The 230686-nt window shown below is 72.5% G+C and carries 200 protein-coding genes, 1 tRNA gene and 2 riboswitches; of the genes, 76 read left to right on the top strand and 125 right to left on the bottom strand.

Annotation, left to right across the window (positions count from 1 at the left end; genetic code table 11):
• Positions 1-117: 117 nt before the first annotated feature.
• The gene (uvrA, locus tag ACLQ2N_RS18975) at positions 118-3129 is read right to left on the bottom strand and encodes an excinuclease ABC subunit UvrA (RefSeq protein ID WP_425814479.1); all 3012 of its coding nucleotides are present in this window, start codon (positions 3127-3129) and stop codon (positions 118-120) included.
• Between the two features lie 176 nt (positions 3130-3305).
• Between uvrA and ACLQ2N_RS18980 the strand changes: the two genes are divergently transcribed.
• Both ACLQ2N_RS18980 and ACLQ2N_RS18985 read left to right on the top strand, forming a co-directional pair.
• Complete coding sequence (locus tag ACLQ2N_RS18980; protein WP_425814481.1) at positions 3306-3995, top strand: maleylpyruvate isomerase family mycothiol-dependent enzyme; 690 nt, start codon at positions 3306-3308, stop codon at positions 3993-3995.
• A gap of 29 nt (positions 3996-4024) precedes the next feature.
• Positions 4025-4681: an MBL fold metallo-hydrolase gene (locus ACLQ2N_RS18985; RefSeq protein ID WP_425814483.1), complete on the top strand. Its 657-nt coding sequence runs from the start codon at positions 4025-4027 to the stop codon at positions 4679-4681.
• A 37-nt stretch (positions 4682-4718) separates the two neighbouring features.
• On the opposite strand, the gene ACLQ2N_RS18990 is transcribed toward ACLQ2N_RS18985, so the two are convergent.
• From ACLQ2N_RS18990 to ACLQ2N_RS19010, 5 genes are all read right to left on the bottom strand, one after another.
• Positions 4719-5702 (bottom strand): TerC family protein, encoded by a 984-nt coding sequence (locus ACLQ2N_RS18990; RefSeq protein WP_425814485.1) that lies wholly within the window; start codon positions 5700-5702, stop codon positions 4719-4721.
• A 287-nt stretch (positions 5703-5989) separates the two neighbouring features.
• Positions 5990-7909: a TerD family protein gene (locus ACLQ2N_RS18995; protein WP_425814487.1), complete on the bottom strand. Its 1920-nt coding sequence runs from the start codon at positions 7907-7909 to the stop codon at positions 5990-5992.
• Between the two features lie 163 nt (positions 7910-8072).
• Entirely contained in the window at positions 8073-8651 is a 579-nt protein-coding gene (locus ACLQ2N_RS19000) for a TerD family protein (protein ID WP_026171720.1), read from the bottom strand.
• Positions 8652-8794: 143 nt separating this feature from the next.
• Positions 8795-10963, bottom strand: coding sequence for an excinuclease ABC subunit UvrB (gene uvrB, locus ACLQ2N_RS19005; RefSeq protein ID WP_425814489.1), 2169 nt, complete (start codon positions 10961-10963; stop codon positions 8795-8797).
• A gap of 39 nt (positions 10964-11002) precedes the next feature.
• On the bottom strand, positions 11003-11881 hold the full coding sequence (locus tag ACLQ2N_RS19010) for an MHYT domain-containing protein (protein WP_425814491.1): 879 nt from the start codon (positions 11879-11881) through the stop codon (positions 11003-11005).
• 231 nt (positions 11882-12112) lie between these two features.
• Here ACLQ2N_RS19010 and ACLQ2N_RS19015 point away from each other — a divergent pair, with 231 nt between their 5' ends.
• On the top strand, positions 12113-13051 hold the full coding sequence (locus ACLQ2N_RS19015; RefSeq protein ID WP_425814493.1) for a glycerophosphodiester phosphodiesterase: 939 nt from the start codon (positions 12113-12115) through the stop codon (positions 13049-13051).
• A gap of 45 nt (positions 13052-13096) precedes the next feature.
• Positions 13097-13639 (top strand): methylated-DNA--[protein]-cysteine S-methyltransferase, encoded by a 543-nt coding sequence (locus ACLQ2N_RS19020; protein ID WP_425814495.1) that lies wholly within the window; start codon positions 13097-13099, stop codon positions 13637-13639.
• Positions 13640-13648: 9 nt separating this feature from the next.
• Here the strand turns inward: ACLQ2N_RS19020 and ACLQ2N_RS19025 are convergent, their stop codons facing one another.
• On the bottom strand, positions 13649-14464 hold the full coding sequence (locus ACLQ2N_RS19025) for a class I SAM-dependent methyltransferase (RefSeq protein ID WP_425814497.1): 816 nt from the start codon (positions 14462-14464) through the stop codon (positions 13649-13651).
• A 140-nt stretch (positions 14465-14604) separates the two neighbouring features.
• Here ACLQ2N_RS19025 and ACLQ2N_RS19030 point away from each other — a divergent pair, with 140 nt between their 5' ends.
• Both ACLQ2N_RS19030 and ACLQ2N_RS19035 read left to right on the top strand, forming a co-directional pair.
• On the top strand, positions 14605-15546 hold the full coding sequence (locus tag ACLQ2N_RS19030; RefSeq protein ID WP_425814499.1) for a pseudouridine-5'-phosphate glycosidase: 942 nt from the start codon (positions 14605-14607) through the stop codon (positions 15544-15546).
• Positions 15543-16445, top strand: coding sequence for a carbohydrate kinase family protein (locus ACLQ2N_RS19035; RefSeq protein ID WP_425814501.1), 903 nt, complete (start codon positions 15543-15545; stop codon positions 16443-16445). The genes ACLQ2N_RS19030 and ACLQ2N_RS19035 overlap by 4 nt, the downstream gene beginning before the upstream one ends.
• Positions 16446-16466: 21 nt before the next feature.
• Here ACLQ2N_RS19035 and ACLQ2N_RS19040 read toward each other — a convergent pair whose 3' ends face one another.
• On the bottom strand, positions 16467-17105 hold the full coding sequence (locus ACLQ2N_RS19040) for a uridine kinase (RefSeq protein ID WP_425814503.1): 639 nt from the start codon (positions 17103-17105) through the stop codon (positions 16467-16469).
• Positions 17106-17189: 84 nt separating this feature from the next.
• On the opposite strand from ACLQ2N_RS19040, the gene ACLQ2N_RS19045 reads away from it, so the two are divergent.
• Complete coding sequence (locus ACLQ2N_RS19045; RefSeq protein WP_425814505.1) at positions 17190-17555, top strand: nuclear transport factor 2 family protein; 366 nt, start codon at positions 17190-17192, stop codon at positions 17553-17555.
• A 24-nt stretch (positions 17556-17579) separates the two neighbouring features.
• Here ACLQ2N_RS19045 and ACLQ2N_RS19050 read toward each other — a convergent pair whose 3' ends face one another.
• Positions 17580-18068 (bottom strand): cupin domain-containing protein, encoded by a 489-nt coding sequence (locus ACLQ2N_RS19050; RefSeq protein WP_425814507.1) that lies wholly within the window; start codon positions 18066-18068, stop codon positions 17580-17582.
• 106 nt (positions 18069-18174) lie between these two features.
• Positions 18175-18840 (bottom strand): winged helix-turn-helix transcriptional regulator, encoded by a 666-nt coding sequence (locus tag ACLQ2N_RS19055; protein WP_425814509.1) that lies wholly within the window; start codon positions 18838-18840, stop codon positions 18175-18177.
• Between the two features lie 85 nt (positions 18841-18925).
• Between ACLQ2N_RS19055 and ACLQ2N_RS19060 the strand changes: the two genes are divergently transcribed.
• Positions 18926-20137, top strand: coding sequence for a pyridoxal phosphate-dependent aminotransferase (locus ACLQ2N_RS19060; protein ID WP_425814511.1), 1212 nt, complete (start codon positions 18926-18928; stop codon positions 20135-20137).
• A gap of 434 nt (positions 20138-20571) precedes the next feature.
• Here the strand turns inward: ACLQ2N_RS19060 and ACLQ2N_RS19065 are convergent, their stop codons facing one another.
• On the bottom strand, positions 20572-21303 hold the full coding sequence (locus tag ACLQ2N_RS19065; protein WP_425814513.1) for a hypothetical protein: 732 nt from the start codon (positions 21301-21303) through the stop codon (positions 20572-20574).
• 203 nt (positions 21304-21506) lie between these two features.
• Between ACLQ2N_RS19065 and ACLQ2N_RS19070 the strand changes: the two genes are divergently transcribed.
• The gene (locus ACLQ2N_RS19070) at positions 21507-22037 is read left to right on the top strand and encodes a DUF3574 domain-containing protein (protein WP_425814515.1); all 531 of its coding nucleotides are present in this window, start codon (positions 21507-21509) and stop codon (positions 22035-22037) included.
• An 84-nt stretch (positions 22038-22121) separates the two neighbouring features.
• Here ACLQ2N_RS19070 and ACLQ2N_RS19075 read toward each other — a convergent pair whose 3' ends face one another.
• Complete coding sequence (locus ACLQ2N_RS19075) at positions 22122-22631, bottom strand: HXXEE domain-containing protein (RefSeq protein WP_425815011.1); 510 nt, start codon at positions 22629-22631, stop codon at positions 22122-22124.
• A 122-nt stretch (positions 22632-22753) separates the two neighbouring features.
• Here ACLQ2N_RS19075 and ACLQ2N_RS19080 point away from each other — a divergent pair, with 122 nt between their 5' ends.
• Positions 22754-23344 (top strand): TetR/AcrR family transcriptional regulator, encoded by a 591-nt coding sequence (locus ACLQ2N_RS19080; RefSeq protein ID WP_425814517.1) that lies wholly within the window; start codon positions 22754-22756, stop codon positions 23342-23344.
• Between the two features lie 12 nt (positions 23345-23356).
• On the opposite strand, the gene ACLQ2N_RS19085 is transcribed toward ACLQ2N_RS19080, so the two are convergent.
• From ACLQ2N_RS19085 to ACLQ2N_RS19095, 3 genes are all read right to left on the bottom strand, one after another.
• Entirely contained in the window at positions 23357-24694 is a 1338-nt protein-coding gene (locus ACLQ2N_RS19085; protein WP_425814519.1) for an SWIM zinc finger family protein, read from the bottom strand.
• Positions 24691-27552: an SNF2-related protein gene (locus ACLQ2N_RS19090; RefSeq protein WP_425814521.1), complete on the bottom strand. Its 2862-nt coding sequence runs from the start codon at positions 27550-27552 to the stop codon at positions 24691-24693. The genes ACLQ2N_RS19085 and ACLQ2N_RS19090 overlap by 4 nt, the downstream gene beginning before the upstream one ends.
• Before the next feature lie 173 nt (positions 27553-27725).
• The gene (locus tag ACLQ2N_RS19095) at positions 27726-28610 is read right to left on the bottom strand and encodes a slipin family protein (protein WP_425814523.1); all 885 of its coding nucleotides are present in this window, start codon (positions 28608-28610) and stop codon (positions 27726-27728) included.
• A 237-nt stretch (positions 28611-28847) separates the two neighbouring features.
• Here ACLQ2N_RS19095 and ACLQ2N_RS19100 point away from each other — a divergent pair, with 237 nt between their 5' ends.
• Positions 28848-29195, top strand: a complete 348-nt coding sequence (locus tag ACLQ2N_RS19100; protein ID WP_425814525.1) for a hypothetical protein — start codon at positions 28848-28850, stop codon at positions 29193-29195.
• Positions 29196-29209: 14 nt separating this feature from the next.
• On the opposite strand, the gene ACLQ2N_RS19105 is transcribed toward ACLQ2N_RS19100, so the two are convergent.
• Both ACLQ2N_RS19105 and ACLQ2N_RS19110 read right to left on the bottom strand, forming a co-directional pair.
• On the bottom strand, positions 29210-29905 hold the full coding sequence (locus ACLQ2N_RS19105; RefSeq protein ID WP_425814527.1) for a class I SAM-dependent methyltransferase: 696 nt from the start codon (positions 29903-29905) through the stop codon (positions 29210-29212).
• 40 nt (positions 29906-29945) lie between these two features.
• Entirely contained in the window at positions 29946-31193 is a 1248-nt protein-coding gene (locus tag ACLQ2N_RS19110) for a PucR family transcriptional regulator (RefSeq protein ID WP_425815013.1), read from the bottom strand.
• 152 nt (positions 31194-31345) lie between these two features.
• Here ACLQ2N_RS19110 and ACLQ2N_RS19115 point away from each other — a divergent pair, with 152 nt between their 5' ends.
• Genes ACLQ2N_RS19115 through ACLQ2N_RS19125 form a run of 3 tightly spaced genes read left to right on the top strand, consistent with a single transcriptional unit; the run spans position 31346 to position 35364 of the window.
• Positions 31346-32248: an SGNH/GDSL hydrolase family protein gene (locus ACLQ2N_RS19115; RefSeq protein ID WP_425814529.1), complete on the top strand. Its 903-nt coding sequence runs from the start codon at positions 31346-31348 to the stop codon at positions 32246-32248.
• Positions 32249-32251: 3 nt separating this feature from the next.
• Complete coding sequence (locus tag ACLQ2N_RS19120; protein WP_425814531.1) at positions 32252-34243, top strand: hypothetical protein; 1992 nt, start codon at positions 32252-32254, stop codon at positions 34241-34243.
• 38 nt (positions 34244-34281) lie between these two features.
• On the top strand, positions 34282-35364 hold the full coding sequence (locus tag ACLQ2N_RS19125; RefSeq protein WP_425814533.1) for a tyrosine-protein phosphatase: 1083 nt from the start codon (positions 34282-34284) through the stop codon (positions 35362-35364).
• Between the two features lie 22 nt (positions 35365-35386).
• Here ACLQ2N_RS19125 and ACLQ2N_RS19130 read toward each other — a convergent pair whose 3' ends face one another.
• Complete coding sequence (locus ACLQ2N_RS19130) at positions 35387-36505, bottom strand: ADP-ribosylglycohydrolase family protein (protein WP_425815015.1); 1119 nt, start codon at positions 36503-36505, stop codon at positions 35387-35389.
• 80 nt (positions 36506-36585) lie between these two features.
• Between ACLQ2N_RS19130 and ACLQ2N_RS19135 the strand changes: the two genes are divergently transcribed.
• Positions 36586-36879: a DUF6343 family protein gene (locus ACLQ2N_RS19135; RefSeq protein WP_425814535.1), complete on the top strand. Its 294-nt coding sequence runs from the start codon at positions 36586-36588 to the stop codon at positions 36877-36879.
• Here the strand turns inward: ACLQ2N_RS19135 and ACLQ2N_RS19140 are convergent.
• The 5 genes from ACLQ2N_RS19140 to rpsA form a co-directional block, all read right to left on the bottom strand.
• Positions 36876-37238: a tetratricopeptide repeat protein gene (locus ACLQ2N_RS19140; protein ID WP_425814537.1), complete on the bottom strand. Its 363-nt coding sequence runs from the start codon at positions 37236-37238 to the stop codon at positions 36876-36878. The two genes, ACLQ2N_RS19135 and ACLQ2N_RS19140, sit on opposite strands and share 4 nt — an antisense overlap.
• Positions 37239-37334: 96 nt before the next feature.
• Positions 37335-37940, bottom strand: coding sequence for a dephospho-CoA kinase (coaE, locus tag ACLQ2N_RS19145; RefSeq protein WP_425814539.1), 606 nt, complete (start codon positions 37938-37940; stop codon positions 37335-37337).
• Positions 37941-38184: 244 nt separating this feature from the next.
• Entirely contained in the window at positions 38185-39123 is a 939-nt protein-coding gene (locus ACLQ2N_RS19150) for a PAC2 family protein (protein WP_425814541.1), read from the bottom strand.
• Positions 39124-39208: 85 nt separating this feature from the next.
• Positions 39209-40732, bottom strand: coding sequence for a flavin monoamine oxidase family protein (locus ACLQ2N_RS19155; protein WP_425815017.1), 1524 nt, complete (start codon positions 40730-40732; stop codon positions 39209-39211).
• Positions 40733-41023: 291 nt separating this feature from the next.
• Positions 41024-42535, bottom strand: coding sequence for a 30S ribosomal protein S1 (rpsA, locus tag ACLQ2N_RS19160; protein ID WP_425814543.1), 1512 nt, complete (start codon positions 42533-42535; stop codon positions 41024-41026).
• A gap of 408 nt (positions 42536-42943) precedes the next feature.
• On the opposite strand from rpsA, the gene ACLQ2N_RS19165 reads away from it, so the two are divergent.
• Positions 42944-43744: a class I SAM-dependent methyltransferase gene (locus ACLQ2N_RS19165; RefSeq protein ID WP_425815019.1), complete on the top strand. Its 801-nt coding sequence runs from the start codon at positions 42944-42946 to the stop codon at positions 43742-43744.
• A gap of 49 nt (positions 43745-43793) precedes the next feature.
• On the top strand, positions 43794-46295 hold the full coding sequence (hrpB, locus tag ACLQ2N_RS19170; protein ID WP_425814545.1) for an ATP-dependent helicase HrpB: 2502 nt from the start codon (positions 43794-43796) through the stop codon (positions 46293-46295).
• Between the two features lie 60 nt (positions 46296-46355).
• Here hrpB and ACLQ2N_RS19175 read toward each other — a convergent pair whose 3' ends face one another.
• Positions 46356-48086, bottom strand: coding sequence for a lytic murein transglycosylase (locus ACLQ2N_RS19175; RefSeq protein ID WP_425814547.1), 1731 nt, complete (start codon positions 48084-48086; stop codon positions 46356-46358).
• A gap of 223 nt (positions 48087-48309) precedes the next feature.
• Between ACLQ2N_RS19175 and ACLQ2N_RS19180 the strand changes: the two genes are divergently transcribed.
• Positions 48310-49197, top strand: a complete 888-nt coding sequence (locus ACLQ2N_RS19180) for a DUF4184 family protein (RefSeq protein WP_425814549.1) — start codon at positions 48310-48312, stop codon at positions 49195-49197.
• On the opposite strand, the gene polA is transcribed toward ACLQ2N_RS19180, so the two are convergent.
• Positions 49183-51894 (bottom strand): DNA polymerase I, encoded by a 2712-nt coding sequence (gene polA, locus ACLQ2N_RS19185; RefSeq protein WP_425814551.1) that lies wholly within the window; start codon positions 51892-51894, stop codon positions 49183-49185. The two genes, ACLQ2N_RS19180 and polA, sit on opposite strands and share 15 nt — an antisense overlap.
• A 167-nt stretch (positions 51895-52061) precedes the next feature.
• On the opposite strand from polA, the gene ACLQ2N_RS19190 reads away from it, so the two are divergent.
• The 7 genes from ACLQ2N_RS19190 (at position 52062) to ACLQ2N_RS19220 (ending at position 61140) form a co-directional block, all read left to right on the top strand.
• The gene (locus tag ACLQ2N_RS19190) at positions 52062-54335 is read left to right on the top strand and encodes an FdhF/YdeP family oxidoreductase (RefSeq protein WP_425814553.1); all 2274 of its coding nucleotides are present in this window, start codon (positions 52062-52064) and stop codon (positions 54333-54335) included.
• A 65-nt stretch (positions 54336-54400) separates the two neighbouring features.
• Complete coding sequence (locus ACLQ2N_RS19195) at positions 54401-54871, top strand: PaaI family thioesterase (RefSeq protein WP_425814555.1); 471 nt, start codon at positions 54401-54403, stop codon at positions 54869-54871.
• A 647-nt stretch (positions 54872-55518) separates the two neighbouring features.
• Complete coding sequence (locus tag ACLQ2N_RS19200) at positions 55519-56736, top strand: branched-chain amino acid ABC transporter substrate-binding protein (protein ID WP_425815021.1); 1218 nt, start codon at positions 55519-55521, stop codon at positions 56734-56736.
• 94 nt (positions 56737-56830) lie between these two features.
• Positions 56831-57760 (top strand): branched-chain amino acid ABC transporter permease, encoded by a 930-nt coding sequence (locus ACLQ2N_RS19205; protein WP_425814557.1) that lies wholly within the window; start codon positions 56831-56833, stop codon positions 57758-57760.
• A gap of 5 nt (positions 57761-57765) precedes the next feature.
• Positions 57766-59544, top strand: coding sequence for a branched-chain amino acid ABC transporter permease (locus tag ACLQ2N_RS19210; RefSeq protein ID WP_425814559.1), 1779 nt, complete (start codon positions 57766-57768; stop codon positions 59542-59544).
• Between the two features lie 4 nt (positions 59545-59548).
• Entirely contained in the window at positions 59549-60427 is an 879-nt protein-coding gene (locus tag ACLQ2N_RS19215) for an ABC transporter ATP-binding protein (RefSeq protein ID WP_425814561.1), read from the top strand.
• A complete protein-coding gene (locus ACLQ2N_RS19220) occupies positions 60424-61140 on the top strand; it encodes an ABC transporter ATP-binding protein (protein ID WP_425814563.1) in 717 nt (238 codons plus the stop codon). The genes ACLQ2N_RS19215 and ACLQ2N_RS19220 overlap by 4 nt, the downstream gene beginning before the upstream one ends.
• 65 nt (positions 61141-61205) lie before the next feature.
• On the opposite strand, the gene ACLQ2N_RS19225 is transcribed toward ACLQ2N_RS19220, so the two are convergent.
• Positions 61206-61856: an ANTAR domain-containing response regulator gene (locus ACLQ2N_RS19225; RefSeq protein ID WP_018518762.1), complete on the bottom strand. Its 651-nt coding sequence runs from the start codon at positions 61854-61856 to the stop codon at positions 61206-61208.
• A gap of 95 nt (positions 61857-61951) precedes the next feature.
• Between ACLQ2N_RS19225 and ACLQ2N_RS19230 the strand changes: the two genes are divergently transcribed.
• Positions 61952-62035, top strand: a tRNA-Leu gene (locus ACLQ2N_RS19230).
• Between the two features lie 85 nt (positions 62036-62120).
• Entirely contained in the window at positions 62121-62906 is a 786-nt protein-coding gene (locus tag ACLQ2N_RS19235; RefSeq protein ID WP_425814565.1) for a helix-turn-helix domain-containing protein, read from the top strand.
• Positions 62907-62915: 9 nt separating this feature from the next.
• Here the strand turns inward: ACLQ2N_RS19235 and pyk are convergent, their stop codons facing one another.
• Complete coding sequence (gene pyk / locus ACLQ2N_RS19240) at positions 62916-64349, bottom strand: pyruvate kinase (RefSeq protein WP_425814567.1); 1434 nt, start codon at positions 64347-64349, stop codon at positions 62916-62918.
• 146 nt (positions 64350-64495) lie between these two features.
• On the bottom strand, positions 64496-65197 hold the full coding sequence (locus tag ACLQ2N_RS19245) for an SIMPL domain-containing protein (protein ID WP_425814569.1): 702 nt from the start codon (positions 65195-65197) through the stop codon (positions 64496-64498).
• Positions 65198-65448: 251 nt separating this feature from the next.
• On the opposite strand from ACLQ2N_RS19245, the gene ACLQ2N_RS19250 reads away from it, so the two are divergent.
• The gene (locus tag ACLQ2N_RS19250; RefSeq protein WP_425814571.1) at positions 65449-67260 is read left to right on the top strand and encodes a bifunctional metallophosphatase/5'-nucleotidase; all 1812 of its coding nucleotides are present in this window, start codon (positions 65449-65451) and stop codon (positions 67258-67260) included.
• Between the two features lie 73 nt (positions 67261-67333).
• Here the strand turns inward: ACLQ2N_RS19250 and ACLQ2N_RS19255 are convergent, their stop codons facing one another.
• From ACLQ2N_RS19255 to ACLQ2N_RS19280, 6 genes are all read right to left on the bottom strand, one after another.
• Positions 67334-68425: a peptidoglycan-binding protein gene (locus ACLQ2N_RS19255; RefSeq protein ID WP_425814573.1), complete on the bottom strand. Its 1092-nt coding sequence runs from the start codon at positions 68423-68425 to the stop codon at positions 67334-67336.
• A gap of 220 nt (positions 68426-68645) precedes the next feature.
• Positions 68646-70052: a lysine N(6)-hydroxylase/L-ornithine N(5)-oxygenase family protein gene (locus tag ACLQ2N_RS19260; RefSeq protein ID WP_425814575.1), complete on the bottom strand. Its 1407-nt coding sequence runs from the start codon at positions 70050-70052 to the stop codon at positions 68646-68648.
• Positions 70049-71452, bottom strand: coding sequence for a pyridoxal phosphate-dependent decarboxylase family protein (locus ACLQ2N_RS19265; protein WP_425814577.1), 1404 nt, complete (start codon positions 71450-71452; stop codon positions 70049-70051). Before ACLQ2N_RS19265 ends, ACLQ2N_RS19260 begins: the two co-directional genes overlap by 4 nt.
• A gap of 297 nt (positions 71453-71749) precedes the next feature.
• Entirely contained in the window at positions 71750-74251 is a 2502-nt protein-coding gene (gene pepN, locus ACLQ2N_RS19270) for an aminopeptidase N (RefSeq protein ID WP_425814579.1), read from the bottom strand.
• Between the two features lie 98 nt (positions 74252-74349).
• Positions 74350-74688, bottom strand: a complete 339-nt coding sequence (locus tag ACLQ2N_RS19275; protein ID WP_425814581.1) for a chorismate mutase — start codon at positions 74686-74688, stop codon at positions 74350-74352.
• 19 nt (positions 74689-74707) lie between these two features.
• The gene (locus tag ACLQ2N_RS19280; protein WP_425814583.1) at positions 74708-75586 is read right to left on the bottom strand and encodes a helix-turn-helix domain-containing protein; all 879 of its coding nucleotides are present in this window, start codon (positions 75584-75586) and stop codon (positions 74708-74710) included.
• A 123-nt stretch (positions 75587-75709) separates the two neighbouring features.
• Between ACLQ2N_RS19280 and ACLQ2N_RS19285 the strand changes: the two genes are divergently transcribed.
• Positions 75710-77491 (top strand): beta-galactosidase, encoded by a 1782-nt coding sequence (locus ACLQ2N_RS19285; protein WP_425814585.1) that lies wholly within the window; start codon positions 75710-75712, stop codon positions 77489-77491.
• Positions 77492-77563: 72 nt separating this feature from the next.
• Positions 77564-78448, top strand: a complete 885-nt coding sequence (locus ACLQ2N_RS19290) for a hypothetical protein (RefSeq protein WP_425814587.1) — start codon at positions 77564-77566, stop codon at positions 78446-78448.
• A gap of 89 nt (positions 78449-78537) precedes the next feature.
• On the opposite strand, the gene ACLQ2N_RS19295 is transcribed toward ACLQ2N_RS19290, so the two are convergent.
• The 3 genes from ACLQ2N_RS19295 to ACLQ2N_RS19305 all read right to left on the bottom strand — a co-directional run bounded on the left by ACLQ2N_RS19295 (position 78538) and on the right by ACLQ2N_RS19305 (position 81060).
• Complete coding sequence (locus tag ACLQ2N_RS19295) at positions 78538-80076, bottom strand: DEAD/DEAH box helicase (RefSeq protein WP_425814589.1); 1539 nt, start codon at positions 80074-80076, stop codon at positions 78538-78540.
• 88 nt (positions 80077-80164) lie between these two features.
• Positions 80165-80368 (bottom strand): cold-shock protein, encoded by a 204-nt coding sequence (locus ACLQ2N_RS19300; RefSeq protein ID WP_018104519.1) that lies wholly within the window; start codon positions 80366-80368, stop codon positions 80165-80167.
• 206 nt (positions 80369-80574) lie between these two features.
• Positions 80575-81060: a pyridoxamine 5'-phosphate oxidase family protein gene (locus ACLQ2N_RS19305; protein ID WP_425814591.1), complete on the bottom strand. Its 486-nt coding sequence runs from the start codon at positions 81058-81060 to the stop codon at positions 80575-80577.
• Positions 81061-81245: 185 nt separating this feature from the next.
• Here ACLQ2N_RS19305 and ACLQ2N_RS19310 point away from each other — a divergent pair, with 185 nt between their 5' ends.
• Entirely contained in the window at positions 81246-82169 is a 924-nt protein-coding gene (locus ACLQ2N_RS19310; RefSeq protein WP_425814593.1) for a rhomboid family intramembrane serine protease, read from the top strand.
• A gap of 41 nt (positions 82170-82210) precedes the next feature.
• On the top strand, positions 82211-83431 hold the full coding sequence (locus tag ACLQ2N_RS19315; RefSeq protein ID WP_425814595.1) for an SLC13 family permease: 1221 nt from the start codon (positions 82211-82213) through the stop codon (positions 83429-83431).
• A gap of 119 nt (positions 83432-83550) precedes the next feature.
• Here ACLQ2N_RS19315 and ACLQ2N_RS19320 read toward each other — a convergent pair whose 3' ends face one another.
• The 3 genes from ACLQ2N_RS19320 to ACLQ2N_RS19330 all read right to left on the bottom strand — a co-directional run bounded on the left by ACLQ2N_RS19320 (position 83551) and on the right by ACLQ2N_RS19330 (position 90723).
• The gene (locus ACLQ2N_RS19320; RefSeq protein ID WP_425814597.1) at positions 83551-85011 is read right to left on the bottom strand and encodes a glutamate synthase subunit beta; all 1461 of its coding nucleotides are present in this window, start codon (positions 85009-85011) and stop codon (positions 83551-83553) included.
• Entirely contained in the window at positions 85004-89563 is a 4560-nt protein-coding gene (gene gltB / locus ACLQ2N_RS19325) for a glutamate synthase large subunit (protein ID WP_425814599.1), read from the bottom strand. The genes ACLQ2N_RS19320 and gltB overlap by 8 nt, the downstream gene beginning before the upstream one ends.
• A gap of 425 nt (positions 89564-89988) precedes the next feature.
• Complete coding sequence (locus ACLQ2N_RS19330; RefSeq protein WP_425814601.1) at positions 89989-90723, bottom strand: VIT1/CCC1 transporter family protein; 735 nt, start codon at positions 90721-90723, stop codon at positions 89989-89991.
• A gap of 281 nt (positions 90724-91004) precedes the next feature.
• On the opposite strand from ACLQ2N_RS19330, the gene ACLQ2N_RS19335 reads away from it, so the two are divergent.
• From ACLQ2N_RS19335 to ACLQ2N_RS19365, 7 genes are read left to right on the top strand one after another with little or no spacing between them, the layout of a single operon-like run.
• Complete coding sequence (locus tag ACLQ2N_RS19335) at positions 91005-92285, top strand: ADP-ribosylglycohydrolase family protein (RefSeq protein ID WP_425814603.1); 1281 nt, start codon at positions 91005-91007, stop codon at positions 92283-92285.
• Positions 92252-93511 carry an ADP-ribosylglycohydrolase family protein gene (locus ACLQ2N_RS19340; protein WP_425815023.1) on the top strand — a complete coding sequence of 420 codons (1260 nt, stop codon included), beginning with the start codon at positions 92252-92254 and terminating at the stop codon, positions 93509-93511. The genes ACLQ2N_RS19335 and ACLQ2N_RS19340 overlap by 34 nt, the downstream gene beginning before the upstream one ends.
• Positions 93438-94640, top strand: coding sequence for an ADP-ribosylglycohydrolase family protein (locus ACLQ2N_RS19345; RefSeq protein ID WP_425814605.1), 1203 nt, complete (start codon positions 93438-93440; stop codon positions 94638-94640). The genes ACLQ2N_RS19340 and ACLQ2N_RS19345 overlap by 74 nt, the downstream gene beginning before the upstream one ends.
• Positions 94637-96016 carry an ADP-ribosylglycohydrolase family protein gene (locus tag ACLQ2N_RS19350; protein WP_425814607.1) on the top strand — a complete coding sequence of 460 codons (1380 nt, stop codon included), beginning with the start codon at positions 94637-94639 and terminating at the stop codon, positions 96014-96016. The genes ACLQ2N_RS19345 and ACLQ2N_RS19350 overlap by 4 nt, the downstream gene beginning before the upstream one ends.
• Positions 96013-96897, top strand: a complete 885-nt coding sequence (rbsK, locus tag ACLQ2N_RS19355; protein ID WP_425814609.1) for a ribokinase — start codon at positions 96013-96015, stop codon at positions 96895-96897. The genes ACLQ2N_RS19350 and rbsK overlap by 4 nt, the downstream gene beginning before the upstream one ends.
• Positions 96894-98093, top strand: coding sequence for a CaiB/BaiF CoA transferase family protein (locus ACLQ2N_RS19360; RefSeq protein ID WP_425814611.1), 1200 nt, complete (start codon positions 96894-96896; stop codon positions 98091-98093). The genes rbsK and ACLQ2N_RS19360 overlap by 4 nt, the downstream gene beginning before the upstream one ends.
• Positions 98090-98902: an HpcH/HpaI aldolase/citrate lyase family protein gene (locus tag ACLQ2N_RS19365; RefSeq protein ID WP_425814613.1), complete on the top strand. Its 813-nt coding sequence runs from the start codon at positions 98090-98092 to the stop codon at positions 98900-98902. Before ACLQ2N_RS19360 ends, ACLQ2N_RS19365 begins: the two co-directional genes overlap by 4 nt.
• A gap of 90 nt (positions 98903-98992) precedes the next feature.
• Here the strand turns inward: ACLQ2N_RS19365 and lgt are convergent, their stop codons facing one another.
• The 11 genes from lgt to hisI form a co-directional block, all read right to left on the bottom strand.
• Entirely contained in the window at positions 98993-99967 is a 975-nt protein-coding gene (lgt, locus tag ACLQ2N_RS19370) for a prolipoprotein diacylglyceryl transferase (protein WP_425814615.1), read from the bottom strand.
• A gap of 105 nt (positions 99968-100072) precedes the next feature.
• A complete protein-coding gene (locus ACLQ2N_RS19375) occupies positions 100073-100891 on the bottom strand; it encodes a thioredoxin domain-containing protein (protein ID WP_425814617.1) in 819 nt (272 codons plus the stop codon).
• Between the two features lie 75 nt (positions 100892-100966).
• Positions 100967-101779, bottom strand: a complete 813-nt coding sequence (trpA, locus tag ACLQ2N_RS19380) for a tryptophan synthase subunit alpha (protein ID WP_425814619.1) — start codon at positions 101777-101779, stop codon at positions 100967-100969.
• Positions 101776-103062, bottom strand: coding sequence for a tryptophan synthase subunit beta (trpB, locus tag ACLQ2N_RS19385; protein ID WP_425814621.1), 1287 nt, complete (start codon positions 103060-103062; stop codon positions 101776-101778). The genes trpA and trpB overlap by 4 nt, the downstream gene beginning before the upstream one ends.
• A gap of 118 nt (positions 103063-103180) precedes the next feature.
• Entirely contained in the window at positions 103181-103345 is a 165-nt protein-coding gene (gene trpM, locus ACLQ2N_RS19390) for a tryptophan biosynthesis modulator TrpM (RefSeq protein WP_425814623.1), read from the bottom strand.
• Between the two features lie 7 nt (positions 103346-103352).
• Complete coding sequence (trpC, locus tag ACLQ2N_RS19395) at positions 103353-104162, bottom strand: indole-3-glycerol phosphate synthase TrpC (RefSeq protein WP_425814625.1); 810 nt, start codon at positions 104160-104162, stop codon at positions 103353-103355.
• 127 nt (positions 104163-104289) lie between these two features.
• Positions 104290-104724, bottom strand: coding sequence for a DUF2752 domain-containing protein (locus tag ACLQ2N_RS19400; RefSeq protein ID WP_425815025.1), 435 nt, complete (start codon positions 104722-104724; stop codon positions 104290-104292).
• A 164-nt stretch (positions 104725-104888) separates the two neighbouring features.
• Complete coding sequence (locus ACLQ2N_RS19405) at positions 104889-105137, bottom strand: HGxxPAAW family protein (protein ID WP_425814626.1); 249 nt, start codon at positions 105135-105137, stop codon at positions 104889-104891.
• A gap of 121 nt (positions 105138-105258) precedes the next feature.
• The gene (locus tag ACLQ2N_RS19410) at positions 105259-105915 is read right to left on the bottom strand and encodes a TIGR02234 family membrane protein (RefSeq protein WP_425814627.1); all 657 of its coding nucleotides are present in this window, start codon (positions 105913-105915) and stop codon (positions 105259-105261) included.
• Between the two features lie 53 nt (positions 105916-105968).
• Positions 105969-107456, bottom strand: a complete 1488-nt coding sequence (locus ACLQ2N_RS19415) for an anthranilate synthase component I (protein ID WP_425814628.1) — start codon at positions 107454-107456, stop codon at positions 105969-105971.
• A gap of 11 nt (positions 107457-107467) precedes the next feature.
• Positions 107468-107851: a phosphoribosyl-AMP cyclohydrolase gene (hisI, locus tag ACLQ2N_RS19420; protein ID WP_425814630.1), complete on the bottom strand. Its 384-nt coding sequence runs from the start codon at positions 107849-107851 to the stop codon at positions 107468-107470.
• Positions 107852-107935: 84 nt separating this feature from the next.
• On the opposite strand from hisI, the gene ACLQ2N_RS19425 reads away from it, so the two are divergent.
• Positions 107936-108568, top strand: coding sequence for a TIGR03085 family metal-binding protein (locus ACLQ2N_RS19425; RefSeq protein ID WP_425814632.1), 633 nt, complete (start codon positions 107936-107938; stop codon positions 108566-108568).
• 16 nt (positions 108569-108584) lie between these two features.
• Here the strand turns inward: ACLQ2N_RS19425 and ACLQ2N_RS19430 are convergent, their stop codons facing one another.
• The 13 genes from ACLQ2N_RS19430 to hisD form a co-directional block, all read right to left on the bottom strand.
• The gene (locus ACLQ2N_RS19430; protein ID WP_425814634.1) at positions 108585-109832 is read right to left on the bottom strand and encodes an MFS transporter; all 1248 of its coding nucleotides are present in this window, start codon (positions 109830-109832) and stop codon (positions 108585-108587) included.
• Between the two features lie 41 nt (positions 109833-109873).
• On the bottom strand, positions 109874-110461 hold the full coding sequence (locus ACLQ2N_RS19435) for an ArsR/SmtB family transcription factor (RefSeq protein WP_425814636.1): 588 nt from the start codon (positions 110459-110461) through the stop codon (positions 109874-109876).
• 38 nt (positions 110462-110499) lie between these two features.
• On the bottom strand, positions 110500-112086 hold the full coding sequence (locus tag ACLQ2N_RS19440; RefSeq protein WP_425814638.1) for a cation acetate symporter: 1587 nt from the start codon (positions 112084-112086) through the stop codon (positions 110500-110502).
• Between the two features lie 209 nt (positions 112087-112295).
• Entirely contained in the window at positions 112296-113585 is a 1290-nt protein-coding gene (locus tag ACLQ2N_RS19445) for a PucR family transcriptional regulator (RefSeq protein WP_425814640.1), read from the bottom strand.
• Between the two features lie 177 nt (positions 113586-113762).
• Entirely contained in the window at positions 113763-116480 is a 2718-nt protein-coding gene (locus tag ACLQ2N_RS19450) for an AAA family ATPase (RefSeq protein WP_425815027.1), read from the bottom strand.
• Between the two features lie 128 nt (positions 116481-116608).
• Positions 116609-117364: an imidazole glycerol phosphate synthase subunit HisF gene (gene hisF, locus ACLQ2N_RS19455; RefSeq protein ID WP_425814642.1), complete on the bottom strand. Its 756-nt coding sequence runs from the start codon at positions 117362-117364 to the stop codon at positions 116609-116611.
• Positions 117361-117768 (bottom strand): RidA family protein, encoded by a 408-nt coding sequence (locus ACLQ2N_RS19460; protein ID WP_425814644.1) that lies wholly within the window; start codon positions 117766-117768, stop codon positions 117361-117363. The genes hisF and ACLQ2N_RS19460 overlap by 4 nt, the downstream gene beginning before the upstream one ends.
• Positions 117765-118490 carry a bifunctional 1-(5-phosphoribosyl)-5-((5-phosphoribosylamino)methylideneamino)imidazole-4-carboxamide isomerase/phosphoribosylanthranilate isomerase PriA gene (priA, locus tag ACLQ2N_RS19465; RefSeq protein ID WP_239225529.1) on the bottom strand — a complete coding sequence of 242 codons (726 nt, stop codon included), beginning with the start codon at positions 118488-118490 and terminating at the stop codon, positions 117765-117767. The genes ACLQ2N_RS19460 and priA overlap by 4 nt, the downstream gene beginning before the upstream one ends.
• The gene (gene hisH / locus ACLQ2N_RS19470) at positions 118490-119131 is read right to left on the bottom strand and encodes an imidazole glycerol phosphate synthase subunit HisH (RefSeq protein ID WP_073864622.1); all 642 of its coding nucleotides are present in this window, start codon (positions 119129-119131) and stop codon (positions 118490-118492) included. Before hisH ends, priA begins: the two co-directional genes overlap by 1 nt.
• Positions 119132-119148: 17 nt before the next feature.
• Positions 119149-119316 (bottom strand): hypothetical protein, encoded by a 168-nt coding sequence (locus ACLQ2N_RS19475; protein WP_425814647.1) that lies wholly within the window; start codon positions 119314-119316, stop codon positions 119149-119151.
• On the bottom strand, positions 119313-119909 hold the full coding sequence (gene hisB, locus ACLQ2N_RS19480; RefSeq protein ID WP_073968221.1) for an imidazoleglycerol-phosphate dehydratase HisB: 597 nt from the start codon (positions 119907-119909) through the stop codon (positions 119313-119315). The genes ACLQ2N_RS19475 and hisB overlap by 4 nt, the downstream gene beginning before the upstream one ends.
• The gene (locus ACLQ2N_RS19485; protein WP_425814649.1) at positions 119906-121042 is read right to left on the bottom strand and encodes a histidinol-phosphate transaminase; all 1137 of its coding nucleotides are present in this window, start codon (positions 121040-121042) and stop codon (positions 119906-119908) included. The genes hisB and ACLQ2N_RS19485 overlap by 4 nt, the downstream gene beginning before the upstream one ends.
• Positions 121039-122388 carry a histidinol dehydrogenase gene (hisD, locus tag ACLQ2N_RS19490; protein WP_425814651.1) on the bottom strand — a complete coding sequence of 450 codons (1350 nt, stop codon included), beginning with the start codon at positions 122386-122388 and terminating at the stop codon, positions 121039-121041. The genes ACLQ2N_RS19485 and hisD overlap by 4 nt, the downstream gene beginning before the upstream one ends.
• A 146-nt stretch (positions 122389-122534) precedes the next feature.
• On the opposite strand from hisD, the gene ACLQ2N_RS19495 reads away from it, so the two are divergent.
• From ACLQ2N_RS19495 to ybaK, 4 genes are all read left to right on the top strand, one after another.
• Entirely contained in the window at positions 122535-124136 is a 1602-nt protein-coding gene (locus ACLQ2N_RS19495; protein WP_425814653.1) for an oxidoreductase, read from the top strand.
• Between the two features lie 222 nt (positions 124137-124358).
• Positions 124359-125399: a hypothetical protein gene (locus ACLQ2N_RS19500; RefSeq protein WP_425814655.1), complete on the top strand. Its 1041-nt coding sequence runs from the start codon at positions 124359-124361 to the stop codon at positions 125397-125399.
• A gap of 5 nt (positions 125400-125404) precedes the next feature.
• Complete coding sequence (locus tag ACLQ2N_RS19505; RefSeq protein ID WP_383298477.1) at positions 125405-126148, top strand: LON peptidase substrate-binding domain-containing protein; 744 nt, start codon at positions 125405-125407, stop codon at positions 126146-126148.
• A gap of 4 nt (positions 126149-126152) precedes the next feature.
• A complete protein-coding gene (gene ybaK, locus ACLQ2N_RS19510; protein WP_425814657.1) occupies positions 126153-126653 on the top strand; it encodes a Cys-tRNA(Pro) deacylase in 501 nt (166 codons plus the stop codon).
• 102 nt (positions 126654-126755) lie between these two features.
• Here the strand turns inward: ybaK and ACLQ2N_RS19515 are convergent, their stop codons facing one another.
• From ACLQ2N_RS19515 to ACLQ2N_RS19530, 4 genes are all read right to left on the bottom strand, one after another.
• Positions 126756-127484 carry an ABC transporter permease gene (locus tag ACLQ2N_RS19515; protein WP_425814659.1) on the bottom strand — a complete coding sequence of 243 codons (729 nt, stop codon included), beginning with the start codon at positions 127482-127484 and terminating at the stop codon, positions 126756-126758.
• Between the two features lie 34 nt (positions 127485-127518).
• Positions 127519-128304: an ABC transporter permease gene (locus tag ACLQ2N_RS19520; RefSeq protein ID WP_425814661.1), complete on the bottom strand. Its 786-nt coding sequence runs from the start codon at positions 128302-128304 to the stop codon at positions 127519-127521.
• Positions 128301-129275, bottom strand: a complete 975-nt coding sequence (locus tag ACLQ2N_RS19525; protein ID WP_425815029.1) for an ABC transporter ATP-binding protein — start codon at positions 129273-129275, stop codon at positions 128301-128303. The genes ACLQ2N_RS19520 and ACLQ2N_RS19525 overlap by 4 nt, the downstream gene beginning before the upstream one ends.
• A gap of 154 nt (positions 129276-129429) precedes the next feature.
• Positions 129430-130740, bottom strand: coding sequence for an NYN domain-containing protein (locus tag ACLQ2N_RS19530; RefSeq protein WP_425814663.1), 1311 nt, complete (start codon positions 130738-130740; stop codon positions 129430-129432).
• A 222-nt stretch (positions 130741-130962) separates the two neighbouring features.
• Here ACLQ2N_RS19530 and ACLQ2N_RS19535 point away from each other — a divergent pair, with 222 nt between their 5' ends.
• Positions 130963-131142 carry a hypothetical protein gene (locus ACLQ2N_RS19535; protein ID WP_425814665.1) on the top strand — a complete coding sequence of 60 codons (180 nt, stop codon included), beginning with the start codon at positions 130963-130965 and terminating at the stop codon, positions 131140-131142.
• Positions 131143-131249: 107 nt separating this feature from the next.
• On the opposite strand, the gene dnaE is transcribed toward ACLQ2N_RS19535, so the two are convergent.
• Positions 131250-134786, bottom strand: a complete 3537-nt coding sequence (gene dnaE / locus ACLQ2N_RS19540) for a DNA polymerase III subunit alpha (protein ID WP_425814667.1) — start codon at positions 134784-134786, stop codon at positions 131250-131252.
• 201 nt (positions 134787-134987) lie between these two features.
• On the opposite strand from dnaE, the gene ACLQ2N_RS19545 reads away from it, so the two are divergent.
• The 4 genes from ACLQ2N_RS19545 (at position 134988) to ACLQ2N_RS19560 (ending at position 139347) form a co-directional block, all read left to right on the top strand.
• The gene (locus tag ACLQ2N_RS19545) at positions 134988-136313 is read left to right on the top strand and encodes a DUF2252 domain-containing protein (RefSeq protein ID WP_425814669.1); all 1326 of its coding nucleotides are present in this window, start codon (positions 134988-134990) and stop codon (positions 136311-136313) included.
• 58 nt (positions 136314-136371) lie between these two features.
• A complete protein-coding gene (locus ACLQ2N_RS19550) occupies positions 136372-137091 on the top strand; it encodes a hypothetical protein (protein WP_425814671.1) in 720 nt (239 codons plus the stop codon).
• A 49-nt stretch (positions 137092-137140) separates the two neighbouring features.
• Complete coding sequence (locus ACLQ2N_RS19555) at positions 137141-137995, top strand: thioredoxin domain-containing protein (RefSeq protein WP_425814673.1); 855 nt, start codon at positions 137141-137143, stop codon at positions 137993-137995.
• 389 nt (positions 137996-138384) lie between these two features.
• Positions 138385-139347, top strand: coding sequence for a zinc metalloprotease (locus ACLQ2N_RS19560; RefSeq protein ID WP_425815031.1), 963 nt, complete (start codon positions 138385-138387; stop codon positions 139345-139347).
• 55 nt (positions 139348-139402) lie between these two features.
• On the opposite strand, the gene ACLQ2N_RS19565 is transcribed toward ACLQ2N_RS19560, so the two are convergent.
• Positions 139403-139981: a dienelactone hydrolase family protein gene (locus tag ACLQ2N_RS19565; RefSeq protein ID WP_425814675.1), complete on the bottom strand. Its 579-nt coding sequence runs from the start codon at positions 139979-139981 to the stop codon at positions 139403-139405.
• A 37-nt stretch (positions 139982-140018) separates the two neighbouring features.
• Here ACLQ2N_RS19565 and ACLQ2N_RS19570 point away from each other — a divergent pair, with 37 nt between their 5' ends.
• Entirely contained in the window at positions 140019-141143 is a 1125-nt protein-coding gene (locus tag ACLQ2N_RS19570; protein ID WP_425814677.1) for a mechanosensitive ion channel family protein, read from the top strand.
• 6 nt (positions 141144-141149) lie between these two features.
• Here ACLQ2N_RS19570 and ACLQ2N_RS19575 read toward each other — a convergent pair whose 3' ends face one another.
• From ACLQ2N_RS19575 to ACLQ2N_RS19595, 5 genes are all read right to left on the bottom strand, one after another.
• Positions 141150-142736 (bottom strand): Na+/H+ antiporter, encoded by a 1587-nt coding sequence (locus tag ACLQ2N_RS19575; RefSeq protein WP_425814679.1) that lies wholly within the window; start codon positions 142734-142736, stop codon positions 141150-141152.
• A 107-nt stretch (positions 142737-142843) separates the two neighbouring features.
• Positions 142844-143320, bottom strand: coding sequence for a GNAT family N-acetyltransferase (locus ACLQ2N_RS19580; RefSeq protein ID WP_425814681.1), 477 nt, complete (start codon positions 143318-143320; stop codon positions 142844-142846).
• Entirely contained in the window at positions 143317-144258 is a 942-nt protein-coding gene (locus ACLQ2N_RS19585) for an RluA family pseudouridine synthase (RefSeq protein ID WP_425814683.1), read from the bottom strand. The genes ACLQ2N_RS19580 and ACLQ2N_RS19585 overlap by 4 nt, the downstream gene beginning before the upstream one ends.
• 52 nt (positions 144259-144310) lie before the next feature.
• On the bottom strand, positions 144311-144955 hold the full coding sequence (gene lspA, locus ACLQ2N_RS19590; protein ID WP_425814685.1) for a signal peptidase II: 645 nt from the start codon (positions 144953-144955) through the stop codon (positions 144311-144313).
• Positions 144956-145012: 57 nt separating this feature from the next.
• On the bottom strand, positions 145013-145654 hold the full coding sequence (locus tag ACLQ2N_RS19595) for a TraR/DksA family transcriptional regulator (RefSeq protein WP_425814687.1): 642 nt from the start codon (positions 145652-145654) through the stop codon (positions 145013-145015).
• Positions 145655-146204: 550 nt separating this feature from the next.
• On the opposite strand from ACLQ2N_RS19595, the gene ileS reads away from it, so the two are divergent.
• Complete coding sequence (ileS, locus tag ACLQ2N_RS19600) at positions 146205-149354, top strand: isoleucine--tRNA ligase (RefSeq protein ID WP_425814689.1); 3150 nt, start codon at positions 146205-146207, stop codon at positions 149352-149354.
• A 257-nt stretch (positions 149355-149611) separates the two neighbouring features.
• Here the strand turns inward: ileS and ACLQ2N_RS19605 are convergent, their stop codons facing one another.
• The 16 genes from ACLQ2N_RS19605 to rsmH all read right to left on the bottom strand — a co-directional run bounded on the left by ACLQ2N_RS19605 (position 149612) and on the right by rsmH (position 167339).
• Positions 149612-150739: a DivIVA domain-containing protein gene (locus ACLQ2N_RS19605; RefSeq protein WP_383298513.1), complete on the bottom strand. Its 1128-nt coding sequence runs from the start codon at positions 150737-150739 to the stop codon at positions 149612-149614.
• Positions 150740-150788: 49 nt separating this feature from the next.
• Complete coding sequence (locus ACLQ2N_RS19610; protein ID WP_164399221.1) at positions 150789-151073, bottom strand: YggT family protein; 285 nt, start codon at positions 151071-151073, stop codon at positions 150789-150791.
• 72 nt (positions 151074-151145) lie between these two features.
• Positions 151146-151763 carry a cell division protein SepF gene (locus ACLQ2N_RS19615; RefSeq protein WP_018104459.1) on the bottom strand — a complete coding sequence of 206 codons (618 nt, stop codon included), beginning with the start codon at positions 151761-151763 and terminating at the stop codon, positions 151146-151148.
• A gap of 124 nt (positions 151764-151887) precedes the next feature.
• Complete coding sequence (locus ACLQ2N_RS19620) at positions 151888-152607, bottom strand: YggS family pyridoxal phosphate-dependent enzyme (RefSeq protein ID WP_425814692.1); 720 nt, start codon at positions 152605-152607, stop codon at positions 151888-151890.
• Between the two features lie 6 nt (positions 152608-152613).
• On the bottom strand, positions 152614-153351 hold the full coding sequence (pgeF, locus tag ACLQ2N_RS19625) for a peptidoglycan editing factor PgeF (RefSeq protein WP_425814694.1): 738 nt from the start codon (positions 153349-153351) through the stop codon (positions 152614-152616).
• A 17-nt stretch (positions 153352-153368) separates the two neighbouring features.
• Complete coding sequence (gene ftsZ, locus ACLQ2N_RS19630) at positions 153369-154592, bottom strand: cell division protein FtsZ (protein ID WP_425814696.1); 1224 nt, start codon at positions 154590-154592, stop codon at positions 153369-153371.
• Between the two features lie 276 nt (positions 154593-154868).
• A complete protein-coding gene (locus tag ACLQ2N_RS19635; protein WP_425814698.1) occupies positions 154869-155660 on the bottom strand; it encodes a cell division protein FtsQ/DivIB in 792 nt (263 codons plus the stop codon).
• Between the two features lie 51 nt (positions 155661-155711).
• The gene (murG, locus tag ACLQ2N_RS19640) at positions 155712-156806 is read right to left on the bottom strand and encodes an undecaprenyldiphospho-muramoylpentapeptide beta-N-acetylglucosaminyltransferase (RefSeq protein WP_018104454.1); all 1095 of its coding nucleotides are present in this window, start codon (positions 156804-156806) and stop codon (positions 155712-155714) included.
• A gap of 6 nt (positions 156807-156812) precedes the next feature.
• Positions 156813-158147 (bottom strand): putative lipid II flippase FtsW, encoded by a 1335-nt coding sequence (ftsW, locus tag ACLQ2N_RS19645; protein ID WP_425814700.1) that lies wholly within the window; start codon positions 158145-158147, stop codon positions 156813-156815.
• A 49-nt stretch (positions 158148-158196) separates the two neighbouring features.
• Positions 158197-159624: a UDP-N-acetylmuramoyl-L-alanine--D-glutamate ligase gene (murD, locus tag ACLQ2N_RS19650; protein ID WP_425815033.1), complete on the bottom strand. Its 1428-nt coding sequence runs from the start codon at positions 159622-159624 to the stop codon at positions 158197-158199.
• Complete coding sequence (mraY, locus tag ACLQ2N_RS19655) at positions 159621-160691, bottom strand: phospho-N-acetylmuramoyl-pentapeptide-transferase (protein WP_143622512.1); 1071 nt, start codon at positions 160689-160691, stop codon at positions 159621-159623. Before mraY ends, murD begins: the two co-directional genes overlap by 4 nt.
• The gene (locus ACLQ2N_RS19660; protein WP_425814703.1) at positions 160688-162094 is read right to left on the bottom strand and encodes a UDP-N-acetylmuramoyl-tripeptide--D-alanyl-D-alanine ligase; all 1407 of its coding nucleotides are present in this window, start codon (positions 162092-162094) and stop codon (positions 160688-160690) included. Before ACLQ2N_RS19660 ends, mraY begins: the two co-directional genes overlap by 4 nt.
• A gap of 4 nt (positions 162095-162098) precedes the next feature.
• Positions 162099-163817, bottom strand: coding sequence for a UDP-N-acetylmuramoyl-L-alanyl-D-glutamate--2,6-diaminopimelate ligase (locus ACLQ2N_RS19665; RefSeq protein ID WP_425814705.1), 1719 nt, complete (start codon positions 163815-163817; stop codon positions 162099-162101).
• Positions 163818-163833: 16 nt separating this feature from the next.
• Positions 163834-165807 carry a peptidoglycan D,D-transpeptidase FtsI family protein gene (locus ACLQ2N_RS19670; protein WP_425814707.1) on the bottom strand — a complete coding sequence of 658 codons (1974 nt, stop codon included), beginning with the start codon at positions 165805-165807 and terminating at the stop codon, positions 163834-163836.
• Between the two features lie 4 nt (positions 165808-165811).
• On the bottom strand, positions 165812-166279 hold the full coding sequence (locus tag ACLQ2N_RS19675) for an FtsB family cell division protein (protein ID WP_425815035.1): 468 nt from the start codon (positions 166277-166279) through the stop codon (positions 165812-165814).
• A gap of 94 nt (positions 166280-166373) precedes the next feature.
• Positions 166374-167339 carry a 16S rRNA (cytosine(1402)-N(4))-methyltransferase RsmH gene (gene rsmH / locus ACLQ2N_RS19680; protein ID WP_425814711.1) on the bottom strand — a complete coding sequence of 322 codons (966 nt, stop codon included), beginning with the start codon at positions 167337-167339 and terminating at the stop codon, positions 166374-166376.
• Between the two features lie 377 nt (positions 167340-167716).
• Between rsmH and ACLQ2N_RS19685 the strand changes: the two genes are divergently transcribed.
• From ACLQ2N_RS19685 to ACLQ2N_RS19700, 4 genes are all read left to right on the top strand, one after another.
• A complete protein-coding gene (locus ACLQ2N_RS19685) occupies positions 167717-168241 on the top strand; it encodes a beta-class carbonic anhydrase (protein ID WP_425814713.1) in 525 nt (174 codons plus the stop codon).
• Positions 168242-168522: 281 nt separating this feature from the next.
• Positions 168523-169572 (top strand): AAA family ATPase, encoded by a 1050-nt coding sequence (locus ACLQ2N_RS19690; RefSeq protein WP_425814715.1) that lies wholly within the window; start codon positions 168523-168525, stop codon positions 169570-169572.
• Positions 169572-170939, top strand: a complete 1368-nt coding sequence (locus tag ACLQ2N_RS19695) for a DUF58 domain-containing protein (protein WP_425814717.1) — start codon at positions 169572-169574, stop codon at positions 170937-170939. Before ACLQ2N_RS19690 ends, ACLQ2N_RS19695 begins: the two co-directional genes overlap by 1 nt.
• 10 nt (positions 170940-170949) lie before the next feature.
• Complete coding sequence (locus ACLQ2N_RS19700) at positions 170950-173364, top strand: transglutaminase TgpA family protein (protein WP_425814719.1); 2415 nt, start codon at positions 170950-170952, stop codon at positions 173362-173364.
• A gap of 220 nt (positions 173365-173584) precedes the next feature.
• Here ACLQ2N_RS19700 and ACLQ2N_RS19705 read toward each other — a convergent pair whose 3' ends face one another.
• The 3 genes from ACLQ2N_RS19705 to ACLQ2N_RS19715 all read right to left on the bottom strand — a co-directional run bounded on the left by ACLQ2N_RS19705 (position 173585) and on the right by ACLQ2N_RS19715 (position 175647).
• Positions 173585-173983: a DUF3040 domain-containing protein gene (locus ACLQ2N_RS19705; RefSeq protein WP_383298541.1), complete on the bottom strand. Its 399-nt coding sequence runs from the start codon at positions 173981-173983 to the stop codon at positions 173585-173587.
• Positions 173984-174263: 280 nt separating this feature from the next.
• Entirely contained in the window at positions 174264-175022 is a 759-nt protein-coding gene (locus tag ACLQ2N_RS19710; RefSeq protein ID WP_425814721.1) for a class I SAM-dependent methyltransferase, read from the bottom strand.
• Positions 175023-175119: 97 nt separating this feature from the next.
• Positions 175120-175647: an SAV_6107 family HEPN domain-containing protein gene (locus ACLQ2N_RS19715; protein ID WP_425814723.1), complete on the bottom strand. Its 528-nt coding sequence runs from the start codon at positions 175645-175647 to the stop codon at positions 175120-175122.
• 168 nt (positions 175648-175815) lie between these two features.
• Here ACLQ2N_RS19715 and ACLQ2N_RS19720 point away from each other — a divergent pair, with 168 nt between their 5' ends.
• The 5 genes from ACLQ2N_RS19720 (at position 175816) to ACLQ2N_RS19740 (ending at position 181818) form a co-directional block, all read left to right on the top strand.
• Entirely contained in the window at positions 175816-176583 is a 768-nt protein-coding gene (locus ACLQ2N_RS19720) for an ATP-binding cassette domain-containing protein (protein WP_425814725.1), read from the top strand.
• Positions 176555-178642, top strand: a complete 2088-nt coding sequence (locus ACLQ2N_RS19725; RefSeq protein ID WP_425814727.1) for a YhgE/Pip family protein — start codon at positions 176555-176557, stop codon at positions 178640-178642. Before ACLQ2N_RS19720 ends, ACLQ2N_RS19725 begins: the two co-directional genes overlap by 29 nt.
• Positions 178643-178671: 29 nt before the next feature.
• Positions 178672-179283 carry a TetR/AcrR family transcriptional regulator gene (locus ACLQ2N_RS19730; RefSeq protein ID WP_425814729.1) on the top strand — a complete coding sequence of 204 codons (612 nt, stop codon included), beginning with the start codon at positions 178672-178674 and terminating at the stop codon, positions 179281-179283.
• Between the two features lie 356 nt (positions 179284-179639).
• The gene (locus ACLQ2N_RS19735) at positions 179640-180269 is read left to right on the top strand and encodes a DUF4126 domain-containing protein (protein ID WP_425814731.1); all 630 of its coding nucleotides are present in this window, start codon (positions 179640-179642) and stop codon (positions 180267-180269) included.
• Between the two features lie 37 nt (positions 180270-180306).
• Entirely contained in the window at positions 180307-181818 is a 1512-nt protein-coding gene (locus tag ACLQ2N_RS19740) for a phytoene desaturase family protein (RefSeq protein ID WP_425814733.1), read from the top strand.
• Positions 181819-181846: 28 nt separating this feature from the next.
• On the opposite strand, the gene ACLQ2N_RS19745 is transcribed toward ACLQ2N_RS19740, so the two are convergent.
• The 5 genes from ACLQ2N_RS19745 to ACLQ2N_RS19765 all read right to left on the bottom strand — a co-directional run bounded on the left by ACLQ2N_RS19745 (position 181847) and on the right by ACLQ2N_RS19765 (position 186236).
• The gene (locus tag ACLQ2N_RS19745) at positions 181847-182707 is read right to left on the bottom strand and encodes a hypothetical protein (protein ID WP_425814735.1); all 861 of its coding nucleotides are present in this window, start codon (positions 182705-182707) and stop codon (positions 181847-181849) included.
• Between the two features lie 50 nt (positions 182708-182757).
• Entirely contained in the window at positions 182758-183675 is a 918-nt protein-coding gene (metF, locus tag ACLQ2N_RS19750) for a methylenetetrahydrofolate reductase [NAD(P)H] (protein ID WP_425814737.1), read from the bottom strand.
• Positions 183676-183815: 140 nt separating this feature from the next.
• Complete coding sequence (thiE, locus tag ACLQ2N_RS19755) at positions 183816-184469, bottom strand: thiamine phosphate synthase (RefSeq protein WP_425814739.1); 654 nt, start codon at positions 184467-184469, stop codon at positions 183816-183818.
• A gap of 96 nt (positions 184470-184565) precedes the next feature.
• Positions 184566-184931 carry an Rv2175c family DNA-binding protein gene (locus ACLQ2N_RS19760; RefSeq protein ID WP_425814741.1) on the bottom strand — a complete coding sequence of 122 codons (366 nt, stop codon included), beginning with the start codon at positions 184929-184931 and terminating at the stop codon, positions 184566-184568.
• A 51-nt stretch (positions 184932-184982) separates the two neighbouring features.
• A complete protein-coding gene (locus ACLQ2N_RS19765) occupies positions 184983-186236 on the bottom strand; it encodes an NAD(P)/FAD-dependent oxidoreductase (RefSeq protein ID WP_425814743.1) in 1254 nt (417 codons plus the stop codon).
• A gap of 79 nt (positions 186237-186315) precedes the next feature.
• Positions 186316-186427: riboswitch (TPP riboswitch) on the top strand.
• On the opposite strand from ACLQ2N_RS19765, the gene thiO reads away from it, so the two are divergent.
• From thiO to ACLQ2N_RS19790, 5 genes are all read left to right on the top strand, one after another.
• Positions 186425-187600, top strand: coding sequence for a glycine oxidase ThiO (gene thiO, locus ACLQ2N_RS19770; protein ID WP_425814745.1), 1176 nt, complete (start codon positions 186425-186427; stop codon positions 187598-187600). (Overlaps the previous riboswitch by 3 nt.)
• Positions 187597-187815: a sulfur carrier protein ThiS gene (gene thiS / locus ACLQ2N_RS19775; protein ID WP_425814747.1), complete on the top strand. Its 219-nt coding sequence runs from the start codon at positions 187597-187599 to the stop codon at positions 187813-187815. Before thiO ends, thiS begins: the two co-directional genes overlap by 4 nt.
• A gap of 2 nt (positions 187816-187817) precedes the next feature.
• Complete coding sequence (locus ACLQ2N_RS19780; protein WP_425814749.1) at positions 187818-188612, top strand: thiazole synthase; 795 nt, start codon at positions 187818-187820, stop codon at positions 188610-188612.
• A gap of 183 nt (positions 188613-188795) precedes the next feature.
• Entirely contained in the window at positions 188796-190748 is a 1953-nt protein-coding gene (pknB, locus tag ACLQ2N_RS19785; RefSeq protein ID WP_425815037.1) for a Stk1 family PASTA domain-containing Ser/Thr kinase, read from the top strand.
• 8 nt (positions 190749-190756) lie between these two features.
• On the top strand, positions 190757-191614 hold the full coding sequence (locus tag ACLQ2N_RS19790) for a deoxyribonuclease IV (RefSeq protein ID WP_425814751.1): 858 nt from the start codon (positions 190757-190759) through the stop codon (positions 191612-191614).
• 19 nt (positions 191615-191633) lie between these two features.
• On the opposite strand, the gene ACLQ2N_RS19795 is transcribed toward ACLQ2N_RS19790, so the two are convergent.
• The gene (locus ACLQ2N_RS19795; RefSeq protein ID WP_425814753.1) at positions 191634-192266 is read right to left on the bottom strand and encodes a sulfite oxidase-like oxidoreductase; all 633 of its coding nucleotides are present in this window, start codon (positions 192264-192266) and stop codon (positions 191634-191636) included.
• 153 nt (positions 192267-192419) lie between these two features.
• Here ACLQ2N_RS19795 and bfr point away from each other — a divergent pair, with 153 nt between their 5' ends.
• Positions 192420-192899: a bacterioferritin gene (gene bfr / locus ACLQ2N_RS19800; RefSeq protein ID WP_361032745.1), complete on the top strand. Its 480-nt coding sequence runs from the start codon at positions 192420-192422 to the stop codon at positions 192897-192899.
• A 6-nt stretch (positions 192900-192905) separates the two neighbouring features.
• On the opposite strand, the gene ACLQ2N_RS19805 is transcribed toward bfr, so the two are convergent.
• Entirely contained in the window at positions 192906-193148 is a 243-nt protein-coding gene (locus ACLQ2N_RS19805; protein WP_425814755.1) for a (2Fe-2S)-binding protein, read from the bottom strand.
• Between the two features lie 194 nt (positions 193149-193342).
• Positions 193343-194689, bottom strand: a complete 1347-nt coding sequence (locus ACLQ2N_RS19810) for a class II 3-deoxy-7-phosphoheptulonate synthase (RefSeq protein WP_425815039.1) — start codon at positions 194687-194689, stop codon at positions 193343-193345.
• Between the two features lie 168 nt (positions 194690-194857).
• Between ACLQ2N_RS19810 and ACLQ2N_RS19815 the strand changes: the two genes are divergently transcribed.
• The 3 genes from ACLQ2N_RS19815 (at position 194858) to ACLQ2N_RS19825 (ending at position 199753) form a co-directional block, all read left to right on the top strand.
• Positions 194858-197638, top strand: a complete 2781-nt coding sequence (locus ACLQ2N_RS19815) for an N-acetylmuramoyl-L-alanine amidase (protein ID WP_425814757.1) — start codon at positions 194858-194860, stop codon at positions 197636-197638.
• 93 nt (positions 197639-197731) lie between these two features.
• Positions 197732-197788, top strand: coding sequence for a trp operon leader peptide (locus tag ACLQ2N_RS19820; RefSeq protein ID WP_073968448.1), 57 nt, complete (start codon positions 197732-197734; stop codon positions 197786-197788).
• Between the two features lie 96 nt (positions 197789-197884).
• The gene (locus ACLQ2N_RS19825) at positions 197885-199753 is read left to right on the top strand and encodes an anthranilate synthase family protein (protein WP_425814759.1); all 1869 of its coding nucleotides are present in this window, start codon (positions 197885-197887) and stop codon (positions 199751-199753) included.
• Positions 199754-199764: 11 nt separating this feature from the next.
• Here ACLQ2N_RS19825 and ACLQ2N_RS19830 read toward each other — a convergent pair whose 3' ends face one another.
• The 4 genes from ACLQ2N_RS19830 to ACLQ2N_RS19845 all read right to left on the bottom strand — a co-directional run bounded on the left by ACLQ2N_RS19830 (position 199765) and on the right by ACLQ2N_RS19845 (position 203598).
• Complete coding sequence (locus ACLQ2N_RS19830; RefSeq protein ID WP_425814761.1) at positions 199765-200769, bottom strand: 2-hydroxyacid dehydrogenase; 1005 nt, start codon at positions 200767-200769, stop codon at positions 199765-199767.
• Between the two features lie 134 nt (positions 200770-200903).
• A complete protein-coding gene (locus ACLQ2N_RS19835; RefSeq protein ID WP_425814763.1) occupies positions 200904-201596 on the bottom strand; it encodes a response regulator in 693 nt (230 codons plus the stop codon).
• Positions 201593-202825, bottom strand: coding sequence for a MacS family sensor histidine kinase (gene macS, locus ACLQ2N_RS19840; protein ID WP_425814765.1), 1233 nt, complete (start codon positions 202823-202825; stop codon positions 201593-201595). Before macS ends, ACLQ2N_RS19835 begins: the two co-directional genes overlap by 4 nt.
• Positions 202826-202863: 38 nt before the next feature.
• A complete protein-coding gene (locus tag ACLQ2N_RS19845; RefSeq protein WP_425814767.1) occupies positions 202864-203598 on the bottom strand; it encodes a lysophospholipid acyltransferase family protein in 735 nt (244 codons plus the stop codon).
• Positions 203599-203820: 222 nt separating this feature from the next.
• On the opposite strand from ACLQ2N_RS19845, the gene ACLQ2N_RS19850 reads away from it, so the two are divergent.
• Both ACLQ2N_RS19850 and ACLQ2N_RS19855 read left to right on the top strand, forming a co-directional pair.
• Positions 203821-204612 (top strand): alpha/beta hydrolase, encoded by a 792-nt coding sequence (locus ACLQ2N_RS19850; protein WP_425814769.1) that lies wholly within the window; start codon positions 203821-203823, stop codon positions 204610-204612.
• A complete protein-coding gene (locus ACLQ2N_RS19855; RefSeq protein WP_425814771.1) occupies positions 204605-205276 on the top strand; it encodes a hypothetical protein in 672 nt (223 codons plus the stop codon). The genes ACLQ2N_RS19850 and ACLQ2N_RS19855 overlap by 8 nt, the downstream gene beginning before the upstream one ends.
• 10 nt (positions 205277-205286) lie before the next feature.
• Here the strand turns inward: ACLQ2N_RS19855 and ACLQ2N_RS19860 are convergent, their stop codons facing one another.
• The 6 genes from ACLQ2N_RS19860 to ACLQ2N_RS19885 form a co-directional block, all read right to left on the bottom strand.
• Positions 205287-206045 carry an endonuclease/exonuclease/phosphatase family protein gene (locus ACLQ2N_RS19860; RefSeq protein ID WP_425814773.1) on the bottom strand — a complete coding sequence of 253 codons (759 nt, stop codon included), beginning with the start codon at positions 206043-206045 and terminating at the stop codon, positions 205287-205289.
• 78 nt (positions 206046-206123) lie between these two features.
• Positions 206124-207065 (bottom strand): ROK family glucokinase, encoded by a 942-nt coding sequence (locus ACLQ2N_RS19865; RefSeq protein ID WP_383298583.1) that lies wholly within the window; start codon positions 207063-207065, stop codon positions 206124-206126.
• A 74-nt stretch (positions 207066-207139) separates the two neighbouring features.
• Complete coding sequence (locus tag ACLQ2N_RS19870; protein WP_425814775.1) at positions 207140-207598, bottom strand: DUF5304 domain-containing protein; 459 nt, start codon at positions 207596-207598, stop codon at positions 207140-207142.
• 82 nt (positions 207599-207680) lie between these two features.
• A complete protein-coding gene (locus tag ACLQ2N_RS19875; protein ID WP_425814777.1) occupies positions 207681-208889 on the bottom strand; it encodes an ArsA family ATPase in 1209 nt (402 codons plus the stop codon).
• 4 nt (positions 208890-208893) lie between these two features.
• On the bottom strand, positions 208894-209343 hold the full coding sequence (locus ACLQ2N_RS19880) for an SRPBCC family protein (protein ID WP_425814779.1): 450 nt from the start codon (positions 209341-209343) through the stop codon (positions 208894-208896).
• A 117-nt stretch (positions 209344-209460) separates the two neighbouring features.
• Complete coding sequence (locus ACLQ2N_RS19885) at positions 209461-210264, bottom strand: metallophosphoesterase family protein (RefSeq protein WP_425814781.1); 804 nt, start codon at positions 210262-210264, stop codon at positions 209461-209463.
• Between the two features lie 278 nt (positions 210265-210542).
• On the opposite strand from ACLQ2N_RS19885, the gene ACLQ2N_RS19890 reads away from it, so the two are divergent.
• Positions 210543-212339: an AMP-dependent synthetase/ligase gene (locus ACLQ2N_RS19890; RefSeq protein WP_425814783.1), complete on the top strand. Its 1797-nt coding sequence runs from the start codon at positions 210543-210545 to the stop codon at positions 212337-212339.
• Between the two features lie 57 nt (positions 212340-212396).
• On the opposite strand, the gene ACLQ2N_RS19895 is transcribed toward ACLQ2N_RS19890, so the two are convergent.
• Complete coding sequence (locus ACLQ2N_RS19895; protein ID WP_425814785.1) at positions 212397-213539, bottom strand: glycosyltransferase family 4 protein; 1143 nt, start codon at positions 213537-213539, stop codon at positions 212397-212399.
• Between the two features lie 107 nt (positions 213540-213646).
• Between ACLQ2N_RS19895 and ACLQ2N_RS19900 the strand changes: the two genes are divergently transcribed.
• Entirely contained in the window at positions 213647-214912 is a 1266-nt protein-coding gene (locus tag ACLQ2N_RS19900; RefSeq protein WP_425814787.1) for a glycosyltransferase 87 family protein, read from the top strand.
• Here ACLQ2N_RS19900 and ACLQ2N_RS19905 read toward each other — a convergent pair.
• From ACLQ2N_RS19905 to ACLQ2N_RS19925, 5 genes are all read right to left on the bottom strand, one after another.
• Positions 214869-216107, bottom strand: coding sequence for a hypothetical protein (locus ACLQ2N_RS19905; protein ID WP_425814789.1), 1239 nt, complete (start codon positions 216105-216107; stop codon positions 214869-214871). The two genes, ACLQ2N_RS19900 and ACLQ2N_RS19905, sit on opposite strands and share 44 nt — an antisense overlap.
• Before the next feature lie 28 nt (positions 216108-216135).
• Positions 216136-217167, bottom strand: coding sequence for an NlpC/P60 family protein (locus ACLQ2N_RS19910; RefSeq protein WP_425814791.1), 1032 nt, complete (start codon positions 217165-217167; stop codon positions 216136-216138).
• Positions 217168-217403: 236 nt separating this feature from the next.
• Positions 217404-218429, bottom strand: coding sequence for an NlpC/P60 family protein (locus ACLQ2N_RS19915; protein ID WP_425814792.1), 1026 nt, complete (start codon positions 218427-218429; stop codon positions 217404-217406).
• A 288-nt stretch (positions 218430-218717) separates the two neighbouring features.
• On the bottom strand, positions 218718-220079 hold the full coding sequence (locus ACLQ2N_RS19920; RefSeq protein WP_425815042.1) for an NYN domain-containing protein: 1362 nt from the start codon (positions 220077-220079) through the stop codon (positions 218718-218720).
• A 38-nt stretch (positions 220080-220117) separates the two neighbouring features.
• A complete protein-coding gene (locus tag ACLQ2N_RS19925; protein WP_425814794.1) occupies positions 220118-220360 on the bottom strand; it encodes a hypothetical protein in 243 nt (80 codons plus the stop codon).
• Between the two features lie 159 nt (positions 220361-220519).
• Here ACLQ2N_RS19925 and ACLQ2N_RS19930 point away from each other — a divergent pair, with 159 nt between their 5' ends.
• Both ACLQ2N_RS19930 and ACLQ2N_RS19935 read left to right on the top strand, forming a co-directional pair.
• Positions 220520-221266, top strand: coding sequence for a rhomboid family intramembrane serine protease (locus ACLQ2N_RS19930; RefSeq protein ID WP_425814796.1), 747 nt, complete (start codon positions 220520-220522; stop codon positions 221264-221266).
• Positions 221263-221544, top strand: a complete 282-nt coding sequence (locus ACLQ2N_RS19935; RefSeq protein ID WP_143622607.1) for an Lrp/AsnC family transcriptional regulator — start codon at positions 221263-221265, stop codon at positions 221542-221544. The genes ACLQ2N_RS19930 and ACLQ2N_RS19935 overlap by 4 nt, the downstream gene beginning before the upstream one ends.
• A gap of 22 nt (positions 221545-221566) precedes the next feature.
• Here ACLQ2N_RS19935 and ACLQ2N_RS19940 read toward each other — a convergent pair whose 3' ends face one another.
• From ACLQ2N_RS19940 to ACLQ2N_RS19965, 6 genes are all read right to left on the bottom strand, one after another.
• Entirely contained in the window at positions 221567-222943 is a 1377-nt protein-coding gene (locus ACLQ2N_RS19940; RefSeq protein WP_425814798.1) for an aminotransferase class V-fold PLP-dependent enzyme, read from the bottom strand.
• A 175-nt stretch (positions 222944-223118) separates the two neighbouring features.
• A riboswitch (SAM riboswitch) is annotated at positions 223119-223236 on the bottom strand.
• Between the two features lie 82 nt (positions 223237-223318).
• Entirely contained in the window at positions 223319-224383 is a 1065-nt protein-coding gene (gene trpD / locus ACLQ2N_RS19945; RefSeq protein WP_425814800.1) for an anthranilate phosphoribosyltransferase, read from the bottom strand.
• A gap of 121 nt (positions 224384-224504) precedes the next feature.
• Positions 224505-226151: a cytochrome b gene (locus ACLQ2N_RS19950; RefSeq protein WP_425814802.1), complete on the bottom strand. Its 1647-nt coding sequence runs from the start codon at positions 226149-226151 to the stop codon at positions 224505-224507.
• A complete protein-coding gene (locus ACLQ2N_RS19955) occupies positions 226148-227203 on the bottom strand; it encodes a Rieske 2Fe-2S domain-containing protein (protein ID WP_425814804.1) in 1056 nt (351 codons plus the stop codon). Before ACLQ2N_RS19955 ends, ACLQ2N_RS19950 begins: the two co-directional genes overlap by 4 nt.
• Complete coding sequence (locus ACLQ2N_RS19960) at positions 227200-228009, bottom strand: c-type cytochrome (RefSeq protein WP_425814806.1); 810 nt, start codon at positions 228007-228009, stop codon at positions 227200-227202. Before ACLQ2N_RS19960 ends, ACLQ2N_RS19955 begins: the two co-directional genes overlap by 4 nt.
• A gap of 62 nt (positions 228010-228071) precedes the next feature.
• Positions 228072-228692 (bottom strand): aa3-type cytochrome oxidase subunit III, encoded by a 621-nt coding sequence (locus ACLQ2N_RS19965; RefSeq protein ID WP_026171689.1) that lies wholly within the window; start codon positions 228690-228692, stop codon positions 228072-228074.
• Between the two features lie 202 nt (positions 228693-228894).
• Between ACLQ2N_RS19965 and ACLQ2N_RS19970 the strand changes: the two genes are divergently transcribed.
• Positions 228895-229296, top strand: coding sequence for a hypothetical protein (locus ACLQ2N_RS19970; RefSeq protein ID WP_425814808.1), 402 nt, complete (start codon positions 228895-228897; stop codon positions 229294-229296).
• A gap of 23 nt (positions 229297-229319) precedes the next feature.
• On the opposite strand, the gene ACLQ2N_RS19975 is transcribed toward ACLQ2N_RS19970, so the two are convergent.
• On the bottom strand, positions 229320-230576 hold the full coding sequence (locus ACLQ2N_RS19975; RefSeq protein WP_425814810.1) for an Ig-like domain-containing protein: 1257 nt from the start codon (positions 230574-230576) through the stop codon (positions 229320-229322).
• Positions 230577-230686: the final 110 nt, after the last annotated feature.

Consider the following 230686-nt stretch of genomic DNA (forward strand, 5'->3'; position numbering starts at 1 on the left):
GGGGGGGGGGGGGGGGGCCGCCCCGGGCCGCGCCGCGGGGGGGCGGCCGGGGGCGCCCCGGGGGGGGGGGGGCCCCCGGGGGGGGGGCCCCCCCGCCTCGCACCGCGTGTCCCGGTGTCAGCCCTTCCGCGCGCGGGCCGTCTTCTTGGCGGCGGGCTTCTTCGCCGCGGCGGTCCTGGCCGTCGCCGTCTTCGTCGTGGAAGCCGTCCTCGCCGCGGCGGTCTTCTTGGCGGCCTTCTTCCCGGCGGGCTTGCGGGCGGCCGGGACGGCGGCCTCGCTCACCCGGTCGGCGTCCAGGATGTCCTGGAGGAACTTGCCGGTGTGGCTGGCGGGGACGCCCGCCACGTACTCCGGGGTGCCCTCGGCGATGACGAGGCCGCCGCCGCTGCCGCCCTCGGGGCCCATGTCGACCACCCAGTCGGCGGTCTTGATGACATCGAGGTTGTGCTCGATGACGATCACCGAGTTCCCCTTGTCGACCAGGCCGGAGAGCACCTTGATCAGCTTGGAGATGTCCTCGAAGTGCAGACCGGTGGTCGGCTCGTCCAGGACGTAGACGGTGCGGCCGGTGGAGCGCTTCTGGAGCTCGCTGGCGAGCTTGACCCGCTGGGCCTCACCGCCGGAGAGCGTCGGCGCTGACTGGCCGAGCCGCACGTATCCGAGGCCGACCTCGTTGAGCGTGCGCAGATGGCGGGCGATGGTCGGGACGGCCTCGAAGAACTCCAGGCCCTCCTCGATCGGCATGTCCAGCACCTCGGCGATGGACTTGCCCTTGTAGTGGACCTCCAGGGTCTCCCGGTTGTAGCGCGCACCGTGGCAGACCTCGCACGGGACGTACACGTCGGGCAGGAAGTTCATCTCGATCTTGATGGTGCCGTCGCCGGAGCAGTTCTCGCAGCGGCCGCCCTTGACGTTGAAGGAGAACCGGCCCGGCAGATAGCCGCGGACCTTGGCCTCCATCGTCTCGGCGAACAGCTTGCGGACGTGGTCGAAGACGCCGGTGTACGTGGCCGGGTTGGACCGGGGCGTACGGCCGATGGGCGACTGGTCGACGTGCACCACCTTGTCGACCAGGTCGTCCCCGTCGACCCGGGTGTGCCGGCCGGGCACCGACTTGGCGCCGTTCAGCTCGCGGGCCAGGTGGGTGTAGAGGATGTCGTTGACCAGCGTCGACTTGCCGGAGCCCGAGACGCCGGTGACGGCGGTCAGCACGCCGAGCGGGAAGGAGACGTCGATGTCCCGGAGGTTGTTCTCCCGGGCGCCGTGCACCGTGAGCAGCCGCGAGGGGTCCACGGGCCGCCGCACCTCGGGCACGGAGATCGACTTCTTGCCGGTCAGGTACTGCCCGGTGACCGACTTGTCGTTGGCCAGCAGTTCCTTGAGCGAGCCGGAGTGGACGACCTTGCCGCCGTGCTCACCGGCGCCGGGGCCGATGTCGACCACCCAGTCAGCGACCTTGATGGTGTCCTCGTCGTGCTCCACGACGATGAGCGTGTTGCCCATGTCGCGGAGGCGGACGAGGGTCTCGATCAGCCGGTGGTTGTCGCGCTGGTGCAGTCCGATGGAGGGCTCGTCCAGCACGTAGAGCACGCCGACGAGGCCGGAGCCGATCTGCGTGGCGAGCCGGATGCGCTGGGCCTCGCCGCCGGACAGGGTGCCCGCGGCGCGGTTCAGCGAGAGGTAGTCCAGGCCCACGTCGACCAGGAACCTCAGCCGCTCGTTGACCTCCTTGAGGACCCGCTCGGCGATCTTCTTGTCGCGGGCGTTCAGCTTGAGGCGGCCGAGGAATTCGGCGCACTCGCTGATGGACATCGCGGAGACCTCGGCGATGGACCTCTCCATCACCGTGACCGCGAGGACGATCGGCTTGAGCCGGGTGCCCTCACAGGTCGGGCAGGGGACCTCGCGCATGTACCCCTCGAAGCGCTCCCGGCTGGAGTCGCTCTCGGCCTCGGAGTGCCGCCGCTTGACGAACTGGACGGCGCCCTCGAAGGACGGGGTGGTGTAGGCGCGCTCACGCCCGTACCGGTTGCGGTAGCGGACCTCGGTCTGGATCTTGTGGCCGTGCAGCAGGGCCTTCTTGGCGCGCTGCGGCAGCCCGGCCCAGGGGATGTCCGTACGGAAGCCGAGGGCTTCGGCCAGCGCGTTGATCTGGCGGCCGAAGTACTCCTTGGTGTGGCCGTGGGACCAGGGGTGGATGGCGCCCTCGTCCAGGGACTTCTCCTCGTCCGGGACGATCAGCTCCGGGTCGACCTCCATGCGCGTACCGATGCCGGTGCAGTCGGGGCAGGCGCCGAACGGGGAGTTGAAGGAGAAGGAGCGCGGCTCCAGCTCCTCGAAGGAGAGGTCGTCGTACGGGCAGTAGAGGTGCTCCGAGTACATCCGCTCGCGCTCGGGGTCGTCCTCGGGGAGGTCCACGAAGTCGAGCACGACCATGCCGCCGGAGAGGCCGAGCGCGGTCTCGACGGAGTCCGTCAGCCGGCGCTTGGCGCTGTCCTTCACGGTGAGGCGGTCGATGACGACCTCGATGGTGTGCTTCTCCTGCTTCTTGAGCGTGGGCGGCTCGGAGAGCTGGATCGTGGCACCGTCCACCCGGGCGCGGCTGTAGCCCTTGGTCTGGAGGTCGGAGAACAGGTCCACGAACTCGCCCTTGCGCTCGCGCACCAGCGGCGAGAGCACCTGGAAGCGGCTGCCCTCGGGCAGGCCGAGGACCTTGTCCACGATGGCCTGCGGCGACTGGCGCGAGATGGGGCGGTGGCACTCGGGGCAGTGCGGCTTGCCGATCCGGGCGAAGAGCAGCCGGAGGTAGTCGTAGACCTCGGTGATGGTGCCGACGGTCGAGCGCGGGTTGCGCGAGGTCGACTTCTGGTCGATGGAGACGGCGGGCGACAGGCCCTCGATGAAGTCGACGTCCGGCTTGTCCATCTGGCCGAGGAACTGCCGGGCGTACGAGGAGAGCGACTCCACGTAGCGGCGCTGGCCCTCGGCGAAGATCGTGTCGAACGCGAGCGACGACTTGCCCGACCCGGAGAGCCCGGTGAAGACGATGAGGGAGTCGCGGGGGAGGTCGAGCGAGACGTTCTTGAGGTTGTGCTCGCGAGCGCCACGGACGATGAGACGGTCGGCCACGCCGGTCCGCACCTTTCTAGAGAGAAGCGGGGGAACTGAGCCCCTCGCCCAGGGTATGGGGGGCGCCACAGCGGTGTACGGAGCTTTCGACTCCGAGCGTATAGCACGCACATTCGAATTGCGGACGGCTGAGAACTCCTTCACCCGAACGAGTGGCCGAGGCTAGGCTCGGCCCCATGACTGATCATGCGCACGACCTGGCAGCACTCCGGGAAGCGACGGACCGGCTGCTCGGCGCCACCGGGAAACTGGACGACGCGGGGCTGTCCGAGCCGTCACGGCTGCCGGGGTGGAGCCGCGGTCATGTCATCGCGCACCTCTCCCGTAACGCCGACGCGCTCGTGAATGTTCTCCGCGGGCTGCCTATGTACGCAGACAGCGAAACCCGCGACCGCGACATCGAGCGGGATGCCCCCCGGTCCCACGCGCAGCAGCTGGCCGACCTGACGGCGAGCGCGGCCCGGTTCGTCGCGGCCGCGGCCGAGCCCGGGGACTGGTCGCGCACCGTGACCCTGCGTAACGGTGTGACGGACTCCGCCTCCCACGTGCCCCTCCGCCGCCGGGCCGAGGTGGAGCTGCACCACGTCGACCTGGGCGTCGGCTACGAGCTGGAGGACCTGCCGGACGAGTTCACGGCGCGGGAGATCGGCTTCCTGGCCGAGCGGTTCGCCGGGCACCCGGAGATCGCGCCGGTGTCGCTCGCCGACGGCACCGGGCGGGTGTGGACGACCGGCGGCGGCGCGGAGGGCGGGCCCATCGGTGTCCGGGGCACGGCGCCCGAGCTGCTGGGCTGGCTCAGCGGGCGGCGCGACGGCTCGGCGCTGACCGTCGGAGGCGGAACGCTTCCGGCACTGCCCCCGCTGTAGGCCGCTGCCCCCGCTATAGGCTGAGGAACATGACGTACAGCGGAGCGGTCAAGGTCGGCGGGCCCGCCGATGTGCACGAACTGACGGATCTGATGATCTCGAAGGTCGCCGTCGGCCCGATGGACAACAACGCCTACCTGCTGCGCTGCCGGGCCACCGGCGAGCAGCTGCTGATCGACGCGGCCGACGAGGCCGGGACGCTGCTCCGGCTGATCGGTGACGACTCGATCCTCTCCGTCGTCACCACCCACCGGCACCGCGACCACTGGCGGGCGCTGGGCGAGGTCGTCGCGGCGACCGGGGCGCGCACCTACGCGGGACGGTTCGACGCCGAGGGCATCGAGGTGCCGACGGAGGTCCTGGTCGAGGACGGCGACACCATCCGGGTGGGCGAGGTGGCGCTCACCGCCCGCCGTCTGACCGGTCACACCCCGGGCTCGATCACACTCCTGTACGACGACCCGCACGGTGCGCCGCATCTGTTCACCGGGGACTGCCTCTTCCCCGGCGGGGTCGGCAACACGCACAAGGACCCCGAGGCGTTCGCGAGCCTGCTGCACGACGTGGAGACCAAGCTCTTCGCGCCACTGCCGGACGAGACCTGGGTCTATCCGGGCCACGGGCGCGACACCACGCTGGGGGACGAACGGCCCCACCTGCCCGAGTGGCGCGCCCGGGGGTGGTGAGGCGGGGCCGTCCGTCCCGCTGCGTCCAGGGCCCGCGCTAGACGCGGTCCCCGGTCTTCGCCTCGCGTGCCTCGGCCTCGGCCTTCTTCTTGTTGGCCATGAGGCTGGTGATCGTGGTGATGATCAGCACCCCGCAGATGACGCCGAGCGAGACCGGGATGGAGATCTCGGGGACGTGCACCCCGGACTCGTGCAGGGCGTGCAGCACCAGCTTGACGCCGATGAAGCCGAGGATCACCGACAGCCCGTAGCTGAGGTGGACCAGCTTCTCCAGCAGACCGCCGATCAGGAAGTACAGCTGGCGCAGGCCCATCAGGGCGAAGGCGTTGGCGGTGAAGACGATGTACGGGTCCTGGGTGAGGCCGAAGATCGCGGGGATGGAGTCCAGCGCGAACAGCACGTCGGTGGTGCCGATGGCGAGCATGACGACCATCAGCGGGGTCAGGACGCGCTTGCCGTTGTTGCGGATGAAGAGCTTGGTGCCGTGGTACCGGTCGGCGACGCCGAAGCGGCGCTCGATGTTCTTCAGGAGGCGGTTCTCCTCGAACTCCTCGTCCTCGTCGTCGGCCCTGGCCTCCTGGATGAGCTTCCAGGCGGTGTAGATCAGGAACGCGCCGAAGATGTAGAAGACCCACGAGAAGTTGGCGATGACGGCGGCGCCCGCGGCGATGAAGACCGCCCGCAGCACCAGCGCGATCAGCACGCCGATCAGCAGCACCCGCTGCTGGAGGTGGGAGGGCACCGAGAACTTCGCCATGATCAGCACGAAGACGAAGAGGTTGTCGACGCTGAGCGACTTCTCGGTGATGTAGCCGGCGAAGAACTCGCCCGATGCCTGGCTCTCGCCGAAGACGAGCAGCCCGAGTCCGAACAGAGCGGCCAGCACGATCCAGACGATCGTCCAGATCCCGGCTTCCTTGGTCGACACCTCATGGGGCTTGCGCCCGATGAGGAAGTCGACGGCGATGAGGGCGCACAGACCAAAGATGGTCAGCGCCCAGAGGGTCCATGAAACGTCCACTGCGCCTCCGGCAGTTCGCTACGGGCTACTGATCAGCGTCGTCGCTGCCGGAGGTCTCTTCCACCCGGGCGCGCGGGCTGCGCCCCGGGCCGGCGCCCCGGGACCGGTCACAGTCCGTACTGACGGGAACGCCGCGTATGGGAGTACTCCCCTCCGCTCCATGAACGGTACAGGAAATACCAAGGAAAGGTAAAGAGAAGCCTAAAAACTCTCCAAACTCGCAGGTCAGAAGCATTTTGCTGTGAGCTGTGCGAGGACTGCCCGAGGTGTACGGGGACGAGCGCGGCTCAGCGCGACCCGGTGCGGCGGGCGTGGGCCACCCGCTCCAGCACCTGGTCCAGGACCGCGCTCCCCGGCGGGGTCCTGGGCGGCTCGTACGTCCACGCGTGACCGACCCAGGGGTCGGCCAGATGGTCGTCGGCGACCGGGGTGACCCGCAGCAGCGAGCGCCACAGCGGGTCCAGGACCGGGCCGTACGCGGACGCGTCCTCCCGGTCCGCGACCATCATCAGGTGGACGCCCACCGAGGGCCCCTCGTCGGCGAGGTAGCGGAGCTGGGTCACCGCGCGGTCGTCGAAGCCGTGCGGGAAGTCGTTGACGATCAGCAGCTGCTCGGCCGGGTCCAGGTCCGGCGGCAGCGAGTCGGCGGCACCGGCCCGGATCGCCATCTGCACCAGGTCGACCCGCCGGGTGAGGTGGGCGAGGACCGCGGAGACGCCCTGGGCCCCGGCGGCGGGCGGCGAGGGAAGCACCCCGGAGCGGACCAGCGGGGCGAGCGCGCCGGCGGCCGAACCGGCCGGGTCGATGACGTGGACCGTGAACTCGTTCGGCGGGTAGACCGCCAGCAGCCGGGCCGCGTGCAGCACGGCGGTCTCCATCGCCAGCCTGCGCAGCTGGTCGGGGCCGGTCAGCGCGGCGGCCTCGGAGGCCGTGCGCCCGCTGTCGATCCACATGCCCCGCTCCAGCGGCAGCCGGACGAGGAGCGGGATGCGCAGGTCGGCGCGCTCCGGGAGGTGGAGGTCGCCGATGCGCAGGGCCATGGGGATCTCCATCGGCGCCCGGTAGCCGTGCCAGACGGGGTTGTCCCAGCCCGCGTAGGGGGCCGGGAGCGCGGGCTCCACGACGGCGGACTCGGCGGCGAGCTGGGCGAGGTCGCGGTCCAGGGACTCGCGGGCGCGGGCGGTCAGCTCGTCGCGCTTGGCGCGGGCCTCCTCGCGGGCCCGGTCGCCCGCGCCCCCGATGCGGCTGCGCGGGTCGGACAGGGTGCGCTCCAGCTCCTGGTCCATCCGGGACTCGGCGAAGTCGACGGCGCTGCGGTAGGCGGCGACCGCGCGGGCCAGGTCCTCGAACATGCCCCACACCTGGTTGTACAGGCGCTCGTCCATGGACCAGCCGGTCGCGTCCCCGGCGACGGGCTGCGCGGGCTGCCCCGGCCGGGCGGGCGGCGCGGCCGGGGGCGGCGGCGGGGGCGCGGTGGGCTGCCGGCGCGGGTGCGCGTAGTTGATCGGGCCGCCCGGGGCGGCCGGCTCCGCCAGGGGCTCGGGCTGCGGGGGCGCGGGCGGCGGGACGGGCGGCTGCCCGTTGCCCGGGGCGGGCGCGTGCCTGACCCGGTCGCCCTCCGGGGTGCGGGGCGGCGGCGGAGCCACCGAGCGGGCCAGGCCCCGGGCGACCGCCTCCTGGATCGTCCCGGCCAGCTCGGCGGCCCGGTCCACGCCCTGGTCGGCGAGCATGGCCGCGAGGCCGCCCGCGTAGCCCTGGCCGACCGCGCGGACCTTCCAGGCGCCCTGGCGGCGGTACAGCTCCAGGGCGGCGACCGCGGACTCGCTGTCGAGGCCGGTCAGCGTGAACGTGGCGATCTCGGTGCCGTCGAGGGCGGTGACCGCGACGAAGGGTGCGGCGACGGCGCCGAACCGGGTCGGGCCGCCGGCCCCGGTCGGGAGGGCCAGCAGCACCGTGACCCGGTGGACCCCGTCGGGCAGGGCGTCGAGGTCGACGGCGAGGCGGTGGTCGGCGGCGGCCTGCCGGGAGACTTCCAGGCCGTGCAGCTGCGGCGATCCGGGGTGGGCGATCCACTCGACGCCGGCCACCCTGCCCTGCTCGTCACCGAGCGTGGCGCCGGCCACGACGGGCGCCCCGGCCGATATCCGGATCTCCAGACGGGTCTGGGGCAAGGTGTGATTCTGCCCCCGGACCAGCTCGGCCGTCATTGCCCTGTCCCCTCGACGTAGTACCGCTGGTGTGGGTGAAGCTGTGCGTGGTGTCTCTGCTCCGGGTGGTGCGGTGGTGCCGCGATACGGGCAGCTCCCGGCGGCCGGTGCCGCCGGGAGCTGCGCGTGAGGCGATGCGGACCTCGCGGTCCGGTGTGCCGTCCTACAGGTGCGGCAGGATCGCCGGCATGAGGTCCTGGAAGGTCCGGCCGTTGGCCGGGGTGCCGATGGCGGTCATCTTCCAGGCGTTGCCCGCGCGGTGCACCTTCGCCATGATCTGCGCGGTGTACTGCCCGCCGCCGTCCAGCGTGTAGCGGGCGAGCTCCTGGCCGTTGGTCTCGTCCACGATGCGGCAGAAGGCGTTCTGCACCTCCTGGAACGTCTGGCCGGTGAAGGAGTTCACCGTGAAGACGATCTGGTCGATGTGGACCGGCACCCGCTGGAGGTCCACGAGGATCGCCTCGTCGTCGCCGCCGGAACCGGCGCCGCCCACGAGGTTGTCCCCGGTGTGCCGCACCGAGCCGTCGTCGCTGGTGAGGTGCCGGAAGAACACGACGTCGACCGGCTGCTTGTCGGCGAACAGGACGGCCGAGGCGTCCAGGTCGATCTCCCGGGTGCGCGAGCCGAACAATCCGCGGCGCGGTGCCGCCTGCCAGCCGAGCCCCATCCGTACCGCGGTCAGGGTCCCCCCGTCGCTCTTCTGCAGGCTGATGGCCTGACCCTTGGTCATATTGACCGTCACGCGCTGTCCCCTCTCCGCATTCCCCGCAACCGTCCTTGTGCGGTTTCCCAGCACCCTACGCAGTGGTGTCACCCGCGCGGAGGGCCTGGGCGGTTTTGTGTCGGTCCTGCAACATGCGGCCCGGGCCCCAACCGTCCGGCCGGTCAGGCCAGACCGGCCTCGCGCATCTGGCGCAGCTCCTTCTTCAGCTCCCCCACCTCGTCGCGCAGCCGGGCGGCGACCTCGAACTGCAGGTCGGCCGCGGCGGCGCGCATCCGGTCCGTCATCTCCTCGATGATCCCGGCCAGTTCGGTCGCCGGACGGTCGGTGACCGCCGCCGCTTCCCGGCCCGCCTTGCCCGCCTTGCCGGCCTTCGCGGACTTCCCGGCCGTCGCCGCCTTGCCGTCGCCCGGGACGGCGTGCTTGCCGAGGGCGGGCACGGGGGCCTTGCCCTCCTTCCCCTGGCGGTAGCCGGTGCCGAGCAGCTGCTCGGTGTCGACCTCCTCGCGCGCGATGGTGGCGACGATGTCGTTGATCTTCTTGCGCAGTGGCTGCGGGTCGATGCCGCGCTCGGTGTTGTACGCGACCTGCTTCTCGCGGCGGCGGTTGGTCTCGTCGATGGCCTGCGCCATGGCCGGGGTGACCTTGTCCGCGTACATGTGGACCTGGCCGGAGACGTTGCGCGCCGCGCGGCCGATGGTCTGGATGAGCGAGGTGCCCGAGCGCAGGAAGCCCTGCTTGTCGGCGTCGAGGATGGCCACCAGCGACACCTCGGGCAGGTCCAGGCCCTCGCGCAGGAGGTTGATCCCGACCAGGACGTCGTACTCGCCGGAGCGCAGCTCGCGCAGCAGCTCGATGCGGCGCAGCGTGTCGACGTCGCTGTGGAGGTAGCGGACCTGGATGCCGAGCTCCAGGAAGTAGTCGGTCAGGTCCTCCGCCATCTTCTTGGTGAGCGTGGTGACCAGGACGCGCTCGTCGCGCTCGGTGCGCAGTCGGATCTCGTGCACCAAGTCGTCGATCTGGCCCTCGGTGGGCTTGACGACGACCTCGGGGTCGACCAGGCCGGTCGGGCGGATGATCTGCTCCACGAAGCCGTCGCCCCGGGACATCTCGTAGGTGCCCGGGGTGGCGGACAGGTAGACCGTCTGGTTGATCCGCTGGAGGAACTCCTCCCACTTCAGCGGGCGGTTGTCCAGCGCGGACGGCAGCCGGAAGCCGTGGTCGACCAGGGTCCGCTTCCGGGAGGCGTCGCCCTCGTACATGGCGCCGATCTGCGGGACCGTGACGTGCGACTCGTCCAGCACCAGGAGGAAGTCCTCCGGGAAGTAGTCGAGGAGGGTGTTGGGGGCGGTGCCGGGGGAACGGCCGTCGAAGTGCATCGAGTAGTTCTCGACGCCGGAGCAGGTGCCGATCTGGCGGAGCATCTCGATGTCGTACGTCGTACGCATGCGGAGCCGCTGGGCCTCCAGCATCTTGCCCTGCTTCTCCAGCTCGGCCAGGCGCTCCTCCAGCTCCCGCTCGATGCCGCTGACGGCCTTCTCCATGCGCTCGGGTCCCGCCACGTAGTGGCTGGCGGGGAAGACGTGGAGGGATCGGTCCTCGCTGATGACCTCGCCGGTCAGCGGGTGCAGCGTGGACAGGGCCTCGATCTCGTCACCGAACATCTCGATGCGGACGGCCAGCTCCTCGTAGACCGGGAAGATCTCGATGGTGTCGCCGCGCACCCGGAAGGTGCCCCGGGTGAAGGCCAGGTCGTTGCGCGTGTACTGGATCTCCACGAAGCGGCGCAGCAGCGCGTCGCGGTCGATCTCCTCGCCCACCTTGAGCTGGACCATGCGGTCCACGTACTCCTGCGGCGTGCCGAGGCCGTAGATGCAGGAGACGGAGGCGACCACCACGACGTCGCGCCGGGTGAGCAGCGAGTTGGTCGCGGAGTGGCGCAGCCGCTCGACCTCCTCGTTGATCGAGGAGTCCTTCTCGATATAGGTGTCCGACTGCGGGACGTACGCCTCGGGCTGGTAGTAGTCGTAGTACGAGACGAAGTACTCGACGGCGTTGTTGGGCAGGAGCTCGCGGAACTCGTTGGCCAGCTGGGCGGCGAGCGTCTTGTTCGGCGCCATGACCAGCGTGGGGCGCTGGAGCTTCTCGATCATCCACGCGGTGGTCGCGGATTTGCCGGTGCCGGTCGCGCCGAGGAGCACGACGTCCTTCTCACCCGCGCGGACGCGCTTCTCCAGCTCGGCGATGGCCGTGGGCTGGTCGCCGCTGGGCTGGTAGGGGCTGACGACCTCGAAAGGCGCCACCGTACGTTCGATCTTCGAGACTGGCCGCATGCAACCACCGTACGACCCGCCACTGACAACGGGGCCGGTTCACCAGTCCGCGGGCTCCACGGCGTCGCGCGGGCGGGAGTGGAAGGAGGCCGGGTCGGCGTACGTGCCGAAGCGCGGGACCTGGCGCCGGGCCGGGACGCCGGGGATCCGCGCGGCGCACGGGTCGTCCCAGTCGGGCGTGCCCATGACCACCAGCGGATCGAACATGACCACGACGGCGGCCAGCACCAGGAAGCAGGCGGGTCCGAGCAGCATGGGCACCAGCAGCGAGCCGGCGCTGTCGCCGGGGGCGTGGGCCGCGGTCGTGGCGGACGGGTGCAGGTGGACGCGGAGCGCGGCCATGCCGGTGTAGTGCATGCCGCTCACGGCGACGCCCATCACGACGCTCGCGCCGAGGCTGGGCAGGAAGCCGTGGATGGACACGGCGGCCCACAGCGCGGCGGTCGAGGCGACGACGGCGATGACCACGGAGAGGGCCACGGTGATCGTGTCGTACTCGAACTGCCCATCAAGCCTCATTCCGGCCATGCCGAGGTAATGCATGGAGGCCACGCCGAGTCCGGTGATCGTGCCTCCCGTCACCAGGGCCATGCGGGCGGCGCCCCGGTACCCGACCAGGAAGATCCCGATGCCGACCATGACGATCGCGACGGCGAGGCTGGCGAAGGTGATCGGTTTGTCGTAGCCGATCGGCACCTCCTCGACGGAGAAGCCCACCATCGCGATGAAGTGCATGGTCCAGATACCCGAACCTATGGAGGTCGCCCCGAGAGCCAGCCAGCCGGCCCTGAAGGAACGCTCGGTGCGCAGTGACCGCGTGGTGCAGCGCAGGCCCAGCGCCGCGCCGAGGCACGCCATGAGGAACGCCGCCGCAGGGGTCACCGCCCCGTAGCTGAAGCCGTCGATCGTGCCCTGCATCCTTGTCCGCCCTTCGCAGCAGCAAACCCGGGTCAGGACGATCCCAGGGCCTGTCGTCCCGGGCGCGAGGCCCGGCAGACACAACAGAAGTGCCGCATCTTATCGACCGGGCCGGCAGCGCGGGGCGCGGTCCCCGAGGTGCGTTCACGCGGTGGCCATCCCTCGCCTGTCCCCCGTTCGGGGGCGGCTGGGACGCTCGGGCCGTCCGCAACTCTGACGCAAGGAGTCCACGTGTACGCAGGCACCGCCACCGCCTCCGTCGCCGCTGCGGCCGTCATGGGCGCCGGCACGTTGCTCATGCCGAATCCGGGCACCCCGGTCGCGGACACCCCGCTGACCCGGCACCCGGTCCAACAGGTCGCCCCGGTCCGCCGGGCCTCCGACGTCGCGGCGGACCACCCGCGCGTCTACGCCCACCGGGGCGCCTCCGCGTACGCCCCCGAGAACACGCTTCCGGCCGTGGACAGGGCCGACGCGCTGGGCTTCGACTGGGTGGAGAACGACGTCCAGCTGACCAGGGACGGGGTGGCGGTCGTCATCCACGACACGGACCTCAGGCGGACGACGGACGCCGAGGAGGTGTTCCCGGCCCGCGCGCCCTGGGCGGTCAAGGACTTCACGGCCGCCGAGATCTCCCGGCTGGACGCGGGCGGCTGGTTCGGGCCGGCGTACGCGGGGACCCGGGTGCCGACCCTGCGCCAGTATCTGAAGCGGCTCGGCCGCAACGGCCAGAACCTGCTGCTGGAGATCAAGAGCCCGGAGAGCTACCCGGGGATCGAGCGGGCGACCCTCCGGGTGCTGGGCGAGGAGGGCTGGCTGGACCGGAGCCACGTCCAGGACCGCCTGGTGATCCAGAGCTTCGGTGCCGACAGCGTGCGCACGGTGCATTCCCTGCGCCCGGACGTGGTCACCGGCTTCCTCGGCGCCCCTGCCGTCTCCGAACTGCCCGCGTACGCCGCGTTCGCCGACCAGATCAACCCCTCGTACGCCGGCCTGTCGGGCGATTACGTGACGGCGGCGCACGCCCTGAAAGGCCCGCACGGCAAGACGCTCCGGGTGAATCCCTGGACCGTGAACGACGCGGCGGCCGCCCGCCGGGTCGAGGACATGGGGGTGGACGGCATCATCACGAACACCCCCGACGTGGTGCGCGCGGCCACGCGGGGCTGAGGCCGCCGGGGCCCGTTGTCAGTGGGCGGCCGTACGGTGGGGGCTATGGACAGCAACGGGGTCGTCGAGTGGACCGTGGTCGAGAGCGACATCGGTCCGTTGATGCTGGCCGCGACGGAGACGGGGCTGGTGAGCGTCGTCCTCCACGCCCGCCCGGAGATACGGGACGCGGCGCTCGACCGGCTGCGCGGCCGGCTCGGCGCGGAGCCGGTGGAGGCCCCGGGCTCCGCCCGGCTGGCCGAGCCGGTGCGCCAGTTCGAGGCGTACTTCGCGGGGACGCTGCGGGAGTTCTCGCTCGGCCTGGACTGGTCGCTGACCGCCGGCTTCAACCGCCAGGTGCTCCAGGAGCTGGCCCGGGGCGTGCCGTACGGGGCGGTCGCCGGTTACGGGGAGCTGGCCGAGCGGGTCGGACAGCCGGGCGCGGCCCAGGCGGTCGGCGCGGCCATGGGGTCCAACCCCCTTCCCCTGGTGGTGCCGTGCCACCGGGTGGTGGAGAGCGACGGCGGGATAGGCGGCTTCGGCGGCGGCCTGGAGACCAAGCGGCAGCTGCTGGCGCTGGAAGGGGTGCTGCCGGAGCCGCTGTTCTGAGCGGTGCGGTCAGGCGGGGTCCGCGTCCGGCCGGTGCGCGACCATCACCGGCTGGAAGAAGCCCGTGGCCTCCGGCTCGTGCCAGGCGGGCTCCGTCAGGCCGGCTCGCCGGGCGAAGCCGGTGAGCTGGTCCTGCCCGAGCGCCCAGTACGAGGTGCGGCGCGTGCGCACGTCCCAGTCGTCGTTCCCCTCCGCCGCGGGGTGCAGCTGGAAGTGCTCCAGGTCGTAGCGCTCGCCGTCCGGGCGCCAGTGCCACAGCTGGAAGGTGACGACCCGGCCACCGGTCTCCTCCCGGAGCTGCGGCGGTGTGGACGCGGGCCGCTCGCGGCGCAGCCGGTCGTACGGCCGGGTGGAGACCAGGAGTACGCCGCCGGGGCGGAGCACCCTGCGCATCTCGCCGAGCGCCGCCTCCACCGCTTCCGGGGTGAGCAGGTGCGGCAGCGAGTTGTCGGCGCACACGACGACGTCGAAGGAGCGGTCGCCGAACGGCAGCCGCGTCATGTCGGCGGCCGTGGTGCGCAGGTCCAGGCCGCGCGCGGCCGCCTCCTTCGCGGCGCGGGCAGCGGCGGCGGGGCTCAGGTCGCTTCCGGTGACCCGGTGGCCGAGCGCGGCGAGGCCGAGCGCCTGGGTACCGATGCCGCAGGCGCAGTCCAGCACGTCGTACGGGGCGCCCGCGCCGAGCGCGGTGGTGATCAGGGCCGACAGCGCGGCGGCCTGGCGCTCGATGCTCGCCTGCCAGTCGGCGTACATGAGGTCGTAGTCGGAGGCGAGGCCGTCGTAGAAATCACGTAAGGAGGAGGCGGGTTGACCGGTCGCGGAAGGCATGGGGCGACGCTAGTGCCTGTCCGGCGGATCAGGGCCTAGCCCCCTCGTGCGCGGCCACCGGCGGTCGGTTTCGCGCCACCCGCCGGCCCGGGCCCGGCTCGTACGTTTGAGCCCCGCCCGCCCGCGACAGGGATGTGGACATGTCACTCAACGCGCCCCTCGACGCCACCCCCTACGCGCCGGTCCTCTCCGCCGAGGTGCGCGCCGCCCTCGCCGCGCACCGGCCGGTCGTCGCCCTGGAGTCGACGATCATCGCCCATGGCCTGCCCCGCCCCCGCAACCTGCGGGTCGCCGGGGAGCTGGAAGGGCTCGTGCGGTCCGCGGGGGCCGTGCCCGCGACCGTGGCGGTGCTGGACGGGCGGGCCAGGATCGGTCTGGACAAGGCCGAGCTGGAACGGGTGGCCGAGGACCCGGGGATGCGCAAGCTGGGGCACCGCGACCTCGCCCCGGCGCTGGCGGCCGGGGCGAGCGGGGCGACGACCGTGTCGGCGACCGCCTTCCTGGCGGCCCGGGCCGGACTGCGGGTCTTCGCGACCGGCGGGCTCGGCGGGGTGCACCGGGGCTGGACCCGGACGCAGGACGAGTCGGCGGACCTGCGGCTGCTGGCGCGGACGGGGATCACCGTGGTCTGCGCGGGCGTGAAGTCGATCCTGAACGTCCCGGCCACGCTGCAACGGCTGGAGACGCTGGGCGTCGGGGTGCTCGGTTACGGCACGCGGACGTTCCCCGGGTTCTACCTGAGCAGTTCGGGCGAGCCGGTCGACTGGACGGTGACCTCGCCCGAGGAGGTCGCCGAGGTGATGGGCGCCCAGGACGCGCTGGGCGGCCCCGAGGCCGCGCTGATCGTAGCCAATCCCGTACCGGAGGGGGAGCAGTTGGACCCCGGGCTGCACGACCGGGTGCTGGCCGAGGCGCTGGAGGCGTGCCGGGAGCGGGGAGTCACGGGGCAAGCGGTCACGCCGTTCCTGCTGGACCAGCTGGTGCGGCACACCGGAGGCGCCTCGCTGGAGGCCAACCTCGCCGCGGTCCGGGGCAATGCGGCGCTCGCCGCCCGGATCGCCACCGCCTGGACGGCGCGGTGAGCGGCGGCCTCCTGGTCGTCGGGGACGTGGTCACCGATGTGCTGGCCCGGCACGGATCGGCGCTCGCCCACGGCACGGACACGGCGGCCGTGATCCGGACCCGGGCGGGCGGCGCGGGGGCCAACGTGGCCTGCTGGGCGGCGCGCGCGGGCTGCCGGGACGTGCGGCTGCTGGCCCGGGTGGGTACCGACTCGGCGGACTGGCACCGCGGTCTGCTGCGGCGGGCGGGGGTGCGCGGGCTGCTCGCGGTGGACGAGGAGGCGCCGACCGCGACCGTGGTCGCTCTGGTGGACGCCACCGCCGAGCGCACCTTCCTCACGGACAGCGGCGCGGCGCTGCGGCTCTCCCCCGAGGACTGGTCGCCCGCACTGCTCGACGGGGTCGCCCACCTCCACCTGTCGGGCTATCTGCTGTTCGCCGACACGAGCCGGGCGACGGCGCTGCTCGCCCTGCGGGAGGCCGTACGGCGGAACGTTCCGGTGAGCGTGGACCCCGCGTCGGCGGGCTTCCTGGCCCGGCTCGGCGTCGACCGGTTCCTCGCCCTGACCGAGCGGGCCGGTCTGCTGCTGCCCAACGCGGACGAGGCCCGGCTCCTCACCGGACTGCCGGAACCGGCGGACGCGGCAGCCAAGTTGAGCATGCCCGCACGCCTGGTCGTCGTGACGCTCGGCGCGGGCGGGGCGCTGCTCGCCACCGGGGGCACGGTGACCGGCCGGGTCCCGGCGGAGCCGGTCGGGCGGGCCGTGGACTCGACCGGGGCGGGCGACGCGTTCACCGGCGGCTTCCTCGCGGCCCGGCTGGCGGGCGCGGACGACGCGGCGGCCGCGGCGGCGGGGTGCCGGGCGGGGGCGGAGGCCGTCGCGACGGTGGGCGGGCGGCCGCCGTTACCGGGTGAGTAGCGGGACTCGAACCCGCGCTCCTCACCGCAGCCCCGTCCACGCCGGGTGCCCCGGGTCGTCCGCGCGCACCACCGCGTCCGCGCTGTCGGCGGGCGCCACCTCTTTCTCGTAGCGCTCGAAGGCGGGCAGGGTCCACAGCTCCTCCTCCGGCGTGCGCCTGCGCAGCGCACCCGCCGAAAGTCGCAGGTGGACGGCGAGATCGAAGGGGAACCAGTGCCCGAGCAGCAGCGGCCCGTGCAGGACCAGCACCCCGCCTTCCGGCAGCCGCCGGTACGCGCTGCGGGTGGCCCGGTCCGTCGCCGGGTCCCACAGGTCGGGCAGCACCCGTCCGCTGCCGCCCTGTTCCAGCGGGCCGAACACCTCGCGCCACAGGGCGCCGGTGTCGAACCAGCTGCCGAAGTACGAGTCGGGGTCCCGCTTCCCGTACTCGTACCGCAGACTCGCCGGCCGCAGGAACCCGGCGGTGGACACGGGGAGCACGGCGCGGCCCCGGAGCCGCAGCGCCTCGGCGACGGATTCGGCCAGGTCGCCGGGGCGGGCGGCCGGGGCTCCGTCGACGGCGATCTTCAGCCAGGGCCCGCCGTCGACCGGTTCCCGCGCGTCGGCGTGCGCGGCGAGCGCGTCCGTCAGCCGTTCCCAGGTGATCGCTTCGAATCGCACCCGTCCATCATCGCGCGTCCCGTCCGGTGGCCGGATGCCGGAATACCTCCGCCGGATTCCGCGGCGAGGATTACGGTCATGGCCATGGATCTTGAATTCGCCCGTGAGTTCGCAGCACGCTGGCAGGACGACTGGAACTCCCGCGACCTGGAACGCATCCTGGCGCACTACCACGAGGACGTGACCTTCAGCTCCCCCATGATCGCGCGGTTCACCGGTGACCCCTCCGGGACGGTGCGCGGCAAGGACGCCCTGCGGGCCTACTGGAAGCGCGGGCTCGAACTCATCCCGGACCTGGAGTTCGAGGTGATGGACGTCCGGGCGAGCGTCGACACGCTGGTGATCGACTACCGCAACCAGATCGGCGGCCGGGTGTACGAGGTGCTGACCCTCCGCGACGGTCTGGTGATCGCCGGTCTCGGCGCGTACGGGGAGACGCTCGCCCGCTGAGGGCGGCGGGTTCCCCGGCGGGCGTCACTTCCCCGGCACGCACGTCACCGGGTCGGCGTCGTCGGAGAGCTCGCTGCCCTCGGGCAGCAGATACGTCACCCAGAGGACCACGGGCTCGGTGCCCAGGTTGCGTCCGATGTGGCGGTGGTTCCTCCCCGACGGCTCGATGAACGACGTGCCCGCCGGGGACACCTCGACCGAGCAGTCGTCCAGGGTGCGGGTGAGCGTGCCGGACTCGACGACGGCGATCAGCTGACCGCTGTGGGTGTGCCAGCCGGTGGAGCCGCCCGGCTCGATGGTGATCCTGCGGAAGGTGACGTCCGCCCGCCCCTTCGGCGCCTTCACCTTCAGCTTGCCCACCGAGGTGCCCTCGGCCACGACGGTCGCGCTCACCCCGCTGCCGGGCGTGGCGCCGGCCGCCGTCGGCACGAACGCGAGCGCCGCCACGCACCCGGCGACGACGAACGCCCTGCCCCGCCGGCTCTGCCGGACCCGCTGTACGCCGTTCCCCATGGGTCTCTCCTGTCTCGGGTGTCACGGACATCTCAAATGCCCGGACGTTACCCGGAAGAGGACCGCTGGAATCACGCCATCGGCATCCGGCCCAGCCCGCCCGGTGTCAGGCGCCGCGCAGCGCCTCGGCCAGCGCACCGTCCCCGTACACCTCGATCCGGCCGTCCCCGACCGCCTCCGCGAACGTCGGCTCGCCGCGCCCCAGCGCGAGGCACAGCTCCGCGTCGAGGACGATGCGCGCGTCGGCGCCGGCGGCGGGCCCGTCCCCGTACACCGGCTCACCGGCCGCCACCTCACCCGTGCGGATGTGGAACTCGCCCTCGTCCAGGCGGACATCGAGCACGCCCGCGGCCGCCCCCTTCAGGGCGCTCAGCAGCGGGAGCGCGAACCAGTGCGCCCGGACCGCGTCCGTGGGCCGCCGCTCGGCCAGTGCGGGGACGCCCCACTCGGCGAGCGCGGCGAGGACCGGCAGCAGTCCGTGCCCGCGCGCGGTGAGCGCGTACACCGTGGCGGCGGCCGGCGGCGGGAGCTTGCGGCGGGTGACGAGGCCGCCCTGCTCCATGTCCTTGAGCCGGGAGGCCAGGACGTCCGTGCTGACGCCTGGCAGGTCGGCGTGGAGATCGGTGTAACGCCGGGGACCGGCCAGCAGTTCACGGACGATCAGCAACGTCCACCGGTCGCCGACCGCGTCCAGCGCCCGGGCGCCGGCGCAGAACTGGTCGTAACTCCGGCGGCGGGCCGGGCGGGTCGAGGGCTGTGGCTGACGTGGCATGCGACGCAGTCTAGACATGTTGTTGGACTTTCCAAGCCCAAGCTTGGTAAAACCAAGTATCGCAATCGGGTCGGGGAGGCACCGCATGGAATTCCGCCAGTCCAGCAAGCTCAACGAGGTCTGCTACGAGATCCGGGGACCCGTCATCGAGCACGCCAACGCCCTGGAGGAGGCGGGCCACAGCGTGCTCCGGCTCAACACGGGCAACCCGGCCCTCTTCGGCTTCGAGGCGCCGGAGGAGATCGTCCAGGACATGATCCGGATGCTCCCGCAGGCCCACGGCTACACCGACTCGCGCGGCATCCTGTCCGCCCGGCGCGCCGTGGCCCAGCGCTACCAGGCGATGGGCCTGGCCGAGGTGGGCGTGGACGACGTCTTCCTCGGCAACGGCGTCTCCGAACTCATCTCGATGGCCGTCCAGGGGCTCCTGGAGGACGGCGACGAGGTGCTGATCCCCTCCCCGGACTACCCGCTGTGGACCGCGGTCACGACGCTGGCCGGCGGGAAGGCCGTGCACTACACCTGCGACGAGGCGTCGGACTGGAACCCGGACGTCGCCGACATGGCCTCGAAGATCACCGACCGGACCCGCGCCGTCGTGATCATCAACCCCAACAACCCGACCGGTGCGGTCTATCCGCGCGAGGTCCTGGAGGACATCCTCGACCTGGCCCGCAGGCACGGCCTGATGGTGTTCGCCGACGAGATCTACGACCAGATCCTCTACGACGACGCCGAGCACCACAGCGTGGCGGTGCTCGCCCCCGACCTGGTCTGCCTCACCTTCAGCGGTCTTTCGAAGACGTACCGGGTCGCCGGGTTCCGCTCCGGCTGGATGGTGGTGTCGGGCCCGAAGCAGCACGCCCGCAGCTATCTGGAGGGGCTGACGATGCTGGCCTCGATGCGGCTGTGTCCCAACGCGCCCGCCCAGTACGCCATCCAGGCCGCGCTCGGCGGCCGGCAGTCGATCAAGGACCTCGTGGTGCCCGGGGGCAGGCTGCACGAGCAGCGGGAGCGGGCCTGGCGGAAGCTGAACGAGATCCCGGGCGTGTCCTGCGTGAAGCCGAAGGGTGCGCTGTACGCCTTCCCGCGCATCGACCCGAAGGTGCACCCGATCGTGGACGACGAGAAGTTCGTCCTGGACCTGCTGCTGCGCGAGAAGATCCAGGTCGTCCAGGGCACCGGCTTCAACTACCCGCGCCCCGACCACTTCCGCATCCTGACCCTGCCGCACGCCGACGACCTCGACGCCGCGATCAGTCGGATCGGCCGGTTCCTGGCGGGCTACCGGCAGTGAGTCCGGGCCGGACGCGGAGCGGGCCCGGGGGCGTAGCCGGCCCCCGAGCCCTGTGTTGCCGCCTGCTGTCGCACACCGGCACGTTTAAGGTCCCGTGTCAGTTTTATGTCGTCGCGTCCTGCCTTTAGACGACCGCGGACCGAAGCTCCACGGGCCGGAGTCGAACCGGCATCTCGACGCACACGGGCACGGGCCCGGTCGATCCGGCGATAGGCGGCGCATGCTGAGCCTGGAGCGAGAGTCTGAGATTGATCACGGCCTGCCTCTGCCAGTTGGGCCACCCCGGCGCGTGCCCGTGCGCGGTGCACGGAAGTGCCGGGGGGGAGGACTCGAACCTCCACCGGAACCGCTTCGTCACGACAAACTTCAGTTTCAGCTTTGCGCTCCTCGCGCACCCCGACGGTTTCGACCACCGCCGGGGAATCCATGGTCGGTCACCCGAAGAGGTAACCGAAGACGGCGTCACCCACCCTCTGGTCCGTGACCTCCACGCCGTTGGCCTCCTCGCGGGCGAACTTGACGGCCTGCTGGAGCTTCTCGACCCGGTCGAGCAGTTCGTTCACCCGGCGCGCGGGCAGCGCCCCGGAGAACTTCACGGTCGTCCAGTAGCCGATCGGCACGTCCTCGTAGTACACCTCGACCTGCGCCGGGTGCTTCTCGGTGGCCTCCGCCTTCACATGGTTGCGGGGCACCTTCTTGGTGCGCAGGGTGCGGACCGGCTCGGTCTTCCAGGCGTCGGTGGACGGGTCCTGGGTCCACGCCTCGGCGGCGTCGAGCACCGGCAGCTTGCGGACGAAGGTGTTGAGGTCGATGAGCTGCTTCTCCAGGAAGAGCAGGTAGGACACCGGTACGTCACTCACCAGGACCCGGCCGTCGACCGTCACGTCGGCGCGGGCCGCGCAGTTCGCCCAGTCCTTCGTGGCGGTCACGTCGAACAGGCGGGTGAGCGTCTTGGCGGTCTCCCGCAGCACGTCCTCGGCCTTGACCTGCACCAGCGTCGACTCGGGCGGCAGCTGCTCGCCCTCCTCGTCCTTCGGCTGGTAGGTCCGGGAGATCCCGGCGAGGAGCCCGGCCTTCTGGAGGCCGTGATGCGCCGCCGTCAGGTCCTGGTGTGCCTTGGACTTGACGCCCTTCTCCACTGCGATGATCTGATTGAGTTTCGCCACGCCGAGGAAACTAGCAGCGCCAACGACGCCTGGGCCAAGGGTTTTCCGGTGCGTCCGGCGCCCTTCCGCGCGCCGGCGTGCGCCCGCCCGATCGGGTGGTTTCCCGATGACGCCCGGCTTCCGCCGTCCTCCTCCGGGGCCCGCTTGCGACAGTGAGGCCCGCGCGTCTGCGCCTCTCCGCATCCGGATCGAAGGGCTCCCCCATGCCTCTCCTGTCCCGCACGGCCGCCGCGAGCGAGCCGGCCGGCCCCTCCGACAACCGCCGCCCGCGCCGGCGCACCGCGCTCGTCGCCGCCGCGGCGGGCCTCGCCGTCCTGGGAGTGGGCACGCCCGTCGCGTACGCCACCCTCGGCTCGGGCGCCTCTCCGGAGCCGCGCCCGGCGGTGGCGGAGGCCGCACGGGGCCAGGCCTACATCGAGACCCGGCTGCTCTTCGGCACCGAACGCCCGGACGGCGGGCCGGACGTGACCGACCGGCAGTTCCTCGCGTTCATCGACGAGGAGGTCACCCCGCGCTTCCCGAACGGGCTGACGATCCAGGACGGCCGGGGGCAGTGGCGGGACTCCCACGGCGTCATCGAGCGCGAGCGCAGCTACGAGCTGACGCTGCTCTACCCGGCCTCCGAGGCGGGGGTGCGCGGCCGCCAGATCGAGCGCATCCGCAACGCCTACGAGAAGGCGTACGCCCAGGACTCGGTGGCCCGGCTGGAGGAGCGGCTGACGGCCGACTTCTGAGCCAGGGCCCGTTCACGCGCCGGGTGTACGGGGCCGGGCCGGCCCGGCGTGCGGTGCACCCGGGGGCGGCCCGGCCCCGCCGAATCACGCGTGGGGAGTACGGGGGCGGGCCAGCACCCTGGCCGCCGCGTGCGCGCCCGCCACGGCGACCGGCAGGACCGCCAGCCCGACCGCCGTCTCACGGGCGCCGCCGACCGGGATGCCCGCCGCCCGCAGCCGGCGCAACGCCCAGAGCGAGTACGGGATGACGACGGTCGGCGAGGTGGCCACGCCCGGGGTGTAGCCGCCGTACGCCGCCGACTGCGCCAGGTGCACCACCCCGTGGAGCCCGAATCCGGCCAGGACGGTACGGAAGAACGGGCTGCGCCCGTCCGTGCGCGCCCCGTCGGCCGCGGCCGCCGCGATGAGCACCCCCATCAGGCCGATGGCCGTGTTCACCTCGCGCTGCGAGAGGTCCGCCCGGTCCCACACCCGGTCGGGCACCCAGGGCAGCCGCTTCCTGAGCCTCGGCCGCGCGGTCCGGAGCCAGCCCGCCATGGTGGCGATCTCCTCCAGGTCATTGGCCGCCCAGGCGGCCAGCAGCCCCCAGGTCACCGCTCTTGAGACCCCGGAGTCCCGGTCGTCCTTCATGGGCATCCCCCTGCGTGTCGTGTTCGGGTGATCGGCCACAGCCTATAATCCAACGCAACGTTGCGTTGCACTTTTCCGGAGCCGCCATGTCCGCCCCTTCCCCGCACCCCCGCCCCGTCAAGGGCCCCCGCGCCGCCGAGGCGATCTTCGACGCCACGCTGCGGCTGCTCGCCGCACGCGGGTACGCGGGGCTGACCATCGAGGCCGTCGCCCAGGAGGCCGGGGTCAACAAGACGACGATCTACCGCTGGTGGCCGTCGAAGGCCGCGCTGCTCCGGGCGGCGCTGCTCCGGGCCCGGGTGCTGGACATCGATATCCCCGACACCGGTTCGCTGCGCGGGGACCTGATCGCCCTTACGGAGCAGCTGGCCGCCCTGGTCACCGGCGTACGGACGCGGGCGGTCGTGCGGGCCCTGGCCTCGGGGACGGGGCTGGCCGACGACGAGCTCGCCTCGCTGGCCCGGGACTTCTTCGCGGACCGGTTCGCGCGCGAGCAGCCGGTGTTCGTCCGGGCCGCCGCACGCGGGGAGCTGCCGCCGGGGGCCGACCCGAAGCTGCTGCTCGACCTGATCGCCGGCGCCGTGTGGGTGCGGGCGGCGCTCAGGAACGAGCCCGTCCCGCCCGGGTTCGCCGCCGCCGTGGTCGACGCGGTTCTGCCGGCCGGGCGCGGCGGTTGAGCGGCGGGCCCCTCAGCCGCCCGTCAGTTCCAGGAGCGCGCCGACCGGGTCGTGGTCCGGGGTGGCGCGCGGCCACCACTTGTCCTGGCCCGGGTCCGACTCGTAGCCGTACCAGCGGCCGTCGCGGCCGAAGCGGAGCTGGAGGGCGCCGCCGGGGTGCGTGAGGTGGTTGTGCCAGGGCTGGAAGCGGGGGAAGCCGGCGGCGGCGAGGGCCGGGCGGGCGCGGTCGAACGGGCCGGCCGGGGGGTCCCACGGGGTCTCCAGGACCGCAAGCCCCTCGGCCTCGCCCTGTCGCCAGGCGGCCACGGCGCGGGCCAGGTCCGTGGTGTTGCGGCCGGTGGCGGAGGCCAGCTCCCGGTACAGCGCGCGGGTGGTCGCGGTGAGCCCGGCGGTGGGTCCGGCCGCGGCGAGACGGACGGCGTCCTGCCAGGTGGTGAGCCCGGCGAGCGGGTCGCGGCCGGTGGTGAGCAGGGCGTGGGCGCGGGCCGCCGCGTCGGTGGCGAGCTGGTCCAGGGCGAGCGGGTCGCGGGCGCCGGGAAGGACGGGGTAGGCGGGCGGGCGGCCCGGGTGCGGGTCCACGGGGAAGGGCGCGGGAAGCGGGGGCAGGAAGCGGCCGGCCAGCGCCTCTTCGGCCGGGACGGACGGGGTGTCGGGGGCGGGGGGCCGCTCCCGGGCGGAGTGCGCGGCGTTGCGCCGGGCCAGCTCCTCCAGGAGTTCGCGCTCGCCCCGGCCGCGCAGCAGGAGCAGGACGAACGGGTCGGTGTCCAGCAGGAGGGCCGTCTGATAGCTGAGGGCCGCGACGTGCTTGCAGGGCCTGCCCCGGTCGGGGCAGGTGCAGGCGGGGTCCAGGTCACCCGGGGCGGGCAGCAGGGTCATCCCGGCGCCGGTCGCCGTCTCGGCCAGGGCGTGCGGCATCTCCTTGGCGAGGAGCGCGGCGAGGTGCCCGGGGCGGGCGGCGACCGCGTCGAGCAGGGCGTCCCAGTCCGGGTCGGTGAAGGTGCGCAGCCGCAGCTCGGCCCGGTACGGGCGGGGGCGGCTGCCGTGCACGTAGGCGACGACGTGCCCCGGTGTCACGGTGATCGCGGCGACGTGGCCGCCGTCCGCGTAGTCCCGGCCCCGGGCGAGGCGCGGGCCGTCCATCGACAGGGATTCGAGCGCCTCCACCCAGGCCCGGCCCCACCAGCTCTCCGCGAACGGCTCGGCCTCCCCTGACGTGCGCGCCGGGACGGCCTCGAAGGTGCGGCGCAGGTCGTCGGGGCCGGGGCGGGGGCGGGCGCCGGGGCGGTTGTCCCGGCGGGCGGCGAGCGGTCCGGTGGCCGGGCGGGGGGCGCCCGGGCGGGCGGGGCTCATGACGGCCTCCGGAGGGAGACGAGGTCGGCGAGGTCGCGGTCGCTCAGCTCGGTGAGCGCGCTCTCGCCGCTGCCGAGGACGGCGTCGGCCAGCGCCCGCTTGGCGAGCAGCATCTCGCCGATCCGGTCCTCCACCGTGCCCTCGGCGATCAGCCGGTGCACCTGGACGGGCTGGGTCTGGCCGATGCGGTAGGCCCGGTCCGTGGCCTGTTCCTCGACCGCCGGGTTCCACCAGCGGTCGTAGTGGATGACATGGGCGGCCCGGGTGAGGTTGAGCCCCGTGCCCGCCGCCTTGAGGGAGAGCAGGAAGACCGGGACCTCGCCGGACTGGAAGCGGTCCACCATCCTCTCCCGCTCGGCCACCGGGGTGCCGCCGTGCAGGAGCTGCGAGGGGATCGCGCGCGCGGTCAGATGGGCGGAGAGCAGCCGGGCCATCGTCACGTACTGCGTGAAGACGAGCACCGAGCCGTCCTCGGAGAGGATCGTGTCGAGCAGTTCGTCCAGGAGGGCGAGCTTCCCCGAGCGTCCGGTGAGCCGGGCGGCGTCCTCCTTCAGATACTGCGCGGGGTGGTTGCAGATCTGCTTGAGCGAGGCCAGCAGCTTCATGATCAGGCCGCGCCGGGCGATGCCCTCGGACGCCTCGATGTACGCCATGGTCTCGCGCACCGTGGCCTCGTAGAGCGTGGCCTGCTCGCGGGTGAGGAAGACGGGGTGGTCGGTCTCCGTCTTGGGCGGCAGCTCGGGCGCGATCCCCGGGTCGGACTTCTTGCGGCGCAGCAGGAAGGGCCGGACCAGCCGGGACAGCCGCTCGACCGCCTCGTCGTTGCCGAGGCCGGCCGCCGTGCCGGTGTTCTCCACGATCCGGGCGTGGCGGGCCCGGAACGCCTTGAGCGGGCCGAGCAGTCCGGGCGTGGTCCAGTCGAGCAACGCCCACAGCTCGGAGAGGTTGTTCTCCACGGGGGTGCCGGTGAGGGCGACGCGCGCCGGGGACGGGATGGTGCGCAGGGCCTTTGCGGTGGAGGAGTGGGGGTTCTTGACGTGCTGCGCCTCGTCGGCCACGACCAGTCCCCAGCTGTGGGCGGCCAGCTCGGCGGCGCTGGAGCGCATGGTGCCGTAGGTGGTGAGGACGAAGCCGCGGTCCGCTCCGGCGAGGGTGCGGCCGGTGCCGTGGAACCGGCGCACGGGGACGCCGGGAGCGAAGCGGTTGATCTCGCGGTGCCAGTTGCCCAGCAGGGAGGCGGGGCAGACGACCAGCGTGGGCGCGGGGTGGGCGCGGTGGAGGTGCAGGGCGATCAGGGTGATCGTCTTGCCGAGGCCCATGTCGTCGGCGAGGCAGCCGCCGAGACCGAGGGAGGTCATCCGGTCCAGCCAGGCGAGGCCGCGCAGCTGGTAGTCGCGGAGTGTGGCGTGGAGTCCGGGCGGCGGGGCGAGTGCGGTCTCGTCGGCGAGGAGGCGGTTGCGCAGCTCCGCGAGCGCGCCGGCGGGCACCGCTTCGACCTGCTCGCCGTCCACCTCCGCGCTGCCGGTCAGGGCGACGGCCAGGGCGTCCACCGGGTCGAGCAGGCCCAGCTCCCGCTTGCGGGCCTTGCGGACGAGCGCGGGGTCCACGACGACCCACTGGTCCCGCAGCCGCACCACGGGGCGATGGGCTTCGGCGAGCACGTCCATCTCGGCCTCGGTGAGCCGCTGGTCGCCGAGCGAGAGCTGCCAGTCGAACGCGAAGAGCTGTTCGGCGTCGAAGAAGGCGGTGCCGTCCGTGGCCGTCCCGGGCGCGGGCCTGACCACGGCCGCGGCGGTGAGGGTGCGGGCCAGTTCCCTGGGCCAGTGGACGCTCACCCCGGCGGCGGCGAGCCGGCTCCCGGCGTCGCCCAGCAGCTCGTACAGCTCGTCCTCGCCGAGGGCCAGCACATCGGGGACCGGCTGGTCGAGGAGCCGTTCGAGCGGGGCCCAGACGCGGGCCGCCCGGCGCAGGGCGAGCGCGGTGTCCACCCGCGCCCGGGGCCCGAACGGCTCGCCGGCCTCACCGGCCCACAGGGCGGCGGCGTCGACCACGTAGGTGGGGTCGGCGAGGCTGTGCACCTGGGTGACCGCGGCGGCGGCGTGCCGGGCGGTCCCGTCGGTCGCCGCGTCGGGGCCGGTCGAGTCGAACAGTTCGTACGCGGAGAGGTCCAGGCGGAGCGAGACCCGGACCCCGGCGTCCAGGCCCGAGGCGACTTCGACGGCCCATTCCCGCGCGCCGGGCAGGTGCTGGGGTTCGTCCGCCGCGAAGGGGGCGCCCACGGCGAACGCGGCGGCGGGCGTCCGGGGCAGGGTGTCGGCGACGGCGTCGAGGAAGGCGCCGATCAGCGCTTCGGGGTCGGGCAGCCGGGGCGGACTCCGGTCGGGCAGCGGGACGGCGTGCCCCTCCCAGGGGAGGGCGGCGGCCACCGCGCGCAGGTGGGCCACGTCCCGGGCGTCGCGCGGGCCGGCCCGCCAGGCGTCATGGTCGTCGGCGGTCAGCCCGGGGAGCATGCGGCCGCCGGCCACCAGGTGCAGCGCGTGCAGGGCGGCGGCGCCCCAGGCACGGGTCGCCGGGTGGGCGGAGCGCAGGTGGCGGGCGCGGGCGAGCAGGGGCAGGGCGTCGCCGACCGGGAGCAGGAGCGCGGGCACGTCCCGCGCGCGGATGTCGCCCTCGGCGCCGTACGGCCGGACGACCGTGATCTCCTCGCTCCGGGCGCCGGGCGTCTCGGGGAGCGGGGCGTCGAGCGGGTCCCAGAAGGCGACCCGGCCCCGGCGCGGCGGCGTGCCGGGCAGGAAGACGGCGGCGCAGCGCAGCAGACGGCTGTCGTCCGCTTCCCGCGGCGGCGGTGCGATGCTCACCGTTCCCTCCCCTCGCGCTTCGTCCCTGGTCAGCACGGCTCATCCGTACGCGTCCCTCTGCTCGGCGAGTCTAGGCGGGGGGTCTGACAACGGGCTCCGGCACGGCCCGGCCGCCGCCGTTCCCGCAGCTCGTACGGGTCGGACGGCGGCCGGAGAACGACAGCGCGGAACGTTCAGTGGTGCGCGTACGGCTCCGAGGAGGCGGGCGGTCGCGTGTCCGGCGGGCCGGGCTCCCCGGACCGCCCCGCCGGCGTACCGGGGCCCGAGGGCTGCCCGGCGTCGGGGGCGGGCGCCCCCGGCTGCTGGGCCCGTTCCAGGAACCTCAGCAGTTCGACCGGGAACGGCAGGACCAGCGTGGAGTTCTTCTCGGCCGCCACGGCCACCACGGTCTGGAGCAGTCGCAGCTGGAGCGCCGCCGGCTGGGCGGACATCTCCGCCGCCGCCTCGGCCAGCTTCCTGGACGCCTGGAGCTCCGCGTCCGCGTTGATGACCCGGGCGCGCCGCTCACGGTCGGCCTCGGCCTGGCGGGCCATGGAGCGCTTCATGGTCTCCGGCAGTGAGACGTCCTTGATCTCGACGCGGTCGATCTGGACGCCCCAGCCGACCGCGGGGCTGTCGATCATCAGCTCCAGGCCCTGGTTCAGCTTCTCCCGGTTGGAGAGGAGGTCGTCCAGGTCGCTCTTGCCGATGATGGACCGCAGGGACGTCTGCGCCATCTGCGAGACCGCGAAGCGGTAGTCCTCGACCTCGACGACCGCGCTCGCCGGGTCGACCACCTTGAAGTAGATGACGGCGTCCACCCGGACCGTGACGTTGTCCCGGGTGATCCCGTCCTGGGCCGGCACGGGCATGGTCACGATCTGCATGTTGACCTTGCGCAGCCGGTCGACGCCCGGCAGCACCATCGTGAACCCCGGCGGGCGCACCTCGTCGCGGAGCCGGCCCAGTCTGAGGACCACACCCCGTTCGTACTGCCTGACGACCCTGGCGGCCGCCGCCAGATACAGGGCGCCCACCGCCACTGCCGCGACCACCGCGATCACGAGTGCCTGGACCATGACGGCCCCCTGCCAGCCGGAAGAGCCCGGCAATCGGCGCCGCACCTCTTCGTGCGCTAATACCACGGTATGCCTGGTTCCGCTCCGGGTCGAACCCCTGCGCGTACGCCCGGTGGTGCCGCGCTCCCCCGCCCGGCCGCTTCCGGGATGCCGGGGTCCGGGGAAGCGGGCAGGGTGAGCGGCACCGGCACGTACACCCGCGGTGTGCGTGGTGACGAGACAGACGAGGATCCGCCCATGCCCGTGATCGACCGCCGACGCCGCCGGCTCGGCATCGCCGCCCAGGCCGTGCTCCTGACCCTCACCGTCGCAGGCTGTTCGGGCCTCGGCCGGACCGCGGTCGGCCCGGTCATCTACACCACCGAGCGGGACGCCGTGATCGAGGTGAACAGCCCCTCGGTCAAGGGCTGCCACCGGCTCGCCCCGGCCGGCGCGAAGGCGGTGGCCAACGAGACCCTGGTCGACATCGTGCTGTACCGGACGCCCGACTGCACCGGCAAGGGAACGACGTACGTCGCGACCACCTTCTCGGACGTCAACGCGCCGAACGCGCGTCCCTGGCGCAGCTTCAGCACCATCCACTGACCGCCGGGCGGCCGCTACACGGGCACGGCCCGCGCCCAGACGCCGTCGTCCGTGAGATAGCGGTCCACCCTCAGGCCCGCCGCCTCCAGGTGTCCCTCGAACGCCTCCCTCGTCAGCGGCCGGGAGCGGAAGGTCTGCGTCCACCGCGCGTCGGCGAACTCGTACTCCGCGCGCACCGAGCGCACCCCGTCGCCCACCGGCTCCGACGAGACGATGCGCACCGTGCAGCCGGCGGGGTGGACGCGCTCACGCGGGAGCGCGTCGTGATAGTCCGCCCCTTCGCGCTGGAGGAGCACCGACCCTCCGTCGCGCACGTACCGGCGGCAGGTCCGCAGCAGCCCCTCGCGCACCTCGTGGTCGCCCGCGTGGACGAGGAACGACGCGAGCACGACGACGTCGAACGTCTCGTCGCCGAGGTCCAGCGACTCGATCGGACCGCACACCGTCCGCGCGCCGCGCACCCGCTCCAGCATCTGCGGCGACTCGTCCACGGCGGTCACCCGGAAGCCCCGCTCCACCAGCGGGTGCGTCACCCGGCCCGCCCCGCAGCCCAGCTCCAGGATGTGCGCGCCGGCGGGGGCGGCCGCCGCGATCACCTCCGGTTCGTCACCCACCGCCAGCCTGCTGTACAGCTCGACCGCGCAGCCGTCCGGAGTGATCGCGCCCGGACCGGTCCCCGCGTAACCCTCGCGTACCAGTTGTCCGCTCATGCCTGCCGAACGACCGTACGGGGGCGGTCGTTCCCGCCCCTCAGACCGAGCGGCGCGCCACCAGGGCCGCGCTCAGGTGCTGGAGGTCGGCGGGGCGGGCCGGAGAGAGACCGGTGAGGCGGTCGATGCGCCGGATGCGGTAGTCCACGGTGTTGGGGTGGACGTGCAGCGCCGCCGCCGCGGCCCGGCGGTCGAGGCCGTGTCCGAGGTACGTCTCCAGCGTGTGCAGCAGCTCCGGCTTGGCGTCCAGCGGGCTCAGCAGCCCGGCGAGGCCGCGCAGCGCCTCGCTGGGCCGGCTCAGCTGGTACTCCAGGAGCACATCGGCCAGCCGGTAGAGGCCGGGCGCCCGGCCGGTGCGGGCCACCAGGTCCACGATCTCGGCGTTACGGGCCACCGCCGCCGGCACCCCGTCCGGTGACGCGGTCTCGGCGGCGGCCGTGACGGGGACGCCCGCCGCCCGGGTCGCCTCGGCGATCAGGCCGCTCAGCCCGCCCGGCCCCTCCCACGGCGGCGGCTCCGCGACAGGCAGCAGCACGGTGCCGCCGGACGCGTCCAGGGCGGTCAGCGCGGGCGTCCCGGCGAACCGGTCGAGGGCCGTCCGGACGCGCCGTATCTTCCGCCGGGCGGCCACGCCCGCGCCCGCCCCGGAGCCGGGCGCCGGACCGGCCCCGGACCCCTGCGGGGAACCCGCCCCCATCTCGTCCGGGTGCGGGGCCAGCGCGAGCGTCATCGTCAGATAGCGGGCGGCCGGGCGCAGGCCGGTGCGCCGGGTGAAGCCGTCCAGGTCCTCACCGGTCAGCAGCGCGGCCATCAGCGCGTGCCGGCCGCCGTGCTCCTGGCTGTCCAGGATCTGCCGGGCCTCCAGATAGGCACCGCTCACCGCGGAGGTCAGCTGCTGCTGGAGGACGAGGATGCGGTCCATGATCTCCAGCACGGCGGGCAGGTCCCCGGGCCCGGCGTCCTGCGCGGTCTCCTCCCAGCACATCGCGACGCCCACCTGGTAGGCGGTGAGGATGGCGTCCAGCGGCACGCCCTCCTCGGCGCGCTGGGCGGCCGAGTCGCGCTGCTGGGCGAGTTCGCCGTCGGTGGCGGCCCTGCGGTGTTCGAGGACGTCCGCGAAGAGCCGCAGGTTGTGCTGGACGATGTCCGCGATATCGCCCGCGATCTCCTCGTGCGGCAGCTGCGCGTAGACCGGGAGGTCACTGAGAAGACGGGCGACCACCCGGGTGGTCAATGCGGGCACGCGGGCCCGCAGCCGCACCGCCACCGGACGTCCAGCGATGACCAACGGCCCCTTTTCCAGGGCCTGTTCATTGTCACGCGTCACAAAAGCCCCCGGCGAAGTCTGCGTTACCCACCAGTTAAACGACGGCCTTCGAGTCTGCATGATGACCGGCGACACCCGCCATGCCCCCCACTCACAGCGCACCGGAGGTCGTCGTGAAATCGTCCCGAAACAAGGCGTTCTGTCGTACTGTCGGAGGAGTCGCCACCGCCGTCGCCCTGGCCTCCCTGGCCGTGGGCACCACCGCGTCCGGCGCCTGGGCGGCGAGCGCCGAGGACCCCGTGCAGTACGTCGCCCTCGGCGACTCGATGGCCTCGGGGCCGCTCATCCCGGGCATCACCGGCCCGCTGGCCTGCGGCCGCTCCACGCACAACTACGCGCACGAGCTGGCCGCGAGCATCGGCGCCTCACTGCGCGACGTCACGTGCAGCGGGGCCCAGTCCAAGCACATGACGGAGAAGCAGTCCCTGTCGCTGCTCGACGTGCCGATGGGCTCGGCGGCGCCCCAGTTCGACGCGCTGCGCGCCGACACCGACCTGGTGACCCTCACCATCGGCGGCAACGACGCCGGTCTGGTCGGCGTCGCACAGGACTGCATGCAGCTCGACCCGACCGCCACCCCGTGCAGGGACGAACTGACCGCGGGCGGGGTCGACCAGGTGGCACAGCGGATCGACGCGTTCGCGCCGCGCCTCGGAGCCGTACTCGACGCAATCCACCAGCGGTCGCCGCACGCGAGAGTTCTCGTGACGGGCTACGGGCTCTACATCAAGCCGGGCGGCTGCTGGCCGTTGCAGCCCGTGCTGCCGGTCGACGCCGACTTCCTCCAGGGCAGCGTGAACCGGATGAACGCGGTGATCGCCGAGCAGAGCGCCGCGCACGGGGCCGAGTACATCGACGTCGCCACCCCCAGCAAGGGTCACGACGCCTGCCAGGCCCCCTCCGACAAGTGGGTCGAGGGGTACGTGCCGACCGCGTCGGCCGCCCCGCTGCACCCGAACCAGCGGGGCGAGGCCGCCTACGCGCGCATCATCGGCGCCCACCTCCAGGGGAGCTGAACCGTGCGGCAGCGGATACTCGACGGACTGCTCGCCGCGGCGCTCGGTGCCACCGCGCTCCTCGCCCCGCCCGCCCACGCGGCCCCGGCGGACCCCTCCCCGGCGCGGGGCTGCGACCCGCTGGCACCCGCCGAGTGCCTGCTGCCGTTCCCCAACGACTGGTACACCCGGCCGGACCCGCGCACCGGCACGGGCCGCCGGGTGGCCTTCGACACCTCGCTCCTCCCCCGGCCCGCGACCGGGCAGGCCGTCGACCCGGCCGCCTGGAACCGCTCCGACGGCTTCTCCCCCGGTTCCACGCTGATCGCCCAGGTGCCGGGGCTCGACCCGGCCAGGACCGGCGCGGCCCCGCTGACCGACATCGGCCGGTCCCTGGACCGGGACGCGCCGGTCGTCCTGCTGGACACCACGACCGGTGAGCGGTGGCCCTACTGGGCGGAGCCGGACAGCAACGCCACCGACCCCGCGCGCCGGGCCCTGCTGATCCACCCGGCCCGCAACTTCCTGGACGGCCACCATTACGCCGTGGCGCTGCGCCACCTCAAGGACGGGGCGGGCCGTACGATTCCGGCCGCCGCCCCCTTCGCCGCCGTCGCCGGGAAACGGCTGCCCGCCCACGATCCGCTGCGCGCCCGCCAGGACCGGCTGCGGCCCGCGCTGTCCGCGCTGCGCCGGGCGGGCGTCTCCGCCCAGGGGCTGAACCTGGCCTGGGACTTCACGGTCGCCTCGACGCGCAGCCTCACCGGCGACCTGTTCACCATCCGCGACGACGCGTTCCGCCGGCTCGGCGGCCGCGCGCCCGCCTTCGAGGTCACCGGGGTCACCGACCTCACCCGGGAGCAGGACGCCCGGATCGCCCGCGAGGTCACCGGCGAGATCTCCGTGCCCGGGTACCTGGACGCGCCCGGCGGGCCGCCCGGCGCCGTGCTGAACCGCGACCGTGACGGCATCCCGCGCGCGCTTGCGGGCAGCACCGTGACCGCCGCGTTCCGCTGCGAGATCCCGCGCGCCGCCTTCCGCAGGCCGTCGCACCCCTCGCTGTACGGGCACGGGCTGCTCGGCTCACGCAACGAGGTCGGCGCGGGCAACGTCAGGGACATGGCCGCCGAGCACGACTTCACGTTCTGCGCGACCGACTGGATCGGCATGGCCAAGGCGGACATCCCCGTCGTCCTGGCAGCGCTCGCCGACCCGGGCCTCTTCCCGGCCGTCCCCGAGCGCAGTGAACAGGGCATGCTGAACGCCCTGTTCCTCGGCCGCGCCCTGATCCACCCCGAGGGCCTGACCACCGACCCCGCGTTCCGCACCGCCGACGGGCGCCCGCTCCTCGACACCCGGCACGGCCTCGCGTACGACGGGAACAGCCAGGGCGGCATCCTCGGCGGGGCGCTCGTCGCCGCATCGACCGACATCCGGCGCGGGGTACTCGGCGTCACCGGCATGAACTACGGGCTGCTCCTCGACCGCAGCGCCGACTTCGCGCCGTTCCAGCAGGTCCTGAACGCCGCCTACCCGGACAAGCTCCACCAGCAACTGGTTCTGCAGCTCTTCCAGATGGTCTGGGACCGGGGCGAGACCAACGCGTACGCCAATCACCTCACCGACCGCCACCAGGTCCTGATGCACATCGCGTACGGCGACCACCAGGTCGCGAACGCGGCGGCCGACGTGGAGGCGCGCACCCTCGGCGCCCGGCTGCTCACCCCCGCGCTCGCCCCCGGCCGCAGCCCGGACGCCGTCCCGTACTGGGGCATCCGCACCCTCGGTCCGCGCCGGCTGCCGTACCGGGGCTCCGCGATGACCGTCTGGGACAGCGGTACGCCCACGCCCCCGGTCACCAACACCCCGCCCACCGGGCCCGCGTACGGGCACGACCCGCACAAAGATCCCCGCAACTCGCCCGCCGCACGTCAGCAGAAGGCCACCTTCCTGACCACCGGCCGCGTCATCAATGTCTGCGGCACCACCCCGTGCACCGCCACACCGACCTCCTGACGCCTCCCCTGCCCCGCAGGGTCACGACAAGGAGCACCATGCGCACGCATCGCATCGCCGGCGCCGTCCTCGCCACCGCCCTCCTGACCGGTACGGTCATGGCCCCGGCCGCCCTCGCCGCACCGCCCGCGACCGCGCCGGCCGCCGTCACGCAGTCCGCCGTGCCGTTCACGGCCGCCACCGCCACCCGCACCGCCGACGGCGGCCACACCCTGTCCTGGGCCTCGCCCGCCGGATCGGTGACCGTCACCGCCGTGACCTCGCCCGACGCCATCACCGGCACCGCGCTCGGCACGGCCCCCGGGACCGGCTCGCTGACCGTCGCGCCGGGCACGCTCCCGGAGGCCGGGCGCTGGTACTTCCGGCTCGTCCCGGACAGCGGCAGCCCGCTCGTCGTCGCCGACCGCTCCCTCGGCCTGGCCTCCGCCCGCAACTTCCGGGACATCGGCGGCTACCGCACCACGGACGGCCACTGGGTGCGCACCGGCCTGGTCTACCGCTCCAACAAGCTGAGCGAGCTCACCGACGCCGAGCAGCAGCGGCTGGTCTCCCAGAAGCTCACGCTCGACGTGGACCTGCGCAACGTCCAGGAGCGCCACGACGACCCGGACCGGCTGCCCGCCGGGGTGCGTTACCAGGTCGCGGACGTCGTCTCGCTCGCCCACGGCATCCGCTTCCACGACTCGGCCCTGATGACCCTGGCGGAGGCCATCGCCGCCGGGCTCTTCTCCGGCTCGTCGGACCTCGGCCAGTCCATCGGCTACCCGTTCATGGTCAACTTCGTGGGCGCGGACCACGCCTTTAACGACCTCGTCACGGCCGTCGCCACGAACACCTCCGGCGCCACGGTCTTCCACTGCAGCGCGGGCAAGGACCGCACCGGCTGGGGCACGGCCGTCCTGCTCACCCTGCTCGGCGTCCCCCGGGCCACCGTCGAGGCGGACTTCCTGGCCAGCAACCAGTACACCGGCGACCCGAAGGCCGTGGAGCTGAGCTGGCTGCGCGCCGCGTACGCCGAGGTGGACCAGATCTACGGCGACTTCGACACGTATGTACGGGAGGGGCTGAAGCTCGACGCGGCGACCGTGGCGGCGCTGCGGGCGAAGCTGCTGACCGGCTGACCGGGCGGCCCGTGACCGGGCATCAGCAGCCCGGGTAGCGGTCCCGCGGCCACTCGACGGCGTGCTCGAACTCCAGGCACAGGTCGTCGGCCACCTCGGCGATCACCCCGCGTCCCTCCGTCAGCACCAGCCAGTGCGGAGGGAGGCGGGTGTCGCCGTGGCGGGCGCCCAGCAGGTTGCCGCAGACCGCGCCGGTGGAGTCGCTGTCGCCGGAGTGGTTGACCGAGAGCAGCAGCGCCTCGGCGACCTGGTCCGCTCCGGGCCGGACGAGCGCGCAGTACACCGCGATGGCCAGCGCTTCCTCGGCCACCCAGCCCTGCCCCAGGGACTCCACCCTCTCGGCGCTCGGCCCGCCCCGCGCGGCCAGGTCGACGGCCGCGCGCAGAGCGGCGGTCGTCTCCTCGTGGCCCCGGTGCCGGGCGAGCAGCTCCATGGCCCGCAGCACGGCCCCCGGCAGCGAGTCGCCTTCGAGGAGGTGCCCGACGATCGCCGCGAGCGCCCCGGCCGCGAAGGCGCCCGTGGGGTGACCGTGGGTGATCCGCGCACACCGGGCGGCGAGCTCGAAGGCGAACGCAGGGTCCTCGCCGGTCAGGCCGAAGGGCGCGGACCGCATCACCGTGCCGCAGCCCTTGGACCCGGTGTTGACCGGCCCGGGCTCACCGACCGGGCCCGCCGGGTCCGGGATGTGGCCGGCCGCGAGGCCGGTCAGGCAGGCGTTGCCGGGCGCCCGCTGGGCGTACAGCCAGGGCTGCTGCCGGAGCCATCCGTTGCGGACGGGGTGCTCGGCCTCGGCCGGAGGCGGCCCGGGGTGGTTCTGGGTGTCCAGCCAGCGAAGGTACGCGTTCCTGACGATGGCCGTCTCGGCGCCGCCGATACCCTTGGACATGGCGCGCGCGTGCGCCCGGATCAGCCCTTCGGCGGTGAACAGCGTCATCTGGGTGTCGTCCGTGATCCGGCCGACGACCCCCTCGTCGTCCGGTGTCATGCCGCGTACGCCCTGCTCGCCGTGCGCGCGCCGGATCCCCGCGAGCGACAGGAACTCGACCGGGTTGCCCAGGGCGTCCCCGATCGCCCCGCCCAGCAGACACCCGCGCACCCTGGCCCGGCGGGCCGTGAGGTCCGCCCCCGTCGTCGTACCGATCACCGTTCGGCCCCCGCCCTCTCACGCCGTCGCGCCGCATCTGCCCGGCCGTGGGTCCATGCTGGTAGGGAGGCGATGCCATGCGTACCGGCAATGAACCGACGACCGCCCGCAGTCCGCTGCGGATGCGGCTCTGGCTGAGTCTATGGGGCCTGGCCTGGACCGTCTTCGGGGTGACGGCCTTCGCCGTGAACGGCCGCACCGGCTGGGCAGTGGTCTGCGGGGTGCTGCTCGCGCTGGTCCTGGTGGACCTGTGCGTGGTCGTGCACCGGCTGCGCCAGGGCCCGCACTACCAGCCGGGCCGCTCCATCCCCCCGTACGAACCCGACCACGGCCCACGCGGCGGCAAGGGCCCGCCGCCGGGCACGCCCTAACGGTCGAAGCGCGCGGCGCGCAGATACTCCGGCTTCGGGTCGAGCGCGGCCGCCAGCCGGAAGTGGCGGGTGGCACGCTCGGGGTGGCCGGAGCGCTCGAAGGTGCGGGCGAGGGCGAAGTGCGCGAAGGCGTTGTCCGGCTCGCGCTCAAGCACCAGCTCGAATTCCAGCTCGGCGGGGCGCAGCTGCGCCGCGGCGAAGAAGGCGCGGGCGCGCAGCAGCCGGGCGGCGGTGTTCTCGGGGTGGGCGGCGATCACCGAGTCGAGCAGCCGCACGGCGCCCCGGGGATCACGCGCGGCGAGCAGTTGCTCGGCCGCACGGAAGTCGATGACGTCGGTTTCCGGGTTCCTCTCGGGCACGGTGGCATCCTTCCCTGGTCCGTCCCGGGGTCAACGCGGGGGCGGCTGCGGGTATTCCGGTACGGGAACGGGTCCGGCGGGTGGTACGGCCCGGGCTCAGCCCTTCTCCGCCGCACGGCGGGTCAGCTCCGCCCAGACCTCGCGGACCCGGGCCGCCAGCTCCTCGACCGGTCCGTCGTTGTCGACGACCAGGTCGGCGACGGCGCGCCGCTGCTCGCGGGTGGCCTGGGCGGCCATGCGGGCGCGGGCGTCCTCCTCGGTCATGCCGCGCAGCCGGACGAGCCGGTCGAGCTGGGTCTCAGGGGCGGCGTCGACCACGACGACCAGGTCGTAGAGGGGGGCGAGGCCGTTCTCGGTGAGGAGGGGGACGTCGTGGACGACCACGGAGTCCGATCCTGCGGCCTTCTCCAGTTCGGCGGAGCGGTCGCGGACCAGGGGGTGGACGATCGCGTTGAGCGCGGCGAGGCGGTCCGGGTCGGCGAAGACGATCGCGCCGAGCGCGGGCCGGTCCAGGGTGCCGTCCGGGGTCAGGATGCCGGGGCCGAACTCCTCGATCACGGCGGCGAGTCCGGGGGTGCCGGGCTCGACCACCTCGCGGGCGATGCGGTCCGAGTCGATGAGGACGGCACCATGGCCGACGAGCAGCCGGGACACTTCGCTCTTGCCGGCTCCGATGCCACCGGTCAGGCCCACTTTCAGCATCCCGGCAGCCTAACGACCTCGCCCGCGATTGTCGGCGGAAGAAGGAGCGGCGCCTGGGGCCTTCGAATCCAAGGCGGAGGAGGGAGCGATGGCGGAGCCATCGCGACCGACGACAACGCCGGAGGCGGAGGTCCCAGGCGCCGTGACGCCGCCGACAATCGCGGGCGAGGTCGTAATGCCCGCTGCCCGTCGCCCCGGCGGGCGGGGCCACGGGCAGCGGGCACGAGGCGGGAGGGGACGACGCTCAGATGTCGCCCTCGCGCTCGGCGAGGAACTTCTCGAATTCGAGGCCGATCTCGTCCGCCGACGGCAGGTCCGCCGGTTCGGCGACCAGATTGCCCCGGGTCTCGGCGCCCGCGACCGCGTCGTACTGGTGCTCAAGGCCCTCGACCAGCGAGACCAGTTCTTCGTCGCCCTGGCCGATCTGGCGGTCGATCTCCGTCTGGGTGCGGTGCGCCTCGGTGCGCAGGGCGTGCGCCACGGACGGCAGGACCAGCCCGGTCGCGGCCGTGATCGCCTCCAGCGCGGTGAGCGCCGCGTCCGGGTAGGCGGAGCGCGCGACGTAGTGCGGCACGTGGGCGGCCACGCCGAGCACGTCGTGGCCCGCTTCCATCAGCCGGTACTCGACCAGGGCCTCGGCGGAGCCGGGGACCTGCGCCTCCTCGAAGGGGCTGCGGTGGCCGGGGGTGAGGTCGGTGCGGTTGCCGTGCGGGGTGATGCCGACGGGGCGGGTGTGCGGGACGCCCATCGGGATGCCATGGAAGTTGACCGCGAGGCGGACACCGAGGCGCTCGACCACCTCCTCGACGGCGGCGGCGAACCTCTCCCACTCCACGTCGGGCTCCGGCCCGGACAGCAGCAGGAACGGCGCGCCCGTGGCGTCCTGGACGACGCGGACCTCCAGGGCGGGGGTCTCGTACGCCGCCCAGCGGTCGCGCTTGAACGTCAGCAGCGGGCGCCGGGCGCGGTAGTCGATCAGGCGGTCGTGGTCGAAGCGGGCCACGACCTGGTGCGGCAGCGATTCGAGCAGGCCGTCCACGATCTGCTCGCCGGTCTCACCCGCGTCGATGTAGCCCTCGAAGTGGTAGAGCATGACCAGACCGGCCGACTCCTGGGCGAGCGCCATGTCGACCACAGCCAGGCCCTTCGGCTCCCATTCGTACAAACTCTGCGGATCAGGCACGGTTACCGCTCCTCCTTGTGTTCGTGGAGAAGAACGTTCAGGGGGGCATGGTCATTCCCTGTCCACACCCCCCTTCGTACGGTGTTTACCCAAGAACCCGCTCGTGCAGTGCCATGACGGCCCTGCGCGCCGAGGTGAACGCGCCGTGCTGCCAGGCGTCGGCGTAGCTCAGGTAGTCACCCGCGAAGTAGACGTGACCCGCGGCCCGGTTGAGGGGCGCGAACACGGGGGCGTCCGGACCGCCCGCCAGGGAGTGCCACGAAGCCTCCAGGTACGGGGTCTGACGCCAGTGGTGCGAGAACGACGTGGCGAGTTCCGTACGGTACTTCTCGCCGTGGATCTTCACGCCCTGGGCGATCGCGCGGGCCTCCCGCTCGGCGGGGGTGAGTGCGGCGTACGCGTCCGCGTTGGAGCCCGTGTTGTAGTAGCCGATGATCGTCCCGCGACGGCCCTGGTGACCGTAGGACGGGTACCAGATGTGGGCGAGGTCCATGTCCGTCTCGGTGATGCCGCCGTAGATCCGGTGGTCGCTCTCCCACCAGCGGCTGCGGTATTCGAGGCCGATCTTCCCGGCCGATGAGGGCTTGCACGCCTCCAGGGCGGTCTGGACGGCCGGGCCCAGATTGTGCGGGGTCTTGGCCAGGATGTTGGGCGGCAGGGCGGCGACGCAGTAGTCCGCCTCGATGCGGCGGGTCCGGCCGGACTGGGTGTACGTGACGGTGACGCCGTGGGCCGTGTCGGTGATGTCCGTGACGGCGGCCCCGGTCCGGATGCGTCGTTCGCCGATGGCCCGGGTGAGGGCGGCGGGTATGCGGTCCATGCCGCCGACGGGCTGGAACATCAGCATGGCCTGGTCGTACTCGAACTCGAAGGCGAAGTAGCGTCCGACGCCGCTCGCGAAGACTTCGGATGCGGAGGGGACGGAGTCGAGCAGTTCACCCGGAGTGCCGGCGGCGGCCGGATCGACACGGTAGCCCCGGCGAGGGCTGCCGGTGTAGTCGAGCGTGTCGCCGATGTCTCCGAAGTCCTTCAGGAATTCGAGCAGCCGCTCCTGGTCGTCGGCGGTGATCTGCCGGTCGAGCGCGCCCTTGTCGGTGGCCTTGGAGAGCAGCTCCGCAACATAGCCGTATACGTCGGCCTTGGCGGTGCGGTAGCGCACCGGCGCCTTCATGCCCGCCTTCTCGTTGAAGATGTAGGCATTGGCGTTCACGTTGGTGAACACCTCGATGGGTACGCCGAGCTCGCGGCAGTAGTCGAGGGTGACCATCCACTGCGGTATCCGGCCGGGCCCGGCGTTCATGTACTGCCCGTCGGAGAAGTGGGCGGTCTGCCTGACTCCGTGGATGTCGGTGGTGGAATCCCCGCCGCGCACGGTGAAGTTCCGCCCGCCGGTGCGGCCCCGGGCCTCCAGGACCGTACAGTCGTAGCCCGCCTTGCCCAGTTCGTAGGCGGTGGCGAGACCGGCGATACCGCCGCCGACGACGACCACCTTGGCAGCGGCTCTGCCCTTGAGGTGGAAGTCGCCCTTGCTGGGAGCGCGGTAGGCGGGTTCGCGCCCTGCGGCCTGTGCGGTGGGGGCGAGCCCGAGCGCCCCCATGGTGGCGAACATGGCCCCGGCCCCGCCGGCGATTCCGACATGGTGCAGGAAGGTGCGGCGGCTCGTGCCCGGTGTCGCGGGCGGCTGGTGCGAAGCGTGCGTCATGTCCCGGCTCCCCTTCGGATCTTGAGGTTGCCGGGATCCTGGCAAGCGCGTGTTACGAGCCGTCAGCCATTCGTGTATCCCACACGTTTCTCTGTGTTACGTCGGCGCGCGGAAACGCGTGAGGCCCGCCCCCCGAAGGGAGCGGGCCTCACGGTCACTTACCTACCGCAGCCGATGACCGGCCGGAGGGACAGAGCGTCAGCTCTGGCCGCCCGCCAGCTTCTCGCGGAGCGCGGCCAGGGCCTCGTCCGACGCCAGGGCGCCGGAGTTGTCCGAGGACTCCGAGGAGTAGGAGCCGCCGCCGCCGGTGCCCGAGGCGGCCTGCGTGTTGCCGGCGGGGGTGGCAGCACCCTCGGCGGCAGCGGCCTCGTCGGCCTCGCGGGACTTGATGACCTGGGCCTGGTGCTGCTCGAAGCGCTGCTGCGCCTCGGCGTACTGGGTCTCCCAGACCTCGCGCTGAGCCTCGAAGCCCTCGAGCCAGTCGTTGGTCTCGGGGTCGAAGCCCTCGGGGTAGATGTAGTTGCCCTGGTCGTCGTAGGACGCGGCCATGCCGTACAGGGTCGGGTCGAACTCGACCGAGGCCGGGTCGCCGCCGAACGCCTCGTTGGCCTGCTTCAGCGAGAGGCTGATGCGACGGCGCTCGAGGTCGATGTCGATGACCTTGACGAAGATCTCGTCGTTGACCTGGACGACCTGCTCCGGGATCTCCACGTGGCGCTCGGCCAGCTCGGAGATGTGGACCAGGCCCTCGATGCCCTCGTCCACGCGGACGAACGCACCGAACGGAACGAGCTTGGTGACCTTACCGGGGACGACCTGCCCGATCTGGTGCGTGCGGGCGAACTGCTGCCACGGGTCTTCCTGCGTCGCCTTGAGCGACAGCGAGACGCGCTCGCGGTCCATGTCGACGTCGAGGACCTCGACGGTGACCTCCTGGCCGACCTCGACAACCTCGGAGGGGTGGTCGATGTGCTTCCAGGACAGCTCGGAGACGTGCACCAGACCGTCGACGCCGCCCAGGTCCACGAAGGCACCGAAGTTGACGATCGAGGAGACGACGCCGGAGCGGACCTGGCCCTTCTGGAGGGTCGTGAGGAACGTCTGGCGGACCTCGGACTGGGTCTGCTCGAGCCAGGCACGGCGGGACAGGACCACGTTGTTGCGGTTCTTGTCCAGCTCGATGATCTTGGCCTCGAGCTCCTTGCCCACGTACGGCTGGAGGTCGCGGACACGACGCATCTCGACGAGCGACGCCGGAAGGAAGCCACGGAGGCCGATGTCGAGGATGAGACCACCCTTGACGACCTCGATGACGGTACCGGTGACGATGCCGTCCTCTTCCTTGATCTTCTCGATGGTGCCCCAGGCACGCTCGTACTGAGCGCGCTTCTTCGAGAGGATCAGGCGGCCTTCCTTGTCCTCCTTCTGGAGAACCAGGGCCTCGATCTCGTCACCGACCTTGACGACCTCGTTCGGGTCGACGTCGTGCTTGATCGAGAGCTCGCGGCTCGGGATGACACCTTCGGTCTTGTAACCGATGTCGAGGAGAACCTCGTCCCGGTCAACCTTGACGATGACACCGTCAACGATGTCGCCGTCGTTGAAGTACTTGATCGTCTCGTCGATCGCCGCGAGGAACGCGTCCGCGTCGCCGATGTCGTTGACCGCAACCTGCGGAGTGGTGGCGGTGGTCTCGGTGCTGCTCGTCATGTGGGAAAGGGCTCCGGTACGGACAGTGAGTCGTAGGTACTGCTACGCCGAAAGCCCGTATCGCCTCTGCGGAAGCCGGACAGCCCGGGAAGCGCCAATTCCGTGACCGGAAGGCGCCTCGTGAACCGAGGGGACTAGCAACAGATGCGAGCGCGGCCTGCTAGGTCTGAGGAGCGCAGGCTCGCAGCGCAACTTGTAGCATACGGGGGCAGCAGGGCACGGTCAATGCGCGAAGGCGGACACCACGGGCGGAAAGCCCCATATCCGGCACAACTCGGGTTCACCGAGGCCAGATCGTGTCCGGCAACGCCCGGACACACCGGTTCAGCGCTGCGCAGGCCCCCTTGGTACGTACCGCGTACGACGGGGTGAAGGCAAACTACAACGACGGACACGATGAGCCAAGAGATGTACGCCGCCGAACCCGAGGCGACCCGCCGCAGCGCCGGTACCAACGAGAGCAGCCGGGCCAGCCGGGGCTGGTGGGACCGCAACGCCGACGCGTACCAGAGCGACCACGGCGCCTTCCTCGGCGACGACCGCTTCGTCTGGGGCCCCGAGGGCCTGGACGAGGCGACGGCCGGGCTCCTGGGCCCCGCCGCCGCACTGAAGGGGCTCGATGTCCTGGAGATCGGCGCCGGCGCGGCCCAGTGCTCCCGCTGGCTCGCCGCGCAGGGCGCCCGCCCCGTCGCCCTGGACCTCTCCCACCGCCAGCTCCAGCACGCCCTGCGCATCGGCGAGGACGTCCCGCTGGTCGAGGCGGACGCCGGACGGCTGCCCTTCCGCGACGCCTCCTTCGACCTGGCCTGCTCCGCCTACGGCGCCGTGCCCTTCGTCGCCGACCCGGTCCAGGTCTTCCGCGAGGTGCACCGGGTGCTGCGCCCCGGCGGCCGCTGGGTCTTCTCGGTGACGCACCCCGTCCGCTGGGCCTTCCCGGACGAGCCGGGCCCCGAGGGCCTGTCCGTGGCCGCCTCCTACTTCGACCGCACCCCCTACGTCGAGCAGGACGAGCACGGCGCCGCGGTCTACGTCGAGCACCACCGCACGCTGGGCGACCGGGTCCGGGACGTGGTCGCGGGCGGCTTCCGGCTGGTGGACCTGGTCGAGCCCGAGTGGCCCGCCTGGAACGACCAGGAGTGGGGCGGCTGGTCCCCGCTGCGCGGCAACCTGATCCCGGGGACCGCGATCTTCGTCTGCGTACGGGACTGAGCCACCGGCCGGTGCGGGGCGCGGCGGCACGCCGTACGAGACTGGGGGCGTGATCCGCACCGACGCCCTCGACCGGCTGCCCGTCCGCACCGCCGTCCCCGCCCTCCGGCGGGCACTGGACGACCGCGGGACCGCAGTGCTGTGCGCACCCCCCGGCACCGGCAAGACCACCCTCGTCCCGCTCGCCCTGGCCGGGCTGACCGGCGAGGGCCCGGTGCGCCGGGTCGTCGTCGCCGAGCCGCGCCGGATCGCCGCCCGCGCCGCGGCCCGGCGCATGGCGTGGCTGCTGGGCGGGAAGACCGGGGAACGCGTCGGGTTCACCGTGCGCGGCGAGCGGGTCGTCGGCCCGGACACCGTGGTGGAGGTCGTCACCACCGGGGTGCTGCTCCAGCGGTTGCAGCGCGACCAGGAGCTGGCCGGGGTGGACGCCGTGATCATCGACGAGTGCCACGAGCGCCACCTGGACGCGGACACGGTGGCCGCGTTCCTGCTGGACGTGCGCGCGGCGCTCCGCCCGGATCTGCGATTGGTGGCGGCGTCCGCGACCACGGACGCGGAGGGCTGGGCGCGGCTGCTCGGGGACGCCCCGGTGATCGAGGCGCGGGGGGTGTCGCATCCGGTGGAGGTGGTGTGGGCCCCGCCGCCGGCCCCGGTGCGGCCGCCGCACGGGATGAGGGTCGATCCGGCGCTGCTGGGCCATGTCGCCTCCGTGGTGCGGCGGGCGCTCGCCGAGCGGGACGGCGACGTGCTGTGCTTCCTGCCCGGCGTCGGCGAGATCGCCCGGGTCGCCGGGCAGCTGGCCGGCGTCGGGGCAGAGGTGCTCCAGGTCCACGGGCGGGCTCCGGCGGCGGTGCAGGACGCGGTGCTGGCCGGTTCGTCCGGGGGGCGTCGGGTGGTCCTGGCGACCTCGGTGGCCGAGTCCTCGCTGACGGTCCCCGGGGTGCGGACGGTCGTCGACTCGGGGCTGGCCCGTGAGCCGCGCACCGACCACGCCCGGGGACTGAGCGCGCTGACGACCGTACGGGCCTCGCAGGCGGCGGGCCGGCAGCGCGCGGGCCGGGCCGGACGCGAGGCGCCGGGGACGGTGTACCGCTGCTGGGACCAGGCGGAGGACGGCCGGCTCTCCCGCTTCCCGTCGCCGGAGATCCGGGTGGCCGACCTGTCGGCGTTCGCCCTCCAGGCGGCCTGCTGGGGCGACCCGGACGCCTCCGGGCTCGCCCTGCTCGACGCGCCGCCGGAGGGGGCGATGGCCGCCGCGCGCGAGGTGCTCGGCGCGGTCGGCGCGGTCGGCCCGGACGGCCGGGTCACCGAGCGGGGCGTGCGGATGTCCCGGCTCGGGCTGCACCCCCGGCTGGCCCGGGCGCTGCTGGACGGGGCGGCCGAGGTGGGCGGGCGCCGGGCCGCCGAGGTGGTGGCGCTGCTGAGCGAGGAACCGCCCCGCTCGTACGGGGACGATCTGGCGGCCGCGCTGCGCACCGCGCGCCGGGGCCAGGACGCGTATGCGGGGCGCTGGCGCCAGGAGGTGCGGCGCCTGTCGTCCGCGCTCAAGGGTGACGGCGGCGGCCGGTCCGTCCCGGACGACGCGGCGGTGGGGCTGGTGGCCGCCCTCGCCTTCCCGGAGCGGGTGGCGCGGGCGCGGGGCGGCGGCGCGTTCCTGATGGCGTCGGGCACGGGCGTGGAACCCGGCGAGGGCTCCGGGCTGCGCGGGGCGCCCTGGCTGGCCGTGGCGGTCGCGGACCGGCCCGCGCACGCGGCCTCCGCCCGGGTGCGCCTGGCGGCCGTCATCGACGAGGACACCGCGCTCCTGGCGGCCGGGCCGCTGCGGGTCGCGGGCGAGGAGGTCCGCTGGGACGGCCGGGACGTGGTGGCCCGCCGGGTGGAGCGGCTGGGCGCGGTCGAGCTGGCCGCGCGCCCGCTGAAGCGGCCCGATCCCGCACTGGTCCGGGACGCCCTGGTGGAAGGTCTGCGGCAGGAGGGCCCGGGTCTGCTGCGGTGGAGCCGGGATGCGGGGCAGCTGCGGGAGCGGCTCGCCTTCCTCCACCGGGTGCGGGGTGAACCGTGGCCGGACGTGTCGGACGGGGCGCTGCTCGCGGACCCCGGGGCCTGGCTGGAGCCGGAGCTGTCGCGGGCGCGGCGGCGCTCCGACCTGGCCGCGCTCGACGCGGGGCAGGCGCTGCGCAGGCTGCTGCCGTGGGCGACGGGCGAGGCGGTCCGCCTGGACGAGCTGGCGCCGGAGCGGATCGAGGTGCCGAGCGGTTCGCGGATCCGGGTGGAGTACGGCGGGGACCAGCCGGTGCTCGCGGTGAAGCTCCAGGAGCTCTTCGGCCTCCAGGAGACCCCGGAGGTGGCGGGCGTGCCGGTGCTGGTGCACCTGCTGTCCCCCGCCGGGCGGCCGGCGGCGGTGACGGCGGACCTGGCGTCGTTCTGGCGCGACGGCTACAAGGCGGTCCGGGCGGAGCTGCGGGGCCGGTATCCGAAGCACCCGTGGCCGGAGGACCCGGCGACGGTGGAGGCCACCCGGTTCACGAAGGCGCGCCTGAAGCGGGAGTGACACGGGTCAGCCCCTCGGCCGGCGGGCGGCGGAGGGGCTGACCTGAGGTGTCGTCCCGTGTCAGGAGGTGGCGGCGGCCGCGCGCTCCTCGACGGTCAGGTCGATGGTGACCGTGGCGCCGCCCTCGGTGGTGAGGCGCAGCTTGTACGTGCCGGCCGGGCCGTCCGCGTAGAACGCCGGGAGCTTCAGGCTGCCGTCGGCCGCCGTGGTGAGCTCGATGGTGCGGACGGGGTCGCCCGCGTCGTTCGTGCAGTACGGGCCCTTGTCGTTCACGGACGGGTCGTCGCCGTCGGTGATCACGGTGGCGGTGACGGCGACCTTGCCGGCGGCCTTGCCCTTGTAGGTGGCGGCGACGGTGATGTCGTCGAAGGTCTGACCGGCGACGGCGGTCAGCGTCGCGGTGCCGGTCCTGGTGAGGGCGTCGGCCTGGCGGGCGGTGACGGTCGCCTTGAAGGTGGTGGCGATGGAGGTGCCGGCCACGGTGGCCCGCACGGTGAACTCGCCGGTCTTCTCGCCCGCGTGGAGAAGCGGGGAGGACACCTTGCCATCGGCGTCGGTGGCGAGGGTGACCGCCTTGAAACCGCCTTGGAACGCGGTGTCGGTGTCGCCGACGACGGTGAAGGTGACCTTCGCCTTGGCCACCGCCTTGCCGAGGCCGTCGCGGGCCCGCACCTTGACCGTTCCGCCGAACTCTTCGCCGGCCGTGGCGGTCAGCGTGCCGGTGCCGTCGTTCTGCAGCGCCGCCACCTGCTGGGACGGGGTGGGCGCCGGGCTCGGGGTGTGCGACGGGGGCTTGCCGATGCCGCCCGGTGTGGAGGGCTCGGGGCTCGGGTCGGGCGGCGTCGTGGGACGCGTGGAACCGCCCGGCTTCGGCGTCTTCGACGGCGAGGGCGTCGGGGACGGGGACGGGGACGGGGTGCTCGACGGGCCGCCGCCCGGCCTGCTGGGGCCCGGGTGCCGGCTCGTCGGGCCGGTCGGCAGGACACCGGTGCCGTCGGGGACCTCGTGCGTGCCGCGGTTGTAGTAGGTGAACCAGGAGCGGACCGTACGCAGGTACACGTCGGAGTGGTTGTAGCTCAGGACCGCCCGGTCCAGGTCGGTGGCGGTCGACAGGTCGCGGTCGCCGGCGCAGAGGTAGCGTCCGGCCGCGAGCGCGGCGTCGTAGACGTTGTTGGGGTCCTTGCGGCCGTCCCCGTTGCCGTCCTGGCCCCAGGTCGCCCAGGTGGACGGGATGAACTGCATCGGGCCGACCGCCCGGTCGTGCGTCCGGTCCCCGTCGTAGGCGCCGTTGTCGGTGTCCTTGATCAGGGCGAAGCCGTTGCCGTCGAGGGCGGGGCCGAGGATCGGGGTGAGCGTGGTGCCCTGCGCGTCGACCCGGCCGCCGCGGGCCTGCCCGGACTCGACCTTGCCGATCGCGGCGAGCAGCTGCCACGGCAGCCGGCAGGCCGCGTCGGTGCCGGCGACGGTGTCCTGGGCCTTCTTGTACGCCGCGAGGACGGAGGTGGGTATGCCGGACTCCGCGCTGCCGGTCACCGGCAGATGGGCCGAACTGTCGGGCTTCTCCGGGGTGTTCAGCGGCGGCAGGTCCGTGTAGTACGGCGAGTCGCCGGAGACGCCGCCGCCCTGGTCGGCGGGGGTCGTGGAGCCCGCGGAGGAGTGGTCGCCGTCCGCCGCGATGCGCGGGGACGGGGCCCCGGGGGCCTGCGAGGCGGAAAGCGCCGCCACGGCCACGGCGGCCACGGCGGTGGTGGCCGCTCCCCTGTAGAACCGGCGACCGAATTGCGCTGCCATGAAGTGTGGACCCTCCCCCTTGTCGCTGTCGGCGCTCCCCTGCGCCTGGACTCAGGCGACCCTACGGCAAGTCCTCCGGCGCACACACAGCGGGCGGGCCGGTTCTTACCGCTTTCTCACCTTCCTGAACACAAGTCGTCCACGGGCGGACATTCCCGTGACGGACCTTCCTGCCCCACGGGCCACCCCGTGCCTGCCCCTCCGGGTCACGCATACTGCCCGCATGCCCTTCACGCTCAGCCATGCCGCCGCCGTGCTCCCGGTGATCCGGCGTGACGGCACGGGCCGTGGTCCGCTGCTCGCCTCGGCCCTGGTCGCCGGGTCGTTCGCCCCCGACCTGACGTACTTCGCGGACTCGGTGATTCCGGGCGCCATGGAGTTCGGCGAGGTCACCCACGCCGTGTGGGGCGTCGTCACCGTGGACGTCCTGATCACCGCGTCGGCGCTCGGACTGTGGCTGTTGGTACGCGATCCGCTGGTGGCGCTGCTGCCGCAGCGGTGGCGGGGGCGCGTGCACACCTGGCTGCGGGGCGCCGGGGCCTCGACCGGCCCCGGACGGCGGGAACTCGGCGCCCGGGACGCCGCGTGGTTCGCGGTGTCGGCGGTGACCGGGGCCGCCACCCATGTCGTCTGGGACGCCTTCACCCACCACGACCGGTGGGGTGTGCGGCTGGTGCCGGGGCTCGACGGCAGCGTGGCCGGGTACCCCGTCTTCACGCTCGTCCAGTACGGCACGTCCGCCCCGGCCCTGCTGCTGCTCGCCTGGTTCACGGTGTCGGGGCTGCGGCGGACGGGGGCCCGGCCGGTGCCCGCCTCCGTACCGGTCCTGACCGCGCGGGTCCGGGGCTGGGCGCTCGCCTCGATCGGGCTCTGCGCCGTGCTGGGCACCGCCCACCGGTGCGCCCGCTGGTACGCGTACCACGGGCACATCGACACGCCACTGGACATCATCCCCACGGCCTGCTTCGGCGCGGGCGCGGGCCTCGCGGCGGGGCTCCTGCTGTACGCGGCGGCGGTGCGGCCGGCCCCCGTACGCCGGGACACGACCGGGACCGGCCGGGACCTGTCCGAAGAGCCGGGCCCCGGCCGGAAGCGGTCAGTGCGCCGCTGACTCCCAGTCGCCGCCGACACCGACGGACACGTCCAGCGGGGCGCGCAGCCGCACCGCCCCGGACATCTCGTGGCGCAGGATGCGCTCGACCCGCTCCCGCTCGCCCTCGGCGACCTCCAGCACGATTTCGTCGTGCACCTGGAGCAGCATCCGGGACTTCAGCTCCGCCTCGGCCAGCGCCCGGTCGACGTGGAGCATGGCGACCTTGACGATGTCGGCGGCGGTGCCCTGGATCGGGGCGTTGAGCGCCATCCGCTCGGCGGTCTCGCGGCGCTGGCGGTTGTCGCTGTTCAGGTCCGGGAGGTAGCGGCGGCGGCCGAAGACCGTCTCCGTGTACCCGGTGGCCCTGGCCTCCTCCACCACGCGGCGCAGATAGTCCCGGACCCCGCCGAACCGCTCGAAGTAGGTGTCCATCAGGCCCCGGGCCTCGCCCGCCTCGATGTTCAGCTGCTGGGAGAGGCCGAAGGCGGAGAGCCCGTACGCCAGGCCGTAGCTCATGGCCTTGATCTTGCGCCGCATCTCCGGGTCGACCGCGGACTTGTCGACGCCGAAGACCTGCGAGGCGACCGTGGTGTGCAGGTCCTCACCGGAGGTGAACGCCTCGATCAGGCCCGCGTCCTCGGAGAGGTGGGCCATCACCCGCAGTTCGATCTGGCTGTAGTCCGCCGTCATCAGCGTCTCGAAGCCCTCGCCGACGACGAAGCCGCGGCGGATCGCCCGGCCCTCGTCCGTGCGGACGGGGATGTTCTGCAGATTCGGGTCGGTGGACGAGAGGCGGCCGGTCGCCGCCACCGTCTGGTTGAACGTGGTGTGGATGCGGCCGTCGGCGGCGATCGTCTTGATCAGACCCTCGACGGTGACCCGTAGCCTGGCCTGGTCGCGGTGGCGCAGCATCAGGACCGGCAGCTCGTGCTCGGTCTGCGCGGCCAGCCAGGCCAGCGCGTCCGCGTCCGTGGTGTACCCCGTCTTGGTCTTCTTCGTCTTCGGCAGACCCAGCTCGTTGAAAAGGATCTCCTGGAGCTGCTTGGGCGATCCGAGGTTGAACTCGCGGCCGACCGCCGCGTGCGCCTCCTTCACCGCCTGCTGCACGGTCCCGGCGAACTGCTGCTCCATCGATTCCAGATGGGCCCGGTCCACGGCGATCCCGTGCCGCTCCAGGCGGGCCAGCAGAATCGACGTCGGGAGCTCCATGTCGTGCAGCAGCTCCGCCGCGCCGACCTCCTTCAGCCGCTCCGTGAACGCGTCACCGAGATCCAGCACCGCACGCGCCTGTGCCATCAGGGCGTCGGCCTCCGCCCGGTCGTCGGCGCCGAACGCCAGCTGACCGTCGGCCGCGGCGGCCGGGGCCAGCTCCCGGCCCAGATACTCCACGGCCAGGGCGTCCAGCGCGAAGGAGCGCCGCCCGGGCTTCACCAGATACGCGGCGAGGGCGGTGTCCATCGTGACGCCGTCGAGGTGCCAGCCGTGCTCCGGGAAGACACGCATCGCGCTCTTCGCGTTGTGCATGACCTTGGGCCGCGCCGGGTCCGCGACCCAGGCGGCGAACGCCTGCTCGTCGGCCTCGTCCAGCTGCGCCGGGTCCAGCCAGGCGGCCGAGCCGTCGGCGGCGGCGAGCGCGACCTCGGTGACCGCACCGGTGCCGAGCGCCCAGGTGTCGACCGTCATGACGCCCAGCGGCTGCGCGCCGTGCTCCGCCAGCCAGGGCCCGACCTCACCGGTGGCGAGCACGGCCCCGTCCAGCTCGATCCCGGCGGCGGGCGCGGGCGGCTCGGCCTCCGCCGCGCCCGGGTCCACCGCGAGCAGCCGCTCGCGCAGACTCGGATTGCGGATCTCCAGTATGTCGAGGATGCCCGTGACCGCCGTGCGGTCGTAGGGTGCGCGCTCCAGGCCCTCCGGGGTCTTCGGCAGCTCCACGTCCCGGACCATCTCGGTCAGCACGCGGTTCATCTTCACCGCGTCCAGGTGGTCGCGGAGATTCTGCCCGGCCACGCCCTTGACCTCGTCGGCCCGCGCGATCAGCTCGTCGAACGAGCCGAACTGGTTGATCCACTTCGCGGCGGTCTTCTCACCGACCTTGGGAATGCTCGGAAGGTTGTCCGACGGGTCACCGCGCAGCGCCGCGAAGTCCGGATACTGCCGGGGCGTGAGGCCGTACTTCTCCACGACCTTCTCCGGGGTGAACCGGGTCAGCTCGGAGACGCCCTTGGTCGGGTAGAGCACGGTCACGTTGTCCGTGATCAGCTGGAACGAATCGCGGTCGCCCGTGACGATCAGGACCTCGAAGCCGGCCGCCTCGGCCTGCGTGGCCAGCGTCGCGATGACGTCGTCCGCCTCGAAGCCCTCGACCGCGAACCGGTCCGCGTGCATCGCGTCCAGCAGCTCACCGATCAGCTCGACCTGCCCCTTGAACTCGTCCGGGGTCTTCGAGCGGTTCGCCTTGTACTCCGGGAACTCCTGCGCCCGCCACGTCTTGCGGGACACGTCGAAGGCCACCGCGAAATGCGTCGGCGCCTCGTCACGCAGCGTGTTCGCGAGCATCGACATGAAGCCGTACACCGCGTTCGTCGGCTGGCCCGCCGCCGTCGTGAAACTCTCCGCGGGCAGCGCAAAGAACGCCCGGTACGCCAGGGAGTGCCCGTCCATCAGGAGCAGGCGCGGTCGGTTGTCTGCCGTCTTCTTCGATGCCGTCTCAGCCACACCCCGATCCTGCCACGGACCACTGACAATCCGGACCGGCCACCGCACGCGACGCCTCACCAAGCACCCGGCCCGCACCCCGTGCCAGGATCGGAGGACAGGAATCACCCACGGCGGACCCGCGAGACACCTCCCGGGGCCCCGCAGCCGGCTCGAAGGGGAGCACCATGGCCAGCAAGCCGCCCACAGGAGACCCCGTCCAGGACGCCCCCCGGGTCGGACCGGCCCAGCACTCGGCCGCCGGGCTGCCCGCCGTCGCCCAGAGCCTGCGCGTCGCCCAGCAGCAGATGGGCCTGCGCCGCACCGCGCAGACCCTCCTCAAGGTCAACCAGAAGGACGGCTTCGACTGCCCCGGCTGCGCCTGGCCCGAGGGCGACAAGCGGCACACCGCCGAGTTCTGCGAGAACGGCGTCAAGGCCGTCGCCGAGGAGGCCACGCTCCGCCGGGTCACCCCGGACTTCTTCGCCGCGCACCCCGTGTCCGACCTCGCCGGGCGCAGCGGCTACTGGCTCGGCCAGCAGGGCCGCATCACCCAGCCCGTGTACCTCCCCGAGGGCGCCGACCGCTACGAGGCGGTCACCTGGGAGCGGGCCTTCGAGATCGTCGCCGAGGAGCTGGGCGCCCTCGCCTCCCCCGACGAGGCCGTCTTCTACACCTCCGGGCGCACCAGCAACGAGGCCGCGTTCCTCCTCCAGCTCTTCGCCCGCGAGTTCGGCACCAACAACCTGCCCGACTGCTCCAACATGTGCCACGAGTCCTCGGGCTCCGCGCTCACCGAGACCATCGGGGTCGGCAAGGGCTCGGTCTCCCTGGAGGACCTCCACCACGCCGACCTGATCATCATCGCCGGGCAGAACCCCGGCACCAACCACCCCCGCATGCTCTCCGCCCTGGAACAGGCCAAGGCGGCCGGCGCGAAGATCATCTCGGTGAACCCGCTGCCCGAGGCCGGCCTCGAACGCTTCAAGAACCCGCAGACCCCGCAGGGCATGCTCAAGGGCACCCCGCTGAACGACCTCTTCCTCCAGATCCGGATCGGCGGCGACCAGGCCCTCTTCCGCCTCCTGAACAAGCTGATCCTGGAGACCGAGGGCGCCGTCGACCACACGTTCGTCACCGAACACACCCACGGCTACGAGGAGTTCGCCGCCGCCGCGGCCGACGCGGACTGGGGCGCGACGCTCGCCGCGACCGGACTCGACCGGGCCGCCATCGAACAGGCCCTCGCGATGGTCCTGGCCTCCGAGCGCACCGTCGTCTGCTGGGCCATGGGCCTCACCCAGCACAAGCACTCCGTGCCGACCATCCGCGAGATCGTCAACTTCCTCCTGCTGCGCGGCAACATCGGCCGCCCCGGCGCCGGCGTCTGCCCCGTGCGCGGCCACTCCAACGTCCAGGGCGACCGCACCATGGGCATCTTCGAACGGCCCGCGCCCGCCTTCCTCGACGCGCTCGACAAGGAGTTCGGGATCACCTCACCGCGCCACCACGGCTACGACGTGGTCCGCGCGATCCGCGCCCTGCGCGACGGCGACGCCAAGGTCTTCTTCGCGATGGGCGGCAACTTCGTCGCCGCCACCCCCGACACCGACGTCACCGAGGCCGCCATGCGCAACGCCCGCCTCACCGTCCACGTCTCCACCAAACTCAACCGCTCCCACGCCGTCACCGGCGCCCGCGCGCTGATCCTGCCCACCCTCGGCCGCACCGACAAGGACGTCCAGGCGAGCGGCAAGCAGTTCGTCACCGTCGAGGACTCCATGAGCAAGGTCCACGCCTCGCGCGGCAACCTCACCCCCGCGAGCCCCCACCTCCTCTCCGAACCCGCCATCGTCGCCCGCCTCGCCCGCGCCGTCCTCGGGCCCGGATCCACCACCCCCTGGGAGGAGTTCGAGAAGGACTACGCCACGATCCGGGACCGCATCTCCCGCGTCGTCCCCGGCTTCGAGAACTTCAACGCCCGCGTCGCCCACCCCGGCGGCTTCACCCTCCCGCACGGCCCCCGCGACTCCCGCCGCTTCCCCACCACCACCGGCAAGGCCAACTTCACCGCCGCGCCCGTCGAGTTCCCCGAACTGCCCGAGGGCCGCCTGCTCCTCCAGACCCTGCGCTCCCACGACCAGTACAACACCACCATCTACGGCCTGGACGACCGCTACCGGGGCATCAAGGGAGGCCGCCGCGTCGTCCTCGTACACCCCGGGGACGCCGAAGCCCTCGGGCTCGCCGACGGCGCCTACACCGACCTCGTCAGCGAGTGGAAGGACGGCGTCGAACGCCGCGCCCCCGGCTTCCGCGTCGTCCACTACCCCACCGCCCGGGGCTGCGCCGCCGCGTACTACCCGGAGACCAACGTGCTGGTCCCCCTCGACTCCACCGCCGACACCAGCAACACCCCCGCCTCCAAGTCCGTCGTGGTGCGCTTCGAACCCGCGCGCTAAGCGCTCGCTCAGGCGTCTGATAAGAACGACGCGGACGAGCACCACACAAGACGAAAGGCGGACCCATGGGCGAGCACACCGCACCCACGTTCCCCCAGGAGATCATCGACGAGTACGCCGCACTCGGCGTCGACCTGCCCGCGCTCTTCTCCGCCGGCCACCTCGGCGAGCGCATGGGCGTCCACATCGTCGAAGCCTCCGCCGAGCGCGTCGTCGGCACCATGCCCGTCGAGGGCAACACCCAGCCGTACGGGCTCCTGCACGGCGGCGCGTCCGCCGTCCTCGCCGAGACCCTGGGCTCCGTCGGATCGATGCTGCACGGCGGCCCCTCCAAGGTCGCCGTGGGCGTCGACCTGAACTGCACCCATCACCGCGGGGTACGAAGCGGCCTCGTCACCGGCACCGCCACCCCCGTACACCGGGGCCGCTCCACCGCCACGTACGAGATCGTCATCACCGACGAGCACGGCAAGCGGGTCTGCACCGCCCGCCTCACCTGCCTGCTGCGCGAGGCCCCCGCCCCCGAAGCCTCCTGACTCCGCGCCACCGCACCACCCCCCTGCCCGGCCGTGACCCAAAACGGCCGGGCAGCGGCATATCCGGGCACAACCACCGCCAGGAGCAAGGAAGTCGAACGGAGCACGGCTTCAACCCCCTTGACCCGGCGCCCCGTTCCATGGCCCACTCAGCTGCCACACCTCACCCGCCGCCACCACCACACCGCGTCGCCACACCCCCACCGACGTAACGCAGCGTAATCAACGGCCGGGGCGGAGCACCCTCGTCGCGACGCGACCGGCCCGGCCCCCAGCCACCGGGCCCCTTCGCCATGCCCTCGCACCCCCACACCGGACCCCGCCGCGCGACAGCAGCAAGATCACCTCAAGCCCCTTAGCAGAGCTGCGCGTTCTCACATTGCGGTCACTTCACGGTCCGGTAAAAAGCCGTACATGTCCACCCAGCCACCTCAAGCCTTGCTCAAGGGCATAACAAGACAGTCACATCCTTGGCCGGCACCCCTCCCGACCCCCACCACTGCCCTTAGAGTCACGGCCAGTCACCGCGCCGCCGGGCGCGTCTGCAAGCACGGCCCTGTACCAACCCAGTACGGCCCGGCGAACGACACGGCACCTCAAGCGAGGAGGCCGCGCCAGGGAAAGGACCTTTCGTGCGACACCGTTCTTTGCTCATCCTCACCACAGTGCTCACCACCGGCGCACTGACACTCACCGCCTGCGGGTCGCGCGACGACGACAACAAGAGCGACGGCAACGGCGGCAGCTCCAACACGACCGTCGTCATCGGCGTCGACGCGCCGCTCACCGGTGACCTCTCCGCCCTCGGCCTCGGCATCAAGAACTCCGCCGACCTCGCCGCCAAAACGGCGAACAAGGAGAAGACCGTCCCCGGCGTCACCTTCGAGGTCCAGCCGCTCGACGACCAGGCCCAGCCCTCCGTCGGCCAGCAGAACGCCACGAAGTTCATCGACAACAAGAAGGTCGTCGGCGTCGTCGGCCCGCTGAACTCCGGCGTCTCCCAGTCGATGCAGAAGCCGCTCAACGACGCCGGCCTCACCCAGGTCTCCCCCGCCAACACCGGCACCGAGCTGACCCAGGGCGACAACTGGAAGACCGGCGACAAGAAGCGCCCCTTCGCGACCTACTTCCGCACCGCCACCACGGACCAGATCCAGGGCGCCTTCGCCGCGAAGTACCTGTACAACAACGCGAAGATCAAGCAGGTCTACCTCATCGACGACCAGAAGCCCTACGGCGCCGGTCTCGCGGCCTCCTTCAAGGCGACCTTCACCGGCCTCGGCGGCAAGATCGTCGGCTCCGACCACGTCAACCCCGAGGACCGCGACTTCAACGCCGTCGTCACCAAGGTCAAGAAGTCCGGCGCCAAGGCCGTCTACTACGGCGGCGAATACCCCGCCGGCGCCCCCCTGAGCCAGCAGCTCAAGGACAGCGTCAAGATCCCGCTCATGGGCGGCGACGGCATGTACAGCGCCGACTTCATCAAGCTCAACAAGAAGGCCCAGGGCGACATCGCCACCTCCGTCGGCAAGCCCGTCGAGGAACTCGACTCCGCCAAGAAGTTCATCGCGGACTACAAGACCGCCGGCTACAAGGACGCCTACGAGGCTTACGGGGGCGGCACCTACGACGCCACCTGGGCCATCATCGAGGCCGTCAAGCTCGCCGTCTCCGAGAACGACGGCAAGCTCCCCGACGACACCCGCGCCAAGGTCCTCGCCGCCATGAGCAAGGTCAAGTTCGACGGCGTCACCGGCCCCGTCTCCTTCGACGAGTACGGCGACACCACCAACACCATGATGACCGCCTACCAGGTCGACGGCGGCAAGTGGGTCTCCAAGATCAGCGAGGCGTACAAGCCGTAACCGCTCCCGGGCACGCCCGACCCCAGACCGCGCGGGAGCGCTACGAGCACTCCCGCGCGGTGCCATATCCGAACCACTCCACGGAGGCCCTGCGGTGCACGAACTGCCGCAACAGCTGGCCAATGGACTCATCCTCGGCGCGATGTACGGACTCATCGCGATCGGCTACACGATGGTCTACGGAATCATCCAGCTCATCAACTTCGCCCACGGCGAGATCTTCATGATCGGAGGCTTCGGAGCTCTCACCGTGTACCTCTGGATGCCGGCCGGCTCCAACCTCCTCGCTATCGTCCCCCTCATGATCATCGGCGGCGTCATATGCTCCGTCGCCATCAGCGTCGCCGCCGAACGCTTCGCCTACCGGCCCCTGCGCAACGCCCCCCGGCTCGCCCCGCTGATCACCGCGATCGGACTCTCCCTCGCACTCCAGCAGGCCATCTGGAAGTGGTACCCCGACGCCACCAAGGACCGCCCCTTCCCGCAGTTCAAGGGCGAAGCCTTCAACATCTTCGGCGCCCACGTCCAGCGCGGTGACCTCTTCGTCCTCATCGCCGCCCCCGTCTGCATGATCGCCCTCGGGCTCTTCGTCTCCAAGACCCGCTCCGGCCGCGGCATGCAGGCCACCTCGCAGGACCCCGACACCGCCAAACTCATGGGCATCAACACCGACCGCATCATCGTCATGGCCTTCGCCATCGGTGCCGCGTTCGCCGCCGTCGCCGCCGTCGCCTACGGGCTCAAGAACGGCCAGATCGGCTTCAAAATGGGCTTCCTCATGGGCCTCAAGGCATTCACCGCCGCCGTACTCGGCGGCATCGGCAACATCTACGGCGCCATGCTCGGCGGAGTCGTCCTCGGCGTCGCCGAATCCCTCGCCACCGGCTACATGAGCGACGTACCCGGCATGGACCTCTTCGGCGGCGGCGCCTGGAAGGACGTATGGGCCTTCGTCCTCCTCATCGTCGTCCTGCTGCTGCGGCCCCAGGGCCTGCTCGGCGAACGCGTCGCGGACAGGGCGTGATACGGATGACCACCGCACTCCTCCCCCTCCCCGCCCCCGCCGCCCGCATCGCCACCCTCACCGGCGCCGCGGCCGCCCTCGCCGGCACCCTGCTCCCCTGGACCTGGACCTCCGAATTCCCCGGCGACCTCACCGTCACCGGCTACCCCGGCGGCCTCCAGGTCCTCACCCTCACCGGCGCGATCCTCACCCTGCTCCTCGCCCTCACCGGCTACGGCATCCCCGGACTGCGCTGGCTCACCCCCGCCGGCACCCACAGCCCCGTCCGCCTCGCCGCCCTCGCCACCTTCGGCACCACCGGCTACGCCATGGGCGCCATCTCCTACGAGCTCGGCGGCGTCGTCAACCTCGAACCGGGAGCCTGGGTCAGCGGCATCGGCGCACTCGTCGCCGTCATCGCCTCCCTCGCCCTCCCCTACGACGTCCCGCTCCCCGCCGACGGCCCCGCGCCGAACGCCTGGCAGCGCTTCCGCAACAGCCTCGCCGCACCCTCGGCACCCCGCGCCAAGGCCCTCCCCGCCTGGGCCGAGATCATCATCATCGCGGTCTCCTTCGGCCTCGCGCTGTACATCTTCACCTACGGGATCGACATCCCCACCGAGGACTCCGAACAGTTCATCGGCTTCCTCATCACCGCGGGCTTCGCCTTCACCGCACTCACCCGGGCCGGCCTCATCGCCCGCCTCACCGCGCTGACCGCCAAGCACCGCAACGTCACCCTCGCGGCAGCCCTCGTCGCCGCACTCTGCTTCCCCTTCACCCAGGACACCGCGGAATACGCCCTCATCGGCGTCAACATCCTCATCTTCGCCACCGTCGCCCTGGGCCTCAACGTCGTCGTCGGCCTCGCCGGCCTCCTCGACCTCGGATACGTCGCCTTCCTCGGCGTCGGCGCCTACACCGCCGCCCTGGTCTCCGGCGCACCCCTCTCCGCGATCGGCGTCAAGTTCCCCTTCTGGGCCGCCGTCCTCACCGGGGCCGTCGTCTCGATGATCTTCGGCGTCCTCATCGGCGCCCCCACCCTGCGCCTGCGCGGCGACTACCTCGCCATCGTCACCCTCGGCTTCGGTGAGATCTTCCGCGTCACCGTGAACAACCTCAACGGCAACAGCGGCCCCGACCTCACCAACGGCTCCCAGGGCATCCCCAGCATCCCCGACCTCAACCTCTTCGGGATCGACTTCGCCCTCAGCCACGACGTCGGACCCTTCACCCTCAGCAGGCCGGCCAACTACTACCTGCTGATGCTCGTCGTCACCGCCGTCGTCGTCCTGGTCTTCCGCCGCTCCGGGGAATCCCGCATCGGCCGCGCCTGGGTCGCCATCCGCGAGGACGAGACCGCCGCCACCGCCATGGGCATCAACGCCTTCCGGCTCAAGCTCCTCGCCTTCGCCCTCGGCGCCACGCTCGCCGGCCTCGCCGGCACCGTACAGGCACACGTCAACTACACCGTGACGCCCGAGCAGTACCAGTTCGCCGGCTCCGTGCCCCCGAACTCCGCGTTCCTCCTCGCCGCCGTCATCCTCGGCGGCATGGGAACCCTCAGCGGACCCTTCGTCGGCGCCGCACTCCTCTACCTCATCCCGGCCAAGCTCCAGTTCATGCAGGACTACCAGCTCTTCCTCTTCGGAATCGCGCTCGTCCTCCTGATGCGCTTCCGGCCCGAGGGCCTGGTCGCCGACCGCAGGAAGCAGCTCGAATTCCACGAGACCGACCAGCTCGACGTGCCCACACCCCGGAAGTCCGACGAAACGGACGCCGGCATCGCCAAGGCGGGGGCGTAACACCATGACCACCACCACGAAGACCGCCACCGGGACGACCGTCCTGGACGCCAGCGGGGTCACCATGCGCTTCGGCGGCCTCACCGCCGTCCGCGACGTCGACCTCCAGGTCAACACCGGCGAAATCGTCGGCCTCATCGGCCCCAACGGCGCCGGCAAGACCACCTTCTTCAACTGCCTCACCGGCCTCTACGTCCCCACCGAGGGCAAGGTCAGCTACAAGGGCACCGTCCTGCCGCCCAAGCCCCACCTCGTCACCAAGGCCGGCATCGCCCGCACCTTCCAGAACATCCGGCTCTTCGCCAACATGACCGTCCTGGAGAACGTCCTCGTCGGACGCCACACCAGGACCAAGGAAGGGCTCTGGTCCGCCCTGCTCCACCTGCCCGGCTACCGGGCCGCCGAGAACTCCAGCCGCGAACGCGCCATGGAACTCCTGGAGTTCATCGGCCTCCAGGACAAGGCCGACCACCTCGCGCGCAACCTCCCCTACGGAGACCAGCGCAAACTGGAGATCGCCCGCGCCCTCGCCAGCGACCCCGGACTCCTCCTCCTGGACGAGCCCACCGCCGGCATGAACCCCCAGGAGACCCGCGTCACCGAAGAGCTCATCTTCGCGATCCGGGACCAGGGCATCGCCGTTCTCGTCATCGAGCACGACATGCGCTTCATCTTCAACCTCTGCGACCGCGTCGCCTGCCTCGTCCAGGGCGAGAAACTCGTCGAAGGCACCGCGTCCGAGGTCCAGAGCGACGAACGCGTCATCGCCGCCTACCTCGGCACCCCCTTCGAAGGCGCCCCCGGCGCGGAGGAAGTCGCCGAGGTCGAAGCGGCCGAAGCCCACACGAGCACGGAAGAGACGGAAGAGGAGGGCAACCGATGACCGCACTGCTGGAGGTCGAGGACCTCCGCGTCGCCTACGGCAAGATCGAAGCCGTCAAGGGCATCTCGTTCACCGTCGAGACCGGCCAGGTGGTCACCCTCATCGGCACCAACGGCGCCGGCAAGACCACCACCCTGCGCACCCTCTCCGGGCTGCTCAAACCGCTCAGCGGCCGCATCCTCTTCGAGGGCAAACCGCTCACCAACGTCCCGGCGCACAAGATCGTCTCCCTGGGCCTCGCCCACTCCCCCGAGGGACGCCACATCTTCCCCCGGCTGACGATCACGGAGAACCTCCTCCTCGGCGCGTACCTGCGCAACGACAAGGCGGGCATCGAGAAGGACGTCCAGCGCGCCTACGACCTCTTCCCCATCCTCGGGGAACGCCGCAAGCAGGCCGCCGGAACGCTCTCCGGCGGCGAGCAGCAGATGCTCGCCATGGGCCGGGCGATGATGTCCCAGCCCAAGCTGCTCATGCTCGACGAGCCGTCCATGGGCCTCTCGCCGATCATGATGCAGAAGATCATGGAGACCATCGTCGAACTCCGCGCCTCCGGCACGACGATCCTCCTGGTCGAGCAGAACGCCCAGGCCGCGCTGTCGCTGGCCGACCAGGGGCACGTCATGGAGATCGGCAAGATCGTCCTCTCCGGCACCGGGGCGGACCTCCTCCACGACGAGTCCGTCCGCAAGGCGTACCTGGGCGAGGACTGAGCGTCCACGGATACGAGGAAGGCCCGCGCCTCTGGCGCGGGCCTTCCTCGTCTGCGTTACGGGTCCTACTCGGCGGCCTTCTTCTTCTCCTCGGCGTCCGCGATCAGCGCCTCGGCGAGCTGCTGCATCGACAGCCGGCGGTCCATGGACGTCTTCTGGATCCACCGGAACGCCTCCGGCTCGGACAGCCCGTAGTCCGTCTGGAGGATGCTCTTCGCCCGGTCCACCAGCTTCCGCGTCTCCAGCCGCTGGGCGAGGTCGGCGACCTCGTTCTCCAGGGCCTTCAGCTCGGAGAACCGGGAGACGGCCATCTCGATCGCCGGGACGACGTCGCTCTTGCTGAACGGCTTCACGAGGTACGCCATCGCCCCGGCGTCCCGGGCACGCTCCACGAGGTCCCGCTGCGAGAACGCGGTGAGCATGAGCACCGGCGCGATGGACTCCTCGGCGATCTTCTCGGCGGCGGAGATCCCGTCGAGGACCGGCATCTTCACGTCCAGGATGACCAGGTCCGGCTTGTGCTCCCGCGCCAGCTCGACAGCCTGCTGCCCGTCCCCGGCCTCGCCGACGACGGAGTAGCCCTCTTCTTCGAGCATCTCTTTGAGGTCGAGGCGGATGAGCGCCTCGTCCTCGGCGATGACGACACGGGTCGTCAGCGGCGGGACGTGCGACTTGTCGTCGTCGGCGACGGGCTGGGGCGACTCGGGGGTGGTCACGGGGCTCCTTGGTCCAGGGCAGGGACTGCTGCGAAGCAGCCTACCTACCTGCTGTCTGCTTCTGTTACCAGGTACACTTCTGCCCGGGTTGCCTAGCCGGGTTGGCGCAACTGGTTGACGCGGAGGTCTCAAACACCTCTGTCCGAAAGGACGTGTGGGTTCGAATCCCATACCCGGCACATTTCCGGAAAGCGGATGTTCACGTTCTCGTGAACATCCGCTTTTTGCTGCGCGCGACAAGTTCGGACTGCTCATCCTATTCCCATGAACTTCCACGGCCCGGAATTACGGCAGAAGGCCCTTACTCTGCTGCGCGGCGGCGCGCGCAACGCGGATGTCTCGCGGAAGCTGAACGTGCCCGCCGGCACGATCAGCTACTGGAAACACATGGACCGAGCCAAGCGCGGCGAGCCTACGAGAACCCGCTACCACCTCTGCCCTCGATGTGATGGTGGGCTCGATCAGGCCGCCTACTCCTACCTTCTCGGCCTGTACTTGGGCGACGGGCACATCATTCAGAACAAGGCCATGAAAACGCCCAGTCTGTCCGTCTTCTGCGCCGAATCCTGGCCAGGCCTGATGGCCGAGTGCGAGAACGCGATGCGCGCCGTTCTCTCCGAGAACTCGGTGTGCCAAGTACGCAGGAAGGGGTGCCGGGAAGTGAAGGTCTACTCGAAACACCTGTGGTGCCTCTTTCCCCAACACGGCCCCGGCATGAAGCACACCCGCCGCATTGCCCTCGAACCCTGGCAGCAGGACATCGTCGACGCCCACCCCTGGGACTTCATTCGCGGACTCATCCACTCCGACGGCTGTCGGACCATGAACTGGACGACCAGGGTGGTCGGTGGCGTGAAGAAGCGGTACGAATACCCCCGGTACTGGTTCACCAACGTCTCGGACGACATCCGGCGGCTCTACACCGACACCCTCGACAAGCTCGGCATCGAGTGGACGCACTGCACGCGTGCGGGCAAGGAGTACAACATCTCCGTCGCCCGACGGGCGTCCGTAGCCCTCATGGACGCTCACGTCGGGCCGAAATACTGAGCCGCCCCGCTACTTCGGGCTGTCGTCCTCGCCGATGTGGTGCACCCGGACCAGGTTCGTGGAGCCCGCGACACCAGGCGGGGAGCCGGCCGTGATGACGACCACGTCGCCCTTCTGGCAGCGGCCGATCTTCAGCAGTTCCTCGTCCACCTGGGCGACCATCGCGTCCGTCGAGTCCACGTGCGGACCCAGGAACGTCTCCACGCCCCACGTCAGGTTCAGCTGGGAGCGGGTCGCCGGGTCCGGGGTGAAGGCCAGGAGGGGAATCGGGGAGCGGTAGCGCGACAACCGCTTCACCGTGTCGCCGCTCTGGGTGAAGGCCACCAGGAACTTCGCGCCGAGGAAGTCACCCATCTCCGCCGCCGCGCGGGCCACCGCGCCGCCCTGGGTGCGGGGCTTGTTGCGCTCGGTCAGCGGCGGGAGCCCCTTCGCGAGGATGTCCTCCTCGGCCGCCTCCACGATGCGGGACATCGTGCGGACCGTCTCGATCGCGTACGTGCCGACGCTCGTCTCGCCGGAGAGCATCACCGCGTCGGTGCCGTCGATGACGGCGTTCGCGACGTCGGACGCCTCGGCGCGGGTGGGCCGGGAGTTGTCGATCATCGAGTCGAGCATCTGCGTCGCGACGATGACCGGCTTGGCGTTGCGCTTGGCGAGCTTGATCGCGCGTTTCTGGACGATCGGGACCTGCTCCAGCGGCATTTCGACGCCGAGGTCGCCGCGGGCGACCATGATGCCGTCGAAGGCGGCGACGATGTCCTCGATGTTCTCGACGGCCTGCGGTTTCTCGACCTTGGCGATGACGGGGAGGCGGCGGCCCTCCTCGTCCATGACGCGGTGGACGTCCTCGATGTCGCGGCCGCTGCGGACGAAGGAGAGGGCGATGATGTCGGCGCCCGTGCGGATGGCCCAGCGCAGGTCCTCGATGTCCTTCTCGGAGAGCGCGGGGACGGAGACGGCGACGCCGGGGAGGTTGAGGCCCTTGTGGTCGGAGACCATGCCGCCCTCGATCACGGTGGTCCGGACGCGGGGGCCGTCGACCTCGGTGACCTCCAGGGTGACGCGGCCGTCGTCGATCAGGATGCGCTCACCGGGGGTGACGTCGGCGGCGAGGCCGCTGTACGTCGTACCGCAGCCGTCGCGGTCGCCGTCCATCGGCTCGACGGTGATGGTGAAGTCGTCGCCGCGTTCAAGGAGTACGGGGCCTTCGCGGAAGCGTCCGAGGCGGATCTTCGGGCCTTGAAGGTCGGCGAGGACGCCGACGCTGCGGTGTGCCTCGTCGGACGCTTCGCGTACGCGGTGATACCGCGCTTCGTGTTCGGCGTAGCTGCCGTGGCTGAGGTTGAGGCGGGCGATGTCCATTCCCGCTTCGACGAGGGCCTTGATCTGGTCGTATGAGTCGGTTGCGGGTCCCAGGGTGCAAACGATTTTGGCTCGGCGCATGGTTCGAGCCTAGACCTTACCTATGGGTAGGTAATTGGCTCTGTATGACTGCTCAACCACCTTTGCGTAAAGGGTTATTGCCAAGTGTTGAATTGTGCGGCGGCGTGCTCGGATGAGCACGCGCCGGTCTCCTCGTGGGCGGGAATTCAGAGTTTCGGCGGGGTCATGGTGAAGCGGGCGTTCACCTGCGCGTACACGGTCTGTCGCTGGGGTTCGAGGTCGACGGGGGGCGGCGGCGGGGCGCCCCCTCCGGCGGGGGCCGGCAGCGCGCCGCCGTAGCCGCCGGTCCGCGCGTACGCGACGGGGGCGGCGTTCTCCGCGCCTATGTCGGCGAGTTCGACCAGGGCGGCGAGCTCCGCGCCGAGTGCTCCGGCGTACTCGCGGGCGCGCTGGACGGCTTCGCGGACGGCCTGGCGGCGGGCCTCGCCGCGGGCGGGTGAGGTGGGGCGCAGGGCCCACCAGGGTCCGTTGACGTGGGTCATGTCGAGGTCGCCGACGCGGGTGACGAACTCGCCGAGTGCGGTGAAGTCGTTGAGGACGGCGGTGATGTGGACGCGGCCGTGGTAGGCGCGGATCTTCTCGTCGCGGCCGCGCTGGACGAGCTCGGGGTGGATGGAGAGGGCGCCGGTCTCGGTCTTCTCGACGGCGTCGCCGTAGGTGCGGGCGAGTTCGAGGACGGCGGCGTTGCGGCGGGTGAGGTCTTCGAGGGCGGCGCGGCGGTCCTTGCCGCGGGCAGTGACGGTGATGGAGAGGCGGGCGATCTCGGGGTCGACTTCCAGGCGGGCTTCGCCGCGGACGGCGAGGCGGGGCTGGTCCGGGGTGCCGTAGGGCTGTGCGGGCTCGGTCATGGGTCCACTGTGGCATCCGGGTGTGACAGTCGGGGCGTTCGCGGCCGGACGCCGTCCTGTCGATGTGTGGTCATGGAACGGAAACCTGCCGGGGGTGTTGCCGGGGGTGGTGTGTGGGTGATTATCTACGCGCGTTGTCCGGCGTGCGGGTGTGCCCTGGGGGCCGGTCTACACGCGTCACCCCGGGTGGGGCGGACGGCGTACGACAGAACAGAACTTCGCACCAGGTGAACCGATATGTGGGAGACGAGATGCCGCTGAACCGAAGGACGTTCCTGGGGACATCGGCCGCGGCCGGCGCGGGTGCGGTGGTGGTGGGCGGTGTCGCGTCGCCCGCCCAGGCGCACGGGCGTGGGCAGGGGCAGGGTCAGGGGCGTCCGCAGAAGCGGTATGCGTTCACGGTGATGGGGACGACGGACCTGCACGGGAACGTCTTCAACTGGGACTACTTCACGGACGCCGAGTTCGACGACAAGGACCACAACGATGTGGGTCTGGCGAAGATCTCGACGTTGGTGGAGCAGGTGCGGCGGGAGAAGGGCCGTCACAACACGCTGATGATCGACGCGGGTGACACGATCCAGGGCACGCAGCTTTCGTATTACTACGCGAAGATCGATCCGATCACGGCGAAGCGCGGTCCGGTGCACCCGATGGCGCAGGCGATGAACGCGATCGGGTACGACGCGGCGGCGCTGGGGAACCACGAGTTCAATTACGGCATCCCGGTGCTGCGGAAGTTCGAGGAGCAGTGTGATTTCCCGCTGCTCGGGGCGAACGCGCTGGACGCGAAGACGTTGCGGCCGGCGTTCGCGCCGTATGTGATCAAGAAGCTGCGGACGCCGCACGGGCGGGATGTGAAGGTGGGGATCCTGGGGCTGACGAACCCGGGGATCGCGATCTGGGACAAGGCGAATGTGAGCGGGAAGATGGTGTTCCCGGGTCTTGAGGAGCAGGCGGCGAAGTATGTGCCGCGGTTGCGTTCGATGGGTGCGGACGTGGTGATCGTGTCGGCGCATTCGGGGAACAGTGGGACGTCGTCGTACGGGGATCAGATTCCGTACGTGGAGAACGCGGCGGGTCTGGTGGCGGAGCAGGTGCCGGGGATCGACGCGATTCTGGTGGGCCACGCGCACCTGGAGATTCCCGAGTACTTCGTGGAGAACAAGGAGACCGGGAAGAAGGTCGTGCTCTCGGAGCCGTTGAAGTGGGGGCAGCGGCTGACGCTGTTCGACTTCGAGGTGGTGTGGGAGAAGGGCCGCTGGGTGGTCGAGAAGGCCGGTTCGCGGGTGTTGAACTCGAACACGGCGGTGGAGGACCGGAAGATCACGAAGCTGCTGGCGGACGAGCACGAGAAGGTCGTGGCGTACGTCAACCAGGTGATCGGTACGGCGGCGTCGGAGATGACCACGGCGGAGGCGGCGTGGAAGGACGAGCCGATCATCGATCTGATCAACGTCGTCCAGGCCGAGACGGTGAAGGCGGCGCTGGCGGGTGGTGAGTACGCGGACCTTCCGGTGTTGTCGCAGGCGTCGTGCTTCTCGCGTACGGCGCGGATTCCGGCCGGGAACGTGACGATCAGGGACGCGGCCGGTCTGTATCCGTTCGAGAACACGCTGGAGGCGCGTCTGGTGACGGGTGCGCAGATCCTGGACTATCTGGAGTTCTCGGCGAAGTACTACGTGCGGACGGCGGCGGGTGCTCCGGTGGATCCGGAGAAGCTGACGAATGCGGACAGCACGCCGGATTACAACTATGACGCGGTGTCGGGTCTGACGTACGACATCGACATCGCGAAGCCGGTGGGGTCGCGGATCGTGGGTCTGTCGTTCGAGGGGAAGCCGGTGGATCCGGAGGCGCGGTTCGTGCTGGCGGTGAACAACTACCGGGCGAGCGGTGGGGGTAACTTCCCGCATGTTCCGGGTGCGAAGCAGCTGTGGGCGAATTCGGAGGAGATCCGGAACACGATCATCGCCTGGGTGCAGGCGAAGGGTTCGGTGGACGGTGCGGAGTTCGCTTCGGTGGACTGGCGGCTGACGCGGGACGGTGTGCCGGTGTTCTAGTGGTGCCGGTCCGTGTGTGGCGGCGGCCCCCTTCCTTCCGCGGGTGCGGTGGGAAGGGGGCCGCTGGTGTGTGTCAGCGGGTGCCGAGGAGGGTGCGCCAGGTGTTGGGGCCGATGACGCCGTCGGCGGCGAGGTGGTGCTTCTTCTGGAAGGCGAGGGTCGCGGCCTTGGTCTTGGCGCCGAAACTGCCGTCGACGGCGAGGGCGTAGCCGTAGAGCTTGAGCTGGTTCTGGGCTGCCTTGACCGATTGGCCCTTGCTGCCGTACTTGACGGTGACGATGAGCTTGGCCCAGGTCTTGGGGCCGATGACGCCGTCGGCGGCGAGGGAGTGGGCCTTCTGGAAGCGGATCACGGCGGCGCGGGTCTTGGGGCCGAAGCTGCTGTCGGCGGAGATGCCGTAGCCGCGTGCGATGAGGAGTTGCTGGGCGGAGCGGACGTCGGTGCCCTTGGATCCGCTCTTGAGGACGGGCCAGCCGGCGCTGGGGACGGGGGTCTGGCTGCCGCCGCCACCGCCGCTGCTGCTTCCGCTGAGCTTGAGGGGGCGGTAGGGGTCGTAGTTGTCCTTGCCGATGCCGTAGCTCAGGGTGCGGTGGGTGGTGCCGTGGGAGCCGCGCTGCTCGTAGGCCCAGTAGGAGCTGTGTGAGGCGTTGGCCCACTTCTCGAAGATGACGACGTGGCGGAAGTCGCCGTCGCTGGTGCTGGCGTCGATGAGGAGGTCGCCCTTTTTGAGCTGGCTGGTGCTGCTGAGGTGCTTGGTGACGCTTCGGCTGCTGGCGAGGCCGACGGTGTTGAGGCCGGGCTTGCCGAGTGCGAGTGCCATGGAGACGAACCCGGAGCAGTCCTGGCGGTAGCCGTCCTTCCAGACGCGCTGCATGCTGTACGGGACCTGGTGGCCGCCGTTGGCGGTGAGCCAGGTGCGGGCCCGGTTGATCATGGTGTCGGGGGAGATCGTGCCGGAGGCCATGGAGGCTATCTGGTCGGCCTGGGTGACGAGGTCGCTGTCGGCCTCGGGTTCGGGACCGTAGTCCGTGTCTCTGGCGGCGGCGACGTTGGCCTGGTCGGTGGTGTCGTCGGTGAGCGACGGTACGACGACGACGGCGGCGGCGGCGATTCCCGCGGCGACGAGGCCGGCGAGGGCGATCTGGGTGCGGCGTGTGATGGACATGGTGTCCCCCGTTGTGTGTCCAGGTGCGGCACACGGTCCGACGCGCCCGCTGGTGCGGGGTGCTGTCGTTCCCGGGGTGCCGGCTGGGGTGGCTGACGGGGAACCACGATGGCCTGTGCGGGGGCGTTGGCCCAGCGTTGTGCGAAAGCCGCATCCGCTAGTGACGTGACCTCAACAATGTCGGCGGTTGGTGTGCGGCTTGTCTCGGGGGCCGGGTGGGTCAGTTGGTGTGGGTGAGGGGGACGAGGGTGGGTTGCTGGGTGGGGATGGCGGGTTGGGTGAGGCCGAAGGTGGTGAAGGCGGTGCGCTGTGGGAGGGGGTAGGGGGTGGTGCCGGTGAGGTCGTTGAGGATGGTGGCGCTGCGCCAGGCGGCAAGGCCGAGGTCGGGGGCGCCGACGCCGTGGGTGTGGCGTTCGGCGTTCTGTACGTAGATGTGGCCGGTGATGGCGGGGCCGAGGTCGAGGCGGTGGTGGGTGTCGATGCGGGGGCGGCCGGCGGTGTCGCGGCGGAGGTGGGGGGCGAGGTGGTGGAGGAGGGTGTCGAGGGGGCGTTCGCGGTAGCCGGTGGCGAGGACGACGGCGTCGGTGGTGAGGCGGGTGCGGGTGGATTGCTGGGTGTGTTCGAGGTGGAGTTCGACGCGGGTGTTGGCGACGCGTCCGGCGGTGCGGACGGTGACGCCGGGGGTGAGGGTGGCGTCGGGCCAGCCGCCGTGGAGGGTGCGTCGGTAGAGCTCGTCGTGGATGGCGGTGATGGTGTCGTGGTCGATGCCTTTGTGGAGTTGCCATTGCTGGGGGACGAGGGTGTCGCGGACGGTTTCGGGGAGGGCGTGGAAGTAGCGGGTGTAGTCGGGGGTGAAGTGTTCGAGGCCGAGTTTCGAGTACTCCATGGGGGCGAAGGCGGGGGTGCGGGCGAGCCAGTGGAGTCCTTCGTTTCCGGTGGGGCGGGCGCGGAGGAGGTCGAGGAAGATTTCGGCGCCGGACTGTCCTGAGCCGATGACGGTGATGTGGCGGGCCTGGAGGAGGCGTTCGCGGTGGTGGAGGTAGTCGGCGGAGTGGATGACGGGGGCGTTGCCGGTGTCGGTGAGGGGTTTGAGGGGTTCGGGGATGTGGGGTTCGGTGCCGATGCCGAGGGCGATGTGGCGGGTGTGGGTGCGGCCGAGTGATGCGGCTTGGCCGTGGGTGTCGAGCTGGGTGTGGTCGACGTCGAAGCGGGCGGTCTGGGGGTCCCAGCGGATGGCGTCGACCTGGTGGCCGAAGTGGAGGCCGGGGAGCCGGTCGCTGACCCAGCGGCAGTAGGCGTCGTATTCGGCGCGGTGGATGTGGAAGCGCTCGGCGAAGTAGAAGGGGTAGAGGCGGTCCTGGGCGCGTTGGTAGTTGAGGAAGCTCCAGGGGCTGGTGGGGTCGGCGAGGGTGACGAGGTCGGCGAGGAAGGGGACTTGGAGGGTGGCGCCGTCGATGAGGAGCCCGGGGTGCCAGTGGAAGGCGGGGCGCTGTTCGTAGAAGGCGGTGGTGAGGGGGGTGGGGAGGCCATGGGCGAGGGCGGCCAGGGAGAGGTTGAAGGGGCCGATGCCGATGCCGACGAGGTCGTGGGTGCGGTGGGGGTCGGGGGCGGGTGGGGCGGCGGTCATCGCAGGGTGCTGCCTTCCTTGAGTTCGGCGGTGAGGTGGGTGACGAGGGTGAGGAGGCGGTGGAGGTCGTCGGGGGTGGTGTGGGGGTTGAGGAGGGTGGCCTTGAGCCAGAGGCGGCCGTGGGTGTGGGTGCGGCCGAGTACGGCGTGGCCGCGGGTGAGGAGGGTGCGGCGGACGGTGGCGACGGTGTGGTCGTCGGCGTCGGTGGGGCGGAAGAGGACGGTGCTGATGGTGGGGCGGTCGTGGAGGTCGAGGCCGGGGGTGCGGGTGACGAGGTCGGCGAGGGTGTGGGCGGCGGCGCAGGTGCGGTCGACGAGGTCGGCGAGTCCGGTGCGGCCGAGGGCCCGGAGGGTGACGGCGATCTTGAGTGCGTCGGGGCGGCGGGTGGTGCGCAGGGAGCGGCCGAGGAGGTCGGGGAGGCCGGCTTCGGTGTCGTCGTCGGCGTTGAGGTAGGGGGCCTGGTGGTGGAGCGGGTGGAGGTGGTGGCGGTCGGGGACGGCGAGGATGCCGGCGGAGGCGGGCTGCCAGCCGAGTTTGTGGAGGTCGAGGGCGACGCTGTCGGCGCGGTCGAGTCCGTCGAGGAGGTGGCGGTGGGCGGGGCTGAAGAGGAGGGGGCCGCCGTAGGCGGCGTCGATGTGGAGTTCGGCGCCGTGGCGGGTGCAGAGGTCGGCGATGTCGGTGAGAGGGTCGATCCGGCCGGTGTCGGTGGTGCCGGCGGTGGCGGTGACGAGGAGGGGGCCCTGTCCCCGGTGGCGGGCGAGGGTTTCGTGGAGTGCGGGGACGTCGATGACGCCGTCGGGGGCGGGCACGGTGAGGGGTGCGGGGAGGCCGAGGAGCCAGGCGGCGCGGGTGATGCTGTGGTGGGCGTTGGCGCCGGTGATGGTCTGGACGGGGCCGTGGCGTTCGCGGGCGAGGAGGAGGCCGAGTTGGTTGGCCTCGGTGCCGCCGGTGGTGATGAGGGCGTCGGGTGCGGGGTGGTGGGGGTAGATCTCGGCGGCGAGTGCGGCGGCGGTGTCGGCTTCGAGGGTGGAGGCGGCGGGGGCCTGGTCCCAGGAGTCCATGGAGGGGTTGAGGGCGGAGGCGGCGAGGTCGGCGGCCGCGGCGAGGGCGAGGGGCGGGGTGTGGAGGTGGGCGGCGCAGAGGGGGTCGGCGGGGTCGGCGGCGCCTTCGGTGAGGGCTTGGACGAGGGTGGCGAGGGCGTGGTGGGCGCCGGTGCCGTGGTCCGGGATGAGGGGGGTGAGGGCGGTGCGGGTGCGGGGGGTGACGGTGTCGGGTCCGCCTGCGGGGAGGGGGCCGTCGCGGCGTCGGGCGCCTTCGGCGAGGGCGGTGAGGACGGTGTCGAGGAGGGGGCGCAGGGCGTCGGGTCCGGTGGTGGTCCCGGCGAGGGGCGGTACGGGCATGGGGTGGGTGGTCCTTCGGGCGCGCGTGGACGGGGTGCGGGCATGGTCGTGTCCGGCAAGTCCCGTCGTACGACCGGAGGGGGTCGGGGGCCGGGCGGGACTTTCCGGACACGGCCATGGGTGTGCGTGCCAGCTTGTCCGGGTTTCGGGTGGCGCGGCCGGGGAGCCGGGTGATCTGAACTCGAAAGGGTGGCGGGGTCCGGGTGGGGGCGGGTGGTGGGGGGCCGGGGTGGTATGGGTGTGCCCGGCGCGCCCCGGTGGGTCGGGGCGGGCCGGGCACGGGTGGGGCGGGTGGGTTCAGTTGGCGTTGCGTACGTGCAGGGCGCGGCGCAGGTCGTCGATCTGGTCGATGAGTTTGCGGCGGAGGGCCGGGATGAGGGCCGGGTCGTCGAGGGCTTCTTCGCCGGTGCGGAGGCTTTCGGCGTCGACGGCGTGGACGGGGAAGGCGTTTCGCCCGGCGGCTTCGGCGATGGCGGGGCCCCGGCGGGCGGCGAGCTGGGCGGCTTCGGGGTAGAAGCGGGGCACGTATGCGCGTACGAGGTCGGTCTGTTCGGGTTGCCAGAAGCCTTGGGCGGTGGCGGTGAAGAGGTAGTTGGAGAGGCTGTCGTCGTGGAACATCGCGTTCCAGGCGGCGGCTTTGGCCTCGGGGGTGGGGAGGGCGGCGCGGCAGCGGGCGGCGCCTTCCTGGCCGGTGGCGCTGGGGTCGTCCTCCAGGGCGGCGTCGATGGCGGTCTCGTCGGTGGCGCCGAGGACGGCGAGGCGGGTGAGGATGCGCCAGCGCAGTTCGGGGTCGAGTTCGGGTCCGCCGGGGACGGTGTCGTCGGCGAGCCAGCCCTGGATGGTGTCGGGCTGGGTGGCGGCGTCGATGAGGTGGCGTACGGCGGTGAGGCGCAGGCCGGGGTGGGTGCCGTCCTCGGTGCGGCGGATGAGGTCGCGGCAGAGGGCGGTGAGGGTGGCGAGGGCGGCGGGCCGGTCCTCGGGGGCGGTGTAGCGGCCGGCGACGTGGGTGTCGGCGAAGGCGAGGACGCCTTGGAGGAGGGCGAGGTCGGTCTCGTGGGGGAGGTGGGCGCGGGCGGCTTCGAGGTAGGTGCTGGGGGCGAGTTCGCCGTCGCGGACCATGTCGCGGGCGGCGTTCCAGATGACGGCGCGGGTGAGGGGGTCGGGGATGCCGGAGAGGCTGTCGAGGACGGTGTTCCAGGAGTGGGGGTCGAGCCGGATCTTGGCGTAGGTGAGGTCTTCGTCGTTGAGGACGACGAGGGCGGGGCGGCGGCCGGGGCGGGTGACGGGGGCTTCCTCGGGGATGCCGGCGTCGAAGCGTTCGCGCAGGACGAGGGGGGTCGGGCCGTGCTGGGTGTCGAGGCTGTGGTCGTAGGCGCCGACGCTGATGCGGTGGGGGCGGGTGCCCTGGTGGTCGACGGTGAGGGACCAGGTGGTGTCGCTCTCGGTGGTGTGTGCGGCGAGGGTGTCGACGCCGGTGGTGCGCAGCCACTGGTCGGCCCAGGCATGGACGTCGCGGTCGGTGGCGGAGGCGAGGTTGTCGATGAAGTCGGCGAGGGTGGCGTTGGCGAACTTGTGGCGGGCGAAGTGGGTGTTGATGCCGGCGAGGAAGTCCTTCTCGCCGAGCCAGGCGACGAGCTGGCGGAGGGCGGAGGCGCCCTTGGCGTAGGAGATGCCGTCGAAGTTGAGGAGTGCGGAGGCGGTGTCGGGGACGTCGGCGGGGTCGGGGGCGACGGGGTGGGTGGAGGGGCGCTGGTCGGCGTCGTATCCCCAGCCCTTGCGGGCGACGCCGAAGTCGACCCAGGTGTCGGTGAACCTGGTGGCTTCGGCGAGGGTCTGGTAGCCCATGTACTCGGCGAAGGACTCGTTGAGCCAGATGTCGTCCCACCAGGCGAGGGTGACGAGGTCGCCGAACCACATGTGGGCCATTTCGTGGGCGATGACCATGCCGCGGGTCTGGCGTTCGGTGTCGGTGACGGCAGAGCGGTAGATGTATTCGTCACGGAAGGTGACGAGTCCGGGGTTCTCCATGGCCCCGGCGTTGAATTCGGGGACGAACGCCTGGTCGTAGGAGTCGAAGGGGTACGGCTCGGTGAACTTCTCCTGGAACCGGTCGAAGCAGGCCCGGGTGATGTCGAGGATCTCGTCGGCGTCGGCGTCGAGGTGGGGGGCGAGGGAGCGGCGGCAGTGGATGCCGAAGGGCAGTCCGGCGTGCTCGGTGGTCACGGAGTGCCAGGGGCCGGCGGCGACGGCGACGAGGTACGTGGAGAGCGGCGGGGTGGGGGCGATGGTCCAGCGGCCGTCTCCGGTGTGCTCGGTGACGCCGTTGCCGAGGACGGTCCAGCCTTCGGGGGCGGTGACGGTGAGGGCGAAGACCGACTTGAGGTCGGGCTGGTCGAAGGCGGCGAAGACGCGCTGGACGTCCTCCATGAAGAGCTGGGTGTAGACGTAGGTCTCGTTGTCGCTGGGGTCGGTGAAGCGGTGCATGCCCTCGCCGGTGCGGGAGTAGCGCATGGCGGCGTCGACGCGGATCTCGTGGGGGCCTTCGGTGAGGCCGGTGAGGGGGTACCGGTTCTCGGTGAGGTCCGCGGGGTCCAGCGGCTGCCCGTCGAGGCTGATCGAGCGCAGGGTGGCGGGCTTGAGCTCGATGAAGGTGTCACCGGCCGTGCGGGCGGTGAACTCGATCACGGTACGGGAATCGAAGGTCTCCTCCCCCGCGGTGAGATCGAGTTCGATCGTGTATCGCTGTACGTCGAGGATCTGGGCTCGGGCCTGCGCTTCATCGCGCGTCAGTACGGACATGGGGACATGCTGCCGTATCGGCCGGGCGGCGCGCAGGCGGGTTCCGGTGGGGGCGGACCGCCGCGGAGGCGGCTGGGCCGCCTCCGCCGGACCGGTCCTCAACGTCCCCCGGTCGCCCCCGCGCCGTTCGCGGACTCCTCCGCGATGCGTTCGTGGTGGCGGATGACCTCCGCGACGATGAAGTTGAGCAGCTTCTCGGCGAACGCCGGGTCGAGATGGGCGCTCTCCGCGAGCTCCCGGAGGCGGGTGATCTGCCGGGCCTCGCGGGCCGGGTCGGCCGGCGGGAGCTGGTGGGCGGCCTTGAGGTGGCCGACCTGCTGGGTGCACTTGAAGCGTTCGGCCAGCATATGGACGACGGCGGCGTCGATGTTGTCGATGCTCTGGCGCAGCCGGTCGAGTTCGACGCGTACGGAGGCGTCGATGTCGTTCGTGGTCATGGGCAGCGAGCTTACGGGGCTACGAGCCGATCGTCGGAGGGTGTTCGGGGTCCGGGACGCGATCACTCCAGCCGCCCGGGACCGCGCGGCCCTGCTGTTCGCGGAAGCGCACCGGGGCGATGCCGACGCGGCGGGCGAAGAGGCGGGAGAAGTAGGCCGGGTCGTCGTAGCCGACGCGGCGCGCGACAGCCGCCACCGGCAGGTCGCTCGTGGCGAGGAGCTCCTTCGCGCGCCCGAGGCGGATGGTGAGGAGGTAGTCCTTCGGGCTGCTTCCCGCACCCCGCCGCACCGCCGTCCGCAGTTCGGCGGGGGTCATCCCGTGCCGGGCGGCGTGCTCGGCGACCGACAGCGGCTGGAAGGCGTCCCGGGCGAGCGCCTGGAGCACCGGATCGCCGTCCGGGCCGACATCGGCACGGGCCCGGCGCAGGGCGACGAGGAGTTCGTGCACGGCGGCCCCCGTCTCGACCTCCAGGAGCGGGTTGCCGCGCCGGGCCGCCCGGACCATCCGGCCGATCGCGGCGCGCGGGGCCGCGGTGTCGGCGAGGGGGACCAGGGGGCGGTCGGGTTCGATGCAGCCGAGCTCGGTGTACGTGGCGGTGGCGGACCCGGTGAAGTCCACGAAGCTCTCGTCCCAGCCGGACGCGGGGTCGGCGCCGTAGTGGTGCGGGACGCCCGGGGTCAGCCAGATGAGGCTGGGCGCGATGACCGGCACCCGCCGCCCGTCCGGCCCGGCGAACCAGCCGCTGCCGGAGTGGACCACGACGGCCACGTGGTGGTCCAGGGTGCGCGGGCCGACGGCCGGCAGGGTGCCGTGCTGGAGGCCGACGCCGAGGCAGACGAGACCGAGGCGGTGGTGGAGCGGGCTCGGCGTGAAGAAGCGCATCCAGGTGCGGTACATGGGCTCCCTCTCGCCCGGTCCGGCGACTCGCGTCCAAACAGCCACGATATTTGTCCATGGACCGGCCGTCACGCCCGGGGTGAGGCTGGACCGGGACATCCGCGTATCAGGAGAACGGGCACCATGGCTGACTTCACCGTCGGGGACGACGGCTTCCGGATCGACGGCGAGCCCGTACGGCTGCTGTCCGGGGCCCTGCACTACTTCCGGGTGCACGAGGGCCAGTGGGACCACCGGCTCGCGATGCTGCGGGCGATGGGCCTGAACTGTGTGGAGACGTACGTCCCGTGGAACCTCCACGAGCCCCTGCCCGGCCGCTTCCGGGACACCGGGGCGCTGGGCCGCTTCCTGGACGCGGCCCAGCGGGCCGGGCTGTGGGCGATCGTGCGCCCGGGCCCGTACATCTGCGCGGAGTGGGAGAACGGCGGGCTGCCCGTGTGGGTGACCGGCCGGTTCGGGCGGCGGGTGCGGACCCGCGACGAGGGGTATCTCGACGCGGTCGGGGCCTGGTTCGCCGAGCTGCTGCCGCAGGTCGCGGAGCGGCAGATCGACCGCGGCGGCCCGGTGATCATGGTGCAGGCCGAGAACGAGTACGGGAGTTACGGCACCGACGCGGTCCATCTGCGCCGGGTGGCCCAGCTGCTGCGCGGGTGCGGGGTGAGCGTGCCGCTGTTCACCTCGGACGGGCCGGAGGACCACATGCTGACCGGCGGCTCGGTGCCCGGCCTGCTCGCCACCGCCAACTTCGGTTCGGGCGCCCGCGAGGCGTTCCGGGTGCTGCGCCGCCACCAGGCGTCGGGTCCGCTGATGTGCATGGAGTTCTGGTGCGGCTGGTTCGAGCACTGGGGGGCGCCGCCGGTGGTGCGGGATCCGGCGCAGGCGGCCGGTGCGCTGGCGGAGATCCTGGAGTGCGGGGCGTCGGTGAACGTCTACATGGCGCACGGCGGCACGAACTTCGCCGGCTGGGCGGGCGCGAACCGTTCCGGCCCGCTCCAGGACCAGGAGCTGCTGGCGACGGTGACGTCGTACGACTACGACGCGCCGGTGGACGAGTACGGCCGGGCCACGGAGAAGTTCCGGCTGTTCCGGGAGGTCCTCGCCGGGTACGCGGACGGGCCGCTGCCCCCGCTGCCGCCCGAGCCGGTCGGGCTCGCCGCCCCGGTGCGGGCGGAGCTGACCGAGTGGGCGCCACTGGACACGGTGCTGGAGGCGCTGGGCGACGAGGAGGCGGCGGAGTCCGGGGTGCCGCCGACGTTCGAGGAGCTGGGGGTGGACCGCGGCCTGGTGCGCTACCGGGTCGCCGTGCCGGGTCCGCGCCGCCCGTACACGCTGGGTGTCCCGGGGCTGCGGGACCGTGCGGTGGTGTACGTGGACGGGGTGCGCCGGGGCGTCCTGAGCGAGGAGGACTCCGCACTGCAGGAGCCGGTGGCCGGGCCCGCCGAGGTGGAGCTGTGGGTGGAGTCGCTGGGCCGGGTCAATTACGGGCCGCGCCTGGGCGAGCCGAAGGGGATCACCGGGGGCGTGCTCCACGAGCGCCAGTATCTGCACGGGGTGCGGGCGCGGGCGCTGCGGCTGGACGCGTTCGAGGAGCCGGGTGCGGTGGCGGGTGTGCCGTTCGCGCCGGTCGGCGGGGAGGGCGGGACGGGTCTGTACCGGGGCACGTTCGAGGTGACGGCGGGCGCGGACCACGCGGGGCTCGAACTCCCGGGCTGGACGCGGGGGTTCGTCTGGGTGAACGGCTTCTGCCTGGGCCGGTACTGGTCGGCGGGCCCGCAGCACACGCTGTACGTGCCGGGTCCGGTGCTGCGGGACGGGGTCAACGAGGTGTGGGTGCTGGAGACGGAGGGCGCGGGCGCGCCGTTCGTCCGGCTGGGCCCGGGTCTGCCGGTCCGGGCGGGCGGCTGACAACCTCGGGGCGCCCTCCCCCGTCTCCATGGGTGAGGAGTCGGGCCCGGAGCGAGGAGCGGAGGTACGCAGATGCCGGACAGCCCCCGCCGCAGCCCGGTCGAGCACGGGTTCCCGCATCTGGACACGGTCCGCTCGGCGATCACCGCGCTGTACCGGCGGCTGTCGGCCGACGGCGTCCAGCGGTTCGCGCCGAGCCTGGCCCCGGCCGACGCCGCGTTCGCCGACGCGGACGATCTGCACCTGGGCGCGCAGCGGGTGGCGCGGGCGATGGTGCACCACTACCGGCTGCCGGACGCCCGGGTGATCGTGGCGTTCCGGTCCATGGAGCACGCGGGGAGCGTCGAACTCGCGTCGGGGCCGGAGTACTTCGTGGAGCTGAACGACCGCTTCCGCACCCATCGCCGGGACATCGGCGCGGCCCTGTCGCACGAGGTCGCGCATGTGCTGCTGCACCGGCTGGGCCTGGAGTTCCCCGGCACGCGCGACAACGAGATCCTCACGGACACGGCGGCGGCGTACCTCGGGGCGGGGTGGCTGCTGCTGGACGCGTTCCGCGAGGACGCGACGTCCAGCCAGAAGCTGGGGTACCTGACGCCGGAGGAGTTCGGGTACGTGCTGGCCAAGCGGGCGCTGGTGTTCGGCGAGGACCCCTCGCCGTGGTTCACCAGTCCGCAGGCGTACACCGCGTACACGGAGGGCCGGGCGCGGGCGCTGCGGGATGCGGCGCGGGCGCCGCTGACGGCTGCGGGGTGGGCGGGGCGGCGGCGCTATGCCCGGGACCGGCGGTCGGTGTCCGGGGTGCCCGGGGGCGCGTACACCTTCGAGGCGGGCGGGGACGGGTTGCGGGTGGCGTTCCCGTGCCCGGTCTGCCACCAGTGGAACCGGGTTCCGGTGCGGGGGCGGGTGCGGGTGCGGTGTGCGCTGTGTCGCGCGGTGCTGGACTGCACGACGTGAGCGGTCACTGTCCACGGCGCCGGAGGGGCGAAATCAAGCCCCTCCGGCGATTGAGGAGCGGGGGTCCGGCGCAGCGGCCCCCGGGAGTGTCACGCGGCGCGGCGGCTGCGCTGCGCGGTGCCCCTGGAGGCACCGGTGCTGCGGGACGCGCCGGTGCTGCGGGACGCGCCGGTCCCCCGGCCCCGGCCGCGGCTGCCGGAGCGGGTGCCCGTGCCCGCCGGCCGCGTGCGCGGCTTCGGCTGGGCCGGCTGCGGGACCTCTATGACCACCGCGACTCCGGACGGTTCGCGGGCGCCCGTGATGCGGGACAGTTCCTCGTCGCTGGAGCGGATCCGGGTGGTGCGCGGATCGATGCCGGCGTCGCGCATCAGGCGGGTCATGTCCCGCTTCTCGTCGGGCAGCACCAGGGTGACGACGCTGCCGGACTCCCCGGCACGGGCGGTGCGGCCGCCTCGGTGGAGGTAGTCCTTGTGGTCGGTGGGCGGGTCCACGTTGACGACCAGGTCGAGGTCGTCCACGTGGATGCCCCGGGCCGCCACGTTCGTCGCGACGAGGGCGGTGACCTGGCCGTTCTTGAACTGGTCCAGGGTCCGGTTGCGCTGCGGCTGCGAGCGCCCGCCGTGCAGCGCGGCAGCGCGTACACCGCTGGCGAGAAGCCGCTTGGCGAAGCGGTCCGCCGCGCGCTTGGTGTCCACGAACATGATCACGCGCCCCTCGCGGGCGGCGATCCGGGTCGCGACGGCCTTCTTGTCGGTCTCGTCCAGGACATGGAGGACGTGGTGCTCCATGGTGGTGACCGCACCGGCGGACGGGTCGACCGAGTGCACGACGGGGTCGGTGAGGAACATCTTGACCAGGCGGTCGATGTTCTTGTCCAGGGTCGCCGAGAACAGCATCCGCTGGCCGTCCGCCTCGACCTGCCTGAGCAGCGCGGTGACCTGGGGCATGAAGCCCATGTCGGCCATCTGGTCGGCCTCGTCCAGGACCGTGATCGCGACCTGGTCCAGCCGGCAGTCCCCGCGCTCGATGAGGTCCTTGAGCCGGCCCGGGGTCGCGACCAGCACCTCGGCGCCGCGCCGCAGCGTGGCGGACTGCCGGGTGATCGACATGCCGCCGACGACGGTGGCCAGGCGCAGGTTGACCGAGGTGGCGTACGGGGTCAGCGCGTCGGTGACCTGCTGGGCGAGCTCGCGGGTCGGGACGAGGACGAGGGCGAGGGGCGCCTTCGGTTCGGCGCGGCGGCCGGCGGTGCGGGCCAGGAGCGCGAGGCCGAAGGCGAGGGTCTTGCCGGAGCCGGTGCGGCCCCGGCCGAGGATGTCGCGGCCGGCCAGCGAGTTGGGCAGCGTGGCGCCCTGGATCGGGAACGGCTCGGTCACGCCCTGCGCGGCAAGGGTCTTCAGCAGGGCGGCGGGCATGTCCAGCTCGGCGAACGCCTCGACGGCGGGCAGTGCGGGGGTGATGGTCTCGGGCAGCGCGAATTCGCCCTGCGGCGGCGTGGCCCTGCGACGGGGCGACGCCTTTCCGGTTCCCTTGCCGGAACCCTGTGCGGTTGCCTGTGCCCGGTCCGTGCCGCGCGCCCTGGACGGGCGGTTGCGGGCGGGACGGTCCTGGCGTTCGGAGCGGGTCATATCGGGATTGTCCTCCTGGGACAGCACGAGCCGGGGCCCGCACCTTGACGGTGCGGGCCCCGGCTGCGAGGTACGCGTCCGGCGAAAATTAGGCCGGGACGATGTTCTCCGCCTGCGGGCCCTTCTGGCCCTGCGTGACGTCGAAGCTGACCTTCTGGCCCTCGACGAGCTCACGGAAGCCCTGGGCGTTGATGTTCGAGTAGTGGGCGAAGACGTCGGCGCCGCCGCCGTCCTGCTCGATGAAGCCGAAGCCCTTTTCAGAGTTGAACCACTTCACGGTTCCAGTAGCCATGTCGTTCTCCTAAGGAGGTGCAGTGCCGGAAATTCGCACTTTACGAATTCCAAGTCGCCGCATTGAGCCCCATCCGGAGAAAGCCGGAAAACAATAAAGCGCCTGACGAAGCATTCCGTCAGGCGCACATAAAGTTCATGGGTACCAAAACTGCAACACGACAACCGTAGCACGACCTGCCGCCGGATGTCGGGAGGCACACCCGATCAGCCGTCGTTGCCCCTGCGGATCGTGCGCAGCGGGCGGCCGGGGCGCCAGGTGGTGAGGACGATGGTGTCACCGCCCTCCAGGCCGACCCTTACCACCTCGGTGGGCTCGACGCGGAACAGGTGGAAGGGCTCGGGCGGGGTGCGCTCCTCGATGAAGCGGGCGAGGACGGCGGGGTCGGTCACCTCGACGGCGCGCCCGGAGATCCGGACGTCCCCGTCGGCCATCTCGGCGTCCGGCCCGGGGTTGGCGTGCACGCAGAAGCGGGGGTCGCGGCGCAGGTCGAGGGCCTTGCGGGAGTTCGGCATCATGCCCAGGTGCGGCTCGTCCTCCCAGAAGTCCACCTCCAGGCCGGTGAGCCGGGGCGATCCGTCCTTGCGGAGGGTGGCGAGGACGTGGTGCTTGTACTGCGCGAACCTCCGTCGCACGGTGTCGGCGAAGCCGGGTTCGGCGGTGCGGAAGTCGGTCCAGGTGATCGTGGTCATGAGGCCATGGAACCGGTTAATCCCGTCACCCTCTGTCCGGTTTTCCGGCCGACCCGCTCCGGCCCACCCGTTCGGGTGCCCGCCGCGGGTGCGGAGCCCGGGTCGGGGCCGCCGCCGCGCGTTCGCTATCTTGATCGCCGCCGACCCCCACCGGCCCCGATCCCGTACAGACGAAGGAGCCGGCCATGGAGGCCGCCGCCACCGCGTGTTACCGCCATCCCTCGTACGAGACGTATGTGAGCTGCGTCCGCTGCGAGCGCTTCATCTGCCCGGACTGCATGCGGGAGGCGGCGGTCGGCCACCAGTGCGTGGAGTGCGTCAGGGAGGGGCGGCGCTCGGTCCGGCAGGCCAGGACCGCGTTCGGCGGGACCGTGTCGCGGACCGCGGTGCCGGTCGTCACGTACACGCTGATCGGCCTCAACCTCCTGGCGTACCTGGCGGAGCTGATACGCCCGGGGGTGGTCGGCCGGTTCGCGATGACAGGGGCCGTGCTCACCGACGCGGACGGCGGGCGGTACTTCTACCAGCCCGGGGGCCACACCGGGTTCGACGTCGTCGGGGTGGTGGACGGCGAGTGGTACCGGCTGCTGACCGGGGCCTTCCTCCATCTGCCGCCGGACGGCTCGTCGTTCGGGTCGCTGCCGTTCGGGGTGCTGCACATCGCGTTCAACATGTACGCCCTGTGGAATCTCGGCCGGGTCGTCGAGGAGCAGCTGGGCCGGGCCCGCTTCCTCGCGCTGTATCTGCTGTCCGCGCTGGGCGGCTCGGTGCTGGTGTACCTGATCTCGCCGTCGGACGAGGTGGTGGGGGCCTCGGGCGCGGTCTTCGGTCTGGCCGCCGCGTTCTACGTCATCAGCCGGCGCCTGGGCCGGGACATGCAGGCGGTCAACAGCTTCCTGGCCGGGTTCCTGGTGTGGATGCTGCTCTCGGCGGCCTTCACGTCCTGGGAGGGCCACCTGGGCGGCCTGCTGACCGGTGCGGCGGTGACCGTCGTGTACGCGTACGCCCCCGCCGGGCGGCGTACGGCGGTGCAGGCGGCCGGGTGCGTGGTGCTGGCGGCGGTGCTGGTGCTGCTGGTGGTCCTCAAGACGTCGGCGCTGACGGGCTGAGCGGGCGGGCCGGGGTGCCCCGGTCTGACACGATGACCCGCATGCGGAACGATCACTTCACGGAGCGCTCGCGTGCCCTGGTGCGGCGGCTGCATCCCCTGGACTGGCTGGCCGGAGGGCTGCTCCTGCTCGGAGTGATCGCGGCGGCGACCGGGCTGCTGCCCGCCGGGCCGGCCGAGGACCAGCTGCGGCGCCTCGGGCCGCTGCTCGCGTTCCTGGCGACGGTGATCGTGCTGGCGGAGCTGGCGGGCCGGGCCCAGGTCTTCGACGTGGTCGCGGCGTGGGTGGCGCGGGCCGGGCGGGGGCGGTATCCGCTGCTGTTCGGGCTGTGCGTGGCGTTCGCCTCGCTGACCACGATCACCCTGAACCTGGACACCACGGCCGTGCTGCTCACCCCGGTGATGCTGGCGCTGGCCGGGCGGGTGGGCATCGCGGCGGTGCCGCTGGCGATGACGACGGTGTGGCTGGCCAACACGGCGAGCCTGCTGCTGCCCGTGTCGAATCTGACCAATCTGCTGGCGGCGGACCGGGTGGCGCTGTCCCCGGCCGGTCTGGCCGGTGTGATGTGGCTGCCGCAGCTGGCCGCGATCGGGACGACCGCCCTGTGCCTGTGGGTGTTCTACTGGCGCCGGGGGCGCCGGGGTGCCGATACGTACACCCCGCCGCCGGTGCCGTCGCCCGGGGACCGGGTGCTGCTGGGCGTGTGCTCGGCGGCGTGCGCCGGGTTCCTGCTGGCGATCCTGGTGGTGGACGTGCCGCTGTGGTCGGCCTCGCTGGTGGCGATGCTGGTCGTGGTGGTGGCGTACGCGGTGCGGCGGCGCGGGGAGCTGCGGCTCTCGCTGGTCCCGTGGCGGCTGCTGGTCCTGGTGCCGGGGATGTTCCTGGTGGTGGAGACGGTCAACGCGCACGGGCTGCACGAGGTGCTGGTGCGGGCGCTCGGCACGGACGACGGCCTCGGCGGCATGCTGCGTACCGCCGGGGTGGGCGCGGGGCTCGCCAACGTGCTGAACAACCTTCCGGCGTACGTGGCGGGCGAGGCGGTCGTCCCGGCGGGCAACCACCATCAGCTGCTGGCCCTGCTGATCGGGGTGAACGCGGGCCCGCTGGTCACCCCGTGGGGGTCGCTGGCGACGCTGCTGTGGTTCGAGCGGTGCCGGTTCCAGGGGACGCGCATCGGCGTACGGCGCTTCGCGCTGACCGGCCTGGTGCTCGCGGTGACGGCGACGGCGGCGGCGACCTGTGCGCTGGCGCTGACCGCCTGAGCCCCCGGCACCGCCTGCCCCCGGACGCGCCACGGCGCCTGCCGAATTCGTCCGGTCGGGGACGGGCAGGCGCCGCGTTCAGTTCCGCACGCCGTTGTGCGGGACGTCTGTGTGCCGTGTCAGACCGTCAGGGCACGGTCCGTCGGGCGGATCGGGGCCGGCAGGGCGCTGGCTCCGGTCAGGAAGCGGTCCACGCCGCGTGCCGCGGAGCGGCCCTCGGCGATGGCCCACACGATGAGGGACTGGCCGCGGCCCGCGTCCCCGGCGACGAAGACGCCGTCGACGTTGGTCGCGTAGTCCTCGTCACGGGCGATGTTGCCCCGTGCGTCGAGCTCCAGACCGAACTGCTGGACCAGACCGTTGGCCTGGTCGGTGCCGGTGAAGCCCATCGCGAGCGTGACCAGCTGCGCGGGGATGACCCGCTCGGTGCCGGGCTTCTGCTCCAGCTTACCGTCCTTGAACTCCACCTCGACCAGGTGGAGGGCCTGGACGTTGCCGTCCTCGTCGCCCTCGAAGTGGGTGGTCGAGACGGAGTAGACCCGCTCGCCGCCCTCCTCGTGCGCGGAGGTGACCTTGTAGAGCATGGGGAAGGTCGGCCAGGGCTGGTTGGCGTTCCGCTCCTCGCCCGGCCGGGGCATGATCTCCAGCTGGGTGACGGACAGGGCGCCCTGGCGGTGCGCGGTGCCGACGCAGTCGGCGCCGGTGTCGCCGCCGCCGATGACGACGACGTGCTTGCCCTCGGCGGTGATCGGGGAGACCGTCAGGTCGCCCTCCTGCACCTTGTTGGCGAGCGGCAGGTACTCCATCGCGAAGTGCACGCCGTTCAGCTCCCGGCCCGGGACGGGCAGGTCGCGCGAGACGGTGGCACCGGCGGCGATGACCACGGCGTCGTAGCGGCGGCGCAGCTTCGCGGCGTCGATGTCCCGGCCGATCTCGGTCTCGGTGCGGAACTTGGTGCCCTCCGCGCGCATCTGCTCGATGCGGCGGTTGATGTGCGACTTCTCCATCTTGAACTCGGGGATGCCGTAGCGGAGGAGGCCCCCGATGCGGTCCGCGCGCTCGTAGACGGCGACCGTGTGGCCGGCCCGGGTGAGCTGCTGGGCGGCGGCGAGGCCGGCCGGTCCGGAGCCGATGACGGCGACGGTCTTGCCGGAGAGGCGCTCGGGCGGCTGCGGGGTGACATCGCCGCGGTCCCACGCCTGGTCGATGATCGAGACCTCGACGTTCTTGATGGTGACGGCCGGCTGGTTGATGCCGAGCACGCACGCCGACTCGCAGGGGGCCGGGCACAGCCGCCCGGTGAACTCCGGGAAGTTGTTCGTGGCGTGCAGCCGCTCGGATGCGGCGGTCCAGTCCTCGCGGTAGGCGTAGTCGTTCCACTCGGGGATGAGGTTTCCGAGCGGGCAGCCGTTGTGGCAGAACGGGATGCCGCAGTCCATGCAGCGGCCGGCCTGCTTGCTGATGATCGGGAGCAGCGAGCCGGGAACGTAGACCTCGTTCCAGTCCTTGACGCGCTCGCCCACGGGGCGGGTCTGCGCGACCTCGCGGCCGGTGGTCAGGAAGCCCTTGGGGTCAGCCATTGGTCGCCGCCTCCATCATCTTCTCGGTGGTCTCCTGCTCGGAGAGACCGGCGAGCTCAGCGGCGTCCTTGGCGGCGAGCACTGCCTTGTAGGTGGACGGGATGATCTTGCTGAAGCGGGCCACCGCGGTGTCCCACTCGGCGAGGAGCTTCCCGGCGACGGTGGAGCCGGTCTCCTCCTGGTGGCGGCGCACGACGTCGTGCAGCCACTGCTTGTCGGTGCCGGTCAGCTCCTCGATCGCGCCGAGGTTGCCGGCGTTGACGTTGTCGCGGTCGAGGTCGATGACGTACGCGACACCGCCGGACATGCCGGCCGCGAAGTTGCGCCCGGTCTCGCCGAGCACCACGGCGTGGCCGCCGGTCATGTACTCGCAGCCGTGGTCGCCCACGCCCTCGGAGACGACGGTGGCGCCGGAGTTGCGGACGCAGAACCGCTCACCGGTGCGGCCGCGGAGGAACAGTTCGCCGCCGGTGGCGCCGTAGGCGATGGTGTTGCCCGCGATGGTGGAGTACTCGGCGAGGTGGTCGGCGCCGCGGTCGGGGCGGACGACGACGCGCCCGCCGGACAGGCCCTTGCCGACGTAGTCGTTGGCGTCGCCCTCCAGGCGCAGGGTGACACCGCTGGGCAGGAAGGCGCCGAAGGACTGGCCCGCGGAGCCGGTGAAGGTGATGTCGATGGTGTCCTGGGGCAGGCCCGCACCGCCGAACTTCTTCGTGACCTCGTGGCCGAGCATCGTGCCGACGGTCCGGTTGATGTTGCGGATCGCGATCTGCGCGCGGACCGGCTGGGCGGCCTCGGGGCTTTCGGCCTTGAGGGCGTCGGCGGCGAGCTTGATCAGCTCGTTGTCGAGGGCCTTGTCGAGGGCGTGGTCCTGCTCGGTGTTCCGGTACCGGACCGCGCCTTCGGGGAGCTCCGGGACGTAGAACAGCGGGGCGAGGTCGAGGCCCTGGGCCTTCCAGTGGGTGACGGCCCGGTCGGTGTCGAGCAGCTCGGCGTGGCCGACGGCCTCCTCGATCGTGCGGAAGCCGAGCTCGGCGAGGAGCTCGCGGACCTCCTGCGCGATGAACTCGAAGAAGTTGACGACGTACTCGGCCTTGCCGGAGAAGCGGTCGCGCAGCACCGGGTTCTGGGTGGCGATGCCGACGGGGCAGGTGTCGAGGTGGCAGACGCGCATCATGACGCAGCCGGAGACGACGAGCGGCGCGGTCGCGAAACCGAACTCCTCGGCGCCGAGCAGCGCGGCGATGACGACGTCGCGGCCGGTCTTGAGCTGGCCGTCGGTCTGCACGACGATGCGGTCGCGCAGGCCGTTGAGCAGCAGGGTCTGCTGGGTCTCGGCGAGGCCGAGCTCCCAGGGGCCGCCCGCGTGCTTGAGGCTCGTGAGGGGGGACGCGCCCGTGCCGCCGTCGTGGCCGGAGATGAGGACCACGTCCGCGTGCGCCTTGGAGACGCCCGCCGCGACCGTCCCGACGCCGACCTCGGAGACCAGCTTCACGTGGATGCGGGCCTGCGGGTTGGCGTTCTTGAGGTCGTGGATCAGCTGAGCCAGGTCCTCGATGGAGTAGATGTCGTGGTGCGGCGGCGGGGAGATGAGGCCGACGCCCGGGGTGGAGTGCCGGGTCTTGGCGACCCACGGGTAGACCTTGTGGCCGGGCAGCTGGCCGCCCTCGCCGGGCTTGGCGCCCTGGGCCATCTTGATCTGGATGTCGTCCGCGTTGACCAGGTACTCGCTGGTGACACCGAAGCGGCCGGAGGCGACCTGCTTGATGGACGAGCGGCGGGCCGGATCGTAGAGCCGGTCGGCGTCCTCGCCGCCCTCACCGGTGTTGGACTTGCCGCCCAGCTGGTTCATCGCGATGGCGAGGGTCTCGTGGGCCTCGCGCGAGATGGAGCCGTAGGACATGGCGCCGGTGGAGAAGCGCTTGACGATCTCCGAGACGGGCTCGACCTCCTCGATGTCGATCGAGGGGCGGTCCGACGTGAAGCCGAACAGGCCGCGGAGCGTCATCAGCCGCTCGGACTGCTCGTTCACCCGGTCCGTGTACTTCTTGAAGATGTCGTACCGGCGGTTGCGGGTGGCGTGCTGGAGGCGGAAGACCGTCTCCGGGTCGAACAGGTGCGGCTCGCCCTCGCGGCGCCACTGGTACTCGCCGCCGATCTCCAGCGCGCGGTGCGAGGCGGAGATGCCCGAGGCGGGGTAGCCCTTGGTGTGCCGGGCGGCGACCTCCTGGGCGACGACGTCGAGGCCGGCGCCGCCGATCTTGGTGGCGGTGCCGTTGAAGTAGCGGTCCACGAAGGACTGGTCGAGGCCGACCGCCTCGAAGACCTGGGCGCCGCGGTAGGAGGCGACCGTGGAGATGCCCATCTTGGACATGACCTTGAGGACGCCCTTGCCGAGCGCGTGGATCAGGTTGCGGATGGCCTGCTCGGCCTCGATGCCCTCGATGAAGGTGCCGGCGCGGACCAGGTCCTCGACGGACTCCATGGCCAGGTACGGGTTGACCGCGGCGGCGCCGTAGCCGATCAGCAGCGCGACGTGGTGGACCTCGCGGACGTCACCGGCCTCGACCAGCAGGCCCACCTGGGTGCGCTGCTTGGTGCGGATGAGGTGGTGATGGACGGCGGAGGTGAGCAGCAGCGAGGGGATCGGCGCGTGCTCGGCGTCGGAGTGCCGGTCGGAGAGGACGATCAGGCGGGCGCCGTCCTCGATGGCGGCGTCGACCTCGGCACAGATCTCCTCGATGCGGGCGGCCAGCGCGTCGCCGCCGCCGTGCACCCGGTAGAGGCCGGAGAGCGTGGCGGCCTTCATGCCCGGCATGTCGCCGTCGGCGTTGATGTGTATGAGCTTGGCCAGCTCGTCGTTGTCGATCACCGGGAAGGGCAGCGCGACGCTGCGGCAGGACGCGGCGTTCGGCTCCAGGAGGTTGCCCGAGGGGCCGAGCACGGAGCGCAGCGAGGTGACGAGCTCCTCGCGGATGGCGTCCAGCGGCGGGTTGGTGACCTGCGCGAACAGCTGGGTGAAGTAGTCGAACAGCAGCCGGGGGCGGGCCGAGAGCGCGGCGATCGGCGAGTCGGTGCCCATGGAGCCCAGGGGCTCGCCGCCGGTGCGGGCCATCGGGGCGAGGATGACGCGCAGCTCCTCCTCGGTGTACCCGAAGGTCTGCTGGCGGCGGGTGACGGAGGCGTGCGTGTGGACGATGTGCTCCCGCTCGGGGAGGTCCTCCAGCTCGATCTCGCCGGTCTCCAGCCACTCCTGGTAGGGGTGCTCGGCGGCGAGGGACGCCTTGATCTCGTCGTCCTCGATGATGCGGTGCTCGGCGGTGTCCACGAGGAACATGCGGCCGGGCTGCAGGCGGCCCTTGCGGACGACCTTGGCCGGGTCGATGTCCAGGACGCCGACCTCGGAGGACAGCACGACGAGGCCGTCGTCGGTGACCCAGTAGCGGCCGGGGCGCAGACCGTTGCGGTCGAGGACCGCGCCGACCTGGACGCCGTCGGTGAAGGTGACACAGGCCGGGCCGTCCCAGGGCTCCATCATCGCGGAGTGGTACTGGTAGAACGCGCGGCGGGCCGGGTCCATGGAGTCGTGGTTCTCCCACGCCTCGGGGACCATCATCAGCACCGAGTGCGGCAGGGAGCGGCCGCCGAGGTGGAGCAGCTCCAGGACCTCGTCGAAGGAGGCGGAGTCGGAGGCGTCCGGGGTGCAGACGGGGAAGATCCGGTCGAGCGGCGCGTCGCCGAAGAGGCCGGAGGCGAGCTGGGACTCGCGGGCCTTCATCCAGTTCCGGTTGCCCTTGACCGTGTTGATCTCGCCGTTGTGCGCGACGAAGCGGTACGGGTGGGCGAGCGGCCAGCTCGGGAAGGTGTTGGTCGAGAAGCGGGAGTGGACCAGGGCGACCGCGGTGGCGAACCGGGGGTCGGAGAGGTCCGGGAAGAAGGGCTCCAGCTGACCGGTGGTGAGCATGCCCTTGTAGACGATGGTGCGGGCGGAGAGCGACGGGAAGTAGACCCCGGCCTCGCGCTCGGCGCGCTTGCGCAGCAGGAACGCCTTGCGGTCCAGCGCGATGCCCGTGCTCTCGCCGTCGGCGACGAAGAGCTGGCGGAACTCGGGCATGGTGGCGCGGGCGCCGTTGCCGAGGATGTCCGGGGTGACCGGGACCTCGCGCCAGCCGAGGACCGTGAGGCCCTCCTCGCCGGCGATCTTCTCCAGTTCGCCGACGGCGCCGGTGGAGTCGTCGGCGGGCAGGAAGGCGATGCCGACGGCGTAGGCACCGGCCTCGGGGAGCGTGAAGGGGACCTCGGCACGCAGGAACGCGTCCGGGACCTGGAGCAGGATGCCGGCGCCGTCACCGGAGTCGGGCTCCGAGCCGGTGGCACCGCGGTGTTCGAGGTTGCGGAGCACGGTCAGCGCCTGCTCGACCATCTCGTGGCCGGGCACACCGGTCAGAGTGGCTACGAACCCCACGCCACAGGCGTCGTGCTCGTTGCGGGGGTCGTACATCCCCTGGGGGGCGGGGCGACCGTCCATGGGCGACCAGGCGTCGGTGCGCATCGGCTCTCCCGTCGTCGTCGTGGCATATGCAGTGCCGAGGGACGACGTTGGCCCTCTGCGAAATTTCGTGCAGATTACATGATGGGGCGCTTCTCAAAAAGCGGATGAACCATTCCAACATGCGGACACCGTCGACGACGGTGGAGTGGGTCGCTGTCGGAGGATCGGCGCCCGGGAGACGCGGAGAGCAGGCGTCGTTGCCCGCGGTGTCTACGGCTCATGCCCGGTGGCGGAGAAAACGAAACCGCCGGGTAGTGGCTACTTATGTGCAGCCCTGCATAGGGACTCATTTTACGGTGCGCGGCGCGGTCGCGCCCAGAGGCCCGGACCAAGACGTACGTCACACGCGTGGCGTACGCGTAACGGGCCGATTGCGTGAACCGGCCCGTTACGCGGCAGAAGCCTGAGGGAGAAGCGGCCGGGGGTCAGCCGCCCACGGCCACGCCGAACAGGGCGCCCAGGCCGTACGTGATCGCGGCGGCAGTGCCGCCCAGCGCCAGCTGGCGCAGTCCGCTGAACCACCAGCTGCGGGCGGTCACCCGGGCCACCACCGCGCCGCAGCCGAACAGTCCGGCCAGCGCCAGGAGCACGGCCGGCCACAGCGCGTCGGCGCCCAGCAGGAACGGCAACACGGGCAGCAGGGCCCCCAGCGCGAAGGCGCCGAACGAGGAGACGGCCGCCACCAGGGGGGAGGGCAGGTCGCCCGGGTCGATGCCCAGCTCCTCGCGGGCGTGGATCTCGAGGGCCTGCTCGGGGTCGCGCGAGAGCTGGCGGGCGACCTCGCGGGCGAGCGCGGGCTCGACGCCCCGGGACTCGTAGAGCGCGGCGAGCTCCCGCTCCTCGTCCACGGGGTGCTTGCGCAGCTCGCGCCGCTCGACGTCCAGCTCGGCCTCGACCAGCTCGCGCTGGGAGGCCACGGAGGTGTACTCGCCGGCCGCCATGGAGAAGGCGCCGGCGGCCAGTCCGGCGAGGCCGGTGATGACGATGGTGCGGTGCGAGACGTCGCCGCCGGCGACGCCGGTCATCAGCGCCAGGTTGGAGACGAGTCCGTCCATCGCGCCGAAGACCGCGGGTCGCAGCCAGCCGCCGTTGACGTCGCGGTGGGTGTGGTTGTCCCGGTGCGCCTCGTGCAGTACGGCGTCGGTCTCGATGATGGCCACGACGTGCCCCTCTCCCCTGGTCCGAGTTCCCCGGAGACGGGCCTCCTGCCCGCCCGCACTCGCTCGACACCCTCGAAAGTACGCACGAAAAATCGCTCCTGCCAGCAAGGCAGGCCGTACTTACCACCCTGCGTAACCGGATAGGTACGGCTTGCCTTGCTGTCCGGAAGGTTTCATCCGAGTGGCCCTTTTGTGTGGATAACCGGCCTTCGTCCCGGCTCGACGTGGAACGGATCCCACAGGCACGAGTACTGGCTCGGTACGAGCGAAGGGTCGACGCGATGGAGACGGTCGCAGGAAATCCGACGGCGCCGCGGGTGGGCGGCACACGGACGGCAGGGCTTCCGGACGGGCCGGCCCCGGGCGGGCCCCGCGACCGGGCCAGGGGCGCGCTGCTCGGCCTCGCGGTCGGCGACGCGCTCGGCGCCCCGGCGGAGAACATGCGGCCCTCCGAGATCCGCCGCCGCTGGGGCCGGATCGAGGGCTTCGTCAGCGACGACCCCGCGGGCACCGACGACACGGAGTACGCGATCTTCTCCGGGCTGCTGCTGGCCCGGCACGGCTCGGACCTCACCGTCACCGATGTCGAGCGGGCCTGGCGGCTGTGGATCGCCGACCTGGACGAGGGGCCGTTCCGGGGCGCCGGTTTCAGCGAGCGCGGCACCCTGGAGAACCTGCGCCGGGGCCTGGCCGCGCCGATCTCCGCCCAGCACCGGCACGCCTGGAGCGACGGCCTGGCGATGCGGGCCGCGCCCTTCGGCGTCTTCGCGGCCGGGCGCCCCGCCGAGGCGGCCCGGCTGGTCGCGGTCGACGGCCGGGTCAGCCACGAGGGCGAGGGCATCTACGGGGGCCAGGCGGTGGCCGCCGGGGTGGCCGCCGCGATGACCGGCGCCTCGGTCACCTCGGTGATCGCCGCCGCGCTCTCGGTCGTCCCCATGGACTCCTGGACGGCCCGCTCGCTGCGCCGCGCGGTGACGGCGGCGCGGCGCCCGTACCCCGACCGCCTCACCGGCGAACGCGCGGTCCGCTCGGCCGTGGTGGTCGGCGGCTACCCGTGGACGGACCTGGCCCCGGAGGCGGTCGGCCTGGCCTTCGGCGCCTTCGCGGCGGCACGCGGCGACTTCCGTACGGCGGTGCTGATGGCCGTCAACATGGGGCGCGACGCCGACACGACGGCGGCGGTGGCGGGCGCCCTGTCCGGCGCCCTGCACGGCGCGTCGGCGATCCCCCGCCTCTGGGCGGACGCGATCGGCCCGGTACGCGGCAGCTGCCTGCCGTCGATGCGCGGGTACCACGTGGTGGACATCGCGGACCTGCTGGTGTCGGGCGCCGACGAAACGGCCGCGACCGACGGACCACCGCGCCGCACCCCGGGGGCCGGACGGGCGGCGGGCTCGGCCGGACGGGCGGGCCGCAGCCCGGTGAAGGGCCCCGGGGCGGACCGGGCGGAGCCGGACGAACCGGTGGACCGCGCCCCCGCCGGGGGAGCACCGGCCCCCGCCGCGGCCGGGCCCGCGCGGCCGGGCGGCTGCCCCGCGGGCGCCGGGGCGGTGTCCCGGTGAGCGGGGCGCGGCGGGCGCGGATCGAGGGGCTGCTCATCGGGCTGGCCGCCGGGGACGCCGCGGGGTGGCCCGCGGCCCGGCACCGGGCGGCCCGGATGCCGGAGTGGACCCGGCGCCTGACCCGGGAGCTGGACACCTTCGCCGAGCAGAACGCGACGACCACGCTCCCGGTGCCCATCGCCCTCAACCAGCCCCCCGAGCCGCTGCGGCTCGGGCCGTCCGACGATGCCGAGTGGGCGGCGTTCGCGGCGGGGACCGTGCTGGCGGCGGCCCCCGGGCACGGGCGGGCCGGGCCCGCCTCCGGTCCGTGCGACGCACACGTGCGCGCTGCCGTCGCCGGGGCCTGGAACGCCCTCGCCGCCGAGGTCGCCGCCGCCGCTGCGCGGGCGACCGAGGTGGAGGCGGCCGTGCTGCCGTTGCGGGCGCGGATCTCGGTGCGGGCCGGGCTCGGCAACCTCGCCGCCGGGCTGCGGCCGCCCGCCACCGGGCACGACAACCCGCACTACTTCGACGACGCGGCGTGCGTACGGGCGGCCGTGCTGGCGGTCGTCCACCCGGGCGACCCGGACGCGGCGGCGGAGCTCGCGGAGTTCGACGCGCGCTTCACCCAGGACGGGGACGGGGTTCACGGGGCGCGGGCGATGGCCGCCGCGAGCGCCGAGGCGCTGGGCGGGGCGGACGTGGACACCGCCGTGAACGCCGCGCTGGCCCAGCTCCCCGACGGCACCGAGATCGCCCGCAACGCGGCCCACGCGGTCCGGATCGCCCGGGAGTTCGCCGGGGAGCGGGCCGGGGCGTTCGCGCTCGTCCCGGTCCTGGAGCACCAGATCGTGGACCACGTCTACAGCTACGGGATCGCCGCCGCCGAAACCGTACCGGTCGCTCTCGCGCTGACCACCGCGTCCCGGGGCGACATCGCGCAGGCCGTGCCCGCGGCGGCCTGCCTGTCCCGGGTCGCGGACTCCGCGCCCGCCCTGGCCGGCGCGCTGACCGGGGCACTGGGCTCCATCGGCTCCGTGCCCGACGGCTGGCGCGAGACCTGCCGGACGCTGGCCGGCTGCGCGCTGCCCCGCCTCGCGGGCACGGATCTGCTGGAACTCGCCGGGCTGCTGGCAGACACGGAACCGGCCCCCATGGGTGGACAATTCGGACATGACCTCCACCGTGCCCCTGGCGCCCACGACGTCCCCCTCCCCCACGACAGCCACGACGCCCACGCTCGATGACCGGATCACCGGCGCCCTCGTCGGCGCCGCCGTCGGCGACGCGCTGGGCGGCCCGGTCGAGGGCCGCTCCCCGGAGCAGATCACGGCCCGGCACGGCGGCAGGATCACCGGGATCGTCGGCCCCTGGGACGGCGACGACTGGCGGACGGCCCGCCCGATCGCCCCGTACCACAAGGGGGACGGGCACGTCACCGACGACACCCTGATGACGCACGCGCTGGTCCGGGTGTACGGGAAGGTGCGCGGCCATCTCGACGCGTACGCGGTCGCCGACCACCTCGTACCGGAGATGATCGGCGCTCCGCGCTGGATTCCCGAGCTGGAGGCCGAGGCGCTGCCGCTCCAGCGGGTCTTCCTCGCGGAGAAGTGGATCGTCGCCCGGCTGCACTACGGCCACGTCGACCCGCGCGAGGCGGGCTCCGGAAACATCGTCAACTGCGGGGCCGCGATGTACATGGCCCCGGTCGGTCTGGTGAACGCCGCCCATCCGCAGGCGGCGTACGCCGAGGCGATCGACGTCGCCGGGGCCCACCAGTCGAGTTACGGCAGGGAGGCGGCGGGCGTCTTCGCGGCGGGGGTGGCCGCCGCCTGCGCGCCCGGGGCGACGCCCGCCACGATCGTGGAGGCGTGCCTGTCGCTCGCCAAGGACGGCACCCGGGCCGCGATCGAGGCCGTCTGCGAGGCGGCCGCCCGCCACCAGGACGTGGAGTCGGCGCTCGTCCCGCTGCGCGCGGCCGTCGCCCCTTTCGACACCGTCGGCCCCGATTACCGCGCGCCCTCGCTCGGCGCCCGCCGCCCGTCCCGGCTGCACGCGATCGAGGAGCTGCCGGTCGCCCTCGGCATGCTCCTGGCCGCCGGCGGGGACTACCGGCAGGCGGTCCTCGGGTCGGTCAACTACGGCCGCGACTGCGACTCGATCGCCACGATGAGCGGCGCGCTGGCGGGCGCCCTGCACGGCGAACGCGCCGTCCCCGCCGACTGGGCGGCCACCGTCGCCGAGGCCAGCCGCCTCGACCTGCGCGCCCCGGCCCGGACCCTGGCCGAGGTGGCCCGCGAGGTGTTCGCGCGGGACACCGCACGCCGCCGGGCCCACGAGGCCGCCTTCGCCACGCTGGCGGGCACCTCGTGACCACGGCGGTGCGGGTGACCTGGGTGCAGCCGGAGGACCTGGTGGGCCACGAGCTGCGGCAGGCCGCCGAGGACGGCCGCGACGCACGCGACATCGCCCGCCGGTGGTACGAGGCCGGCGGCTCCCCCGCCCCCGAGCGCGCCGGCGCATCCGCCCCCGGCGCCCCGCCCGGGCTGCGCGCGGTCGCCGAGCGGCTGCTGGACGAACTCGCCCTGCTGGAATCCCCGCTGGCCGGTGACGAGCCGGACGGCCTGGACGCGATCCGGGCCGCCTGCCCGCAGTGGCCGCGCGCGCGGGGCGGGCGGCCGGCCGGCCGGGAGCGGCTGCACGCCGCCTGGCTGGGCCGCGCCGCCGGGTGCTTGCTGGGCAAGCCGGTCGAGAAGCTGCCGCTGGAAGGCATCCGCGCCCTGGCCCGGGCGACCGGCAACTGGCCGCTGAACACCTGGTTCACCGCCCGGGGTCTGCCCGCCCCGCTGGCCGCCACCTATCCGTGGAACCGGCGCTCCGCGCCCACCTCGCTCGCCGAGAACATCGACGGCATGCCCGAGGACGACGACCTCAACCACCCCCTGCTCACCCTGTTGCTGCTCCAGCGCCACGGCGCCTCGTTCACCACCGCGGACCTGGCCCGGCTCTGGCTGGACGAGCTGCCGGCCGGGCGTACGTTCACCGCCGAGCGGATCGCGTACCGGAATCTGCTCGACGGCATCGAGCCCCCGGAGACCGCCCGCCACCGCAACCCGTTCCGCGAGTGGATCGGCGCGCAGATCCGGGCCGACGTGCACGGCTGGACCCGGCCGGGCGACCCTGCCGGGGCCGCGGAGCAGGCGTACCGCGACGCGGTCCTCACCCACACCGGGAACGGCGTCTACGGCGCGATGTTCACGGCGGCGGCGCTGGCCGAGGCGGCCACGGGCGAGACCGACGCGCACGGCTGCCTGGCCACCGGCCTGCGTGTGGTGCCCCCGCGCTCGCGTTTCGCGGCGGCGGTACGCGACGGCATCGCGGCCGCCCGCCAGGAGCGGGACTTCGATACGGTCGTGGACCGGCTGCACGCGGCGTACGGCGGGTATCACTGGGTGCATGTGCTGCCCAACGCGGCCCTGCTGGCCGCCGCGCTCACCCACGCCGACGGCGACTTCACCGGTTCGATCTGCAAGGCGGTGTCCGGCGGCTGGGACACCGACTCCAACGGTGCGACCGCCGGTTCGCTCGCCGGACTGCTCGCCGGGCGGCCGGACGCGCTGCCCGACCGGTGGACCGCCCCGCTGAAGAACCGGCTCGCCACGTCCGTCCCCGGTTTCGACGGGGCCGGCTTCGACACCCTGGCCGCCCTGACCCACCGGCTCACCCACGAGGAGGCACTCCGCCCATGACCAGAGTCGCGGTGCTCGGCAGCACCAATATGGATCTTGTGGCCTACGTCGACCGGGCCCCGGAACGCGGCCGGACCGTCACCGGACGGGAGTTCCGCACCATCCCCGGCGGCAAGGGCGCCAACCAGGCCGTCGCAGCCGCCCGCGCGGGCGGTGACGTGCTGATGATCGGCGCGGTCGGCGACGACGAGTACGGCGTACGGATGCGGGAGAACCTGGAGCACTCCGGCGTCGACACCGACCTGCTGCACACCGCCGAGGGCCCCAGCGGCACCGCGCACATCGTGGTCGACGCCAAGGGGTCCAACGCGATCGTGGTCATCCCCGGCGCCAACGGCACCATGACCGCGCTCGGTCCGGGCGAGGTGGCCGCCATCGCCGAGGCGGATCTGTTGCTGCTCCAGCTGGAGCTGCCGATGTCCGCCGTGATCGAGGGCGCCCGGGCCGGTCACGCCCAGGGCGTACGGACCCTGCTCACCCCCTCCCCCGTGCAGGAGCTGCCCTCCGAACTCCTCGACCACGTCGACCTGCTGATCCCCAACGAGCACGAGGCGGCCGAGCTGTCCGGCTACGACGACCCGCACGCGGCGGCGGAGATCCTCCTCGGCCAGGTCCCCGCGGTGCTCATCACGCTCGGTTCGAAGGGCAGCCTGTACGCGGCCCGGGGCAGCCGCACCATCCACTTCCCGGCCCCGGACGTCACCGCCGTCGACACCACCGGCGCCGGGGACACCTTCGTCGGCGCCCTGGCCGTGGCGCTGGGCGAGGGGCGGCCCGTCCCGCAGGCCGTCGCCTGGGCCTCGGCCGCCGCCGCGCTCTGCGTGCAGAAACCGGGCGCCTCGGTCTCCATGCCGTACCGCAGCGAAATCGACGGCGCGTGAGCGCCCCCGCGGCGCCGCCGCTGACCGGACTGCGGGTCGTCGATCTCGCCACGCTCTTCGCGGGCCCGCTCTGCGCGACGATGCTGGGCGACTTCGGCGCGGAAGTGATCAAGGTGGAGCACCCGGTGCGCCCCGACCCGTCCCGGGGCCACGGGCCCGCGAAGGACGGGGTGGGCCTGTGGTGGAAGCTCCTCGGCCGCAACAAGCGCAACCTGACGCTCGACCTCTCCGCCCCGGAGGGCCGCGATCTGCTGCTGCGGCTCGCCGCCGGCACCGACGTGATCATCGAGAACTTCCGGCCGGGCACGCTGGAGCGGTGGGGCCTCGGGCCCGATGAGCTGCACGCCGTCAACCCCCGCCTGGTCCTCGTGCGCGTCACGGGCTTCGGCCAGTTCGGCCCGTACTCCCACCGGCCCGGCTTCGGGACGCTGGCCGAGGCGATGAGCGGCTTCGCGGCGATCACCGGGGAGCCGGACGGGCCGCCGACCCTGCCGCCGTTCGGCCTGGCCGACTCGATCGCCGCGCTCGCCACGGCGTACGCGGTGATGGCGGCGCTGGCCGGCCGCGACCGTACCGGCGAGGGGCAGGTGGTCGACATGGCGATCATCGAGCCGATCCTGACCGTGCTCGGCCCGCAGCCGCTCTGGTACGACCAGCTCGGTTACGTACAGCCGCGCACCGGCAACCGGTCGCGCAACAACGCCCCGCGCAACACCTACCGCACCTCGGACGGGCAGTGGGTGGCCGTCTCCACCTCCGCGCAGTCCGTCGCGGAGCGGGTGATGCGCCTGGTCGGGCGGGCGGACCTGATCGAGGAGCCGTGGTTCGCCTCGGGCGCCACCCGCGCCGAGCACAGCGACGAGCTGGACGAGGCCGTGGGCCACTGGATCGCCCGGCACAGCCGGGAGGAGGCCCTGTCCGCGTTCGAGAAGGCGGAGGCCGCCATCGCCCCCATCCACGACGTCCGGGACGTGATGGAGGACCCGCAGTACCGGGCGCTGGACTCCGTCACCGAGGTGGACGATCCGGAGCTGGGCCCGCTGCGGATGCAGAACGTCCTCTTCCGGCTCTCCCGGACCCCGGGCGCGATCCGCTGGGCGGGCCGCCCGCACGGGGCCGACACCGAGGAGATCCTGACCGAGCTGGGGCTGAGCGGGCCCGAGATCTCGGCGCTGCGGGCGGAGCGGGTGCTGTGAGCGCGGCGGCCCCCCTCACCCTGCTGTACGTGCCCGGCGACCGGCCGGACGTCGTGCGCAAGGCGGCCGGCTCGGGGGCGGATGTGGTGATCGTGGACCTGGAGGACGCGGTCGCCCCCGACCGCAAGGAGTACGCGCGCGCCGCGACGGTGGAACTGCTGTCGGACCCGCCGTCCGCCACGGCGCCGCCCGTCCATGTCCGGGTCAACGACGAGGCGGACGTCCTGGCGCTGGCCGGCCTGCCGGGGCTCGCGGGGCTGCGGCTGCCGAAGATCACCCACGCCGCTTCCGTGCACCACATCGCGGCACTGGCCCCCGGGGTGGCCCTGTGCCCGCTCCTGGAGTCGGCCCTCGGCATCGAGCACGCGTACTCGGTGGCCTCCGCGCACCCCCAGGTCCGCGCCATCGCCCTGGGCGAGGCGGACCTCCGCGCCGATCTGGGCGTACGGGAGGACGCGGGCCTCGACTGGTCGCGCAGCCGGGTGGTGGTCGCCGCCCGGGCGGCCGGCCTGGCCCCGCCCACACAGTCGGTGTTCGCGGACGTCCGGGACCTGGACGGCCTCTGGTCCTCCTGCGCCCACGGCCGGGCCCTGGGCTTCCTGGGCCGGGCGGCGATCCACCCCCGCCAGCTCCCGGTGATCGAACGCGCGTTCCACCCGACGCCGCAGGAGGTCGAAGCGGCCTGGGAGATCGTGGAGGCGGCCCGCGACCAGGCAGGGGCCCAGGCCCTCCCGGACGGCCGCTTCGTGGACGCGGCGGTGGTTGCGCAAGCGCGCCGGACCCTGGCGCTGGCCCAGCGCAAACGGTGAGCACATCAAGCCCGTCCGGCGATTGAGGACACCCGGCGACGGCGAAGGGGCCGCCGGAATCCGGCGGCCCCTCACTCAGCTTGCGCGGCGTCAGCCTTTGGCGGCCTCGGCCGTACCGTCCGCCTTCGGCGCGTCCTCGTCGGCCTCCGACTTCACATCGGCGTCCGGCTTCGCGTCGGCGTCGGCGTCCGGCTTCGCGTCGGCGTCGGCTTCCGGCTCGTCCGAGGATTCCGGCGCCTCCGGCGCCCCGGGCGCCCCCGGCTCCACGACCTCCTCGCGGCCCGGCCGGACCTTCGCCGAGATCACGATGTACGTCACCGCCAGCACGAACACGATCAGCGCGGTCCACACGTTGAGCCGCAGGCCCAGGATGTGGTGCGCCTCGTCCACGCGCAGGTACTCGGTCCACACGCGCCCCGCGCAGTACGCCGCGACGTACAGCGCGAACGCCCGTCCGTGACCGAGCTTGAAGCGGCGGTCGGCCCAGACGACCAGGAGGGCCACACCGACGCACCACAGCGACTCGTACAGGAAGGTCGGGTGGTAGGTGCCCGCGACCCGGTTCGGGCCCTCGCTGATCTTCAGCGCCCACGGGACGTCGGTCGCCCTGCCGTACAGCTCCTGGTTGAACCAGTTGCCCCAGCGGCCGCACGCCTGGGCGAGGGCGATGCCGGGGGCGAGGGCGTCGGCCCAGGCGGGCAGCGGGATCCCGCGGCGGCGGCAGCCGATCCAGGCACCGACCGCGCCCAGCGCGATCGCACCCCAGATGCCGAGCCCGCCCTGCCAGATCTTGAAGGCGTCGACCCAGTCCTCACCGTCGCTGAAGTACAGCTGGTAGTCGGTGATGACGTGGTAGAGGCGGCCGCCGACAAGACCGAAGGGCACGGCCCAGACGGCGATGTCGGCAACGGTGCCTGCGGTGCCGCCTCGGGCGATCCAGCGCTTGTTGCCGAACCAGACGGCGACGAAGACACCGATGATGATGCAGAACGCGTAGCCGCGGAGCGGGATCGGTCCGAGATCGATCACGCCGGTCGACGGGCTGGGAATGTAGGCAAGGTTCATGGCAGCATCGACGCTACCCTGCCGGGCGGGAGGTAGGACAACCCACCCGGCAACGTCTGGGTAACGAGCGGGCCTTCGATTCCCCCGGCCGGCCCCATGGAAGCCTTACGGCGTGGCCGTGGCGGTGGCCGGTTTCTTGCCCTTGTTGGCCTCGGCGACCCACTTCTTCAGGTTGGCCGCCGTGATCGCCTCGTCGCCCTTCTTCGGGAAGATCGACTCCCCGTTGAGCAGGGCCGTCGGAGTGCCCTGGAAGCCGCCGTCGCTGAAGGCCTTGTTGGACTTCTCCACCCACGCGTCGTGCTTGCCGTCCTCGACACAGCCGCGGAAGTCGGGCGTGTCCAGGCCGGGGACCTTCTTGGCGAGCTCGATCAGCTTGTCGTTGTCCCCGAAGGCGTCGTCGGTCTCCGCCGGCTGGTTGCTGTACAGCACGTCGTGGTACGCGGAGAACTTGCCGGCGTCCTGCGCGCAGGCGGCCGCGTTGGCCGCCTTGAGGGAGCCGCTGCCGCCCATGTTGCCGTCGATGATCGTGGCGAGGTGGTAGTCGACCTTGATCTGGCCGTCGCGCTCCATCTCGTGGATCGTGTCGCGGAACGCGGTCTCGAACTGGGCGCAGACCGGGCAGCGGAAGTCCTCCCAGATGGTGAGGGTGGACGGGGCGTCGTCCGCGCCGACCCGGATGGCCAGGGCGTCCTTGCCGGTCGCCCCGGACGGGGCGACGGCCGGTCCGGACGCCTTGGACTTGTCGCTCTTGCCGCCGGTGTTCGCCGCGATCACGCCGACGACCGCGGCCAGGCCGAGGACCCCCACCACGGCCGTGGACACGATCAGCGTGCGGCGCCGGCGGTCGCGCGCCTTCGCCTGCTCGCGCTGCTGGATCAGCCGGTCTCGCGCGGCCCTCTTACCCTGTTCGTTCTTCTCGCTCACACCGCGCAAACGACCCGGGGAGGCACTCGCGTGCCTCCCCGGACCGAGGTCCACCCGTTCGGGTTACCTCAGGTGTCAGCGCTTTCGAACACCTTCGGCAAGCTCGGCCGCCAGTGAACGGACGCCCGCGAGCCCGGCCGCCTCGTCGGGGGCGTCGAGCATCCGCTTGACGAAGGCCGTGCCGACGATGACGCCGTCGGCGAAGCCGGCGACCTCCGCGGCCTGGGCGGCGTCGGACACGCCGAGGCCGACGCAGACCGGCAGCTCGGTGGTGGCCCGGGTCCGCCGGACCAGCTCCTGGGCCTGCGCGCCGACCGAGGCGCGGGTGCCGGTGACGCCCATCAGGGACGCGGCGTAGACGAAGCCGGAGCCCGCGTCGGTGATGGTGGCGATCCGCTCGTCCTTGCTGCTGGGCGCGACGACGAAGACGGTGGCCAGGCCGTTCCGCTCCGCGTGCTCGCGCCACAGCGCGGACTCCTGGACCGGCAGGTCGGGCAGGATGCACCCGGCGCCGCCCGCCTCGGCCAGCTCGGCCGTGAACCGCTCGACGCCGTACCGGTCGATCGGGTTCCAGTACGTCATGATCAGGATCGGCGCCCCGGTGGCCTCGTGGGCCTCGCGCACCGTGCGCATCACGTCGGCGATCCGCACGCCGCCGCGCAGCGCGATGTCGTCGGCGGTCTGGATGACCGGGCCGTCGAGCACCGGGTCGCTGTGCGGCAGCCCCACCTCGATGACGTCGGCGCCGCCCGCGACGGCGGCCTTGACGGCCTCGATGCCGCCGTCGACGGTCGGGAAGCCGGCCGGCAGGTACGCGATGAGCGCGGCCCGGTCCTCGGCCCGCGCGGCGGCGAGCGTGGTGTTCAGCAGTTCGATGTTGCCGCTCACAGCGCGTCCCCCTCGATCTCCGCGGCACCGCTGCCGGCGTCCGCCTCGACGGCCGCGTCGGTGTCGTACAGCCCGAAGTAGCGGGCCGCCGTGTCCATGTCCTTGTCGCCGCGCCCGGAGAGGTTGATCAGGATCAGCCCGTCCTTGCCCAGCTCCTTGCCGACCTCCAGCGCCCCGGCCAGCGCGTGCGCGCTCTCGATGGCCGGGATGATGCCCTCGGTGCGGGAGAGCAGGCGCAGCGCCTGCATGGCCGCGTCGTCGGTGACGGCGCGGTACTCGCCCCGGCCCACGTCCTTGAGGTACGCGTGTTCGGGGCCGATGCCCGGGTAGTCCAGGCCGGCCGAGATGGAGTACGGCTCGGTGATCTGGCCCTCGTCGTCCTGGAGGACGTAGCTGCGCGAGCCGTGCAGGATGCCGGGCTCGCCCGCGGTCAGGGTCGCCGCGTGCTCGCCGGTCTCCACGCCGTGTCCGGCGGGCTCGCAGCCGATGAGGCGGACGTCCGGGTCGGGCACGAAGGCGTGGAAGAGGCCGATGGCGTTGGAGCCGCCGCCGACGCAGGCCACGGCGGCGTCCGGCAGCCGGCCGGCCCGCTCCAGGATCTGCCGTCTGGCCTCCACGCCGATGACGCGGTGGAAGTCGCGGACCATCGCCGGGAAGGGGTGCGGTCCGGCGACCGTACCGAAGAGGTAGTGGGTGCGGTCCACGTTGGCGACCCAGTCGCGGAACGCCTCGTTGATGGCGTCCTTGAGGGTGCGGGAGCCAGACTTCACGGCGATGACCTCGGCGCCCAGCATCCGCATGCGCGCCACGTTCAGCGCCTGGCGCTGGGTGTCGATCTCGCCCATGTAGATGGTGCAGTCGAGGCCGAAGAGGGCGCAGGCGGTCGCGGTGGCGACGCCGTGCTGTCCGGCGCCGGTCTCCGCGATGACACGGGTCTTGCCCATGCGCCGGGTCAGCAGCGCCTGCCCCAGCACGTTGTTGATCTTGTGCGATCCGGTGTGGTTCAGGTCCTCGCGCTTGAGGAAGACGCGGGCGCCGCCGGCGTGCTCGGCGAAGCGGGGCACCTCGGTGAGGGCGCTGGGCCGTCCGGTGTAGTGGACCATCAGCTCGCCGAGCTCGGCGGCGAACGCGGGGTCGGCCTTGGCCTTCTCGTACTCGACGGCGACCTCGTCCACGGCGGAGACCAGCGCCTCCGGGATGAACTTGCCGCCGTACGCGCCGAAGTAGCCCTCGGCGCTGGGGATCAGACCCTCCGGGTCCGGGATGAAGAAGTCGGAAGACATGCGGAACGTGCTCCTCGTCGTCACAGGGGTGGTTGCACCGTCTGCGCCATGAGCGGAGCGCCGCCCCGGTCCGGGACCGGGGCGGTTCGGACACGCGGAAATGCGGCCGGGGCCCGCTCTACGACGCGCGCGCCCTGCGCCATCGCATGCCGTTGACCTGACCGGGCTCGGCGCCGATCACGTACCGCACCCGCCGGCCGTGCACCCGGCGCGCGGGCGCCCGGCAGCCGCGGTGCCACGAGGGCAGCGCACAGCTCGTCGGCTCGGGGTGCGGGAGGGACACGGCCGGGTCAGCCCCGTCCGTGGCGCAGGGCCGGGTGGGCGCCGGCGGCGACGAGGTCGGCGACGGCGGTCCGCGGGTCGCGGCCGGTGACCAGGGACTCGCCGACCAGCACGGCGTCGGCGCCGGCGTTGGCGTAGGCGATCAGGTCGTGCGGGCCGCGGACGCCGGACTCGGCGACCTTGACGATGTGGTCGGGGATCTCCGGGGCGACGCGCTCGAAGGTGGAGCGGTCGACCTTGAGGTCCTTGAGGTTGCGCGCGTTGACGCCGATGATCCGGGCCCCGGCCTCGACGGCGCGCTCGGCCTCGTCCTCGTCGTGCACCTCGACCAGCGGCGTGAGGCCGATGGACTCGGCGCGCTCGATCAGGGAGACCAGGGCCTCCTGTTCGAGGGCGGCGACGATCAGCAGCACGAGGTCGGCGCCGTACGCGCGCGCCTCCCACAGCTGGTACGAGGTGACGATGAAGTCCTTGCGGAGGATCGGGATGTCGACCTTGGCGCGGACGGCTTCCAGGTCCGCCAGGGAGCCGCCGAAGCGGCGCTCCTCGGTGAGGACCGAGATGACGGAGGCCCCGCCGGCCTCGTAGTCCGCGGCGAGCGCGGCCGGGTCGGCGATGGCGGCCAGCGCGCCCTTGGAGGGGCTGGAGCGCTTGACCTCGCAGATGACGGTCACGCCCTCGCCGCGCAGGGCGGCGACGCCGTCCTTGGCGCGGGGGGCACGGGCGGCGCGTTCCTTGAGCTCGTCGAGGCTGACGCGCGCCTGCCGCTCCGCGAGGTCGGCGCGTACGCCGTCGATGATCTCGTCGAGCACACTCACGCGAGCGGCCCCCTTCCGGAACGGTGACAAAAAAACGTAGCAGGCCACAGGATCAGCCACTCCGATGTTATCCGCAGGAGGGCGCTGGGCCCGCATCCGGCCGTCGGCTGTCCCACTACCTGGGACTTCACGGGGCGAGCGCGGAGCCGAAGGGGAGGTTCCGGATGACCGTGAAGAGCAGCAGTACGGCGCCGATCGCCCACCAGTGCACCGTCCGCAGCCCGATCCGCAGGGGCTTTCCGCGGGCCTCGCGGACCAGCCATACGGTCCACAGCGCGGCGAAGAGCGCGTAACCGGCCACCGCGAGCGCGTTGGCCCCCAAGGCGGCGGCCAGGTCGCCGTGGGCGAAGGCGTGGGCGCTGCGGAGGCCGCCGCAGCCGGGGCAGTAGACACCGGTGAACCGCAGCAGCGGGCAGACGGGGTAGTGGCCGGGCTCGTTCGGGTCGACGGTGGCGACGTATCCGAAGGCGCCGACGACGGCGGCGAGCACGCCCACCGGGACGGCGAGCCGCCGCAGCCGTGAGGCGCCGGCGGGGGCCGTGGGGAAGAGGGGGGCCGGCACGGGGGCGAAGGGCGGCGGCCCGGGGGCCGGGACCGGGGCGGGGTCCGGGGCCGAAGAGGCGGCGGCGGGGGTTGGCGTTGCGTCCACCCGGTGATTGTCGCCGCTGACGCGGAGAGGCGCAGCCCGGTCCGGGCCGCGCCTCTCCGGCGTACGTGGTGCGGGGGTCAGGAGGTCTGCGCCTGGCCGGCGCGCGCGCGGGCGGCGGCCAGCTCGGCCGACTCCTTCGGCATGCCGAGGCCCGCGGCCTTCATCGCGAGGCCGACGACACCACCGAGCAGGACGACGCCCATGCCGGCCCAGAAGCCGGCCGGGTTGGCCGCGACCATGAAGACGCCCGCGACGCAGAAGCCGATGAAGGCGATGATGACACCGGTCCAGGCGGCCGGGGTGTGTCCGTGGCTGCTGCCCGCCATGAGTTGCTCCTCGTTGGTGTTGCGCTGTTGGAATCGCTCGGGTCGCTGTGCCCACGGCCCGTGCCGCTGTGCCAGCTCACCGTCATTGTCCCGTACGTGCGGGTAGGACGTGAGCTGGGGGTCATGCCTCGCGCGTCGGGTCCTCGCCGCGGTCCAGGGCCTTCCACAGATCCTCCGGACGGTCGGGGTCGAGCGGGCGGGGGGCCTTGCGGGGGCGGGGCGTGCCGTCGCGCTCGTAGCGCCCGGACATCGTGGGCCACCGGTCGCCGTAGCGCAGGGCGAGCAGCCCGGCCAGCAGGATCAGCAGACCGCCGGCCGCCGTGACGTACGGCCAGGCGGTGTGGCTGAGGGCCGTGATGGTGGCGGCGCTGTCGCCGCTGGTCTGCGCGGCCTTCTCGTCCAGCGCCCCGCTGTCGGACGCGCCGAGGAAGGCGCTGAGCGCGGCGCCGAGTCCGCTGAGCGCGAGGAGTCCGGCGACCACGCGCCGGCCGGCGCCGCGTACGGCGAAGACGGCGACGAGGGCGGCCAGGCCGACGATCGCGAGGGCGGCGGGGAGTCCGGTGACGTCCTGCCCGTCGGCGCTCAGCGGCAGGCTGCCGCCGCCGACCGGGGCCTTGCCCTCGGCCCAGGTCTGCCCGGAGGCGAGCAGGACGACGGCCGCGCCGGCCGCCCCGAGGAGCAGGCCGGCGGCCAGGGTGCGGCGGCTCCCCGCACTGTCGGGCGCGGCGGCGGCTTCGGTACGGGGCTGGGGTACGGGGACGGCACTCACGTACTCCACTATCCCTCACCGGCCCGGAACGCCCCACCGCGCCCCTGGCGCGGGCGCACCGCTCAGGCGCCGCCGAGGCGGTTGGCGGTGTGGACGGCGCGGAGGACGGCCGCCGCCTTGTTGCGGCACTCGGTGTCCTCGGCAACCGGGTCGGAGTCGGCGACGACGCCCGCGCCCGCCTGGACGTACGCGGTGCCGTCGCGGAGCAGGGCGGTGCGGATGGCGATGGCGGTGTCGGAGTCCCCGGCGAAGTCGAGGTAGCCGACGCAGCCCCCGTACAGGCCCCGGCGGGTGGGTTCCAGCTCCTCGATGATCTGGAGGGCGCGGGGCTTGGGGGCGCCGGAGAGGGTGCCGGCGGGGAAGCAGGCGGTGAGCACGTCGAAGGCGGTGCGGCCCTCGGCGACCTTGCCGGTGACGGTGGAGACGATGTGCATCACGTGCGAGTAGCGCTCGATGGACATGAAGTCGACCACCTCGACGCTGCCCGGTTCGCAGACCCGGCCCAGGTCGTTGCGGCCGAGGTCGACCAGCATCAGGTGTTCGGCGCGCTCCTTGGGGTCGGCGAGGAGTTCGTCGGCGAGGGCCTGGTCCTCCTGCGGGGTGGCGCCGCGGTGCCGGGTTCCGGCGATGGGGTGGACCATCGCCCGGCCGTCCTCGACCTTGACCAGGGCCTCGGGGCTGGACCCGGCGACGTCGAAGCCGTCGAACCGGAAGAGGTACATGTACGGCGAGGGGTTGGTGGCGCGCAGGACCCGGTAGACGTCGAGGGCGCTCGCCGTGCACGGGGTCTCGAAGCGCTGGGAGGGCACCACCTGGAAGGCTTCGCCGGCCCGGATGCGCTCCTTCACGTCCTCGACGGCGTCCTGGTACGCCTTTCCGCCCCAGAGCGCGGTGTACGGGGGCAGCTCGGAGGGCGGCAGGGCGGCGGGGGCGTTCTCGACGGGGCGGCGCAGGTCGCGCTCCATCGCGTCGAGCCGGACGACGGCGTCGGCGTACGCCTCGTCCACGCCGGTGGCCAGGTCGTTGTGGTTGATGGCGTTGGCGATGAGCAGGACGCTGCCGTCCCAGTGGTCCAGGACCGCGAGGTCGGAGGTGAGCAGCATGGTCAGCTCGGGGAGCTTCAGGTCGTCCCCGCCGCTCTCGCCGATCTTCTCCAGGCGGCGCACGATGTCGTAGCCGAGGTAGCCGACCATGCCGCCGGTGAAGGGCGGCAGGCCGGACTCCCGGTCGTGCGGGGTGTGCAGGGCCTCGATGGTGGCGCGCAGGGCGTGCAGCGGGTCGCCGTCGACGGGGACGCCGACCGGCGGGGTGCCCAGCCAGTGGGCCTCGCCGTCGCGGGTGGTCAGCGTGGCGGCGCTGCGTACGCCGATGAAGGAGTAGCGCGACCAGGTGCGGCCGTTCTCGGCGGATTCCAGGAGGAAGGTGCCGGTGCGCTCGCCCGCGAGCTTGCGGTAGAGGCCGACGGGGGTGTCGCCGTCCGCGAGGAGGCGGCGGGTGACGGGGATGACGCGCCGGTCGACGGCCAGCTTGCGGAAGGTGTCGAGGTCCATGGCGGCAGACCCTACTGTCCGAGGAACAGGACGTCGGCGTCGAAGCAGGTGCGGTCGCCGGTGTGGCAGGCGGCACCGGTCTGGTCGACCTTCACCAGGACGGTGTCGGCGTCGCAGTCCAGGGCGACGGACTTGACCAGCTGGATGTGGCCCGAGGTGTCGCCCTTGACCCAGTACTCCTGGCGGCTGCGGGACCAGTAGGTGCACCGGCCGGTGGTGAGGGTGCGGTGCAGCGCCTCGTCGTCCATCCAGCCCAGCATCAGTACCTCGCCGGTGTCGTACTGCTGGGCGACGGCCGGGACCAGTCCGTCGGCGCCCCGCTTGAGGCGGGCGGCGATGGCGGGGTCGAGGGCGCTGGCGGTCCGGGGGGTGCCGGGCTGGGGCGTGCTGCTCATGGGCCCATTGTGCCGTGGCGGCGCGGGGTGTCCGGGCGGGCGTCCACTGGGCGGACGGGGGACGGCGGTCGTACGCTGGCGGGCATGTCGACCCATGCGAAGCGCGAACGTCTCCTGCTCGCCGACCTGTTGGAGGCGGCGGGTCCGCAGGCTCCGACCCTGTGCCAGGGCTGGACGGCCCGTGATCTCGCGGCCCATGTGGTGGTGCGGGAGCGGCGGCCGGACGCGGCGGCCGGGATCGTCATCGGGCCGCTGAGGAGCCGCCGGGACCGGGTCATGGCGGAGTTCACCGAGAAGCCGTACGAGGAGCTGATCCAGCTCATCCGCACCGGGCCGCCCCGGATGTCCCCGTTCGGCCTGAAGCAGCTGGACGAGGCGGCGAACACGGTGGAGTTCTACATCCACACGGAGGACGTGCGCCGGGCGCAGCCCGACTGGACGCCCCGTGAGCTGGACCCGGTCTTCGCGGACGTGCTGTGGGCGCGTACGGAGAAGGCGGCGCGGATGCTGGGCCGGAAGGCGCCGGTGGGCCTGGTGCTGCGCCGCCCGGACGGGCAGACCGCGGTGGCGCACCGGGGGACGCCGGTGGTGACGGTGACCGGTGAGCCGGGCGAGCTGCTGCTGTTCGCGTTCGGGCGGCAGGACGCGGCCCGGGTGGAGCTGGAGGGCGAGCCGGAGGCGATCGGCCGGGTGACGACGGCGAAGCTGGGCATGTAGCCCGCGTACGCCCCGGTCAGCGCGGGAGTTCCGCGCGGCGCAGCGGGGCGAGGACGAGGCCGGTGGCCGCGCCGGCGAAGCACAGGGAGGCGCTGGCGACGAAGACCGGACCGGTGCCCCAGAGGGCGACGGCGGCGCCGGTGACGGGGTAGCTGAGCGGCGCGAGGGCGTGCGTGAAGAGGGTGAAGACCGAGGTGACGCGGCCCAGGTAGGCCGGGTCGGTGACGGTCTGCATGAGCGCGCCGCACAGCGAGCCGCCGAGGCCGGCGAAGAGGCCGACGAGGACCGCGACGGTCGCGGCGAGCGGTACGGAGGGCACGTATGCCAGGGCCGCGATGGCGAAGGACCCGACCACGACGGTCAGGCACATGACCAGTCCGGCCCTGGGGACCCGGCCGCGTACGGCGAGGAGCAGGGCGGAGGCGCCCGCGCCGGTACCGAAGGCGGCGACGACCCAGCCCATGCCGGCGGCTCCCCAGCCGCGTTCGTCGCTGAGCAGGATGAGGCCGAGGTTGAGGGGGCCGACGTAGCCGAGTTCGCTGACGGCGACGACGAGCATCAGGGGCCCGAGGAGCGGGTGGCGGCGGATGTGGCGGAGCCCGTCGGTCAGGTCGCGCCAGGCGGTGCCGGCGGGCGCGGCGGTCTCCGGTGCGGGCAGCGCGCGCATGCGTACGGCCAGCAGGAGCGGGAGCGACACGGCGAAGAGGACTCCGGCCGCGGCGAAGGCGAGGGCCGGGCCGCCGAGGGCGACGGCGACGCCGCCGAGCGGGGCGCCGACGACGTTGGCGGTACGGGTGGCGAGGCCGCGCATGCCCTGGACGCGGGCGAGCTGGGAGGCGGCGGTGATCCGGGGCGGCAGGGCGCCGACGGCGGGCAGGAAGAGGGCGTCGACGGCGCCGAAGACGAGTGCGACGGCGATCAGCATCCACACCGTGGGCGAGGTGAGCAGCAGGGCCCCGGCGAGGCCGAGTACGACCAGGCAGCGGGCGGTGTCGCTGCCCACGACCACGCGGCGCGGGCCGAGCCGGTCGGCGAGCACTCCCCCGCCGAGCAGGAGCACCGCCCGGGGTATGGAGCCGGCGGCGAGCACCAGGCCGGTCTGCGAGGCGCTGCCGGTGCGTGCGGCGGCCCAGGCGAGGGCCATGTAGTAGACGCTGTCGCCGATCATGGACGCGGTGTACGCGCCGAGCCAGCGCAGGACGTTGCCGTCGCGGTGGGCCGGGCGGGCGGGGGCCTCGGCGGGGGCGGGCTGGGTGGCGGTCACGGTCTCGTCCTCTCGTCGGGCCGGGTCGTCGTAGGGCCGGGTCAGGTGCGGAACGGGAAGCCGTAGACGTGGAGGGCGACGTTCTCGCGGTCCTCGCCGTCGCCGGCCTCCTCGCGGGCGCGGCCCTGCTGCTCGTAGCGCTTGATGAGGTCGTTCATCTCGGAGGCGAGCGCCGCGAGCTCCTCAGCGGTCAGCCGGGCGAGGTACTCGGAGCTGAACGAGGCGCTGCGCCACTCGGCGGGCCAGGTGCGGTACGCGTCGAGGTGGCGGCGGTACATCTCGACGTGCTGGTCGTACGAGAGCCGGCCGACGGCGGCGTGGGTGGCGGCCTTCTCGGGCGCGTCGCTGAAGTCCTCGTCGTGGAAGGTCAGCCCCTCCGAAGCGGGCTGCCACCAGCGCTCGCGGCCGTCCCTGCCCTCGCGGTCGGCCTCCTCGATCAGGCCGTGGTCGGCGAGCTTGCGCAGGTGGTAGCTGACGAGCGAGACCGCCTCGTCGACCTGCTCGGCGAGCTGGGATGCGGTGGCCTGCCGGGCGATGTAGAGGGCCCGGTAGAGCCTCATCCGCAGGGGGTGCCCGAATGCCTTGAGGGTGCCGAGGTCGGAGACCCGGCGTGATGCGTCGCGTGCCATGCCCCGAGCGTAGACAGGAAAGAAAAGTTGCACAATATCTATTGCGCAAGAAACGCTGCACTTCTTCTCGCGCGGGTCCCCTTCCGGCCGTCGCGGGAGCCCAGGTGCCCGAGCAGGAAGCCGGCCGGGATGGTGAGCAGGCCGGGCGTCTGGAGCGGGAACCAGTGGAAGTCACGGCCCGGGAAGAGCGCGATGGGCGTGCCCGAGAAGGCGGGCGAGAACACCATCAGGACCGCGATGAGCGGCAGCGTCCCGTACACCGTCCAGCGCACCCCGCGCGCGGTGAAGCCCGGCCGGAACAGCGCGTACAGCAGGACCGGCGGCAGGACGGAGGCCGCCGCCGCGAAGGAGAGCGAGAGCAGGACCTGCGGGTTGCGGTCATGGGTGTACGTGGACGCCCAGACGGCGACCGCGCCGGTCAGGACCACCGCGAGACGGGCCCGCAGGATCTCGCGCCCCGCGGACCGCACGGAGCGCCCCGCCGTACGCGCTCTGCTCCTCGCCGCGAAGTCGCGGGCCAGGGACGAGGCGGCGGCGAGGGTGATACCGGCGACGGCGGCCAGCGTGGTGACGAAGACCGCGCAGGCCACGCACGCGAAGAGCAGGCTCTCGCGCGGCCCGCCGGCGCCCGGGTCGAGCGCGCCGGTCACCATGAGCAGCGCGGTGCCGCCGGCCGGGTCCGCCCCCTGGATGGCCTTGTGCCCGAGCAGCGCGGACGCGCCGAGTCCGGCGACGACGATCCCGGTGCACAGCACGGCCACCGGGACCACCGCCCACACGGTCGCGCGGCGCACCGTCCGGCGGTCGCGCATCGGGTGCAGCCGCATCGTGATGTGCGGCATGCACGCGGCCCCGAGGAGCAGGGTGAGCTGGAAGCCCAGCAGGTCCAGGGTGCCGGCGGGTCCGTGGCCGAACTGGAGCCCGGGGCGGGCGTACGCACCGCCGGCCCCGCTGCCGCGGCGCGCGGCGTCGAACAGGGCGAACGGGTTCCAGCCGAAGCGGGCGAGCACCAGACCGGCGAGCAGGGTGACCGCCGCCAGGGCGACCGCGACCTTGAGGATCTGCACGTACCCGGTGCCCCGCATGCCGCCGACCGCGGAGTAGCAGACCATCAGGGCGCCGCCGGCCACGGTGCAACTGGTCAGCGCGCCGTCGGGCAGCCCGAACATGGCGGCCATCACCCGCCCGGCGGTGGCGAGCTGGACCAGGAGCAGCGGGGTGAGGACCACCAGCGTCGTGATGCCGAGGGCGCGGCGCACGGAGGGGTCGCCGAGCCGGTCCGCGAGGAAGTCGCCGAGCGTGAACACGCCGCTGCGGCGCATCGGTTCGGCCAGGACCCGCATCACCAGGACCAGCGAGACGACCGTGGCCAGGGCGAACAGCACCCCGTCGAACCCGGCCAGCGCGACGGAGCCGGTCGTCGAGAGCAGCGTGGCGGCGGAGAGGTAGTCCCCGGCGACGGCGAGCCCGCTCCCGGCGGGGCCGAGCGCGGAGCCGCCGCCCGCGTAGAAGTGCTCCGGATCGTCCTGGTCGGCGGCGGCCAGCCCGCACAGCAGCAGCGAGACGGCGACGAACGCGAGGAACACGACGACCGCGAGTGAGCGGGCGTCGAAACCGCCGGTCACCGCCGGGGCCCGGGGGTGGTGGGCCGGGACCCTGGGGCAGCGAGGGGAATCAGGCGCGGAGAAGGCATGCGGTTACGGCATCAGGCCCCCGGCCCGGCGTACAGCGGGTCGCCCCGGGGCGCGGCAGGGGTACAGGCCGTACCGGCGGGGACTGTGCGGGGGCACAGGGCGCGCCCCGCACGCCCCGCGCCCCCTCGGTCCGGCGGCGGTCAGTCCGGCAGCAGGCGGCGGGCCGTCAGGGCCAGGGAGACCTCGGTCGCGTCCGAGGGGCGGGTCAGGCAGCGGCCGGTGAGCTGTTCGAAGCGGCGGAGGCGGTTGAGGACGGTGTTGCGGTGGCAGTAGAGGCGGGCTCCGGCCCGGGGCGCCGAGCCGTCCGCGTCGAACCACGCGGTGAGCGTTTCGATGAGCACGTCCCGGTCGGCCGCGTCCAGCCGGTCCAGGGGGCCCAGCACCCGGTCGGCGAGGGCCGCGCCGAGCGCCGGGGACGAGACCACCAGGGCGGCGGGCAGGTGTTCGTCGAGCAGGACGGTCCCGCCGTCCGCCGGGCAGGCCCGCAGCGCCGTGTCCGCGAGGCGCCGGGCGTCCCCGACCGCCGCAAGGCCGTCCACCGCCGAGCCGATGCCGGCCCGGGCCCCGGGCGGTACGCGCAGGCCGGCGGCCAGCGCGGCGAGGGCGTCCGCCGGGTCCGTGCCGCCGGACCGGCCCAGCGACAGGACGGCGTACTCCGCCTCGGGCCCCGCGTGCCACACGGCGTCCGTGCCGGCGGGCAGCTCCAGGGGCGGGTGCGCCGTGCCGTGCGGGGAGCGGCGGGCGTCGCGCAGCGCCAGCACCGCGTACCGGCCGTCCTCCGGCAGGCCGAGGGCCGCCGCCGTGTCCGGGAGGTCGGCGATCTGGGCGGTGCCGTCGAGCAGCGCGGCCGTCATCAGGCGGTGCCGGTTCTCCCGGCGCCAGGCGAGGCGGCGTTCCGCCCTGCGGTAGGCGTCGGCGACGATCGCGCAGTGCTCGTCCACGAAGTTCCAGACGTCCGCGGCGACATGGACCAGCAGCCGGACGTCCTCGGGGTGGCGGCGGGCGGTCTCGTCCACCAGGTCCTGCCAGACCATCGCCCCGCCCATCCGGAACGCGTGCAGGACCGCGTCCAGCGGCACCCCCTGCTCGGCCCGGACCTCACCGATCCGCCGCGACGTGCGGTGCGCGGCGTCCCGGAACTCGCGGGGCTGGATGAGCGAGCCCACGTTGTGCCGCAGCGAGTGGTGCACCTCCTGCCAGATCTCCGCCGGGTCGGCCTCGATCGCGGCACGGTAGCCGGGCTCCCGCTCCCGCAGCGCCTCCACCATCCGGTCCGTCAGCTCCGGGAGCGCCGCCACCAGCACCCGGGCGGCCCGGTGCAGGACGGCGACGGCCTCGCGGTCGGCCAGCGAACGGAAGCGGCGCGGGACCGGGACGACGGGCGGCGGCGCGGGCAGCGCCCTGACCCGTGAACGTACGACCTGTGGCATGGCGGCCTCCACCGGGATTCGGCCGGCTCGGTGAACGGCCGGCTCCGGCACGCCCCGCCCACGACGGAGCCGCGGGCGCACCGAATGATCCTGACGCCCGCAGAATGACATACCGCCCAGTCGGTACCTAGAGGTGTGCGGCCTCCTTCTCATCACGGTCCTGCAACCTTGGTGGTCTCAGCCCCCGTTCCCGAGCAGCCCGGCCAGCTCCGTCCGCGAGCGCACGCCCAGGGCGGCGAACACGTTGCGCAGGTGGTGGTCGACGGTCCGGGTGCTCACCGAGAGCCGCCGTGCGACCTCCCGGTTGGTGGCCCCCTCGGCCACGCACCGGGCGATCCGCTCCTGTTGCGGGGTGAGCGCCGCCAGCGGGGCGGCCGCCCCGGAGGGGCCCGGCACCTCCACCGCCTCACCGGCGGCCCGCAGTTCGCCGCTCGCCCGGGCGGCCCAGGCCGCGGCCCCGCACCGTTCGAACCCGACCAGGGCGTCCCGCAACGGCTCGCGGGCCTCGCGGGTGCGGCGGCGCCTGCGCAGCCAGGACCCGAACAGCAGCCGGGTACGGGCCTGTTCGAAGTCGCCGCCCGCCCGGTCGTGATGGGCGAGCGCCTCCCCGTACCGCCCGGCCGCCTCGCCCACCGGCGCCAGCAGGGCCCGGCAGCGGGCGAGTTGGGCGGGGACCTGGGGGTCCGTGGTGCGCGTCGCCCACACGGCGAACTCCGCCACCGCCTCGGCCACCGGTTCCGCTCCCCCGCCCCGGACCGCCCGCCCGGCCAGCACGGACGCCTCGACGTAACAGGGCACGGCGAGCATCCGGGTGGCGAAGTGGCCGCGCCGGGGCCCGGGCCGGACCAGCGGGTCGAGCCGCGCCGCCGCCTCCGCCGGGCGCCCGGCCGCCAGATCGGCGCGCGCCAGCGCCCAGGTGGCCAGGGTCTCCGCCTGGACGAGCCCGTGCGGCGCGGCGCCCGCGAGCGCGGCACCGGCGTGCGCCGCGCACTCCCGCGTCCCGCTCTCCACGGAGGCGGCGAGGGCGAGTACGGCGTGCAGGTGGGCCGCGGTGTTGAGCCCCCCGGTACGGCGTGCCGCGCGCAGGCCGTCCAGCGCGTGGGCACGGGCCCGGGCGTGCCGCCCGGCGCGCAGCTCCGCGTAGGCGAGGTGTTCCAGGGCCTGCGGCAGCAGGGCGTCGGCACCGCCCGCGTGTACGGCGGCCAGCGCGCGGGTCCCGGCCCGGCAGGCGGCGTCGAGGTCGCCGAGGACAAGCCCGGCCGCTCCGGCCCGCAACAGCGCCCCGGGGTCGCGGGCGCCGGAGTCGAGACAGCGGCGCAGCAGCAGGTGCCCGGCACCGATCCGCCCGCGCAGCACGGCGCACATCCCGTCCCGGTAGTGGGCCAGGTCCCGGTCGGCGCCGTCCGCGGTGATACGGGTCAGCGCGTCGAGGTACCCGAGCGCGTCCCCCGCCGCCCAGGCGGCCTCGGCGGCCCCGAGCAGGGCGTTCCGGGCGCGCCCGGGGTCGTGCGGGGCGAGCAGGGCGGCGGCGGTGAGCAGGGTCTCGTGGGCGTCGGGGGCGGGTCCGCCGGCGAGGGCGAGCAGGCCGCGCACGTGGTGGGCGGGGCCGGGGGCGGCGCCCGCCCGTGCCAGCGCGGCGCGGGCCCGCCCCGGCTCGCCCGCGAGGCGGTACTGCTCGGCCGCCGCCGCGTACCGGGCGGCCCTGTCCGCCTCGTCCGGGGTCAGCGCGGCGGCGTGGGTGAGGGCGGTCGCGCGGTCGGCGTGCGGGCGGGGCGGGGCGGCGGCCGCCTCCAGTGCGGCCGCGAGCGGGGCGTCGGGTCCGGGGGACGCGCAGGCCCGCTGGATCAGGGCGGCGAACCCGGGCGCGAGCAGGCCGGCGAGCAGGTCGTGCACTGCGCGGCGGCGGTCCGGGGGCGCCCGGTGCAGGAGGGCGCGGCGCAGCAGGGGCTCGCCGAAGTGGACGCGGTCGCCGGCCCGCCGGAGCGCACCGGCCGTGCCGCCGGGCGTGTGCAGGGCCAGGTCGCACGCGGCGGGCGGGACGGCGGCCGACGCGGCGGCGCGGCGTACGAGAGCGAGGTCGGCGCCCGCGCCCTCCGGCTCGTGCGCGTGCGCGGCGGCCGCGACCAGGAGGAGGGTCCGGGTGGCGGCGGGGAGGTGGCCGACGCGGTCGGCGTGGGCGGCCAGGACCTCGTCCCCGCCGGGCAAGGGGTGCGGCAGCGGCGCCCGCCCGGCGAGCTGGGCCGGGGTGAGGCGGGCGGTGAGCGCGGTGAGCAGTCCGGGATTCCCGGCCGCCTCCCGGAGCAGTGCGCCCCGCACCACCGGATCGGCCCGGTCCGCCCCGGTGAGCCGGTCCAGGAGCGCCGAGGCCGCGCCGTCGTCCAGGGGGCCGGGGCGCAGGGCCGGCAGCCCGGCGAAGCCGGCCTCGTCCCCGGCGGCGATCAGCACGGCGGCCCGGCTGCCCGGCCCGAGCCGGCGGGCGGCGAAGGCGAGGGCGGCACGGGAATCGGGGTCCCAGAGGTGGGCGTCGTCCACGCACACCAGGAGGGGCCGCCCGCCGCCGAGCCGCCGGAGGAGGGCGAGGAAGGCCGCGGGCGGGAGGCCGTCGCGCAGCACGCGGTCGGGGTCGCCGGGCGCGGGACCCGCAGCGCACAGCAACGCGTGCAGCCCGCTGTACGGCACCCACCGCTCGTCGGGTGCGCCGACGGCATGAAGGGCGTGGCCCGCGCCCCGGTCGCGGTAGGCGGCGACGGCGTGGGCGAGGAGGGCCGTGCGGCCCGAGCCCGGCGGGGCCGTCAGGACCAGCGCGCCGCCGTCGCCGTGGCGAAGGCGCGTCAACAGGGTCTCCAGGGCGGCGAGTTCACCGCTGCGGCCGTACAGCCGGAGCGGACTGTGCACGGTCGTGGGGGGAGTCACGCCGGGCACACTAGGCTTCCGGGGCGCGGCCCGGAAGGTGCGCGTACGGCGAGGGGGCGCCCTCCCAGGGGAGGACGCCCCACACCTGTGCACACGCACAGTCCGGGCGGTCAGCGCACCGGGTGACCGGCCTCCGCCAGCGCGCCCTTGACCTCCCAGATCCGCAGGTCGCCGAAGTGGAAGACGGACGCGGCCAGGACCGCGTCGGCCCCGGCGCCGACGGCCGGCGCGAAGTCCGCGAGCCGGCCGGCGCCTCCGGAGGCGATGACGGGGACGCTGACGTGCTCGCGGACGGCGGCGATCATCTCGGTGTCGTAGCCGTCCTTCGTGCCGTCGGCGTCCATCGAGTTGAGCAGGATCTCGCCGGCGCCGAGCTCCGCCGCCCGGTGGGCCCACTCGACGGCGTCGATGCCGGTGCCCCGGCGGCCGCCGTGCGTGGTGACCTCGAACGTGCCCTCGGGGGTGCGCCGGGCGTCCACCGAGAGCACCAGGACCTGGCGGCCGAAGCGCTCGGCGATCTCCCGGATCAGCTCGGGCCGGGCAATGGCCGCCGTGTTGACGCCGACCTTGTCCGCGCCGGCCCGCAGCAGCTTGTCGACGTCGTCCGGGGTGCGGACGCCGCCGCCCACCGTGAGCGGGATGAAGACCTGCTCGGCGGTGCGGCGCACCACGTCGTAGGTGGTCTCCCGGTCGCCGCTGGACGCGGTGATGTCCAGGAAGGTCAGCTCGTCGGCGCCCTCGGCGTCGTACAGCTTCGCCATCTCGACGGGGTCGCCCGCGTCCCGCAGGTTCTGGAAGTTGACGCCCTTGACGACCCGGCCGTTGTCCACGTCGAGGCAGGGGATGACGCGTACCGCGAGGCTCATCGCGCACCCGCCCGGTACGCCTCGACCTCGACCTCGACGACCAGGCCCGGGTCCACGAAGCCGGAGACGACGACCATGGTGGCGGCGGGGCGCACCGCGTCGAACAGCTCCTTGTGGGCGCGGCCGACCTCGTCGGTGTCGCGGGCGTGCATGACGTACATCCGGGTGCGGACGACGTCCTCGCGGCCGAGACCCAGCTCCTTCAGCGCCTCGAAGGCGACGTTGAACGCGGTGACGGTCTGGTCGTACGGCCCGCCTGCGGCGATCTCGCCGCCGACCACCGACGTGCAGCCGGACACGAGCACCAGGCCGTTCGGCAGTGCGACGGCGCGGGAGTAGCCGAACTTCTCCTCCCAGGGGGCGCCGGAGGAGACGCGGCGCACGGACGCGGCGGAGTCGGTCATGCGGAGACCGCCTCCAGCGCCTCTTCCAGGGTGAACGCCTTCGCGTACAGGGCCTTGCCGACGATCGCACCCTCGACGCCCGCCGGGACGAGCGAGGCGATGGCGCGCAGGTCGTCCAGCGAGGAGACGCCGCCGGAGGCGACGACGGGCTTGTCGGTGGCGGCGCAGACGTTCTTCAGGAGCTCCAGGTTGGGGCCCTGGAGCGTGCCGTCCTTGGCGATGTCGGTGACGACGTAGCGGGCGCAGCCCTCGGAGTCGAGGCGGGCCAGCGTCTCGTAGAGGTCGCCGCCGTCGCGGGTCCAGCCCCGGCCGCGCAGCGTGGTGCCGCGCACGTCGAGGCCGACGGCGATCTTGTCGCCGTGCTCGGCGATGACCTTGGCGACCCACTCGGGGGTCTCCAGTGCGGCGGTGCCGAGGTTGACCCGGCGGCAGCCGGTGGCGAGGGCGGCGGCGAGCGAGGCGTCGTCGCGGATGCCGCCGGACAGCTCGACCTTGATGTCCATGGCGCCGGCGACCTCGGCGATGAGGGTCCGGTTGTCCCCGGTGCCGAAGGCGGCGTCCAGGTCGACCAGGTGCAGCCACTCGGCGCCGGCGCGCTGCCAGGCGAGTGCGGCCTCCAGCGGGGAGCCGTAGGAGGTCTCGGAGCCGGACTCGCCGTGCACCAGGCGGACCGCCTGGCCGTCGCGGACGTCTACGGCGGGGAGCAGTTCAAGCTTCGGCATTACAGCGTCTCGATCCAGTTGGTCAGCAGCTGGGCGCCGGCATCGCCGGACTTCTCGGGGTGGAACTGGGTGGCCCACAGCGCGCCGTTCTCCACGGCCGCCACGAACCGTTCGCCGTGCGTGGCCCAGGTGACCCTGGGGGCACGGATCTTCGGGTTGGTCACTTCGAGGTCCCAGTCGTGCGCCGCGTACGAGTGCACGAAGTAGTACCGGGCACCGGCGTCGAGTCCCGCGAACAGCTGGGAGTCCTCGGGGGCTTCGACGGTGTTCCAGCCCATGTGCGGGACGACGTCGGCCTTCAGCGGGCCGACCGTGCCGGGCCACTCGTCCAGGCCCTCGGTCTCCACACCGTGCTCGATGCCGCGCTCGAACAGGATCTGCATGCCGACGCAGATGCCCATGACGGGGCGTCCGCCGGCCAGCCTGCGGCCGATGACCCACTCGCCGCGGGCCTTCTTCAGGCCCTCCATGCACGCCGAGAACGCGCCGACGCCGGGCACCAGCAGCCCGTCCGCGTTCATCGCGGCGTCGAAGTCGCGGGTGATCTCGACGTCCGCGCCGACGTGGGCGAGGGCGCGTTCGGCGGAACGGACGTTGCCGAAGCCGTAGTCGAAGACGACGACCTTCTTCTTCGTATCCACGTGTCGCTCGTCGCTTCCTAGTCCCAGAGACCTTGAATGCGCAGGACGCCCGCCACCAGGCACATCAGTGAGCCGATGGAGAGCAGGACGATGACGCCCTTGGGCATGCCCTGCTTGGAGAAGGAGTAGACCCCGCCGGCCAGGAACAGGCCGACCAGGATCAGGACGGTGTTGAGGCCGGTCACAGGGCGCCCTTCGTGGACGGGAGGATTCCGGCCGCGCGCGGGTCGCGCTCGCTGGCGTACCGCAGGGCCCGGGCGAGCGCCTTGAACTGGCACTCCACGATGTGGTGCGCGTTGCGCCCGTACGGGACGTGGACGTGCAGGGCGATCTGCGCCTGGGCGACGAACGACTCCAGGATGTGCCGGGTCATCGTCGTGTCGTACGCGCCGATCATCGGCGCCATGTTCTCGGGCTCGGTGTGCACCAGGTAGGGGCGGCCGGAGAGGTCGACGGTGACCTGGGCGAGCGACTCGTCCAGCGGGACGGTGCAGTTGCCGAAGCGGTAGATGCCGACCTTGTCGCCGAGCGCCTGCTTGAAGGCGGCTCCGAGTGCGAGGGCGGTGTCCTCGATGGTGTGGTGCGAGTCGATGTGCAGGTCGCCGTCGGTCTTGACGGTGAGGTCGAAAAGACCGTGCCGGCCGAGCTGGTCGAGCATGTGGTCGTAGAAGCCGACCCCGGTCGCGACGTCGACCTTGCCGGTCCCGTCGAGGTTGATCTCGACCAGGACGGACGTCTCCTTCGTGGTGCGCTCCACGCGGCCTGTGCGGGGGTTCATGCGTCGTGCTCCTTCTTCAGTCCGCGCACCGCATCGAGGAACGCGTCGTTCTCTGCCGGGGTCCCCGCGGAGACCCGCAGCCATCCCGGTACGCCGTTGTCCCGGACCAGGACGCCCCGGTCGAGGATCTGCCGCCAGGCGGTGTGGCTGTCGGCGAAGCGGCCGAACTGGACGAAGTTGGCGTCCGAGTCGGTGACGTCGAAGCCGAGGCCGCGCAGCTCGGTGACGAGCCGGTCGCGCTCGCTCTTGAGCTGCGCGACGTACCCGAGGAGCGTATCGGTGTGCTCCAGGGCGGCGAGCGCGGTGGCCTGGGTGACGGAGGACAGGTGGTACGGCAGCCGGACCAGCTGCACCGCGTCGACCACGGCGGGGTCGGCGGCCAGGTAGCCGAGGCGGAGCCCGGCGGCGCCGAACGCCTTCGACATGGTCCGCGAGAGGACCAGGTGGCGTCGGCCCTCGATCAGCGGGAGCAGCGAGGGGCGGTGGCTGAACTCGCCGTAGGCCTCGTCCACGACGACCATCGAAGGACCTGCGGCCTGCGCGGCCTCGTACAGCGCGAGGACGGTGTCGGCGTCGACGGCGGTGCCGGTGGGGTTGTTGGGGGAGGTGATGAAGACGACGTCGGGGCGGCGCTCGGCGATGGCGGCGCGGGCGGCGTCGATGTCGATGGTGAAGTCCTCGTTGCGCGGCCCGGAGATCCAGCCGGTGCCGGTGCCCCGGGAGATGAGGGCGTGCATCGAGTAGGAGGGCTCGAAGCCGATAGCGGTGCGGCCGGGCCCGCCGAAGGTCTGGAGCAGCTGCTGGAGGACCTCGTTGGAGCCGTTGGCGGCCCAGACGTTGGCGGCCTCGACGCGGTGCCCGGCGGTGCGGGTGAGGTAGCGGGCGAGCTCGGTGCGCAGTTCGACGGCGTCGCGGTCGGGGTAGCGGTTGAGGTCGCGGGCGGCCTCGCGGACCCGTTCGGCGATGCGGTCGACCAGGGCGTCGGGCAGCGGGTAGGGGTTCTCGTTGGTGTTGAGCCGTACGGGGACGTCGAGCTGGGGCGCGCCGTACGGGGACTGGCCGCGCAGTTCGTCGCGGAGGGGCAGGGTGTCCCAGGGGTTGGCCGTGGGGCCGCCCGCGTTGTTCTTCGTCACTGCTGGGGAACCTTCCACCCGAACCTGGCCTTGAGCGCGGCGCCGTGGGCGGGGAGGTCCTCCGCCTCGGCGAGGGTCACCACGTGGTGGGTGACCTCGGCGAGCGCGTCGCGCGTGTAGTCGACGATGTGGATGCCGCGCAGGAAGGACTGCACGGACAGGCCCGAGGAGTGGCAGGCGCAGCCGCCGGTGGGCAGGACGTGGTTGGAGCCCGCGCAGTAGTCGCCGAGCGAGACGGGCGACCAGGGGCCGACGAAGACCGCTCCGGCGTTGCGGACCCGGTCGGCGAGCGCGGCGGCGTCGGCGGTCTGGATCTCCAGGTGCTCGGCGGCGTACGCGTTGACGACGGTGAGGCCGTCCTCCAGGTCGTTGACCAGGACGATCGCGGACTGCCGGCCGGCCAGGGCGGGCTCGATGCGCTCCTGGACGTGCTTGGTCGCGGCGACCTGGGTGACCAGCTCGGCCTCGGTGGCGGCGGCCAGTTCCTCGGAATCGGTGACGAGGACGGCGGCGGCCATCGGGTCGTGCTCGGCCTGGCTGATCAGGTCGGCGGCGACGTGCACCGGGTCGGCGGTGGCGTCGGCCAGGATCGCGATCTCGGTGGGTCCGGCTTCGGCGTCGATGCCGATGCGGCCCTTGAGGAGGCGCTTGGCGGCGGCGACGTAGATGTTGCCGGGGCCGGTGACCAGGTCGACGGGCAGGCAGTCCGCGGTGCCGTACGCGAACATCGCGACGGCCTGGGCGCCGCCGGCGGCGTAGACCTCGTCCACCCCAAGCAATGCACAGGCGGCCAGGATCGTGGGGTGCGGCAGTCCGCCGAACTCCGGACCATCCCCGGATGTGCGGGGAGCGGCCTGGGGTGGAGAGGCTACGGCCAGCGACGTTACGCCAGCTTCCTGAGCAGGCACAACGTTCATCACCACGGACGAGGGATAGACCGAACGGCCGCCCGGCACGTAGAGCCCGACGCGGTCGACGGGGACCCACTTCTCGGTGACCGTGCCGCCGGGGACGACCTGGGTGGTGTGCGTGGTGCGGCGCTGGGCGCGGTGGACGAGACGGGCGCGGCGGATGGACTCGTCGAGGGCGGCGCGGACGGCCGGGTCGAGCTCGTCCAGCGCCCGGGTGAGGGCGGCGGCGGGCACCCGGACCGATTCCAGCCGGACGCCGTCGAACTTCTCCCCCCAGTCGATCACTGCCGCCGAGCCACGATGGCGTACGTCCTCGCAGATGGGCCGCACCGTCTCCAGGGCGGCTTCCACGTCGAACTCGGCACGGGGCAGCAGGTCGCGCAGGGCGCCGCCCTCGGGGAGGGCATCGCCGCGCAGATCGATTCGAGAGATCACACCGCAATTCTCTCAGACCGCCGCGCACGGCCGGACGGCCGTATCACTGGCTGATACATGCCGGCGCTGTGACGGCTGACTATGTGCGTTCATTCCGTCACTCAGAGGGAATAACGGGATCACGCCTCCGGACGAAAGGGGCACCGGTGACGGAGCGGCACGACGATGATCTCCCGGACGGCCTCAGCGCGGCGGAGCTGGGCATGTGGCAGTCCTTCCGGAACGGCACGACCTACGACCTGCGGTCCCGCGACCGGGCCCGCGACGATCCCTTCGCCCCGCACGAGTGGGGCCCCGAGCGCAGTGTGGCGGCCCGGGTCGTCGCCCGGCTGCTGCTGAGCGGTCCGCCGCCCCGGCCGGGCCGGGTGACGGCGCTGAAGCTCCGGGGCGTACGGATCACGGGGAAGCTGGACCTGGCGGGCGGGCGCGTCGATCCGTACGTGGAGCTGACCGGCTGCCGGTTCGACGAGGAGGTGGCGTTCCCGGAGTGCCACTTCACGACCCTGCGGCTCGTGGGGTGCGCGGTGCCCCGCTTCGACGCGGCCCGGCTGCGCACCGAGGGCGATCTGCATCTGCCGCGCTGCCGGGTGGAGCGCGGCATCCGGCTCACGGACGCCCAGATCGGCACGGACCTGCTGGTCAACCAGATCGAGGTCGGCCCGGACCGGCAGGGGCGGGCCCTGCTCGGCGACGGGCTGACGGTCGCCCAGGACCTCCAGGCCGAGATGGCGGACATGCTGGGCGAGCTGAGTCTGCGCGGGGCGAAGGTGGGCGGCTCGCTGAGCCTGCGCGGCAGCCGGCTGCGGGCGGCCCGGGGCCGCCGCGCGCTGAACGCCCCGCAGCTCAGCGTCGAGCGGACGCTGTACATGAGCGAGGCGTGGGTCAGCGTCGACACGGGGAACCAGGGCACCACTCCCCCGTACGGCATCACCACGTCGCCGGCCCCCGCGCACGGTACCCGCTCGCAGGTGTTCCGCTGCCGGGGCGGGGTGCGGCTGGACGACGGCAGGTTCGGTGACGCGGTGGACCTGCACAAGGCGGTGTTCGTGCTGGACACGCACGAGGAGCTGTCGCTGCGCCGGACGGTCACGCCGGAGCTGCGGTTCAACCCGGAGCGCCCGGTGCGCGGCCGGGTGGTGCTCAACGGCGCGAAGGTCGTCACGCTGATCGACGTCTCCACGAGCTGGCCGGGCCCGGGCGGGCTCGCGATGGGCGGGTTCGTGTACGAGAACCTCGTCCCGTACGGGCACTTCCCGCTCTCCCGTCGCCTGGAGTGGGTGGCGGCGGCGACCCCGGAGTACGTGCCGGAGCCCTACGAGCGGCTGGCGGCGGTCCTCCGCGGCTGCGGCGAGGACGCGGACGCCCGGGAGGTGCTGCTCGCCAAGCAGCGCCGCCGCCGCGAGACCCTGCCGCCGGCCGGGAAGCTCTGGGGCTACCTCCAGGACTGGACGGTGGCGTACGGGTACCGGCCCGGGCGGGCCGCGGTGTGGATGGCGGTGCTGTGGGCGGCGGGCACGCTGGCCTTCTCGCGGTACGACCCGGCCTCGATCAAGGGCGCGGAGCATCCGCAGTGGAACGCGGCGCTGTACGCGCTGGATCTGCTGATCCCGGTGATCGACCTCGGCCAGCAGGGCTACTGGCGGCTGGAGGGCGGCTGGCAGTGGATGGCGGCCGGGCTGGTCCTGGTGGGGTGGATACTGGCCACCACGGTCGCGGCGGGTGCCTCGCGGCTGCTGCGCCGCGGCTGACCGCCGGGCGCCGGAGCGGGCGGCCGTCCCCGGTGACGGCGGGCCGCACGGCACCGGGCCACAGCCGGGACGGACCACGGGCTTTCTGCCCAGGACCAGCGAGAATCAGCCGGAATCCGCGCATTCTTTTACCGCTCCTTGACCGATGGCCGGGCAACCCATCCACTCGGCACAAATGCTTCACAGCGCTCCCCTTGGCGCCGCCTCCACCAGCGCTTTTCAATGGTCTGCACCATGCCTTTCCTCCGCGCTCTGCTCCGAACCGCGCGCGTGATCCGGCACACCCCGGCGCTCTCCACCGGGTTGCCCGCGGACCACGCGGTGCTGCTCGACGCCCCCGACGAACGGCTCTCCCCCGCGCTGGTGGCCGCCGCGGCCGGGGAGTACGAACCGGCCGCGAAGCTCCTGGCGACCACCCGGGACGCGGCCGAGTGGGAGAGCCGGGACCGCTATCTGAGACGGCTCGTCGCGTTCGCCCGGAACCGGGACGGCTGGCTCGCGGACTGGCTGGCCGCCGCGCCGCACGATCCGGACGCGCTGCTCGTCAAGGCACAGCTCGCGGTCGACCGCGCCTGGGAGTCCCCGGCGCGCGCGGAGCAGCTGCGCGAGGTGGGGCCGCTGATCACGGCGGCCGCGGCCGGTGATCCGCGCGACCCGGTGCCCTGGCGCCTCGCGCTCGACCACGCCCGGGGCACGCAGGCCACGCACACCACGTTCGAGGCGCTGTGGGAGCAGGCCCTCCAGCGTTCCACGCACCACTACGGCTGCCATGTCGCCGCGCTCCAGTACCTGTCGGCCGCCTGGTACGGCTCGCACCGGGAGTGCTTCGACTTCGCGGAGCGGGCTGCCGAGGACTCGGTGCCCAGCTCCCTGGTCCAGGCGCTGCCGCTGCGCGCGGCCTTCGCGATGCTGACCGAGGGGGCGTGGGACGCCCGGTCGACCTCGGTCCAGGAGGAGCGGATCGACGCGGCGGCGGATCTGGCGATCTCCCTGTCGGCGGCCTTCGCCCCGGGCGACCCGTGGCCGGCCGAGGTCCGCAATCTGCTCGCGTACGTCCTGGTGGTGCGGGGCCGGTGGGCGGAGGCGCTGGAGCAGTTCGGCCGGATCGGCGCGCACGCGTCCTCGTTCCCGTGGGCTTCGGTGTCCGGCGATCCGCTGGGCCGGTTCCTGGACGCGCGGGACAGCGCACGGCTGCGGGTGGCCTCCGGGACCCCGCTGTGGCAAGGCTCCGGACGCGGACGGGCGCGCGGCCATTACGCTTGACCGCTGTGACCACCGCTCGCCTGCCTCTGTTCCCGCTGAACGCGGTGCTGTTCCCGGGCCTCGTGCTGCCCCTCAACGTCTTCGAGGAGCGATATCGCGCCATGATGCGGGAGCTCCTCACCATCGACGAGGACGAACCGCGCCGGTTCGCCGTGGTCGCCATCCGGGACGGCCGGGAGACCGCTGTGACGGGTCTCGGCATGCCTGAGGCGGTCCGCAAGCCCGTCGAACGCGGCCCGGGCGACGGCTTCGGCGCCGATCCCCTCCAGTCGCTGCACCGGGTGGGCTGCGTCGCCGACGCCGCGACCGTCCGGGAGCGCGCGGACGGCAGCTTCGAGGTCCTGGCCACCGGCACCACGCGGGTCCGGCTCCTGTCCGTGGACGCGTCCGGCCCCTTCCTCACGGCCGAGCTGGAGGAGCTGGAGGAAGACCCGGGCGACGAGGCGGGCCCGCTCGCCGAAGGCGTCCTGCGGGCCTTCCGCGGCTACCAGAAGCGCCTGGCGGGTGCGAGCGAGCGCTCCCTCACCACGGGCGCGGACCTGCCGGACGACCCGTCGGTCGTCTCGTACCTGGTCGCCTCGACGGTGGTCCTGGACGTTCCCGCCAAGCAGCGGCTCCTCCAGGCCCCGGACACCGCGACCCGCCTCCGCGAGGAGCTGCGGCTCCTGCGTTCGGAGACGGCGGTGATCCGGCACCTGCCGTCGCTGCCCGCGGTGGACCTGACCGTCGCCCCGACGCACCCCAACTGACGCGATGGCGAAGAAGCAGAAGAAATCCCAGTCCGGCGGCACCCCCGCCACGGTCGCCCTGACGGCGGCGGGCACGGCGTTCACCGTGCACGCGTACGACCACGACCCGGCGTCGCCCTCCTACGGCGAGGAGGCGGCCCAGGCCCTGGGCGTCTCCCCCGACCGCGTCTTCAAGACCCTGGTCGCCGACGTGGACGGCCGCCTGACCGTCGCGGTCGTCCCGGTGGCCGGGAGCCTCGACCTGAAGGCGCTGGCCGCGGCGGCGGGCGGCAAACGCGCCACGATGGCGGACCCGGCGGCGGCGGAACGCACCACGGGCTACGTCCGGGGCGGCATCTCCCCCCTGGGCCAGCGCAAACGCCTCCCCACGATCCTGGACGCGTCGGCCCGCGCCCACACGACGATCTGCGTCTCGGCGGGCCGCCGCGGCCTGGAGGTGGAGCTGTCCCCGGAGGACCTGGCGGCGCTGACGGGCGCGGTGTTCGCGGACATCGGCCGGGGCTGAGCGGGGGCTGTCCAGCCCGTCCGGCGTCTGAGGACCGGGGTCCGGGGCGGAGCCCCGGTTTCGGGAACGGGCGGGGAGGGGAACAAGCCCCGCGCTGCGGCCCTACGCTCCGTCGGAGGGCGCGCCGGACCCCGACGACGGCGCCCCGGACGACGGCGCCGAAGGCGCCCCGGGCCCCCACCCCCCGGAGGACGCCCACTCCCCCTCGAACTCCCGCGGCCCCCAAGCCGCGGTCAGCCCCAGATGCACCACCATCGCCGCCAGCCCCCAAGCCAGCAGCACCCCGTACGCGTGCATCTCCAACGGCGCGTCGAACACGACCCCCTTGCCGACCTCCCGCGCATGCGCGACCACGTCGGACGTGGGCCCCAGCCGCGTCCCGAGCTGCCACGCCAGCAGCGACCCGAGCACACTGCCGACCGCGAGCCCCAGCGTCAGCAGGATCCCGCCGCGCCGGTGGAACCAGAAGACGAGCCCCGCCGAGACCGCGCCGAACGCCAGCCCGAGGAGGGCGAACGTGCCGTCGGCCCCGATCGCCTCCTCGCCCTCGCTGTCGTTGAGGAACACCGCGGTGCTGTCGGAGACGAGCGGCACCCGGGGCGCGAGCCACAGCCACAGCAGCCCCATCAGCACACCGGCGACGGTCACCACGGCCGCGACGACGCCCGCTCGCCGCACATCCGCCGGCAGCTCGTTCCGGTCCGCCCCCGGCGAGGGCGCCAGGTGGGAACCGTACGGAGCAGCACCGGGCTCACCCCCCGGAGCCGGCTTCCGCCAGTCGTGGTGGTCGTCGGACGAGGGCCTGTTCGGCGGCGTCAGAGGTGCGGTCACCGTGCCATCGTGCCAGGCGCCCGCGAGCCGCGCCTCACCGGACCGCCGCCCTGCGGTACGCCCAGGTGGCCACGGCGAGCGAGACCACACCGACGACGGCGCAGACCGCGAGGTCGAGCGCGACGACCGCCCAGTCGGGACGGGCGCCGAAGGACCGGGCCAGCGCCTCCACCCCGTACGTGGACGGCAGCAGGTCGCGCGCCCAGCCCACCGGCTCCGGCAGCCGGTCGGCCGGCAGGACGCCCAGCAGGAGCGCGGCGGACATGCCCAGCTGCCCGAGCAGCGTGGCGAGCTCCTGGCGCGGGGCGAGGAGCCCCAGCGCGGCGCCGAGGCCCGAGAGCGCCGCGCCGGACAGCGGCACGACGGCCACGAGCACCCACAGATGCCCCATCGGCAGCCCGAACAGCACACTGCCGGTCACCGCCGTGACCACGGTCCCGGGCACGGTGAAGGAGGCGTACGCCCCCGCCGCGCCGAGCACGACGGCGGCGGGCGGCACGGGCAGGGTGGCGTAGTGGTCGAGCCCGCCGCCCGCCCGGAGCTGCCCGAAGTACTGGGCGAGGAGGTTCAGCGCGACGAAGGCCACGACCAGGACGCTGGACCCGGCGACGACGGCCCGCGCCTCGGAACCGCCGTCCACCACCCCGCGCATGAGGACCATGATCCCGACCGACTGGAAGGTCGCCACGAACAGCAGCGGGATGCGGGCCACCCGGGCCCGGGAGAGCTGGGCGCGGTAGACGGCCGCGAGGGAGGGGAACAGCCGGGCCCGGGGGGCGAGCGTCGCGGCCGCCCCGGCCACCGCACCGATTGCGCTCATGCCTTCACCAGTCCCTTGGTCGCGCCGCCGCCGAGCGCGAGGTAGACGTCCTCCAGGCTCGGCGTCGCCAGGCTGAAGTCGTCGAGCGCCGCGAAGGCCGCGCCCCCGGTGACCGCGGCGACCGCCGCGCGTGCCTCGTCGGGCGCGAGCCGCAGCGTCCAGCGCCGCCCGGACTCCCGCGCACCCGCCCGCAGGGCCGCGACCTCGGGGATCTCCAGCGGGGCGCGCTCGCGCCACACCAGCTCGACCCGGACCTCCCCGGCGACGCGCTCCTTGAGCCCGGCGGGGGTGTCGCAGGCGATGACCTTGCCGCGTTCGACGACGGCGACCCGGTCGAGGACGGTCTCGGCCTCGATGACGTTGTGGGTGACGAGCAGGACCGTCGCACCGCGCTCCGCGCGCCGGCGGTCGACGGCGGCCCAGACGGCGCGCCGTGCCACCGGGTCCATGCCGGTCGTCGGCTCGTCCAGGACGAGCACGGGACGCTCCCCGACGAGCGCGGCGGCGAAGCAGGCGAGGCGCCGCTGGCCGCCGGAGAGCTTCTTCAGCGGCCGGTCCGCGAGGCCGGTGAGGCCGAGCTCGTCCAGGACGGCGTCGCGCTCGGCCCGGGCCTCGCGCAACGGAAGCCCGCGCAGCCGCCCGGTGGTCTCGGCGGCCAGGGCGACCGTCAGCTCGTCCAGCGCGGTGGACTCCTGCCCGAGGTAGCCGATCAGCCGGGAGGCCCGCTCGGGGTGGCGGACGAGGTCGTGGCCGAGGATGTCGACGCTGCCGGAGTCGGGCCGCATGAGCCCGGTGAGCTGGCGTACGAGGGTGGACTTGCCGGCTCCGTTGGGCCCGAGCAGTCCGAAGATCTCACCGCGCCGGACGTCGAGGCTGATGCCGTCGGTGGCGCGTACCCCGGGGGTCGCGGGCGCGCCGCGGCGGCCCCGGACCGGGGGGTAGGTCTTCACCAGATCGCGCACCGCGCACACGGTGCCGCTCGCCGTCGGCGCCTGTGCTGTCCCCGTATTCACGAGGTACGAGGGTACGGGGTCCGGGGACCGGCATTACGCCCGGGGCCGCACCGATCGGACATCGACGCCACGGACGGCGGCCGGGTGGAGCGGGCCCCGCGGGATCGGGGACTCAGTCCCCGGCGGGCGCGGATTTCCCGGCCTTCTCCGCCGCCCGCTCGGTCGCCGGGGCGTGGTCGGCGGCGGCCCGTACGTCGATCTCGCGCCAGAAGCCCGCCCTGATCGCGTACCGGTCGTGCTCGTCGATCTGGTCGTCCTTGTGGGCGAGGAGGCCGAAGCGGGCCGCGTACCGGAGGAGTTCGCCGTCGATGCGGTGCGGGATGCGCGGGTAGAGGGCGGAGAGCTTCGGCAGGTGGCCGGTCTCCGGGAGCCGTTCCATCCAGCGCCGGGCGAAGACCTGGCCCACCTCGAAGGGGTCGCCGCCGACCGTGGTGATGTCCTCCTCCCGGTCGGCCCAGCGCTGTTCGGCGCTGGTGAGCTGGGCGAGGGTCGGCAGGGACGCGGTCTCCGCGGGTTCGCCCAGTGGGCCGCCGCGCTCCACCCAGCCCCGGTCGGACGACCAGCGCAGGGTCGCCGCGGGCTGCGGGGCGGGATGCCGCTCGGCCGGTCCGGCGGGCCCGCGCAGGGTGCCGGCCAGGTCCTTCGGGGTGGGCACGCCCTTGGTGCCGTGCCCGTGCGCGGACTGGGCGGGGCTCTCACCGGGCCGGGGGGCCGCCTCCTCGTCGTCGCGGGCCGCCTCGGCCTGCGCGGCGGCCCGGGACGCGCGCTCGGCGGAGGCGGCGAGGGCCGATTCGGGCAGCGGGGCGGAGAGGATCGCGGCGATCTCGGGGCGCGGGGCGGGCGGCGGGGCGCAGGGGCCGCCGGTCTCCTTGGCCCGGACGGCCTGGGTGATCCAGGCGCGGTCCAGGACGCGGCGCTCGTCGGCCTCGGCGACCAGGTCCTCGGACTGGTTGTAGTCGCCGTCGGCGGCCTGGACGGCCCAGAGGTGGACGGCGACGCCGTGTTCCTTGGCGGACATCAGGCCGGGCAGCAGGTCGCCGTCGCCGGTCACCAGGACCACGTCGGAGCAGGCGCGGTTGCGGGCGAGCTCGGTGAGCTCGGCGTGCATCGCCGCGTCGACACCCTTCTGCGCCCAGCGCCCGTCACTGCGGGTGAGGGCACCCAGCCGGACGGTGACCCGCGGCATCACGCGCAGCCTGCGGTGCTCGGGCTGCGGGACGCGGTCGGGGGCGCCGTCGAACCAGTAGATCCGCAGCAGCGGCTGCGCGGTGTCGGCCTCGGCGCGTTCGCGCAGCTGCTGGATGAGGGCCGCGTGGTCGACGGTGATGCGGGACCGGGCGGGCTCTCCTGCCAGCAGACTCGCGGCTGCGCCCAGCAGATAGCCGGCGTCCACCAGGACGACGCAACGGTCCACGCGTTCCACCCTCTTCCAGCCATTCGGGATCGGGTTTTCTCAAGGTTCCTTCGAGTCTGCCCGACCACGCCGGGGTTGACGGCCGGAACTCGATCATCGGCGTGGCGGATCGCGAAAAGCGCGCATCATACCCCGCCACTACGCACGGTAATGATCCGACATGCGATGTTTATCCGATTATGTGAATCTGGCGATGGTCCTGGCCCCGAGAGTCCTTAGAGGAGGAACACCATGGCCAAGAACAAGAACCGCAAGCAGGGCAGCCAGCAGGACCGCGCTTCGCAGGCGGAGCGCGGTGCTCAGGAGGCACGCGCGACGGCCGCCGAGGCGCGGAGCTCGGTGGAGTCGCAGGCTCAGGGCAGCCCTGCCGATGTTGCGCGCAAGCATCAGCGGCGCTTCGGCCACAACTGACCGGACTCCCGGCGAGGGCCTGTCCGGCCGGACAGGCCGTGGGCCGGCACATCGGGAGGGGCGACCCCGCGCAAGCGGAGCCGCCCCTCCCGTACGCGTACCGGACCTCAGCCCGCCAGGCAGGACGGCCCGAGCAGCACCTTCAGGTCGCCGAAGAGCGCCGGGTCCGGCTTCACCCGGTGCCGGTCGAGCCGGAGCACCGTGGTCTTGCGGGGGCCCTGGAGCCGGATGCGTACCTCGGTGTCGCCCCGGTGGCTGTTCAGCACCTCACCGAGCCGGCTGACCATGGGCGGGGTCACCCGGACCGTGGGGATGGTCAGGACGACGGGCGCGTTGGTCCCCGCGTTGGAGATGTCGGGGACCTGCATCTCCATGGCGACCAGGCGCGGCACGTCCTCGCGCTTGTCGAGGCGCCCCTTCACGAAGACGACGGTGTCCTCGACGAGCTGGGTGGAGACCAGCTGGTAGGTGGCGGGGAAGAACATGCACTCGATGGAGCCGGCCAGGTCCTCCACGGTGGCGATGGCCCAGGCGTTGCCCTGCTTGGTCATCTTGCGCTGGAGGCCGGAGATGATGCCGCCCACGGTGACGATCGCGCCGTCGGCGTGCTCACCGCCGGTGAGCTGCGAGATCGCGGCGTCCGACTTGTCGGACAGGACGTGCTCCAGACCGAACAGCGGGTGGTCGGAGACGTAGAGCCCGAGCATCTCGCGCTCCTGGGCCAGCAGGTAGGACTTCTCCCACTCGACGTCGGAGAACTCCACGTCGAGCCCGAAGCCCGGCTCGTCGCTGTCCTCCTCGCCGCCGCCGAAGAGGTCGAACTGCCCCTCGGCCTCCTTGCGCTTGACCTGCACCACGTTGTCGATCATGGGCTCGTGGTGGGCGACGAGGCCCTTGCGGGTGTGGCCCATCTCGTCGAAGGCGCCGGCCTTGATGAGGGATTCCACGGTCCGCTTGTTGCAGACGACGGCCTCGACCTTGTCCAGGAAGTCGGGGAACGAGCTGTACTTCCCCTTGGTCTTGCGGCACCGGATGATCGAGTCCACGACGTTCTGGCCGACGTTGCGGACGGCCGTGAGCCCGAAGAGGATCACGTCGTCGCCCTGGGCGGCGAAGTTGGACTCCGACTCGTTGACGTTCGGCGGGAGCACCTTGATGCCCATGCGCCGGCACTCGTTGAGGTAGACGGCCGACTTGTCCTTGTCGTCCTTGACCGAGGTCAGCAGGGCGGCCATGTACTCGGCGGGGTAGTTCGCCTTGAGGTACGCGGTCCAGTAGGTGACCAGCCCGTACGCCGAGGAGTGCGCCTTGTTGAACGCGTACCCGGCGAACGGGACCAGGACGTCCCAGAGCGCCTTGATCGCCGCGTCCGAGAAGCCCTTCTTCTTGGCGCCGGCCTCGAAGAGGACGAAGTTCTTCGCCAGCTCCTCGGGCTTCTTCTTGCCCATCACGCGGCGCAGGATGTCGGCCTCGCCGAGCGAGTAGCCGGCGACGATCTGGGCGGCCTTCTGCACCTGCTCCTGGTACACGATCAGGCCGTAGGTGAGGCCCAGGACCTCCTTGAGCGGCTCCTCCAGCTCAGGGTGGATCGGGGTGATCTCCTGGCGGCCGTTCTTGCGCTCGGCGTAGTTCGTGTGCGAGTTCATGCCCATCGGGCCCGGCCGGTAGAGGGCCGAGACGGCGGAGATGTCCTCGAAGTTGTCGGGCTGCATCTGGCGCAGCAGCGAGCGCATCGGCCCGCCGTCGAACTGGAACACGCCGAGCGTGTCACCGCGGCACAGCAGCTCGTACGTCTTGGGGTCGTCCAGCGGGAGCGCGAGCATCTCCAGGTCGACGCCCTTGTTGGACTTCACCATCTTGATGGCGTCGTCCATGATCGTCAGGTTGCGCAGCCCCAGGAAGTCCATCTTCAGCAGGCCGAGCGATTCGCACTGCGGGTAGTCCCACTGCGTGATGGTGACGCCGTCGGTGTGCCGCACCCAGACCGGGGCGTGGTCCACGATCGGCTCGCTGGACATGATGACGCCGGCGGCGTGCACGCCCATCTGCCGGACCAGGCCCTCGACGCCCTTGGCGGTGTCGATGACCTTCTTGACGTCCGGCTCGTTCTCGTACATCCCCCGGATCTCGCCCGCCTCGCTGTAGCGCGGGTGGCTGGGGTCGGTGATGCCGTTGAGGTCGATGCCCTTGCCGAGGACGTCGGCGGGCATGGCCTTGGTGAGCCGGTCGCCCATCGCGTACGGGTAGCCGAGGACGCGGGCGGAGTCCTTGATCGCGTTCTTGGCCTTGATCTTGCCGTAGGTGCCGATCATGGCGACCTTGTCGGCGCCGTACTTCTCCGTCACGTACCGGATGACCTCGACGCGCCGGCGCTCGTCGAAGTCGATGTCGACGTCGGGCATGGAGACGCGCTCGGGGTTGAGGAACCGTTCGAAGATCAGCCCGTGCTCGATCGGGTCGAGGTCGGTGATGCCGAGCGCGTACGAGACGATCGAGCCGGCCGCGGATCCTCGGCCGGGGCCGACCGCGATGCCGTTGTTCTTGGCCCACATGATGAAGTCGGCGACGACCAGGAAGTACCCCGGGAACCCCATCTGGATGATGATGTCCATCTCGTACTCGACCTGCTTCTGCCGGTCCTCGGGGACGCCGTTCGGGAAACGGCGGTTCATCCCCACCCGGACCTCCTCCTGGAACCAGGTGATCTCCGTGTAGCCCTCGGGGATGTCGAACTTCGGCATCAGGTCGCGCTTCTCGAACATCCCGGAGGTGTCGATCTGCTCGGCGACCAGGAGGGTGTTGGCGCATCCCTCCTGCCAGGCGTCGGAGGAGTCGACGCCGTACATCTCCTCCGTGGTCTTGAGGTAGTAGCCGGTGCCGTCGAAGCGGAAGCGGTCCGGGTCGGAGAGGTTCTTGCCGGTCTGGATGCAGAGCAGGGCGTCGTGCGCGGTCGCCTCGGAGGCGTACGTGTAGTGCGAGTCGTTCGTCACGAGCGGCGGGATGGAGAGCTTCTTGCCGATCTCCAGGAGCCCGTCGCGGACCCGGCGCTCGATCTCGATGCCGTGGTCCATCAGCTCCAGGAAATAGCGCCCCTCGCCGAAGATGTCCTTGTAGTCGGAGGCCGCCTTCAGCGCCTCGTCGAACTGGCCGAGCCGCAGCCGCGTCTGGACTTCGCCGGAGGGGCAGCCGGTCGACGCGATCAGGCCCTCGGACCACTGGGCGATGGTCTCCTTGTCCATACGCGGCCACTTCTGGAGCCAGCCCTCGGCGTAGGCGTCGGAGGACAGCTTGAAGAGGTTGTGCAGACCCGTCTTGTTCGCCGCCCAGATCGTCTTGTGGGTATAGCCGCCCGAACCGGAGACGTCGTCGCGCTTCTGGTGCGGCTGGCCCCACTGGATCTTCCGCTTGTGCTTGCGCGACTCGGGCGCGACGTACGCCTCGATGCCGATGATCGGCGTCACGTCCGCCTTCTTCGCCGAGTGGAAGAAGTCGTACGCCCCGTGCAGGTTGCCGTGGTCCGTCATGGCGATATGGGTCATGCCCATGTCGTTGCACGCCTTGAACATGTCCTTGAGCCGCGCGGCACCGTCCAGCAGCGAGTACTGGGTGTGGACGTGAAGGTGCGTGAAGGGCGGCTTGGTCACGGCGCTGTGCCTCCGGGGAAATGTGGATGACGGGACGGGTGACGTCTCGGGATGTCTGGGGGGACAGCGTGGAAGTCTACGTCTCCGAGGGGCGCGGCGACGGGCACTCCGCGATACGGTCGCGCGTTGGAACGGCGGGACCACCCGTCCCTTTTGTCATGCACGTCATCACGCAGGTCAGGTACCAGGAGGCAGTCACAGATGTCGGACACGCAGACCGGCGCGGAGCCGCGCGGGGAGCAGATTCTCGAGGTCTTCGACACCGCCTTCGGAGAGCTGCTGGCCGCCGATCCGGCGGCCTTCCGGGTCAAGTTCCGCAAGATGGCGGGCTCGGCCTTCGCCTTCTACCGGGGCACGGCCTGCCTGTTCTACAACGACCTGGAGCACGAGCGGCACGGCGGCCCGTATCTGGACGAGCGCACCGGCCGGGTCTGGATACACGGCGACCTCCACGCGGAGAACTTCGGCACCTACATGGACGCCAACGGCCGCCTCGTCTTCAACGTGAACGACTTCGACGAGGCGTACGTGGGCCCCTTCACCTGGGACCTCAAGCGCTTCGCCGGCTCGGTCGCCCTGCTGGGGTACGCGAAGGCGCTGGGTGACGAGCAGATCACCGAGCTGGTACGGATCTACGCGGCCGCCTACCGCGAGCGCATCCGCGCCCTGGCCACGGGCGCAAAGAACGACGAGGTACCGCCGTTCACGCTGGACACCGCCGAGGGGCCACTGCTCGGCGCGCTGCGGACCGCCCGCTCGCTGACCCGGTTCTCGCTGCTGGACTCGATGACCGAGATCCGCGACTTCGAGCGCCGGTTCGCCGAGGGCGGCGGCGCGATCGACCTGGACGCGGCGACGCGGTACAAGGTGCTGGCCGCGTTCGACGGCTATCTGGAGACGCTGCCGGAGTCGAGCCTGACCCGGCCGGACTCCTACCGCGTGAAGGACGTGGTGGGCCGGCGCGGCATCGGCATCGGCTCGGCGGGCCTGCCCTCGTACAACATCCTCCTGGAGGGCAACAGCGACGCCCTGGAGAACGACGTCGTGATCTACCTCAAGCAGGCGCAGACCCCGGCCGTCTCCCGGCACATCACGGACCCGGCGGTCCGCGGCTACTTCCGGCACGAGGGCCACCGCACGGTGATCTCGCAGCGCGCCCTCCAGGCCCACGCCGACCCGTGGCTCGGCTGGACCGAGCTGGACGGCGCCGGCCAGCTGGTCGCCGAGGTGTCGCCGTACGCGGTGGACCTGGACTGGTCCGACATCGACGAGCCCGACGAGATCGCGGCGGTCGTCGCCGACCTCGGCCGGGCCACGGCCACGATGCACGCGGCGGCGGACGACGAGAGCGGCCACTCGCTGGTGCCGTTCTCCACGGAACGGGCGATCGACGCCGCCATCGCGGCCGACGAGGAGGGCTTCGGGGAGCTCCTCGTGGACTTCGCCCACAGCTACGGCGCCCGGGCCCGCGCGGACCACCAGATCTTCGTGGACCTCTTCCGCAACGGCCGCATCCCGGGGCTGTAGCCGGCGAAACGGAACCTTTAGGGGTCGCTTACAGGTTCGCATGCGACACTCCTGGGCGATGGACATATCCGGGACGCAGCTCAGAGCGGCACGCGCGGCGCTTTTCACAGCGCTCGTCGTGACGCTCTCCGCCGCGTCCCATGTCCTGCTCTCCCAGGTCGCGCTGCCCCTGGTGCCCGTCGCCGTGCTGGCCGGGGCCGTCTTCGCGGCGGCCTACGCCCTGGCCGGCCGCCAGCGCGGCTTCGGGGCGATCGCCGGGCTGCTGGTCCCCCTGGAGCTGGCCGCCGACACCTTCTTCACCACCGGCCAGCACCTCTGCTACGGGGCGGCGGGCGGCCCGATAGCGGGCCCCCTGCGCTCGGTGGGCGTCGACGTCCTGTGCGGCGGCGGCGACCTCGGCCCCGGCACCGCGCCCCTGGGCGACGTCGGCACTCCGCTCGCCTCGGTGACCGCGGGCGGCCAGGGCGCCGCCGCACTGCTCGCCTCCCCCGGCCCGCTGGTCCCCTGGCTGCTGCTGGCCGCCCACGTCACGGTCGGGCTGCTCGCCGCCGCCTGGCTGCACCGCGGTGAACTGGCGCTCGCCGGGCTACTCCGGGCGGGCGCGCTGCTGGCGTTCCGGCCGCTGCTGATCGCGGTGGCCGTGGTGCGCGGGGCGGGCCGCCCGTCGCGGACCGGGGCGCGCGCCACCGCACCCGGGCCGCTGCTGCCGGCCCGCGCCCGGCTCCTCGGGCACTCCGTGGGACGGAGGGGTCCGCCGCTCGGGGCCTGTGCCCTCTGAGCACGCGAGCCCCGCACCGTACGACCCACCCCACACGGAGAACACCACCATGAGCAAGCGCAACAGCCAGGCCAACAAGTCCGCCGCCCGCGAGCGGCTGCGCGCGGAGCGCGAGCGCCAGGCGAAGAAGGACAAGGCCCGCCGGCAGGTCGTCGTCGGCGTCTCGGTCGTCGCCGGCCTCGCCGTCGTCGCCGGCATCAGCTACGTCGTGATGGAGATGAACAAGCCGTCGCACTGGCAGTCGGTCAAGGACGACAAGGCGAAGGTCGTCACGCCCAAGAACACCTCGGGCGAGAACGGCACCACCGTCGTCATCGGCAAGGACACCGCGAAGAAGACCCTGAAGCTGTACGAGGACTCCCGCTGCCCGATCTGCGCCTCGTTCGAGCAGACCGTCGGCTCGACCATCGCCAAGGACGTCGCGGACGGCAAGTACAAGATCCAGTACGTGGGCGCCTCGTTCATCGACGGCGACAATCTCGGCGCCGACAAGCCCTCCATCGGCAACCGCGGCGAGGGCTCCAAGAACGCCCTGAGCGCGCTCGGCGCCGCCCTGAACGTGAGCCCGGACGCCTTCCTCGACTACAAGAGCGCGCTGTACTCGGCGAAGTTCCACCCGGACGAGGCGGACGACAAGTTCAAGGACGACAGCTACCTGATCAAGGTCGCCGACTCGGTGAAGGAGCTCAAGGGCAACAAGGAGTTCCAGAAGGCCGTCGAGGACGGCACGTACGACGCGTGGGCCCTGCAGATGTCCAAGAGCTTCGACGACAACAAGGACGACGTGACCGGCACGCCGACCCTCGTCATGGACGGCAAGAAGATCACCGGCGGCGACGGCAAGAACGCTCCGATGACGGTGGACGAGTTCAACACGGCGATGACCACGGCGCTCAAGAGCTGACTTCCGGCTCCTGTCGGAAGGGGGTGGACCCGGACGGGCCCACCCCCTTCCGCATCGGCCCGGCGCACACCCGACCGTTGTGATCCAGCCACCGAAGGGCACGTCACCGGCTGATGACGGCTGTGTTGCGCACGGCTCACCGCGCGGACGGAATCCGGACACACCGACCGCCGGGGGGCGCCGATACGTGAAGTTCGTTTCCCAAACTCCGGACCGAGGAGAAGGTTTTCTCCCTGTTGCCCCGGTCTGCACCCCGGATCATTGGGCCGGATCGCCCCTGCCCCGCCATGACATGCCCACGTAATCTCCCGCGACAGGTGAGGAATCCCCTCCCCTTCCCACGTCCGCGAGGAGCCCCCGTGCGCACTCCTGCCCGAATATCACCGCGTATGCGCCACCGCGCGATCGGCATCGCCGCCCTGGCCGGAACCCTGGCCCTGGCGCCGCTCACCGTTCCCTCCGGCGCCACCGCCGCGTCCGGCGGCGCCACGGCGGCCAGGTCCGCCGACGCCTGTGCGGACGCCCCGGCCTCCGCCGCGGCCCGCCAGTCCCGGCCCAGCGGGCCCCAGCACACGGCCGACCCCGACGAACTCACCAGCGCCCAGGCCGCGGCGATCGACAAGCAGCTGAGACAGAAGCTCGCCGAACGCCGCCTCACCGGTCCCTCGCTCGCCGCCGGGGCGACCATCCCCGTCTACTTCCACGTCATCCACTCCGGCACCACGGGCAAGCTCACCTCGGGCGACATCAGCAGCCAGCTGAACGTGCTGAACGCCGCGTACAGCGGCCAGGGCACCGGGAACACCGCCACCGGCTTCCAGTTCTCCCTGGCCGGCACCGACTACACGGACAACGCCACCTGGTACAACCTCTCCTCCGGCTCGTCGGCCGAGAAGGCGATGAAAACGGCCCTGCGCAAGGGCGGCAAGAACGCGCTCAACATCTACACCGCCAACCTGGGCGGCGGACTGCTCGGCTGGGCGACGTTCCCCAGCTCCTACGCCTCCAACCCGTCCATGGACGGCGTCGTCATCCTCGACGCCTCGCTGCCGGGCGGCCCCGCGACGCACTACGACGAGGGCGACACCGCGACGCACGAGGTCGGTCACTGGATGGGCCTTTACCACACGTTCCAGGGCGGCTGTAACGGGAACGGCGACTACGTGGCCGACACCCCGGCGGAGAAGAGCCCCGCGTACGAGTGCCCGACCGGCCGCGACACGTGCGCCAACAAGACCGGCGTCGACCCCATCCACAACTTCATGGACTACACGTACGACTCCTGCATGACCCAGTTCACGCCGGGCCAGGTGCAGCGGATGAGCGACAGCTGGGCCGCCTACCGCGGCTGACCCGCCAGGCGTCTCCCGAACGGCTCCGCGCGACCCGCGCGGAGCCCTTCGCGCGTCACAGCGTGGCGAGGAACCCGATCGCGACCTTCCAGGCCAGCTCCGCCGCCTCCCGGTCGAAGTCCGGCAGCTCCGGGTCGGTGAAGAGGTGGCCGGCGCCCGGGTAGCGGTAGACCTCCACGTCGGCCCCGGTCCGCTGCATGTCCAGGTACCAGGAGTTCAGCCAGTCGGCCGTCTCGTACGGGTCGGGGTCGGCGACGTGCAGCTGCACGGGCAGCTCGTCCACCGAGGCGTTCTCGGCGATGTCCGAGGTGCCGTGGAGGAGCAGCAGCCCGCGCGCCTTCTCGTCGCCGAGCGCCAGCGTCTGGGCGACCGAGGCGCCGAGCGAGAAGCCGGCGTACACGAGGCCCTGGTCGGAGTAGGGCGCGGCGGCCAGCACGGCCCGCTTCAGCAGCTCCTCCTTGCCGGTCTCCTCCCGGAACGCCTCCGCTTCCTCCACCGAATCGAAGGTGTGCCCCGCGAACAGATCGGGCACGCGCACCTCGTGCCCTGCGGCGCGCAGCCGTTCGGCTGCGGCGTGCACGGCGGGGCGCAGACCGTACATCGAGTGGAAAAGCATGATGTTCATGACGCCCATGGTGCCAGTTGCGTTCGAAGGGATGGAGAGCGACAGCATGGAGAGTGTTCTGCGGCCGCTGATCATCCTCGGCGGCTCGGTGGTGATCACCCTGGCGGCGGGCTGGTTCTTCGACTTCCTGCTGAGGCGCACCGACGCCCGCCACCACGACACCCCGCTGTGGGGCCTGCTGCGGCGCTGCCGCATACCGTTCCAGCTGGTCATGTGCGCGGCACTGCTGCGCGGGACGTACGCGCGGACCGGTCTCGGCCCGGTCCAGGATCACCGGGTGGGCATCGGCCGGCTGCTGACGCTGGTGCTGATCGGCGCGTCGGCCTGGCTGGTGGTGCGGATCGCCATCGCGGTCGTGGACTCGGTGTACGCGCGCTACGCGGCGGCCCACAACCGGGACCCGGCGCGGGTGCGGCGGGTGCGGACGCAGGTGACGCTGATCCAGCGGGTCGTCATCGCGATCGTGACGATCCTGGCCGTCGCGGCCATGCTGCTGACGTTCCCCGAGATGCAGGCGGTCGGCACCTCGATGCTGGCCTCGGCCGGTCTCGTCGGCATCGTCGCCGGTGTCGCTGCCCAGTCCACGCTGGGCAACCTCTTCGCGGGCCTCCAGATCGCGTTCGGCGACATGGTCCGCATCGGCGACACCGTGGTGGTGGACGGCGAGTGGGGCACGATCGAGGAGATCACGCTGACCTTCCTCGCGGTGCGTACGTGGGACGAGCGGCGGATCACGATGCCGGTCTCGTACTTCACGGGCAAGCCGTTCGAGAACTGGTCGCGCGGCGGGGCGCAGATGACCGGCTCGGTCTTCTTCCACCTCGACCACTCGGCGCCGATCGAGGCGATGCGCGACAAGCTGCGGGACATCCTCGGGGAGTGCGCCGCCTGGGACGGCCGGAACTGGTCCCTGGCGGTCACGGACACCACCCCGACGACGATCCAGGTGCGCGCGGTCGTCACGGCGAAGGACGCGGACGACATCTGGACGGCGCGCTGCGCGGTCCGGGAGCAGCTGATCGGCTGGCTGCGCGACCACCACCCGTACGCGCTGCCGCGGGTCGCGACGGCCCCCGCCGCGCTCCCGCCCGGCGACGCGTGGCCGTCGGTGAACGGCCGGGACGGCAAGTCCCCGAACTGGGACAAGGCTCCCCGTACGGGCCGGGGCTGACCGCCCTCAGCGCAGGCTGCGTACGTCCAGCTGCCGCAGGACCCGGTCCACGACCTCCGGGTCCGAGCCGGGCTCGCTGCGCGCGGAGAGCACGGCGTGGCGGGCGGCCGACATCATCTCGCGCTGGACGCGGCTGACCACCTGGAACCGCTCGACGCGCCTGGCGTACGCGTCCCGCCGTTCGTCGTCCACCATCTCCGGGCTGATCCGCGCCCCCACGTCGTACGCCAGCCGGTGCAGCCGGTCGACCACGTCCTCGGGCAGGTCCTCGGTCTCCTCGATCTTCTTCAGCCGCTCCCGGGCCGCCTTGGCCGCCCGGACCGCGAGGTCCCTCTCCAGGGCCGCCTCGGCGTCCGTGTCCGCGCGTACCCCGAGCCGCCGCACCAGCCAGGGCAGCGTCAGCCCCTGGAAGACCAGGGTCACCATGATCACGGAGAACGCGATGAAGACGATCTCGTCGCGGCCGGGAAACGGCTTGCCGTCGTCCGTCTCCAGCGGGATCGCGAGGGCCAGCGCGACGGAGGCCACCCCGCGCATCCCGGCCCACCACATGATCACGGTCTCCCGCCAGCTGGTGGGGATCTCCTCGCTGACGTCCCGCCGGGTGTGCAGCCGCTTGGCGAGCCAGGTGGCCGGCAGCAGGTACAGCAGGCGTACGCCGACGACGACCGCGACGACCGCGAGAGCCCAGCCGGCCATCTCCAGCTCGCGGCCGTTCGCGGTGCCGAACACGTTGTGCAGTTCGAGGCCGATGAGCCCGAAGGCGATCCCGGTGACCAGGGTGTCGACGATCTCCCAGAAGGTGCGTCCGGTGAGCCGGCCGAGGACGTCGTCGGCGTCCGCGGTGTGCTCCGCGAGGAACATCGCGGTCATCAGGACGGCGAGCACGCCGGAGCCCATCAGCTCCTCGGCGAGCACGTAGCTGACGAACGGCACCAGCAGGGTCAGGCCGACCTGGAGGGTGGCGTCGCCGAGCAGCCCCATGAGCTTGATCGTGAGCCAGCCGAGCGCGACGCCCACCGCGACGGCGACCACCGCGGACAGCACCAGCAGACCGAACGCCTCGGGCAGCGAGAAGGTCCCGCTGACGGCCGCCGCGATGGCCACGTGGTACAGCACGATCGCGGTGACGTCGTTGAACAGTCCCTCGCCCTCCAGGATGGAGACGAGCCGCCGGGGCAGCCCGACCGAGCCCGCGACGGCGGTGGCGGCGACCGGGTCGGGCGGGGCGACGAGCGCGCCGAGCGCGACGGCGGCGGCGAGCGGCAGCCCCGGCACGACCGCGTCGGCGACCGCGGCGACGGCGGCGGTCGTGAGGAAGACCAGGGCGACGGCCAGCAGGAGGATGGGCCGCTTGTTCGCGGCGAACTGCCGCCAGGAGGTGCGCTGCACCGAGGCGTAGAGCAGCGGCGGCAGCAGCGCGGGGAGGATGATCTCCGGCGGGATGTCCACGTTCGGCACGAAGCTGAGGAAGGCCAGCACGACGCCGAAGAGCGTCATCAGCACCGGCGCCGGCAGCTTCAGCCGGTCCCCCAGCGGAACCGTGACCACGGCCCCGAGCAGCAGCAGGAGCAGCAGTGACATCTGGTCCACGGGGTGCCTTCCGAAGCGCTCCGGCCGGGTCCGGTCCGCTTCCGGCCGATTCCCCTCACCCTGCCATGCACCCCCCGGCCGCCGGGGTCAGGGGGTGCGGCGGGGCGTCAGATCGTCCGGCGCATCGCGCGGTGCGGGATTCCCGCGTCCATGAACTCGGGGCCGTACGGCTCGTAGCCGAGGCGCTCGTAGAAACGCAGGGCGTGCGTCTGGGCGTGCAGGTCGACGGCGGTGAGGCCGTGGTCGCGGGCGGCGTCCTCGATGGCCCGCACGAGCGCGGCGCCGACGCCGAGGCCCCGGGCCTCCTTGCGCACCGCGAGCCGGCCGAGCGAGCCGGCCGTGGCGTCCGCGCCGGTGTGCGCCGCGGCGGCGGGGCCGTGCAGCAGCCGGCCGGTCCCGAGCGCGGTGCCGTCGGCGGCGACGGCTACGACGTGCAGGGCGTCCGCGTCGTGGGCGTCGTACTCGATCTCCTCGGGCACGTTCTGCTCACCGACGAAGACCTCCTTGCGCACCTGGAAGCAGGCGGCGCGGTCCTGCTCGTCGGCGGCGGTCCTGGTGGTGTACGCGAGGGGCCCGGCCCTCACTGGCTCTCCGCCGCGATGCGGTCCAGCGCCTGCTGGAGGTCGTCCGGGTAGGTGCTGGTGAACTCGACCCAGCTCCCGTCGGCGGGGTGCTCGAAGCCCAGCTTCACCGCGTGCAGCCACTGCCGGGTCAGGCCGAGGCGCTTGGCCATGGTGGGATCGGCGCCGTAGGTGAGGTCGCCGACGCAGGGGTGGCGGTGGGCGGCCATGTGCACCCGGATCTGGTGGGTGCGCCCGGTCTCCAGCTTGATGTCGAGGAGGCTGGCGGCCCGGTACGCCTCGATGAGGTCGTAGTGGGTCACGGAGGGCTTGCCGTCGGCGACGACCGCCCACTTGTAGTCGTGGTTCGGGTGGCGGCCGATGGGGGCGTCGATGGTGCCGCTCATCGGGTCCGGGTGGCCCTGGACCAGCGCGTTGTACTTCTTCTCCACGACCCGGTCGCGGAACTGCGCCTTGAGCAGGGTGTAGGCGCGCTCGGACTTGGCGACGACCATCAGTCCGGAGGTGCCGACGTCGAGCCGGTGCACGATGCCCTGGCGCTCGGCGGCGCCGGAGGTCGAGATCCGGTACCCGGCGGCGGCGAGGCCGCCGATGACGGTGGTGCCAGTCCAGCCGGGGCTGGGGTGGGCGGCGACGCCCACCGGCTTCACGATCACCACGATGTCGTCGTCGTCGTGGACGATCTCCATGCCCTCGACGGGCTCGGCGACGATCTGCACGGGCGCGGCCGCCTGCGGCATCTCCACTTCGAGCCAGGCACCGCCGTGCACCCGCTCGGACTTCCCGACCACCGAGCCGTCCACCTGCACCTTGCCGGCGGCGGCCAGGTCGGCGGCCTTGGTGCGGGAGAAGCCGAACATCCGGGAGATGGCGGCGTCGACGCGCTCGCCCTCCAGGCCATCGGGGACGGGCAGGGTGCGGACCTCGGGTTGCGTACTCACCAGTCGAGTATGCCTTGCCCCCGCCGGTCCCCGTTCCTCAGTCCTCGTTCCCTCAGTCCTTGTGGACGGTGCCGTCGGGGTCCAGGCCCTTGAAGGAGAGGAACACGATCAGGATGCCGCCGCAGACGATCGCGGAGTCGGCCAGGTTGAAGACGGCGAAGTGGGCCGGGGCGATGAAGTCCACCACCGCGCCCTCGAAGACACCCGGCGCGCGGAAGATGCGGTCGGTGAGGTTCCCGAGCGCCCCGCCGAGCAGCAGGCCGAGCGCGATGGCCCACGGCAGGCTGTACAGCTTGCGCGCGAGCCGCGCGATCACCACGATGACGGTCGCCGCGATGATCGTGAAGATGATCGTGAACGCCTCGCCGAAGCCGAACGCGGCGCCCGAGTTGCGCAGGGCGTCCAGCTTGAGCCAGTCGCCGATGAGCTCGACCGGTTCCTGGTGCTCCAGCTTCGCCACGACGAGCATCTTGCTGCCGAGGTCGAGCAGGTACGCCACGACGGCGACGCAGAACAGCAGGATGACCCGGCGCCGGCGGGTGGCCGGCGAGCGGTCGACGGCCGCGTCCGCCGCGGTGGCCCCGGTGTCCTGGGCGTCCGGCTGCGGGGAAGCGGCCGAGCCGTCCGGCCCGGTCTCTCCGCTTCCCTCAGCTCCGGTGATGTCCGGCGTACCGATGATGCGCTCCGCCTCTGCCACGTGAGTCCCTCAACCTAGTTCCCGACTGAGGACGAGGGTACGGCACGCGGTTGCGAATCAGCCGCGTCGCTCCTGCTTCTGTTTGTCCTCGACGCACAGCGTGGCCCGGGGGAACGCCTGCATCCGCGCCTTGCCGATCGGCTTGCCGCAGACCTCGCACAGCCCGTACGTGCCGGCCTCCAGACGGGCCAGGGCGCGCTCGGTCTGGTCCAGCATCTCCTGGGCGTTGGCGGCGAGCTGCATCTCGTGCTCGCGGGTGATGTTCTTGGTGCCGGTGTCGGCCTCGTCGTCGCCCGCCCCGTCACCGGAGTCCCGCATCAGCCCGGCCAGCGCGAGGCCGGACGCCTCCAGCTCGTTGCGGAGCCGGGTGATCTCGCCGGTCAGCCCGTCCCGCGCGGAGACGACCTCCTCCGGGGTCCAGGGGTCCTCGCCGGGCCGTACGGCCAGGTCTCCCGGCGCCGTGGCGACCCGGGCGGGCGGCACGGGTGCCGCGTCCTCGCCCGCGGTTTGGGTACCGGCCGCGCTCTTCTTGGCTACCACCGTGTGGGCTCCCGTCTGATCGGCGGCCTCGGCCGCCCCCGTGGTCGCCGGGGCCGCGGTGGCCCCGGTCTTCTTCGGCGTGGTCTTCTGCGACGCGGTCTTCCGGGCCGCCGCCTTCTTGGCGGAGGTCTTCTTGCCGGGCGCTTTCTTCTCCACCATGGCCGCGGCCCCTTCACACACTGTGATCTTGCTCGCGAGTCGTGCTGGGACGATAAGTCGACCCCCGGCCCGCGGCAACGGGGCACGCCGCCGCATCGCCCCTCCCCGTGTCCGGATCACTGTGCGCCTGCATCCGTTGTGCCCAGCTCCCCGACGGGTAATCCGGCTTTCCGCCGCGCGCCGGGCCGCGCTCCGGCCGGGTGCGCCCCGTATGGCCATTCGGGTCACGCCCGGCCCCTCCGTAAACCGGTCGGACGCCGTGGCCCGCGGCCCGTACACTGGCCCCAGCGAGAGGCGTGGATGGGACGAGTAGCGTCGTACGCAGCCAGCAGCGACCCGGGGACGGTGGGAGCCCGGGGGCGAGCGCGTCGTGAAGATCACCCCGGAGCCGCCGGAAGAACGCCCCGAGGGGCCAGTAGAACCGGCATCGCACCCCAATGAGGGGGTCCGGGGCACACGCCCGGGGCCAAGGAGGGTGGTACCGCGGGGACCGGCTCGGTTCTCGTCCCTCCGACGGAAGTGGAAGACGTCCGCCGGAGGAAGCCCGCACATGACATCGCCGCAGTACCGCCAGGTACCCGCCCAGGTCGACCTGCCCGCCCTCGAGCACGCGGTGCTCGACTTCTGGCGCGAGAACAAGGTCTTCACCAAGAGCCTCGACCAGTCCGAGGGCCGCCCCGAGTGGGTGTTCTACGAGGGTCCGCCGACCGCCAACGGCATGCCCGGCGCCCACCACATCGAGGCCCGCGTCTTCAAGGACGTCTTCCCCCGCTTCCGGACCATGCAGGGCTACCACGTGGGCCGCAAGGCCGGCTGGGACTGCCACGGCCTGCCGGTCGAGCTGGCGGTCGAGAAGGAGCTGGGCTTCAACGGCAAGAAGGACATCGAGGCGTACGGCATCGCCGAGTTCAACGCCAAGTGCCGCGAGTCCGTGACCCGGCACACCGACGCCTTCGCCGAGCTGACGACCCGCATGGGCTACTGGGTCGACCTGGACGACGCGTACCGCACGATGGACCCCGAGTACGTCGAGTCCGTGTGGTGGTCGCTGAAGGAGATCTTCAACAAGGGCCTGCTGGTCCAGGACCACCGCGTCGCCCCTTGGTGCCCGCGCTGCGGCACCGGCCTGTCCGACCACGAGCTGGCGCAGGGCTACGAGACGGTCGTCGACCCCTCGGTCTTCGTCCGCTTCCCGCTCACCTCGGGCCCGCTGGCCGGCGAGGCGGCGCTCCTGGTCTGGACGACGACCCCGTGGACCCTGGTCTCCAACACCGCCGTCGCCGCGCACCCCGACGTCCGGTACGTCGTCGCGACGAACGGCGAGGAGAAGCTCGTCGTCGCCCAGCCGCTGGTCGAGAAGGCGCTCGGCGAGGGCTGGGAGCCCACCGGCCAGTCGTTCACCGGCCGCGAGATGGAGCGCTGGACGTACGAGCGCCCGTTCGCGCTGCTCGACTTCCCGGCGCCCGCGCACTACGTCGTCAACGCCGAGTACGTGACGACCGAGGACGGTACGGGTCTGGTCCACCAGTCCCCCGCCTTCGGCGCCGACGACCTCCTGGTCTGCAAGGCGTACGGCCTGCCGGTGGTCAACCCGGTCCGCCCCGACGGCACCTTCGAGGAGGATCTGCCGCTGGTCGGCGGGGTCTTCTTCAAGAAGGCCGACGAGGCGCTGACCGAGGACCTGAACGACCGCGGCCTGCTCTTCCGCCACGTCCCGTACGAGCACAGCTACCCGCACTGCTGGCGCTGCCACACCGCGCTGCTGTACTACGCGCAGCCGTCCTGGTACATCCGCACCACGGCGGTCAAGGAGCGGCTGCTCCAGGAGAACGAGAAGACCAACTGGTTCCCGGACTCCGTCAAGCACGGCCGGTTCGGCGACTGGCTGACCAACAACGTCGACTGGGCGCTGTCCCGCAACCGCTACTGGGGCACCCCGCTGCCGATCTGGCGCTGCGAGGAGGGCCACCTCACCTGCGTCGGCTCCCGCGCCGAGCTGGGCGAGCTGGCCGGCACGGACCTCTCGGACCTGGACCCGCACCGCCCGTTCATCGACGACGTGGCCTTCGCCTGTACGCACGAGGGCTGCGGCCTGGAGGCGCGCCGCGTCCCGGAGGTCATCGACGCCTGGTACGACTCGGGCTCGATGCCGTTCGCGCAGTGGGGCTACCCCTACAAGAACAAGGAGGTCTTCGAGAGCCGCTACCCCGCGCAGTTCATCTCGGAGGCCATCGACCAGACGCGCGGCTGGTTCTACACGCTGATGGCGGTCGGCACGCTCGTCTTCGACAAGTCCAGCTACGAGAACGTCGTGTGCCTGGGCCACATCCTCGCCGAGGACGGCCGGAAGATGTCCAAGCACCTGGGCAACATCCTCCAGCCGATCCCGCTCATGGACCAGCACGGCGCGGACGCGGTGCGCTGGTTCATGGCGGCGGGCGGCTCCCCCTGGGCGGCCCGGCGCGTGGGCCACGGCACGATCCAGGAGGTCGTCCGCAAGACGCTCCTCACGTACTGGAACACGGTGGCCTTCCAGGCCCTGTACGCCCGTACGTCCAACTGGGCGCCCTCGGCCGCGGACCCGGCACCCGCCGGCCGCACGGTCCTGGACCGCTGGCTGCTCGGTGAGCTGAACACGCTGGTGGACCAGGTCACGCAGGCGCTGGAGGGCTACGACACGCAGCGTGCCGGCAAGCTGCTGTCCGCGTTCGTGGACGACCTGTCCAACTGGTACGTGCGCCGCTCCCGGCGCCGCTTCTGGCAGGGCGACAAGGCGGCGCTGCGCACGCTGCACGAAGTGGTGGAGACCGTCACACGGCTGATGGCCCCGCTGACCCCCTTCATCACCGAGCGGGTCTGGCAGGACCTGGTCGTGCCGGTCAGCCCGGACGCGCCCGAGTCGGTCCACCTGTCGTCCTGGCCGAAGGCGGACCCGGCGGCGATCGACCCCGCGCTCTCGGCGCAGATGGCGCTGGTTCGGCGGCTGGTCGAGCTGGGCCGGGCCACGCGTGCGGAGTCGGGCGTCAAGACCCGCCAGCCGCTGTCCCGGGCGCTGGTCGCGGCCTCGGGCTTCGAGGCCCTGTCCGCGGAGCTGCGCGCCCAGATCACGGAGGAGCTGAACGTCTCCTCGCTCGCCTCCCTGTCCGAGGTGGGCGGCTCGCTGGTCGACACCACGGCCAAGGCGAACTTCCGGGCGCTCGGCAAGCGCTTCGGCAAGGGCGTCCAGGCGGTGGCCAAGGCGGTCGCGAACGCGGACGCGGCGGCGCTGTCGCTGGCCCTGCGCGAGGGCACGGCGTCGGTCGAGGTGGACGGCGAGACGGTCACCCTCGCGCCGGACGAGGTGATCATCACGGAGACCCCGCGCGAGGGCTGGTCCGTTGCCTCGGACGCGGGCGCCACGGTGGCCCTGGACCTGGAGATCACGCCGGAGCTGCGGCGCGCGGGCCTGGCCCGTGACGCGATCCGCCTGATCCAGGAGGCCCGCAAGAACAGCGGCCTGGACGTGGCCGACCGCATCGCCGTCCGCTGGACCTCCACGTCCCCGGCCACGGCGGAGGCCCTGACCGAGCACGCGACGCTGATCGCGGACGAGGTGCTGGCGCTGGACTACGCGGAGGGCGAGGCGGACGGCGCGTACGGCGCCCCGTTCGAGGACGAGGGCCTGAACCTGGTCTTCCGCCTCCGCAAGACGCAGGCGTAAGCACCACGAGGGGCCCGGCCGGACACGCGACACGTACCGGCCGGGCCCTTCGCTTGCCCGGACCCCGCTCCGCCGTCTTCCGGCCTCGCCGGCGTGTGAGGCGCGGGGTCCGGGCGGAGCCCCGGTGACGGGAAGGGGCGGGTAGGGACCAAGCCCCGCCCAGCGGACCGCGCGCGCAAAAGGGCCGGGCCCCGGGGAAACCCCGGGGCCCGGCCCTCAGCCTGCCGACGGCTACGCGCTCAACGAGCGCGCCCCGCTCAGTTGTCGTCCTCGTCGATCAGGAACCCGCGCATCGGCGACGGCGCCTGCTGCATCGGCTGCGGCGCCTGCGGCCGCACCGGCGCCATCGGCTGCGTCATCGCCGGCGACATCTGCTGCTGACCGCCGTACGACGGGCCGCCGCCCATGGACGGGTTTCCGCCGCCCATCGGCTGACCGCCGTGGTTGCCGCCCATCGTGTGCCCCATGGCACCGGCACCGGCCGGAGCCAGCGAAGGCGACGGCGGCAGCGACGCGGCGGCCGGGGTGCGCGGCGGAGCCAGCGAGTCGTCGGCCTGGGTCTCCAGCTGACGCAGCTGGCTCTCCAGGTAGGACTTCAGACGCGTCCGGTACTCGCGCTCGAAGCCCCGCAGGTCCTCGACCTTGCGCTCCAGCGTCGCGCGGGCCGACTCCAGCGAGCCCATCGCCACGCGGTGCTTCTCCTGCGCGTCCCGCTCCAGCGCGTCCGCCTTGGCGCGGGCGTCCCGCTCCAGGCCCTCGGCGCGGCTGCGGGCCTCGCCGACGATCTTGTTGGCCTCGGAACGGGCCTCCGCGATCGCCTGGTCGGCGGTCTGCTGGGCCAGGGACAGGACACGGGCGGCGCTGTCGCCACCGGGGCCCTGCTGCTGCATCTGCGGCGGGGGCTGCATCTGCTGCATCTGCTGCTGCGGGTTGTGACCGCCCATGGGACCGCCCATCGGGCCGCCCATGGGACCACCCTGCATCGGGCCGGGGCCGTGCGGGCCCTGCGGACCGGGGCCGTGCGGGCCCTGGGGGCCGTGGCCACTGGGACCGGCGGGCAGCTGCGGAGCACCACCGGGCAGCTGGGGGGGACCCATCTGCGGGGGCTGCTGCTGGACCGGCGGGCCCGATATGGCGGCGGGCACCGGGGCACCCGGCCGCTCCTGCTGCTCCGGCGGCTTGCGCATGCCCTGCTGCTGGTTCTGCGCGGCGGCACGCGTGGCGGCGGCCAGCTTGGCGCGCAGGTCCTCGTTCTCACGGAGCAGGCGGGTCAGCTCCGACTCGACCTCGTCGAGGAAGGCATCGACCTCGTCCTCGTCGTAGCCCTCTCGGAGGCGGACTGTCGTGAACTGCTTGTTCCGCACATCCTCGGGAGTCAGCGGCATCTCTTCTTCACCTCTACGTAGTCGTCGGCAGTCGGCAAGACCGTATCGCTCACAACCTGATCACGATGCTGATCAGGATGGAAACGATGATCATCAGAACGAAGAAGGACAGGTCGAGTGCCACGCCCCCGAGACGCAGCGGCGGGATGAGCCGCCGCAGGAGCTTGAGCGGTGGATCGGTGACCGTGTAGGTCGTCTCCAGGACGACCACCATCGGCTTGCCCGGCTGCCATGAACGTGCGAACTGGAAGACGTAGTCCATGACAAGCCGGAAGATCAGCACGATGAGGAAACACATCAACGCGATGTAGACAACACTTTGTGCGACGCCCATCTCTCGCGCTTCCCTCTCCCCTGGCTCTCGTAGCACCGGCCTCTCGGCCGGGTTGTTCCCGGTGTCGTGTTCTCAGCTCTGGTTGAAGAATCCGCCCTCTGCGATGCGGGCCTTGTCCTCCGCCGTGACATCGACGTTAGCAGGCGACAACAGGAACACCTTCTGTGTCACGCGCTCAATGCTGCCATGGAGACCGAAGACGAGTCCCGCGGCAAAGTCGACAAGTCGCTTCGCGTCCGTATCGTCCATCTCCGTGAGATTCATGATCACCGGAGTGCCCTCACGGAAGTGTTCCCCGATGGTACGGGCCTCGTTGTACGTCCTGGGGTGCAGCGTCGTGATCCGGTAGGGCTCGCGCTCGGACACGACCTTGGGCATGATCACCGGTGCGTTCTTCTCCATGTTCGGACGTTCAGGTGTGATGGATGCCACGGGTGCGATCCGGGCGGGTCGCTCACGCTCCGCCGGGATCTGGACCGGCTCCCGCTGCGCCGGCGGCTGGACCGCGCGTACCGGTTCGTCGCGCTCCCGGTCCCGCTCCACCTGATGCGCGGGCTGGTGCCGGCGCCGGTCACGCTCGGGCTCCGGCTCGGGTTCGAATTCGTCGTCGGGGTCGAACCCCGGGCCGTCGTACCCATCGTCCTCCACGAGGCCGAGGTAGACCGCCATCTTGCGCATCGCGCCGGCCATGCTCTGAGTCCTCCGCTCTGTGGTGGATCGGCATCTGTCACCAAGTGCCCGCGATCCACTCCGGCCTCCCCGCCCTGGGCGGTAATGACCATATTTTCTGCTGTGGTCCGACTTCTTGGCGACGTTACCCGAGCCCGGGGCGGACTCCGAGTACCGCAGTACCGACGCGCACATGTGTCGCTCCGGCCGCGATCGCGTCCTCGAGGTCCGCACTCATCCCTGCAGAGACCATGTTCGCAGCCGGATGGTTCCCGCGCAGCCGGGATGAGAATTCCATCAGCCGGTCGAACGCGGCCCGTCGCCGCCCGGCGAAGGGGCCGGCGAGCGGCGCGACGGTCATCAGCCCGTCCAGCCGGAGCCCGGGCGCGGCGGCGACCGCGTCCGCCAACTCCTCGATCCCGTCCGGGGCGACGCCCCCGCGGGCCCCCCGCTCGCCGCTCTCCGCGTCGAGGGCGACCTGGATGAGGCAGCCGAGTTCGCGCTCGCGGCGCCCGGCCGCCGTCGAGAGGGCGGTCACCAGTTTCGTACGGTCCACCGACTGCACGACATCGGCATAACCGGCCACGGAACGAACCTTGTTGGTCTGCAACTGACCGACAAAGTGCCAGGAGAGGGACAGATCCGCACACTCGGCGGCCTTGGGGGCGGCGTCCTGGTCGCGGTTCTCCGCGACCTGACGCACACCGAGTCCGTGCAGAATCCGCACATCGCTCGCGGGGTAGGTCTTGGTGACCACGATCAGGGTCACCTCTTCCCGCTTGCGACCGGCCGCGCGGCAGGCCGAAGCGATCCGCTCCTCCACCCGCGCCAGATTCGCGGCGAGTTGTTCCTTGCGTTCCGTCATGCCCTATCAGTCCAGCCAGACATATCCGGCGAGCCGCCCGGTGGTGCGGTCGCGTCGGTACGAGAAGTGGTCGCCCGATTCCAGGGTGCAGAAGGGCGACGCCTGCCGGTCGGTGACACCGAGCTCCGCCAGCTGGGCGTGCACGCCGCCCGTGACGTCCACCGCCGGGGTGCCCCAGCCGGTCTCGGACCAGGTGCCCGGCACACTCGCGGCGACCTCGTCCCGCATCGCGGCCGGCACCTCGTAGCACCGGCCGCAGACGGCGGGCCCGGTCCGCGCGGTGATGCGGGAGACCTCCGCGCCCAGCCGGACCATGGCCTCGACCGCGGCCGGAACGACCCCGGCGACCAGCCCCGGCCGCCCGGCGTGCGCCGCCGCGACGACGCCGGCCTCCGGGTCCGCGAGCAGGACGGGCGTGCAGTCGGCGGTCAGCACGGCGAGCGCGAGCCCGCGCCGCGCGGTGGCCACCGCGTCGACGGCGGGGATCTCCGCCGCTTCGCCCCAGGGCCCGTCGACCACGGCCACGTCCCGGCCGTGCACCTGGTTCATCCAGACGACCCGCGCCGGGTCGAGCCCCCGGTCGCGCGCGGCCCGCTCGCGGTTGGCCAGAACGGCGGCGGGGTCGTCGCCGACCGCGCCGCCGAGATTGAGCTCCGCGTACGGGGCGGCGCTCACTCCGCCCCACCTGTCGGTGAAGGAGAAGTGAGCGCCGCCCCGCGAGAAGACAGAGACCGTCGGACTCACTGCGTCAAACGGATCTATCACTTCAAGAAGTCCGGTACGTCCAGCTCTTCGGCCTGGGAGTCCGAGTAGGGACGGGCCGGCGGGACGTGCGGCGACGAGACGACCGGCGGAAGGTGGGTCTCACCCGACACCGGAACCGGCTCGGCCTGCACCGGCGGCTCCTCGCGCGGCGGCACCGAACCGAGCCCGCCGGACTGGCGCACCGGCTCGGGCGCGGACCGGACCGGCGTCGGGGCGGGCTCCTCGCGCTTGGCGCTGTTCGCGCCGAGGACGTTCTCCCGCCGGGCCGGCGGCTGTCCGCCGTCGAAGCCCGCCGCGATGACGGTGACCCGCACCTCGTCGCCGAGGGCGTCGTCGATGACCGCGCCGAAGATGATGTTCGCCTCCGGGTGGGCCGCCTCGCTCACCAGCTGGGCGGCCTCGTTGATCTCGAAGAGACCGAGGTCGCTGCCGCCGGAGATGGAGAGCAGGACACCGCGGGCGCCGTCGATGGACGCCTCCAGGAGCGGCGAGGAGATCGCCATCTCCGCCGCGGCCACCGCGCGGTCATCGCCGCGGGCGGAACCGATACCCATGAGCGCGGAACCGGCCTCGGACATGACCGACTTGACGTCGGCGAAGTCGAGGTTGATCAGGCCCGGGGTGGTGATCAGGTCGGTGATGCCCTGGACACCCGAGAGCAGGACCTGATCGGCCGACTTGAACGCGTCGAGCACGCTGACCTGGCGGTCCGAGATGGACAGCAGCCGGTCGTTGGGGATGACGATGAGGGTGTCGACCTCTTCGCGGAGCTCGGCGATGCCGTCCTCCGCCTGATTGGCGCGGCGCCGGCCCTCGAAGGTGAACGGGCGGGTGACCACACCGATCGTCAGGGCGCCGAGCGAGCGCGCGATGTTGGCCACGACGGGTGCGCCACCGGTGCCGGTGCCGCCGCCTTCGCCTGCGGTGACGAAGACCATGTCGGCCCCCTTGAGGACCTCCTCGATCTCCTCACGGTGGTCCTCTGCCGCCTTACGACCGACGGCCGGGTTCGCCCCGGCGCCGAGGCCGCGGGTGAGTTCACGGCCGACGTCGAGCTTGACGTCGGCGTCGCTCATCAACAGGGCTTGCGCATCCGTGTTGATCGCGATGAACTCGACGCCCTTGAGACCGACCTCGATCATTCGGTTGATGGCATTGACACCACCGCCGCCGACACCGATGACCTTGATGACTGCGAGGTAGTTCTGCGGTGCTGCCACGTCGAAGGCCTCTCGCCTCGAGTTACGTGTCGTCGCTTCGCGGTGATCCCGCGGCGACGACGGATGCCGATTGGGACGGTCCGAACGCCGACCCAAACCCTAACGTTCAAGTTTAGGGTTACCAGTGTGTCTGCTTCATGGACTCTTCCGAACAGGACACTAAGTCGACAAGTGGCGCACGTTCAACGAACACGCCGAACCTCCCGTTTTTCTTTTCACCCTATGTGATCACCCGTAGCGCTGACCAACCAGGGTGCTGGCCAGGCCAAATGCGCGTCAACCACCCGACACCGCAGGAGCGGTGGGGGCACTCACGTCGAAGTGCCCCGCTTTGGGCGCGGCCTTCATGAGAGCGGTGAGGACTTTCGCCTTCACCGCTCCCGCTCCACCACTTCCCCACATCACCGTGCGATCCCCGGCGAGTTCCAGGGAGATGGCGTCGTACGAATCGACCCGGACGACCCGCGTGTCCTCCGCGACACCGTCCGGGAGGTCACCCGCGACCCGGACCGCTTCCCGCACCAGCCGGTCGCCGCCGAAGCGGCGCAGGCTCGCGGAACGGCCCGTCGCCACCTCCAGCAGGGGCACACGCCCGGGCGCCTTGTCCACCGTCGCGAACTGCACGCCCTCGTCGTCCACTTCGATGAACTTCTCGCCCTTTTTGACCAAAAGGACCGGCTTTCGCTCGGTCACCTTAAGTCCGATGCCGTGCGGCCATGACCGAACGACATCCACCTCGTCGATACGAGGCAACTTCTGGCGCAACCTCTTCTCGATGGCGCCGGTGTCCACGGAGACGAGCGGGGCGCCCATCGGCACCGCCGCGGCGCGCTCCACCTCGACGGGCGTCAGCACCCGCACGCCGGTGATCCTGACCTGTTCGACCCGCAGCCAGGAGGAGCCGTACAGCGCCCAGACGACGCCGGAGCCGAGCAGCAGCACGACTCCGGCGATCAGGAGCAGCAGCCGGCGGGAGACGCGGCGCCCTTCGGAGCGCGGGCGCGGCGGCCGGTCCGGGGCGTTCTCCTGCTTCCCTGCACCGCGCTGGGCGGTCGTCGGTCCGGCCACGCTCGCTCCTTATGCCGGGTCCGGGAGCCACCGCTCCCGGACCCGTCCGCCTCACGCGTTACGGCGTGCGGCAATCGCCTCGTACACCATGCCGACCAGCAGATCGTCGGCGTCCCGGCGGCCGAACTCGGCGGCGGCCCGGGACATTTCATACAACCGGTGCGGATCGGACAGCACCGGGAGGACGTTGCCCTGCACCCATTCGGGGGTGAGCGCGGCGTCGTCGACCAGCAGTCCGCCGCCGGCGTTGACCACCGGCTGGGCGTTGAGCCGCTGTTCGCCGTTGCCGATGGGCAACGGGACGTAGGCGGCGGGCAGTCCGACGGCGGAGAGTTCGGCGACGGTCATCGCACCCGCGCGGCAGAGCATCATGTCGGCCGCGGCGTACGCGAGATCCATCCGGTCCACGTACGGTACCGGGATGTAGGGGGGCATCCCGGGCATGTTGTCCACGCGCGGCAGTTCGTTCTTCGGCCCGACCACATGCAGGATCTGGATGCCGGAGCGCTGGAGCAGCGGGGCGACGCGCTGCACCACCTCGTTGAGGTGGCGGGCCCCCTGCGAGCCGCCGGAGACCAGCAGCGTCGGCAGGTTGGGATCGAGACCGAACGCCGCGCGCGCCTCGGGCCGGACGCGGGCCCGGTCCAGGGTGGCGATGGTACGGCGGAGCGGGATGCCGATGTAGCGGGCGCCGCGGAGCTTGCTGTCGGGCGTGGAGACGGCGACGCCGTGCGCGTACCGCGAGCCGATCTTGTTGGCCAGGCCGGGGCGGGCGTTGGCCTCGTGGACCACGATCGGGACGCCCGCCCGCTTGGCGGCCAGGTAGCCCGGCAGGGCCACGTAACCGCCGAAGCCGACCACGCAGTCGGCCCTGGTGCGTTCCAGGATCTGCTCCGCGGCCTTGATGGTGCCGCGCAGCCGGCCCGGGACGGTGATGAGTTCGGGGGTGGGCTTGCGCGGCAGCGGTACGGCCGGGATCAGCGCCAGTTCGTACCCCCGCTCGGGTACGAGTCTGGTCTCGAGTCCGCGCTCCGTGCCGAGAGCGGTGATCCCCACGCTCGGGTCCTGCCTGCGCAGGGCGTCCGCGAGGGCAAGCGCGGGCTCGATGTGGCCGGCGGTCCCCCCGCCGGCGAGTACGACATGCACCGAAATTCACCGCTCTCCGGACGAACGCTTCTTGACGCGCCGTCTCATCGTCTTCCATCTCACCCCGGGCCTCCGCACGGCCAGGGCCGCCTTCGCGGCGGGCTCGTCCCGCGCGAACGCGATCAGCAGCCCGACGGCGAACATGGTCGGCAGCAGGGCCGACCCCCCGTAGGAGAACAGCGGGAGCGGGACACCGGCGATCGGCAGCAGGCCGAGCACCGCACCGATGTTGATCACGGCCTGGGCCGTGATCCAGGTGGTCACACCTCCCGCTGCGTACCTCACGAAGGGGTCCTCCGTGCGTCCGGCCACGCGGATACCCGCATAGCCTAGGGCCGCGAAGAGGGCGAGCACCGACAGCGTCCCCGCCAGCCCCAGTTCCTCCCCGGTGATGGCGAAGATGAAGTCAGTGTGGGGTTCGGGCAGTTGGCCCCATTTTTCCACACTCGCACCGAGGCCCGATCCGAACCATCCGCCCGAGGCCAGAGCATAGATTCCGTGCACGGCCTGCCAGCAGGAGCCGCCGGGCCCGGGCTCGCTGGCTCCCATGCAGTCCAGCCTGGACATGCGGTTGGGGCTGGTCTTGATCAGCAGGAAACCGATGAGGCCGGCGGTGGCGAGCACTCCGGCGAACAGCCGGGTGGGCGCACCGGCCAGCCAGAGCAGCCCGAACAGGATGGCCGTGAGAATGATCGCAGTGCCCATGTCGCCGCCGAGCATGATGAGCCCGAGCAGCATGAAGGCGACGGGCACCAGCGGCACCAGCATGTGCTTCCACTGGGTCAGCAGCCGCTTGTCCTGTTTACGGGCGAGCAGGTCGGCCCCCCACAGGACGAGGGCCAGCTTGCCGAACTCGCTGGGCTGGAGCTGGAAGGGCCCGCCCAGGTAGAGCCAGTTGCGGTTGCCGTTGACCGACATCCCTATCCCCGGCACCTGGACCAGGACCATCAGGAAGACGGCGCCCATGAGCAGCGGGTAGGACAGCGCGCGGTGCAGCTTCACCGGCATCCGGGCGGCCAGCGCCATCAGCCCGGCCCCGATCACTGCGGCCAGGAACTGCTTGCGGAAGAAGTAGGTGCCCGGCTTGCCGAGCTCCAGCGCCTTGATCATCGAGGCGGAGTAGACCATCACCAGGCCGAGCACGGTGATCAGCAGTCCGGCGCCCAGGATCACGTAGTACGCCGTCAGCGGGCGGTCCCAGGCCCGTCGCGCCCGCTCGTACAGCCGGCGCGCTCCGCCGCCGCGCGGGCTGCGGGGGCCGGCGGTGCTGCGGGCCCGCACCGACGCGGGCCGCCTGGCCTTGGCAGCGGGCCGTACCCGCACGCTCTCTTCGGCCGGCATGTCCCTGTCCCCTCCACTGCTCGTGCCCGGGGCGCGGCGGCCGGGCCCGTCAGACGCTCTCGGCGGCGCGTGCGCGGACGGCGTCCGCGAATGCCTCGCCCCGCTTGTTGTAGTTGACGAACATGTCCATGGAGGCGCAGGCCGGGGCCATCAGTACGGTGTCTCCCGGCCGGGCGAGCCGTGCGGCTTCGCGGACCGCCTCGGACATCGCCCCAGTGTCGGTCCGGGCGAGGTCGACCACGGGTACCTCGGGGGCGTGTCGCGCGAGGGCTTCGCGGATCAGGGCCCGGTCCGCGCCCATGAGCACGACGCCCCGCAGACGCTTGGCGCAGCCGGTCACCAGCTCGTCGAAGGTGGCGCCCTTGGCCAGGCCGCCGGCGATCCAGACGATGGAGTCGTAGGCGGCGAGCGAGGCTTCGGCGGCGTGCGTGTTGGTGGCCTTGGAGTCGTCCACGTACGCGACCCCGTCCACGTCCGCGACGTGCTCGATGCGGTGCGGGTCGGGGCGGAAGTTCCGCAGCCCGTCGCGGACGGCGGCGGGTTCGACGCCGAAGGCGCGGGCCAGGGCCGCGGCGGCCAGGGCGTTGGCGATGTTGTGCGGGGCCGGCGGATCGACGTCGGCGGTCTCGGCCAGCTCCTGGGCCTGCTTCTGGCGGTTCTTCACGAACGCCCGGTCGACCAGGATGCCGTCCACCACGCCGAGTTGCGAGGGCCCCGGCGTGCCGAGGGTGAAGCCGATGGCGCGGCAGCCCTCCTCGACGTCGGCCTCGCGCACCAGGTCCTCGGTGGCCGGGTCGGCCGCGTTGTAGACGCAGGCGACGCGGTTGCCCTCGTAGATCCGGCCCTTGTCGGCGGCGTACGCCTCCATGGAGCCGTGCCAGTCGAGGTGGTCGGGGGCCAGGTTGAGCACGGCGGCGGAGTGGGCGCGCAGCGAGGGCGCCCAGTGCAGCTGGTAGCTGGAGAGTTCGACGGCGAGCACGTCGTACGTCTCCTCGCCGAGGACGGCGTCCAGCAGGGAGACGCCGATGTTGCCGACGGCGGCGGTGCGCAGCCCGGCGGCCTCCAGGATGGAGGCGAGCATCCGTACGGTCGTGGTCTTGCCGTTGGTTCCGGTGACCGCGAGCCAGGGGGCCGGCTCCCGGCCGTCCTGACCGCGCAGCCGCCAGGCGAGTTCGACGTCGCCCCAGACCGGGACACCCGCGTCGGCGGCCGCGGCGAACAGCGGCTTGCCGGGCTTCCAGCCGGGGGCGGTGACGACGAGTTCCGTGGACGGGGGCAGGGTGTCGCCGTCGCCGAGGCGCACGGTGATGCCCTGCGCCTCCAGCTCGGCCGCCTGGGCGCGGGAGCGCTCGTCGTCGCCGTCGTTGACGACGGTGACGACGGCGCCGAGGCCGTGCAGCACCCGGGCCGCCGGGATTCCGGAGACCCCGAGTCCGGCGACCGTGACGTGCTTGCCCTGCCAGTCCACGTTGCTCACTTCTTGGCTGCCCATCCTGCGTAGAAGAGGCCGAGTCCGACGATCACGCACATGCCCTGGATGATCCAGAAGCGGACCACGACAAGGACTTCGGACCACCCCTTGAGTTCGAAGTGGTGCTGGAGCGGGGCCATGCGGAAGACGCGCTTGCCGGTCATCTTGAACGAGCCGACCTGGATGACGACGGACATCGTGATCATCACGAAGAGGCCGCCGAGGATCGCCATCAGGAACTCGGTGCGGGAGCAGATCGCGAGGCCGGCGAGCGCGCCGCCGAGGGCCAGCGAGCCGGTGTCCCCCATGAAGATCTTGGCTGGCGAGGTGTTCCACCAGAGGAAGCCGAAGCAGGAGCCCATCAGCGCGGAGGCCACGACCGCGAGGTCGAGGGGGTCGCGCACTTCGAAACAGGCGCTCGGGTTCGTGAGGGTGGTGGCGTTGGCGCAGGACTCCTGGAACTGCCAGAGCCCGATGAAGGTGTACGCGCCGAAGACCATCACCGACGCACCGGTGGCCAGGCCGTCCAGACCGTCCGTCAGGTTCACGCCGTTGGACATGGCGAGGATCATGAACAGCGCCCAGACGACGAAGAGCACCGGGCCGATCGACCAGCCGAAGTCCTCGACGAACGACAGCTTGTCGGAGGCCGGGGTGTTGCCGCGGGCGTCGGCGAACTGGAGCGAGAGCACCGCGAAGGCGATCCCGACTATCAGCTGGCCGGCCATCTTCGCCTTGGCCCGCAGACCGAGCGAGCGCTGCTTGACGATCTTGATGTAGTCGTCCAGGAAGCCGACGAGTCCCATGCCGGTCATCAGGAAGAGGACCAGCACCCCGGAGAAGCGCATCTCCTCGCCGGTGATCACCTTCGCCAGGAAGTACGCGATGAGCGTCGCCAGGATGAAGGCGATGCCGCCCATCGTGGGCGTGCCCTTCTTGGACCCGTGGGTACGCGGGCCGTCGTCGCGGATGAACTGCCCGTATCCCTTGCGGGCCAGGAGCTTGATCAGCAGCGGCGTGCCGACCAGGGTCAGGAAGAGCCCGATGGCTCCCGCGAAGAGGATCTGCCTCATCGGCCCGCGACCTCGCCCTCGGTCGCGTTCTCCAGCAGTGCTGTGACGACCTGCTCGAGGCCGACCGACCGGGACGCCTTCACCAGCACCACGTCTCCCGGGCGCAGTTCCCTGCGCAACAGGTCGACGGCAGCCTGTGCGTCGGACACGTGCACCGACTCCTCACCCCACGAACCCTCGTTGTATGCGCCCAGTTGCAGCCAGGAGGCTTCTCTGCCCCCGACCGCGACGAGCTTGCTGACGTTGAGCCGGACGGCGAGCCGTCCGACCGCGTCGTGCTCGGCGAGCGAGGCGTCGCCGAGCTCGGCCATCAGGCCGAGCACCGCCCACGTACGACGCCCCTTCCCCATGGCGGCCAGCGCGCGGAGCGCGGCCTTCATGGATTCGGGGTTGGCGTTGTAGGCGTCATTGACGAACGTCACGCCGTCCGGACGCTCGGTGACCTCCATGCGCCAGCGGGAGAGGGTGCCCGCCTCGGAGAGCCCTTCGGCGATCTCGTCTGCGGACAGGCCCAGCTCATGGGCGACGGCGGCCGCGGCGAGCGCGTTCGACACGTGGTGCTCACCGTACAGGCGCATGGTCACCTCGCTGCACCCGGTGGGTGTGTGGAGGCGGAACGCGGGGCGTCCGTCGTCGGTGAGGTGCACGTCTTCGCCCCGTACGTCCGCATCCGCGCCCTCGCCGAAGAGGACGACGCGGGCCTTGGTACGGGAGGACATGGCGCGTACGAGGGGGTCGTCGGCGTTGAGCACGGCGATGCCGTCCTCGGGGAGCGACTCGACCATCTCGCCCTTGGCCTGGGCGATCTGCTCCTTGCCGCCGAACTCGCCGATGTGCGCGCTGCCGACGTTGAGCACGAGCCCGATGCGCGGCGGGACGAGTCCGGTGAGGTAGCGGATGTCCCCGATGTAGCGGGCGCCCATTTCGAGGACCAGGTGCCGCGTCTCGTCGGTGGCGCGCAGCGCGGTGAGCGGCAGGCCGATCTCGTTGTTGAGGTTGCCCTCCGGGTAGACGGTGGGCCCCTTGCGCTCCAGGAGCTGGGCGATGAGGTCCTTGGTGGAGGTCTTGCCCGCGGAGCCGGTGAGGGCGACGACGGTGGCGCCGAGGCGGCCGACGACGGCGCGGGAGAGCGCGCCGAGGGCGGCCACGACGTCGTCCACGACGATCGCGGGCACGCCGACGGGGCGGGTGGCCAGGACGAGGGCCGCGCCCGCCTCGACGGCGCGCTCGGCGTAGTCGTGGCCGTCGGCCCGTTCGCCGGCGAAGGCGACGAAGAGGCTGCCGGGGGTCACCTTGCGGGAGTCGATGACGACGGGCCCGCTGACGGTTGCCGTCGGATCCGGTATGGCGTGCGTCTGCCCGCCGACGATTTCGGCGATCTCGGCGAGGGAAAGGGCGATCACTTGGTCATCCCTGACTGTTGTTCTCGTGGTGGGAGGCACGGGGTCCGGCGCCTTCGTGCCCCAGGGAGCGCTCGATGGCCTCGCGCAGGACGACCCGGTCGTCGAAGGGGCGGACGACGCCGTGGACGTCCTGGCCCTGCTCGTGGCCCTTGCCGGCGATGAGCACGGTGTCGCCGGGCTCGGCCCGGGCCACCGCGGCGGCGACGGCCGCGGCGCGGTCGGCGTCGACCAGGACGTCGCCGCGCTCGTGGACGGGTACCTCGGCGGCGCCCGCGAGCATGGCGGCGAGGATGCCGAGGGGGTCCTCGGAGCGGGGGTTGTCGGAGGTCAGCACGGCGGTGTCGGCGAGCCGGGCCGCCGCCGCGCCCATCGGGCCGCGCTTGGTGGTGTCGCGGTCGCCGCCGCAGCCGAGGACGATGTGCAGGCGGCCCTTGGTGACCTTGCGCAGGGACCGCAGCACGGACTCGACGGCGTCGGTCTTGTGCGCGTAGTCGACCAGGGCGAGGTAGGGCTGTCCGGCGTCGACGCGCTCCAGCCGGCCCGGCACCCCGGGCACGGTCGCGATGCCGTCCGCCGCAGTCTGCGGGTCGATGCCGGCGGCGGCGAGGGCGACGATCGCGGCCAGGGTGTTGGCGACGTTGAACGGGCCGGGCAGCGGGGCCTTGGCGGCGGCCCGCTCGCCCTCGGGCCCGACGACGGTGAAGGTGGAGCCGAGCTGGCCGACGACGACGTCCTCGGCGCGCCAGTCGGCGTCCGGGTGGCCCTCGGCGGAGAAGGTCGTGATCGGCACCGTCGCCTCGGTGACGAGCCTGCGGCCGTACTCGTCGTCGTAGTTGACGACGCCCTGCCTGCTGCGGCGCGGGGTGAACAGCTGGGCCTTGGCCTGGAAGTAGTCCTCCATGCCGGAGTGGAACTCCATGTGCTCCGGGCTGAGGTTGTTGAAGACGGCGACGTCGAAGACGCAGCCGTCGACCCGGCCGAGGACCAGCGCGTGGCTGGAGACCTCCATGGTCACGGCGTCGGCGCCGCGTTCGCGCATGACGGCGAACAGGGCCTGGAGATCGGTGGCTTCGGGGGTGGTGCGCTCGGACTTGATGCGCTCGTCGCCGATCCGCATCTCCACCGTGCCGATGAGCCCGGTGGCGCGTCCGGCGCCGCGGAAGCCGCCCTCGACCAGGTAGGCGGTGGTGGTCTTGCCGGAGGTGCCGGTGATGCCGACCTGCAGGAGACCGGTGCCGGGGTGGCCGTAGATCTCGGCGGCGAGTTCGCCCATCCGGCCGCGCGGGTCCTCGGTGACCAGGACCGGCACGCCGGTGGCCCGGGCGCGGTCGGCGCCGGAGGGGTCGGTGAGGATGGCCGCGGCGCCGAGGCCGGCCGCCTGGGTGGCGAAGTCGGCGCCGTGCAGGCGGGCGCCCGGCAGGGCCGCGTACAGGTCTCCGGGGCGCACGGCCCGGGAGTCGTGGGTGATGCCGGTGATGTCGCCGGTGCCGGGCGGTTCAAGTCCCAGCCGCTCTGCCAGCGTGACCAGGGAGGTGGGCCGCAGGCGGTCCGGGCGGGGCGCTCCCGGGTAGTTCACAGGCGCGTCCTTCTGGGTCGTTCGGGACTGTTCGGCGTGGGGCACGGCGGTGAGCGTACCGGGCTCACCCGGCCTCTCGCGAAGTGAGGGGCCGGGTGAGCGGAGGTTCTCGTTCCGGTTCCCGGGGTCGGGGGTGATGGTTGTCACTGGTGTCTCCGCGAGTTCACTCGCCGGTTCCGAAGAACACCGGCAGCTTGGCCGGCGCGCGGCCGGACGGGGGAGTCTGAAGCGTCTTGAGGGCGAATTCCATGACCTGCTTGTAAATGGGGCCGCAGGTCTGGCCGCCGAAGTGGCCGCCCTTGGTGGGGTTCTGGATCGCGCAGTAGACGGTGACCTGGGGATCGTCGGCGGGCGCGAATCCGGCGAAGGACGCGGTGTAGCCGTGGTAGCCGCCGCGCACCGGGTCGACGCGGTTGGCGGTACCGGTCTTGCCCGCGACCCGGTAGCCGGGGATCTGGGCCTTGGTGCCGGTGCCCTCCTGGTCGGCGACCACGGATTCGAGCATGGTGGCGAGCGTCTTCGCCGTCTTCTCGCTGACCACACGCGTCTGTTCGGGCGCCTCGGCCGGGGTGAAGCGGCCGTCCGGGCCCCTGGTGCCGCGTACGAGCGTCGGTTCGATGCGTACGCCGCCGTTGGCGATGGTCGAGTAGATCGAGGCGGCCTGCATGGCGTTGAGGGAGAGGCCCTGGCCGAACGGGATCGTGTACTGCTGCGAGGTGGACCAGTCCTCGGGCTTGGCGAGGAGGCCGGCCGTCTCGCCGGGGTAGCCGAGGCCGGTGGGCGATCCGATGCCGAATTTCCTCAGATAGGAGTACAGCACCTTGTTCGCCTCGGCCTGCGTCCTGCCCAGTTCGCCGGTGGCCATGATGGTGCCGATGTTGCTGGACTTGGCGAGTACGCCGTTGAGCGTCAGCTGCCAGGTGGCGTGGTCGACGTCGTCCTTGAACAGGCGGTCGCCCCGGTGCAGCCGGTTGGGGACCGTGACGTGCGTGAGGGGCGTGGCGGCGCCCTCTTCGAGCACCGCGGCCATGGACATCACCTTGCTGGTGGAGCCGGGCTCGTAGACGTCCTGGAGGGCCGCGTTGCCGAGCGAGGCGGCGTCGGCCTGCGAGAGGTCGTTGGGGTCGAAGCCGGGGGCGTTGGCCATGGCGAGGACCTCGCCGGTGCGGGTGTTCTGCACGATGACGTAACCGCGGTCGGCCTTCGACTTCGCCACCTGGTCGGAGATGGCCTTCTGGGCCGCCCACTGGATGTCGCGGTCGATGGTCAGCTCGATGTCGGAGCCGGGGACCGCGGGGACCTCCTTGGTGCCGGCCGTGGGCACCCTGCGGCCGCCGGACTGGGCGTACTTGATGGTGCCGTCCTGGCCCGCGAGCTCCTTGTCGAGCTGGGATTCGAGGCCGCCGGCGCCCTTGCCCCCGGCGTTGACGTAACCCAGTATCCCGGCGGCCAGGGTGCCGTTGGGGTAGACCCGCTTGGTGGTGGCCTCCTGGAAGACGCCCGCCAGCACGTTGGCGCCGGGCCCGCCGGCCGCCTTGTCCTTCGCGGCCTTCTCGGCGAAGGCGGACTTGAGGTCCTTGATCTGCTTCCAGACCTGCGGGGTCTGCCTGCGTGCCAGTACCGCGTACCGGCTCCTGGGCTTGGAGAGCTTCTTGACCAGTCCGTCCGCGTCGACGCCGAGGATCGGCGCGAGCAGGGCGGCGGCCTGCTGGGGGGCGTCGGGCGCCTTGCTGTCGGCCGGCGTGAACATCTTGGGGTCGGCCGTGATGTCGTACGCGTCCACGCTGGTGGCCAGCGCGATGCCGCTGCGGTCGGTGATCTCACCGCGCTCCGCGGCGACCGTGTAGCTCAGGTAGCGGTTCGTCTCGGCCTTCGCGGCGTACGCGTGGGCGTCGACCGCCTGGACCTGGAGGAGCCGTACGACGAACGCGATCATGACGAGCGTCAGCGCGAGGCTGACCAGCCGCAGCCGGGGGCGCGGGCTGCCCAGCCGCAGCGGCCGTCGCGAGCGGGCGCGCTGCGCGGCGGACGGGGGCCGCCGCCGCTGCTGGGGGCGGGGGCGGCCGGACGCCGCGGGGGCGTTACGGGGACGCGCGGGGCCGGGTACCCGGCGGCGCGGCGGTTCCTTGGAGGGCACTGCGTCACCTGCCGGGGCTCGTGGAGGGCTGGGCTGCCGGTGTGCCGGAGGGCGTCGATCCGACGGGCCCGGGCGCCGGGGCGCCGGCGGCCGGGCCGGTGGGGGTGGGGGTGGGGGTGGGGGTCGGCGTGTTCGGCGGGGGCGCGACGGCCGGGGCCGGAGCGGCCTCGGACGGGACGCCCCGGACCTTGCCGTCCGGGTCGAGGAAGGCGGGGCTGCCGCCGGGGACCATGCCGAGTTCACGGGCGCGGCGGGCCAGCGCGTCGGGCTCGGAGGAGGCGTCCACGTCGCGTTGGAGGGCCTGCTCCTCGTCGGTCAGTTCGGTGGTCCGCTTCTTCAGCTCGCTCAGCTCGAAGGAGCCCTCGTTGAGCGCGGAGTTGAGCAGCAGCAGCGTGATCAGGCCGCCGCCGAGGAGCACCACGACCAGCAGGACGAACGGGGTCCGGGCGGCGGTGCTCGGCCCGGCGGGCATCAGCCGGGTGAGCCGTGCGGCGCGCCCTTGTCGCTGCCCGGCCGGTTTGCTCACCGTGCCGCTCCGTCCCCGGCGTGCGCGGCCGCCCGCCGGCTCACCGCTCGTCCTCGCGGATGCGCTGGGCGCCGCGCAGCCGGGCGGGGGCGGCGCGGCGGTTCTCGGCGACCTCCTCCTCGGTGGGGAGTTCGGCGCCCCGGGTCAGGAGCTTCAGCCGGGGCTGGTACCGCTCGGGGACGACGGGCAGGCCGGGCGGTGCGGTGTTGGCGGCGCCCGCCGCGAGGACCTGCTTCACGAGCCGGTCCTCCAGGGACTGGTACGAGAGGACCGCGATGCGCCCGCCGACGGCGAGGGCGGCGACGGCGGCCGGGATGGCCCGTTCCAGGACGGTGAGCTCCCCGTTGACCTCGATGCGCAGGGCCTGGAAGGTGCGCTTGGCGGGGTTGCCTCCGGTGCGCATGGCGGCCTGCGGCAGGGCCTCGCGGATCAGCTCGACGAGCCGGGCGCTGTTGGTGAAGGGCTCCTTCTCGCGCTCGCGCACGACGGCGGAGACGATGCGCTTGGCCTGTTTCTCCTCGCCGTACGCGCGCAGGATGCGCACCAGTTCGCCCGGCGGGTAGGTGTTGAGGACTTCGGCGGCGCTTATGCCGGTCGTCTGGTCCATGCGCATGTCGAGCGGTGCGTCGCGGGCGTAGGCGAAGCCCCGGTCGGACTCGTCCAACTGCATGGAGGAGACACCGAGGTCGAACAGGACGCCCTGCACCTCGGGGATGCCGAGCCTGTCGAGCACCTCGGGCAGTTCGTCGTAGACGGCGTGCACCAGGGTCGCGCGGTCGCCGTAGGGGGCGAGCCGCTCGCCGGAGAGCCGCAGGGCCTCCTTGTCCCGGTCGAGGGCGACCAGCCGGGCGGTGGGGAAGGCGGCGAGCAGCGCCTCGCTGTGGCCGCCGAGGCCGAGGGTGCAGTCGACCACCACGGGGGGCTGCGGGCCGGGGGCCTCCAGAGCCGGTGCCAACAGGTCCAGGCATCGCTGGAGCATCACCGGGACGTGTCGGGTCTGGCTCATGCGCCCTCTCAGGCTCAGCTCCCGGGTGGCGGGACGTACGGCCTGGTCCCCGCCCGCTCGCGAAGGGGAGGTCCGCCGGCGCCGGGGAAGGGGCGTCAGCCGACCGGCGAGCGGGAGAGGGCCGGGCCGTACGTACGCCGCGCACACGGGTGAAAGTTCGAAATGTGCAGGGTGTCGGTAACTTCCCGTCACTTTAGTCCACCCTGCCACCCGATCGATTCCCGATCAATCAACCCGACAGCGCGTCGGCCGTCACGTGTTCACCCGCGCGGGTGACCGGAGCGGGCTTGTGGATTACCTCACAACAAGCACTGTTGACGTTTTTTGTCCGCTTCCCCATCGTCCTGGGGCGGATGGGGAGGACTAACGTCTTGAGCATGTCGACTTCCGCGCACTCCCCCGCCCCCACCGTCACCGATCGCCTGGTCGAGGCGAACAGCCGTTACGCGGCAGAGTTCAAGGACCCCGGCATGGACGCCAAGCCGGTGCTCCAGGTCGCCGTGGTCGCCTGCATGGACGCCCGTCTCGACCTGCACAAGGCTCTCGGTCTCTCGCTGGGCGACTGCCACACCATCCGCAACGCGGGCGGCGTGGTCACCGACGACGTCATCCGGTCGCTGGCGATCAGTCAGCGGGCCCTGGGCACCCGCAGCATCGTCCTGATCCATCACACGGGCTGCGGCATGGAGTCGATCACGGAGGACTTCCGCCAGGAGCTGGAGCACGAGGTCGGTCAGCGGCCGTCCTGGGCCGTCGAGGCGTACACCGACGCCGATCAGGACGTGCGGCAGTCGATGCAGCGGGCCCGCACCTCGCCGTTCCTCAAGCACACCGACGACGTGCGCGGTTTCGTCTTCGACGTGACCACCGGCAAGCTGCGCGAGGTCCTGCCCGTCTCCTGACCGAAGGTCCGCGTGGTGCCGGCCGAGGGGCCGAGAGACACCGGACCGCCACCTTCCGGTGACGAAATCCTCACCCAATCCGACATATCACCCCTGGTTGTCCACAGGCGAGTGACACGAAGCGGTAACGGCAACAAGAATGCCTGAGTGACACCCCGCCGGACCCCGTCCGGCGCGGTGTCCGCAATTCGGGGTGGGCCGGGCCGCATGAGGGCGCCGGCCCGTGACTGGGGAGATCCCCTGCTCCTGGTGAGCGTGGGGCGGGGCCGAGGAGGGCCGGGGTGACGACCTATGACGATCGAGCGAGCCTCACAGATCTGACCACCACCGTCGATCGGGTGCGTGGGTCGATGGAGGCAGTGATCGAGGGCAAGCCCGAGGTCGTGCGGCTTTCGCTGACCGTGCTGCTCGCGGAGGGCCACCTCCTGATCGAGGACGTCCCGGGGGTGGGCAAGACCATGCTGGCCAAGGCGCTGGCCCGGTCCGTCGACTGCTCGGTGCGGCGCATCCAGTTCACGCCCGACCTGCTGCCCTCGGACATCACCGGCGTGTCCATATACGACCAGCAGCGCCGGGACTTCGAGTTCAAGCCCGGCGCGATCTTCGCGCAGGTCGTGATCGGGGACGAGATCAACCGCGCCTCCCCGAAGACCCAGTCCGCGCTCCTGGAGTCGATGGAGGAGCGCCAGGTCACCATCGACGGACACACCTACGAGCTGCCCGAGCCCTTCATGGTCGTGGCGACGCAGAACCCGGTGGAGATGGAGGGCACGTATCCGCTGCCCGAGGCCCAGCGCGACCGATTCATGGCCCGGGTGTCGATCGGCTATCCCAGCGCGGAGGCCGAGCTGCGGATGCTCGACGTGCACGGCGGCCTCTCACCGCTCGACGACCTCCAGCCCGTGGCGCACGCGCACGACATCGTGAAGCTGATCGAGGCGGTACGCGCGGTCCATGTCGCCGAGGCGGTCCGCAGATACGCGGTCCAGCTCGTCGCGGCCACCCGCGGCCACCCCGACCTCCGGCTCGGCGCCTCCCCGCGCGCCACGCTCCACCTGCTGCGCGCCGCCAAGGCGTCCGCCGCGCTGGCCGGCCGCGACTACTGCCTGCCGGACGATGTGCAGGCCCTGGTCGTCCCGGTGCTCGCCCACCGGCTGCTGCCCAACGCGCAGGCCCAGCTCAACCGCCGCACCGCCGAGCAGGTGGTGCGGGAGATCCTTCATCGGACCCCGGTGCCCACGGCCTCCGGCGGTGCCGGCGACCAGGCCCCCGCGTATCCGGCGGGCCAGGCGTACGGCGGAGCCCAGCAGCCCGGCGCGCGGCGTCCGTGATGGCCTCGGCGGGGGCGGTCGCGGTGGACGGCGACGACAAGGGCGGGGTGCGGGCCGCGCTCGGCGGTCTGACGACGCGGGGGCGGTCCTTCCTCGCGGCCGGGATCGCGGCGGCGGTCTGCGCCTACGCGCTGGGCCAGGGCGACCTGCTGCGGGTCGGGCTGCTGCTCGCCGTGCTGCCGCTGGTCTCCGTGGCAGTGCTCTACCGCACCCGCTACCGGGTCACGGGCACCCGCAGGCTCTCCCCGTCGCGCGTCCCGGCCGGCTCCGAGGCCCGCGTCCACCTGCGCATGGACAACGTCTCGCGGCTGCCCACGGGACTGCTGATGCTCCAGGACCGGGTGCCGTACGTGCTCGGGCCGAGGCCCCGGTTCGTGCTGGACCGGGTGGAGGCGGGCGGGCGCCGCGAGGTGTCCTACCGGGTCCGGTCCGACCTGCGCGGGCGCTACCCGCTCGGCCCGCTGCAACTGCGGCTGAGCGACCCCTTCGGCATGTGCGAGCTGACCCGCTCGTTCAGTGCCTACGACACCCTGGTCGTGGTCCCCCGCACCGAACCGCTGCCCCCCGTACCGCTGGCCGGTGAGTCCTCCGGATACGGCGAGGGGCGCCAGCGGTCCCTGGCGCTGGCCGGTGACGACGACGTGATCCCGCGCGGTTACCGCTACGGGGACGATCTGCGCCGGGTCCACTGGCGTTCCACCGCGCGCTACGGCGAGCTGATGGTGCGCCGCGAGGAGCAGCCGCAGCGCGCCCGGTGCACGGTCCTGCTGGACACCCGCCGGACCGCCTACCGCGGGACGGGGCCGGACTCCGCGTTCGAGTGGGCGGTCTCCGGGGCGGCGTCCGCCTTGGTGCACATGCTGGAGCGGGGCTTCGCGGTCCGGCTGCTGACGGACTCGGGGAACGCGGTGCCGGGCGAGGGCGAGGGCGGTTTCGCCGGCGCCACCCAGGCCACCGCAGGCGCGGCGGGGCTGATGCTGGACACCCTCGCCGAGATCGAGCACTCCGACGGCGGGGGCCTGTCCCGCGCCCACGACGTACTGCGCGGGGGCGGCGAGGGACTGCTGATCGCCTTCCTCGGCGACCTGGACGAGGAACAGACCGCAATGGCCGCCCGGATGCGGCAGCGCAGTGGCGGGGCCGTGGCCTTCGTCCTGGACAGCGCCGCCTGGGTGAACGGCGAGTCGCCCGCCACCCGGGAGGCGTCGGAGCGGCGGCTGCGGCTGCTGCGCGAGGCGGGGTGGACGGTGGTGCCGGTGGAGCCCGGCGCGCGGCTGGCCGAGCTGTGGCAGCTGGCGGGCCGGCACGCAGCGGTGGCCGGGGCCGGCGGAGCGGCCGGTCCGGCGGGTTTCGGGGGTTGGGCATGAGGGGGCGGTCATGAGCAGCCGGGGCCGGCTGGCGCTGGCCGCCTTCGCGGCGACGCTGATGGCGTCCTCTTCGATGCTGCCGCTGGTGGACCCGTTCAGCTGGATCGTGCAGGCGGCGTTCCTGCTGGCCGTGCAGTGCGGGGTGGGCGTGCTGGGCCGCCGGGTGCCGTTGCCCCGGCTGCTGACGGCCGCCGCCCAGGCGCTGGTCATGGTGGCGCTGCTGACCGTGGCGTTCGCCCGGGAGCAGGCGGTGGCGGGTGTGCTGCCCGGGCCGCAGGCTCTGCGGCAGCTCGCGGACCTGCTGACGGCCGGCGGGGAAGACGTCGGGCGGTACGCGATTCCGGCGCCGGCGACCCCCGGCATCCGGCTGATGCTGGTGGGCGGTGTCCTGCTGGTCGGTCTGGTGGTGGACACGCTGGCGGTGACGTTCCGCAGCGCGGCGCCCGCCGGGCTGCCCCTGCTGGCGCTGTACTCGGTGGCCGCCGGGCTGGCGGAGGGCGGCGCGAGCTGGCTCTGGTTCCTCCTGGCCGCCTGCGGCTACCTGCTGCTCCTGCTGGCCGAGGGGCGCGACCGGCTCTCCCAGTGGGGCCGGGTCTTCGCCGGGGCCGCGCGGCCCCGGGACGGTTCGGCCGGCGGGCTCGACACCTCGGGCGGCGGCCGGGCGCTCGCCCCGGTACGCACGGGGCGCCGGATCGGGGCGGTGGCCCTCGGTATCGCGCTGGTCGTGCCCGCGGCGCTGCCGGCGCTCGACGGCGGCCTGCTGGCCGGTACGGGCGGCGGAAGCGGCAGGGGGGGCGGGGGCGGCACGATCTCCGCGGTGAATCCGCTGGTCTCGCTCCAGGACAACCTCAACCAGCCGGAGAACCGGCAGGTGATGTCGTACCGCACCGACGCGAGCAGCCCGGCCGACTTCTATCTGCGCATCCTGGCCCTGGACCAGTTCAACGGAAACGAGTGGCGCGCCTCGACGCGCCGGCTCCAGGACGTGCCCAAGCGGTTGCCGACTCCGGCCGGCCTCTCCTCGTCCGTCCCGGTCACGGAGATCAGGACGACCGTCTCGGCGTCGGCCTCCTACAAGCAGACGTATCTGCCGCTGCCCTATCCGGCGTCCGAGGTGCGGGTCGGCGGCCGGTGGCGCTTCGAGCCCGAGGGACGCACCCTCGTCGGTGACGACGGGGAGACCACCGGCGGTGCGCAGTACACCGTGACCAGTCTCGACGTGCAGCCGACGTCCGACCAGCTGGCCCGCTCGGGCGCGGTGCCGACGGATTTGCTGCGCGAGTACACGCAGGTGCCCGATTCGCTCCCGGCCGTGGTCGCGCGGACGGCCGACGAGGTCACCAAGGGGGCGGCGAACTCCTACGAGCGCGCGGTGAAGCTCCAGGACTACTTCTCCACCGACGGCGGGTTCACCTACGACACCTCCGTCGACTCCGGTACGGGCAGCGCGGCGATCGCCCGCTTCCTGAAGGACAAGCAGGGCTTCTGCGTCCACTTCTCGTTCACGATGGCGGCGATGGCCCGGACGCTGGGCATCCCGGCCCGGGTCGCGGTGGGCTTCACACCGGGCAGCGCGCAGGCGGACGGTTCGTACTCGGTGGGTCTGCGCGACGCGCACGCCTGGCCCGAGCTGTACTTCGAGGGCATCGGCTGGACGCGCTTCGAGCCGACGCCGACACGGGGCTCCGTCCCGTCGTACACCCTGCCCGACGCGCCGTCCGGTGACACGGCGGACCCGGCCCGGCCGGAGGCGGACGCCTCGGCACCGGTCGCGGCCACGCCGTCCGCGTCGGAGAGCTGCCCGGTGCAGATGCGCAGGCAGGGTGAGTGCGGCCAGTCGGCGGCGCCCGGTGCCGGCGCGCCGGCGGACCCGGGGACACCGGCCGGCACGGTGCTGGGCGTGGCGGCCGCGGTGGTGCTCGTCCTGGTGCTGCCCCTGCTGCCGATGTTCTGGCGGTTGCGGGCGCGGGCCCGCCGTCTGGGTTCCTCGGGCGGCCGCACCCCCGCCGACGCGACCGCGCGGACGCTGGCGGTGTGGCGGGAGGTCACCGACACGGCGTGGGACCACGGCATTCCCCCGGACGAGGCGCTGACCCCGCGCCGGGCGGCCGAGCGGCTGGTGCGCCTGGGCCGGCTCGACACGGAGGCGGCGGACGCGGTGCACCGGGTCGCGGGTGCGGTCGAGCAGGTGCTCTACGCCCGCGAGCCGCGCCCGGCGCCGGGCCTGGCCGAGGACGCGCGGGCGGTGCGGACCGGTCTGGGCCTGTCGGCCGGCCGCCCGGCCCGCCTCCGCGCGCTCCTCGCCCCCCGCTCGTCCGTACGGGTGGCCTGGGCCCTCTCGAAGCGCCGGACAGCCCTGGCCGCCCGCTTCCGCCTGCCACCCCGCCCGTCCTGGGCCCGCCGCCCGACCCGCCAGGAGAGCTGAGGGGCCGCCCTCGGCCGGTCCGGGGTGGGGCGGGTGCGCCGGCGACCTTGGGCCACCGGCCCCGGGTCGGACGCCCCGCGCCCGGTCCACGCCGCGCCCCGTCCGGCACCGCATCGGTGCCGGACGCCCCGGACGCGGCACTAGTGCCCCGGCATGCATGAAGGGGCGGCCGCGTGCGGCCGCCCCTTCAGCTGAAGCGTCTGTGAACTGCTGTTCCGGACTACTGTCCCTGCTCGTCGCGGCGGCGTTGCCACCGTTGTTCGATCCGGTTCATCACGGACCGGCGCTGCCGGGACTGCCTGCGGTCACCCGCGCCACCGGTGCGCACCGACTGCTGTTCGCCCGGCTTGGGCGCGTTGCGCCATGCCGTGACCGCGAGCACCGCGCAGCCCAGCATGACGAGGAAGCCCACCACGCTGACCCAGGTCAGCCGGGCGACCATTCCGCCCATGAGGAGCGCGATACCCACCAGAAAGCCAGCGACCGCCTGGTAGACCCGTCGCCGGGTGTACGTACGCAGCTTGCTTCCCTCGAGCGCTGTCGCGAACTTGGGATCTTCGGCGTACAGCGCTCGCTCCATTTGCTCGAGCATTCGCTGCTCGTGCTCCGAGAGCGGCACGGAGTCCTCCTCGTCGTCGGCCGCGGGGGGCGGCCGGTATGCGGCCCTTCCAGGATAGGCAGGGAATCGCCCCCGTGAAACCCGCCCTCATTGCGAAACAGCCAGTCCGGGCCGCCACGACGGCTCAGCTGCTGAGTTGATTCCCCAACCTCCGATCCGTCATGCCGGATGGTGTCCCCCGATCATACGGGGCCGGAGCGCCGAACGGGGCTGTCGGTGCGTACTCCGTCTGCCGCTGCGTCGCTGATCAGCCGCGCTCCCGCCGGTAACCCCCGGGGGGTCAGCCCCGCTTGGTGCCCAGGACGTGCAGCTGGGTGGCCACGGAGTGGAAGGCGGGGAGTTCGGCGGCGGCGGCCTCCAGCCGGAGCAGGGCCTCCATCGCGCCCGGCTCGGTGTCCACCAGGACCCCGGGGACGAGGTCGGCGAAGACCCGGACCCCGTGCACGGCGCCCACCTCGACGTCGGCGGCCGTGACCAGCTCGGCCAGCTGCTCGGCCGTGTACCGCCGGGGCACCGGGTCCCCGTCGCCCCAGCGGCCCTGCGGGTCGCCCAGCGCGTGCCGCGCCTCGTTGAAGTGGCCGGCGAGGGCGCGGGCCAGGACGGCACCGCCGAGTCCGGCGGCGAGCAGGCTCAGCGCCCCGGCCGGACGGAGGGCCTCCACCGCGTGCCGTACGCCCTCGGCGGGGTCGTCCACGTACTCCAGGACGCCGTGGCAGAGCACCGCGTCGTAGCCCCCGCGCTCCACCACGTCGAACAGGCCCAGGATGTCGCCCTGCACCCCGCGCACCCGGTCGGCGACCCCGGCCTCGGCGGCGCGGCGCTCCAGCGCGAAGAGCGCGTTGGGGCTGGGGTCGACCACGGTGACCCGGTGGCCGAGACGGGCGGCGGGCACGGCGAAGTTACCCGTGCCGCCGCCGGTGTCCAGCACGTCCAGGGCGTCCCGGCCGGTCGCCTTGACCCGGCGGTCGAGGGCGTCCTTCAGGACCTCCCAGACCACGGCGGTACGGAGGGAGGCACGGGGGCGCAGCGGGTCCGACACGGCAGTTGACTCCTCGGCACGGGCCGCCCGGGGGCGGAGCGTGAACAGCGCAGGTAACAGGTACCGCCCACCCTATTGCCTGGCGCCGCCCCCGCGGTCACCCCGCGTCGGGCCGCTCCCCACGCGGCTGCGGGAGCACCGGCTGGAGCACGAGCAGCCGCTCCACCAGGCGCAGGAACATGGCCGCGTCGCGCAGCAGGTCGTCGGCCTGCCGCCTGGTGGCCGCGCCGGGTATGCCCGCCTCGGCGCGGGCCCGCCGGGCGGCGCCGGAGGCGAAGAGGGCGCTCCACTCGGCCAGCTCGGGGGCCAGCTCCGGAAGGATCTCCCAGGCGCTGCGGATCGGTTCCCGGCGCCGGCGCGGGGGCTCGGGGCGGGCCCGTGCGGCGAGGACGGCGGCCGCGGTGCGCAGGGCGGCGAGGTGTGCGGTGGCGTACCGCTCGTTGGACACGGAGAGGACAGCTGCCTCGTCCAGGCCGGCGCGGGCCTGGGTGAGCAGATCGAGGGCGGCGGGCGGTGCGGCGGTGCGCCGGACCACGGGGTGGACATCGCGGGCCGGGCCGGTCGGTGAGGGAGCAGGGCCGTCTGCGCGGCGTCGCGGGGCGGCGGCTGCGGACGAGTGGGCCATGACAGAACCTCCTGTCTCGGTGACGGCTCTGTGGCCGTCTGTATCCATCGTGACGACCCCCACTGACAATCGACCCCCGCGCGGCCCTGACCTGGGCTTTTGCTTCGGTCGCACGTTCGGGCTACTTTTTGAACTGACCAGTCAGTTCATATTGAGGGGTGGGGGAGCGTGGAGAGTCCGCACGGGGCGGCCGTCACCGCCGAGGGCCTGGGGCTCGAAGGGCCGCGCGGCTGGGCCTTCCGGGGCGTGGGCTTCCGCGCGGAGCCCGGCGCCCTGATCGCCGTCGAGGGCCCGTCCGGCTCCGGCCGCACCTGCCTTCTGCTGTCCCTCACCGGCCGTATGCGCCCCACCGAGGGCGAGGCCGCGACCGCCGGCCTCGCGCTGCCGCGCCGGGCCGCCGCCGTCCGCCGCCTGGCGGCCCTCGGCCCGGTGCCCGGCGTCAGCGAGCTGGACCCGGCGTTCACGGTCGCCGAGCACCTGCGCGAGCGGGCCATGCTCCTGCGCCGCTACGACGGCTCCCCGCGCGCCCTGCTGCGCCGGCCCGGTGCGCGGTCCGCCGCCGCGCGGGCCCGGATCGACGCCGCCCTGGACGCCGCCGGGCTCGACCCCGCCACGCTGCCCAAGGCGGAGCGCACCGCCGTACGGGATCTGGAGCGGACCGAGGCACTGCGGCTGTCCGTGGCCCTCGCGCTGACGGGCCGGCCCCGGCTGCTCGCGGTGGACGACACCGACCTGAAGCTGTCCGACGCCGAGCGGGCCGAGGTGTGGCAGCTGCTGCGCTCCGTGGCCGCCGCCGGCACCACCGTCCTGGCCGTCTGCAGCAAGGCCCCCGAGGACGCCGTCACCGTACGCACGGGCACCGTCCCGGACACCACCGAAGCCACCACGCACGAGGAGGAACCGGCCGATGCGTTCGCCGAGACTGGCCGCGCTTGAGCTGAGGCGCTTCGGCAGGGGGCGGCTGCCGCGCGCCGCGCTCGTCGCGCTCCTGCTGCTCCCCCTGCTCTACGGCGCCCTCTACCTGTGGTCCTTCTGGGACCCGTACGGCCGGCTGGACCGCATCCCGGTCGCCCTGGTCAACGACGACAAGGGGGCGACCGCCGACGGCAAGCGCCTGGCGGCCGGCGACCAGATCACCGGCAAGCTCCTCGAATCGAAGACCTTCGACTGGCACGAGGTGAGCGCCGCCGAGGCCGAACGGGGCGTCGAGGACGGCACCTACTACCTCTCGCTGCGCATGCCCGCCGATTTCAGCGCGCGCATCGCCTCCAGCGCCGGTGACTCCCCCGAGACCGGCGCGCTCCAGGTGCGTACCAACGACGCGAACAACTACATCGTCGGGCAGATATCCCGGACCGTGTTCTCCGAGGTCCGCACGGCCGCGTCCGCCAACGCCTCGCGCGGGTTCCTCGACCGGATCTTCATCAGCTTCTCCGGTCTGCATGACGAGACCGCGAAGGCGGCGAAGGGCGCGACCGGCCTCAAGGACGGAATCGGCAAGGCGAAGAAGGGCTCGAAGGACCTCGCGGACGGACTGAAGGACGCGAAGAGCGGCAGCGGGAAGCTGGCCGGCGGGATCGTGAAGCTGGACCGGGGCGCGGGCGACCTGGAGACCGGTTCGCGCCAGGTCGCCGACGGCACCCAGCTCCTCGCCGACAAGGCCAACGGGGTCGCCGCCGACGTGCGCCCGTTCCTGAAGGACAACGGGAAGGCCATCGGCGACACCGCCCGGCTGGTCGCCGACGCGTCGAAGACCGTACGGGACAACCTGGACCTGCTCGTGAAGGCGGCGCCCACCGCCGCCACCGCCGCGCACACCGCCGCCGACGACCTCACCGACGTCCACCGCACCCGGTGCGAGGAGCAGCCGGACCCCGACCCCGCCGTCTGCCCGCCCCTGAAGCGGGCCGTGACGGCGGCGGCCGACGTCGCCGCCGTGGCCGACGACGTGAACGCCCTGGTCGAGAACCAGAACGGGGACCTCAGGAAGCTCCGCACCCGGCTGACCACGCTGGAGAAGCAGGCGAAGGCACTCGCCGCGCGCTCCCCGCACCTGGACGAGGACCTGGAAGCCGCCGTCAAGAAGATCAACGCGCTGAACACCGGCGCGCACAAGGTCGCCACCGGCGCGGACCGGCTGCACACAGGGCTGGGCACGGCGAAGACCGGCTCGGCCGACCTGAACACGGGCGTCGGCAAGCTCAAGAAGGGCGCCACGGACCTCGACAAGGGGCTGGTCCGCCTCAAGGACGGATCCGCCACGCTCGCCCAGGGGCTCGGCGACGGCGTCGACAAGATCCCCGACTACGGGAAGAAGGACCGCGACGCCCGTACGGAGGTCATGGCCGACCCCGTACGACTGGCATCGCAGTCGCTGCACTCCGCCCCGAACTACGGCACGGGCTTCGCGCCCTACTTCATCCCGCTCTCCCTCTGGGTCGGCGCGATGGTGGCGTACATGCTGATCCAGCCGCTCAGCAGGCGCGCGCTGGCCGCCGGGGCACCGTCCTGGCGGATCGCCCTCGCGGGCTGGCTGCCGGTGGCCGGGGTCGGGCTGCTCCAGACGGCCGCGCTGATGTCCGTGCTGCACTGGGGCCCCGGCCTGGACATGGCGCACACCGCCGGAACGCTCGGCTTCCTGGCACTGGTCACCTGCTGTTTCGCGGCGATCGTGCAGTGGCTGAACGCCTGCTTCGGCGCGGCCGGGCGCATCCTCGTCCTCGCGCTGCTGATGCTCCAGCTGACCTCGGCCGGCGGCACCTACCCCGTACAGACCAGTCCGGGCTTCTTCAACGCGATCCACCCGTACCTGCCGATGAGCTACGTCGTGGAGGGGCTGCGCCGGCTCATCACGGGCGGCGGGCCCGGACCGGTCTGGCAGGGCTGCGCGGTGCTCGCCGCCTTCACCGCCGGGGCGCTCGCGCTGACCGCCCTGTCGGCCCGCCGCAAGCAGATGTGGACACTGGAGCGGCTGCATCCGGAGCTGAGCCTGTGACCGGGCCGGGACCTGTGAGAATCAGGTCCATGGAAAGCAGTAGCAGCGCGCGCCGCCAGGCCACCCGGCAGAAGCTCTACGAAGCCGCCGTCACCCTCATCGCCGAGAAGGGCTTCTCGGCGACCACGGTGGACGAGATCGCCGACCGGGCCGGGGTCGCCAAGGGCACGGTCTACTACAACTTCAAGAGCAAGACCGAGCTCTTCGAGGAGCTGCTGCGCCACGGCGTCGGTCTGCTCGCCTCCTCGCTGCGCGCGGCGGCCGAGGAGACCGGCGCACGCGGCGGCAGCCGGGTCGAGGCGCTGGACGCCATGATCCGGGCCGGTCTGGTCTTCATCGACCGCTACCCGGCCTTCACCCAGCTGTACGTGGCCGAGCTGTGGCGCACCAACCGGGCCTGGCAGTCCACGCTGCTGGTGGTGCGCCGCGAGGCGGTCGCCGTGGTGGAGGGCGTCATCGCGGAAGGCGTGACGAGCGGCGAGCTGAGCGAGGAGATCGACGTGCCGTTGACGGCGGCGGCGCTGGTCGGGATGGTGCTGGTGGCGGCGCTGGACTGGCAGGCGTTCCAGCCGGAGCGCTCGATCGACGACGTGCACTCGGCGCTGTCCCTGCTGCTGCGCGGCCGCGTCAGCGGACACTGACGGCGCGCCCCCACCCGTACGCACGGAAGGCGCCGGTCGCGCGCGGCCCGTCCCCGAGCCCGCCCGACCGGCGCCTTCCGTGCTGCCGGAGGACCGTCCCCCGTGACCCCGTGTCCCCCGCGGTCCCGAAGTCCTCCGTCGCGCACCCCCGTTCGGAAGGGAGATGCCGCCCCGCCACCGCCGCCCCGTGCCGGCGGTGGCGGGGCGGCGCCCCTTCCGTGGACACCCACTCTGCCGTTCCGGCAGGTCGGGGCCCATCCGCGCGGCTACTCATCCCGCGCTCTGAGTACGGGTACTCAGACCCGGGTTCCACGCGCCCTGCCGGAGTGCCGGACCCGCTGGCTACGATCGCGTGCGTGTCGGTACTCCCTCTGGTGTTCACAAGCGGCTGGGCGAGCGGGATCAACGCGTACGCGGTGGTCCTCCTGCTCGGCATATTCGGCGCGACCGGTGTCAGCGACGAGGTGCCCGCCTCGCTCCAGCGCACGGACGTGCTCGTGGTCGTCGCGGTCCTCTTCCTCTGCGAGGCGGTCGCCGACAAGATCCCCTATGTCGACACCGCGTGGGACGCGGTGCACACCGTCGTCAGGCCGGTGGCGGGCGCGGTCGTGGCGGCGCTGCTGGCCGGCGAGAGCGGTTCCCTCCCGGAGATCGCGGCCGGTGCCATCGGAGGCTCGACCGCCCTGGTGAGCCATCTGGTGAAGGCCGGGACCCGGATGGCGGTCAACACCTCCCCCGAGCCCTTCAGCAACATCGCGCTGAGCGCCGTCGAGGACCTGGGCGTCGCGGGCGTCGTCACCTTCGCGATCTTCCATCCGTGGATCGCCGCCACCCTCGCCGGGACGCTCCTCGTCGCGGGCCTCGCGATCGTGATCTTCCTGGCCTCCCGCATCCGCAGGTTCTGGCGCCGCAGGGCGCAGCGCCGCGAGGAGAAGCGCCGGGGGCAGCAGCCCGTCGTCCCGCCTGCCGGAGCTCCCTGGGGCTGACGGACGGGCTGTCGGTGGCGGCCGTTAAGGTCGCCGCATGGCACGAATTGCGGTGATCGGCGCCGGGATGGGCGCGATGGCGGCGGCGGCCCGGCTGGCCGTGGCAGGCCACCGGGTGACGGTGTACGAGCGGTCGGAGACGTACGGCGGCTCGCTCGGCCGGTACGCCGACGAGGGCTTCACGTTCGACACCGGCCCGGGGCTCCTCCCCCTGCCCGCGGTCTACCGCGACCTGTTCGTGAAGACCGGCAAGGAGCCGCTGGAGCGGTGCGTCACGCTGACCCAGGTGGACCCGGCGAGCCGGCACCTCTTCGCGGACGGCACCTCCGTCTCCCTGCCGAACGCCTCGCGCGCCGGGACCGTCGCCGCCCTGGACGCCGCGCTCGGCGGTGGGGCGGGCGCGAGGTGGGGGGCGTTCCTCGACCGGGCCAGGGACGCCTGGGACCGCTCGCGGCGGCCGCTCCTGGAGGAGCCCCTGCGCACCGACTGGCAGGTGCTGGGCCGCGACCCGTATCCGGCCGAGGAGCGCCGGCGGCTGCTGCGCCCGGCGCGGCGGGCCGGGACGGTGGCGGAGATCGGCGCCTGGGAGCTGGCCGACCCCCGGCTGGCCGCCCTCCTCGACGGATACGCCCTCGCGTACGGCCTGGACCCCTCGCGCGCCCCGGCGGGCGCGGCCCTCCTGCCGTACATGGAGGAGACGTTCGGCACCTGGTACGTGAGCGGCGGCATGCGGGAGCTGGCCCGGGCGGTGTACGAGCGGTGCCTGGCCCGGAGGGTGGAGTTCGTCTTCGGCGCCGAGGTGGTCCGGGTCGTGGCGAAGGACGGCCGCGCGGCGGGCGTGGAGCTGGCGGACGGGACGGTCGCGGAGGCCGCCCACGTGGTGCTCGGCGCCCGGCCGTGGCCCGGCCTGGTGCCGGGTCAGGAGCTCTGGGCGGACGGGGATGTGACGGTGCGTGCGGACGGTGCGGGGGCGAGCGGCCGGTTCGTGGTGTTGCTGTCGCTGCGCGGCGGCCGGCCCGCGGACGCCGTGCACCGGACCGTGGTGCACCCGGCGGACGGGGCGGCCGAGCGCGAGGCGGTGTTCGGGGGCCGGCTCGCCACGCACCCCACGGTGACCGTGCTGCGCCCCGACGACCCGACGACCCGCCCCGACGCGGAGCACGAGGCGGTGACGCTGGTGGCGACGGTGGCCCCGCACGGCCGGGTGGACTGGACGGACGAGGCGTTGCGGGCCCGGTTCGCGCAGACGCTGACCGACGCGGCGGGCGCCGCGGTGCCGGGCCTGCGGGAGCGGGTGCTGCGGACGCGGGTGCGGACGCCCGCCGAGACGGCCGCGGACACGGGCGCCGAGGGCGGTGCCGTGCCGCCGCCGGCGCTGGGCGGTGCCGGCGGCGCGTTCCTGCACGCCGCCAACCGGACCCGGTTGCCGGGCCTGTTGCTGGCCGGCGGATGGTCCCATCCGGGCGGCGGACTCGCGCACGCGGGCATGTCCGGGGCGCTCGTCGCGGGGACCGTGGTGGAGGGGGAGGGCTTCCGCGGCTCGCGGTGAGCGGGGCGGGGACCTGCGGCCGGGGCCCTCAGTAGCGGTACTGCTCGTTGTGGCCGGTGTCGTAGCCGTTCGGGTACGGGGCGGGGGCGGCGGGCTGCTGCGGGTACTGCTCGCCCTCGCGCTGCTGGGGCACCCAGACGCCGCCCGGCGGGGTGTCCGTGCCGTAGGTGGCGCCCTGCGCGTAGGGGTCGGCGTACGGCCGGCGGTCGCCGTGGCCGTCGTAGGTCCCGTAGCCGTCGTACGTGTCGTACTGCGGGGTGCTCGCGGTGGTGCCGATGTACGGGTCGGAGTAGGCGGCGTAGCTCTGCGGGTCGGTGCCGTAGTCGTACGGTCCGGCCCCGGCGTAGGCGTCCTGGCCCTGGGGCTGGTGCGCCGGGTAGCCGTAGGGGTCGTACGCGTCCTGGCTCTGCGCGGCCTGGGGCTGGTGGGCCGGACGGGGCGGGGCGGGGTCGGTGTAGACGCCGTACTGGCCGGTGTCCTCGGGCATCGGCTCGGCCGCGTAGACGGCGGCGGGGCCGGACGGCGGGGCGGCCGGGACGTCGGGGGCGCCGCCCTCGTACTCCACCTCCAGGCCGGAGACCTCCAGCGTGGGCTTGCGGTCGCCGTTGCCGCGCCGGCGGCGGCTCTCGCCGGGCTTGCCGCCTATGGCCCAACCGGTGGAGAAGCCCTTGCGGAACGAGAGAGTGACATAGGTCTGCCCGGTGGCGAAGGCGACCGCGCCGAGGGCGATGACGGGCACGGACGGCATCAGGACGCCGATCACCACACCGAGGAAGCCGGTGAAGGCGAGGAGGCGCCAGCGCAGCCGCGCCTTGTACTGCAGCAGCACCTCGCCGAGCAGCCACAGCGCGACGACACCGAACGCGATGTAGAGGACCGTCCAGCCCATGCCCGCCCCCTTCTACGGCCACCGCCCCGGATGGTGGCGGGTACGGCCGGTCACGACTGCTTGTGCAGTCCGAGATTCTCGTAGATCTCGAGCGTCGCAGTCGAGTTGTTCAGCGTGATGAAGTGCAGTCCGGGCACACCCTCGGAGAGCAGCTTCGCGCAGAACCGCGTTGCGAAGTCGATGCCAATGGAGCGTACAGCGGCGGGGTCGTCCTTGGCGGCGAGGATGCCGTCTTTCAGCTCGTCCGGCATCGTCGCGTTGCTGAGCTGGGGGAACCGCTCCAACTGCCGGACGCTGGTGACCGGCATGACCTCGGGGATGATGGGCGTCTCGCAACCCGCCGCGACCACCCGGTCACGCATCCGGAGATACGCCTCGGGGTCGAAGAACATCTGCGTGATCGCGTAGTCGGCGCCCGCGCGGCACTTGTCCACGAAGTGCCGTACGTCGGTGTCCCAGTCGTCGGAGCGCGGGTGCCTCTCGGGGAACGCCGCGACGCCCACGCAGAAGTCGCCGGCCTCCTTGATCAGCCGGACCAGGTCCGCCGCGTACTTCACGCCCTGCGGGTGCTCGACCCAGGGGCCCATCGGGTCGCCCGGCGGGTCTCCGCGCACGGCGAGGATGTTCCGGATGCCGGCGTCCGCGTACTGGCCGACCATGTTGCGCAGTTCGGCGACCGAGTGGTCGACGGCCGTGAGGTGGGCGACCGGGGTGAGCGTGGACTCGGCGGCGATGTCCTGGGTGGCCTTCACCGTGCCGGCGCGGGTGGAGCCGCCGGCGCCGTACGTCACCGAGACGAAGCTCGGCGCGACGGCCTCGACCCGGCGCAGCGCGTTCCACAGGTTGCGCTCGCCCTTCTCGGTCTTGGGCGCCCAGAACTCGAACGAGTACGAAGTCTCGCCGGTCGCGAGCATCTCACGCACGGTGCGCGCGTGATCTGTCCTGGTGGAAGGTGTGCCAAGGGCCATACGGGCAGGTTAACCAGGGCGGGACGGGCTCCCAACCGAACCGGAGTCATTTGCCGGAATTGACTGATTCTTGTCCATCCTTCGGACAGACTCGTCCCAGGCCCGCCCCGGGGGCCGCCGCTTCGGACGCGGCCGCCCCGTCAGGCTCCGGCGCGCTCGCGGACCCGTCGTGCCAGCTCAGCGGCGGCCGCGCCCGGGTCGGACGCCTCGGTCAGGGCCCGCACGACGACGATCCGGCGGGCCCCGGCGTCCAGCACCTGGTCGAGGTTGTCCGCGTCGATGCCCCCGATGGCGAACCAGGGGCGGGCGGGGGCGAGCGAGGCGGCGTAGCGGACGAGGTCCAGACCGGGCGCGTGGCGGCCGGGCTTGGTCGGGGTGGGCCAGCAGGGGCCGGTGCAGAAGTAGTCCACGCCGGGCTCGGTGACGGCGGCGTCGACCTCGGCCTCGGCGTGCGTGGAGCGACCGATGACCGGCTCGGCGCCGATGATCGCGCGGGCCGCCGGCACCGGCAGGTCGCCCTGGCCGAGGTGCAGGACGTCGGAGCCGATGGCGTGGGCCACGTCCGCCCGGTCGTTGACGGCGAGGAGCTTGCCGTGCCGCTTGCAGGCGTCCGCGAGGACCGCGAGGTGGTCGAGCTCCTCGGCGGCCTCCATGCCCTTGTCGCGGAGCTGGACGATGTCCACCCCGCCGGCCAGGACCGCGTCGAGGAAGTCGGGCAGGTCGCCCTGGCGCCTGCGCGCGTCCGTGCACAGGTAGAGCCGGGCGTCGGACAGCTGCGAGCGAGGCGTGGACATGGTGCGGTTCCCCCCGGACGGTGACAACGGATGCGGTGCGCGGCGTGGGGAAGCGGGCCGCCCGCTCGTGCGGTGCGGCCCGCTTCCCCGGTCGGTTCAGACGGCGAGCGCCTGGGCGCGGCGCTTCACCTCCGTGCCGCGATTCTCACTCAGTGCCTGCGCGGGGGTGCCGGGCAGGGTCGGGTCGGGGGTGAAGAGCCATTCGAGCATCTCCTCGTCGGAGAAGCCGTCGTCCTTCAGGAGCGTCAGGGTCCCGGAGAGGCCCTTGACCACCTTGTCGCCGTCGATGAAGGCGGCGGGCACCTGAAGAGCCCGGTTCTCTCCACGGCGTACGGCGATGAGCTGGCCCTCCTTGACCAGCTGCCGCACACGCGTCACCTCGACATCGAGCATTTCCGCGATGTCGGGCAGGTAGAGCCAGGCAGGGACGAGAGCATCGATCTTTGCGTCAATCTCGGTCACGGGGACAAGCCTGCCATCCCGGACTGACAGCGGAAACCCGGACTCGGCCCTTCAGGGCCCGGGCCGTGACGGCAGAACCGCCGACTTCAGCGGTACGGAGGGTTCACCGGCCCGCTCCGCGTCGAGCCGGGCCCCCGCCTCGACGAGCCGGCGCCCCTGGGCCAGGTCGCGGGGGCGGCCGACCGCGAGCACCGCGACCAGGACGCCGTCGCGCAGCCAGCACACCGACCAGGCGGGTCCGGCCGGATCGCCGCGCCACAGCAGGGTGTCCGCGTCCGCGTGGTGTCCGGCGTACTGCACGAACCGGCCGAACTGCTCGGACCAGAAATAGGGCACGGGGTCGTAGGGCGGGATGTCCTCCGTGTCGTCGGCGGCGGTGATGTGCGCGGCGGCGGTCCTGGGCCCCTGGAGGGCGTTGTCCCAGTGGTGGACGACCAGGCGGGTGCCGTAGCGGGCCGAGGGGAAGGAGGCGCAGTCGCCGACCGCGTACACGTCGGGCAGTGAGGTGCGCAGCGCCGCGTCGGCGGTCACCGAGCCCTCGGGCCCGAGCACGATGCCGGAGCCGGCGAGCCAGCCGGTGGCGGGGCGGGCGCCGATGCCGACGACGACCGCGCCGGCCGGGAGGGTGCGCCCGTCGGCGAGGACCACCGTGCCGGGCTCGACGCGGGCGACCCGGGCGCCGGTGAGGAGCCGCGCGCCGCTCTCCTCGTACCAGGCGGCCATCGGGGCGGCGACCTCGGCGGGCAGGGCGCCGGCCAGGGGGCGGTCGGCGGCCTCCACGACGGTGACCTCGCAGCCGGCGGCGCGGGCGGCGGTGGCGAACTCGGCGCCGATCCAGCCCGCTCCGACGACCACGACGGGGTGTCCCGCTTCGAGGACGGGGCGCAGCCGGGCCGCGTCGTCGAGGGTGCGCAGCAGATGGACGCCGGGGACGCCGTCGGAGCCGGGCAGGGCGACGGGTTCGGCGCCGGTGGCCAGGACCAGGACGTCGTAGGGGACCGGGCCCCTGGAGGTGTCCAGTTCGTGGTCGCCGGCGCGCACCCCGGTGACCTCGCAGCCCAGGCGCAGGGCGATGCCCAGCGCCTCGAAGTCGATGTCGAAGGCGGACTCCTCGGCCTTGCCGAGCAGCACCGCCTTGGACAGCGGGGGGCGGTCGTAGGGCTGGTGGGGTTCGGCGCCGATCAGCGTGACCGGGCCGGTGAAGCCCTGTTCCCGCAGGGCGACGGCGGTCTGCACACCCGCCATGCCCGCGCCCGCGACGACGACCCGGCGTTCCGACCGCTCTGCCCGCTGCTGCTCGCTCACCCGTCCACCTTACGTAGCTGACCGGGCGTCAGGAAGGGTGGCCCTCCCGACCCCGGGGGACGGGGTTTAGGGTGGCCACCGTAAGACACGCGGGAGCCCGGGCGCACCGGGCTGAGAGGGAGGCTGGCGGCCTCCGACCGTACGAACCTGATCCGGGTCATGCCGGCGAAGGGAGGGGCTGGACGCCCATGCGCACCCATCCCACCGAAGGGTCCGACGTCCTCGTCGTCGGGGGCGGCGTCATCGGTCTGGTGACCGCCTGGCGGGCCGCGCAGCGCGGTCTGTCCACCGCGCTCGCCGACCCCGAACCGGGCGGCGGAGCGGCCCGGGTGGCGGCCGGGATGCTGGCCGCCGTCACCGAACTGCACTACGGCGAGGAGATGCTGCTCGGGCTCAACCTCGCCTCCGCCCGGCGCTATCCGTCGTTCACGGCCGAACTGGAGGAGGCGAGCGGGCAGGACACCGGCTTCCGCGCCTGCGGCACCCTGGCCGTCGCGCTCGACGCCGACGACCGCGCCCATCTGCGCGAACTCCACGAGCTGCAACGCCGCTCGGGGCTGGAGTCGGAGTGGCTGACGGGGCGCGAGTGCCGCCGCCTGGAGCCGATGCTCGCCCCGGGCATACGCGGCGGGCTGCGGGTGGACGGCGACCACCAGGTCGACCCGCGCCGCCTCGCCGCCGCGCTGCTCACCGCCTGCGAGCGGGCCGGCGTGGTCTTCCACCGCCGCCGGGCCGACCGCCTCTCGCTGGTGTCGGACCGGGCCGTGGGGGCCGTGCTCGACGACGGTACGGAGGTGGCCGCCGGCCAGGTCGTGCTCGCCGGGGGCAGCCTCAGCGGCCGGCTCGCCGGGGTGCCCGCCCACGTCCTGCCACCGGTGCGCCCGGTCAAGGGCCAGGTGCTGCGCCTCACCGTGCCCCCGGCGTACGCCCCCTTCCTCTCGCGCACCGTACGCGCGGTGGTCCGGGGCAGCCACGTCTATCTCGTACCGCGCGAGAACGGTGAGCTGGTCGTCGGCGCCACCACCGAGGAGATGGGCTGGGACACCACCGTCACGGCGGGCGGGGTCTACGAGCTGCTGCGCGACGCCCACGAGCTGGTGCCCGGCATCACCGAGCTGCCGCTCACCGAGACCCGCGCCGGCCTTCGCCCCGCGTCCCCCGACAACGCCCCGCTGCTCGGCCGCACCGCGCTGCCCGGCCTCCACCTCGCCACCGGCCACGGCCGCAACGGGGTGCTGCTCACCCCCGTCACCGGGGACGCCATGGCGTCGCTGCTGGCCGACGGCGAGCTGCCCGAGGCGGCCCGCCCCTTCTCCCCCGGCCGGTTCGCCCCGGTCCCCGCACCCCAGGAGCAGCCCGCATGACCGAGCCCACCGCGCTCACCGTGTCCGTGAACGGCGCACCGGCCGTCGTCGCGCCCGGCACGACCCTGGACGCCCTCGTCGCGTCGCTGACCGACGCGCCGACGGGGGTGGCCGCCGCGCTCAACGAGACCGTGGTGCCGCGCGGCCAGTGGCCCGCCGCCGCGCTCACCGACGGCGACCGGGTCGAGGTCCTGACCGCGGTCCAGGGAGGCTGACCGTGTCCGACGACCTGTTCACCCTCGGGGGCACCGACTTCACCTCGCGGCTGATCATGGGCACCGGCGGGGCGCCCAGCCTGGACGTGCTGGAGCGGTCGCTGACCGCGTCCGGCACCGAGCTGACCACCGTGGCCATGCGCCGCCTCGACCCGACCGTGCAGGGCTCGGTGCTCTCCGTGCTGCGGAAGCTGTCCATCCGGGTGCTGCCGAACACCGCCGGCTGCTACACCGCCGGGGAGGCCGTGCTCACCGCCCGGCTGGCCCGTGAGGCCCTGGGCACGGACTGGGTCAAGCTGGAGGTGGTGGCCGACGAGCGGACCCTGCTGCCCGACCCGGTCGAGCTGCTGGACGCCGCCGAGATCCTGGTGGACGACGGGTTCACCGTGCTGCCGTACACCAACGACGACCCGGTCCTGGCCCGGAAGCTGGAGGACGTGGGGTGCGCGGCGGTCATGCCGCTCGGCTCCCCCATCGGCTCGGGCCTGGGCATCCGCAACCCGCACAACTTCCAGCTGATCACCGAGCGGGCCGGAGTGCCGGTGATCCTGGACGCCGGCGCCGGCACCGCGTCGGACGCGGCGCTCGCGATGGAGCTGGGGTGCTCCGCGGTGATGCTCGCCTCGGCGGTGACCCGGGCCCAGGAGCCGGAGCTGATGGCCGCCGCGATGCGGCACGCGGTGGAGGGCGGGCGGCTCGCGTACCGGGCCGGGCGCATCCCGCGCCGCCACTTCGCGCAGGCCTCGTCGCCGGCGGCCGGGCGGGCGGTGCTCGATCCGGAGCGGCCGGCCTTCTGACACCCTCGCGCGCCGCCCGGGCCGGGCCAACGTGCCGGAATCCACAGTTCCGGGGCCCGGGGGCAGTCGGAGGCCGGGATTCCGGCCCCGGGCGGCGCGCCCCTGTCACGGCTCGGCTGCAGTACTGCGCCGGGTTCGCTCCACCGCGGCGGGCCTGTCCGCGGCGGCTCGTAGACTCGCATGGTGGATACGACCCTCCAGGACCCCCTCGTCGGGCAGCTGCTCGACGGCCGCTACCGCGTCGATGCCCGCATCGCCGTGGGCGGCATGGCCACGGTCTACCGGGCCATGGACACGCGGCTCGACCGGGTGCTCGCCCTCAAGGTGATGCACCCGGCGCTGGCGACCGACGCCTCGTTCGTCGAGCGCTTCATCCGCGAGGCGAAGTCGGTGGCGCATCTCGCCCACCCCAACGTGGTCGGCGTCTTCGACCAGGGCGCCCAGGGTCAGTACGTCTACCTCGCCATGGAGTACGTCGCCGGGTGCACGCTGCGCGACGTGCTGACCGAGCGCGGCGCGCTCCGGCCGCGGGCCGCGCTGGACATCCTGGAGTCGGTGCTCGCCGCCCTCGGCGCTGCGCACCGGGCGGGCTTCGTGCACCGCGACATGAAGCCGGAGAACGTGCTGATCGGGGACGACGGCCGGGTCAAGGTCGCCGACTTCGGCCTGGTCCGGGCCGTGGACGCGGTCACGAACACCACCGGGACGATCCTCGGCACCGTCTCGTACCTCGCCCCGGAGCAGATCGAGCACGGCACGGCGGACACCCGGGCCGACGTGTACGCCTGCGGGGTCGTGCTGTACGAGATGCTGACCGGCGACAAGCCGCGTGACGGGGAGTCCCCCGCCCAGGTCATCTACCAGCATCTGCACGAGGACGTGCCGCCGCCGTCCGCCGCCGTCCCGGGTCTGGCGCCCGAGCTGGACGCGCTGGTGGCGAGCGCCACCGCCCGGGACCCGGAGGCCCGCCCGTTCGACGCGGTGGAGCTGCTCGCCGGGGCCCGCCGGGCGCGCGCCGCGCTCACGGACGCGCAGCTCGACGCCGTACCGCCGCAGGCCCGGCCGGAGCCCGGTCCGGACGGTGCGGCGGAGGGGAGCGACGCGCGGACGACGGTGATCCCCCGGGTCCTGCCGGAGGACCTGGGCACCGCCCACCACACGAGCCGGCTGGAGATGCCCCCGCCCACGCCCCCGCAGCACCCGCTGCCGCCCCGCCGGACCGGGCCGCTCGGCAGCCCCCGGCGCGGGCTGCTCGCGGCGGTGCTCGCGGCGGTGCTCGCGGTCCTGCTCGTCCTGGGCGTCGGCAGCGGTGTCTGGTACATCAACTCCGGGCAGTTCACGAAGGTCCCCTCGTTGCTGGGCCAGACCGAGAAGGCGGCCGAGAAGCGGCTTTCGGACGCGGGCCTGGAGCTGAAGGGCGTGAAGCGGGCCTTCAGCGACACCGTCGACCGGGGCAAGGTGATCAGCAGCGACCCCGACTCCGGCGCGCGGATCAGGGGCAACGGCTCGGTCACCCTCGTCGTGTCGCGCGGCCCCGAGATCGTGGACGTGCCCGATGTCGTGGGGGTCCGGCTCGCCGACGCCAAGCGGCAGCTGAAGGAGGCGGGCCTGCTCCCGGGCATGGTCACCAAGGAGTTCAGCGAGGACGTGGCGGCCGGCGAGGTGGTGCGTACGGACCCGGACGCGGGCACCGAGCGCCATTCTGACTCGGCGGTCGCGATCGTCGTGTCCAAGGGCAGCCCGGTCACGGTCCCGGATGTCACCGGGCTCTCCGTGGACGACGCCACCGACACGCTGGCCGACGAGGGGCTGAAGGTGAAGGTGAAGCCCGGCCGGGTGCACTCGCCGGAGGACGAGGGCGATGTCGCCGTCCAGTCACCGGAGGAGGGCGCCGAAGCGGCCGAGGGCGACACCGTGACGGTGACGGTCTCCGACGGGCCGCGCATGATCGACGTGCCGGACGTGGTCGGCAAGGACGTGGACGACGCCACGGACGAGCTGGAAGCGGCGGGCTTCGATGTCAAGGTCGACCGCGGGTTCCTCTCCTTCAGCGACAAGGTCTCCAGCCAGTCCGTGGACGGCGGCGACCGGGCCCCCGAGGGCAGCACCATCACCATCAAGACCAAGGGACTGTAGAGATCCGTATGCGCAACCCCGTCGGCGGCCATGTCCCCGTGGCCGGCGGCCTCGCCAAGGCCGGCCTCCCCTATGCCCGCGAGATGGGCGCCGAGGCCGTCCAGGTCTTCGTCGCCAACCCGCGCGGCTGGGCCACCCCGGCCGGGAATCCGGCCCAGGACGCCCTGTTCCGCGAGCAGTGCGCCGCCGAGTCGATACCGGCGTACGTGCACGCTCCGTACCTGATCAACTTCGGCTCGCACACCCCGGCGACGGTGGAGCGGTCCGTGGAGTCGCTGCGCCACTCGCTGCGCCGTGCCCGCGAGATCGGGGCGCTGGGCGTCGTGGTGCACACGGGGTCGGCGACCGGCGGACGGCCCCGCGAGGAGGCGCTGGCGCAGGTACGGACGCACATGCGGCCGCTGCTGGACGAGCTGACGCACGACGACGACCCGTTCCTGCTGCTGGAGTCCACCGCCGGACAGGGATCCTCGCTCTGCTCGCGGACCTGGGACTTCGGCCCGTACTTCGAGGCCCTGGACGCCCATCCGAAGCTCGGGGTCTGCCTGGACACCTGCCACATCTTCGCGGCGGGGCACGACCTGGCCGGGCCGGGCGGGATGAAGGAGACGCTGGACCTGCTGGTGGAGACGGTCGGCGAGGGCCGGCTGAAGCTCGTCCACGCCAATGACTCCAAGGACGTCTCGGGCGCCCACAAGGACCGGCACGAGAACATCGGCTCGGGCCACATCGGCGAGGAGCCGTTTTGCGAACTGTTCGCGCACCCGGCCACCGAGGGCGTACCGCTGGTGATCGAGACGCCGGGCGGCAAGGAGGGCCACGCGGCGGACGTGGCCCGGCTCCAGGCGCTGCGCGACGGCGCGTGACCCCCGCGGGGGCGCCCGGTCAGAGTTCGGGGCCCTCCCCGGGCTCCTCCTGGTAGGAGTAGCGCTGTTCCCTCCAGGGGTCGCCGATGTTGTGGTAGCCGCGCTCCTCCCAGAAGCCGCGGCGGTCGGCGGTCATGTACTCGATGCCCCGGACCCACTTGGGGCCCTTCCACGCGTACAGATGGGGAACGACGAGCCGGAGCGGGAAGCCGTGCTCGGCGGTGAGCAGTTCGCCGCCCTTGTGGGTGGCGAACAGGGTCCGGTCGGAGAGGAAGTCGTCCAGCCGGAGGTTGGAACTGAAGCCGTACTCGGCCCAGACCATCACGTGCGTGACCTGAGGGGCGGGGGGCGCGAGAGCGACCACATCGCGGGCGAGCACACCGCCCCACTCGGCGCCCAGCATGCTGAATTTCGTGACGCAGTGGAGATCCGCGACGACCGAGGAGAACGGCAGCGCCGAGAATTCCTCGTGGTTCCAGCAGTGCTTCTCACCGTCGGCGGTCGCGCCGAAGACGCGGAATTCCCAGCGCTCCGGTTTGAACTTGGGGACCGGCCCGTAGTGGGTCACCGGCCATCCGCGCTGCAGCCGCTGGCCCGGCGGAAGCTCGGACTGCTCTGACGCGCGGTGTTCCCGGCTTTCCGGCTGACCCATGTCTCCATGGTGACAGACAGGCAGGGGTGGTCGTGACCAGGGCGGAGGCGATTCGGGCAACTCATACTAAGCATGCACTTACTGGACGGTCACCGGGGCGGGTGCGAGGATGCCGCCAACGTGCCCGGTCCACCGCTGGAAGGAGCCTCTGCGATGCAGGGCGACCCCGAGGTCATCGAGTTCCTGAATGAACAGCTGACCGCCGAATTGACGGCCATCAACCAGTACTTCCTGCACGCGAAGATGCAGGACAACTTCGGCTGGACGAAGCTCGCGAAATACACGCGCGCCGAGTCCTTCGACGAGATGAAGCACGCGGAGATCCTGACCGACCGCATTCTCTTCCTCGACGGTCTGCCGAACTACCAGCGGCTGTTCCATGTGAGGGTCGGCCAGACGGTCACCGAGATGTTCCAGGCGGACCGGCAGATCGAGGTCGAGGCGATCGACCGCCTCAAGCGCGGGATCGAGCTGATGCGCAACAAGGGCGACATCACGTCGGCGAACATCTTCGAGTCGATCCTCGCGGACGAGGAGCACCACATCGACTACCTCGACACCCAGCTGGACCTGGTCGAGAAGCTGGGCGAGCCGCTGTACATCGCGCAGCTCATCGAGCAGCCGGAGAGCTGACCGCGCTCAAGCGGCCTCGGGGAGCCCTTCCACCGGAGCGTCGGAGGTGGCGGGCGTCTGCTTCCGTTCCAGGAGCTCACGGCGCGGGCAGGCGCCCCGGCCGAGCATCGCCTGGATGGTGCGGACACAGCCGCCGCAGTCCGTGCCGGCCTTGGAGGCCGAGGCGATCTGGCGGGGCGTGCAGGCCCCGGCCGCCGCATGGTCCTTGACCTGCTGCTCCGTAACGCCGAAGCACGAGCAGACGTACATGCGGTTCACCTCCCGGGCGGGGACGGGTCGTGGGCGCCGCCCCGATGATCGGTGAGGCTAACCTAACCTTACCCGCCGCCCGGGGGTGGTAAAAGCCCGGGAACGCCCTGTGGGGCACGGATCACATCGATCCGTGCCCCACAGTCGTACGGTGCTGCCCGCCGTGACGCCGCCGACAATCGCGGGCGAGGTCGTTACTGGTCGCGGTACATCTCGGCGACGAGGAAGGCCAGGTCGAGCGACTGGCTGCGGTTGAGCCGGGGGTCGCAGGCCGTCTCGTAACGCTGGTGGAGGTCGTCCACGAAGATCTCGTGGCCGCCGCCGACGCACTCGGTGACGTCGTCGCCGGTCAGCTCGACGTGGATGCCGCCGGGGTGCGTGCCGAGGCCCTTGTGCACCTCGAAGAAGCCCTTGACCTCGTCCAGGACGTCGTCGAAGCGGCGCGTCTTGTGGCCGGAGGCCGCCTCGAAGGTGTTGCCGTGCATCGGGTCGGTCACCCAGGCGACGGTGGCGCCGGACGCGGTGACCTTCTCGACCAGCTCGGGCAGCTTGTCGCGGACCTTGTCGGCGCCCATCCGGACGATGAACGTCAGCCGGCCGGGCTCGCGCTCGGGGTCGAGGCGCTCGATGTAGCCCAGGGCCTCGTCGACGGTGGTCGTCGGGCCGAGCTTGATCCCGATCGGGTTGCGGATCCTGGAGGCGAACTCGATGTGCGCCCCGTCCATCTGGCGGGTCCGCTCACCGATCCACACCATGTGGCCCGAGGTGTCGTACAGGTGGCCGGTTCGCGAGTCGGTGCGGGTCAGCGCCGACTCGTAGTCCAGCAGCAGGGCCTCGTGCGAGGCGTAGAACTCGACGGCCTTGAACTCGGCGGGGTCGGTGCCGCACGCCTTCATGAAGTTCAGCGCGTTGTCGATCTCGCGGGCCAGGGCCTCGTAGCGCTGGCCGGACGGGGACGACTTCACGAAGTCCTGGTTCCACGCGTGCACCTGGCGCAGGTCGGCGTAACCGCCGGTGGTGAAGGCGCGCACGAGGTTCAGCGTGGAGGCGGACGCGTGGTACATCCGCTTCAGCCGCTCCGGGTCGGGCACGCGGTCGGCCTCGGTGAAGGCGAAGCCGTTGACGGAGTCGCCCCGGTAGGTCGGCAGGGTCACGCCGTCGCGGGTCTCGGTCGGCTTGGAGCGCGGCTTGGAGTACTGGCCGGCGATCCGGCCGACCTTGACGACGGGCACGGAGGCCGCGTAGGTGAGGACGGCGCTCATCTGGAGCAGCGTCTTCAGCTTGGCGCGGATGTGCTCGGCCGACACGGCGTCGAATGCCTCGGCGCAGTCTCCGCCCTGCAACAGGAACGCCTCGCCCTTGGCGACGGCTCCCATACGGTCACGCAGCTGGTCGCACTCGCCCGCGAAGACGAGCGGCGGATACGACGCGAGGTCCGCGAGTACATCGCGCAGCGCCTCGGAGTCGGGGTACTCGGGCTGCTGCGCCGCGGGAAGGTCTCGCCAGGTGTTGCCACCGGCGACGGAGGTATTGGCGTTCACGGTCACGGCGTCCACATTACGGGGTCGCGCCCCCTCCGTTCCCCGCTTGCCCAGTCACTGAGACGGACGTCTCGGCACGGTCGGTGCCGGGGCTGTCCGGGCGGCCTGCTAGCCTCACGGTTTTCGACGTTGAACAACGTTGGACAAGTGGACATCGAGGGTGGGGACTTGAAGCGGAATCACCGTAGGGACCTCAAGAAGAGACGGCTGCTGATCGGCGCCGGCGCCGCCGTGGTCGCGACCGCGACGATCGGCACCCTGGCCCTCGCGGCGCAGGGCCCCGACTCCACGGGCGCCGAGCCCGCTTCGGCATCCGCCGTGCTCCAGGCCCAGTTCGCGGACGCGGCCCGTGAGTTCGACGTGCCCCAGAGCGTGCTGATGGCGGTCTCGTACCGGCAGACGCGCTGGGAGAGCCACGACGGCCAGCCGAGTACGACCGGCGCGTACAACGTCATGGGGCTGACCAGTGTGTCGCCCGGGGACGTGGAGCAGCCGGACGACAAGGAACGCCTGGCACACATGAACATGTCCGGCCGGCCGGACATCGAGAAGACCTTCGACGCCGCGAAGGCGCTGCGCGACCTGCCGAAGAAGACGGTCGACACCTCCGACCCCCGGCTGCACACGCTGGACGAGGCCGCCGAGCTGATCGACACGGACACGACGTCGGTACGCGACGACACCGAGGACAGCATCCGCGCGGGCGCGGCCCTGCTCGCCGAGTACCAGCGCGACGCGAAGGGCTCCCTGTCCGACGACGCCTCGCAGTGGTATCCGGCGGTGGCGCGGTTCAGCCAGTCGCCGGACAAGAAGGGGGCCGACCTCTTCGCGAAGCGCGTCTTCGACTCGATCCGTACGGGCGCGAGCGCGGTCACCCAGGACGGTCAGCAGGTCTCGCTGCCCGCCGACCCGTCGGTCGAGCCGGTCAAGCCGGCGAACGTGCCGCTGGCCGCCTCCTTCGCGAGCACCGCCGCGACCCCCACCCCGGAGTGCCCGTCCGGTCTGAACTGCAACTTCGTGCAGGCCAAGACGTCGAGCACGGGCCAGCGCAGCTACACCCCGGCCGTGCGCCCCGACCAGGGCGTCGACATCCGGCAGATCGTGATCCACGACACCGAGGCCGACTACGCGAGCTCACTCTCCACGCTCACCAGCCCGAGCGCGGCAGCGAGCGCGAACTACCTGATCCGCGCCTCGGACGGGCTCGTCACGCAGATGGTCGAGAACAAGGACCTGGCGTGGCACGCGGGCAACTGGTCGCTCAACATGCACTCGATCGGCGTGGAGCACGAGGGCTACGCGATCAAGGAGGGCAAGTGGTACTCGGAGCCGCAGTACGAGTCCTCCGCCGCCCTGGTGAAGTTCCTGGCCGACACGTACGGCGTCCCGCTGGACCGTGAGCACATCATCGGCCACGACGCGGTGCCCGTCTTTCTGGACGACAAGTCCGACGACACCCACTGGGACCCGGGCCCGTTCTGGGACTGGAACCACTTCATGGGCCTGATGGGCGCACCGACGGGTGCCGGCGGCGCCGGCGGCCCGGTCAAGGCGGGGCAGCTGGTGCGCGTGGTACCGCCGTTCACCACGGCCAACCAGCCGAAGCTGACGGCCGGCACCAAGGCGGTCACCAAGCAGCCGGCGAACTTCGGTTACCTGTACACCTCGCCGTCGACCAGCGCCACCACGCTGAGCGACCCCTACTTCTCGGCGCTGTGGAGCGAGGGCTCCAACTGGTCGAACAAGGTCCGCGCGGGCGACACCTATGTCGTCGCCGAGGCGAAGGCCGACTGGACGGCGATCTGGTACGGCGGGAAGAAGGGCTGGTTCTACAACCCGGGCGGCCAGTACACCGTGCCGCTCGCCGCGGCCCCGCGCGTCGTGAAGGCCAAGGCCGGGGTGACGGTCCGGATCTACGGGCGCGCCTACCCGGAGACGGCCGCCTATGACGCGGCGGGCCTGGAGGCCCCCACGGACAACCCGGACTACCTGACGAAGTACACGCTGCCCTCGGGACAGGGGTACACCCTGGCCGGCTCCGAGGTGAAGGGCGACGACTGGTTCGGCTCCGCCCAGAAGGACGTCGTCGGCTCCACCTCGTACCTGCCGATCCGGTACAACCACCGGCTGGCGTGGGTGAAGGCGAGCGACGTCCAGACCTCCACGAGCGTGGCCCCGGTCTCCGCGGCCGACCGCTACAACATGATCGGCCGCGACAGCGCCGGCCGCATCTGGCAGTACCAGGGCACCGGGAGCGCCTCCTCCCCGTACTACCGCCGCTACCAGGCGGGCTACGGCTGGGGCAGCTACACGGCGATCACCGCGATGACCGCGCTGCGCGCGGACGGCACGGGCGACTTCGTGGCCCGCGACAAGGACGGCGTCCTCTGGTACTACCGGGGCAGCGGCAACCCGGACAAGCTGTACCAGGCCCGGCTCAAGGTCGGCAGCGGCTGGAACCAGTACAACAGCCTCACCGGCATGCGCGACCTCGACGGTGACGGCAAGGCCGACCTGATCGCCCGCAACAGTTCCGGCGTGATCTATTTCTACAAGGGCACCGGCGAGCCGTCGAAGCCCTTCGCGCCCAAGGCGCAGATCGGCACCGGCTGGCAGATCTACGACCAGATCGTCTCGACCGGCGACCTGAACGGCGACGGCAAGGCGGACTTCGTGGCCCGGGACAAGTCCGGGGTCCTGTGGATCTACACCGGCACCGGCTCGGCCACCAAGCCGTACGCCGCGCGCGTCAAGATCGGTTCGGGCTGGGGCACGTACAAGCTGCTGCTCGGCCCGAGCGACCTGGACCGTGACGGCCGGGGCGACCTGGTCGGCGTGGACTCGGCCGGAGATTTCTGGTTCTACCACTCCACCGGCAAGGTGACCGCCCCGTTCGCGACGAAGTCGCAGGTCGGGGACGGCTGGGAGATCTACAACACCCTGTTCTAAACGGCAGGGCGTCCCAGGAGCGCGGGGCCCTTTCCCATCCGGCCGGGTGGGAAAGGGCCCCGCCGCCGTCCGGCGTGGGTTAGGGTACGGGGCATGTTCGCGCACTCGACCCGTAACTGGTGGTGGACCGCTCATCCGGCGGCCCGCTGATCGCGCGTACACACTGACGCAGAGGCCGCCCGAGGGGCGGCCTTTTCCGTGTCCACGGGCCGTTCCTCCCAGCTGATTCCCTGGAAGGAACCGACCATGAGCTTCGACCGACTCCTGCGCGAGGACTGCCCGCCGTTCGCCCTCCTGCGCCGCCGCACCCCCGGCCACGACCACGACACCGTCGAGGTGCTGATCGGCCGGGTGCACGAGGCGGACCGGCTCGCCGACATCCCCGTCGGCGACCGTCCGTCGCTGGCGCTGGTGCCGTTCCGGCAGATCGCGGAGCGCGGCTTCGACGTACGCGACGACGGCACACCGCTGTCGGTCCTGGTCGCGGACGAGACGTACACGATGACCCTGGACGAGGCGCTGGACGCGCTCCCCCGCCATGAAGTCCGCGTGGACGACGGGGCGTTCGACGTCAGCGACGAGGAGTACGCCGGCACGGTGCGCCGGGTGATCGAGGACGAGATCGGCCGGGGCGAGGGCGCTAACTTCGTGATCCGGCGGACGTTCCGGGGCCGGATCGAGGGATTCGGACGGGCGGACGCGCTGGCCCTGTTCCGGCGGCTGCTGGCGGGCGAGCGGGGGGCGTACTGGACGTTCGTCGTGCACACGGGGGAGAGAACGCTGGTCGGCGCCAGCCCCGAGGTGCATGTGCGGATGTCCGGCGGGACCGTCGTGATGAACCCGATCAGCGGCACCTACCGCTATCCCGCCGAGGGGCCCACCCCCGAGCACCTGCTCGCCTTCCTCGGGGACCGCAAGGAGACCGAGGAGCTCTCCATGGTGGTGGACGAGGAGCTGAAGATGATGTGCACGGTCGGCGACATGGGCGGGGTGGTGATCGGCCCGCGCCTGAAGGAGATGGCCCATCTCGCGCACACCGAGTACGAGCTGCGCGGACGCTCCTCGCTGGACGTGCGGGAGGTGCTGCAGGAGACCATGTTCGCGGCGACCGTCACCGGCTCCCCCGTGCAGAACGCCTGCCGGGTCATCGAGCGGTACGAGGACGGCGGGCGCGGCTACTACGCGGGCGCGCTGGCCCTGCTGCGCCGGGAGGCCGACGACACCCAGACCCTGGACTCGCCGATCCTGATCCGGACCGCCGACATCGACGCGGACGGCACGCTGCGGGTACCGGTCGGGGCGACCCTGGTGCGCCACTCCGACCCGGAGAGCGAGGTCGCCGAGACCCACGCGAAGGCGGCCGGGGTCCTGGCCGCCCTCGGCGTGCGCCCGGCCCGCCCCGAGGCGGAGCGGGAGCGGCCCCGGCTGGCCGACGACCCCCGGGTGCGGGCGGCCCTGGACGCCCGACGGGACGGGCTCGCCCCGTTCTGGCTGCGGATGCAGGAGCGCGCCGCCGACCGCGTCGGCCACGCCCTGGTGGTGGACGGCGAGGACACGTTCACCGCGATGCTCGGGCACCTGCTGCGCGCCTCGGGGCTCGACGTCACCGTGCGCCGCTACGACGAGCCGGGACTGCGCGAGGCGGTGCGGGCGCACGAGGGGCCCGTGGTCCTCGGCCCCGGCCCGGGGAATCCGGGGGACGCGGCCGACCCGAAGATGCGGCTGCTGCGCGCGTTGGCCGCCGAGCTGGTGCGGGAGCACCGGCACGGGCTGCTCGGGGTGTGCCTGGGCCATGAGCTGATCGCGGCCGAACTGGGCCTGGAGATCGTCCGCAAGGCGGTGCCGTACCAGGGGGCGCAGACCCGTATCGACCTGTTCGGGCGGCCCGAGACGGTCGGCTTCTACAACAGCTTCACGGCGCGCTGCGACGGCTCCGGGGCGGCGGAGCTGGCGGCGCACGGCATCGAGGCGAGCCGGGACGAGGTGTCCGGGGAGCTGCACGCGCTGCGCGGGCCCGGGTTCGCCTCGGTGCAGTTCCACCCGGAGTCGGTGCTGACGCTGCGCGGTGCGGCGATCGTGTCCGAGCTGCTGGCGGGGCTGCCGGTGCGCGGCTGAGAGAGGCGGAGTCAGGTCCCGGGGCGGGCCGGGACCAGGACGTTGCCGCTGTGGCGGCCGGCCAGGTAGTCGCCGACGTTCTCGACGGTGGCGTCGATGATCTGGCCGACCGCGTCCTCGGTGTAGTACGCCTGGTGCGAGGTGACGATGACGTTGGGGAAGGTGACGAGCCGGGCCAGGGTGTCGTCGTCCACGCCCTCCAGGGACTTGTCCAGGAAGAACAGCCCGGCCTCCGCCTCGTACACGTCGAGTCCGACGCCGAGGAAGCGGCCCGCGCGCAACTCGCCGACCAGGGCCGAGGTGTCGATGAGGCCGCCCCGGCTGGAGTTGACCAGGATCGCGTCGTCCTTCATCAGGGCGAGGGCAGCGCGGTCGATGAGGTGGTGCGTCGACGGGAGCAGCGGCACGTGCAGGCTGACCAGGTCGGACTCCGCGAGCAGGCGCTCCTTGTCGACGTACCGCATGCCCAGCTCGGCGCAGGCCGGGTTCTCGGCGACGTCCCAGCCGAGCAGCTTCATGCCGAAGCCGTGGGCGATCCGGGTGAACGCCTCGCCGATCTTGCCGGTGCCGATGACGCCCACCGTGCGGCCGTGCATGTCGCGGCCCAGGAGCCCGTCGAGGCGGAAGTCGAAGTCGCGGGTGCGGCTCGCGGCCCGGATCACCCGGCGGTTGACCGCCATGGCCAGGGTCCAGGCGAACTCCGCGACCGAGTACGGCGAGTAGTACGAGACCCGGGCGACGCGCAGGGCCAGGCGCTCGGCGACGTCCAGGTCGATGTTGTTGAACCCGGTGGAGCGCTGGGCGATCATCTGGGTGCCGCCGGCCGCGAGGGTCTGGAGGACCGCGCCGCCCAGGTCGGCGTTGACGCTGGTGGAGATGACCTCGTAGCCCGCCGCGATGGGGGCGGTGTCCTGGTTCAGGAAGACGTCCAGGCAGCGGACTTCGTGCTTTCCGGCGAACGCCTTCTCGATCAGCGGCTTCTCGTCGGACTGCACTCCGAAGGCCAGGATCTCCACGACGTCTCCCCTGTCTGCGTGCTGGGCGGCCGGTCATCGCGAATATACGGCCGCGTACCCCGGCCCGCCGCTCAGGGCCGGTCGTTCGCATCAGGCCGGAGCCCGCGAGCCCGGCACGATCCGAACGACCGGCCCTATGCGTCGTCGAGCCCGCGCTCGATGGCGTACCGCACCAGCTCGACCCGGTTGTGCAGCTGGAGCTTGCCCAGGGTGTTCTGGACGTGGTTCTGCACGGTCCGGTGGGAGATGACCAGCCGTTCCGCGATCTGCTTGTACGAGAGGCCCTTGGCGACGAGCCGCAGCACCTCGGTCTCCCGGTCGGTCAGTTCGGGGGCCTTCGGCTTGTCGGAGGCGGCCGGCGCGGGCTCCGAGGCCAGCCGGCGGTACTCGCCGAGGACCAGGCCCGCCAGGCCCGGGGTGAAGACGGCGTCGCCGGCGGCGGTGCGGCGGACGGCGTCGGCCAGCTCCTGCGTGCTCGCCGACTTCATCAGGTAGCCGGTGGCACCGGACTTGACCGCCTCCAGGACGTCGGCGTGCTCGCCGCTGGCGGAGAGCACGAGGACCCGCAGCCCGGGCTGGCTGCCGACGAGTTCCTTGCAGACCTGCACGCCGGGCATGCCGGGCAGATTGAGGTCGAGGACGAGGACGTCCGGGGTGACCGCGCCGGCCCGGCGGACGGCCTGGGGCCCGTCGCCGGCGGTGGCCACCACGTCGAAGCCGGCCTCGGTGAGGTCGCGGGCCACGGCGTCGCGCCACATCGGGTGGTCGTCCACCACCATCACCCTGATCGCCCGCTGCCCGGTGCCCTCTTCATGTGTCGTGCTCATCGGACCGAACCCGCCTTCCCCCGTGAAACCTTAGGAACCTTCAGTTCGACCTCGGTGCCCTGGCCGGGAACCGAGATCAGCTCTGCCGTACCGCCCAGCTCGCGCAGCCGGCCGCGGATCGACAGGGCGACCCCGAGCCGCCCCTCCCCCTCGGCCTGCGCGAGCCGCCCCTCGGGGATGCCCGGCCCGTCGTCCCGGACCGTGACGACGACCTCGTCCGGCCAGTCCTCCAGCAGGATCCACGCCTGGGCGCCCTCGCCCGCGTGCACCCGGACATTGTCCAGGGCGGCGCCGACCGCGGCCGCCAGTTCCGCCGCCGCGGCGGACGGCAGCAGCACCGGCGCGCCCGGCTCCGCGAAGCTGGTCCGGGAGCCCGCGTGCGGGGCGAGCAGGGCCCGCAGATCGCTCTCGCCGCCGTCCCCGGCGCCCGGTTCGTCGTCGTCCGTCTCGACGGTCCGCACGACGGCGCCCTCGGAGGCGTCCTCGGAGAGCCGGGTGGGCGGCACGAGGCCGCTGGAGACCAGGGTGCGCAGGGCGACCTCCTGCTCCCCGGCCATCCGGCCGAGCTCCGCCGCCTCGCCGCCGAGCGCGGCGCCGCGCCGCTGGACCATCGCGAGGACCTGGAGCACGCCGTCGTGGATGTCCCGGGCGAGGCGTTCGCGTTCGCGGGTGGCGGCCTCGATCTCCAGGGCGCGGGCGAGGGTGCGCTCACTGGCCCGGGCGACCTCGACGACGTAACCGATCGCGATGGAGGCGACCCAGACCAGCATCACGTTGTGCAGGGTGTCGCGGCTGGGTTCGCCGCGCTCGATGAGGTTGGCGACGGCGACCAGGCTGGAGGCGAAGCCCGCCCAGCGCCAGCCGCCCTTGATCGCGAAGGCGAGGACGGAACCGGCGGTCCAGATGGACGGCAGGGTCGGTCCGTCGACGTGCTGCGCCTGGAGGTCGGCGAGCGGGGTGACGACGATCCCGGTGAGGGCGATGGCCAGGTCGGCGCCGAGGAAGCGCTTGGTGCACGCGGCGGCGCTGCCCACCTTCGGCAGGGTGGCGAGCGTCCAGACGGCCATCAGCGACAGGAAGGTGATCGCTATCCAGGGCCGCTCGTAGTCGTGCCGGGCGAAGGCGGCGAGGAGGACGGCGTAGACCATCGTCAGCACCCGGTACGCCGTCAGGGCGCGCCACAGCGGCTGCTCCACCGACATCCGGACCACGCGTACGCGTTTCACCATGCTGTTCTCCCCCGTCCCCCGGCGGACCGCCGCGCAGCTCAGGCGCTGTCGCCGTCCGTCTTCCCCGCGGCCTCGGACCGGCGCTTGGCCTCATCGGCGATCTGCCGCTTGGCGGCGGTCGCGTAGATGTCGACGTACTCCTGGCCCGAGAGCTTCATGATCTCGTACATCACCTCGTCGGTGACCGAGCGCAGGATGAAGCGGTCCCCGTCCATGCCGTGGTAGCGGCTGAAGTCGAGCGGCTTGCCGATCCGGATGCCGGGGCGCATCAGCTTGGGGATCACCTGGCCGGGCGGCTGGATCTTCTCCGTGTCGATCATCGCGACGGGGATGACCGGCGCCCCGGTGGCCAGCGCGACGCGGGCGAGGCCGCCGGGCTTGCCCCGGTAGAGCCGGCCGTCGGGCGACCGGGTGCCCTCGGGGTAGATGCCGAAGAGGCCGCCGCTCTCGACGACCTGGATGCCCGCCCGGATCGCCGCCTCACCGGCGCCGCGCGCGCCGGAGCGGTCGACGGGGAGCTGGCCGACGCCCTTGAAGAAGGCGGCGGTGAGCTTGCCCTTCACGCCGGGCGCGGTGAAGTACTCGGCCTTCGCGATGAAGGTCACCTTCCGGTCCAGGACGGCCGGCAGGAAGAAGGAGTCGGAGAACGACAGGTGGTTGCTGGCGAGGATCGCGGGCCCGCGCGCGGGGATGTTCTCCAGGCCCTCCACCCACGGCCTGAAGGCGAGCTTCAGCGACCCGCCGATGGAGAACTTCATAGCGCCGTAGATCAACTCGGATGCCTCCTGTGTGCTGTCCGACAGACCTTAACCCGCCGTGTCCCGCTTCCTCCCGCCCGGCGCGGGCGGGTGCCCGCGGCCCGGGCCGGTGACGGCCCTGGTCGGTGTCGGTCCGGTCGCGTACGGTGAAGTAATCCTGGCGCGTCCCGTACATCCTTCCGAGCCCCTTCCCGCTCCCCGCTCGCTCCCCGCGAGCCTCATGAACAGGAGACCGCGGTGCCGGTCCTTCCCGGAGCCGAGCCGTTCCGCCACGAGGGCGGAGAGGTCGGCGTCCTCCTCTGTCACGGATTCACCGGTTCCCCGCAGTCGCTGCGCCCCTGGGCCGAGTATCTGGCCGAGCGCGGTCTCACGGTCTCGCTGCCGCTGCTCCCCGGGCACGGCACCCGCTGGCAGGACATGCAGGTGACCGGCTGGCAGGACTGGTACGCGGAGGTGGACCGGGAGCTCCGCGGTCTGCTGGAGCGCTGCGCGCGGGTGTTCGTCCTCGGGCTCTCGATGGGCGGCGCGCTGGCGCTGCGGCTGGCCGCGAAGCACGGGGACGCGGTCAGCGGTCTGGTGCTCGTCAATCCGGCCAACAAGGTGCACGGTCTCGCGGCGCACGCGCTGCCGGTGGTCCGCCATCTGGTGCCGACGACGAAGGGCCTGGTCAGCGACATCGCCCGGGAGGGCGTCGCGGAGGTGGGCTATGACCGGGTGCCGCTGCACGCCGCGCACTCGGTGCGCAGGTTCTTCCGGCTGGTCGACGGCGACCTGCCCCAGGTGACCCAGCCGCTCCTGCTGCTGCACAGCCCGCAGGACCATGTCGTGCCGCCCGCCGACACGGTGCGCATCCTGAGCCGCGTCTCCTCGACGGACGTCCGGGAGGTCCTGCTGGAACAGAGCTACCACGTGGCGACGTTGGACCATGATGCGAAGCGGATCTTCGACGAGAGTCATGCGTTCATCGGCCGCCTCGCTCCGAGCGAGAAGGATCAGGGCGGGAAGAAGGGGAGCACGTCCGGTGGCTGAGCACGACGCGGAGCGCGCGGGCAGCGAGGAGGAGCGCGAGCCGCTCCCCGTGGAGGGGGCGGCCGTCGCCGACGACGACGGCAAGGGCGCACCACCCGAGGCACCGGCCGGCGCGGGGGACGGAGCGCTGGACGAGGAGGCCGTCTGGCGGGCCATCGTGGAGGGGTACGGGGAGGAGCCGCCGGACCCGCCGGGCGCGCGGCCCTTCCGGTCGATCGAGGATCTGGCGCTGCCGGACGACGGTCCGCTGACCGCCCCGGCCGCGGACAAGGGGCTCGGCAAGCGGCCGCCGAAGCCGGAGCCGGAGGCGGACCGGCCGCTCGGCGGCTCCGTGGTCTTCGCTCCGGGTGTGGGCCCGCGCGACTACGAGCCGGCCGACCCGGACGCTGCCGCCCCGGGCGGCGGGGACGACGACGAGGGCCACTTCGTGCCGCCGGAGCCGCCGCCGCTGCCGGAGGCCGACGTCACGGCGAAGTTCGCCTGGCTCGCGGTGGTCGGCGGGCCGGTGCTGATGCTGCTCGCGGTGCTGCTCTCCTGGGAGATGACCTGGTGGCTGACGACGGTCTGCGTCGGCGGCTTCCTGGGCGGCTTCGTGACGCTGGTGGCGCGGATGGACTCCGACGACGACGGTGACGACGACCCGGGCCGGGGCGCGGTGGTCTGAGCCGGCGGGTTCAGCCGGCCGCCGCCGGCACCCGGAGCGCGGCCAGCACGGGGCGGTGGTCGGTCGCCGCCCGCAGGTCGGCCTCCCGCACCCCCGGCAGCCCGTCCGGGACCCCGCAGCCCAGGACCTCGACGCCGTCGGTGGCGAAGACGGCGTCGATCCGGCGGCGGGGTTCGTGCGCGGGGAAGGTGTATGCGCCGCCCTGCGGCTCGGTCTCCCAGCAGTCCTGGTAGCGCCCGGCGAGACGCCTGAAGGCCCGTCCGCTCGGTACGTCGTTGAGGTCACCGGCGATGACCGTGTGGGCCACGCCCAGCGCGTCCACGGTCTCCACCAGCCTCTCCGCCTGGGCGAGGCGCTCCTGCCGCTGGAGGCTCAGGTGGCAGCTGACCACCCCGACCCGGGCGCCCGCGAACCGGACCACCGCGGTGGCGAAGCCCCGGCGGTGCAGGCCCGGGGTGCGCGGCAGCAGGATGTCCTCGGTGCGCTCGACCGCGGCGCGCAGCGAGCACAGCAGCAGCGGCCCGGCGGCGGTGGCGCCCCCGCCCAGGACCACCAGGTCGGTGGCGGCGGCGAGCCGGGCGGCGTACTTGCGCCAGCGGAAGAAGCGCGGCGCCTCCTGGACGAGGACCAGGTCGGGGGCGCAGGCGCGGATGACCCGGGCGAGGGCGGCGTTGTCGTCGCGCATCGAGCGGATGTTGTAGCTGAGCACGCGGATGACGGCCGAGCCGTCCGGCTCGGTGCACGAATCGGGCAGCGACATCGTGGCCATGCCCTCACGATACGGCGGACGCCCGCCGCTCCCCGAGGGGGCGCGACGGGCGTCCGATGTTTCCGTACGCGGGTGGGCTCAGCCCTGGCGGGCCAGGTCCGCCGCGCCCACGAGCCCTGCCTTGCCGCCGAGTTGGGCGGCGAGCACCTGGGCGTGCGGGCGCCACTCACCGCCGATCAGCCAGCGCCGGAACGACTTGCGGATCGGGCCGAGGACGAGCTCGCCCTCGTCCGAGACGCCGCCGCCGACGATGAAGGCCGACGGGTCGAACAGCGAGGCCAGGTCGGCGAGTCCGGCGCCGGCCCAGCGGGCCAGCTCGCGGAACGAGTCGACGGCCACCGGGCAGCCCTGGCGGGCCGCCTCGCTGATGTGCTTGCCCTGGATGCCGTCGACGGTGCCGTCGCCGAGCGCCAGCAGGATCGTGGCGTTCTCCGGGGTGGCGTTGGCGCGCTGCTTGGCGTACCGCACGAGGGCGCGGCCGGAGGCGTACTGCTCCCAGCAGCCCTGGCTGCCGCAGCCGCAGAGCAGACCGTCCGGGACGACCCGGATGTGGCCGAACTCGGCGGCCACGCCGAAGCGTCCGCGGCGCAGCTTGTTGCCGATGATGATGCCGCCGCCGAGGCCGGTGCCCAGCGTGATGCAGATGACGTCGTCGTGGCCCTGGCCGGCACCGAAGCGGTACTCGCCCCAGGCGGCGGCGTTGGCGTCGTTCTCCACGACGACGGGAAGGCCGACGCGCTGCTCGACCTTGTCCTTCAGCGGCTCGTGGCGCCAGTTGATGTTGGGCGCGAACAGCACGGTGGCCCGCTTGTCGTCCACGTATCCCGCCGCGCCGATGCCGACCGCCTCGACCGCGTGCCCCTCGCTGGCGCCGGACACCGCCGCCGCGATCGCGTCCACGATGCCTTCGGCCGTCGGCGGGGTCGACACCTTGAAGGTCGAGAGGATCCGTCCCTCTTCGTCGACCACTCCAGCCGCGATCTTCGTGCCGCCGATATCGACGCCGATGGTGAGTCCCATGAATCCCTCAGTTCCGGTCGAGCCCCGCTGAGGCAACCGTACCCGAGGCCGGGCCCCGTCCTGTCCGGCGCCGGTCAGTCGAGGTCGATGTGTTCGCCGGCGCCGGACCCCTCGTCACGGGGTCCTCCGGGGCCTTCCGCCTTCTTTTCGGTGCCGGCAGGGTCCCCCGCCCCCCGGGTCCAGCGGCCTTCCTGGCCCTGGACCGCTGAGCGGTAGGCGGCCAGCAGTTCGTTACCGGCCGCGGCGATGTGATCGAAAACGTCTGGATTGCGCTCGATCACCGGCTCCACGGCCGCCTTGGCCTGCTGGATGACCTGCTGCACGGCGCCCTGCGCGGCCATCCCGAGGAGCGGCGCCTGGAACGAACCGAGCTTGTCGGCCACCGCGTCCACCAGCTTGCGCAGCTCCTCGGCGGCGGATCCGGGCGGCGGGCCGTAGGCGGCGCGGCGGCGGGCCTGCTCGGCGGCGAGGTCCTCGGCGCACGCGTCGGCCCAGGCGTTCTCGTCGGCGGGGCGATCGGTGGCTTCGCTCATGGCGGACTCCTGGGGCGTCGTGGCCGGCGGCCCGGCATACCGGACACGTACCTTCGACGGTACCCGAACGGTGGTACGCCGTTCAGCTCGTCCGGGGCCAGAGCGCGGGGTCGGGCGTGAAGCGGACCCGCAGCACGCCGTCGGTGAGGGCCGCGCCGGAGACGGTGCAGCGGCGCAGGGCGGGCTCCAGGGGCACGATGCGGTGGAACGGGCCGACGGTCAGGAGGAGTTCGCCGCCGCGCCGGACGAGCTGGAGGTCCTTCTTGACGGCGCCGGGGAGCCGCAGGCACCAGACGAGTATCCCGTCGCCCTCGGGCCCGCCGGCCTCCTCGGTCCACCAGGGGTCCGGGGCCCGGCCGCCCTCCTCGCCCATGCCGGGTACGGCGAGCGCGGCGCCCCCGCCGTCCGGGGCGGCCAGGGCCAGGAGGTCGTCGGGGCCCTGCGGGTCGCGGCCGAGGTGCGCGATCCGGGCCGGGGCCGCCCCCTCGTCCGCCCAGTGGCCGAGGGACTTCTCCTGCTGGGCGGCGAGCGCGGCGAAGAACGGGTCCGGGGAGTGGCCGGGCAGCAGCCGGTTGGCGACCGGCGCCTCGGCGCGCAGGCCGTGCAGGGCGAGGCCGGTGCGGGCGGTGCGCAGGGCCTCGTCGGCGGCCGGTCCCGGCTCGGCGACGAGCCGGAGCGTGGTGGCCCGGTCCTCGATCAGCGCCTCGACCTGGGCCAGCTCGGCGTCGCGGCGGGCGGCGGCCTCGTACAGCCACTGGGCGGGCATGGGCACACCGGCCAGCTGGGCGAGCATCGGGCGCAGGGCCCGGGCGGCCTGGCGCTCCTGGGGGAGCAGCCGGCGCAGGTAGCGGCGCAGCTGTCCGGGGAGGGCGAGCAGGCGCAGCGCGTCGCGCAGGGGCGGGAGGTCCACGACGAGGAGGTCGTACGCCTCGCCGGACCAGTCGCCGTGGGCGGCGCGGCGCAGGGCGTGCAGCAGGGCGAGTTCGCCGCTGCCGGGGAGTTCGGTCAGCTCCTCGCCGTCCAGCGGATTGCCGCCGAGCAGTTCGAGGACGGACGACAACTGCTCCTGGAGGGCGAGGAGTTCACCGCGGAAGTGGGCGGCGGAGTCGATCCGGACGGACCACAGTCCGGCGGTGACCGGGGCGGGGGCCGTGGCGTCCGGGAAGCCGGGTATCGGGTCGGCGGAGACCAGCAGGGTGCGGGCGCCGTCGCGGGCCGCGGCGAGCGCGGTGGCCGCCGCGACGGTCGTACGGCCGGCTCCGCCGGGCCCGGTGACCAGGACCGTACGCACGTGCTCAGGCCTTCGGGACGGACTCGACGCGCTTCTTCAGACCGGCCAGGGCACGGTCGATGATGACCTTCTCCGCCTTGCGCTTGATCATGCCGAGCATGGGGATCTTGACGTCGACGGTCAGCCGGTAGGTGACCTCGGTGCGGTCGCCGGCGCCGAGCGGCGCGAGCGCGTAGGAGCCGTCGATGGCGCGGAGCATCTGGGACTTGACCAGGGTCCAGCTGACCTCGTAGTCGCCGATCCAGGTGTAGGCGAGGGTGTGGTCGTCCTTGATCGCCCCGGCGTCCAGGACGAGGCGGACCTTCTCGGCGCGGCCGTGCTCGTCGGTGCCGAGGACCTCGGCCTCCTTGACCTCGCCGGTCCACTCCGGGTAGCGCTCGAAGTCGGCGATCACACCCATGACGTCGGCCGGCGCCGCCTCGATCGTGATGCTCGAGCTGGTGTGTTCAGCCATCGCTGTGGCCCTCCAGTGCGGTGTACCGGTCCGTCGGCAGGAGTCTGCCGCCAGAAGGCTATCGCGTGCGCCCGGCGGCCCGTCCGAGGGTCCGGCCGGCGATATCGGGGCGTGCGCTCACCACTGCATCGCCCAGGGCCGGCCGGTGGAGGCGAAGTGGCCGACGTTCACGCACTCGGTGGCGCCGATCCGCATCCGGCGGGCCAGCGGCTGGTGGACGTGGCCGAAGAGGGAGTAGCGCGGGCGGGTGCGGCGGATGGCGTCGAGCAGGGCCCGGCTGCCGCGCTCGAAGCGGCGCGCCACGGTGTCGTAGACCAGCTCGGGCACCTCGGGCGGGATGTGGGTGCAGAGCACGTCGACCTCGCCGACCGCCTCGATCTTGGCGGCGTACTCCTCGTCGTCGATCTCGTACGGGGTGCGCATCGGCGTATGCAGGCCGCCGCCGACGAAGCCGAAGACGCGGCCGCCGATCTCGACGCGCTCGCCGTCCAGGACGGTGGTGCCGGGGGCGGCGTACTCGGGCCAGAGGGCGGGGATGTCCACGTTGCCGTAGGTGGCGTACGTGGGGGTGGGCAGCGCGGCGAACATCTCGGCGTACTGCCTGCGGACCGCCTCGGTGATCGCCGCGTTCCGGTCCATGCCCTGCCAGAGCTGCCGGCCGAAGGCGCGGGCCTCCTCGAAGCGGCGGGCGGTGCGCAGGGCGACGATGCGGTCGGCGTTCTCGACGCCGAAGAGGTCGGGGAAGATGCCGCGCGAGTGGTCGGCGTAGTCGAGGAAGAGGACCAGGTCACCGAGGCAGATCAGGGCGTCGGCACCGTCCCCGGCGCGGGCCAGGGCCTCGGTGTTGCCGTGTACGTCGCTGACCACGTGGACGCGGGTGCGCCGCCCGGCGGTCCCCGCGGTGTTCGCTCCTGCTCGCATGAAGATCACCCTAGGACGGTGGCCCCGACCAGGGTAGAGGCCCCGGACCTGCGGTTACTTCCTGGTGTGCGGACGGGTGGACTACTGTGCGCGAAAGGACGTCCCGATATGTGTGACGCATAAGACATCTGGCCGGGACCCCCTATCCGGAACCGAGTACTGGTGGGTAACGTCCGGGCAGTCCAGTCGTGCTCACCCCACTGAGCACCCGCCATCTTGGACCGCGCCGGTGCGTCACACAGAGCCGTGGCACCGGAGCCCGATGAGGAGCAGCAGTCTTGCGCGAGTTCAGCCTTCCGGCCCTGTACGAGGTTCCCTCGGACGGCAACCTGACGGATCTCATCCGCCGCAATGCCGCTCAGCATCCCGATGTCGCGGTGATGAGCCGCAAAGTGGCGGGCGTCTGGACCGACGTCACCGCCGTCCAGTTCCTGGCCGAGGTCCGGTCGGTCGCCAAGGGCCTGATCGCGGCGGGCATCGAGCCCGGCGACCGGGTCGCCCTGATGTCGCGCACCCGGTACGAGTGGGTGCTGCTGGACTTCGCGATCTGGAGCGCGGGCGCGGTCACCGTGCCGGTGTACGAGACCAGCTCGCCCGAGCAGGTGCAGTGGATCCTCGGCGACTCGGGGGCGGTCGCGGTCCTGGTGGAGAGCGACACGCACGCCGCCGCCGTCGCCTCCGTACGCGACCGGCTCCCCGGCCTGCGCCACGTCTGGCAGATCGAGAAGGGCGCCGTCGACACGCTCCGGGCCGAGGGCGAAGGGGTCTTCGAGGAGACCGTGGACCTGCGCAGCGCGGCGGCCGGGGCGGACGACCCGGCCACCATCGTCTACACCTCGGGCACCACGGGCCGCCCCAAGGGCTGCGTGCTGACGCACCGCAGCTTCTTCGCGGAGTGCGGCAACGTGGTGGAACGGCTCAAGCCCCTCTTCCGCACCGGCGAGTGCTCCGTCCTGCTCTTCCTGCCCGCCGCCCACGTCTTCGGGCGGCTGGTCGAGGTCGCCTCGGTGATGGCGCCGATCAAGCTCGGCTGCGTCCCGGACATCAAGAACCTCACCGACGAGCTGGCCGCGTTCCGCCCGACGCTGATCCTCGGCGTTCCGCGCGTCTTCGAGAAGGTGTACAACGCGGCGCGCGCCAAGGCGCAGGCCGACGGCAAGGGCAAGATCTTCGACAAGGCCGCCGGCACGGCCATCGCCTACAGCCGCGCGCTGGGCACCCCGCAGGGCCCCTCGCTGGGCCTGAAGTTCCGGCACAAGGTCTTCGACCGCCTGGTCTACGGCAAGCTGCGCGCGGTGCTCGGCGGGCGCGGCGAGCACGCGATCTCCGGCGGCGCCCCGCTCGGCGAGCGCCTGGGCCACTTCTACCGGGGCATCGGCTTCACCGTCCTGGAGGGCTACGGCCTGACCGAGTCCTGCGCGGCCACCGCCTTCAACCCGTGGGACCGGCAGAAGATCGGCACCGTCGGCCAGCCGCTGCCCGGTTCCGTGGTGCGCATCGCGGACGACGGCGAGGTGCTGCTCCACGGCGAGCACCTGTTCTCCGGCTACTGGAACAACGAGGCGGCGACGGCCGAGGCGCTGGCGGACGGCTGGTTCCACACCGGGGACATCGGCACGCTGGACGAGGACGGCTACCTCGCGATCACCGGCCGCAAGAAGGAGATCATCGTCACGGCCGGCGGCAAGAACGTCGCCCCCGCCGTCATCGAGGACCGCATCCGCGGCCACGCCCTGGTGGCGGAGTGCATGGTGGTCGGCGACGGGCGTCCCTTCGTGGGCGCGCTGGTGACGCTGGACGAGGAGTTCCTGGGCCGCTGGGCCGAGGAGCACGGCAAGCCGGCCGGCTCGACCGCGCTGTCGCTGCGCGACGATCCGGAGCTGCTGGCCGAGGTGCAGCGCGCGGTGGACGACGGCAACGCGGCGGTCTCCAAGGCCGAGTCCGTCCGCAAGTTCCGTATCCTGGGCGCCCAGTTCACCGAGGAGGCGGGCCACATCACGCCCTCGCTGAAGCTGAAGCGGAACGTGGTGGCGAAGGACTTCGCGGACGAGGTGGAGTCGATCTACCGCTCGTGAGACCTACGTGGACGAGGGGGTCCGCACCACGCCGGTGCGGACCCCCTCGTCCACGTGTCAGAGCAGTTCCCTCAGCCGCTCCGCGAGCAGGTCCCAGCGCCACTTCTCCTCGACCCAGGCCCGGCCCCGCTCCCCCATGCGCCGCCGCAGCTCCGCGTCGCCCAGCAGCGCGGTGATCCGCTCCGCCGCCTCGCCGGGCTCGCCGCCGCGCACCACCCAGCCGGTCTCGCCGTCGAGCACCGCGTCCGGGGCGCCGCCGGAGTCGCCGGCCACCACCGGCAGCCCGGTCGCGGACGCCTCCAGGTACACGATGCCCAGGCCCTCCACGTCGAGGCCGCCGCGCCGGGTCCGGCAGGGCATCGCGAAGACGTCCCCGGCCCCGTAGTGCGCGGGCAGCTCCGACCAGGGCACCGGTCCGGTGAACCGCACGGAGTCCGCCACCCCGGTGCGCGCGGCGAGCCCCCGCAGGTCGTCCTCGTAGGGCCCGCCGCCCACGATCAGCAGGACCGCGTCCGGCCGGGCGGCCAGGATCGTGGGCATCGCGAGGATCAGGGTGTCCTGGCCCTTGCGGGGCACCAGCCGGGACACGCAGACCACGACCGGGCGCTCGGTGAGCCCGAGCCGGGCCCGGACCTCGTCGCCGCCGGAGTCCGGGCGGAACGTCTTCTCGTCCACGCCGGGAGGCAGCTGCACCATGCGGCGGGCGGCGGCCGGGCTGAGCGCGGCGGCGATCCGGGAGCGGGTGTACTCGCCGAGGTAGGTCAGCGTGTCGGTGCCCTCGCCGATCCGCCGCAGCAGCTGCCGGGACGCGGGCAGCTGCGCCCAGGCCGCCTCGTGGCCGTGCGTCGTGGCGACGAGCCGCCGGGCGCCCGCCTCGCGCAGCGCGGGGCCCATCAGGCCGAGCGGGGCGGCGGCGCCGAACCAGACGGACGAGCAGCCGTGCGCGCGCAGCAGCTCCGTGGCGCGCCGGGTCACGCGCGGGGTCGGCAGGAGCATCGTCGTACGGTCGCGGACGACGGTGAAGGGCTGCTCGGCGTCGAAGGCGGCGGTGGCGGCCGCGCCCTCGGCCCCGCGCTTCCAGGTGGAGGCGTAGACGACGACCCGGCCGGGGTCGAGCCGCAGCGCCATGTTGTGCAGGAACGCCTGGATGCCCCCCGGACGGGGCGGGAAGTCGTTGGTCACGATCAAGGTCTTGTCCATCGCCGCCGACAGTACCGGGCCCGGCGGCCGTGCCTGATGGCCCGCGCACAGGGCGTACGGGCATCATGGCTGTTTCGTACGGCGCACAGGACGGGTGAGGGCAGGTCATGACGGGTTCCAGCGGCACGCGTCCGGCGGCCTTCGCGGTGTGGGCGCTCACCAGGGCGGTGCTGCTGCTCTGGGTGACCAAGGTGGTCACCCCGCCGGGGCTCGATGTGACCAGCGACGTGTCGGTGATCTACCACGGCTGGTCCGAGGTGCTGCGCTCCGGCACCTACCCGCAGTCCGACGTCACCTGGCAGTACCCGCCGGTGGCGGCGCTGGCGGTCCTCTCCCCCGGCCTGCTGCCGTTCCTGGACTACGCCACCGCCTTCTTCGTGCTGGCGTTCCTGTGCGACGCGCTCGTCCTGGGGATGCTGCTGCGCGCGAGCGACGGTCCGGGCCGCCGGGCGGCCGGGGTGTGGGTGTGGGTGGCGGGCGTGCCGCTGCTCGGCACGACCGCGTACGCCCGGTACGACGTGATGGTGACGGCGGTGGCCGTGGCGGCGCTGCTGGCCGGGCTGCGCCACCCCCGGGTGCTGGGGGCGCTGGCCGCGTTCGGGGCGCTGCTGAAGGTCTGGCCGGCGCTGCTGCTGGCCGGGACGGCCCGGGGGCGCGCCACCCGGCTGGCGTGGTCGACGGCGGCGGCGGTGGCGGCCGCGCTGCTGCTGGTGTGTGTGACGGCGGCGCCGGGCGCGCTGGCGTTCCTCGGCTTCCAGCGGGACCGGGGCACCGAGGTCGAGTCGCTGGGGGCGCTGGTCTTCCATGTGTGGCGGCAGTTCGGCTGGGAGGGCCGGGTGGAGCTGCACTACGGCTCGCTGGAGTTCCTGGGGCCGCATGTGCCGCTGGTGAGCACGCTGGCGCTGGGGCTGAGCGTGGCCGCGTTCGGCTGGCTGCTGGTGTGGCGGCTGCGGGCGCGGACGTTCGGGGTGAGTACGCCGGCGGACGCGGCGTTCACGGCGGTGCTGCTGTTCACCACGACGAGCCGGGTGATCAGTCCGCAGTACATGCTGTGGCTGGTGGGCCTCGCGGCCGTGTGCCTGGTGCTGCGGGAGAGCCGGATGGGGTGGCCGGCCCTGCTGGTGGTGGCGGCCACGGGTGTGACGCAGCTGGAGTTCCCGATCGGCTTCGTCCATGTGGTGTCCAGCGACGCGCAGGGCCTGACGCTGATGTTCCTGCGCAACGGGCTGCTGGTCGCCGCGTGTGTGCTGGCGGCCCTGCGGCTGTGGCGGGACACGGTCGTACGCGCCCCGGGGCGCGAGCCTGTACCGGAGGCGGCGGAGGCCGCGCTCAGCCGAGCCGGTCGCGCAGATACACCCGCCAGCGCGCCGTGAAGTCCTGCGGGGTCGTGCCCAGCACCTCGTGCAGGGCGTCCTCGACCGCCCCGTCGCGCCCGTGGTGGGCGCCGACGGCCCGGTAGAAGGCGAACAGCTTCTTCTCGCCCCAGCGGTCGGCGATCAGCTCGCAGGCCAGCCAGCCGCCCTCGTACGCCTTCGCCAGCCGGTCCGCGTCCCCCGCGAAGGCGAAGTCCTCGTCCTCGGGCAGTCCGGCCGGCACGTCACCGGCCCGGACCGCGTCGGCCAGCTCGGGGGCGATCTCCTCGGCGGTGCGGTCCTGGTCCCGGTAGGCCGCCCAGTCCGCGAAGCCCTCGGAGAGCCAGGTCGGGGTGGCCGGCGAGGTCTGCCTGCGGGTGGCGACATGGACGGTCTCGTGGGTGAGGACGACGCGCTGTCCGAAGCCGCCGAGCAGGGCGTACGCCTCCGGGTTGACGATCACCCGGTCGGCTGGGGCCTTCCCGGTGCCGCCGGTCTCGCCGGTGGTGACGGCCGCTATGCCCTTGTAGTTCGAGGCGGGCGACCCGAGCAGCCGGCCCATCTCCGTCACGCTGTCCGGCACCAGCACCACCACACGCCCCGCCCACCGCTCCGGCCAGGCGGCGGAGACCGCGGGCACCGCCTCGTCCGCCGTCGCCGCGATCGCGTCCAGCTGGTCCCGGGAGCGGCCGACGCCCAGGACCAGGCTGTGCTTCCCGTGCACCACCTCGACGTCGCCCTGCTCCCACAGCTGCCCGGCGCTGCCGTCGGCGGCCCGGTCCGCGGTGACGTACCAGCGGCCGTCCGCCGGGTCGCGGGCCAGGTCCACGACCCGGTCGACGGAGACCGGGGCGCTGTCGTAGCCCGCGATCCGGTAGCCGAGCGTGACGTCGGCGGTGACGCGGTCCGCCCCGTGCGGGGTGAGGCGGGTGAGCCGGTACGCCCAGGAGCCGAGCGGCACGTCCGCCAGCCGGGCGATCTCCCGGCGCTGGGCGGTGCGCAGCGCGGTCGCGTCCGGGTCGACGGCGGCGGCGTAGGCGGCCGGGTCGTGGTGCAGCACGGCGGCGGCGCGCCGGTCCAGGGTGGCGCGGACGCCCCGGGAGGTGCTGTCGGGCGCCCGGTCGGCCGGGGCGGAGCAGCCGGCGGCGCACAGCAGCGCGGCGAGCAGGGCACCCGCCGCCCGCCGCCCGCCTCGCCTGTGCACACGTTCGACCACATGACGAGCGTACGGGCTGTCGCCGCGGTCAGACCCGGGTGACCGAGGAGACGGGCATCATGCCGACGGGGTCGTAGCGGACCGGGGCTCCCGGGTACGGGGCGTGGATGACCTGGCCGTTCCCGACGTACATCGCGATGTGACTGGCGTCCGCCCGGTAGGCGACGAGGTCGCCGGGGCGGGCCTCGGAGAGGGGCACCATGGGCCCGGCGTACCGCTGGGCCTGCGAGGTGCGGGGCAGGCTCACCCCGGCCTGGGCCCAGGCCCACTGCATCAGCCCGGAGCAGTCGAACCCGGAGGGCCCGTTGGCGCCCCACACGTAGGGCCGGCCCAGCGCCTGCTGTACGGCCAGGACGGCCGCGGCGGCGCGGGAAGAGCCCGCCGGGAGCCCGGCCAGGAGGCCGGCGCCCGGCTCGCGGCCGTCGCGCGAGGCGCGGGCCAGGGCGGCCCGCTCGGAGGCCGGCAGGGCCTTCAGCAGCTGCCTGGCCCGGGCGAGCTTGCGTTCCACGGTCCGCTTGTGGCGGCTGACGGCCTCCCGGCCGCGCTCCAGGCCGGCCAGCGAGCGGGCGGCCTCGGCCCGGGTCTGGGCGAGCGCCCGCTGGGCCCTGCGCAGTTCGGCGAGGGCGGCGGCCCGGTGGGCGTCGGCCATGGTGACGGCGGCGGCCCGGTCGAGGTAGCTGTCGGGGTCCGAGGTGAGCAGCAGGGCCAGTGCGGGGTCGATGCCGCCCGCCCGGTACTCCGCCCGGGCCGCGGAGCCCAGCTCCTCGCGCATCCGGTTGATGCGTTCCTGGCCCCGGGCGGCCCGGTCCTGGGCCCGGCTCACCTCGCCGCGCAGCCGGGTCACGTCCTCGCCGGCCCTGTTGTACTGCTCGGTGGCGCGCTCGGCCTCGGCGTACAGGTGGTCGACGCGGGCCCCGGCGGACTGCGGGGTGTCGTGCGGCTCGGCGTTCGCGGTGGCGGCGCCGAGTGTCGCGGCCGCGGTCGCGGCTGCCGCCGTCAGGACGGTGGCCCGGGCACCGCGGCCGGTACCGGGCTGTGTGGAACGGCGATGGGATCCCACAGGACGCCGCACTCCCTTCCGCTCTACGCAGACGCGCGCGGCCCTGCCGCCCGGGTGGGCGGACCGACGTACGGGAGCCGCGACAGCAGGCAGACAGTAGCCGCGTGATCACGGAGCGGACAAAGACACGCCGGACCGGTGGGGGCCACACACAGTGACGCCCCGCCGGTGACCTGTGGTCTCCGGCGGGGCGGGCGTCAGTACGGGGCGCGCGAATTCGCCCGTTCGGGCGCGGTTCAGATGCGCACGGCGGCGTAGATACTGCCGATGGTGCTCATCGACTCGTAGCGCACGTAGGCGCCGGGGTACGGGGCGTGCAGGACCTGGCCGTTGCCCGCGTAGAGGCCCACGTGCTCGTTGCCGTTGAAGAAGACCAGGTCGCCGGGGGCCAGCTGGCTGACACCGATCCGGTGACCCTGGTTGACCTGGGTGTACGTGGTGCGGGTGATGTTGACGCCGGCCTGGGCGTAGGCCCACATGGTCAGGCCCGAGCAGTCGAAGGAGTTGGGGCCGGTGGCCGCGGGCACGTACGGCTTGCCGATGCGGGTGGCGGCGGCGTTGAGGGCGGCGGCGCCGAGCCCGGAGGCGGGGACCTCGTTGCCGAGTTCCACGCGGGTGTTGGCGGCACGGCTCGCGCGCAGGTCGTCCTGGCGCATCTTCTCGCGCTCGGCCTCGGTCAGGGTGTTGAGCAGGCGGCGCGCCTCGGCCAGCTTGTCCTGCTGCTTCTTCTTCTTCTCACCGAGCGTCTTGCGGACGGAGGCGAGGTCGCTCAGCTTGTCCTGGGCCTCCTTTCGCTGCTGCGCGAGGGCCCGCTGCTTCTCCTGGACCTTGGACAGGGCCTCGGTCTGCTTGGCCGTCAGCTGGTCGAGCGCGGACGCCTGGTCCAGGAAGCTGTCCGGGTCGGAGGAGAGGAAGAGCTGGACGGAGGGGTCGATGCCTCCGGAGCGGTACTGCGCGGCGGCGAGGGAACCGAGGCCGGAACGGAGCTGGTTGAGCTCCTCCTGCCCGCGGGCCACCTTGTCCTGGATCGCGCCGATCTGCTTCTCGAGCTTCTCCTGCTTCTCCTTGGCCCCGTTGTACTGCTCGGTGGCCGCTCCGGCCTCGTGATAGAGCTTGTCGACCTTCGCCTTGACCTCGTTCTTGGTCGGCTTGGGGTCGGCGTGAGCGGCCTGGGAGGACAGGGCGACGGCCGCGGCTGCGGTCGCGGTGAGCACAGTCACACGAGTGCGGCTCGGCTGCTTGGGACGACGGTGGGACGCCACGAAGGCGAGCTCCTTCTTCCTCGAGCCGCCTACCGGATCTGTGGGGGGAGGAGAGGTCCCCGGCTCCGTGCACGTCACGGACTCGGCGGTTCCTTCGCCGCCACCCCGGGTGGGTGATCGACCGCGCGAAGGTTCGAGGCCCGACCCTAGTGACCATCTTGTGATCAGTTCAAATCCTCACAGGAAAAATCTCGTCACACACGGCACTTCTTTACCCACACCCCACGGCGTGTAGCGACGACTTGACGGACCGTTCCCTGATCTCGGGCGAACTCCCCGCAAGAGGTGCTAAACCCGCGAAAGCCGCTTCAGGAGCAAGGCGGACGCAACGGGCCTGGCCCCCGCCTTCGCCACTCCGTCGGCCACCTCGCGGTCGGTGGAGACCACCACCACGGGCCGTCCCGGCGGCTCCGCGCGCGCCAGTTGACGGATCAGCTCGTCGGCGGTGACCCCCGGCTTGCTGAACAGCACCCGCACCCCGCGCGGCGGCGCCAGCAGCACCGGGGCGGCCAGCTCCGCCCCGTCGAACACACACGTCATCTCCGCGCCCGTGCGCGCCGCGAGGACCGAGAGCCCGCCGAGCAGCCGCAGCCGCTGCTTCTCCAACGGCATCTGCGGATAACCCGTCTTGGTGACGTTGTAGCCGTCCACGATCAGATGGGCCTGCGGCAGCTCCAGGAGCTGGTCGAGCAGCGCCGGGTCGGTCTCCGAAAGGGCCCTGGCCGCGATGTCCTTGGGCGACATCCGGCCGGGCTCCACCGCGTCCACACTGTCCGCCGGCCGCATCGAGGAGGGCGGCAGCGCCAGTTCGCGCCGCAGCCCGCCGGCCGCTTCGAGCACCGTGTCCAGCAGCAGCCGCAGCCGCATGTCCTCGACCGAGCGCCCTTCCCGGGCCGCCCGGCGGCTCGCCTCGACGGACGCCTCCGCCTCCCCGAGCCTCGCCTTCAGCCGCCGGGTCTCGCTCTCGGCGGCGGACACCTGGGCGGCCGCCTCGGCGCGTACGGTCTCGGTCTCGGCCTTGGACCTGCGCAGCGCCGCCTCACCGCGCTTGACCTCGCTGAGCGCGCTGCGCAGTTTGCGCTGGAGGGAGTCCGCCTCCTTGCGGGCGGCGTCCAGTTCGGCGCGGAGCCGTTCCGTCTCGCTCTTCGTATGGGCCCTGGCCTCGGCCAGCTCCTCGCGCAGCCGCGCCACTTCGCGCCGGCTCTCCTCGCCGGCCCGCTCGGCGTCGGCGCGCTGGACCTCCTCGCCGGCCGCCGCGACCAGCTTCACCCAGCCGTCGGGGCGCAGGAGGTATGCCGCCGCCGCCACGTCCACCGGGTCGGCCGCGGCGGGCGGCGCGCCGGACTCCACGGCACCCGCCAGCTCCGGCTGGGCCTCCCGGAGCCGGTCGCCGATGCGGTGGCGGAACCGGTCGTCGTTCGCCACGGCTGCCGCCATGGCGTTCCCGGCGAACTTGGCACGGCGCGACGCCGTGAAGCGGGCGTACTGCCTCAGCTGGGCGGGCAGTTCGGCGACCGTGAGCCCGCCGAACGCGTCGGACACCAGCGCGACGACCCGGCGCCGTACCCCTTCGGGCAGCGGGCGGTCGAGCGCCTCCACGGCGTCGTCGGCCCCGTCGGCCGACGCGGCGCCGCCCTCGGGCTGCTCCACCATCCGTCACCCCATTGTGTTGTCTCCGCCCGGCCCCCTCAGGAGTCGGCACCCGGCCTGTCGACGAGCTCGATCTGGTCCACCGCGTTGCACCAACGACACCGGACCGACTCGATGGTCTCACTGACCACCTCGCGTTCCTCGACGCTCGACACACCGGCCAGGTCGAGGTGCACGTACTCCACGACCTTCGAGGACCGCGTCACGTCGAAGCGCGTGAGGTTCCCGCAGAGCGTGCAGCGCCAGCGGGTCGTGTCGGTCGGCTGGGGAACGGTCGTCATCGTGCGTCCTCTTTCGTCGAGCCGTGAGCTGCCGGACAAGGGTCTCGCGGTGCGCCGTCGAACTGCGGATGTCCACCTGTCACCCTACGGCCTCGGCGCTTCCCGCCGGCACGGCGAGGCGGTCTGTCCCGTTCGCTCCGTTTGCGTCATGCTCTGTTCATGATCGATCGGCGGGCCGCCGCGGGCAGGCTCCTGCGCGCGGCCACTTCGGGCGGGCCACCGGTGACGTACGCCCTCATCGCCCTGTGCTGCGCGGTCTTCGTGATCAGCCCGCTCTCCGGCTTCGTCCCGGTGCGCGGCGGTGCCGACGCGCTGCTCGCCGCGCAGGCGGGCTACTTCGAACGGTGGGGGGTGATCCCGAGCGAGCTGTGGGACGGCTCGGCGCACGCCCTGCTCACCCCGTTCACCGCGCTCTTCGTGCACGGCAGCTGGCTGCACCTGCTGGGCAACATGCTGTTCCTGTACGTGTTCGGCGCGATGGCCGAGGAACGCATGGGCCACACCGAGTTCGCCCTGTTCTACCTCGGCTGCGGCTACCTCGCGCTGCTCGGGTACGCCGCCGCGCACGCCACGTCCGACCAGACGCTCGTCGGGGCGTCCGGGGCGATCTCGGCGGTGCTCGGAGCGTTCCTCTACCTCTTCCCGCGGGCCCGGGTGACCAGCGTCTTCCCGTTCCTTCTGTTCCTGCCGCTGCGCTTCCCCGCGTGGGTGGTGCTGATCTTCTGGTTCGTGCTCCAGTGGCTGGCCGCCGAGGGTGCGGGAAGCGGCCCGGGTGTGGCGTACCTGGCCCACGTCGTCGGCTTCGCCACCGGGTTCCTCTACGCCTGGGGTCGCTACAGGCGCGACACCGGAGGCCCTAGAGTGAAGTCTCCAGCCACGGCCACCGAGGGAGAAACACAGCCGTGATCACCGCGATCGTGCTCATCAAAACCAGCGTGGACCGGATTCCCGAGATCGCCGAGGCCATCGCCGCGCTGGACAGCGTCAGCGAGGTCTTCTCGGTCACCGGCACCTACGACCTGATCGCCATGGTCCGGGTGGCCAAGCACGACGACCTGGCCGAGGTCATCCCCGGCCGGATCAGCAAGATCCAGGGCGTCGAGGCGACCGACACCCACGTCGCCTTCCGCACGTACTCGCAGCACGACCTGGAGGCCGCGTTCTCCATCGGCCTGGACGCCTAGGGCCGCCCGCGCCGCCCGGTCCTCAGACCTGGGCGGCACCCCGGTCCGGCACGCAACGGCCGTCCTCGGTGCGGTACTTCCAGCGGGCCCCGTCGCTCACCAGCTCCCGGACCGCGCGCAGGAAGCGCTCGACGTGCTCGTCCGGGGTCCCGGCGCCGAAGCTGACGCGGATCGCGTTCAGGGACCGCTCGCCGGGCCGGGCCTCGGGGGCGCCGCACTCCCCCGCCTCGCCCGGGTCGCTGCCGAGCAGGGTGCGCACGAGCGGGTGGGCGCAGAAGAGGCCGTCGCGCACCCCGATGCCGTACTCGGCCGACAGGGCGGCGGCGAAGTGCGAGCTGTTCCAGCCCTCCACCACGAACGAGATCACGCCGACCCTCGGCGCGTCGTCGCCGAACAGCGAGAGCACCTTCACCTCGGGGACCTCGGCCAGCCCCGCCAGGACCTCGCGGACGAGGTGCTGCTCGCGGGCGACCAGCCGGTCGAATCCGGCCTCGGTGAGCGCCTTGCAGGCGGAGGCGATGGAGTAGACGCCGATGACGTTGGGCGAACCGGCCTCGTGGCGGGCGGCCGTGGTGTGCCACTCGACGTCCACGCCGCCGTCCGCGCGCCGGGCCACCGTGCGCGAGGCGCCGCCGCCGGCGAGGTACGGTTCCGCGTCGCGCAGCCAGTCGGCCCGGCCGGCCAGGACGCCCGAGCCGAACGGCGCGTACAGCTTGTGCCCGGAGAAGGCGACCCAGTCCACGTCGAGTTCGGCGATGTCCACGGGGTGGTGCGGGGCGAGCTGGGCGGCGTCCAGGACGATCCGCGCGCCGTGGGCGTGCGCGGCGGCGGCCAGCTCCCGTACGGGCCACAGCTCACCGGTCACGTTGGAGGCTCCGGTGACGCAGACCAGCGCGGGGCCGCAGGGCTCGCGGTCCGCGAGGGCCCGCTCCAGGGTCGCGACGGCCTGGGCGGGGGTGCGCGGGGCGTTCAGGTAGGTGACGTGGGCATCGCGCCAGGGCAGCAGCGAGGCGTGGTGCTCGGTCTCGAAGACGAAGACCTGGCAGTCGGCGGGCAGCGCGGCGGCCAGCAGGTTCAGCGAGTCCGTGGTGGACCGGGTGAAGACCACCTGGTCCTCGGGACGGCAGCCCAGGAACTCCGCCACGGTGGCCCGGCTGGACTCGAAGAGGTCCGTGGACAGCTGCGAGAGGTACCCGGCGCCCCGGTGCACGCTGCCGTAGTACGGGGCGTACGCGGCCACGTCGTCCCAGACCCGCTTCAGCGCCGGGGCGCTCGCGGCGTAGTCCAGCGCGGCGTAGCCGACCTCGCCCCCGGTGACCAGCGGGACGAGGACATCCTCGCCCAGAACCGGCAGCGGGGCACAAAGCGACTGGTCGGCGACAGCGGTGAAGACAGACATGGCGAACTCCCGTAACAGGCAGGCGAACTCCGCGTGCCCGCGGATACGCGGCAGCACGGAGTGGAGGAGAAGAGGGGGTGCGGAAAAGGGCCTCGGGCCCTAACGCATTCGCTTGCTCACAAGAGGCTCCCTGAGGACCAAGGACCCCACGGGTGGACGTCACGCGACGTCGAGGGGTCCGCGCTTGCCGCAGACCTCGCTGCCTGCGGCCCGGTCTTCACCCGGGGCACCCCGCCACGGACGGAGGGTTGCCGGACAGCGGGCCGGGGCCGTAGTCGCTGTCACTCATGACCTGCGCAGCATCTTGCCATACGTACGGGAACGCGCAAGGCGCAGTCCGCGATCCGGACTGCGCCCTGCCTCACATCGACGCGCTCACGCGTTGCTGGCGACGACCCATCTCTCCAGCGCCCGCCCGGCCGCACCCGAGTCGATCGCCTCGGCGGCCCTCTCCATGCCCGCCCGGATCTGCTCGGTGAGCGGCCCCTCGCCCGGGTCCAGCGCGACCAGCGCCGCCGCCGAGTTGAGCAGCACGGCGTCCCGTACCGGACCGGTCTCCCCGGCCAGCAGCCGGCGCGCCACATCCGCGTTGTACGAGGCGTCGGCGCCGCGCAGCGCCTCCACCGGGACCAGCGCGACGCCCACGTCGCGCGGGTCGAAGGTCTCCTCGCGGACCACCCCGTCCCGGGCCACCCAGACCCGCGAGGTCGCCGTGGTGGTCAGCTCGTCCAGGCCGTCGTCGCCCCGGAACACCAGGGCGGAGTTGCCGCGCTCGGCCAGCACGCCCGCGACGATGGGGGCCATGCGCAGGTCGGCCACCCCGATCGCCTGGGAGCGCACCCGGGCCGGGTTGGTGAGCGGCCCGAGGATGTTGAACGTGGTGGGCGCGCCCAGCTCCGCACGGGCCTTGGCCGCGTGGCGCAGGGCGGGGTGGAACTTCACCGCGAAGCAGAAGGTGATGCCCGCCTCCTCGGCCACCTCCACGACGCGCCGCGGGGACAGCTCCAGGTTGACGCCGAGCTTTCCGAGCACGTCGGACGAGCCGCTGGCCGACGAGGCGGAGCGGCTGCCGTGCTTGACGACCTTGGCACCGGTCCCGGCGATGACGATCGCGGACATGGTGGAGATGTTGACCGTCTTGGCCATGTCGCCGCCGGTGCCGACGATGTCGACGGTCCGGCCGGGCACCTCGATGGTCGTGGCGTGCTCGTACATCGCCCGGACCAGGCCGGTGACCTCCGTGACCGTCTCGCCCTTGGCGCGCAGGGCGACCGCGAAACCGGCGATCTGCGCGTCGGTGGCCTCGCCGCTCATGACGCGGTCCATGGCCCACGCGGTGGCGTCGGCGCTCAGGTCCTCGCCGCGCAGCAGGGGGGTCAGCACGCTGGGCCAGGAGTAGGCCGCCACGCTGTCGCCGCCGTCCGGGGTCACAACGTTCATGGTCCGCTCCTGGGGTCCACAGCCGATAAGGGAGGGCTCCACCCTATCGAGCCCCGGGGACGGCAAAGAGCCCCGTCCAGCGGATGGACGGGGCTCTCGCCGTGGCGATCAGAACGGGTGATCAGTGGTGGCCGTGGCCGCTGGTGATCTCCTTGTACTCCTCGGCGGTGGGCTTGGCGATCTGGTTGTCCTCGCCGTACAGGCTCTTGCTGAGCCGCGCCCGGACCTTGGTGATCCTGGAGACCTTGCGCTCCACACCGTTCTCGTCGACCGTCGGGCCGATCTCGAGCGGCTTGTACTGCTCGTGCGCGGTGAGCTTGTACCGCGCCTCCGGCGACAGCGGCTCGTGGACCTCGACGAACTCACCGTGCGGCAGCCGCTTGATGAGCCCGGACTCGCGGCCGTGCAGCACCTTCTCCTTGTCGCGGCGCTGGAGGCCGAGGCAGATCCGCCGGGTCACGACGAACGCGATGACCGGGCCGACGAAGAAGGCGATACGGACGAACCAGCTGATCGAGTTGAGCGAGAGGCTGAAGTGCGTCGCCCAGATGTCGTTGCCGCCGCCGATCAGCATGACGAAGTAGATCGTCACCCAGGCGACGCCGAGGGCCGTCCGGGTCGGCGCGTTGCGCGGCTTGTCCAGGATGTGGTGCTCGCGCTTGTCACCGGTGATCCAGGACTCGATGAACGGCCACAGGGCCAGCGCACCGAGGACCACACCGAACAGGACCAGCGGGATGAACACGCCCAGGACCAGCGTGTGGCCCCAGAGGTTGATCTCCCAGCCCGGCATCACACGCACGAAGCCCTCGGCGAAGCCCATGTACCAGTCCGGCTGGGCGCCCGTGGACACCTGGTCGGGACGGTACGGACCGATGGCCCAGATCGGGTTGATCGAGGCGATCGCCGCGATGATCGCGATGAAGCCGAAGACCAGGAAGAAGAACCCGCCGGCCTTCGCCATGTACACCGGCAGCAGGGGCATGCCGACGACGTTCTTGTTCGTCTTGCCGGGACCCGCGAACTGGGTGTGCTTGTGGTAGAAGACCAGGATGAGGTGGCCGACCACGAGCCCGAGCATGATGCCCGGCAGCAGCAGGATGTGGATCGAGTAGAACCTCGCGATGATGTCGCCGCCGGGGAACTCCCCGCCGAACAGGAACATCGAGATGTACGTACCCACGATCGGCGTCGACAGGATCGCGCCCTGGGTGAAGCGGACACCCGTACCGGAGAGCAGGTCGTCCGGCAGCGAGTAACCGGTGAAACCGGTGAACATGCCGAGGACGAACAGCAGGAAGCCGAAGAGCCAGTTGATCTCGCGCGGCTTGCGGTACGCACCGGTGAAGAAGACGCGCATCATGTGCACGAACATGCCGGCCAGGAAGATGACCGCGGCCCAGTGGTGGATCTGCCGGACCAGCAGACCACCGCGGACGTCGAAGCTGATGTTCAGCGTCGAGGCGTACGCCTCCGACATCCGGATGCCCTGCATGGGCTCGTACGGGCCGTGGTAGACGACCTCGTTCATGCTCGGGTGGAAGAACAGCGTCAGATACACACCCGTGAGGATGATGATGATGAAGCTGTAGAGGCAGATCTCACCGAGCATGAAGGACCAGTGGTCCGGGAAGATCTTGCGCATGTTGGCCTTGGCGAGGGAGTAGATCCCCAGCCGGCCGTCCGCCCAGTCGGCCACCCGCTCGCCGGCGGGCGCCTTGCGGTTGCCCGGCGCTGCGGCGCCGGGCGTGTTCGTCGCAGTACTCATCCGCGCTCCCAGAATGCAGGACCGACGGGCTCTTCGAAGTCACCGAGCGCCTGGAGGTTGCCCTCGCTGTTCACGCCGATCCGCAGCTGCGGGAGGGCGTGGCCGGCCGGACCGAAGATGACGCGGGCGCCGTCGGAGAGGTCGAAGGTGGACTGGTGGCACGGGCAGAGCACGTGGTGCGTCTGCTGCTCGTACAGGCTGATCGGGCAGCCGACGTGCGTGCAGATCTTCGAGAAGGCCACGATGCCCTCGTGCGCCCACTCGCGCTCGCGCTTGTCCTTGATGTCGTCCGGCTCGATGCGGATGATCATCAGGGCGGCCTTGGCGATCTGCGTCTGGAAGTCCTCGTCGTGCTCCTCCAGGCCCTCGGGCATGGCGAAGGTCAGCGAACCGACGACGACGTCCTCGGGGCGCAGCGGCTCCATCGTGTTCATGTTGACGAGCTGCTTGCCCTCGGCCCACAGGGTCTTGCGGAGCTTCTTCTCCGGCAGCGGACCCAGGTCGCGCAGCAGCACCACGCCGGAGAGCGGCACCAGGGCCAGCGCACCGAACATCGTGTTGCGGATCAGCTTGCGCCGGCCGAGCGCGGACTCACGGGCGCCGTCCGCGAAGTCGGACAGGACCTTCGCCTTGACCTCGGGCGCCGCCTCGATGGGGTGCCGGTCGTCGGCGACCTCGACGTCGGACATCAGGGTGCGCGCCCAGTGGACGGCGCCCGCGCCGATCAGGAAGAGCGCCAGCCCCAGGGTCAGACCCAGGGAGAAGTTGAGCGCGCTGACATGACCGAACGGGAAGATGAAGACGATCTTGTCGACCGGGAAGATGACGTAGGAGGCGATGAAGCCCACCGTCGCCAGCATGGACAACAGGAACATGAACGCGACGGTGCGCTCGGAGCGCTTCGCGGCCCGCTCGTCGATGTCCTGGATGCGCGGCTTGTGGGCCGGCAGCCCCGGGTCGGCGAACGGGTCGTCGTGCGCCTTGTCTACCGCGTCGTGCGCGGCGCCCTGCTCGTCGGGCAGGTTCTCTTCTGGAATCTCTTGGCTACTCATGACTTCTTGGCCTTAGCGGTGTGGGCCGCGACCCAAATGGCAACTGCGATCAGACCGCCCAGACCGAAGATCCAGCCGAACAGGCCCTCGCTGACCGGACCCAGGCCACCGAGTGCGAGGCCGCCGGGGGACTCGGCTTCGGAGCCGTTCACGGTCTTGACGTAGGCGATGATGTCCCGCTTCTGCTTCTCGGGCATCGTCGAGTCCGGGAAGGACGGCATGTTCTGCGGGCCGGTCAGCATGGCCTCGTAGATGTGCTTCGGGTCCACGCCGTCCAGGTCCGGCGCGTACTTGCCGTGCGTCAGCGCGCCACCCTTGCCGGTGAAGTTGTGGCACTGCGCGCAGTTGGTACGGAACAGGTCGCCACCCTTGGCGATGTCCGCACCCTCAGGGCTGACCTGGCTCTTGGTCGGGACGGCCGGACCGGCGCCGAGCGACGCGACGTAGGCCGCGAGCTGGTCGATCTCGGCCTGGCTGTAGATGACCTTCTTCTTCGGTACCTGGGCGCCCGGCTGCTGCGCGGGCATGCGGCCCGTACCGACCTGGAAGTCCACGGCGGCGGAGCCCACGCCGACAAGCTGCGGCCCGTCGGAGGTGCCCTGACCGCCGGTTCCGTGGCAGCTGGCGCAACCGACGGAGTACAGCTTCTTGCCCTCGTCGATGGCGAGGGACTGGGCGGTGTCGTCGGCCTGCGCCTTACTCGCGGGCGCGAACGCGGCGTACAGCCCCCCGGTGGCCGCCAGCGCGAGGAATAGTACGACGACCGCCGCCAACGGATGGCGTCGTCGTGCGGAGAGCTTTTTCACGGATTACCCCGGTGTCAGGATCTTCTGCGTCGATGCTGGATGTGGTTCGGGCTCGGGCCCGGTTACTTGATCATGTAGATCGTGGCGAAGAGGCCGATCCACACGACATCGACGAAGTGCCAGTAATAGGACACGACGATGGCGGCGGTCGCCTGTTCATGGGTGAACCTCTTGGCCGCGTATGTCCTGCCCAGGACGAGCAGGAAGGCGATGAGACCGCCTGTCACATGCAGACCGTGGAAGCCGGTGGTCAGGTAGAACACCGAACCGTACGGGTCGGAGGACAGCGAGAGGCCGTCCTTCTTCACCAGCTCGGTGTACTCGAAGACCTGGCCTCCGATGAAGATCGAACCCATCACGAAAGTGATCACGAACCACGCACGGAGCTTCTTCACATCGCCCCGCTCCGCGGCGAAGACGCCGAGCTGGCAGGTGAGTGAGGAGAGCACCAGGATCGTGGTGTTCGTCGCCGAGAACGGGAAGTTCAGGGCGGACGCCATTTCCTTCCAGTGTTCCGGTCCGGTCACCGATCGCAGGGTGAAGTACATCGCGAAGAGGGCCGCGAAGAACATCAGCTCGGAACTCAACCAGATGATGGTTCCGACGCTGGTGAGGTTCGGCCGATTGACCGACGGGTGCGCGTGCCCGGTTTCTACTGTCGTTGCTGTCGCCACGACCGACATTATGTCGGTCGCTTATCCCGCCCTCACTCCGGGGGGTGCCGTTCGGTGTGTCAGAGGGGTGTGTCCTGCCCGAACGGCCCATGGAAGGGCTGTGCGAACCGGTGCTGACAGGCTGTCGGGCGGAGTACGATCCGCGCATCGGACGGCTCTCGCCCACCGAGCGCCCCGAGTGCCCCGAAGACACGGATGTCACGGAGGAACCATGCAGCCGACCGCCACGGTCCTGGTCTACAGCGACAACGCGCACACCCGTGAGCAGGTGAGGCTGGCAGCAGGGCGCAGGCCCGCGGCGGACGTGCCGCCGGTGGAGTTCCTGGAGTGCGCCACCCTGCCCGCCGTCCTGGACGCCCTGGAGCACGGGGGCGTCGACGTCTGCGTGCTGGACGGCGAGACCGCTCCGGCGGGCGGCATGGGCGTCTGCCGGCAGATCAAGGACGAGATCTTCCGCTGCCCGCCGGTCCTGGTCCTCATCGGGCGCCCGCAGGACGCCTGGCTGGCCACCTGGAGCCGCGCCGACGCCGCGGTGACGCTGCCGGTGGAGCCGGTGGAGTTCGCGGACGCCCTGGCCGCCCTGCTGCGCACACGGCTGTCCGTGGGGGCCTGAGCCCCCACGGACAGGTTTCACGGTCAGACCTGGGGGCGCAGCCGCGCCGCCTCGACCGTGTCGACCCGCGGCGCGGTGGTGTCGTTCTTCAGCGCGCTGCCCTTCTGCCACTTGGCCCAGGACAGGTTCCAGTCGCCGTAGCCGTTGTCGAAGGGCGTCATCGTCTCGCCGTCGCTGCCGACGACGCTGACGATGTCGCCCTCGCGCACGGTGTTGAAGAACCACTCGGCCTCGCTGGTGCTCATGCCGGTGCAGCCGTGGCTGACGTTGGCGTACCCCTGCGAGCCGGTGGACCAGGGCGCCGCGTGCACGTATTCACCGCTCCATGTCACCCGGGTGGCCCAGTAGACGTCGAGGTCGTACGAGTCCGAGGACCCGGCGGCGATTCCGATGGACTCCCCGCGCATACGTACGTACTGCTCCTTGCCGAGCACGACCTTGACGCCGTTGCGCGTGTCGAACCCGGGTTTGCCCGTGGTGACGGGGATGGTGTTGATCACTTCGCCGTTGCGGAGCACCGTCATGGAGTGCTCGGAGGCGTCCGTGATGGCCTCTATGCGGTCCCCCGTGGTGATCTTCAGCGCCTTGGCGGGGGCCCCGTAGAGCGCGTTGGTGACCTTTATGCCGGTCAGGTTGGAGCTGACCTCGATGTCGGCCTTCGCCGGCCAGTACTCCTTGGGCCGGTAGTGCAGCGTCTTGTCGTCGACCCAGTACCAGGAGCCGACGACCGCGGGCGTGGAGCGCACCCGCAGGCCGCGCTCGACGGTGGCCCGTGAGGCGTTGTCCGTGACGGGGGCGCTGAGCGTGGCGACGAGGGGCTGGCCGACGCCGTAGGTGCCCGCCCGGGGACCGAAGGTGACCTTGAGGAACTTGGTGGCCTTGGCGGTGTCGAAGGACATCGTGCGGGTGCCCGGGGCCCCGTCGCCGTCCTCCATGCGGACCTTGACGGTGTAACGGGTCCCTGCGGCCAGCGGAGCGGTGGAGTGCCACCGGTGTCCGTCGGCGTCGAGTTCGCCCGCCAGATGGCGCCCTGCGGCGTCCACGGCCGATACGTCGGTGATCCGGCCGTCGTCGGCGTCGACCCGGATCTCCAGCGGCTTGTCGGGGTCGACCTTCTTGCCGCCGTCGGGCGTGTTGAAGGACACCTCGTCGGCCGCGTCGAACGGCTGGGCCGACAGGGGGTGGTTGTCGGAATCCCCGCAGGCTGCCGCCCCGGCGACCAAGGTCGCGGCCAGCAGAGTGCAGCTCACTACGGGACGGATGCGCAGCGTGTGGTTCATGGACTCAACGTAAGAACATTCGTCCGTTTCAGCGCGCGGGACGACTGCAAACGGGGGGCCGGCCACTTCTCGTCGAAGTGTCGGCCCCCCGTCAGGTGGAGCGGTGTGCT

The organism is Streptomyces sp. DT224 (assembly GCF_049844595.1).
In the GTDB taxonomy this organism is placed as follows: Bacteria; Actinomycetota; Actinomycetes; order Streptomycetales; family Streptomycetaceae; genus Streptomyces.

Excerpts from the sequence above, each read along its gene's own strand:
- ACLQ2N_RS18980 (WP_425814481.1), top strand. The coding sequence starts at position 3,306 with ATGACTGATCATGCGCACGACCTGGCAGCACTCCGGGAAGCGACGGAC.
- ACLQ2N_RS18985 (WP_425814483.1), top strand. The coding sequence starts at position 4,025 with ATGACGTACAGCGGAGCGGTCAAGGTCGGCGGGCCCGCCGATGTGCAC.
- ACLQ2N_RS18995 (WP_425814487.1), bottom strand. The coding sequence starts at position 7,909 with ATGACGGCCGAGCTGGTCCGGGGGCAGAATCACACCTTGCCCCAGACC.
- uvrB (WP_425814489.1), bottom strand. The coding sequence starts at position 10,963 with ATGCGGCCAGTCTCGAAGATCGAACGTACGGTGGCGCCTTTCGAGGTC.
- ACLQ2N_RS19010 (WP_425814491.1), bottom strand. The coding sequence starts at position 11,881 with ATGCAGGGCACGATCGACGGCTTCAGCTACGGGGCGGTGACCCCTGCG.
- ACLQ2N_RS19020 (WP_425814495.1), top strand. The coding sequence starts at position 13,097 with ATGGACAGCAACGGGGTCGTCGAGTGGACCGTGGTCGAGAGCGACATC.
- ACLQ2N_RS19025 (WP_425814497.1), bottom strand. The coding sequence starts at position 14,464 with ATGCCTTCCGCGACCGGTCAACCCGCCTCCTCCTTACGTGATTTCTAC.
- ACLQ2N_RS19030 (WP_425814499.1), top strand. The coding sequence starts at position 14,605 with ATGTCACTCAACGCGCCCCTCGACGCCACCCCCTACGCGCCGGTCCTC.
- ACLQ2N_RS19045 (WP_425814505.1), top strand. The coding sequence starts at position 17,190 with ATGGATCTTGAATTCGCCCGTGAGTTCGCAGCACGCTGGCAGGACGAC.
- ACLQ2N_RS19050 (WP_425814507.1), bottom strand. The coding sequence starts at position 18,068 with ATGGGGAACGGCGTACAGCGGGTCCGGCAGAGCCGGCGGGGCAGGGCG.
- ACLQ2N_RS19055 (WP_425814509.1), bottom strand. The coding sequence starts at position 18,840 with ATGCCACGTCAGCCACAGCCCTCGACCCGCCCGGCCCGCCGCCGGAGT.
- ACLQ2N_RS19060 (WP_425814511.1), top strand. The coding sequence starts at position 18,926 with ATGGAATTCCGCCAGTCCAGCAAGCTCAACGAGGTCTGCTACGAGATC.
- ACLQ2N_RS19070 (WP_425814515.1), top strand. The coding sequence starts at position 21,507 with ATGCCTCTCCTGTCCCGCACGGCCGCCGCGAGCGAGCCGGCCGGCCCC.
- ACLQ2N_RS19080 (WP_425814517.1), top strand. The coding sequence starts at position 22,754 with ATGTCCGCCCCTTCCCCGCACCCCCGCCCCGTCAAGGGCCCCCGCGCC.
- ACLQ2N_RS19085 (WP_425814519.1), bottom strand. The coding sequence starts at position 24,694 with ATGAGCCCCGCCCGCCCGGGCGCCCCCCGCCCGGCCACCGGACCGCTC.
- ACLQ2N_RS19095 (WP_425814523.1), bottom strand. The coding sequence starts at position 28,610 with ATGGTCCAGGCACTCGTGATCGCGGTGGTCGCGGCAGTGGCGGTGGGC.
- ACLQ2N_RS19100 (WP_425814525.1), top strand. The coding sequence starts at position 28,848 with ATGCCCGTGATCGACCGCCGACGCCGCCGGCTCGGCATCGCCGCCCAG.
- ACLQ2N_RS19105 (WP_425814527.1), bottom strand. The coding sequence starts at position 29,905 with ATGAGCGGACAACTGGTACGCGAGGGTTACGCGGGGACCGGTCCGGGC.
- ACLQ2N_RS19125 (WP_425814533.1), top strand. The coding sequence starts at position 34,282 with ATGCGCACGCATCGCATCGCCGGCGCCGTCCTCGCCACCGCCCTCCTG.
- ACLQ2N_RS19135 (WP_425814535.1), top strand. The coding sequence starts at position 36,586 with ATGCGTACCGGCAATGAACCGACGACCGCCCGCAGTCCGCTGCGGATG.
- coaE (WP_425814539.1), bottom strand. The coding sequence starts at position 37,940 with ATGCTGAAAGTGGGCCTGACCGGTGGCATCGGAGCCGGCAAGAGCGAA.
- ACLQ2N_RS19155 (WP_425815017.1), bottom strand. The coding sequence starts at position 40,732 with ATGTTCGCCACCATGGGGGCGCTCGGGCTCGCCCCCACCGCACAGGCC.
- rpsA (WP_425814543.1), bottom strand. The coding sequence starts at position 42,535 with ATGACGAGCAGCACCGAGACCACCGCCACCACTCCGCAGGTTGCGGTC.
- ACLQ2N_RS19165 (WP_425815019.1), top strand. The coding sequence starts at position 42,944 with ATGTACGCCGCCGAACCCGAGGCGACCCGCCGCAGCGCCGGTACCAAC.
- ACLQ2N_RS19175 (WP_425814547.1), bottom strand. The coding sequence starts at position 48,086 with ATGGCAGCGCAATTCGGTCGCCGGTTCTACAGGGGAGCGGCCACCACC.
- ACLQ2N_RS19180 (WP_425814549.1), top strand. The coding sequence starts at position 48,310 with ATGCCCTTCACGCTCAGCCATGCCGCCGCCGTGCTCCCGGTGATCCGG.
- ACLQ2N_RS19190 (WP_425814553.1), top strand. The coding sequence starts at position 52,062 with ATGGCCAGCAAGCCGCCCACAGGAGACCCCGTCCAGGACGCCCCCCGG.
- ACLQ2N_RS19195 (WP_425814555.1), top strand. The coding sequence starts at position 54,401 with ATGGGCGAGCACACCGCACCCACGTTCCCCCAGGAGATCATCGACGAG.
- ACLQ2N_RS19210 (WP_425814559.1), top strand. The coding sequence starts at position 57,766 with ATGACCACCGCACTCCTCCCCCTCCCCGCCCCCGCCGCCCGCATCGCC.
- ACLQ2N_RS19215 (WP_425814561.1), top strand. The coding sequence starts at position 59,549 with ATGACCACCACCACGAAGACCGCCACCGGGACGACCGTCCTGGACGCC.
- ACLQ2N_RS19220 (WP_425814563.1), top strand. The coding sequence starts at position 60,424 with ATGACCGCACTGCTGGAGGTCGAGGACCTCCGCGTCGCCTACGGCAAG.
- ACLQ2N_RS19235 (WP_425814565.1), top strand. The coding sequence starts at position 62,121 with ATGAACTTCCACGGCCCGGAATTACGGCAGAAGGCCCTTACTCTGCTG.
- pyk (WP_425814567.1), bottom strand. The coding sequence starts at position 64,349 with ATGCGCCGAGCCAAAATCGTTTGCACCCTGGGACCCGCAACCGACTCA.
- ACLQ2N_RS19245 (WP_425814569.1), bottom strand. The coding sequence starts at position 65,197 with ATGACCGAGCCCGCACAGCCCTACGGCACCCCGGACCAGCCCCGCCTC.
- ACLQ2N_RS19250 (WP_425814571.1), top strand. The coding sequence starts at position 65,449 with ATGCCGCTGAACCGAAGGACGTTCCTGGGGACATCGGCCGCGGCCGGC.
- ACLQ2N_RS19255 (WP_425814573.1), bottom strand. The coding sequence starts at position 68,425 with ATGTCCATCACACGCCGCACCCAGATCGCCCTCGCCGGCCTCGTCGCC.
- ACLQ2N_RS19260 (WP_425814575.1), bottom strand. The coding sequence starts at position 70,052 with ATGACCGCCGCCCCACCCGCCCCCGACCCCCACCGCACCCACGACCTC.
- ACLQ2N_RS19265 (WP_425814577.1), bottom strand. The coding sequence starts at position 71,452 with ATGCCCGTACCGCCCCTCGCCGGGACCACCACCGGACCCGACGCCCTG.
- pepN (WP_425814579.1), bottom strand. The coding sequence starts at position 74,251 with ATGTCCGTACTGACGCGCGATGAAGCGCAGGCCCGAGCCCAGATCCTC.
- ACLQ2N_RS19275 (WP_425814581.1), bottom strand. The coding sequence starts at position 74,688 with ATGACCACGAACGACATCGACGCCTCCGTACGCGTCGAACTCGACCGG.
- ACLQ2N_RS19280 (WP_425814583.1), bottom strand. The coding sequence starts at position 75,586 with ATGTACCGCACCTGGATGCGCTTCTTCACGCCGAGCCCGCTCCACCAC.
- ACLQ2N_RS19285 (WP_425814585.1), top strand. The coding sequence starts at position 75,710 with ATGGCTGACTTCACCGTCGGGGACGACGGCTTCCGGATCGACGGCGAG.
- ACLQ2N_RS19290 (WP_425814587.1), top strand. The coding sequence starts at position 77,564 with ATGCCGGACAGCCCCCGCCGCAGCCCGGTCGAGCACGGGTTCCCGCAT.
- ACLQ2N_RS19295 (WP_425814589.1), bottom strand. The coding sequence starts at position 80,076 with ATGACCCGCTCCGAACGCCAGGACCGTCCCGCCCGCAACCGCCCGTCC.
- ACLQ2N_RS19300 (WP_018104519.1), bottom strand. The coding sequence starts at position 80,368 with ATGGCTACTGGAACCGTGAAGTGGTTCAACTCTGAAAAGGGCTTCGGC.
- ACLQ2N_RS19305 (WP_425814591.1), bottom strand. The coding sequence starts at position 81,060 with ATGACCACGATCACCTGGACCGACTTCCGCACCGCCGAACCCGGCTTC.
- ACLQ2N_RS19310 (WP_425814593.1), top strand. The coding sequence starts at position 81,246 with ATGGAGGCCGCCGCCACCGCGTGTTACCGCCATCCCTCGTACGAGACG.
- ACLQ2N_RS19315 (WP_425814595.1), top strand. The coding sequence starts at position 82,211 with ATGCGGAACGATCACTTCACGGAGCGCTCGCGTGCCCTGGTGCGGCGG.
- ACLQ2N_RS19320 (WP_425814597.1), bottom strand. The coding sequence starts at position 85,011 with ATGGCTGACCCCAAGGGCTTCCTGACCACCGGCCGCGAGGTCGCGCAG.
- gltB (WP_425814599.1), bottom strand. The coding sequence starts at position 89,563 with ATGCGCACCGACGCCTGGTCGCCCATGGACGGTCGCCCCGCCCCCCAG.
- ACLQ2N_RS19335 (WP_425814603.1), top strand. The coding sequence starts at position 91,005 with ATGGAGACGGTCGCAGGAAATCCGACGGCGCCGCGGGTGGGCGGCACA.
- ACLQ2N_RS19345 (WP_425814605.1), top strand. The coding sequence starts at position 93,438 with ATGACCTCCACCGTGCCCCTGGCGCCCACGACGTCCCCCTCCCCCACG.
- rbsK (WP_425814609.1), top strand. The coding sequence starts at position 96,013 with ATGACCAGAGTCGCGGTGCTCGGCAGCACCAATATGGATCTTGTGGCC.
- lgt (WP_425814615.1), bottom strand. The coding sequence starts at position 99,967 with ATGAACCTTGCCTACATTCCCAGCCCGTCGACCGGCGTGATCGATCTC.
- trpB (WP_425814621.1), bottom strand. The coding sequence starts at position 103,062 with ATGTCTTCCGACTTCTTCATCCCGGACCCGGAGGGTCTGATCCCCAGC.
- ACLQ2N_RS19405 (WP_425814626.1), bottom strand. The coding sequence starts at position 105,137 with ATGGCGGGCAGCAGCCACGGACACACCCCGGCCGCCTGGACCGGTGTC.
- ACLQ2N_RS19415 (WP_425814628.1), bottom strand. The coding sequence starts at position 107,456 with ATGGACCTCGACACCTTCCGCAAGCTGGCCGTCGACCGGCGCGTCATC.
- hisI (WP_425814630.1), bottom strand. The coding sequence starts at position 107,851 with ATGAGCAGCACGCCCCAGCCCGGCACCCCCCGGACCGCCAGCGCCCTC.
- ACLQ2N_RS19425 (WP_425814632.1), top strand. The coding sequence starts at position 107,936 with ATGTCGACCCATGCGAAGCGCGAACGTCTCCTGCTCGCCGACCTGTTG.
- ACLQ2N_RS19435 (WP_425814636.1), bottom strand. The coding sequence starts at position 110,461 with ATGGCACGCGACGCATCACGCCGGGTCTCCGACCTCGGCACCCTCAAG.
- ACLQ2N_RS19445 (WP_425814640.1), bottom strand. The coding sequence starts at position 113,585 with ATGCCACAGGTCGTACGTTCACGGGTCAGGGCGCTGCCCGCGCCGCCG.
- hisF (WP_425814642.1), bottom strand. The coding sequence starts at position 117,364 with ATGAGCCTCGCGGTACGCGTCATCCCCTGCCTCGACGTGGACAACGGC.
- ACLQ2N_RS19460 (WP_425814644.1), bottom strand. The coding sequence starts at position 117,768 with ATGACCGACTCCGCCGCGTCCGTGCGCCGCGTCTCCTCCGGCGCCCCC.
- priA (WP_239225529.1), bottom strand. The coding sequence starts at position 118,490 with ATGCCGAAGCTTGAACTGCTCCCCGCCGTAGACGTCCGCGACGGCCAG.
- hisB (WP_073968221.1), bottom strand. The coding sequence starts at position 119,909 with ATGAACCCCCGCACAGGCCGCGTGGAGCGCACCACGAAGGAGACGTCC.
- ACLQ2N_RS19500 (WP_425814655.1), top strand. The coding sequence starts at position 124,359 with ATGGTCTGCACCATGCCTTTCCTCCGCGCTCTGCTCCGAACCGCGCGC.
- ybaK (WP_425814657.1), top strand. The coding sequence starts at position 126,153 with ATGGCGAAGAAGCAGAAGAAATCCCAGTCCGGCGGCACCCCCGCCACG.
- ACLQ2N_RS19520 (WP_425814661.1), bottom strand. The coding sequence starts at position 128,304 with ATGAGCGCAATCGGTGCGGTGGCCGGGGCGGCCGCGACGCTCGCCCCC.
- ACLQ2N_RS19535 (WP_425814665.1), top strand. The coding sequence starts at position 130,963 with ATGGCCAAGAACAAGAACCGCAAGCAGGGCAGCCAGCAGGACCGCGCT.
- ACLQ2N_RS19545 (WP_425814669.1), top strand. The coding sequence starts at position 134,988 with ATGTCGGACACGCAGACCGGCGCGGAGCCGCGCGGGGAGCAGATTCTC.
- ACLQ2N_RS19550 (WP_425814671.1), top strand. The coding sequence starts at position 136,372 with ATGGACATATCCGGGACGCAGCTCAGAGCGGCACGCGCGGCGCTTTTC.
- ACLQ2N_RS19555 (WP_425814673.1), top strand. The coding sequence starts at position 137,141 with ATGAGCAAGCGCAACAGCCAGGCCAACAAGTCCGCCGCCCGCGAGCGG.
- ACLQ2N_RS19560 (WP_425815031.1), top strand. The coding sequence starts at position 138,385 with ATGCGCCACCGCGCGATCGGCATCGCCGCCCTGGCCGGAACCCTGGCC.
- ACLQ2N_RS19565 (WP_425814675.1), bottom strand. The coding sequence starts at position 139,981 with ATGGGCGTCATGAACATCATGCTTTTCCACTCGATGTACGGTCTGCGC.
- ACLQ2N_RS19570 (WP_425814677.1), top strand. The coding sequence starts at position 140,019 with ATGGAGAGTGTTCTGCGGCCGCTGATCATCCTCGGCGGCTCGGTGGTG.
- ACLQ2N_RS19595 (WP_425814687.1), bottom strand. The coding sequence starts at position 145,654 with ATGGTGGAGAAGAAAGCGCCCGGCAAGAAGACCTCCGCCAAGAAGGCG.
- ileS (WP_425814689.1), top strand. The coding sequence starts at position 146,205 with ATGACATCGCCGCAGTACCGCCAGGTACCCGCCCAGGTCGACCTGCCC.
- ACLQ2N_RS19605 (WP_383298513.1), bottom strand. The coding sequence starts at position 150,739 with ATGCCGCTGACTCCCGAGGATGTGCGGAACAAGCAGTTCACGACAGTC.
- ACLQ2N_RS19610 (WP_164399221.1), bottom strand. The coding sequence starts at position 151,073 with ATGGGCGTCGCACAAAGTGTTGTCTACATCGCGTTGATGTGTTTCCTC.
- ACLQ2N_RS19615 (WP_018104459.1), bottom strand. The coding sequence starts at position 151,763 with ATGGCCGGCGCGATGCGCAAGATGGCGGTCTACCTCGGCCTCGTGGAG.
- ACLQ2N_RS19620 (WP_425814692.1), bottom strand. The coding sequence starts at position 152,607 with ATGACGGAACGCAAGGAACAACTCGCCGCGAATCTGGCGCGGGTGGAG.
- ftsW (WP_425814700.1), bottom strand. The coding sequence starts at position 158,147 with ATGCCGGCCGAAGAGAGCGTGCGGGTACGGCCCGCTGCCAAGGCCAGG.
- mraY (WP_143622512.1), bottom strand. The coding sequence starts at position 160,691 with ATGAGGCAGATCCTCTTCGCGGGAGCCATCGGGCTCTTCCTGACCCTG.
- ACLQ2N_RS19675 (WP_425815035.1), bottom strand. The coding sequence starts at position 166,279 with ATGCCCGCCGGGCCGAGCACCGCCGCCCGGACCCCGTTCGTCCTGCTG.
- rsmH (WP_425814711.1), bottom strand. The coding sequence starts at position 167,339 with ATGAGCCAGACCCGACACGTCCCGGTGATGCTCCAGCGATGCCTGGAC.
- ACLQ2N_RS19685 (WP_425814713.1), top strand. The coding sequence starts at position 167,717 with ATGTCGACTTCCGCGCACTCCCCCGCCCCCACCGTCACCGATCGCCTG.
- ACLQ2N_RS19695 (WP_425814717.1), top strand. The coding sequence starts at position 169,572 with ATGGCCTCGGCGGGGGCGGTCGCGGTGGACGGCGACGACAAGGGCGGG.
- ACLQ2N_RS19700 (WP_425814719.1), top strand. The coding sequence starts at position 170,950 with ATGAGCAGCCGGGGCCGGCTGGCGCTGGCCGCCTTCGCGGCGACGCTG.
- ACLQ2N_RS19715 (WP_425814723.1), bottom strand. The coding sequence starts at position 175,647 with ATGGCCCACTCGTCCGCAGCCGCCGCCCCGCGACGCCGCGCAGACGGC.
- ACLQ2N_RS19725 (WP_425814727.1), top strand. The coding sequence starts at position 176,555 with ATGCGTTCGCCGAGACTGGCCGCGCTTGAGCTGAGGCGCTTCGGCAGG.
- ACLQ2N_RS19730 (WP_425814729.1), top strand. The coding sequence starts at position 178,672 with ATGGAAAGCAGTAGCAGCGCGCGCCGCCAGGCCACCCGGCAGAAGCTC.
- ACLQ2N_RS19740 (WP_425814733.1), top strand. The coding sequence starts at position 180,307 with ATGGCACGAATTGCGGTGATCGGCGCCGGGATGGGCGCGATGGCGGCG.
- ACLQ2N_RS19745 (WP_425814735.1), bottom strand. The coding sequence starts at position 182,707 with ATGGGCTGGACGGTCCTCTACATCGCGTTCGGTGTCGTCGCGCTGTGG.
- metF (WP_425814737.1), bottom strand. The coding sequence starts at position 183,675 with ATGGCCCTTGGCACACCTTCCACCAGGACAGATCACGCGCGCACCGTG.
- thiE (WP_425814739.1), bottom strand. The coding sequence starts at position 184,469 with ATGTCCACGCCTCGCTCGCAGCTGTCCGACGCCCGGCTCTACCTGTGC.
- thiO (WP_425814745.1), top strand. The coding sequence starts at position 186,425 with ATGCGCACCCATCCCACCGAAGGGTCCGACGTCCTCGTCGTCGGGGGC.
- thiS (WP_425814747.1), top strand. The coding sequence starts at position 187,597 with ATGACCGAGCCCACCGCGCTCACCGTGTCCGTGAACGGCGCACCGGCC.
- ACLQ2N_RS19790 (WP_425814751.1), top strand. The coding sequence starts at position 190,757 with ATGCGCAACCCCGTCGGCGGCCATGTCCCCGTGGCCGGCGGCCTCGCC.
- ACLQ2N_RS19795 (WP_425814753.1), bottom strand. The coding sequence starts at position 192,266 with ATGGGTCAGCCGGAAAGCCGGGAACACCGCGCGTCAGAGCAGTCCGAG.
- bfr (WP_361032745.1), top strand. The coding sequence starts at position 192,420 with ATGCAGGGCGACCCCGAGGTCATCGAGTTCCTGAATGAACAGCTGACC.
- ACLQ2N_RS19805 (WP_425814755.1), bottom strand. The coding sequence starts at position 193,148 with ATGTACGTCTGCTCGTGCTTCGGCGTTACGGAGCAGCAGGTCAAGGAC.
- ACLQ2N_RS19825 (WP_425814759.1), top strand. The coding sequence starts at position 197,885 with ATGAGCTTCGACCGACTCCTGCGCGAGGACTGCCCGCCGTTCGCCCTC.
- ACLQ2N_RS19835 (WP_425814763.1), bottom strand. The coding sequence starts at position 201,596 with ATGAGCACGACACATGAAGAGGGCACCGGGCAGCGGGCGATCAGGGTG.
- macS (WP_425814765.1), bottom strand. The coding sequence starts at position 202,825 with ATGGTGAAACGCGTACGCGTGGTCCGGATGTCGGTGGAGCAGCCGCTG.
- ACLQ2N_RS19860 (WP_425814773.1), bottom strand. The coding sequence starts at position 206,045 with ATGGCCACGATGTCGCTGCCCGATTCGTGCACCGAGCCGGACGGCTCG.
- ACLQ2N_RS19865 (WP_383298583.1), bottom strand. The coding sequence starts at position 207,065 with ATGGGACTCACCATCGGCGTCGATATCGGCGGCACGAAGATCGCGGCT.
- ACLQ2N_RS19870 (WP_425814775.1), bottom strand. The coding sequence starts at position 207,598 with ATGAGCGAAGCCACCGATCGCCCCGCCGACGAGAACGCCTGGGCCGAC.
- ACLQ2N_RS19880 (WP_425814779.1), bottom strand. The coding sequence starts at position 209,343 with ATGGCTGAACACACCAGCTCGAGCATCACGATCGAGGCGGCGCCGGCC.
- ACLQ2N_RS19885 (WP_425814781.1), bottom strand. The coding sequence starts at position 210,264 with ATGCGAGCAGGAGCGAACACCGCGGGGACCGCCGGGCGGCGCACCCGC.
- ACLQ2N_RS19895 (WP_425814785.1), bottom strand. The coding sequence starts at position 213,539 with ATGGACAAGACCTTGATCGTGACCAACGACTTCCCGCCCCGTCCGGGG.
- ACLQ2N_RS19900 (WP_425814787.1), top strand. The coding sequence starts at position 213,647 with ATGACGGGTTCCAGCGGCACGCGTCCGGCGGCCTTCGCGGTGTGGGCG.
- ACLQ2N_RS19925 (WP_425814794.1), bottom strand. The coding sequence starts at position 220,360 with ATGACGACCGTTCCCCAGCCGACCGACACGACCCGCTGGCGCTGCACG.
- ACLQ2N_RS19930 (WP_425814796.1), top strand. The coding sequence starts at position 220,520 with ATGATCGATCGGCGGGCCGCCGCGGGCAGGCTCCTGCGCGCGGCCACT.
- ACLQ2N_RS19940 (WP_425814798.1), bottom strand. The coding sequence starts at position 222,943 with ATGTCTGTCTTCACCGCTGTCGCCGACCAGTCGCTTTGTGCCCCGCTG.
- trpD (WP_425814800.1), bottom strand. The coding sequence starts at position 224,383 with ATGAACGTTGTGACCCCGGACGGCGGCGACAGCGTGGCGGCCTACTCC.
- ACLQ2N_RS19950 (WP_425814802.1), bottom strand. The coding sequence starts at position 226,151 with ATGAGTACTGCGACGAACACGCCCGGCGCCGCAGCGCCGGGCAACCGC.
- ACLQ2N_RS19955 (WP_425814804.1), bottom strand. The coding sequence starts at position 227,203 with ATGAGTAGCCAAGAGATTCCAGAAGAGAACCTGCCCGACGAGCAGGGC.
- ACLQ2N_RS19965 (WP_026171689.1), bottom strand. The coding sequence starts at position 228,692 with ATGTCGGTCGTGGCGACAGCAACGACAGTAGAAACCGGGCACGCGCAC.
- ACLQ2N_RS19970 (WP_425814808.1), top strand. The coding sequence starts at position 228,895 with ATGCAGCCGACCGCCACGGTCCTGGTCTACAGCGACAACGCGCACACC.
- ACLQ2N_RS19975 (WP_425814810.1), bottom strand. The coding sequence starts at position 230,576 with ATGAACCACACGCTGCGCATCCGTCCCGTAGTGAGCTGCACTCTGCTG.